Origin of the sequence: Chitinophaga horti (assembly GCF_022867795.2) — a bacterium.
GTDB classification, from domain to species: domain Bacteria; phylum Bacteroidota; class Bacteroidia; order Chitinophagales; family Chitinophagaceae; genus Chitinophaga; species Chitinophaga horti.
Map to the genome: position 1 here is coordinate 5,362,644 of NZ_CP107006.1, position 230,686 is coordinate 5,593,329.

A 230,686-nucleotide genomic window follows, 5' to 3' on the forward strand; every position below is an offset into this window, starting at 1 on the left:
TTCTACGACAACTTCGCTTACAACAACGACGTGATCAGCACGGAAAACATTTTCACCCAGCAAACGGCCCTGGCCTTAGTACTGCGCGTGGTGGCAACTCATCCTTCTGCCGCTGGGCGCCAACCCTTCATTACAACCAGCGCCCAAGTGGCTGGAATGGCTTCTCTACGCTGAGCAATTTTTATGACAAGTTCGAAGCCACCGATACCCGTCGCGGTGCGGCTTATCCAGGTGTGACGAATGTGTCGGGCTTACGTGTAGGCTTGTTGGTAGGGCAGCAATTCGATCAAACCGGTAAAGAACTGGTAGACCGTAAAGGCAACAAACTAGCCTTTACCCGCGAACTGCTGTTGCAGGAAACCGGTAACGACCTCGAAGTAAAAGGCATCCGCGTGGTGAAATATCCACCAGACTTTGTAACGCTCAACGGCCAGAACAGCAACAACGCCAGCAATGATTATGTTTTTCTCCGTTATGCAGATGTGTTACTCATGAAGGCGGAAGCACTGTTGCGCAACAATGGCGCGGGCGCAGCACTTACGATCGTCAATCAGCTGCGGGTAAAACGCGGCGCAACACCACTGTTGGCCCTCACACTCGACAACATGATCGACGAACGTGGCCGCGAGTTTTACTGGGAGGGCTGGCGTCGCCAGGACCTGATCCGCTTCGGCAAGTTCCTGGAACCTACGCAGCTGAAACCTACCGACGACAAAAAATATCTCCTGTTCCCGATACCGGCCAACGCCAAAGCGGTGAACCCGAACCTTACGCAAAACGACGGATACTAACGTTTCGTTTTTTCGCAGTTGATCAATTCCATAAAAGGGCTGTTGTCTAACAGCCCTTCTTATGGACCTCTCCCTCTTAAACATACTGACATGAAAAAATTGCTCCTGCCAGCCCTGCTGCTGCTGACGGGCCTCCCTTCTTATGCACAGTCGCTGCGCACCATCGGTAATGTGCGCGCCGTCAACATCGGCAACGGGCAGGTGACGATTGAGGTGAACAATGCCAACGTGCTGGTACAGGTATATACACCGAACATCATTCGCCTGCGGATCGATAAAAAGGAATTGGGAAAAGATTTTTCCTATGCGGTGATAGCGCAACCTGTGCAGACCAGTACCCGCATCTCCCAAAATGAAAAAGAAATTTTAGTCGCCACCGACTCGCTGCAACTTCGCATCAACAAAACGCCTTTCGCGGTTACGTTCCTTACGCCGGATGGCAAAGTGATTAATGAAGATGAGAAGGGACTGACCAGCTCCTGGTCGGGCGATGCGGTAACGACTTACAAAAAAATGCAGGAGGGCGAACGGTTTATCGGCCTGGGCGAAAAGGTAGGCAACTTCGACCGCCGGGGCAATGCCTTTACCAACTGGAACTCCGACGTATTCGGCTACAGCACCGGCCAGGACCCGCTGTACTCGACCATTCCCTTTTACGTAGGCATCCACCACGGCATGAATTACGGTATTTTCTTCGACAACACCTGGCGCAGCGATTTTAATTTCGGGGCGAGCAACAACCGTTTCTCCTCCTTTGGTGCCGCCGGTGGTGAAATGAATTACTACTTCATTTACCATACGCGCCTGGCGGATATTATTCAATCGTACACGCATCTCACCGGCCGTATGCCGCTGCCTCCGCTGTGGAGCCTTGGCTACCAGCAAAACCGCTACAGCTATTACCCCGACTCGGAGGTGATCCGCATCGCACAAACCCTACGCGAAAAGAAGATACCCGCCGATGGCATAACACTCGACATCCACTACATGGACGCTTATAAAATTTTCACCTGGAACAAAGACCGCTTCCCTAACCCGAAACAAACGACGGACGCGCTGAAGAAGCTGGGTTTTAAAACCACCGTGATCATGGATCCGGGCATTAAGGTGGAAAAGGGTTACAGCTCGTACGAAAGCGGCCTGCAACAAAACATTTTTATTAAGTACCCCGACGGCCAACCTTACACCGGACAGGTATGGCCCGGCTGGTGCCACTTCCCGGATTTTACGAGCGAAAAAGGCCGTACCTGGTGGAAAAAAGAAATGAAAGCCTACTTCTCCAGCGGCGTAGAAGGTTTCTGGAACGACATGAACGAAATCGCCACCTGGGGCCAGAAGATGCCGGACAATGTATTATTCGCCCACGAAGGCGACACGATTGCGCACCCACAGGCACACAACGCCTACGGCCTGCAAATGACGAAAGCCAGTTACGAAGGTGCCCGCGAAGCCATGAACCGCCGCCCCTTTGTGCTCACCCGCGCCGGTTACGCCGGCCTGCAACGCTACACCGCCATCTGGACGGGCGATAACCGCGCGGAAGATGATCACATGTTGCTCGGCGTGCGGCTACTCAACAGCCTTGGCATATCCGGCGTGGCGTTTAATGGAATGGATGTGGGTGGCTTTACGGGCAACGCGTCGGTCGGTTTATACACCCGCTGGGTACAACTCGGTGCCTTCATGCCATACTTCCGCAACCATACCGGCGTAAACACCCGCAGCGCAGAACCCTGGTCGTTTGGCGAAGAGGCGTTGGAAATTGCGCGCAACTATATCAACCTGCGTTATCGTTTGCTGCCTTACCTGTATTCGCATTTTTACGAAGCCACGCAAACGGCGATGCCCATTATGCGCAGCCTGTCCATCGACTACACCCACGACCCCAAGGTATACGATCCCCGCTTTCAAAACCAGTTTATGTTCGGCCACGGCCTCCTGGTAACGCCGTTTGAAAGCCAGCGTACTTACGCGGAAGTGTATCTGCCGCAAGGCAAATGGTATTCGCTTTATACGGATGCAGTGTCCGAGGGCGGGCACGAATACGTGTACCCGATGATGATGAAACATTTGCCAGTATATGTGAAAGCGGGCAGCATCGTCCCTGCGCAATCGCTGGTGCAAAACACGACGGAGAAGCCGGGGGATACATTGTTCTTACACGTGTATAAGGGCGAACAACCGAATAGTTTCCTGTATTACGAAGATGATGGGGAAACGTATGATTACGAAAAAGGGCAGTTTTACAAAAGGCAGATTAAATATGAAGGTGGGCAGCTGGTATTAGAGAAACCCGAAGGTAAACGCGCATCGCAGTTCAGTATGTTAAGCCTCGTTTTACACGGGTTTGATCAACCCATCCCGAAAGCCAAGACAGAAAAAATGGCCTGGCTTAACGCGATCTCCCGCTTCGACCCACAGGCGGGCGATTCCGCAACAGACAGCTGCACGGTGCAACGCATCCACCTGAAAAATGAGAACAGCAAAATCGTAGTAGGATTGTAAACTACCAGTTGAACCAGCCCTTTTCCATACCGATGTAAATGCCATCGGGGCGTTGTTCAACGGGATATGTCTTAAGATAGAAGCCTTCGCCGCTGGTGTTGTAACCGTTCTTGAGCGCGAACTTATAGCGGTGCAGGGGGCACACCACGTTGCCGGTCGCATCGATATAGCCATCGTTCATGTGCGCGCCGGCGTGGGGACATTTATGAGCAAAGGCATATAACTGGTCCTGGTACCGGGTAACGCAGATCTTTTTGCCGTTCACGTCCTGAACGGTAATGACTGCCTCGGCGGCGAGTGTATCGTCCGCATCGGCTACGCGGTGCCAGTTATATTCCTTTGCCATGAATTGTTAGAAGAAAAATTCAGATTTGTACGGGTAGCGTTCGCGGTACAACTGGGTCACTTTCTCGAGAATGGTAGCCCGCAGCTCCTCTACATTACGACGCTCTGTCGCCGAAATGAACACGCAGTTACCCTGCGACTTATCATTCCACATTTGTTTCAGTTGCGCCAATATATCCTGCTTCACTTCATCGGCCAGCCACTCATCGAAGGTGTTCTTTTCGTAGAGGTCCATCTTGTTAAAGATCAACACGGTGGGCTTTTCAAAGGCCTTCAGCTCCTGCAGCGTCCTGTTTACTACCTCGATCTGGTCTTCATACTGCGGATGCGAAATGTCGACCACATGCAGCAGGATGTCACTTTCGCGCACCTCATCCAAAGTAGACTTAAAGCTTTCTACCAGGTGGTGAGGCAATTTGCGGATGAAACCTACAGTATCGCTTAACAGGAAAGGCGTTTGCTCAAACACCACTTTGCGGGTGGTGGTATCGAGGGTCGCAAACAGCTTATTCTCTGCAAATACTTCACTTTTACTGAGCAGGTTCATCGTGGTCGATTTACCTACGTTAGTGTAGCCCACCAGGGCCACGCGAATAAATTCGCCGCGGTCCTTACGCTGGGTAAGTGCCTGCTTGTCGATCTCGCCGAGGCGGCGACGCAGTAAAGCAATTTTATCCTTTACGATACGACGGTCCGTTTCGATCTCCGTTTCACCGGGACCGCGGGAACCGATACCACCACCCTGGCGCTCAAGGTGACTCCACATGCCACGCAGCCTCGGCAGAATGTACTGGTACTGGGCCAGCTCCACCTGCACCTTAGCCTGTGCCGTACGGGCACGGCGGGCGAAGATGTCGAGGATGAGGTCACTACGGTCAATCACTTTGATCTTCAACTCCTTCTGGATGTTGGAAATCTGTGAGCCGGTGAGTTCGTCATCGAATATAACCAGGTCGACGTTGCGGGAGGTAACGAACACGCGGATCTCTTCCAGCTTACCCTTGCCCACAAACGTGGCACGGTCCGGATGGGCAAGTTTCTGCGTAAAGCGTTTAACGGTTTCGGCGCCGGCAGTTTCTGCCAAAAACGCCAGTTCATCAAGATATTCCTTTACCTGCGCTTCGGTTTGTTCCTTATGGATCACGCCTACCAGCACGGCACGCTCATTCTTGTTTACTACTTGTTGTTTATCTATCAATGTATTTAAAAAACTTTCCGCAAAGTTAGTACTTTTCCTCCTCCGGATCGATATCTATCCCGTGGCGGTCTCCTCCGAGGCTGTAATAGTTGTTCTCCTCGTCTTCTTCGCCAATCTCTTCCAGGTCGTCGTCCAGTTCTTCGCCGGGAACATCCAGGTCGTCCAGGTCTTCGTCACCTTCCTCGCGTTCGGGGCGAACAATGTCGCTGTTATCTTCCAGTTCGAAGTCGCGCAGCGGGTCGCCCAGTATTTCAAGGTCATCTTCCGTTACGTCAGCATCGCTTTCTTCGATATCGTCGCTGTTCAGCAGTGGCGCCAGGTCTTCTGGATCTTTACTGTCCGGCGCACCGCCCTGGCCGGTATGCTCTGCGTTGTTATAAATATCTTCGCTGGCAGGGTAGTGCGGATAGCCTTCTGTATTCTTTTTTTGCTTACTCATAGTCTAAGATTTTTGATTAAAGTCCGGGTAATTGACCCCTAAAACCATTCCATAAACAACCGCGGGCGTAGCCTGGTTGAATAATAGCATGAAATGTACAAGAGATGGGTGCAGCTGTGGAAAAGATGCGACTGTTTTACAGCCGGCTCTGCCAGTACGCAGGGTGCCGATTTTACCGGTAAGGCTACATTTCCTACATTTATCGCATCAATAAAATCTAATGACCATGCGAAAAACGCTTTTTTTGGCAGGCATGCTTTTTATCCAATTCGATAGTATGGCACAGCAAAAAATGACGCCCGAGTTGTTATGGCAGCTCGGAAGGGTAGGCGGCGAAACGCTCTCCGCCGATGGAAAAACGGTGATTTACGGTGTGAGCCGTTACAACCTGGCTGAAAATAAAAGTGAAAGAAACCTGTACGCAGCCCCCATCGAAGGTGGCCCGGCCAAACAACTCACCAGCACACCCGGCGGCGAATCCGGCGCGCAGGTGCTGGCCAACGGAAAAATCGGCTACAGCCTGAAAGGACAGTGGTGGGAAATGAACGCTGATGGCAGCAACCCGGTACAAAAAACTAGCTACGACGGCGGCATGCAAAACATCCGCTTGTCGCCCGATGGCAAATTCATTCTCTTTTCTAAAGAAGTGAAGGTCGATAAAGTGAGTGGTAAAGACTTTCACCCTGACCTTCCAAAATCCAACGCACAGATTTACACCTCGCTGAACTACCGCCACTGGGATACCTGGGAGGATGGTAACTATAGCCATGTGTTTTATGCGCCTTATAATGACGGGCAACTGGGCGAACCGGTGGATATCATGGCCGGTCAGCCTTACGACTGCCCGCAGATGCCTTCCGGCGGCGCCGAAGATTTCATTTGGGCGCCCGATGGCAAAAGCATCGTGTACGTATGCAAAAAGAAACACGGCACCGAATATGCCGTTAGCACCAATACCGACATTTATCAATACGACCTGGCCAGCAAACAGACTACAAACCTGTCTGACGGCATGGCCGGTTACGACGTTGCCCCCGCTTTCAGCCCGGACGGCAGCCGCCTGTTGTGGCTCAGCATGGCGCACGACGGCTTCGAGGCTGATAAGAACGACGTGATCGTATATGACCTCAAATCAGCCCAAATTCATAACGCCACGAAAGACTGGGACGGCACTGCCGGCGGCGCTACCTGGAGCAAAGATGGCAAAAAGATCTTCTTCCTCGCTGTGATCAAAGGCACCGAGCAACTGCTGGAAATCAGCCTGCAAGCGAAGGTCGAATTAACCGGCGCAAAACACATCCGCCAGGTAACGAAAGGCCAGTTCGATGTAAACGGCATTGTAGGCGAAGCGGGCAACAACCTTGTAGTTAGCCGCGCTGATATGAACCACGCCGCCGAACTGTTTACCGTCAACCTGAAAACAGGCGCTATGCAGCCCGTTACCAAAGAGAACGAAAGCATTTACAATAAACTGTCGCAAAGCAAAGTGGAAGAGCGCTGGGTAAATACTACGGACGGCAAAAAGATGCTCGTATGGGTCATCTACCCGCCTGACTTCGACGCGACTAAAAAATATCCTACGCTGTTGTATTGCCAGGGCGGTCCGCAGTCGGCCGTGTCGCAGTTCTATAGCTTTCGCTGGAACTTTCAGCTGATGGCGGCGCAGGGCTACATTGTGGTAGCACCTAACCGTCGCGGTATGCCGGGCCATGGCGTAGAGTGGAATGCGAGCATCAGTAAAGACTGGGGCGGACAGCCGATCCGCGATTACCTGAGCGCAATCGACGACGTGGCTAAAGAGCCTTTCGTAGATAAAAGCCGCCTGGGTGCGGTAGGCGCAAGCTACGGCGGGTATTCCGTTTATATGCTGGCTGGCGTTCATGAAAAACGTTTCAAAAGTTTCATCGCCCATGACGGCTTGTTTGATCTGCGCAGCTGGTACGGCACCACGGAAGAATTGTGGTTCGCCAACTGGGACATCGGCGCGTACTGGGATAAGGCGAACGCCAAAAGTTACGAGCAGTTCAACCCGAGCAACCTCGTTGCCAGCTGGACTTCGCCGATCATGATCGTACAGGGTGGCATCGACTTCCGCGTGGGCATTGAGCAGGGCTTACAGGCGTTCCAGGCGGCACAGCTGCGCGGTATCAAAAGCAAGCTGCTGTACCTGCCCGAAGAAAACCATTGGGTGCTGAGCGCGCAAAACGCGATCGTTTGGCAACGTGAGTTCTTCGGTTGGCTGAAAGAGACGTTGTAACCAGCTTTGAATCGCTATTTGGCCGCCGTTGTGTCACTCACTTCAGCGGCATCTTACTATTCGGCGTTGTGGGAAAGATAGTGAGAAGCAAAGAGCGCTACCCAACTCCGTCATGGCGAGCGAAGCGCGGCCAACCTCGTGTATAGTCTTCGCACCAGTGTTTCATGGTTGCCCGGCGTTACTGTCTCGAAGACTGAAGCGGAGGTTCGCTTCATTTCATTCGCGATGACGGTGGGGGGCGACTTGGCCTTAAGATCAAACAATTTAATTTTCATACACGGACTGACTAAAAAGGTTTTAGTCAGTCCCCTTCCACCTCAAAAACCTTCCCGTTATGTTTAAAACGCTCGAATTTTCCGTGGCGGACAACATTGCCACTATTACGCTTAATCGCCCCGAAGTTTACAATGCTTTTGACGATACACTCAGCTACGAGCTACAGGACGCGCTGAAGCAGGCCGATAAAGATTCTGCCGTACGTGCCCTCGTGATCACCGGCGCCGGTAAAGCCTTTTGCAGCGGCCAGGATTTGAAAGCTGCCATGGGTGCAGGTAAACGTAACCTGAGCGAATCGCTTCACAAACGTTACAACCCGATCATACGGGCTATTCGCAACATGCCGAAACCGGTGATCTGCAAACTGAACGGCGTGGCGGCGGGTGCAGGCTGCTCGCTGGCCCTGGCCTGCGACGTGATCATCGCCTCCGAGGCCGCCTCCATGGTAGAAATATTCATCAACATCGCCCTCGTGCTCGACTCCGGCTCATCCTACTTCCTGCCACGCACCGTAGGCTACCACCGCGCGTTTGAGCTGGCGACAAAGGCCACCAAACTCACCGCCGGCGAAGCCCTTGGGATGGGATTGATCAATAAAGTAGTTTCCGCCTCGGAACTGGACGCCGTTGTCGTCGAAGAAGCCCGCTTTTACGCCAACGCCCCCACGAAAGCCATTGCCATGATGAAAAAGATGCTCACCAAAGGCATGACGGAAGACTTGGATACGGTGTTGGATTATGAAGCGTATTGCCAGGAGATTGCGGGGAATACGGCCGATAACCTGGAGGGAATACAGGCTTTCCTGGAAAAGCGGAAGCCCGAGTTTAAAGGCGCTTAGGTATTGCGAATATTTGATGTAAAGGGATACTAAGGTATCCAGGAAAAGCGAAAGCCAGCGTTTAGAGCGCCCGGACCAACATCTCCGTTGAACAGGCATCCTGTGCAGAGATCATCGTACCGCATACGTCCCTTGAAAAACTTCCAGCGATGAAAACTGCGCTTATAAAAAAAGCCCGCTCCAGAAGAGCGGGCTTTCCAATATCATTAAGGCAACCCTTACAGGCCGCTCAAGCAAATACCGATGGAATAAGGAAATGCTTCCTGGCCGGTGTTGTTTTTAAACACAGAACTGAAGCCGTAAGAACCGAGCACCGCCCAGTTACCCCAGCCTACGCGGGCCGTAGCAGCATATCTCCAGGTATTGAAGAAACGTTTGTTCTGCTCCTTCAAAATATTCTTTTCGCCACCCAGGCTGGCTTTAGACTTCGTGTGTGCGTTCAGCAGCATACCCACTTTAGCACCGATGGCCGCTTTGAAACCTTTGTTTGCGTTATCGGGAACGCCACGGAAACGAAGCTCCAGGGGTACGTCTACGTAAGTGGTCATCACTTTATACTTAGAAAAAGCGGTGGTATTTACATAGTTTACCTGCTGAGAGTTACCGTTTGACATATCAATTTTCTGATCGTCGAGGAAAATACTGCTGGTACCGATGCCCAAACCGCCTGCAAAGCTGATATGATCTTTCAAGGGAATATCGTACATCAGGTATACGTTAACGCCACGGGAAAATCCTGTCACACGGGCACTGTCGGCACCGGCCCAGTTGTCATAAGTCAGCTGGAGCATGAAGAAATCCCTGGAATAGCGGGCCCTGTTGGCGACACTGGATGTAGTCGAGCTGGAAGTGGTGCTGGTATTGTTATCCTGTGCGAATACGCCGAAAGAAACCGCCATCAGACTTAACGTAAAGAGTATTTTTTTCATAATATGTTTAAAGCTTATCGAAAAGAATATTAGGCAAATTTAATGGAATGCAAACAACCAAAGGTTAAAATATTGCAAAAATATCTATGGAATAATGAACAGCCCCGTTCATTTTATTTCCCTTAACTTACGCACTTTCAGTTTTCCCCAGCCTATTTCTACCGTCCGGCAACTTTTGTAACACCTACAAAACTTTAATGATGAAGATCATTAAAAGCCCTGTGCTTATTGTATTGATCGTTGCCACCTTGTCCATGTCCTGGTTTACGTATAAGATTATCGTAGCCAATCAAAAAGCAATGGAATGCGGCGAACAGGTACGCCGGTCCGACGAAAAAATGCGGCTCCTGCACGCCATTTATCAACATCATACGACGCTCAACGCGTCGATGAACGGCTTTGTGGCTGCGCTGGACACTGTTCCGGCAAGGCATACGTCTGCCGCCGGTTTACACGACCACTTCTCGCAACTGCGCGAACTTTCCGCATCCTCCTTACAGGAAGCGCGGGCAGATTCTTTGCAAACGCTCATGCACGAACGTTTACAGCTGGACCACTCCATCCGTCAGGCAGCCGTAACATCGCCTGAAAAAGCCATAGCAGCCATGCAGGATACAGGGCGGGTGCAGCTGCTGCAGTCCATCGCCGATGTGCACAGGCGTCTGCTCGACGGGGAGCGCCTTTTGATGGACCGGCATATTGCGAACAACCGGTTTTTCGCCAATAAAGTGTATAACCTTTCCCTGGCGGGCAGCATCATCGCACTCCTTTTCGTCACCATCGGCATATTGCGCTTTGCGTTTGAATATGCGCGGGCCAAGAGCGCGGAAAACAAATTGCGTAACAGCGAAATCAAGTACCGCCGCCTCATCGAGGATGCGGAAGTAATCATGTACACGACGAACCTCGCCGGTTACTTCACGTATATCAGCCCGAAAGTAGAAAGCATTACCGGCCATACCAACACGGAGTTGCAGGGCAAACATTACCGCCTGTTCCTCGACGACACCACGCAGCAGGAACTTGCCACGCACTACGAAACTCAGGTGCGCAACCAGCTGTCAAGCACCACCAAAGAGTTTCGCATCCGCAGGAAAGACGGCCGGCAGATTTGGGTAGAACAGCACGCCACACTCATGTGGGAACGCGATCAGCTCACCGGCTTCCAGTGCATTGTTAAGGATATTGATGAAAAGAAACGCATCCAGGACGAGCTGCGCCAGTCGCAGCAGGAACAGAACAGGATACAACTGCTGTTGCAATCGATCCTCGATAACACGACCACCATCGTGTTCATTAAAGATCTCGATGGCCGGTACCTGCTGATCAATAAACAGTTCGAGGAGAAATATCATGTGACGGCCGACGCGCTCATTGGCCGTAACAATAATGAACTGCCGCCACCCTTCGACGTATTGCGCGATACCGCCACCGACCTGGATGTGCTGCGTATGGAAGCGCCCGTAAAGCTCGAACACAACATCGTGTACGCGGGCAAGAAGTATTATTACACGACGACTAAGTTTCCCCTGCGCGATCATGAAGACCGGGTGTTTGGGGTATGCGGCATCTCTACCGACATATCACACCGCATCGAACATGAACAGCAGCTGATTGCCGCCAAGCGCTCTGCAGAAGCGGCCAAACGCGCGCAGGAAACGTTTATGGCCAACATGAGCCACGAGATCCGTACGCCGATGAACGGGATTATCGGCATGACCAACCTGCTGCATCAAACACCGTTGCAGGCGCAACAAAAAGAATTTCTCGACGCCATTAAAGACTCTGCCAACAATTTACTCGTAATTATAAATGACATCCTCGATTTCTCTAAGATCAAATCAGGAAAAATGGCGATTGAGCAAACCAACTTCGACATACGCTACGTGGTACGCAAAACGCTATATCCTTTTGTGCACAAGGCCCATGAAAAGGGGCTGGAGCTTGCCTGCCGGGTAGATGAGGCCGTGCCCTCCCATTTGTTGGGCGACCCCGTACGTTTGCGGCAGGTGCTGGATAATTTACTGAGTAACGCCATCAAATTTACGGAGAAAGGATCGATTTCCTTGTCTGCCGGCCTGCGCACCATCGACGACACGCAAGCCACCATCTGCTTCGAAGTGCGGGACACGGGCATCGGCATCCCGCAGGAAACAATCGGAGAAGTGTTCGATAGTTTTACGCAGTCACATGCAGGCACCGATCGTAAATACGGCGGCACAGGGCTGGGCCTCGCCATCTGTAAACAGCTGGTAGAGCTGCAACAAGGGCACATCACTTTGGAAAGTACGGTGAGTAAGGGCACCAGCATCCGTTTCGACATCCCTTATACGCGTAATTTGTTTTCCGCACCCGAGCAGGAAGATGTACACGAATTGCCGGTAGTTTCTTTGAAAGGACGTGAGCTGCTCGTCGTAGAAGATAACATCATCAACCAGAAAGTAGCCATCTACACCCTGCAAAAGGCCGGCGCGAAGGTAGATGTGGTAAGCAATGGCGCCGAAGCAGTAGATAACGTGAAAGAAAAAGAATACGACTGCATTCTCATGGACATCCAGATGCCCGGTATGGACGGCTACAAGGCCACAGCGCTCATCCGCGAGATGGGCTACACTACGCCAATTATTGCTATGACGGCCTCGGCGATCAATGGGGAACGGGAAAAGTGTGTACGGGCGGGCATGACGGACTACATTTCTAAACCCTTTATCCCCGAAGAACTGTATAGGAAAATACAGGAAAGTATTATACGCACGGCGCGCAGCCTGCAAAGCAAAGCCGCCATCCTGGAACACGCAGAACCGATGACACTCATCGACACACACTACCTGCAGGCGCTCGGGGAAAACAATCGTGACTTTTTAATAGATGTGGTGGAAATGTTCCGGCAACGCTCCGACTATTTACTACACGAAATGCTCGATTTCGCCAGGAAAGAAGACTGGCCTGCCGTAGCCCGCGGCTCCCGGCAGCTGCGCGCAGAACTGAACACGATCCGTATTGTGCCGATGATCGCATTGTTACTGCAAATCGAAGAGAATGCCACAAACCGCGAACATACCAAAACGATCATCGAAGATATACAGGAGGTAATTAAATTATACGAGGAGGCGGATGACATTTTGAGAGAGGAAATCGCTTTAAGAAATTAAAAGTGACTCCGCCGGGGACAAGGGCAACGAAAAGTAAAAGCGACTGCCTTTGCCCTCGGTGCTTTCTACCCCTATTTTGCCGCCCTGCGCCTCGATGAACTCCCGCGCAATGGCCAGCCCCAACCCGCTGCCCTTTTGACTTTCCATACCCGGCACCTGGAAAAAACGCTCGAATATCTTTTGCTGGAACGCCACCGGTATACCCATCCCGTTGTCGGCCACGCTAAACACAAGTGTGTTATCTACCGGCTGTAAGGCCAGTTGAATTACACCCTGCTGCGGCGAATACCGGATCGCGTTCGTGAGCAGGTTCACCAGCACCCAAGCCGCCTTCTCCGCATCAGCAGTAATTGCAGGCAGATGATCATCGGGCACATAATTGATCGTTACCTGCTGCTCATCCGCCTGCCGCTGCACTGCTGCCAGTGCGTAATCCACAATGCCAGCGGGTTTTACGGAACGGATCTGTAACTGGATGTTGCCACTTTCCACCCGGGAAAAATCCAGCAGGTCGCTCACCATTTTGATCATACGGCGATTATCCTGCTTTAAACTATCCAGCAGCTCTCGCTGGTCGGTGGATAATGGGCCGGTGCGCTCGTCTTCTAACAAACGTAAACTGAAATCTGAAGCGGCCAAAGGCGTTTTTAACTCGTGGGAGATGGTGGCGATAAAATGAGTTTTCGCGATATCCTGTTCTTTAAAAGTAGTGATGTTCCGGAGGATGATGACGTAGCCGATGCGCTGCCCGTCCTGCATAATATCCGCCATTTCACGGGTGAAAAAACTCTCTTTTCCATCTACCACGATCTTCAGGGGCACGTTGCTCGTTTCGGTAACGAGGTAACGCAGCAGATCGTTTCGCTGCGCGATTTCGCTGGCGGTGCGGCCAGGCAGCTCGCCCTCACCAAGGTTAAGAAGTTGCAAGGCTTGTTTGTTGGCGAACAACACGACATCGTTCACATCAAAACCGATGGTCGCATCTTTCAAACTGCTCACCACGGCTTCCGCACGTTGCTTCTCGAACAGGATGCGCGCGAGGTTGCTATGTTCATATTCATCCAGCCGCTGCGCCATGATATTGAACGCGTTGGCCAGGTCGCCAAACTCGTCGCCGGATTTGAAATGCAGGCGCTGGCTATATTGTTTATTGGCAATACCTTTAATGCCTTCAGTTAACTTTTGAATGGGATCGGCAATATAGCCGGGGAAATTGTATACGAACGTAATGCCCAGCAACAAGCACACGCCGCTGATAATGGCGATGTATACCAAGGCGGTTTCGGCCGTTTTACCGGCACGTTCGTTCTTCCGCACGATGGCCCGCATGTTCAAATCCATCAGCTTGTCTATTTCCTGTCGAAGCGCTTTGGCGACAATAGGCGATAACTGCGGGGCGCCTGCTGCACTTTTGTAAAAAATGGAAATGCTCATCGTGACCTGGGCCTCACCCGGCTCTGTTACGTTCTCCTGCTGTTTGGCCAGTGCTGTTTCGAAGCGCGTGGCGTTGGGCCAGTTGTTTAACGCCCATAACATCTCCCGGCTGTACTCCAGCGATTCGTAGTTATCCTCCAATACCATCCGGGCCTCGTTGTTCAGCCGCGTGAGGTAATAATAACCGACTACGCTGACCAGTATCAGCATAAAAAACAAAAACAGCACACCGGCCGTGATCTTCGATTTAAGCCCGGACTTACTCATGACAGGATAACGATATCGGTTTCATTGGAAGATAAGGTTTTTAACAGCTGGTTGAAAATATTCGTACGCAATATAAGCCGGAACAGGCTGATATGCGGCTTACCGATACAAACAGTCGTAATATCCCGCTCCTTTACCGTACGAATGATCGCTTCGGCTATGTTGGCATCCTGCACCTGTATCACCTCCGCCCCCAGTTCTGTAGCCAGTTTCATGTTGTTGATCAGATGCCGCTGCAAGGCCAGGTTAATACGCCCTGTACTCTCTGCCGGTGTTTGCACGTATAACACACGCCAGTCGGCATGGTAGTACGCGGCCAGCCTGGCGGTTTTACGAATAACTTTACGGGCAATTTCATCGTTGGTGGAAATACAGGCCAGGAAACGTTCGTGGCGCATCTGCTGACCACGGGGCACTTCGGTTTCTACCTTACGCTCTACCTGCGACGCCACTTCCTTCAGCGCCAGCTCCCGCAGCTGTAATATCTTTTCTGACTGAAAAAAGTTTTTCAGCGCCGTTTCGACTTTCGACGCTTCGTAAATCTTGCCTTCTTTTAAACGGGTGATGAGCTCATCGGCGGTTAGATCGATGTTCACCACTTCGTCTGCCATCTGCAACATTTTATCGGGCACGCGTTCGGTTACCTCTACGCCCGTAATGGCTTTCACATGGTGATTAATGCTTTCAATATGTTGAATATTGACTGCCGATATTACGTTGATGCCGGCCTTCAACAGCTCCACTACATCCTGCCAGCGCTTTTCGTGCCGGCTGCCGGGGATGTTGGTATGTGCCAGCTCATCTACGATCACCCAGTCCGGGGCAAGCAACAGCAGGGCGTTCAGGTCCATTTCCTCCAGCAGTTTGCCTTTATAAAACACCTGCCGCCGCGGCACCACGGGTATGCCGGCCAACAGGGCCTGTGTTTCCCGGCGGCCGTGCGTTTCCACGAAACCGACCTGGATGTTTACACCACTTCGCAGCAGGCCATGCGCCTCCTGCAACATCCGGTAGGTTTTGCCCACGCCGGCGCTCATGCCTATGTAAATTTTAAACTTACCCTGCGGGCGGTGTAAAACGTGCATCTGATGTTGATTTAAAATGCAAATACCGGCCCCGTTCAACACGAGGCCGGCAAGCAAAAATTATAAGCGGAAGCTGGCCGCAACCGTTAGCCTGTTTTCCATTTTACGCAGGTCGGGACGCCAGTTGTTGGTCGGCGTATCTACCCAGCCATCAGGCGAAGTGGTACCGCCGCGACCAGCGAAATAAGGCACGTTTGCACCGCGATAGCCGTACTCCATCCTGAACGTTACGTGGTCGTTAGGCATTACGTCGAAGGTGGCGCAGAACTGGCCTATGTTCAGCTTTTGTTTCGGATCGGCTTCCATCGCATCGGTGTAGTCGTTAGGTGCTACGGGCGATGGAGAATAAGCCAGGTAAGCCGTGGGGTTGGTCATAATATCTCCCCGAAGTGTAAGCGCCAGCTTGTTTTTCGCAAACCAGAAACGGTTCGCCAGCGAGGTACCTGCCATGTACTGATCCTTCGGTTTGGCTCCGTCACCATCCTGGAAACCGTAGTGGTTGTTCAGGCTCAAAGCCGCCTGGGAAATGAAGCCGCCGCCTGTCCTGTTTTTGAAGTAGCGGTACACAATGCTGTTATCGTGGTGAAAGCGCGAACGGGTGCTGTTGCGCGTATCTTTACCGGCGAGATAAAAGTTGGCTACCAGCTGCAGGTTTTCATTCGGGCGGTAATAGGTGGAGCTACCAAAACCGATGCGCTGGTTCCAGCTGTTATAACTTTGCCAGCCATTTAACAACCATACTTCGGTCCTCAGTTTTTTAGAGGGGAACATCTGAACACGCGCACCGGTAAAATAGAACGGCGTAAATTCACACACCGCACTACGCTGGTAGCTCCAGTTCTCGCCCAGCACAAAACTTTCCAGACCAATGTAGCTCATAAAAATACCCATCTCCACATTGATGCCGTACCACTTGTTAAAGTGATAACCCGCCGCTGCTTCGCGGATGTAGTTCAGGTTGTTGATGTTGGTGTTGCGACCATGGCCCACGGAGCCGTCCAGGTCCTGCACGATAGAGCCCATCTGCCCGTATTGCAGCCAGAGGCGGCCGATGATGTTTTTATAATTGGTTTCCAGCCCAACGCTTGCCATGTTGATCGTAAACTCGTTGCTGCGGCCGATGGACGATGATATCGTATGGGTATTGTCGATCGGCCGGTTAAAGTCGTAGTTGTAATAAGCGTCCATGTAAGCAACGCCCGTAAGGATCGTTTCGCCGTTTTTGTCTTTCAGCGTTAACGGAAAATCGGTTTGCCTGTTTTGACCGTTCACCCAGCTAAGGTCCATTCCCTCGAACGGAATTTTTGGTTTGATGGTGTCCTGCGCGGCGGCCGTTGTACACATGGCAGCGATGATGGCTGCACTAATCATTACTCGTTTCATAAAACTATATAGGTCAGATAAAAAATTGTTTTGATGCTGATACGATACCGGTGCGCTATGCCATATGCGGCACAGCGCACGGTACCTAAGGTTTTCCAGGATAGATGTTGTTGCACTTTCCAGGTCGGCGCCGGGAGCCATTGCCGCTCAGCATGCGAGGCGGCAATGACCACAGGGCGCAAAACAGGGTTCATGGATAGTAAATTATCAAACGCTATTTTGATATAGATGACAGGGCGTCCAGCGCGATATTCAGCTGCAGGATGTTGACGGTGGATGGGCCGAGCAGTCCGAGTAATGGTGCCTGCACATGCGACTCCACCAGCTTATTGATTCTTTCCTGCGGGATGCCGCGTATTGTGGCAATGCGGGCTACCTGCACATAAACCGCTGCCGGCGACAGGTGCGGATCGAGACCACTGGCAGAAGCCGTCACCAGTTCCACCGGCACGTCGTCGCGCTTTACGCCCGGGTTATGTGCCAGGAAGGTGTCGATACGTTCCGCCACTACTTTGAGATAGTCGGCGTTACTGGCGCCTTTGTTAGAACCACCCGAACCGGCCGCGTTATAATTCACTGCGGACGGACGGGAATAGAAGTATTTATCTTCCGTAAAACTTTGCCCCACATTCGCAAAGCCTACCACTTTACCGTTTACGGCTACCGTTTCGCCATTGCCTCCGCCTTTGCTCATTTTACCTACCGCTGCGATCAGCAGGGGATACATGACCGCTAACAACACAATAAGTACAGCGGTGAGACGAACAGCGGGCATTAAGTATTTTTTCATCCTGATAATGATTTAGAAAATTAGAAGAACAGCGCCATCAACATATCAATCAGCTTGATGCCGATAAATGGCGCTACGATACCACCGATACCATACACGAACAGGTTGCGGCGAAGCAGCGCACTGGCCCCGATCGGACGGTAAGCCACGCCTTTCAGCGCCAACGGTATCAGTATGGGAATAATGATCGCGTTAAAGATCACGGCAGAAAGAATGGCCGACTCCGGACTATGAAGGTGCATCACATTCAATCCCTGCAAAGCGGGAATAGAAGCGATGAACAACGCCGGCACGATCGCAAAGTATTTGGCCACGTCGTTAGCAATGGAGAACGTAGTGAGCGTGCCGCGCGTCATCAGCAACTGTTTGCCGATTTCTACGATCTCAATCAGTTTGGTGGGATCGTTGTCGAGGTCCACCATGTTACCGGCTTCTTTTGCGGCCTGTGTTCCACTGTTCATGGCCACGCCCACATCCGCCTGCGCCAGGGCCGGCGCATCGTTGGTACCGTCGCCCATCATGGCCACCAGGCGTCCTTCCTGCTGTTCCTGTTTGATGTAGCGCATTTTATCTTCCGGCTTTGCCTCTGCGATAAAATCGTCGACGCCGGCTTTAGCAGCGATGTATTGTGCGGTAAGCGGGTTGTCGCCGGTGACCATCACGGTTTTCACCCCCATCCTTCTTAAGCGTTCGAAACGCTCCTGGATGCCGGGTTTGATAATGTCCTGTAATTCAATCACCCCTTTCACCTCGCCGTTGAGCGCTACTACCAGTGGAGTACCGCCGTCTTTTGAAATTTGCTCCACTCTCTCCTTTGTTTCTACAGGAAAGGAGTGGCCAGACTTTTCGGCCAGCTGGCGGATGGCGTCGTATGCGCCTTTGCGCACTTTAGTACCGTTAGGCAAGTCGATACCACTGCTGCGGGTTTCGGCGGTGAATTGTACCATCGTGGCATCTTTCACGCTCAGTTTATTCACGACCTCTTTACCTGCCAGTTCTACGATAGATTTACCTTCAGGCGTTTCGTCCGACAGGGAACTAAGTGCGCACAACTCTACGAACGCCTGTTGTGACAGTCCGTTCGTTGCGTAAAAATTGGTGGCTTTACGGTTACCGATGGTGATCGTACCTGTTTTGTCCAACAGCAGTACGTCCAGGTCGCCGGCGGTTTCTACGGCTTTACCGGATTTAGTGATCACGTTGGCGCGCAGTGCCCTGTCCATACCGGCAATACCGATAGCAGACAGCAAACCGCCGATGGTAGTGGGTATCAGGCAAACAAACAAAGAGATGAAGGCGGCAATGGTGATTGTTGTATTCGCATAATCCGCGAAGGGTTTCAGCGTTACACATACGATGATGAACACCAGTGTAAAGCTGGCCAGCAGGATCGTTAAAGCAATTTCATTCGGCGTTTTCTGGCGGCTGGCACCTTCTACGAGTGCGATCATTTTATCCAGGAAGGATTCACCGGCTTCGGTGCTTACACGTACTTTGATGCGATCGCTCAGTACTTTGGTACCGCCTACCACGCTGGATTTGTCGCCACCCGCTTCGCGGATCACCGGTGCGCTTTCGCCGGTGATGGCCGATTCATCTATGCTCGCGAGACCTTCTACAATCTCACCATCCGCAGGGATAATGTCGCCTGGTTCGCAGAGAAACACATCTCCTTTTTTAAGTTGAGCGGAAGAAACGGTGGTAATACCATTTGCGGATACCAGTTTGGCCGGTGTTTCTTCACGGGTTTTGCGTAAGCTTTCTGCCTGCGCTTTACCGCGTGCTTCTGCGATCGCCTCTGCGAAGTTGGCGAACAGCACGGTGAGGAACAACACGATCAGCACAATGACGTTATAGGCGAGTGAGCCTTGGGAAGTATCGCCGGTGAATAGTGTGTAGGCCGTAACGACCAGCATTACCAGGGTTCCCAGCTCCACCATAAACATCACGGGGTTTTTGATCATGAGCCTTGGGTTCAGTTTCACGAAAGACTGCACCAGGCTTTCTTGCACCAGCGCTTTCGGAAATAATTTATTTTCATTTTTCATGATTGCCTCAGTTATAACATTGAGAAATATTCGGCCAGCGGACCTAACGTAAGCGCAGGGAAGAAGGCCAGGGCGGCAGTGATCACGATCACGGCGAACGTCATCATACCAAAAGTGGCAGTGTCTGTACGCAGCGTACCAGCCGATTCGGGCACGTACCTTTTCTGTGCGAGTATGCCTGCAATCGCCACCGGACCAATGATCGGCAGGAAGCGGGAAACGATCAGCACTATACCCGTCGTCACGTTCCAGAACACGTTATTATCTGTTAACCCTTCGAAGCCGGAACCATTGTTCGCGCTCGCGGAAGTGTACTCGTACAACATTTCGGAGAAGCCGTGATAGCCGGGATTATTCAGCCAGCTGCCCGGCTGCGTAGCCCAGCCGGCCCCCACTCCGTGCGATAATACATAAGAGGAGAGGGCGGTGCCCACCAGTATGAGGAAAGGGTGTAACAGTGCGATGATCGCTGCAATCTTTACTTCGCGTGCCTCTATCTTATGCCCCATAAATTCAGGCGTACGACCGACCATTAGTCCGGCAATGAATACCGCGATAATGATAAAGACGAAGTAGTTGAGAATACCGACACCGCATCCACCGTAAAAAGCATTCGTCATCATCGACAACATTTGCAGCATGCCCGAAACAGGCATCGTGCTATCGTGCCAACCATTTACAGAACCGGTAGAAATAACCGTCGTGATGATACTCCAATACCCCGTAGCGGCCGGACCAAACCGCACTTCTTTACCTTCCATGGCGCCGGTGGCCTGGCTGATGCCCATTTTCGCAATGGCCGGATTACCGCCGACTTCCGATATAACCGTAGGTATCAAAAGACAGAGAAACCCGATCGTCATCACCCCGAAAATGATCCAGGAGAGTTTACGGCGTTGTATAAAAAACCCGAAAGCGAAAATCATGGCGATGGGTATGATCGACTGCGCAAGCATCTCCACAATATTGGTGAAGTAGCTTGGGTTCTCCAGCGGATGCGCGGAGTTGGCCGCATACCAGCCCCCACCGTTCGTTCCCAGGTGTTTGATCGCCACAAAAGCGGCTACCGGTCCGCGTGACACATTCACCGTATCGCCCTGCAGCGACACATACTGCCCTTTACCATCCAGGCCGGAAGGCATACCGTTGAAAGCAAATACAATGGCCAGCAGGATGGAGATCGGCAATAATATGCGCGTGATCGATTTAACGAAATACTGCCAGAAGTTGCCCAGCTGCGTGGTCGTCTTTTCTTTCAATGCTTTAAACACCACAACCACGGCGGCCATGCCTGTGGCGGCACTCACGAACTGGAGAAACGCGAGTACAAAAATTTGTGTGAGATAAGTAACCCCCGTTTCGCCGGAGTAGTGCTGCAGGTTACAGTTCACCATAAAACTGATGGCGGTATTAAAGGCCAGATCTGGCGTTTGTGCCGGGTTACCGTCTGGATTGAGCGGTAATTTGTCCTGGAACATCAACATAAAAAAGGCATACACAAACCAAACGAAGTTAATGGTGAGCAGGGCTTTTAAATGCTGCTTCCAGTTCATTTCCTCGTTGGGATTAATACCCGCGAGTCTGTAAATCCCCTTTTCGAGCGGCGTTAAAAAGTCGGTCAGCGTGCGTTGCCCGAGATACACCTTTGCGATGTATTTACCGAGCGGTATGGCAATGATCACCGAAAGGAGGAAGGTGACGATAATGCCTGTTATTTCTGTATTCATGATAGTTGGCGTTTAGAAATTTTCCGGCTTTAACAGCACATACAGCATGTAGCCAAAAACCAGGATCGAGAGGATAAATAATGCGGTCATCATGGCTTTTAAATTTTTTCGAAGTAATCCACTGTTCTGAAAAAGATCACGAAGCAGGCGGCGCCCGCCACCAGGAGAAGGATCGTTAGCATAGTTTTATATTTGATGATGTTGGATGCGCACCTGTTGTAGCGGCAGTGGCAGTAACTCGTTCAGCTTTTGCTGATGTGTGTCTACCAGCGGAGAAAGGCCGTAGATGTACACGTTTTCGATTGCATTCTTCAACAGGTTGCTACCGTTGCGGTACAGCACACCCGCTATGCGGAAGCACCTGCCGGCTTCCTGCAACTGCCCCTTTTGCACTAGTGTGCTGGTATATTCCATAAAAGCATGTATCACTTTGGATACGCTGTTGCCGCGGGCTGCTGTGAATGCAGGCAGCTGCTGGTGAATAAGTTCCGGGATACGTTCGTCGGGTATCATGTTGTTTTGATTTATGCTGGATAAGCCAGCCAAGTGCCAATGTGCCAACAAACAGCACTAAGTTTCTGGCTATCAATAGCTAATAATATTTTTAAGGAGTAGTTCTTTACTGGCGGATACCAGCCACCCTTCAGAAATGGTAGGGTGGTTTTCCAAATCCGCATGGTACGTTTCTTTGGGAGGCTCGAATAACATGGCCGTACAAAGGCAGTTCTTAAACTGCTTGCTTTCGAGGATGCCGTAGTTCACACAGCTTTTACAACCCTTCCAGAAGGCGGTATCGTGCGTAATTTCGTCGTAAGGAACAGGCGTGTAACCCAACTTGCTGTTGATCTTCATTACTGCCGAACCGGTGGTGATGCCGAACAGTTTCGCCTGCGGGTACAGGAAGCGGCACAGGTCGAACAATCGTTGTTTGAGTTGAGCCGCCACACCCAAACCGCGGAAGGCCGGTGGTACGATTAGACCGCTGTTGCTTACGAAACGTCCCTGATCATACACTTCCAGGTAAGTAAAGCCCGCCCAAACACCGTCTTTCGTAAAAGCGATGATGGCTTTGCCTTGTCGTATTTTTTTCTTTATCGCTTCCGGATCACGTTTACTGATGCCTGTGCCGCGCGCTTTCGCGCTGGCTTCCATTTCGGCCACGATGGGCAGGGCAAAATCAAGATCGGCCGCGTTGGCGATGCGAACGATCATGTCCGCCGAAGGAAGAGGTTCCATGGTTTAGCTAAGCTTTAATTGTTGGTGAATGAACATGCGGTATAAATGCGATGGAATGATGGAGTAGAGTTTAATGCGTTGTGCTGCGTCCTTTACAGGCAGTGCAGACACGACCGGCATGAAATATTGTTCGATAGCATACTTCACTTTTTCGTTACCCCGTTCGTACAGGCGACCTGCGAGTTGCAGGCAACGCCCCGCCAGCGCAAAGTCGCCACGCGTTACCTGCCTGCAGGTGTATACGGTAAAACAGCTCATTGTTTCGTAAATGTGAAACACCGCCGGGAACTGGCGCAAAGGTTTGCTGAGTTCAGGCAGCGCATCTTCTATCATAGCGGGTACTTCAAATTGATTGATCATTTTCGTTCGTTTTACTGTTGAAAAACTTTTACCAGTAGTTGTGCTACCAGCGATGCGATAAAGAGACCTGCCAGCAGGAAGTACATGAAGTAAGGGTGCCTCGGCGCCGGCCTGTACCGCGGCCGTGAATACCTGGGCCGCATCATCAGTTTCGGTTTCATGATCTAATGTTTGGGAGTAGATGCCAAATGATGTTCCGAAGGAGGCGGTTCGCCTGTATCGTCTTGCTTACCAAACAGATAGGAATTTTCTTTCGTCTTACGGGGGTGCCTGACCGTGCAGTTTCTGCATGGTGTTTTCAGTTTTAGGAAGGGGGTAAACCTCTATACGGTTTAATAAGTACATCTTTAAACCTCGATCCGGATTATCTCACAAGGGTGTAAACCTATTTTAGGACGTGACACTCGGATAACTCTCACATAACTCTCACATAACTCTCACATAACTCTCACATAACTCTCACATAACTTAAACGCAACTTTTTTTGCGACAATTGCGACATTCAGCGGTAGTTACGACGACTGGCGACACATTGCGACAGACACGATGGAAACGCTTTTTTTACATCGTATATTTGTAAAAGTTCGTGATGAAATGTAAGGTACTACGGTCCAGCTCCATCCGGTCATCACAAACGCAGTGAAGTGAACCTGCCGTGCAGTCTCCGCACCAGTACTTGTCGGCGGCGTTGCTAACGCGAAGACCGAGTACGAAGAAGGATTCACTTTGTTACCAATGACGAATATGAGATGCGATGAAGAGTGTAAGCTAATAAGCAGGTGAAATAGCACCCCAACCGTTGAAGTGAGTGACACAACGGCGGCTGAGGAAAGGGCTGAAGCTGGTGCCCTAAGAATGGATACTGTACTCTTTGAGTTTGTTGTAAAGGGTGGTGAGGCCGATATCCAACAGCTCGGCGGCTTTGGTTTTATTGCCTTTGGTGTGTTGCAGGGTTTTGATGATGTGCTGTTTCTCGACGTCGGCCAGTTTGAAGCCGTTGCCCGTTCCGGGATGCTGCTCCCAATGGAAATCGATGGGCAGGTCTACCGGCTCCAGGGTAGCACTATCGGCCAGGATGATTGCGCGCTCGATGACGTTGCGCAGTTCGCGGATGTTGCCTTTCCAGTGGTGGTGTTGCAACGCGGTCATAAACGGTTCGCTCATACCCTCTACGTGTTTGTTCAGCTTGGGTGCCAGGGAGGAAATGAAGAAATGGGCCAGCTGCGGAATGTCTTTCCTCCGCTCGTTAAGCGAAGGCAGTTTAATGGTGAAGGACGAGAGGCGGTAATACAGGTCCGCCCGAAAGTGACCCTGCTCTATTTCCGTTTCCAGGTTGCGGTTGGTGGCGGCGATAATGCGGATATTGACTTTCACAGGCTTAGCGTCACCTACTTTATAAAACTCGCGGGTTTCGAGTACCCGTAGCAGTTTGGCCTGCAGCTCCATCGGCATCTCGCCTATTTCGTCGAGGAAGATGGTGCCTTTGTTGGCCTCTTCAAGAAAGCCGGTCCGGTCTTTATTGGCGCCGGTGAACGCGCCGGCCTTGTAGCCAAACAGTTCGCTCTCCAGCAGCTCTTTACCAATAGCGCTACAGTTAACGGCTACGAAGGGCTGCGTACGCCGCTCGCTGCCCTGGTGAATGGATTGTGCGAATACTTCTTTACCAGCGCCGGTTTCGCCGAGTAGCAGCACAGTAACATCCGTAGCAGCCACTTTCTGCGCTAACGCAATAGCAGCCTTTATTTCGGCACTCTGACCAATGATATTATCAAAGCCATATTTGCCGGAGATCTTCTTCTCCAGCGCCTTTACACGGAACTGTAACAGCGATTTGTCCATCGCTTTGCTCACGAGGGGAATAATGCGGTTGTTATCGTCGCCCTTCGTAATATAGTCGAACGCACCGTTGCGAATGGCCTGTACACCATCGGGGATGTTACCGTAAGCGGTGAGCACGATCACTTCAGTTTCGGGGTACTTTTGTCGCAGGGTAACGACCATTTCAACACCATTGGCGTCGGGCAGTTTAACGTCGGAGAGGATGACCTGCACTTCTTCGCGCTCCAGCAACTTGAGGGCATTACGGCCGTTAGCCGCTTCGAGTATAGTATACCCTTCGAGGGCTAATAAACGCCCCATCAGCTTGCGCAACTGCTCTTCGTCGTCGATAATCAGGATGGTACCTTTTGCCATAGTGCGGTAAAGATGTGGCAACAAAGGTAAGTGAACCGGGGACAAACAAAAAAAACGGGAGCTCAAGGCCCCCGTCCCAACTACACTACTACACTGGTTAAAAAAGTTTCCGTTTACAGATTATTGCTTGGCTAGGGACGGGGACTTGATGGTTTTTCCAGGACTTGGGTTAAACAAGGCGTTTATAGAACTAGGTTCTTTTTTCTGTTTTCTGGTTCCGCTTCACGGAAATTGCACCTAATACCGATGCCAGCAGGCCAAGGATACCATTTACAAACAACACGTTACTTACCAGAAATATCCAGAAGCCTTGCTTTTTATACGGGCTGGTATCACTGATCGTATTACCATCCGACGGAACTCCGCCGCTACCCAACGGCTCAACCGCCAGGTGAAAAATGATGGTAAATGCAGATACAATGATAATGGCCCAGGTAGCAGTGTGTAAGCCCATCTTCACGAGGGAAGGAATGGACGCGCCGCCGCCTTTTACTTTATTAAAATGGATCACGGAGAACAGTACGCCCAAAAACATGATGAGGTGTACGAAATAGCCGGTCCACAGGTTATCGAACTGACTGGTGAGGTAGAATATGATCGTGAACACGATGGAAATGACGGCAATGGATATACCGTAAATGGGTGTTAATCTCGGCTGCGAATGATGGATTGTTTGCATAGCCTTTCTGTTTTATGGTGAACGAATCCGCTAGGAAGCCTTCCGTACCACCTGCTCCCTTCGGAACAGCTTGCGTTGCATATCGCCTATATCAGGCAACTGCTGCTTCTTCCTCTTCTGCAGCGCCGTAACAATGATGGCCAGCGCCGCCCCGGCCGCAAGGCCGCTCCACAACATGGTTTTTTGGTGCTTGTTCATAGCGTTCTTATATCAGTTTGTTAGCAACATTAATTCAACTACCGCGCCATTTCAGTTTTGATCCATATTTTTGATAATTGCCTTAAGATCATTCCGTTGCTTATGGATTTCTTTCCACAGATCGCCCACTTTATCCAACCTTTTATGCATATTTCCGATGTGATAGTCGCTGATTTTCAATTTGCCTGTCACCTCTTTCCACAGCAATGGGGCTGATACGGTGGCCCCTGGCTTAGGCCGCGCAGAGTAAGGCGCCGCCACGGTTTGACCAAAGCTGTTCTGCAAATAGTCGATGTATACTTTATGCTTACGTTGTGCCTTTGCACGGGTAATACTGGTTACGTCGGGCATACGTTCATGCGCTTCCGTTGCCACGTGCTGAGCGAAAAAGCGACATACTTCGTACTCATACTTGCACGCCACAGGTATATAAATATGTAAGCCGGTTGAGCCGGACGTTTTCACGTAACTCCCGATGTCCATCTCCTCCAGTATATCGCGGATGCAAAGCGCCGTATCAATCACATGTTTGAAACTGATATCTTCCGGGTCAAGGTCCAGCACAATGTAATCGGGATTGTCCAGGTTGGTGGTGCGCGATAGCCATGGATTTACTTCTATGCAACCAAGGTTCGCCATGTAAGCCAGTGTTGCTTCGTTATTGCAGAGGAGGTAATCTACATCTTTACCGGTAGAGCTGGCGTGGATGGCGACTGTCTTCAGCCAATCGGGAATGTTTTTCACATCCAAATCCTTCTGGTAAAAGCTGACACCCTTGATGCCGTTGGGAAAGCGGTGCAGCGACATGGGGCGGTTCTTTAAGTGAGGCAGCATAATGTCCGCCACCGATAAGTAGTAGTCTACCAGCTCTCCCTTCGTAATCTTTTCCTCTGGCCAGTAGATCTTAGATTGATTCGTTAGCTGTACCTGGTGCCCGTTCAATTTCACGGCGCCGTTCCGCGTTTGGGTTTCCTGTTGCATATGCTTCGTTTTTATCGGTTACGGTTTTCATCGGGGGCACAGAAGTTTTTTCTATAACGTGAAATGGTTACTTATAGCAATAACCGCGCTCCTCCTTGCCGCTACATTGTGTAGAACATTTTCTACGACACCCGCTTTTTACCACTGCCCAAACTGGCCTTCAGCTGGTCGAGCAGGTCGGTGCTGCGGGTATGCACTACTTTCATTTTTTTAACCGGACGTTTTTTGCCGCTCGCTTTTGCCTTGATGATCTTCATCAGCTCAGCGGTGTACTCGTCCTTATACTTCGTAATGTCGAAAGATTCGGTGTACTCGTCCACCAGTTTGGTGGCCATATCCACTTCTTTCTTATTGATTTTCACATTAGTAGGTAAATTCAATTCCTCGCCGGTACGCACCTCGTCGCCAAAGCGGAGGCGCTGTAACAGCAGGTAGTTTTCGCGCGGACGAACGATCGCCAGGTTCTCCTGGCTGCGGAGTACGAAGCGGCAAAAGCCGGCCTTCTGCGTTTTTTCCAGGGTCTGCAGCAGCAACTGGTAAGCCTTTCCACCGCCTTTGTCCGGCTCTACGAAATAGGCGCTCTCGAAGTAAATGTCGTCAATCTCCTCCAGCTGTACGAAGGATTCTATCTCGATCATCTTGCTCTTTTTAGGACTGGCGGCCTCAAAGTCGGCGTCGTCCAGTACTACGTATTCGTCGTTAAGGTTGTATGCTTTTACAATGTTGCCCCAGGCTACTTCCTTCCCGGTTTTCTCATTGATGCGCTGGAAGCGGATCTTGCTGTGGTCTTTTTTGTCCAGCATGTCCAGGTCGATGTGACTATCCTGCACAGCGCTGTAAAGTTTTACGGGGATGTTAACAAGGCCGAAGCCGAGGGTGCCTGTCCAGATGGATCGCATGGTGCAATGGTTTTGGTGTACCTGGGAGAAGTGCAAAAAAAAGACCATCCTGTGAATCAGGATGGTCGCTTCTTCTATATGCATAACTTGGGGGAAACAGTGGATTGCTACTTTCAGGGTTTTACTGTTACGAGTCGCCAAATACTTCGCAAATTCCAAGCCGGATTTTGGTGGCATGTGATTTGGATTTTTATCATCAAGCTAAAACATGATTATCTCAATTAAAACGCGATATTATGGAAACACCTCAAAAACCCGGAGTAATGAATACGCTTTCGCAGATTATGAACAAGCTGCATAGCAAAGGATACGACAATGAATTAAAGATGAGCGACCACGGTAGAATGCAGTCTGCGGCCGACCAGAAGATATACAACCCGGATGACCTGAAGATCATTAAAACCTACAGGTTCGAGGGTGAGTCTGACCCAGGCGATTCCAGCGTATTGTATTTAATGGAGGATAAAGAAGGTCAGAAAGGCTATGTACTGGATGCCTTTGGCGCGTATAGCACCCACGACGAAAGTGGGTTCGACGATTTTATCAAGAAGATTCCCGTAGAAGACCGCGAGGAACAATTGATTTACGGCGGTTTGTAAACCACCGCCGGCCCTTAAAAGGGGCACGCGTTCAATAGCAGGTCTGTACCGGCTGTTGAAATCGAGCAACAGGTTTTCATAACCTACCTTTTAGACTAAGCCGCCCTGCGGGATGTTTTACGGACGGACAAAAGTTGCTTTAGTAGCGTAAGTAAGCACTTTTCCTCCGCCCCTAAAGCCCCCTGGGCGGCTTTCCTTTTAGAGGTAAGTGAAGTGATGTAAGGAGTGATAGTGCCTGCTTCATACATTTCGAACAGGCGGGGGTGGATGTAATATTTCTTACAAACGGCGCGTGTATTCCCCAGTTTGCAGGCCACACCGTCGATAATTCCCACAATATTTTTTTTGCACTCGGCCAGTGTTTCGAATGGCGCAAGTTCGGCCATCATATTTAAAGCGTGTACCGTACCGGCCCATGTGCGGAAATCTTTGCACGTAAATTCCTCGGCCGTGCAGTTCTTGAGATACTCATTCACCTCGCCGGAGTCCAGGCTGTGAATGGTATCGCCTTCATAGTATTGAAACAATTCATGCCCGGGAATATCACGCACCTTCTTCAGCAAACGGGTAAGCGCTGCATGCTTCAATTCAATCTTGTGCATCACACCTTTCTTACCTTTAAACTTGAAGAATGCAGTACTGCCCGCCACCTTTACGTGCTGGTTGCGCAACGTGGTAAGGCCGTGCGAGCCATATAACTTTTCGTACGAGGCATTGCCTACACGAATAAGCGTTTCTTCCATCACCCGCAGGGCAATGGCGATCACCTTCTGCTTATCCAGTTGTTTACGGCGCAGGTCTTTGGTAATCTGTTTTCGTATGCGCGGTAACTGTTGGCCGAAAAGGTACAGGCGGTCGTACTTCGTTTCGTTACGCACCTTTTGCCAGCTGGTATGGTAACGGTACTGCTTTCGCCCCATGGTATCGATACCGGTGGCCTGCAAATGCCCGTTCGCATAGGGGCATATCCACACATCCTGCCAGGCTGGCGGCAACACCAGCCCGCGGATGCGTTTCAATGTATCTTCGTCGGTAATCTCATTACCCTCTTTATCGAGGTAAATAAACCCGTCGCCTTTCTTTTCGCGGGTAAACCCTTTTGATGATGCGGAAACGTACCGCAGGTGAACCGCTTTCGCAATGGCGACAGGGTCTGTTACGATGGTAGTAAGTTTATCCATTTATCACTTCTCCTCCGTTTGGATGTAATACTTGTCCTGTGATATAACTGGCATCGTCAGAAGCCAGGAATACATAGCTGGGCGCAATTTCAGTCGGCTGGCCGGCTCTTTTCAAAGGCACGTCCGAACCAAATTCCGCCACATGGTCGGCCGGGAAGGTGGCCGGTATCAGCGGCGTCCACACCGGGCCCGGGGCCACTGCGTTTACCCTGATGCCTTTATCTGCCAGCTGCGCGCTCAGCGCCCTGGTAAAACTTACGATAGCGCCTTTGGTAGACGAGTAGTCGACCAGATTAGCGCTGCCGCGGTAGGCCGTTACAGAGGTAGTGTTGATGATACACGCACCTTTGGACATATGTCGTAATGCCGCTTTAGTGAGATAAAACATCGAAAAGATGTTTACCGAAAATGTTTTCTGCAGCTGCTGTGCGGTAATATCTTCTATACTTTCCTGCGGATATTGCACGGCGGCGTTGTTGACAAGGATGTCTATTTTACCGAAGCTGCTCATCGCCTCGGCGATCAGTTCTTCGCAATGCGTTTCTGCGCTGATGTCGCCAGGTACGCACACGGCTTTACGGCCACGTTCTTCTACTTCGCGGCGGGTGTGGTAGGCATCTTCTTCTTCTTCAAGATAAGAGATGACAACATCGGCGCCTTCGTCGGCGAACGCCAATGCTACGGCGCGGCCGATGCCGCTATCGCCACCGGTGATGATGGCTACTTTACCTTCCAGGCGGCCTTTTCTGGGATCACTTCTCGGTTCTGCTACTGGCTTTGGTATCATTTCGGTTTCCACGCCAGGCTGGTGGTCCTGGTGTTGTGGCGGGCGAATTTCCTGCTTTTCGTTTGTCTTTTGCATAGCGATGTAAGGGTTTCAAAAAAGGTTGACGGCCGGCCCTATGTCTCTATTGTTTATGATAGATGGATGATTAACTCAGGGTAACAAAAGGCCAGGCCGTCAATGCTTCCAATTATTCAGATAATGCTTCTTCGTTTACATTGTTCTCTGCCACGCTGGTAAGCAAAGTGTCTGCTTCTTTTTCTTCGTCGAGTGTTTGCTGCAGCAGGTCTGCGATTTCATCGTGACCCATTTTCTGAGCGAGGGTACGCAGGCAGCCGTAAGAGGCGATCTCGTAGTGCTCAATTTTCTGGGAGGCGATGATGATGCCGGCGTCGCGCACCATAGAATCCGCTTCTGTGTCTGCAATTACTTCTTCACCTTCTTCGATAAGACCTTCCATTGCCGGACATTTTTTGCCCTGAGGTTTTTTACCCAACAGTTCGAAGATTTGCTCCAGGCGCTCTACCTGGCCTTTAGTTACTTCTACGTGTTCGGAAATGCAATCTACCAGTTCCGCTGTAGTAGCCGCTTTCTGCATTTTACCGAGCGCTTTTACGAGATGTTTCTCTGCCCAGTAAATGTCTTTCAGTTGCTCTACAAACAATTCGTGAAATTTGGAGTTCTCCATTTCGCTCGTCATGCTCTTTTTAGCAGTGCTGCGAGCAGGGGTAGAGCGTGCAGTTGTGCTGCGTCCGTTAGTTGCCTTGGTGCTTTTTGAAGCTGTTTTGGTGGCCATAACATTTAGTTTTTTAAATAAGGTTTACAATTGCGGATATGCCGCCGCTATATTAAAGCGCCGGCAATATTTTTATTTATTGGGGAATGGATATTTATCACCTTTGTCAGTTTCGCCGGAAAGCTCACTGTCGGACGATTGTTCTTCCACGTCGTTGTTCTCTTCACTTTCTTCCTGAGATAACGGATCTTTGCCTGCTACATCCCTTTTATCCTGCGCAGGGACTTTTTCATGTTGAGACACTTCTTCGGCTGGAATCGTGTTCTTGTCCGTCAGCTCGTCGAAGTCTTCACCTTCTGCCTTTGATTCCTTTTGCGGACCGGCGCCTGGTGAGGCATCGCCTTTAGGTGCGGAAGGATCGTCACCTTCTGGTTTCGATTCCTTTTGCTGTCCGGCGGACTGCTGTGGGCTGGATCCCGCTTGTTGGCCTTCGGATGCTTGCTGTGGGTTTGATCCTGCTTGCTGGCCTTCGGAAGATTGCTGTGCGTCCGACCCTGTTTGGTTTCCGGCAGATTGTTGCGCGTCCGATCCCGCTTGCTGGCCTTCGGAAGATTGCTGTGCGTCCGACCCTGTTTGGTTTCCGGCAGATTGTTGCGCGTCCGATCCCGCTTGTTGCCCGGCGGATGACTGCTTGTCATCGCCCGGAGCCGCATTGTGCCTGGGCTCTGTGGCCGGGTCACGGTCGGAACCTGGCGATTCGGGGTCCACAGGAAATTTAGTTTCATCCGGACGGTCGCCTGTATTCGGCTGGCCGCCGAGGCTGCCAGTCTCCGGACGATTAACTGGCTTTTGTGCCACCGGTGAAGTCGGGTTTTCTCCTTTATTATTCATAACTCTGGTTTTAATCTGTTGTAAACATGGTTTGCCTTAAATTGTCGTGCTATAGAGGGTTTCGAGGGGTATAGCAACTGGATCAAATGCCATTCCCTTAAACGCTGCCGGGGATTTTTTTATCAGTTTGTAGCTATTACGGTACAAGTTCGGAAGTAAAATGCATGATTCTTGCGGATAAGCAGCCGCTACTACTGTATATCGTGCGTGCCGTAAAGGGTTTACGTGTGGAAATGCACATTTAATCTGTGGAAAATGTTGCACAGCTTTACATAGCAGTGTTATTAACTTTAACTTGTATTATCCTTTTCTATATCAATGCATAGCGCGCTTCATAAAAAAGTAAGGTTCGGGTTCTACGTAGCGTTCATCATTATTATCGCTGCCTCTATCTTTTCCTACCTGGTTGCTAAAAACCTGGTGGAGAATGCAAACATGTCCAGTCACACGATTGAAGTGTCGCGACGGCTGGAGGTGATTACCAAAGAACTAAAAGCGGCCGAAGCAGCCGTAAGAGGCTACAACCTTACCGGCGACAGTAGCTTTCTGCAACCGGGCATGGAGGAACGCAACCGCATTATCGAAGACGAATACCGGCTACTGCGCCGCATCACGGCCGACCATCCCGCACAGCAACGCCACCTCGATACACTGAAAGAACTGCTGGACATTAAATACTACCAGTTGCTGGAATCGCAACGCCACCGTACCACCAACCTGACTGCAAAAACGGCGGTGCGGCAGGGCGAAATAAGCATGGACCGCATCGATAAGAAAGTAGGGGACATGACGCACATCGAACAAACGATCCTGAAGCAACGCCAGCAAAACTTCCAGTTCTTTTCCAACCTGTGGGTGCCTGTACTGCTCATCGTATCGCTGTTCGCGATATTCCTGGGCGTTTATTCCTACGTAGTATTAAATAAGGAGTTCCGGTTACAGTTACATATAGAAGCACGCATGCGCAACTATCAGCGGGAGCTGCAGGATAATATTGCCCTGTTAAACAAAAGCAACCTGGAACTGGAGCAGTTTGCCTACGTGGCCTCCCATGACTTGCAGGAGCCGCTGCGTAAAATATCCACCTTCAGCGACCGGTTACAGCTGAAATATAAAGAACACCTGCCGGACGAGGCCGCCCAGTTATTAGAGAGGATGGTGAGCGCGGTGGGCCGCATGCGCGTACTGATCAACGACCTGCTGCAGTTTTCACGCGCCGGCCGCATATCACCCGAAACCATTGAACCGCTGGACCTGAATGCTTTGATGACGGAGGTGCTCACCGACCTGGACGTGGGCTTACAGGAAAAGCAGGCAAAGGTGCAGGTTGACCAGCTGCCTGTTGTTGAAGGCAGCCACACCTCCCTACAGCAGCTGTTTCAGAACCTGATATCTAACTCGATCAAATTTTCACATCCGGCCAGGCCACTGCAGATCAATATAAAAAGCGAAACTATAAAAGGCCGCGACACTGGCTTTGCCAAAGAAAATAAGTGGGATGATAACTTTGTGCGCATCACCGTGGAAGACAACGGGATTGGCTTTGAACAGGAGTATGCCGAACGCATCTTCCTCATCTTTCAACGCCTGCACGGCATGAGCGAATACCAGGGTACCGGCATCGGGCTGGCCATCTGCAAAAAGATCGTTGACACGCACCATGGGCACATTACCGCGATGGGTAGTCCGGGCAATGGCGCAACGATGATTGTTGTTTTACCTTTTAAACAGAAATGGGATGAATAAATTTGGCTTAACTGGTAAAAAGAGCATACTTATTGCTGATGATGATGCGGACGATCGGGAAATGCTGAAGGCTGCGTTTGAAGAAAGCGAGGTAAAGCAGCCATTGTGTTTTGTAGAGAACGGAGAGGAACTGCTTTTGTTCCTGAAACGAAAGGGTAAATATGCCGACGATCTCAAGTATCCCTTTCCTCATATCGTGTTGTTAGATTTGAATATGCCAAAGAAAGACGGTCGGGAAGCACTACATGAAATTAAGACAGATAAAGCACTTAAGACATTACCAGTGGTCGTGCTGACCACATCTACCGAAGAAAAAGACATTTTAAAAACTTACGAACTGGGCGTGAACAGCTATGTAATAAAACCGGTTACCTATAAGGGACTGGTGGAATTTACCCGGGTATTTCAACGCTACTGGCTCGATATTTCAGAACTACCTTATATAACAGGATGACAGAAGAATTAGTACACATCTTGATGATCGACGACGATGAGGACGATTATTTTCTCGTAAGCAGCCTTCTCGACGATGTATCCCCCGGCCAGTACAAAGTAGACTGGGCCGGCACCTATAACGAAGGCATTGCAGCCATCGCCACCCGTCAGCACGATATTTACCTGATCGATTACCGGTTGGGGCAGTATACGGGTATCGACATTCTCCGCCACTTTCAGCAAATTAACTACAAGGCGCCGGTAATAATCCTTACAGGTAAAGGCGATTACTCCATCGATAAAGAAGCAATGACGGCGGGCGCCTCGGATTATCTTGTAAAAGGTGAAATTACCGCACCCGTGCTGGAACGTACGGTACGTTATGTACTCGACGAGTTCCGCCACCTGCGCGCCATTGCAGAAAGTGAGCGTAAGTACTTTGGTATATTTGAAAAGTCGCATGACCTCATCCTGCTGGCAGACTGCGACAAAAAGATCATCGACGCCAACCCGGCGGCGCTGCGTAAACTGGAATACAGTAAGGACGAGCTGCTGCATCTGCATATGCAGGACCTTTTCCTGGAAAAAGAGCAGGGAGTGGAGTTCGTAGAAGAAATCTGTAAAGAAGACGCCATCACACACATCGAATACATCTTTAAGAGCAAATCAGGCAACCGGCTGGATGTGTTGGTGAATGCCAACATGCTCGATGAGGAGAACCAGGTGTTCCTTTGTGTGGCAGAAGATATTACCCAGCGTAAGCGTGAGGAGATGGAGAAGCGGCAGCAGGAAAAATTTGTGATCTCCGGCCGTATTGCGCGTGTCATTGCACACGAAGTACGTAACCCGCTTACCAACATCCTGCTGGCCATCAGCCAGTTTAAGGTAGAACCGATATCGCCCAACCCGGAGGAAAGCAGTGTATACCTCGACATCGTAGAGCGTAACTGCCATCGCATCAACCAGCTGGTAACAGAACTGCTGCAAAGCACTCGTATGATGGACCTGCATCCGGAATCGGTGTTTGCCAACCAGTTGCTGATCAAAACCCTGGAACATGCGCAAGACCGCCTGCAACTGAACGGCATCAAGGTAGAGAAAAACTTTATGCGCCCCGATGTAATCCTGCAGCTGGACGTTGATAAGATGATCATCGCCCTGCTCAACATCGTGATTAACGCGATAGAGGCCATGAAGCCGAACGAAGGAGAACTTACGCTCACCACTTACCTGGAGAAGGATAAAGTTTGCATCCGCATTAAAGATAACGGCATCGGCATCCCCGAAGAAAATAAGGCGCGCCTTTTCGAGCCGTTCTTTACGGACAAAACGAAAGGTACGGGGTTGGGACTAACTTCTACCCAAAACATCATCCTCAACCACAAAGGTTCTATTCATGTGGAAAGCGCCCCGGGCAAGGGGACGGAGTTCGTGATACTCCTTCCGCAACAATAAATAGGGGCTGACCAAAAAGTACTGGTCAGCCCTAATTTATTCTGGTACCTGATGGAGACGTGTCATCGTGTAAGCGATTCACAAAGCCTTCATTTTACTTTTTGGTCAGCCCCTTTATCACTTATCACTTACATTGTCGCCAATCGTTGCCATCATAGCTAAAGTCGTTGAAGAGCGCCCAGCGTGCTTTGTATATTCTCAATCCGGCCTGGCGAAAAACACTTTTTCCTTGTATGTCCAACACCTCGTCTGTCCACCAGCTTTCCTTCGGAACAATTACAATCGTCGGATAACCCGGAGGCCCGGAGGATACGCTTTTGATATTCGATACCGTCTTCACATGCATTGTATCCATCTTTCGGGTAGCTGCATCTACCCGCGCGAAATGCGTGACAGACGTAAGCCATAGCGAATCACGATCGAATACCGGAAAAAGGTCGTGGCCTTCCTTGCCTGGGATGGATACGGAATCAATCAGCTGGAAGTCGGGCCGCTCGCAATCAAAATTGTATTTGTAGCGGTACAGGTAATGCGCACCCGCCGACCATAATAACTTACGCTGTTTGTCCCACACCACGTTATGCCCAAAAGGCAACGGAATTTGCTTCTGATAGGTTGATTTACTGGTTGTATCTACTTTAAAAACTGTCATAAAGTTACCCGTACTGGAGGCAGACACGAGGTTGCCGTCGGGCAGTATTTCCACGCTATGCGTATTGCCGCCCGCATAAGCGTAGAACATCGTGCGCTTATCCCTGATGCGGATCATGGCAACACCGCCGCCAGAGGCACACGTGATCACGTATTTACCATTGTATACCACCTTCGCGTCGCTCGGATGTTTGAACCAATTGGCGTGTGCGCTATCGGGCTTCCATTCCCAGGTAGTTTTACCCGTGTACGGTTCTACGATAATGATCCGGTGCTGCGACTGCTCCGCCAGTATCATGGTCGGCTGCGGCGCCTGGGCCGAGCAGTAGAGAGGTGCGAGTAACAGTAACTTCTTCATAGCGTCGCCAAATTACACATAAAAAAGGGTCGGCGAAAATGATTCGTCAACCCTTATTTATATCAATATAAAAATTATCAAACCGGGTTTCTACCCCTGATAATATTTATAAGAATAGCGATAATGGCCAGCACCAGTAAGGCGTGAATAAGGCCGGTGGTCGAGTATACGAACACACCCAGTAACCATCCTATGATGAGAATTACTGCAATAAGATATAACAAGCCGCTCATGATTTGAGGTTTTTTGGTTCACACTATACTGTTAAAATTTTGTGCCAGTCGCAAAAGCCTGATAATCGCGCCATTTGGCCGTGAATAAGGGAATGTTTGTAGACGACGCTCCACCATGCGGGAAAAAATTGCGCAACAAAAACTGTATTTCGGTGGTATAAGCGCGGCATTACCGCATGGTAAAGTTTTTGAACCTATATACGTATACACCAAAACAAAAAGTCATGAACGATCAAGTAACCGAAGTAATCAGCGATCTCGTAAAGATCAACAACGACAGGATCGAGGGCTATCAAAAAGCAATAAACCAAACTGACGAACTGGACCTGAAAGAACTGTTCGCACAAATGATAGCTGAAAGCAAAACTTACCAGGTACAATTGAACCAGAAACTTCGCCAGGAAGGGGAGGAACGCGAACGCGACTCCACTTTTGCCGGCAAAATATACCGTGCCTGGATGGATGTTAAGGCCACCTTCAGCGGCGGCAACCGCCATGCGATCCTCGCCAGCTGTGAATACGGTGAGGATGCTGCACAAAAGGCTTACCGCCAGGCCTTGGCAGATGATCAGAGCCTGCCTGCAGAAATTAGCCAGTTGGTCCGCAACCAACAACAATCTTTAAAAGCATCTCACGATAAGATCCGTCACCTGCGTGACCTCGAAAAAGTGAATGCCTAAATAGTTTCCATCATTTCATCCGCCCCAACTATCCATTGAAGCCCTAACGTCCATTGCAACCCTAACGTCCGTTGTGCCCAAAACATCCAGTTAACTACCAGGACACATCCATATACTCCCCATTAAATGCAAAAGCAGGTTTCAGTTTTGAAACCTGCTTTTTTTTGCAGCAATCTTCCGAAAACAAAAACGGCACCCCTTTCAGGCGCCGTCTCATTCTTTTTAGTTTATTTTTCGTCTCCGTTAATTACAAAGTTTAGGTCGGGATCAGTTTAAAAAGCTGTCCTGCATTTTGCAATACAGGACAGCGTTAAGGCAAGCTTATCAGGTTTTGTTTCTGCGTCGTCTTCATCAAGTCTTCTTTCGAAGCATCGTACATGACTACGAATGCATAAAAAAACCGAAAAAGATGCCTAATAACTAAAACAACAGCTATGATAAAAAGTATATAACCGCCTGGACAAACGGTTTATTAGATCTCTCCTTATAATATCTTAGAGCTCGTTGATGAGCTTTTCTACTTCGTCTTTTGATTTGCCGAGTTTCTGTTGCAGTTTTCCATACAGCTCATCTTCCTTTCCTTCTGCATAAATCAGATCGTCGTCTGTAAGGTCAGCGTACTGTTGCTTCAGCTTACCTTTAATTTCGTTCCACTTACCTTTGATTTGTAATGAATCCATGGTTAACGTTTTTGGTGTATGATTAAATACTGTCCTGTCTGTTGACCCTGTCTGTGGTCGGAAGTAGTAATCCAATTACCATACCAGCGGGTCGGCACGTTGAGAATTTTTACGGCACATATTAAATATCCCATCATATTGTGGAATTTTACCCAGGCCTTGCGGGAAAAAAATTCCACATTTACAGGGTGTAACGCAGTAAAAACGTTCAGGCAAGCTAATTGCAGTGTTAGTTATGATAGTGATTATAGGATGGTGACTGTATGTTTTTGTGTTTTTATCAGCCTATGCAATTTACAAGACGCGCAAAGCGTAACAATAGTTCAAAATGGGTGATTTCATATTGATAATTGATGATGAACCAGATATTTGCAAGCTGCTGCAATTAAGCCTGCTTAGACGGGGTTATAATGTAAAGTATGTGCATGCACTCGCAGATGGCATGAAGTGCATACAGGACAAGCGGCCGGATATTCTGTTTCTTGACATACACCTGCCCGATGGGTCAGGGCTGGAGGCATTGCCTGCCATTAAAAAGCAGTGTCCCGAAACGCCGATCGTCACGATCAGTGCGTATGATACCGGGATGGAGATGGAACAGGCCCTCAGCGCAGGTGCGTCGTTTTTCCTTCCGAAGCCTTTCAGCCTTAAGCGTTTACAAGAAGTTATCTATCAAATAAAAAGCTAAAACCGTTAGGACGGCGCTGATTTAAATCGTAAATTTAGTAACCCGGCTAACATCAATCGAATATGAAGAGTATCCTAATAATTGACGATGAAATAAATATCTGTACGCTGCTCAGCAAATTCCTGTCAAAGCATGGATTTAAAGCTGAGTCTACGATGTCTGGTGCTACAGCCCTCAAAATGCTGAAGGAAAAACCCTACGACCTCATTCTCTGCGATTACAGGCTTAAAGACACAGACGGCGCTCAGTTACTGAACGACATCCGCCAGATCAGGCCACGTACTGTCGTGATCATCATCACAGGTTACACAGACGTGCGCATTGCGGTGGACATGGTGAAGAATGGCGCGTACGACTACATCTCCAAACCACTTTACCCGGACGAGATCCTCGCCCTGGTGCAAAAAGCCCTTTCTCAGGAGCCGGTACCCTTACGGGAGCCAGTTGCTGCCACTGCACCGGTTAGTGCCGGCCGCGTGGTAGAGGAAGAGAAAGTAGTGGAAGAGGAGAAAACACCGCTCTCGCTCAAATCATCTAAACCGAACGATAAATACGTATACGGCAAAAGCCACGCTGCCAAAGAACTGTATCGCCAGATTACCCTGGTGGCCCCTACAGACTATAGTGTGATCGTATACGGCGAAACAGGTACCGGTAAAGAATCTGTCGCGAACCTTATTCACCAGAACAGCCAGCGTAAAAACGAACCGTTCGTGGCGCTCGACTGTGGTAGCCTCTCGAAAGAACTGGCGGCCAGTGAATTGTTCGGCCACGAAAAAGGGTCCTTCACCGGCGCTATCAACACCAAAATCGGTGCTTTTGAACAAGCGCATGGTGGTACCCTGTTCCTCGACGAGATCGCCAACCTTTCCTACGACATACAGGTAGCCTTGCTGCGTGTGATCCAGGAAAAACAGATCCGCCGCGTGGGCAGCCTCAAGGAAATTGCGGTGGACGTACGCCTCGTGGTGGCATCCAACGAAAAATTGTCCGAGTCTGTACAGAAAGGGAAGTTCCGTGAAGACCTCTTCCACCGCTTCAACGAGTTTACTATTTATATTCCGCCATTACGCGAACGCCTCGACGATTTGCCGCAACTGGTAGATACGTTCATGCTGCAGGTATCTCGTGAGCTGGGCAAACAGCCCATCCCGATTTCCAGCGACGTGTGGGATTGCTTCCGCCGCTACGATTGGCCAGGCAACATCCGTGAGCTGAAAAACGTAATCCGTCGTGCCTGCCTGCTTACGCCGGCTGACGAAGAAATTGCCGTTGAAACCCTGCCGCTCGAACTGAAAGAAGAGTCGACCCGCGAAAGCTTCTCCTCTTCCGGCGACGGTATGGAAGAACACGATATGATCACCGACGCCAACGACCTAAAGGCCGTTGCGTTAAAAGCGGAGTACAATAAGATCATTAATGTGCTTAAGGCGGTGAAGTATAATAAGACCAAAGCTGCCCAGCTGCTGAACATCGACCGTAAAACTTTGTACAACAAACTCAGGCTGCTGAATATTAACTACTAAGTTATTCAAGTCAAAATACCTTCTGACGGGTCTCTGTAAAAAGAGGCCCGTTTGTTTTTTGAACCATTCTCAGAACGAACGGTTGACGCTCAAAGTAGGACGGCGACCCTAAAGATCTCAACTTCTCAAACCATTCCCGAAACGAACGGTTGACGCTCCAAGTAGGACGGCGACCCTAAAGATTTCGACTTCGGCGAACAAGATTACTTACCATCCGATGACGGCTGCCGCAACTCCCGCGCGCCGATTTACCCCTGAACTCTCTTCCAATGAGAAAGCTATGTCCCGTTCGAAGAAAAAAGTAGTAAAGCCTTATCTGTAAAGGGTTTCGAGCATCTTAATGTTATTTGTACACAAAACATTTAAAATAACCGTTTTAAAAGAATAAATATTGTACAAAACACACTAAATACCGCAAACCATTGATTTGCAATAAAATAAGAAAAGCGGCCGGAGATGGCCGCTTTTTCTACTTATTAATGAATTTCGGGTGAATCATGTTCTCAAAAGTGAAGATCTCGTCCCACTTTTCCTGGGTGAGTAGTTGCTTCTCCTTCACGGCCAGGTCGTGTACTGACTTCCCGGTTTCCAATGCTTCCCGTGCAATGGCTGCCGATTGCTCGTACCCGATGATCGGGTTCAGCTGGGTCACAATGCCAATACTTCCCATTACCATGTTGCGGGTATGTTCTGCGTTTGCTGTAATACCGACTACACATTTTTCACGCAGGGTGTTGCAGGCGTTGGTCATATATGTGATGGAGGTGAACAGCGCCATCGAGATCACCGGTTCCATGACGTTCAGTTGTAACTGGCCGCCTTCCGCGCCGAGCGTCACCATCAGGTCGGCACCGATTACGTAAAATGCGGTTTGGTTTACCACTTCCGGGATCACGGGGTTCACCTTGCCCGGCATAATGGATGAACCTGGCTGCATCGGTGGCAGGTTTATTTCGTTGAGGCCTGCCCGTGGCCCGGAGGACAACAAGCGTAAGTCATTACAGATCTTGGAAATCTTTACGGCCGTACGTTTCAACACACCAGACAGTTGAACATAAGCTCCTGTATCGTATGTTGCCTCTATCAGATCGCCCGCAAGCACCAGTTCCAGCCCGGTAACGTCGCGCAGGTATTTTGTAACCAGGCCCGCATAACCTTCCGGGGCATTCACACCGGTACCGATAGCCGTAGCACCCATGTTGATTTCGGAGATCAGGCGTTTACTGTCCTCAATCCGCGAAAGCTCTTCGTTCAGGTTCGTGGCAAAGGCTCGAAACTCGTCGCCCAGGCTCATCGGAACAGCGTCCTGTAACTGGGTGCGGCCCATCTTCAGTACGTTCTTAAACTCCTCGCCCTTAACGCCGAACGATTCTGCAAGTTGTTTGATCGACTCGCTGTAAGCCGTTAGTTTATTGATCAACGCAATCCGGAACGCGGTGGGATAGGCGTCATTCGTAGACTGCGAGCAGTTCACGTGATTGTTCGGGTGGCAATATTTATACTCGCCCTTCTTTTTGCCCATCATATCCAGCGCCACGTTCGCGATCACCTCGTTAGCGTTCATATTCACCGAAGTGCCGGCGCCTCCCTGTATCAGGTCACTCAAAAATTGGTCGTCAAAGTCTCCGTTAATCACACGGTCGCTGGCTAAAATAATATGTTCAGCCACCACAGGGTCCAGCGCACCCAGGTCGCGATTAGCCATGGCAGCGGCTTTCTTCACATAACCTAACGCCTGTACGAAAAACCTTTCCTTGCCAATCGGGATGCCCGTAATATGAAAATTCTCCAGCGCACGCAGGGTTTGAATGCCATAATACACATCATCCGGTAATTCCTTCTCTCCTAAAAAATCATGTTCTATCCTTGCCATGGTAAATAGTTTAGTGCTAATGAACGGCAGTTTACACCTTTTTTTGAATTAGAAAGGGGAGCCCGGCAGCAGGCCACTATCGGGCCGCCGTTGCGTCGCACACTTCAGGTGCAGTATCTTTCTTCATCAATATAAAAAGCTAAAACATAGCCGCGCCGGTACTCTTCGGGTAATCGAAAAACAGGAAACGTTTAGGGGCGCGGTCAAAGTCCTTCCAGCAATCGGTATCGGCAGCAATGGCGAATATACCGGCCGTGGGTACGTTATCGATGCGCATTTCTTCCGTCAGGTAATTAGCGAAATCGGTAATGCCAGGGTTATGGGCAAAGATGGCCACCTGGTCAAAATCGTCGTCTATCTTGGTAATGACTTTTAAAAAGGTAGAGGCGTAGCAGAGGTAAAGCTCTTCTTCCAGTAAGATCGCCTGCCGTGGATACTTCCATTCGCGGGCCATGAGCTTAGCGGTAGATCTGGCGCGCTTCGCCGGGCTGGAAATGATTAATTGCGGAACGGTGCCTCTCGCGAGCATGCGCTCGGCCATTTCGGGCGCGTTTTGTTTGCCCCGTTTATTGAGCGGGCGATCAAAATCATCCATGTCCGGATCGGTCCAGCTGGACTTTGCATGGCGAACAAGCAGCAATGTTTTCATAAAGCGGTGCGAAAACAATTGATAAACAAACAGTTTAGTCTAAAATACGGATTTCACAGAAAGTTAACCCGCAAATGCTTTTGTTCAACAGCACCGCCGTTGATTTAAGACAGAATTAACACGAGCGCTGAGTACTTAGTACCCGCGCTCGTTCTTTCCTTCCATAAAGTTCATGAATGCTTTGTTCACTACACGATTACCGCCCGGAGTAGGGTAGTTGCCGGTAAAGTACCAGTCGCCCAGGTTGTTGGGACAAGCGTCGTGCAGGCCGTCGATCGATTGGTAAATCACGTCCACATGGGCGTTAATGCCGGATGGAGTAATGATTTGCGCGATCTTATCGGATATTTCCTGTGTAGTAAAAGGCTTGTAAATGTTACGCACCACATTCTGCGCGTGCAGGGTGTTGGTCCTTTCCAGTTCCTTACACAAACCGTATGCTTCCTGCAAAACGTGTTCGCGGCCGGTTTCTTTCAGTAAGGCAATAGCCGCCTGGAAAGCAACGAAGTCGCCCATCTTGCTCATATCAATGCCGTAACAGTCCGGGTAACGTATTTGCGGGGCAGATGATACTACGATAATGCGTTTAGGTCCGAGGCGATCGAGCATTTTAATAATGCTTTCGCGCAGGGTGGTACCGCGAACGATGGAGTCGTCGATCACCACGAGGGTGTCTACGCCCGGTTGCACCGTTCCGTAAGTAATGTCGTATACGTGCTGCACCATTTCATTACGGCCACTATCCTCCGTAATGAAGGTCCTCATCTTCACATCTTTGATCGCAATTTTATCGATGCGCACGCGACGGTTCACCATTTCGGTGAGCTTCTCTTCATCAAAATCCTTATCCCAGCTCATGATCCGCTCTACTTTAATGCGGTTCAGGTACGTTTCCAGGCCTTTGATCAGTCCATAGAAAGCAACTTCGGCGGTGTTAGGAATGAAGGAGAAAATTGTATGACGAAGGTCGTTGTCAATCGCTTTCAGTACGGTTTCTGACAGGTTACGGCCAAGGTCAGTACGCTCTTTATAAATCTTTTCGTCGTTACCGCGGGAGAAGTAAATACGTTCAAAACTACAGGCGCGGCGCTCTTTCGGCGTCAATATCTGCTCGATGCTGTAATCCCCATTTTCTTTTACGATCAGCGCGTTACCTGGCATCAGTTCCAGTACTTCGTTTTCGCCAACGTTAAAGGAAGTGCGGATGGCTGCTCTTTCAGAAGCGGCAACGATCACATCATCATTAATATAGTAATAAGAAGGGCGAATACCGTGTGGATCGCGAATTACGAAGGAATCGCCGGAGCCGATAAGACCGGCCACGTGGTAACCTCCGTCGAACATAGAGAACGCGTTTTGCAGAATGCTCTTCACGTCCAGGCCGTTGTCGCGGGTTTCATCTTCCTTCGCGAGAAAGTGATGCACCACTTCAAGCATCGCTGCCAGGTCACTGTTCTTATGAGTGTCGCCAGGAAATACTTTTACAAAGTTGAACAGCTCGTCCACGTTCACCAGGTTAAAGTTACCTGCCATGGTAAGGTTACGGGCGGGAACCGTGTTGTGGCGTACAAAAGGATGGCAAAGCTCTTCGTTGTTTTTGCCCTGGGTGGCGTAGCGCAGGTGGCCCATCAGCAATTCGCCCAGGAAGCGAATGTGACCTTTCATCAGGCCAGGGTATTTGGTAATTTCGGGCTGGTACTTCTCTACCTCTGTAATTTCCTGCCTTATTCTCGCAAAAACGTCGGCGATAGGTTGGTTTGCACTGCTGCGGATGCGATTCATGAAAGGCACCCCGGGCTCGGTATGTAATTTTACTGCCGCTACCCCTGCTCCGTCCTGACCACGGTTATGCTGCTTCTCCATCAGGAGGTAAAGCTTGTTGAGTCCGTAGAAAACCGTTCCATATTTCTGCTGATAATAAGCGAATGGTTTTCTTAATCTTATGAATGCAAGTCCGCACTCATGCTTAATCGCGTCACTCATGCCGTAAAATTGAAGACGCAAAGTTAGTGCAAATTGGGAGCATCGCAATGGACTTTTTGGCGTATTAGGTGGATAGAAGTTGGCGGCCTTAAACGGAGAAAGGAGCACCAGTTACGGTACTCCTTTCTCTTTTCTATGTTGATATAAAAAGCTGACTATTGTTTGGCCAGGGCGTTCATCCACTGGGCTACGTTGTTGCAGTTCTTAAATTCCTGCTCTACATCCACATAAAAAGTAGGGATCTTATCCAGCAACCACTTGTTAAGCGTTTCCGCCTGTTTGATCTTCAGCGCGCGTTCCTGGATGCGGGCGTAATCGTCCTGCAGGTTTTCGCGGTGAGGCTGGCTGCGGGTTTTCAGGTACACGATACGCATGCCATTTCCGTTACGCTCATCTTTATATGCCATTGGTTTAGACAACTCGCCTGGCTTCAAATCATTCAGTGCCAATACGATATCTTTCATGGAAGGGTCATTCAGCTGATCAATCGTAATCAAAGTAGCACCTGTATTAGGATCGGCGATCATGCCGCCGGTGAACTTGGCATCTGGCAGGTCGCTGTACTTATACACCGCATCAGCAAAAGTTGTTTTGCCTGCGATGATCGCGCCACGCAAAGAGTCGATCTTTTTAGTAGCGGCGGTCATATCATCGTTTGTTACGTTCGCTTTCAGGAGGATGTGTTGCACGTTCACGTTATCACCCTGCCTTCTCAGCATCTTGATGAGGTGATAACCAAATTGCGACTTCACCGGTTGCGATATTTCTCCTTCTTTCAAACGGAAGGCGGCAGACAGGAAGGTCGGATCCCACATATTTTTGTCGTTACGGTTCAGGGTGTACACGCCACCGTTCTCCTTAACGCCCGGGTCCTCAGAATACAGGCGGGCCAGGGTTCCGAAGTCGGCGGTGTTACCTTCTGCACGTTTCTTGAAATCCAGCAGTCGCTCTTTCGCATAGCTTTCCATTTCGGTACCGGCTTTCGGGATAATCACGAGTTGACCAACCTCCAGCTCTGATTCGTAAAACGGTAAGCTATCTTTAGGTATGCGCTCAAAGTTGGTTTTCACCTCTGTAGGTGTCACCTTCACGCTACCCACGATTTTGTCGCGCATCGCATCCGCCAGCATTTGCTCACGGATCGGTTCGCGGAAACGTTCACGCAGCTGGTATACTGTATAACCGGTGATCTCCTCCATTTTCTGGCGGGTACCGTACACTTGTTCGAAATAACGGATCTGGCTCTCGATACGGCCGGAAACGTCCCCATCGTTTATCGGCAGGGAATCTCGTTCGGCCTGTAATACCAGTACTTTATGTGCAATGAGGCGTTCCAGTACGCTGCAGCTGGCATTAGCCGGTAAAGGCTGGTCCAGCGCCTGCTTCTGGAAATCTACCAAACCCGATTCCACTTCGGAACGGAGGATGATTTTATCGCCTACTTTGGCTACGATCTTGTCTACGATGTACCGCGTCTGAGCAGAAGCGGCGCTCGCCAGGCACAGGGTGGCGGCAGACAGTATCAATAATTTCTTCATATTTCTCTTGTGAATAACCAAAATAACCAATAAATAATAAGCCCGGCAAAGAGGGGCGGACGATTTAACAAAAATTTCGGATTTAGAAAGGGCGGAAAGCCTTGTTTATCAAAGCCTCCCGCCCTTTTCCTTATGTAAGAACCTGTATTATAATGTTCTCTTAACTTCCACTTCTTCGAAGCCTTCCACGATGTCGCCGACCCTGATATCATTGTAGTTCCTGATACTAAGACCACACTCCATGTTGGACACCACTTCTTTCACGTCGTCTTTGTAACGCTTCAGAGAGCCAAGTTCGCCGGTGTATACTACGATACCATCGCGAACCAGGTTAACCCTAGTGTTACGCGCTAAGCGACCATCCAGTACGAAACAGCCTGCAACTGTAACCTTGTCGAATTTGTAGGTTTCGCGGATTTCCACGTTGCACACCACTTTCTTTTCGATTTTTGGTTCCAGCATGCCTTCCATCGCGCTCTTCAGTTCGTCGATCGCGTCGTAGATGATAGAGTAGGTACGGATCTCGATGTTCTCTTTCTCGGCCAGTTTCGCCGCCTGCATAGACGGGCGTACCTGGAAGCCGATCAGCAGTGCATCGGATGCGGTAGCCAGCAGTACGTCGGATTCTGTGATCTGACCAACACCTTTGTGTACTACGCTTACTGCAATCTCTTCGGTTGACAGTTTCTGCAGGGAATCGCTCAACGCTTCTACAGAACCATCGAAGTCACCTTTGATGATGAGGTTAAGCTGCTTGAAGTTTCCGAGTGCCAAACGACGGCCGATCTCGTCGAGGGTGATGTGCTTTTTGGTGCGGATACCCTGCTCACGCACGATCTGTGCACGACGGTTAGCCACATCTTTTGCTTCACTCTCATCTTCATACATCCTGAACTTCTCACCCGCTTGTGGCGCACCGTTCAAACCGAGGATCTGAACTGGTGAAGAAGGTCCGGCTACTTCCAAACGCTGACCGCGTTCGTTGAACATAGCCTTGATTTTACCGAAGTGCTGACCAGATACGATGGTGTCGCCCTGCTTCAGGGAACCGTTGGAGATCAGCAGCGTGGTTACATAACCACGGCCTTTGTCCAGCGATGCTTCGATGATGCTTCCGGAGCCTTCACGGTCTGGGTTAGCTTTCAGTTCGAGCAGTTCCGCTTCGAGTAATATTTTTTCCAGCAGCAGGTCGATATTCAAACCGCTTTTGGCTGATATTTCCTGGCTCTGGTATTTACCACCCCAGTCTTCTACCAGGAGGTTCAATTGTGCCAGTTGTTCTTTGATCTTTTCTGGATTGGCGCCGTCTTTATCAATTTTGTTGATAGCGAATACCATCGGCAGGCCTGCAGCCTGTGAGTGGGAGATCGCTTCCTTCGTTTGAGGCATGATGGCATCATCCGCAGCTACCACGATAACGGCAATGTCGGCCACTTTCGCACCACGGGCACGCATCGCGGTAAACGCTTCGTGACCAGGTGTATCGAGGAAGGTGAGTTTTTTACCTGTTGCAGTAGTTACCTGGTAAGCACCAATGTGCTGGGTAATACCGCCGGCCTCACCAGCTACTACGTTTGCGTTACGAATATAGTCAAGGAGGGAGGTTTTACCATGGTCAACGTGACCCATGATGGTAACGATCGGCGCCCTTGGAACCAGGTCTGCCGGATCATCTTCTACTTCTTCCTCATCTTGCTCATCAGCATCTTCCAGACCAATAAACTCTACTTCATAACCAAATTCGCCTGCTACCAGTTCAATAACTTCGGCATCGAGACGTTGGTTGATGGACACCATGATACCGAGGCCCATACATTTCGAGATTACTTCGGCGAAGCTTACGTCCATGAGGTTGGCCAGTTCACTTACAGACACAAACTCAGTCACCTGCAGTTTGTTGTCCTCCATACCCTGGTTAGCCATTTGCTCTTCACGAACCTGGCGTTTTTCGCGGCGGCGTGTTGCTTTGGTGTTTTTACCGCCACGGGTATTACCACCAAGCTTGGCCATGGTTTCCTTGATCTTGTTCTGGATTTCGTTTTTATCGATCTCCTTATCTTCAGGACGCCTGTTGTCTGGTTGATTGCTACGGAAACCGCCACCTTGACCACCTGGACGGTTACCGAAGTTACCACCCCTGTTAGGTCCACTGTGCGGACGGTTACCCTGTCCACCAGGTCCCTGGCTACGGTTGTTATTGTTATTACGATTTCCGCCGGGGCCGCCTGGTCCCTGTCCTGGGCCGCGATTACCACCCTGGCCGCCACCTGGGTTGCGTTCCTGGTATGGGCGGGATTGTCCACCCTGTGGACGAGCGCCACCACCCGGACCGCGATTACCACGGTCTTGCGGGAACTCACCTGGTTTAATAGGCTCCGGCTTCTTTTCAACGATAATGCGCTTGCGTTTGCGTTTCTCGTTTTCGTTTTGTTTTGCTTTGTTATCGCGACGATCGTTATTCACCGGCAGGTTGATTTTACCGATCACTTTAGGTCCGGTAAGTTTCTCTGCCTGGATGTTGGAAATAACTTTTTCGTCGTCGTCGCCACCATCGGTGGAGTCGTTTTGTTCAGGCGCTTCCTGCTTTTCTGCGGCGGGAGCAACTACTTGCGGAGCCGAAGGCGGTGTGGAAGGCGTTTCTTTTACAACTACCGTTGCGGGAGTTTGTACGGGGGCTTCTTCAGTTGTTACAGCCACTTTTTCTTTTTTATCTTCTACTACTTCTTCCTTCTTTTCTTTAGCAGGTTCCTGAACGGGCGATTTAGGCGCTACTGTTTCAGCAGCGGGTTTAACCGGCTCCGGTTGAGGCTCGGGCTGTGGTTTTTCAGCTGCGGGAGGAGGTGTCGCTACCGGTGGTTCGGCTGGCGTTTCCTTTTTAGCTGCGGGAGGGGGAGTTGCAGGCTTCCTGTTACGGTTCAGCGCTTCCAGGTCGATTGTTGCCACGACTTTAGGTCCGCTGATACGGGAGGTATCTGCAGGTTTCGCTGGCTCGGCCTTGGTTTCGGCTGCCGGTGGTTCGGGCGTGGGCTCCGGTTGTTTAACCGGTGCTTCTGCCTGGGGAACCGGAGGCTCCTGTTTAGGCGGTTCTGCTTTGGGGGGCGCTGGTGCTTCCGGGGCGGTAGTTGCTACCGGCTCTGGTTTCGCGTCCTCTTTAGCAGGCGCATTCTTTTTGGCTGCCGCGGCTGCAGCTTCTGCTTCTTCCTTCTCCTTCTTCTTCGCGGCATCTAACACGGTCCCTTTAGGCAAAGCGATCTGGTCGCTTTTGCGCTTATTCGCTTTATCCTGCTGAAACTCCGACTGCAGCGCGCCGTACATCTGCGATGTAAGACGGGCGTTAGGTGAGCCAAATTCTGCCATGTCGTATCCTTTATTGGCCAGGAAGTCGATCAACGTATCCTTACCAATATTAAATTCCTTGGCGGCAGCCAGCAAGCGCGGTGTGTTGTTTGTTGTTTCGGGCATATTGAATTTCTGCCTCCCCCATTCTTCGCCAGAAGCGAAGACCGTTTTAACTTTTAATTAATTACTTAAATAAGATACCATCTTCACGCATGAAGCCAATCCCACGGGGAAGGTTGGGACGGACTTTATTCTTTTTCAAACTCTTCCTGTAATATTCTGCGAACTTCTGTTACTGTTTCTTCCTCCAGGTCGGAACGGCGAACCAGTTCTTCAGACGTCAGTTCAAGCACGCTGCGTGCGGTATCGCAACCAATGCGCTTAAGCTCGTCGATGATCCAGGCTTCGATTTCGTCGGAAAATTCTTCCAGGTCGATGTCAAATTCAGCCTGTTCCTGTTGCTCGTCGCGGAATACATCTATTTCATACCCCGTCAATTCGCAAGCCAGTTTTATGTTCACGCCTTTTTTACCGATGGCCAGTGATACCTGGTCAGGATTCAGATAAACAGAAGCGTATTTGTTGTCGTTATCAACGTCCATACGGCTGATCCTGGCGGGCGTAAGCGCGCGTTGGATAAGCAGCTGAAGATTATTGGTGTAGTTGATGATGTCGATGTTTTCATTGCGCAGTTCGCGAACTATACCGTGGATACGGCTACCCTTCATACCTACGCAGGCACCAACCGGATCAATGCGGTCGTCGTAAGATTCTACTGCAACTTTGGCTCTTTCGCCCGGCTCACGTACAATCTTCTTGATCACGATCAGACCGTCGAAAATTTCCGGAACCTCAATTTCCAGCAGTTTCGCCAGGAAGGAGGGGTGAGTTCTGGAGAGAATGATCAACGGAGAGTTATTTTTCATCTCCACTTTCTTCACTACTGCCCTTACGTTTTCTCCTTTTTTGAAGTAATCGGTCGGAATTTGCTCCGGCTTAGGCAATATTAATTCATTCCCTTCATCATCCAATAATAAAACTTCTTTTTTCCACACCTGGTACACCTCGCCGTTCACAATTTCACCAACCCTGTCGGCATATTTTTTAACGAGAATGTTCTTTTTCAGGTCGCCGATACGGGCGGAAAGTGTTTGTTTGGCAGCCAGGATGGCACGACGGCCAAAATCCATGATCTCAACTTCCTCATAAAGGTCTTCACCTACCTGGTAATCCGGTTCTATTTTGATGGCATCTGTATAAGCGATCTGGGCGTTATCGTCTTCCACCTCTCCATCTTCTACAATGGTACGGCGGCGCAGGATCTCCAGGTCACCTTTTTCGGTATTTACGATCACGTCGAAGTTCTCATCAGAGCCATACTTTTTGCGCAGGAGGGTTTTAAATACATCTTCCAACACTTTCATGAGCGTTGGCCTGTCTATATTTTCCGCTTCCTTAAACTCGGTGAATGACTCAATCAGGTTAATACTAGCCATTTTTATATATTATTGTTTAAAACACAATACACACGTGCGTGTGCTTGATTTCAGAGAAATTTATATCTGTAACTTTTTGTTCTTTCTTTTTACCGATCAACTCCTCGATCGTCAGCTTCTCCTCGTCTGCTGCCAGCAACTTACCTTCCTTCGTAGCACCATCCAGCAACGTCACCTCCACTTTACGACCAATGTTCTTTTTGAACTGGCGCGGGCTCTTCAGCGGCTCGTCTAAGCCTGCAGACGACACCTCCAGCGAAAAATCATCGTTCGGGAAAAGTCCGGAAGTTTCCAGCAAAGGGTACAACGCGCGGTTAAAAGATACCAGCTGCGAAATAGCGGCTCCATTATCCGCATCCAGGTAAACCTTTACATTATTGGTGGGCTTGATCTTGATCTCTACCAAAAAATAGTCGGGCTTGTCCTTATCCACTATCAGCTGTTCAACCAGCGCCGTTATCGATGCTATAATTTGTTCGTTTGCCATACAAAAAACGAGAAGGGGACTCTCTCGTCCCCTTCTTTTGAATCTTTTTATCAATGCAAAATTACAATTTTATTTCAATACAAAAAGTATTTTTAGACCTACGAGATCAATTCGCTAAGTCGGATTTATTCATATAAAACAAAGGCGTTATATTACTCGCCTCAAAAAAAGAAAAGATATGCATTGGTTATGGTTTATTCTGATTGGAGCCGCTGCAGGCTGGCTGGCAGGACTATTAGTGAAAGGCCGGGGACTGGGCTGCCTGGGCAATATACTGCTCGGCATCGTAGGCGGAGTATTGGGCGGATGGATTTTCCGACAGCTTGAACTTAAACCGGCCGGCACATTTGTTACCGCCTTCGCAGGAGCATTCGTCATCCTTCTCGTCGCAAATCTCGTCAGCAGAAAATAATGCTTGTCGCCCGGGGTCATATTAAAAAAATCAACATTGAACTGTGGGCCTGGGCGGGCGCATTAATCGTCCTGTTGCTCATTGATCCGTCAAAACCGCCCTTGTTCAACCTATGTCCTTTGCACTTTTTGGGCATCGAATGGTGTCCAGGCTGCGGACTTGGCCGCTCGATAAGTTACCTGCTGCATGGGGAGGTCGTTCGTTCGTGGAAAACGCATAAGCTGGGCGGATTTGTACTCGTACTGCTCATCGCCCGCGTTATACAGCTCGCCAAAATTCAGTATATTCAGCACACGACAACTGATAAAACCCATGAACACTAATTATTATTTCTCAATGCTACCCGGTGCAGACGCGGAGGAACTTGTGTGGCTGCAGGAGCTAACTAAGAACTACAACGACGAAACCCGCCAACGCTTTATCGCCATTTACAGCGGCCGCAGGAAGGATCCCCAAACGGTGCTCATTTGCTGCCTGATAGGCTTTGTCGGGTTCGCGGGCATTCAAAGATTTCTGACGGATCAAATCGGCTGGGGCATTGCGTATTTACTTACGCTGGGCTTCTGCTACGTGGGTACGATCATCGACGTGATTAACTATAAACAAATAGCTTGGGAATACAACAAGAAAGAAGCGATGGCGGCCGCAGCACTGCTGGGCTACAACTTTTAACTTATTCAACATAAATTATAAATGGCGCTCATATGGGTGCCATTTGTTTTTTTAACTCATCGTTAAAGAAAACCTAAATCCGACCCTGAAATCGTACCCCGAAAAGGATTATCCGCTACCTTTGTCCCCATGTTAAAATTTCTCTTTTACTTATTTCTTTTCTGGCTGATCTATAAACTGGTGTTCGATTTCATCATCCCGGTGTATAGAACTACAAAGCATGTAAAGCGCCAGATGAACGACGTGCAGGAGCATATGCGGGAACAGTTCCGTCAACAACAGCAACAATCTTCCGGATATAGCACCCCCAACCCTAACGCACAAACGGCCGAAAAGGTGCGCAAAGCGCCAGACAGCGATGACTACATCGACTTCGAAGAAATTAAATAGTTACTTCCCCGGACGAAAAATATCGAGGATCGTTTGCGGCGGCTGCAGGTGAATGGTACGTATGCCTAATTCTCCGGCTGCAATAATGTTCGGCAAAGTATCGTCGATGAATAGGGTAGCTGCGGGGTCCAGGCGGTTTTCATCTAAAATAACCTGGTATGCCTCTTTCTCCGGCTTGCGATAACCTATGCGGTGAGAGTAGTATGCCTTATTAAAGAACTGGTCCACGGATGGTAGTCCCCTGGTTTGCATTAACCGGGCGTTAAAGGCCGTATAGTGAATGGCGTTCGTATTACTGAGCAAAAAGGTGTCGTAATAATTTTGAAGCTGCTGCAGGAGTTGCAGGCGGGCGATGGGGAAGTCGAGCAGCATGGCGTTCCAGGCGTCTACTAACTGCGGAATGGTAACGCCATCCGGGGCTTCTTTCTGCAATTCGTGTAGAAAATCATCATTGCTGATGCCCCCGATCTCCAGATCTTCGAACAGCGCGTTCGCGTGAAACTGATTGTACAACTCCCTGAAATTATGCACCCCCAGATCGAGGAAAGCCTGCTCGGTGCGCATGTAGTCAATATTCAGAATGACGCCACCGAGATCAAAAATGATATGTTTGATTCCTTCCATAGTGCTATTGTGTTAAGCCGTGGCAAAGGTAATACAGTAGCGGGGTAGCGTAAGCAAAAAAATAGTTTGAATTGATTAAAAAATATTTACTTTTGCCGTCCCTCGAAAGAGGGGAAGTTCTTCGGAACAGGTCCTATAGCTCAGTTGGTTAGAGCACCTGACTCATAATCAGGGGGTCCCAGGATCATGCCCTGGTGGGACCACGAACGAAAAAGCACTTGCAACCGCAGGTGCTTTTTTATTTTATGCAGATGGGCGGCCTGTCTTTTGCAATATCCCTAGCAAAACCATCCGCATGATCAACTTAACCCGAATCGCCATATCCGCCCTGCTGTTAGTTTCCGTAGCCAGCTGCCAGCAAAATTCATCCTGCAAAGTAGTAAGCCTGGAAGGCAAAAACGCTATAGACGCCATACTGGCTTCGGATACCATTATCCCCAATACGATGCTGATCCTACCCGATTCGATCGTTACATCCTCCGATAAAAAAATTACCAACGTATTAGACACGCTCCGGGACCGCGGCCTGTTACAATACGTAGCCCTGGACAGCTTCAGGTCCACCAGGCGCCTAACAGGCCCGCAACTGGATGGTCCCGACGATATTATGTTGTATCGTTACGCCATCAGCTGGGCGCCCGGCATTAAACAAAATGGCAGGTACCACGACGTATTAAGCGTTAGCTTCCTGGGCCGAGAGTTGCAGGGCGAGGTTCGTTATAGTGGGCGGGAAGTGCGCATAGGCAAAGTAAGTATTATGGAAGATGATACGCTGTTCTTTCACCAGGATTGCGAAAAACAGTCATTCCGATACGCCTATAAACTGGAGCCATGTTGCGAACTAGGCGAAGCCATTGGTTTTAACGCGTATGAACGAATTATACGCCGCCGCACCGGCAGCGAACCGGCAGAACAAATCAAAAGTCCCGCCATTGAAGTAGCAGGCCAGTAGTTGTTATTTTTCTGTAAACCGATCATTTATTTGGAGCAGATGTTTTTCCAGCATGTTGGCAAACTGCTGCGCTTTACCGAAAAAGGCCGACTTACTTGATAAGTCGTGTAGTTCGTCGGGATCCGTTTCCAGGTTGAACAACTGCTTTGTTTCGCGACCATTCACTTTATACCAGATTAACTTCCAGTTATCCCCTGTGCTTACCACGCGTTGCAGGTCTTTGTAGGGTAACTAGCCGGCAGCGGGAGCTTCGAAGAATCGTACAGGCCTTTGAATCGCTCCGGTGGCGTGCGTGGATCATGCGGTGCGGTAAAGGCTACGTACATCAGGAATGGCGTGGTATCTTTCTTTTCTGTCAGATATTTTACCGCGGCATCGGCGTAGCATTCGCTGGAAAAACGGTCACCGGTGAACTTGGCGATCGCGGGATATTTTCCTGTGCTGTCGAAATGATGCAATCGGGGCGTTCCGTGACCGCCTTGCTTTTCCGTACGCACGCCTCCAAAGAAAATGTTATCTGCCTTACTAAAGGAAGACTGGAAAGCCGCTTTGCTATTATGCCACTTACCCGTTTCAAATGTTTCGTAGCCATGGCTACGGAAATAGGCGGGAAATAAGCTTGCGTAATTACATCCACCGTTAATAAAGCAATCGGGCAGCTGGTAATAAGGTTTACCACTTAACAGCATCGCCCTGCTGGGTGCGCAAATGGCGCCACTATTGGCTCCGAGAATGTGTGTGCGGGTAAAGGTCATGCCCCGTTTGACGAGGCGATCGAGATTGGGTGTAATGATATGTTCGTTGCCAAGTGCGTGAATCGTGTTATATCGCTGGTCGTCGGTGACGATAACGAGTATGTTAGGACGGGCGGATTGCGCATGCAACGGCTTGCCCATCAGGCTAAAGCTGGCTAAAAGGGCGCAGAAAAGGAGCTTCCCCCCACAGGTTCTTAAACATGTTGCGCTTTTAAATGGCCAGTATACTGGCACAGGTATAGAATAAGGCCCGGCGTGGTCCGGGCCTGCAAACTTATCCTTTAACGATCTTATTATAAGAAGTAGCTATTCCTTTAATGAGCGAGGAGCTGAAGCCCTGGTGTTCCATTTCGTTCAATCCTGCGATGGTACAGCCTTTAGGCGTGGTTACCTTATCGATTTCCTCTTCCGGATGGCGTTTTTCGCGGATGAGCAGTTCAGCGGCGCCTTTTACCGTTTGTGCGGCAATCAGGTTGGCAGTACGCACATCAAACCCAATTTCAATACCGCCCTGTATGTTGGCGCGAATAAAACGGAGCGCGTAGGCAATACCGCAAGCACCCAGTACCGTAGCGGCATCCATTAGTTTTTCGTCGATGCTGACCGTAACGCCCAATTGATTAAACATGCTTTCGACCCAGCTTACATGCTCGGGGGATGCATATTTATGGCAGATGCAGGTCATCGACTCGCCGATGGCAATTGCCGTATTGGGCATCGCGCGTACGAGCGGCATATTGCCACCTACAATCTTTTCGAGATCTTCTATCAGAATACCGGTTACTACGCTGATGAGAATCTGCTTCTCCGGTTTAAAAACCGGCTGCAGGCCGGCGAGCACTTCCTTCACGTTATAAGGCTTTAAGGCCACCAGTACCACATCAGCACCGGCAACTGCCTTTGCATTATCTGCCTCAATATTAACGCCCTGCTCTTTTAAGCTGCCCAGGGTGGCAGTATTACGTTTGGTTATAGTGATGTCGGCGGCCCGGGAGAACCCGCTCTTCAACAATCCCTCTGCTATGGCGGAGCCAAGATTTCCGCCACCGATAATGGCAATTTTCTTCGATGACATACTTACTGTTTTATCCCTTAGGGTTTGGTAAGGTAACACAAAACAGGCAGCCGTGCAAACGGGTAACGGCGACCCCGAACAGGACCGCCGTTACCGGAATTATGTTGATATTGAGTCTAATCGAGTGTGACGTGGCTCCAGTTTTCGCCGCTTTTAATGCGGTAAAGCTGCATTTCGCTGATGTCGAACTGTTCGGCGATCTGCTTCATGGTTTTACGGCCGGGTTTAGCCAGCAGGCGTTTAATGCTTTTCACCTTGGTGATGTTGAGCTTCAGGCCTTTTACACGGTTGCGCTGCCGCTGTTTGTAAGCCAGTTTCGCGGGACTGTTTTGCTGATGTTCTTCCATCTCCTGTTTGGTGGCCCAGCGAAGGTTGTTCACCTTGTTGTTCTTTTTGTCGTAGTCAAGGTGTATGACATAACGGTGATTACGGCCAGGCTTGGAGCAAAAGAGTTTTGCCACTTCGCGGTGCAGGTAAAGCGACTGGTACGTGTCGGCCGGTTTGATGTTGAGTACAGTGTACCCTTCTACCGTGGACCCCGTTAGCACTTTGCCATCTTCGTGGCTTTCGGAGTAGCTGATTACCCTGCCCTGGTTAGACACGGCATACTTTTTACGAAGCGCAGATTTGTTTTTTATCTGCAAGTCTTTCCAGACCTCGTTCCTCAGATTTTTAAATGCAGTGGCCATGTGAAGTCATTTTTGAGTTGATTTTGGGGGATAAAATTTAAGTAAAACACACATTCAGCGTCCTGTTCACATTCCGGTAGTGCCTTTTAATGACTCTTGGGGAGTTAATACCTATAGTTGCGCCTATAATCGCTTTTCTTACCCCGGACCTGTTACAAATTGCTGATTGTGAGCTTGTATGTTTAACTACGTGGACTTGTATTCATATACCATGCCGTTTCCCGGCTGCCCTGTTTTGCGTTTGTTCACTGTCCTGCCGGGGATTGCGGGCGGGGATTTTTTATCTCATATTGCCTTTCTATCGTTCGTTGTGCCCCATTATACCGGCTTCTTAAGGGAAAATAAATGGTTTTAGTATACCTGTAACCGTAACAGCCCATCGACCTGAGCCCGTTGAAAAAACGTGTTTATGTAGCAACGGGAAGGCCAACTGGAAAACACAATGTAAATTTACACAAATTTATACTGAGAACGATCATGAATGGCTTCCTTAATAAACAACCCGCTACGGCACAATTGGCAACACTAATCGGCTTTTTTATCGCATTCTTCCTGATCTACTTTGCCGTCATGCAATTGTTACTTCCGTCTATCAGCGGTGGCTACACGTATGAAACGCTCTACGCTGCTGCTAAAAAGGATTCCAGCTTATTGCCCTATCTGAAATTAACACAAATTTTATATACTACCATCGTTTTTCTTGTGCCCGCTGTCATTTTTCTTTACCTGTGTTACCCGCAGCCCTTTCAGGAAACAGGCTTAGCGAAGGGCCCATCTATATATAATCTGGTTTTTACCCTGCTTATCATGGCCAGTGCACTGCCGCTGGTGGCCGCTTTAATGGAATGGAACGCATCCTGGCCGGTGGGCGATACACTGGTCAACCTCGAAAAGGAGGCCGAGGAGCAAACAAAACGCCTGCTTTACATGCCCAATGTCGGCTCGCTCATCGTTAACCTGTTAATGGTAGCTGCGATACCAGCCCTGGCCGAGGAGTTGTTCTTCCGGGGGGCCATGCAGCCGATCGTTACCAAAGTTGTACGTAACGGCTTCGTAGCGGTAATTATCACCTCGGTGATATTTTCAGCCATACATATGCAGTTCCTGACCTTCCTGCCGCGTTTCGGACTTTCTATTATCTTGGGATGCATCTACCTGATCAGCGGCAACCTGTGGCTATCCATCATCGCCCATTTCTGCAATAATGCTTTAAGTGTCATATTATTTTATAGCGGACAAACCGAAACCGATGAAAGTTATTCGTGGTATATTACAGCATTAAGCGGTGCGGTGGTGCTGGCCCTGTTCCTTATGATGCGCAGGAGCAACAAGCATACAGCCCTCGCCCCAACTGAAAATAACTAACTATGGAGAAAGATTGGGTTAAAGTATTTGACAGCCCCCAGGGCTTTCGTGCCGAAATGGTAAAAGGCATGTTAATCGATAACGGCATCAGCGCCATCTACCTGAGTAAACAATCGTCTGCATTCCAACAAATGCTTGGTGGGTTGGGCGAAGTGTATGTACACATTTCCCAGAAGGCAGCAGCCGAAACGCTGATCCGCGAAGCAGGGGAAGCCGCAGAAGATAACATTGAAAACAATTTTTAGCTTTGCAGCGGACTAACATAGCCTTATAACCTTTCAATGAAGACCTTCATTACCCGTACAATATCTGCCTTGTTCTTTGTAGCGATTATGCTAGGGGGCATCCTGTACAATTCCTTTACCTTTTTCCTGCTCTTTTTTGTGATTAACTTTTTTGCGCTGCTGGAGTATTTGCGGCTGGTGCGCAAGATCGATCCGGAATATGAGCAAATATCTTCCTGGCACCGCTATGGGCTTATGATAGCGAGTTGCGGTATTATGATGGCGTTTTCCGGCGGCCAGTTCGGCGGCGATTCGTTCTCGCTGGGCTTTATCGGCTGGGCGTTGGCGATCGTGTTTCTGATGGTATTGCCTTTGGGCGAAATACTCATGAACAATACGTTTTCCCTCAAAAACATGGGCTATTCGGCCCTGGGCCTGATATACGTAACGGTTTCAATAGGTATGCTCGTAGATATGCGGCTCAACGATGTGCTGCAGTTCAGCCTTCCGTCAGGTCAGCCGATCGGCTACCTGGTGCCCCTGTTATTGATCATTTTCATCTGGATAAACGATACGATGGCGTATATCGTAGGCTCCCTGATCGGACGCACGCCGTTTTTCCCTTCCATTTCTCCAAAGAAGACGACGGAGGGATCAGTAGGCGGCATGGTGCTGGCAGTGGCCACGGCAGGGGTATTCGGATGGTACTGGGGCAAAAGTGTATTGGCCTTCGAACATTGGCTGGCACTGGCCGGCATAGCAGCCATTTTCGGCACTATCGGCGACTTGCTGGAATCTAAACTGAAGCGGCTGGCAGGTGTAAAAGACTCCGGAAACATGATGCCCGGCCACGGGGGCTTCCTCGACCGGTTCGACTCACTGCTGCTGGCGTCACCATTTGCCTGGCTGTACGTTTACTTTTTCCTTCACTGAGAATAATTAACTTCGTACCTCGGTTTGAAGCAATATGCATAACAAATCTTATATCTAATTAATAATTAATCAAACTAAAATGAAAATCCATCGCGAAGGATCGGCAACAATTCTATTGACTTTACTGGCACTGGCAGTGATTAACGGCTTTGTGTACTATTTCACGAAAGACTATCCCGTTGTAACCTGGGGCCTGCTGATCGTGTCCATCGTGTTCTGGCTATTCATCATTTCATTTTTCCGTGTACCCAGCAGGGTGTTTAAGGCAGATGAGAACCTCATTATCGCCCCGGCCGATGGTAAAGTGGTGGTAATTGAGGAAACTTACGAAGCGGAGTACTTCAAGGACAAACGCCTGCAAGTGTCCATTTTTATGAGTCCGGCAAACGTGCATGTTAACCGCAATCCTATCAGCGGAGAAATTAAGCTGTCGCAGTACCACGCCGGTAAATACCTGGTGGCCTGGCATCCTAAATCTTCTACCGAGAACGAGCGCCACACGGTGGTAATCAACAACGGCAAAACGGAGATCCTGGTTCGCCAGATTGCAGGTGCGCTGGCCCGCAGGATCGTAAACTATATGAAAGCCGGTATGAAAGTGCAGCAGAATAGCGAAATGGGCTTTATCAAATTCGGCTCCCGCGTAGACCTTTACCTGCCTATCGGCACGAAAGTAAACGTAGCACTCAATGAAACGGTGCGTAACGGCCAAACGGTGATTGCTACACTCGCCTAATGTTTTTAACAGTTCCTTACATTTTAAAGTCTTATCTTTAAATAAACCAGCAAGGATGAAAAAAGTATTTGCTTTCACCGCCATCACTCTTCTTTCCGCCACTATGGTGGTTGCGCAGGACAAGAAAAAGGATCAGCCTAAAGAGAAATGCAAACCCACTGCCAACGGCAAATCCTGCTGTACACAGCCTACCAAAGCCGCAGCGCTGAGGACGGCGAAACCGGCAGCCAAACCAGTGGCTCCGGCACAAAAAAGTTAAAAACTGTATGCTATAATTGAAAAAGCGCTGCCTGTAAGGGTAGCGCTTTTTATTTTGTGGCGTAATGATCGTTATAATATCTTCTTCAACTCACTCAAACACGCAATAGAATAGGTTGGCACCACAGGCGAGGCCTTCGCCGGACCGAAGTACACCTGGTCCATGCCTACGTTTTGCGCGCCTAAAATGTCAACATCCAGCGTATCGCCGATCATAATGCTTTCCGCCGCAGTAGTGCCGGCTTTTGCCATCGCATAATCGAATATTTCGCGGTGTGGCTTAAGGCTGCCGGCAGATTCGGACGTAATTACATGAGTAAAGTAGTGGTGAATACCGGCATGCTTCATTTTGAGGTGCTGCGTTTCCTCGAAACCATTCGTGATAAGGTGAAGCGGGTAGTTTTTGGCCGCCAGGTAGTCGAGCACCTCTATCGCGTACGGAAACAGGGCCGTTTGCGTAGGCAACAACTCCAGGAACTGTTCGCTCATCAGGTTGCAAAGCTTGTCGTCCGCTATTTTATACTCTAAAAACGTAAGCCAGAAGCGCTTGAAGCGTAATTCTTTCCTGTTGATAAAGCCCTTGCGAAAGCGATCCCACAGGCGTTCGTTGTGCACGGAATAACGGGCGTAAAAATCGTCGAAGGAGCTGATGCCACGGTCGCACAGGGTATTTAGCTCGTACAGCCGTTGCAAGGTTTGGGTGGCATTGGTTTCAAAATCCCAGAGTGTATGGTCCAGGTCGAAAAAAATATGTTTATACTTCATGGTCCTACTTTCACGTAACGCGATGAACAAAATTAGCACAAGTATGCCAAAGGATTTATTTTTATCCTGTTAAAAACGTTTGAGCATACTATGAACGCAGTCATTACAGGAGCCAGCAAAGGTATTGGCAAAGCCGTAGCCGAAAGGCTTGCGCGTGAGGGGTTTAATGTGGCCATTTGCGCCCGTAATAAGGAAACGCTGGATCAAACGGCCGCGGCCATCCGCAGCCAGTCGCCCTCGGTAAAGGTGATCGCTTTCGCCATGGATATGGGCGATAAGCGCGCCGTGCTGGACTTTGCCCGCGAAATTGAAACACAATTAGGTGTAGTAGACATCCTTGTAAACAATGCCGGCATATTTGTGCCAGGCGCGCTGCATGAAGAAGCGGACGGCCATTTTGAAAAGATGATGGAAGTGAACGTTTACAGCGCCTACCATCTTACCCGTGCATTATTACCGGCGATGATCGCCCGCAAGAAGGGACATATATTCAACCTTTGCTCCACTGCGAGCCATAAAGCTTATCCGAACGGCGGGTCATACAGCATCACCAAATATGCACTGCTCGGCTTTTCTCAAAACCTGCGGGAAGAACTGAAGCCTCACCGCGTTAAGGTAACTGCTATCAGCCCCGGCCCCACGTTAACCGCGTCGTGGGAAGGTTTTGACGCACCGCCCGACCGTATGATGCCGCCGGAAGATATTGCAACAATCATCTGGAGTGCCTATTCCCTCGCCACCCAAACCGTGGTGGAAGACATCCTGCTGCGACCGGTGCTGGGCGACATCAGTTAGGCCCACATCGCTGAAACCCTTTGCTGTATTGACTTAACGAGTTATTCAAGCCTTTATTTTTAACTTACTTTTAACTTGTTCTTAATATTTTAGGGGGAAGGCTTTGGTTAAATTTGTTTTTGATGATTTATATGATCCGGATAGCTAAAAAAGGTATCTTAACACTATTGGTCTGTTGCACTGCCATCGTGGCAATGGCACAGGAGTTTCGCTTTATCACCCAGGTAAGCAGCACCACTGTAACTACGGATGATTATGTCCAGATACAGTTTGTCCTCGAAAACGCGACCAACCTTTCACAGGTGGCTCCTCCCGATTTTAAAGATTTTGATGTGGTACAAGGGCCCATGCAATCCACCAGCACTTCCATTGTGAATGGCAAACGCAGTGAGATGGTGGCGCTTATTTACCTGTTGCGTCCTAAACGGGTGGGCAACTTTACTATCGCAGGCGCAGTGGCGCGTGTGGATGGGGTAAATCGCCGCTCCAACCCGGTAACTATCGAGGTAACAAAGGGCGCTGGCAGCAACCGGAATAACCTGCCGCAACCGCAACAACAACCACAACAACCTAACTATGGGCGCAGACCGGCAGTCGGTGCGGATGACTCGCCCTCCATTCTTCGCAAAGGAGAAAACGTAGACGAGAAGCTCAGAAAAAACATCTTTGTAAAAGTAGAAGTAGATAAAACAAACGTATACGAAGGCGAGCAGGTAACCGCTACTTACAAGCTTTACACCCGGCTGAACACATCATCTAACGTAACTAAGGTACCCGCCTTCAAAGGCTTTTCCGCAAAGGACGTAGAACTTCCTAATCCGCCGCAGGCATCTGTGGAAACGGTGAACGGGCTTCAGTTTAAAGTGTTTACCATTCGCAAAACCATGCTGTTCCCGTTGCAAAGCGGTACACTTGAATTAGATCCCGCCGAAGTGGATAACCAGGTGCGATTGCTGAAACTTGGTCCCAATACCCGCCGCAACCAGCAATTGGACGATCCAATGTATCGCGACGTGTTCGGCAATAGTCCGTTTGATGATCCCTTCTTCGACGACTTTTTCAACCGGCCGGAAGTGACTTATGAAGATGTGCCTTATAAAATTAAAAGTAATCCCGTAACGGTAACTGTGAAGCCTTTGCCAGCAGCTAACCGTCCGGCAAGCTTCTCCGGCGCAGTAGGCCACTTTGAAATGAATGCAGTAGCGGATAAAAAATCTTTAAGTACAGATGATGCGGTAACCGTGAAAGTGACCATCACCGGCCAGGGTAACGTAAACCTGATGCGGGCGCCTGAAGTATCTGTTCCCGATGCGTTCGAAACGTTCGATCCGAAAGTAACCGACAACATCGATAAAAACAGTAATCCGTTGAGCGGCTCGCGCACCTTCGAATATATTTTTATGCCACGTGAAGCTGGTAATCAAACCTTGCCTGGCGTAGAGTTTAGCTATTTCGACCCGAAAGCTGGCGAGTATAAAGTATTACGCTCTACCGACTTTCCGTTGGCGGTAAGCGCTGGTAAAAATGCCAACCGCGAAAAGCAGGACTACAGCAACCTTGGCCGCAACGACCTGTCGACCATTTACCCGACCGTTAAAGGCTGGGTTAAACAGGCACCTTACCTGTTTGGCAAACCGTTGTTCTGGGCTCTGCTGGCGTTGCCGCTGCTGACTTATGGTGGCGTTGCCTTCTATCGCAGGAACAAGGCTTATCGCGCCAGCAATGCAGGTGTGTTGAAGCACAAGAATGCTAACAAGGTGGCACTGAAGCGTTTGGAACTGGCCGCCCGTTATCTGAAAGAAGAAAAAGACAAAGCGTTTTACGAGGAAACTTCCCGCGCCGTTTGGGGTTATCTTAGCCATAAGCTTCGCATTCCTATGGCAGAACTGAGCAAGCAGCTGGTACAGGAAAAGTTGCAGGATAAAGTGGAGGATGCCAATACCAGGGAGCTGTTTGAACTACTGGACAACTGTGAGCTGGCGTTATACGCGCCGGTGGGCAGCAGCCAGTCTCGCCAGCACACCTATCGCCAGGCGATCGATGTGATCAGCAAGCTGGAAGACGATCTGAAAAAAGTAATCGCCTAAGCAGGCATCAACCAATACCCGCTATGAACCGCTCTATCCTGAATATCCGTACGCTTATGCTTGCGGTGGCCAGCCTGGTCGCCAGCGTTACTTTTGCGGCCACCCCGCCTCAACAACGATTCGAACAGGCAAACAAACTGTACAAACAACAGCAATACTCAGAGGCTGCATCCTTATATCAACAACTGATTGACGAAGGCTACCTTTCTGCTGAACTTTATGTAAATGCGGGCAACGCTTACTACCGCAGCAACGCGATGGGCGAAGCGATTTACAGTTACGAAAAAGCACAGCAGCTTGATCCGTCCAATGAAGCGGCACCGAGAAACCTGGCGCTGGCCAATCAAAAAACGGGCAGCACAGCTCAGGCCCTTCCTTTATTATTTTTCGAGAAATGGTGGATCGATGCACAGCAACTTCATTCAGCGAATGGCTGGGCAGTCGGCACCATCGTGCTTTTCTGGCTGCTCATCATCCTCTACGGCATATACCGATTTGGTAATCGCCAACTGGTGTTTAAACTGGTGAGCTACGCAACAGCTGTATTGTTCGTCGGTTATTTTGTGATGGCCGCCTGGGTGTACAACCGCGCGCACACGCAAAGTATCGCGATCGTTATGCAACCTTCCGCGCATGCCAAAGCCGCTCCGGACGATAGCAGTAAAGATGTATTTGAAGTAAAGGAAGGCTTCCGCCTGGAAGTATTGGAGCGTACCGGCTCGTATTACAAAGTAGCGCTGGCCGATGGTAAAAGCGGCTGGGTGCCGATATCAAGTATCAAAACGTTATAGTCTCTCAATACGCAAGAGAAATTCCTGTTTCCTGTTCCGGGAAACAGGAATATTTTTTCCATCTGTAAGGATGATTTCACCACCGTCGCCTTTGATGTATTTATCCATATAGGCGAGATTAATCATAAAGCTGTGGTGCACCCGAAAGAACCCCTTCTCCCCTAAAACCTCTTCCACTTCTTTGAGCGTGCGGCAAATAATAAGCGGCTTTTCCGCATGCTGCATAAAGATGCGCGTGTAGCCGCCATCTGACTCACAGTAAGTAATATCTTTTACAGACAACATCCGCAATCCGTCCATGGTAGGAAAGGCGAGCCGCTCGTTCGGCTGCATGTGCTGGTACAGGTATTGCATCAGGTTGTTCACATGCTTGTCCGACCCATCGTGACGTTTCGCCAGGGCTTTATCCACCGCTTCTATCAGTTCATCTTTATCGACCGGTTTTAAAAGGAAGTCAAGCGCGCTGTGGCGGATAGCTTGTATTGCGTATTGGTTATACGCTGTAGTAAAGATGATGGAAAATGCGCGGGACGAGCATTGCTTAAGCATCTCAAACCCAGTCATACCAGGCATTTCAACATCGAGAAACACAAGTTGCGGATGATACTTTTCAACAGCTGCGAGACCTTGCTGCCCGTTTTCGCACAGCGCTACAATCTCCACATCACTGCAATACCTGTGAAGGAGCACCTGCAATACTTCCCGGCAATGATGTTCATCGTCTACTATAATTGCCTGCATAAGGAGAGGGGGACCGTAAATGTAAACCCAGGATAAAGATACCGTAAAGCGAGCATTTAGCTGGCGGCGAATATTTTTTGTCCGTCGGCGGCAGGTTGTTGCGAGGTATCCGGCAGGGTTATAACGGTATAAGTGCCACTTACCCGTCGCTGCTGGTCATACAGGTGCCGGGTAATGATCTCCGCGTGGGTATCGTAGCGAACGTTCATGAGCTGTATCCGTTCCGCAGCGATGTCGGCACCTTCGTTGCCTGGCTCCGGGGTGAGGGTGGCAGCACGATGCGCACCATTATCTTCCATGCGGATATACAAATGGCTAAGTGTGCGCCCAACTTCAATATTGATTACGCCACCTGTTGCCTGTTGCCGCATAAGCAACCGCCGGTAAATGGCGTGCCGGGCGTAGGGTTGTATGATAAAGGGAGGGATAAGCGTTTGCTCCTGGTCTACGTCCCTCATCACCTTAATGTGATAGGTGAACTTTTGTCCGAACCGCAATTGTTCCAGCTGCAGGTATAACTCCAGCGCTTCCAGTTCGTCGGACAGGGTAATCCACTCGCGGCGGCTGTTTTCGATGGTGAGGCGCATGAGTTTTGCGAAGCTCATTAGGTGGCGGCTGGCTTCATCGGTGCTTGTAGTGAGAATAAAGTTGTGAATCGCGCTAAGGCTGTTGAAGATGAAGGCAGGATCGAGCTGCGCCTGGAATGCGTGCAGCTCCAGCGAGCGCCATGACTGCTTCACTTCCTGTTGCCGGCGGATGGCTCCTTTCCACTTACGCTCGCGCCATACAACCAGGCTTATTAAGGCCGCTGCCCCGGATATGGTAATTACCCAATAAGGCCAGCTGGCATTTTTCAAGATATTAGTTATTGATTCTAACACAACAATCGGTAACTGCAGGGGCTGTTTTGGTCCTCAGATATTTGTAAATATAACGGGCCGTGACTGCGGAAAAAACCGCCAATTATTATTGGGCGGTATTTGCGATATAAAAGGGGGCTATTGCAAGATATTTGGCTGCTAATCGGGTAAACCGGTTTAGCTATTAACAAATGCCTGGTTTGGAGGCACAAAAAAGGGGCTTCGTGAGCCCCTGCATTAAACGTCTGTAAATTTATAGCCAACCCCGCGTACTGAGTGGAAGTAGCGCGAATTGCGACTATCTTCTTCGAAGTACTTACGGAAGTTAAGAATGAAGTTATCGATGGTACGGGTGGTCGGATAAACATTGTATCCCCACACCACCTGCAGTATCTTTTCCCTGGTTACCACTTCGCCTTTGTTTTCGATCAGCAGCTTCAGCAGCATGGTTTCTTTTTTACTTAACTCATGTTGCTTGCCGTCTTTACCTACACACTCCTGCGCCGCAAAGTCAATGGTATTGCTACCGAAGCGGTATACGTTCGGCACACTGTCTTTATCCTGTATTTTCTTGTTTTTAACGATCAGCTTCTCGACGCGCAGCAGCAGCTCCTCCAGGTTGAAAGGCTTCGTCATATAGTCGTCGCCACCTTTTTTGAGGCCCAGTACGCGGTCGGCGCTGCTGTTTTTGGCACTTAGAAAGAGGATGGGAACTTCGTTATTTTGGATGCGTATATTTTCGCAGACAGCGATGCCGTCCATTTCGGGCAGCATGATGTCCAGGATGATCAGGTCGAAATATTCGTTCTTCACAGCTTTCAAAGCAGTGGTGCCGTTATCTACAGCGGTCACCTCGTAGCCCTCCAGCTCCAGGTTCAGCTTCAGGGCTTCCTGGAGGTTTTCCTCGTCTTCTACCAGTAATATTGATGCTTTCGTAGCTTCTTTCATATGCTGAATGATTTGGCCCGCGGTTGCCGGGCGGGCGGCTGTATAAAAATACTGACAACTCGTTAATTTCTATACGCTTTGTAAAGAATATTCGCCCAAAGTGATCTCGAATATCGTTCCCGCGGGTGCGTTATCCTTTACTACAATCGTGCCGTTATGCTGTTCTATTATCTTCCTGGTGAGGTACAAACCGAGTCCCGATCCTTTAGCACTGCGGGTATTCTCGTTTCCTATGCGGTAAAACTTTTGAAAGATCCTGTCCTTTTCGTCAGATGGAATGCCCGGACCAGCATCAATAACCTGCCATTTCAGCAGCCGGTCCTTCTCGAATAGCTTTACAATGATCTCGGTGCCCTTTGGGACATACTTGATCGCGTTCTCCACGAGGTTGCTCAATACGATCTGCATCATAAACTTGTCCGCATCCAGCCAAATGCCTGGTTCTATTTCTGACTTGATGATGTGAGAGTTCGTCCTGGCTTGAATTTCATCTGTCCCTGCCTGCACCAGTGCCGAGAAGTTAACACTTTCCTGGAACAATTGGTTACGCTGGTTTTCGAACTGTGAAGCGAGCAGGATGTTGTTACAAAGTTGGTCGAGGCGGTTTGTTTCGCGGATGGTATTGTCAATCAGCTTATGTTGCTTTTCCTCGTCCAGCTTACGTTTCCTGATGGTTTCGAGGTTCAGTTTTGCGGCGGCGATAGGTGACTTCAGTTCATGCGTTACTGCCATCATGAAGTTCTGCTGCTGCTGCTGCAATTTTAATTGCTTGCGGATGGCGCGATAAACGAGCCAGGCGCCTACCAACAGGATCAGCAGGAAGATAGCACCTTCACCTAGGAACTTGAACGTGCGTAGCCGCTCGTTCTTCCCAATCTGCTGTTCGGCCAGGTGATATTCCATGGGACGCTTCAGACTGTCCACCCGCATGGTAAGGTTTTCGCGTTCGTAACCGGTAATTTGTTCGCTTTGGCGGAATAGCAGCACGCCCCACCAAACGAGCGCCATGATGGTATAAATGAGCAGGAAGATGTAGACCGGTGTAACCATTTTCCCGCTCTCCAGCTTATGAAAAATCCTTCTCATCTAAGCCTGAGCGTATCTTTTTGTATGCGTAAGCCCACGTTCATCACCGACATCAGTGGATTTTGCCGCATGTTCTGTTGAAAACTAAAGCGGTAAGATCCTGGTTTAGCGAAAATGGCGTGGTTGTTAATCAATACCCGATGTTCAAAAATATCGTCGGTACCGCTACCGGCCCATTTACCGGTTACATCTGCCAATTGCAGCTCCACACGATGACTATCCACCTTTTTATCCGGCGACGTAATCCTTATCATCATCCAAAGGTTGCTGAACGAATAACTGTCGCGGTGGCGAACGTTGGCGTGGATCGTATAAAAGTAACCCGTGTCTTCCGGGGCGATATTCAGATCAAAAAAGGGGACGAAAGTGTTATCCCAGCCGTTGCCAGGGATTTCCACATTTTTTTCATAGGTATCCAGCTTGGGCGGCTTGCAGGCCGCTACGGATAGCAGCAAACCTAATACGGCGCCTGCCAGCGGGATATTTTTGCGCTTACAAAACATTCAGTACCTGTTCTTTTGCTTTTTCCAATTCGTCTTTCATCATTACCACCCATTGCTGAATGGCCGCGTCGTTGGCTTTGGAGCCGGTCGTATTGATCTCGCGACCAATTTCCTGGAGCACGAAGCCAAGCTTTTTACCTTTGGCGGCATCATTGTCCTTCAACATTTCTTTAAAGTAACGGCAATGGTTCTCCAGCCTGATCAGTTCTTCGCTGATGTCGAGCTTTTCTAAATAAAATACGAGTTCCTGCTCCATACGGTTGCCATCTACATTTTCCTTACCCACATATTCTGACAGCAGGTTGTCCAGGCGCTGGCGTACTTTGTCTTTACGCAGCGGATCCAGTTCGCGTACCTTTTCAGTATAAGCGATAATATTATCGATGCGGAGCAGCAGGTCTTTTTCAAGCATCGCGCCTTCGTCCAAACGATGATCGTCCAGTTCTTTAATCGCGAGCTTGAGAACATCTGCGGCTTCGTGCCATTCTTTTTCGGTGATTTGTTCGGTGGCCGGTGTTACTACTTCCGGAAGTTTCATCAGCACGTTCAGCATATCATCCTGCGGCAGGCGCAGCTCGGTAGCGAGGGAAGTGATAGCGCTGTGGTAATACTTAGCCAGTTCAGAATTAATGACCACGGGGCGGCTGGCGCCGTTTTGTTTGATGTTGATAGTAGCATCGATGGTGCCACGCTGCAACGTCTGCTGCAGCAGGTTGCGGATATCAAACTCGTAGGGCTTTAACAGGGGAGACATTTTCAAGTTTACCTCGAACTGTTTACCATTCAGCGATTTAATTTCGGCGATGATGGTGGTATCGTCCCGGGTAAACTCTGCACGGCCAAAGCCGGTCATGGATTTTAACATAGTCTAAGTTTGTACGCAACAAACCTAGTTAAATTAGCGCAAAGCGCAAAGGGCGGGGCATCTGGAAGACCGGCTATTTCAAAAATAGGGCGTCGTACAGTTCCTGCCGTTCCATCTCCACCATGTCGCCGGGCTGCATGCCGCCAAGGTGCAGCCGGCCGATCCGGTAACGGATAAGCCTCAACGTGGGAAACCCGGTAGCAGCGGTCATTTTGCGCACCTGGCGGTTCTTCCCCTCGTTTAAAATCAGCTTGATCCAGGGTGCGGGGATGCTTTTGCGGAAACGGATGGGCGGATGGCGATCGGGCACAACCGGGTCTGTTTCAAACAGGGAGGCCCCGGCGGAACGCGTCCGGTAGTCCTTACCATCGATGTTGATCGTAACGCCTTGCTGCAACTGCTGCACGGCTTCCGGTGTAACGGCACCATCTACCTGCACCCAATATTCCCGCTCATGCCCAAACTTCGGGTCGAGCAGGCGATGGTTCAGGTTTTTGTCGTTGGTGAGAATGAGCAGTCCTTCACTGTCGTAGTCGAGGCGACCGACAGGGTAAACATCTTTCGGTACATTAAAGTAATCGGCCAGCACCTGTTTATCGCCCTCGCGACCGAAGCGGGTAAGTACCTGGAATGGTTTGTATACGATGAAATAGCGAAGCGCCATAGTTGAATGCAAAAGGCAAAAGTAGCGCTTTTTTGAACTGATGCGTGGATGGTATGCAAGGCTATCCATCTCAATATACTAAAGCCCAACCCGCTACACTACAGGTAAAAACGGGAAAAGCCCCAAATGCCTTGGTGGAGGGGCCGTTATTTAGTAATTTCGCGGCATCCCATACCATTCCGGGGGGAGCGACCTGAATATGATAATGGAAAATATCGCGTGCCAATATTGCAATAAACGATTGAATGATGTGTTTGTGACCGCGTCTGATGAACACACTTCGGCATTGGCAGCGGCGAAGAAATGTACCGTTTACAAACGTGGCGAGATCATTTTCCAGGAAGGCAGTCATCCTTACGGTATTTACGCCATCAACACCGGCAAAATAAAACTTACGCATAGCGGCGACGATGGTCGCGAGCAAATCATTCGCCTCTGCAAACCCGGCGACTTAATCGGTTACAAAGCACTCATCAGTAATGAAACTTATACCGCTACCGCGGTAGTGCTGGAAGATAGTGCAGTATGTTTCATTCCGAGAGAGATATTTGAACGCATCCTTCAAAAGGATCCGTCGCTGGCGCTGCGTATGTTGCAGATACTCACCAGCGAACTGAGGAGAGCCGAAACCAAGATCACTCATCTCGCTCAAAAACCGGTGAGAGAACGCCTGGCCGAGACACTGCTTACCCTTAAAGAAACCTACGGCCTGGAGGAAGATGAACAAACCATTAACGTTACACTTTCGAGGGAGGAAATTGCTAACCTGGTAGGCACCGCAACAGAATCGGCCATTCGACTGCTTAGCGAGTTTAAAAAGGAAAAAGTAATCGACTTATCCGGAAAAAAGATTCGCATTTTGCAGTTAGCACAGCTGATCAAGATGGCCAACCTGCAGGATTAGCGTAAGCAAGCTTTCAACTTCCAAACAATTCTTAAAGTTTGACCCACATTTACCGGTTTAAAACCGCCGGTTGTTCCTTTTTATGATTTGAACCGAGCCGTACGACCAAACGACATGATAGACGTTGCACGCATATTTTGTGATGACGATGCGCTGTACCTGCATTAAAACGATATCAGTGTAAAAGGCTGAAAGCTGCGTGAATAAAGCGTTTCCGGGGAGAATTAAAAAAGTCTGACCGTTGGAACAATCAGACTTTCTTGTTATGTGAATGGGTTAGTAAGTACAGGGAAAAAAATTCCCTACACAATATTAAAAAGAATTTCATGACAAAAGAAAAAATTTGCAAAAAATTTTATTCACAGATAAAAAAAATTTGTGGATAACAGTATGGCGACTCGGCGCAAATATGTGTTATGATCAGCGTAGAGTAATTCCATAACTTTGTCCCACTTAACAACAGTCTTATGAAGTTTGAATCACCGATCGCGGTTACGGAAATAGCTGCGCTGATAGGCGCAGAGCTTGTAGGGAACAGTAGTTTACAGGCAACCGGCATCAACGAGATACATAAGGTAACGGAAGGCGACATCTCTTTCGTTGACTTCGAAAAGTATTATAGCGCCAGCCTTAATTCGGCAGCCACCATCATCATTATCAACAAAAAGATCGATTGCCCGGACGGTAAGGCATTGCTGGTCACCAACGATCCGTTCAGCGCTTACGTTAGCCTGGTAAAACGCTTCCGTCCTTTTGTTGCGGCACATACGCCCATCAGCGATACCGCAGTTATCGGGGAAGGCACTGTGTTGCAACCGAATGTATTCGTGGGTCACCATGTACGCATCGGTAAAAACTGCCTGATCCATCCGAACGTAACCATTTACGATCATACCGTTATAGGCGACAACGTCATCATCCAGGCAGGTACCGTCATTGGTGCCGACGCTTTTTACTTCAAGAAACGCGCCGACCGCGAAGTGATGTACGATAAACTGGAAAGTTGCGGCCGCGTTATCATAGAGAGCGATGTGGAAATCGGCGCCGGCTGCACGATCGACAAAGGTGTAAGCGGCGATACGATTATTGGTCGCGGTACAAAACTGGACAACATGATCCACATTGGCCACGGTGCGGTGATCGGTAAAAACTGCCTGTTCGCAGCGCAGGTAGGCATTGGTGGTAAAGCTATCATAGAAGATAACGTGATCCTGTGGGGACAGGTAGGCGTATCCAAAGACCTTACTATTGGAAAGAATGCAGTGGTACTTGCACAAAGCGGTGTACCCAGCTCGCTGGAAGGTGGCAAAGTATACTTCGGCTACCCGGCGGAAGATGCCAAAACCAAAAAGAGAGAACTTGCCTGGATCAAACGCATCCCTGAAATATGGGAAAGAATTACCCAGGCGAAAGCCTAATAACGATACCCGACGCCCTGGCCATGCCGGGGCGTTTTTATTACCTAATACTCTTCATCCACATGAAACGTATTTGTTTTTTTCTGGCCGCCGTTCTGCTACTGGCAGCCTGTAACACCAGCAAACCCATCGCCGCCACCGCAAAAGAAAACCTGTATACTACGGAACAGGAGTGGAAAACGACGATCAATGATGGCTGGTTTAGTGCCAAGACCATCACAATGGGCAATTTCAGCACGTCCTCGCGCAAAACCGGTGTTGCGGCAGGCTCACCATCCGCCCAGTTCAAAAACACGAAGAACGCCTCTAATTTCACGGTAAAAGGTGAAGATGAAAATATGCTCGTACAGGTGCTGAATACACCTGCCATCACGTTCTCGGATAAAAAACTGCCATCTTACCTGGCTGGCGTTAAAAGCGAGTCGCCGCTATTCTACGCATGGATTAACGGCACCCGCAAACAGTCGCTGCAAAGCTGGGAACTGATACTGAAAGACCCGACTTACCTGGACCTGAATAACAATGCGAATGTCGGTTTATTGAGAAGCGGCACCCAGGAATTACGTATTACGGGGAATAACCGTTTTGGGATCGCCAACTCTTACGAGCGGCCTTGTTTCGAGTTTCATGAGGGAGGCAAAACCGTTGCAGCGGTTATGATTGCCGAGCAGCCACGCATGTGGGTGAGCTCCAAAATTGACGTTGAGCGGAAGAAAATATTGGTGGCGGCTATCAGTTCGCTGCTGATGCGTAATTAAGACTGCAACTTGTTTTGCTGCGCCAGGTAAGCAGCCGATATTTCATGGATCGTTTGTTCCAGCGGTTTAAACTGGAAGCCGGGCAGCATACGAACTATTTTATCGCTGTTATAAAATACTTTGAGCTGTGCGGTACGGGCGGTTTCTTTCGTGATAAGCGCCGGTTTGCCGGTGAAAAAGCTTTTTACCTTTTCGATGCGCCATACTAAGGCCGCCATCCATGGCTTAGCAGCAATGTGTGGCGGCTTTTTGTTTAGCGCCTGCGCCATGGTGGTAAACAGATCGCGGTAGCTCCAGTTGTCGGCAGAAAGCACAAAGCGCTGGCTTTTCACGTCGCTGTCCATCAGCATGATCATCGCTTTTACCACATCTTCCACATCCACGAAGCCGTTAATACCTTCGGTGTAAAACGGAAATTCCTTCCAGGCGTTTTTCAGCAGGGCGCCGGAGCCATCGCCCCAGTAACCGCTGCCGAGTATGATGGAAGGGTTAACGATTACTGCTTCAAGACCTTCAGCAATACCGCGCCACACTTCTATTTCAGAATAATGTTTGCTTTGTGCGTAGGCGGAGTTATTCTTACTTTCTTCCCACACATTCTCCTCGCTGATCTGCTGCATTTCCTTCGCGCGGCCGAGTGAAGCTACGGAGCTTACATGCACCAGCTTACGGACGTTGAAGTCGATACAAAGGTTTACGACATTGGCCGTACCCTCGATATTGATCTTCAGCATTTCCTTTTTATAGATGGGATTGAAGGATACTACCGCCGCACAGTGGTACACTTCTGTTACGCCCTCCATCACCTCTTCCAGCGCGGGCATATCTAATACGTCGCCTTTTACCCATTGCACCCGGTCCTGCACGTCTTGCAGCTGCACCGGAATAGCTTTCCTGTACAACGCTTTTACAGGCTTGCCCGCCTGTACCAGCTGCCGTACTAAATGACTGCCTAAAAAACCCGAAGCGCCGGTAACTAAGATCATGCGTATTGAATATTGCTATTTGTTGTAATTGTAAAATCCTTTGCCTGTTTTGCGGCCCAGGTTGCCTTCGGCGACCAGGTGCTGCTGCAATTTGCCCGGCTCAAAACGCGGCGCTTTATCGAAGGCTTCGTACAAAGACGTACTTACCGCGAGGTTTATATCGTTGCCGATGAGGTCCATCAATGCGAAAGGACCCATACGAAAGCCGACTGCTTCCAGTAAGGTATCGATGGTCTTAAAGCTGGTATTGTTATTCCCCGCCAACTGCATCGCTTCCAGGTAAAAATGCCGGGCCACACGGTTCACTATAAATCCTGGTGCATCTTTTACGCGCACTGGTGTTTTGCCTAATTGTTGAGCAAGCTGATACAATAGCTCACTTACCCAGGCAGCCGTTTGTTCACCACTCACCACTTCTACCAACTTCATGGCCGGGGCCGGGTTGAAGAAATGAAGTCCGGCAACGCGCGACGGATGCTGTATGGCTTTGGCAATTGTGGAAAGGGAGAGGGAAGATGTGTTACTTGCAAAAACAGCTTCGCTATGATTAAGTTCTGCCAGTTGATTGAACAGCGCCGCTTTAGCCGCTACCTTTTCCACAATCGCTTCGATGATTACTTCGGCAATACAATCATGGGCGTCGGTAGTGAAGCGGATGCGACCCAGCGCCGCATCGGCGTCCGGCTGTGCAAGGCGACCTTTTTCCACCTGCTGCTGCAAACTTTTCTGAATTTGCGCGCGGGCTTTATCAAGGATATCCGGCTTCAGGTCGAACAGGATGGTGTAAAATCCTGCCGAGGCGGTTACCTGTGCGATGCCGGCACCCATGGTACCGGCGCCGCAAACGGCAATGCTGTTAATTTCGTGGACAGTAAGCATTGTTGCTGGTTTATATCACGTCCTGGAACTGCTTCAGGAACCTCACATCGTTTTCGGAGAAGAGGCGAAGGTCATTCAGCTGGTACTTCAACATGGTGAGCCTTTCCACACCAATGCCAAAAGCAAAGCCTGAATATTTTTCAGGATCGATACCGGAATTGCGCAGCAGGTTAGGATGCACCATGCCACAACCGAGTATTTCTACCCAACCCGTGTGTTTACACACGTTACAACCCGGACCACCACAAATGAAGCAGGTAACGTCCATTTCGGCGCTAGGCTCGGTGAAGGGGAAGTACGACGGACGGAAGCGCACGTTGGCATCTTTACCGAAGAATTCCTGTACGAAGTGATACAAGGTTTGCTTCAGATCGGCGAACGATACGTTTTCGGCAATGTACAAACCTTCTACCTGGTGGAAGAAGCAGTGTGCCCTTGCGCTGATGGTTTCGTTGCGGTATACACGGCCCGGGCAAATAATGCGGATAGGCAGTTTACCTTGTTCCATCACCCTTACCTGAACGGAAGAGGTGTGGGTACGAAGCATCCAGGCGGGGTCCTGGTTAATGTAGAAGGTATCCTGCATATCGCGTGCAGGGTGATTTTCCGGCAGGTTAAGCGCGGTAAAGTTATGCCAATCGTCCTCGATTTCGGGACCTTCGGCAATACTGAAACCCAGTCGCTCGAATATGTTGACGATTTTATTGCGTACGATCGTGATCGGATGACGGGTACCCAGCGGGTGCGGCTCCGCAGGCAGACTGAGATCCAGCCCGGCATCGGCGGAGGTAGCAACACCTTCTTTCAGATGCGCGAACTCTTCGTATTTCGCTTCTGCAGCCTGTTTAAAAGCGTTCAACACCAGGCCGAACTCCTTTTTTTGTTCGTTGGGCACGGACTTCATTTCACCAAAGGTGGCTTTTACAATACCTTTGGTACCGAGGAAACGGATGCGGTATTGCTCCAGTTCTTCTGCGTTGGCGGGTATGAACGCCGCTATTTCCTGCTTGTAAGCTTCTATTTGCTGTACTAACTGCTCCATAAGGCAACAAAGATAATTGAATTGAAGATATTTAGCATTTAATGACTAAAGCGCCCGCCTGCACGTGATTTATGCCCGAAAAAGCGTAACTTATAAGAAGTGTGACGAGAATAGGCTGAAAATTACACCGGCGCCCGATACCTTTGTGCCACCTAAAACTGGAACACGATATGCCGCCCCTTTTATACACTGCGCTCATCGGCTTGCTGCTTGCCGCCCTGGCATGGCTGGCCCTTTTATGCCGCCGTTACCGCCGCAAATACCAGTCAGAGGCTATGCTCAACTATTTCGCTACTTCGCTTTACGGTAAAAACACGGTGGAAGACGTGCTATGGGACGTCGCCAAAAACTGTATATCGCAACTGCGACTGGAAGACTGTGTAATTTATGTGTTAGACGAAACGAAACAACGCCTCATACAAAAAGCCGCATACGGACCAAAGAACCCCGCCCGCTTTGAGATACATGACCCTATCGAAATTCGTGTAGGCCGTGGCATTGTGGGCGCGGTAGCAGCAACAGGCAAAGCGGAAATTATTGGCGACACCACCCGCGATGCAAGGTATATTCTGGATGACGAGCAGCGCTTCTCCGAAATCACCGTCCCCATTTTTTTGGAAGGTCGCGTGTTCGGCATCATTGACTCCGAGCATTCGCAAAAGTATTTTTACACGGCAGAACACCTTTCATTACTGGAAAAAATTGCGGCGATTTGTGCGGTGAAGATTGGTAAAACCATCGCGGAAGAAAAAGCGCAACAGCGTGAAAAAGAAGTGCAGCTTTTACACAAGCAATTGTCGGAACTGCGCCTGGTATCGCTTAAATCACAGATGAACCCGCACTTTCTTTTCAACTGCCTGAACGGTATATACAACTGTATTCTTACTAACCAGGTGGATAAGGCAACCGCGTATGTAAGCAACTTCGCCAAACTACTGCGTATGGTGCTGATGCACGCGGAAAAAAACTTTATTCCTTTGCAGGAGGAAATATCATTGCTGCAACACTACCTAAATATTGAATCGCTGCGCGTAGACAAAACTTTTCAATACAACATTCTGGTGGAAGAACCGATTGATGCGGAAGCGCATTATGTGCCGGGCATGTTGATACAACCATTTCTCGAAAACGCCATCTGGCATGGACTCATGTTTAAAGAAGGCAGCCGCATGCTGCACATCAACTGGCGGCAACCGGAAGATCACATTTTATTATGCGAGATTATTGACAACGGCGTAGGACGTGCAAAGTCGGCACAGCTGCGCACGAACGGGTTAAAGCAAGGCGCTTATCAGTCGCGCGGCATGCAGCTTTGCTACGAGCGGGTGGAGTTGTACAAGGCGTTATTCAACACCCACTTCAGCATCGATGTATACGATTTGTATGATGATGATGGCAATGCAGAAGGTACTAAAGTGCACATCTCTTTCAACATGAACGAAGCAGACGCAACACCCGTTGTCGCTTAGCGTGATGCGGTTGAAGAGTGCGACGCAACGGGGGATGAGGAGAAATAGAAAGCTGGTTACATAATTAGAAAAAAGAAGGCCGGAGTAAGATTACCCCGGCCATTTAGTTAAACCTACAACTGTTACACTGTTTGTAACACTATTTTAAATTCGATTAGTTCATCATTTGCGCGGTCTTGTGTTCGCGATCGTTCAGCTCCTCCTTGTAAGGCGCTACCATGCGCTGGCGGATGAGGCGTTTCTGGGAAACTTTGCCGAGGCCGAATTTCGCCATGATCTTATCCACGATCGCGTATACCACCGGCACCACGATGAGGGTAAGGAACATCGAACTGATCAGACCACCGATGATTACCCAGGCCAGACCGTTTTTGGTAGCGGCCACACCACCGGTTGCCAGGGCGATCGGCAACATACCAATTACCATCGCGATGGTCGTCATCAGGATCGGACGCAAACGTGCGTGGTTCGCGTGAATCAGCGCGTTATACGTGCTTTGGCCCTGCTCCTTCATCTGGTTGGTAAAGTCCACAAGAATGATCGCGTTCTTCGCTACCAGACCGATCAACATGATCATACCAAGAATGGTGAAGATGTTGAGCGTATTGTTCGTCAATGCCAGTGCCAGCAAGGCTCCGATGATCGCCAGCGGGATGGAGAATAGTACCACGAACGGATAAATATAGTTGTCGTACAGTGCCACCATGATCAGGTACACCAGCACGATGGAGATGAGCAATGCTGCACCCAATGTGCCGAATGAATCGCCCTGGTTTTCGGCGTCACCACCAAAGAGGTAAGATACGCCCACCGGCTTCTTCATTTTCGCGAGTACTTCGCCAAATTCAGCCGCTACCGTACCTGCGGGGCGACCAATCACCTGCGATTGTACGTTTACCGAAGTCGTTTTATCGCGACGCTCCAGCCTGCTTGGACCAGCACCTTCCTGCACCACCGCGAACTGCGACAGTTTTACCAATTCGCCCTTGCTGTTCACGAACGTGATGTTCGATACGTCGTTGATGTCTTTACGGTTAAAGTCGTCGAAACGGATGTTCACATCATATTCATATTCACCCTGGCGGAACTTCACCTTGCTATCGTCCGCAGTACCGCTGAACGCTGTTTGCATGGTGCCACCTACCTGGTCGAGCGTGAGGCCGAGGGCGCTCATTTTATCACGGTCTACCTGCACGTTGATTTCCGGGTTACCTTCTTCTACAGATAATTTCACCTCGCTGCTACCTTCGATCTTTTTCAGTTCGGCCATGGCCTGTTTGGCGAAAGACATTACGGTATCGAGGCTTGGGCCCATTACTACGAGGTCGATCGGCGCGTTTTGCGCGGTACCCATGATGCTCACCGGTGTCGTTTTCACTTTCACGCCGGGCAGCTGGTCTTTCAGTTCCTTTTTCAGTTTCGCCGCGTAGATGTCTGCCGGATCGGCACGTTCAGTGGCCGGTACGAGCATTACGGTGATTTCTGATTTATATGCGGTGGACTGGGAAGCACCAAAGCCATCTTCGGAAGTTTGACCTACCGTGGTAATGAGTGAAGTGATTTCCTTTTTGCCTTTCAGCATTTGTTCCACCTTACGGGTAGTTTGGTTCGTTTGCTCGATGGATGCATCTTTCGGCATTTCGAGCATCACGATAAACTGTCCACGATCACCCTGCGGGATAAACTCACCACCGATGTAGCCCTTGCCTACCAGCATGAAGGAAGCAACGAGCAGTACGATCGCGGTAACGAGTGTAGCAATCTTATGTTTCAGCGCCCACTTCAGGATGCCGGTCATCCAGTTCGTAAATTTCTCCAATTGCCTTTCGAACCAGAGGATGAATTTTTCGAACAGGTTTTTACCGGTGAGGTGTTCGAGTTTACCGAAGCGGCTGGAGAGTAACGGTACGATCATGAACGATGCGAGCAACGATAACATGGTCGAGATCATTACCACCACACAGAATTCACGGAGGATCATGGATACCAGGCCGTTCGTCAGCGAGATCGGCAGGAACACCACAACGATTACGAGCGTGATAGATGTTACGGTAAATCCAATTTCCTTCACACCATCATACGCCGCACGCACTTTGTTTTTACCCATCTCCATGTGTCGGTAAATGTTTTCCAGCACCACGATCGCATCATCCACCAGGATACCTACCACCAGGGAAAGACCGAGCAGCGACATCAGGTTAAGAGAGAAGCCCATGAATTTCATACCGATAAAGGTGGCCACAAGCGATGCGGGGATGGAGATCATTACGAAGATCGCGTTACGCAAGCTGTGCAGGAACAATAACATTACACCAGCCACGAGGAAAATCGCGATCACCAGGTCATGGATTACGGAGTCGGCCGATTCGAGCGTAAAGTCGGATGAGTCGTTCGCGATTTCGATCGCTACACCATTGCTGGCATAATCCTGTTCAATTTTCGCGATGGCCTTTTTGGTTTCTTTACTTACTTCTACGGCGTTGGCATCCGTTTGTTTCTGGATTTTGAGCGCGATCGCGTTCACACCATCGAGACGGGCAATGCGCTCTGCATCTTTCTGGCTATCCTGCACATCAGCTATATCACCCAGGCGTATTTGCGAACCGTCTGCGGTAGTGGTAAGCACCAGGTCCCGCAGTTGGTCCACGTTTTTGTACTTACCGGCAAGCCTTACCAGTATTTGCTGGTCGGTCGTTTTTACCTTACCGGTAGGGAAATCGAGGTTGGCATTGGTAATGATGTTCCGCACCTGCAACAGCGAAAGCTTATACGCTTCAAGCTTAGCGGGAACAATGTTGATCTGTATTTCACGTTCCTGACCACCGATGATGCTCACCTGCGCTACACCCGGCAAGCGGGAGAGCGTGGGTTGTACTTTTTTATCGATCAGGTCATAGAACGCCTTATCGTCCATTTTCGCCGTGGCGGAGAGTGTCATGATCGGCAAATCGTCCAGCGAAAATTTATTCAGTGATGGCGGTTTTGCATCGCCAGGTAAGTCGGCCAGGATGGCGTTTACCTTTCTCTGCGCATCCTGCAGACCTAAGTCTGCATTCGCATCGTTATTCAATTCGACCGTAACGCTGGAGAGGCTTTCGGAAGATTTAGAAATGATCTTCTTCACCTTTTCCATAGATGCCACCGCATCTTCGATTTTTTTGGTCACCGTACTTTCCACCTCGGAAGGAGAAGCGCCCGGGTACACTGTTGTGATGGTTACTACCGGCGAGGAGAACTTGGGCAGCAGCTCATAGTTCAGCGCCTTGTAGCTGATGATCCCCATGAGCGTGAGGATAGTGAACAACACTACCACCACCGTGGGTCTTTTTATGGATACTTCAGTAATCTTCATAATACTGTTGGTTTGGCGGCCTGATCGACTGATGGTGCTCTACACCGCCCCTTTTTGTTACGCGGACATACACTACGTTCGCCTCACTTTATTGGGACCTCTTCCACCAGCCAACCGGCCAAAGAGTTTATCTGTGTTGCTGCTATTACTTTGCCTGCACGGTTACTTTCGCTCCATCAGTCAGGTTAATCTGGCCGCTGGTAATTACCGTTTCACCCTCGTTCAATCCATCGCGGATTTCCACACGATCGCCGAAAATGCGGCCTGCTACTACTTTACGCAGTTTTGCAGTGTTGCCTTCCATTACGTAAACAGTATTGCTGTTCACTCCACCAACGAATGCCGCGCGGGATACCAGCATAGCCGGCTCCATCTTAGGCATTTCGAACAGCGCAGTGCCATACATACCTGCTTTCAAAGGTTTGCCGCTCACATTACTGATTTCCATTTCCACCGGGTAGTTAAGAGTGTTATCACCTTTCGATGCGATGAAAGTAATTTTACCGGTATAGTTTACTTCGGGATACACATTGCTCGTCACCTTCACTGTTTGTCCCACCTTGAGGTTGATTACCTGCGCTTCCGGTACAGATACCGCGAGCTTCAGGCGGCTAACATCCACGATGTCGAACATCTTGGTGCCTGGTGTGAGATAAGAACCTAACTCCACATACTTTTTATTGATCGTACCCTGGATAGGAGCTTTCACATAAGTGTCTTTTACCCTGCGGGATGCACTTTCCACTTTCGCTATGGCCAGTTCGTATTGCAGTTTGGCATCGTCATATTGCTTCTGGGTAACGCCACCGTTCTTCAGCGCGGCTTCGTTACGCTCCATATCTACTTTCAACTGCTTCAGGCTAACCTCGTTGGATTTGAGGTCGGTGTTGAGCAATTCGTCGTCCACACGGGCGAGCATTTGGCCCTGGCTTACGAAAGCGCCTTCGTCGACGAGCAGTTTAGTGATACGACCTGATGTTTCGGAGAGGTAAGTGAGTTCGCGAACAGGAGCGAAGTTGCCATTCGCTGCAAACTGGCGGTCGAATTCGGTACGGGCGGCTTTTTCCACCAATACAGGCACTTCACCCGTGTTGCTTTGTTTTACGAACTCGGTTTTTTCTGTATTCTCTTTTTTGTTGGCGCTCAGCTTCCACATAATCAGCGCAAGCGCACCTATAGTAATAAGGCCGTAAATAATTACTTTCTTCATGACTTCAGATTAGTTTAAAAGTGTTTTAAGGTTACCGTTGGATTTGATCAGTTCCAGTTCTGCCAGTTTGTATTCGAGCAGCGCCTGGTTGTAACTGTTCTGCGCTTCTGTAAGGGAAGTTTCTGCGTTCAGCAGGTCGGTAAGATTGGCAAGACCCAGGTTGTAGTTGCTCTGGGTAGTGCTGTAGACCTCATCGGCCAGTTGCATATTTTCCTTCTGCGTTTGAATAGTGGCGAGATTGTTAGCCATATTCAGCTTCGCATTCTCGAACGCGCTGTTCAGCTGCAACTTCGTGTCCGCCTGCATGCGATTGATCTGGCGAAGGGTAACATTGGCCTGGTTCACCTTGGAGCGGCGTGCATAACCATCAAAGATCGGGATGCGCAGCTTTAGTGCAACTGAAGCCATGTCGTACCAAAATGCGGTTCCGCCGCTTTTATAGATATCGAACTTGTCGCTGATACCATTGTAGGAGTAGTTAGCGCTTAATGAAAGCGAAGGATAATATTCTGCCTGGTAAGCTTTCTTCTGATAGTTTTGTAACTCCTCCTGCTTTTTCAGCAGTTTAAATTCTGTACGGTTTTCTACGATAAAGTTGCCATAGTCTACGTTGCCGGATGCTTTATTCGCCAGTTCCGATAATTCGATGGCAGGCAGGTCCAGCTGTGTTTCCAGCGGCATGCCCAGGTAACTTTTCAACGAGTTTGTTTGCGTACGAAGCTGATTTTCCAGCTGTGATTTTTGCGTTTTGTAGTTCACCAGGTTCACCTTAATCCGGTCCAGGTCAATTCTTTTAGCAAGACCGTTCTCGAATTGTGTTTGCGTGGTTTGTACCAGCTTGGTCAGTTTGTCGATGTTGCTTTGTAATACCGACATTCTTTCCTGGCTTACCAGCAGGTTGTAGTACATCTGCGAAACCTGGTAAATCACGTTTTCTTCTGATTGTACCGTTTGCATTGCGTAATATTCCTCGCCGGACTTCGCCGCTTTCAGTCCTGTAAATACAGACTGGTTAAAGATTTGCTGGGAGAGGTCTGCACCGATGCCTGTATTCCATGTCGTTCCGGATTCCACGGTCAGCATTTTTCCTGGCTGGCCAAGGGCGTCGCCGGGTAGCACGAATACTGGTTTAATAATGTTATCGGTAAGGTTTCCATTAGCGTTGATCTGTGGCAACGCCTGCGCTCTGATCTCCGCCGTTTTCAGTCGACCGAGATCTTCTTCCATCCTGGTTTGCGCGAGCTTGTGGTTGTTAGCCAGCGCATACTGGAGGGTTTCCTTCAGCGACAGTTTTGTTTGTGCGTGTCCATTGTACACACCTATGCCCAGGAGCAGGGCAAGTGATAGTTTCAACCGTTTCATTTGTAATCTATTATGGCGTGTGTTTTATGCTTCTTCTGTTATTTTCAGGTAATTGTTAAGGATCTGGTGACCTTTAAGCGTAGCCACTCCGTACACGTAGTGCACCGCCAGTTGCTGCGCTACTTCGTGCAGATTGAAGTGTTCTGCAGGAAAAGGTCGTGGGTTAAATGTTCCCTCCAGATGAAGAAGGCGGAGGCGGGACATTATTTCCAGTTTGATATCGTTTCTGAACAGCCCTTCTGCAATACCTCGTTCGAGATTGGTGCGAATGCTGTTAATGACATAGGTGTTTTTATATTCTTCAATTACTTTCCAGGCAGCAGGGTGATATTTTTCCAGCTCGAAAAGTAATATCGGATTCACTGTTTTTGCCAGCGACTCGGTAACCATTACACTGCGCAAAAGCAGGTCTATGGCGTCATTAGCGTCGTTGTGGCATTGTTGCAACTGGTTTTGCTGATCGTCCGTCATAAAACGGATCGCTTCTTCCACCATCGCATCTTTATCCTCGAAGTGTTCGTAAACCGTTTTCTTGGAAATGCCGCATTCCTTCGCAATGTCCATCATGGTAACATTTTTGATACCATACATTCTCATCAGCTTCAGCGTTGTTTCCAATATCCTGTCGTGCGTGTTCATCTCTTAACCACTTTATCTCTTCTGCATTCCTTTTATGAAAATTTCAGCAAGTTGTTTCTGCTTTGCGATGATGAGGCTAAACTCCTCTGGCGAAGGTTCGCCCAGGTGAGGAATGCCTTGCAGCACCGAAAACCGTAAACCGATCAATGCCTGGTTGTAAAGTTCAGCCGCCTGCACCGGGTCCATCTCTATAAATTCTCCGTCCTGTATACCTTTTTCGAACATTCTTGCTATCAGTGCCGTTTCTTTCTCTTTCACCTCGTTCATCTGCGCAGCAATCTGTGCAGGCGGTCCGTTCTTTAACAACTTGAATAATTCCAGGCGACAAAACTTCTGTATGAAGTCATGTCTTATATCGATCAACTGTCTTAATGCTGCGGAAGCCGAGGTCATGTTTTTTACCGCATCCTCGATCCCGTTAAAATATACTTCGCCCACTTTGGCCAGCACAGCATTGTGCAAACCATTCTTGTCAGGGAAATAATAATACAATGAGGCTTTCGAACAACGTATGTCATCGGCTATCTCGTTCATCGTGGTTTTTCCCGCGCCAAACTGAGTAAACCGCTTCAGAGCAGCCTCAAGGATTTTATCCCTCATTTCGTCTTTGTTCTCTGTAAGCATTAACCTTTTGACTTTTTTAGTTATAAAGTCAAAATTAGAACAAAAACCTGAATTAGTAACGTTAGTTGACCATTTAACTTGGTTTTAACACTTTGATGACACGCGGAGGCTAGCGGGTTTCCTGGGTTTTTGATCTAACATGTTGATAATGCATGAATATTGGGCAATTGAGTACAAAGTACACAATTGCATCACGAGGCTATTTAGATGGCTAACAAGTTTATGTGTGGATATCACACAATTTTAAAAATTCCTACATAGAGAAGAAAACGACGCACGGAGCGTCGCAACGGCGGCTGACCAGCGGGTGAGAAGATGACTAAAAAAAGAAAAGGAGAAGCAGAACGCTCCTCCTTTTCGTATCAACTTAGCAACATTGATTAGCTTAATTTTTCCAGCGCTGCTTTCAGTTTTTCCAGCATCTCCGGAATTTCTTGCTTCACGCAGGTACCAACACTCATGCGATACCAAGGGGAAGTTTTAGCTGCACCGAACGCAGAGAATGGCACCACAGCCAATTTCGCCTCGTCGAGGATGTAAGAAGTCACATCGCCCTGGCTTTCCAGCTTTTTACCGTCGGCAGTAGTTTTACCTACCAGGTCAATTTTCAGCGTGAGGTAAATGGCTGCCTGTGGCGCGATTGCCTCTACATTGTGACCTGCATTTTTCAGCGCAGTGAAGCCAGCGTGGATTTTCACCAGTCTTTCTTCGATTTCTGCCTTGAAGTGTTTCAGGTAAGTATTTACATTGTCTTTCTGCGCGAGGTATTTAGCGGCTGCTTTCTGCTCTGCCATTGGGCTCCAGGCACCAACGTGGCTGAGGATCGCTTTCATTTTACCGATTACGTTAGCGGGACCGAGCGCCCAACCAACACGAACACCGGTAGCGGCAAATGATTTACTCATCCCGTCGATGAAGATAGTGAATGGCTTCATTTCAGGACGCAAGCCAACGGGGTTGTAGTGGTGCGTGTCGCCGAAAGTGAGTACCCAATACATCTGGTCGAACATTACGAACAGGGGCTTCTCGTTTTCGCCGCGCATTTTATTTTCTGCAATTACCAGGTCGCAGATCTCTTCCAGCTGTTGTTTCGCGAAAGCGGTACCAGTCGGGTTCTGCGGAGAGCAGAGCGCCAGCAGGGTAGCACCTTTCAGCAAAGGCTTCAGCTCGGCTGCGGTAGGCATAAAGTCGTTCTCAACGCGGGTTTCCAGCACTACGTGTTCTGCTTCCAGGAAGTGCGTGTAGTGGTTATTATTCCAGGAAGGCGTTGCGTAAATCACTTTCTCGCCACGGTCAACCAGGGTGCGGTAAGTAGCATAGATGATCGGACGGCCGCCGCAGGAAATAACGATTTCGCTGGTAGGATCATAGCTGAGGTTTTCGCGCTCGCTGATAAACTCACCAACCGCCTTACGCAGTTCAGGAATACCATCGGCGGGAGGATAGTTCGTGTAGTGCTCTTTGTAAGCGTTCACGATTTCCTGCTCAAACTCTGCCGGGATCGGAAATACCTTGGGGTCAAAATCACCGATAGTGAAGTTGTAAATCTTCTCGCCCTTGGCCTGCTTTTCCTTTATCTCACCTGCCAGTTTGATAATTTCAGATCCTATGAGCGTTTCGGCTAAATGCGATAGTTTCATAACCCAAGATGTTTTTTTGTTTTTTATTAATGGTTTTTTGCGCCGCAAAAGTAACCGTTTTATAGATACTTTTAAAGAACGGCCCTCTTGTTTTTATTTTATTCAACAAAAGTCAGATTCACTGCAAAATTATTCAAAAAGAAAGGCCTACACTGAAAAAACGTCAAGCAAACATGCTCACTAAAAAGGCAGCCGTTGCCGGACTGCCTGTAAAATTTATATTTCGGAAGATGCGTTAACTAAACAGGTACAGCACATCTTCTTTCGTAAGCTTTTTGATGAAGCCGTTATCGTCGGCGATAATTTCCTTCACCAGGGACTTTTTACGCTCCTGCAGCTCCAGTATCTTTTCCTCTACGGTGTCCTTACAAATCATGCGGTAAGCGAAGATGTTTTTGGTCTGGCCGATACGGTGCGTCCGGTCAATCGCCTGTTGCTCAACCGCCGGGTTCCACCAGGGATCTACGATGTACACATAGTCGGCCGCCGTCAGGTTGAGACCTACACCACCCGCCTTTAACGAAATCAGGAACACGCGGCACTCTTCGTTGTTCTGGAAGTTCTGGATCGCTTTTTCCCTGTCCATAGAAGAAGTGCTGCCATCGAAGTATTCGTACTTGATATGCTGATGCTCGAGCTTTTCCCTGATCAGCCCTAACATGCCGAGGAACTGGGAGAAGATGAGTACTTTGTGGTTACCGATGTTCTCCGTGATCTCACGTGTTAGTTCATGCAGCTTCACGCTGTGATTCGGATATTGCTCCTGCTCATTTAATATCGCAGGGCTATCGCAAATCTGGCGCAACTTCATGAGGCCCTGCAAAATCGTTAATTGCGAACGCTCCATGCCCTGGTCTTCAATTACACCAAGGATCTTCGAGCGGTAGGTGTTACGGTAAGCGTCATAAATATGGCGCTGTTCAGGATCCATCTCGCAGAAGATAACGGTTTCGATTTTGTCCGGCAGGTCCTTTGCCACCTGTTCTTTCGTACGACGAAGAATGAAAGGATAAATCAGTTTACGCAGATGTTCTTTCCTTTCCTCGTCCTGAAACTTATCGATCGGTGTGGCAAATTCGTTCCTGAAAAAGTCTACACTGCCCAGCATGCCGGGGTTCAGGAAGTTCATTTGCGCGTAAATATCGAACGTATTGTTTTGCATCGGTGTACCGCTTAACGCAAATCTATTACGGGTTTGCAGCAGCTGTGCCGCTTTTGTCACCTTACTTTGCGGGTTTTTGATCGCCTGCGATTCATCCAGCACCACGTAGTCGAACTCCATCTTCATCAGCAAAGTGATATCACTTCGTAACGTGCCGTAAGTGGTAATAATGATATCAAACTTGCGCAACTCCTCGTCACTACGCAAACGTGCAGGGCCGTGGTGAATATGATGCGTCATTTCCGGGGTGAACTTTTTGATCTCGTTCTCCCAGTTATAGATCAGCGTGGTCGGACAAACGACCAGCGCCAGGCATTTACCATTTTTGTTTTTGTAATGCTGAATAAAGGTGAGTGCCTGCACGGTTTTACCCAAACCCATGTCATCGGCCAAAATGCCGCCCCACTTCACTTCATCCAGGTAGTTCAGCCATTGAAAGCCGCTTTCCTGGTAGGGGCGCAGGTTTGCAAATACATTTCGGGGGATAGGTGTGCTGCGGATCTCATCGAACTGCAGCAGCTTCTTCCGCTTCTCGTCCAGCTCTACCAATATCGCTTCATCGTCAATAAACTCGTACAACTCGTCGATTACAGAAAAGTTGTACTTCGACAACTTCAGCCCTTTATCTTTTTCCTCTCCGATCTTGAACAGCAGCGAGTATTTTTTTAGCCATTCCTCCGGCAGCAAACCCAATGTACCATCGGCCAGCTGCACGTAGTTTTGTTTATTGACGAGCGCTTTCTTAATTTCTTTGATGCTCACCCGCTGATCGCCATACACCACTTCCACCTGCGCGTCGAACCAGTCGATGCCGGAGCTGATTTGCAGGTTGGTAACGGGTTTCTGTGGATTGAAGCGGAAGTTACGCAAGGTCTCGAAACCAAATACGCGCACATTCATTTCCTTCAATGCATCAAAAAACAGGAAGAACCAATTGTTCTTCAACGCTTCTTTCGCCCGCAGGAAAAAGTAGTTGTAGTTACTGTTTACCGCAAAGTTGGAGTGCAGCGACCGGATCTTGTTGACAAAATCCATTTCCGCTTCTTTGTTCCGGTGGATGATGAGTACCTTGTTGCCTTCCTGCACGGTGATTTTCGTTTCCTCGTTCCACTCCACCTCATGGCCATGATAAGCGAATGAAGGCTGAATGATAAACGTTTCACCCACTTCTTTCAGGTGCACCAGGCTGTCTGGCGCAATGTCATCCACTTCGTCGAGTAACCCGTTATCGAATTGAATGTCGTAGTTTTTGCTCAGCGGCATCAGGTAATCGCGCAGGTAACCGGGCCATTCCTCGTTTACGATGCGTAGTATGCCATGCTGCTGGTATTGTTCTACCTGTAGCGCATCCAGCGGTTGGCGAAACAGGTGAATGGTATTATTATACAGGAAGATGAGCGGACTGGCCCACTGGTTGTCCGCCACGTTCACGAGGTTTTCGTCGATATCGACCCAACAGCTGATCTCTACGTGATTGGCCGTTGCTTTCGTTTTGAAGTGCAGCCCCAGGTGACTGTCCGCGATTTTAAGTGCCTGCAGGTTTTTGGTTTTAAACGGTTGCCCGTCGCGCAGTAAAAACGTACGGCTATGTTCCTCCAGCACGGGGAACAATTTTAACAGCTTTGGATGCAGGTATTCGAGGATCAGCTCCTTTGTTTCCGCTGGCAGTTCGTCGGAATTATCGTGCATGATATTTTCCCAGATCCCTGCAAACGGAGAGTTCTTGTTCAAAAACTTGCTGATCTCTGTCTGCTGGATCTTGCGCACCGGTACGATCAGCTCGCGGTCTTTTTCTTTGAACTGATAAAAATCGATGTATTTAGTGAGGTCGAGTTTACTGATCAGCGATACGAACTCCGTCGCTTCATCATTGGCCTCGCCTGTAATAAGATCGGCTTTAAAGTAAGGATACAGCTGCTCGTTCCCGTTCATCACCACGCCCAGCCGGCGCGTTACGGACAGGGAGTCGTCTGCCGGCTCATTCGCCGCCGCCATACTGGATGAACCTGTAGGGATAGGCGCTTCCACCTTTTTGATGGTTGGGTCCAACACACGCAGGAATGGCTTACCATTGATGTAGGAGAAAGAAAACTTGCCCTCCAGGTCGTCCGTAAGGGAGTAACCGTAAAGCGAAAGCAGTTTGTTCTTTTCTTTATCCCAGTTACGTAGGGTATCAAAGTAAAACGGGCCGCTATCTTGCAGCAACTGCAGGAATAGTGCGGTTTTGTGTTCACAAACAGGATGCTCCGATTCGCTGCAGGAGCAGTGTGTATCGAAGTTTCGCTCCTCGTTGCGTTGAATAATGAGCGGATACAATTTACCGTCGGCCTTCAGCTCTGCCTCCACCTTTTCATCCTTGGCTGACTTTATCACCGCCTGCGACTTTTTAAGGATTGCTTCTGCCTTGGCGTAGATTTCCGGCGATGCCAGCAGCCGAAGCGTTTTCACATCGATCGTTTTCATTTTTACCAGCGTATGCTGCTGGTCGTACTGCGTTTCGAAGGATTCGAAGTGGTTCTTGTCCAGCATTTCCTGTAGCTGAAAAAGCGCAGCAGCCTCGTGCCGGCAAATGTCGCCGAGGTTGTATGGACACTGGCAGCGGATGTTCATGACCGCTGTTTCGTGGTATTTATTAATAGAAACCTTGTAATAATTGGCGTGGGTATCGCTTTTCACCCGGAAGTTGGCGGATTTGAGCACCGGATCGGCATCCAGCAACTCTACGCCCCCGGTGGCGTATATACGTTTCCCCCTGCGGATCACCTCGTCGGTCCCGTTATTATACACATATTTTAGCAGGTGGGGTAATGACATGCTTTCGGGCATTGCCAGCTTTTTGGCACGAGTCGCGGGTTTTATAGTTCCGGATGTTTTAAGACGACTCGTGAAAAGGCAATCCACAAAAGTAAGCCAAAATTTTTTAAATTCTTGTCATCGGGAGAGCTGTTCCTTGCTAAAAGGTAACGGACCGGGGCTGCAAAGGCCAATCCGGTCCGTTTAATTTGTTTATGCGGTAAGCGCTAACCCAATACCAACTCGCCGTTCCTTAGTACGGGCAGCACATTCGCACCGTCTGCCGTAAGGCAATACCGGATGTCGGCTTCCAGCCCGAAGTTAGAGAGGCGTTTGAAGTGGGTAGCGTTCTTCATGGCTTCGAAAAGATCGCCTTTGGATGCTTCGTACATCGTTTCCGCAGCAATGGCCGAGTCGCAACTTACGTCGAAGTGTTCGCGGATGCGGCTTACCACGGCGCCGGCAAAGAGTGTATCCTCCAGGTTTACCCGGTCCTTCCAGGCGGCACATCCGAGGATGACGTTTTGCTTTTGTGCTACGAGGTAATCGCACACGGCAGAAATATTAGGGAAAGATCCGGTAACGATCTGCACGGCGTCTTTGGCCATGTGAAGCAACTTGGTACCATTGGTAGTCGTTAGCACCATCACTTTACCTTCAATAAAATCGCGGGAGTACTCGAAAGGGGAGTTACCATGTTTGAGGCCTTCTGCAATTTTACCATCGCGCTCGCCTGCGGTAATAGCTTCCAGCTGGCGGCCGATGTTTACGCATTCTTCTACCGTGGCAACAGGTATTATTTTGGTAGCCCCGTTGGCCAGGGCCGTACAAATGGTAGACGTTGCCCGCAGTACATCGATAATCACCACGATGCTGCTTTTCACATCGTAAAGGTGTAGGAGCGCGGGCGACAGGCAAACTTCCAGCCTGGGCTTATTACTTTCTGTCATTCTCGAATTTTTCTTGTTAAGTGAGGACCACCCGCCACTTTTCCGACTCCGCAAAGTCTTTAATAACCTCGTTTCGGTGCTCCAACAAACGCTGCATATACCGGTGCAGGTACAGTTTTTCGAACAGGCGGCCCAGTTTGCCGTAAGGCGTACCAAAGTCCATCACGTCGATCATTACGGTACCATTGGCTATCTCTTTAAAGTGATGTTCATGCTTCATGTAGGTAAAATCGCCTTCGAGCATTTCATCACGAAAAAAGCCACTTTTCTCCATGGCGGTTATATGCACCTTTAGCTGCCGCACCTTACGCAGGTGTTTGGCTTGCCAGGTAACAGATTCCCCGTTTTCTATCAGGCCGTTTGTACGACCGGCGATAGCCTCTTCGTTGGTGTGTTCCATGCTGCGCTTGTGCAGCGTAATGCTGCGACTTAAGTCAAAAACCCGCTGCAAGGGCGCATGGATGACGGTTGTCAGGTGAATAACAGGCATAGCGTATGTTTTACAGGTTCTTGTGAAAAAATAAAAAGACGCTAGTCCCAAGGTTTGTCTTTAGGATGATGGTTAAAATTTTTACTTTTTCACTTCTAGTTCAGAAAAGGCGCTTTTACAACTTTCGCCTTCAGTAATTTATCTCTAACGGCAATGTAAATTTCTGTATCAAGAACGGCAAAAGGCGTTTTTACGTATCCAAGGCCAATTGCTTTTTGCAGGGATGGCGACTGCGTACCGGATGTTACGCGGCCAATCGTTTCACCTTCAGCGGTTTTGATCTCGTAATCGTGACGCGGAATACCTCTGTCGATCATTTCGAACCCTACCAGTTTTTGCTGAACGCCTTCGGCCTTTTGCTTTTCGAAAGTAGCGCGGTTGGTAAAGTCTTTGGTAAACTTCGTGATCCAGCCCAGGCCAGCTTCCATGGGGGAGGTACGGTCGTCGATGTCGTTACCGTACAGGCAAAAGCCCATTTCCAGGCGCAGGGTGTCGCGGGCAGCCAGGCCGATTGGCTTCAGACCTTTAGGTGTGCCGAGTTCGAACAGGGCGTCCCAGATTTTGTCTGCGTTGCCGTCTTTATCTTCAAAATATATCTCAATACCGCCAGCGCCCGTGTAACCAGTTGCGCTGATCACCACGTCGGGTACGCCGGCAAAGGTGCCTTTCGCGAAGGTGTAATATTTCATATTTACCAGGTCTACTTCCGTAAGCGGTTGTAGCATGCTGGTGGCGTTAGGCCCCTGGATGGCCAGCAAACAAGTCCTGTCAGAGATGTTATGCATCTCTACATTCCTGGTGTTGAACTTTTGGATCCAGTTCCAGTCTTTTTCAATGTTGGATGCGTTTACTACCAGCATATACACCTTGTTCTCCTCGATGCAATATACCAGCAGATCGTCAACCAGGCCGCCGTCTTCGTTGGGCAGGGCGCTGTACTGCGCTTTACCCGCGGTAAGTTTGGATGCGTCGTTAGTAGTTACGCGCTGAATGAGGTCCAGGGCGTTTTCTCCTTTCAGGATAAACTCGCCCATGTGGCTTACGTCAAATACGCCCGCATTGTTGCGAACGGCGAGGTGCTCTTCATTGATACCGCTGTAAGAAATGGGCATGTTGTAACCAGCAAAGGCAGCCATCTTAGCGCCCAGGGCGATGTGTTTTTCCGTAAAAGGAGTATTCTTCATGATTTTCAATAGTTTAATACCAATTCCGGATACCGAGCAGGTTGGTTTGATGGTTGGTCCCGAAGTTGTAAGCCCGGCAAAAATAATTATTCGGGTGGAAATTGGTGCAATAATTGCGTTTATGCACCACATTCCCGCGCTGCACGTTACTTTTGCAGCGTAAATCGTTAAAAATCATTCTTGTGAAAAGACTTTTGCTGTTACCGCTGGCGTGCCTCTCCCTCATCGCCACCGCTCAGAAGAAAGCCGACAAAAAAACGGCCACCAGCCTGCAGGCCCATATTAACTATCTCGCCAGCGATAAACTGGAAGGTCGTCGTACGGGTACTGCCGGTGAAAAACTGGCTGCCGCTTACATTTCCGCTCAAATGAAACAGGCCGGTATTACGCCGGGCGAAGGCAATGACTATTTACAGGAATTTACAGTGCGCGAAGGCAAAGAGGCTGGCCCAGGCACCAAATTAACCATCAACAACAAACAGTTTACCAGCAAACAATTCACGCCGCTGCCATTCAGCGCCAATAAAAGTGCTTCGGGAGAAGTGCTGCCCGGCGTGAATGAACCCGACAACGTTTGGATGCTCGACGTGAAAGAACTCGAAGGTATGGAAAGTCCGCATGCAGACGCAGCAGCCGTTTACCTGGCCGCCGCAAAAGAAGCGGAAAAGAATAAAGCGAAGGGGGTTATCTTTTTCAATGGGAAAGAAACGCAAGGCGCCGTCGCGAAGTGGTTGTCCAGCCAACACACGGCATTAAACATCCCTGTATTATGGGCAGGTGCGGAAGCGAGTAAAGTACTCGCAGATCAAAATGCCAATGATTTCCAGATATCGATGGCGGTGGACTTACAGCAAACCAAACGCACCGGCACCAACGTCATCGGTTATATTAATAATAATGCACCCACTACGATTATTATCGGTGCGCACTACGACCATCTTGGTTATGGGGAAGATGAAAACTCCCTGGGCGCCGGCGAAAAAGCGATCCACAACGGCGCCGACGACAACGCCAGTGGTACGGCCGCCTTACTGGAGCTCGGCCGCCAGCTGAAAGCATCTAAAAACAAAAAGAGCAATTACCTGCTGATCGCCTTTTCCGGAGAGGAACTCGGCCTGTTCGGCTCAAAATATTACACGCAAAACCATACGCTTGATTTTAAGAAGGTGAACTTCATGATCAATATGGATATGGTTGGCCGCCTGGATAACAATAAAGGTTTGCAGATCGGTGGTATAGGCACTTCTCCCAGCTGGGGAAGTATTTTAAAGGCCTCGCTCCCAAAGGAATTGAAAGTAACATACGATTCTTCCGGCACGGGCCCGTCCGACCACACTTCATTTTACCGCAGCGACCTGCCAGTATTATTCCTGTTCACCGGTACGCATAGCGACTATCACAAGCCAACCGATGACGCCGACAAAATTAACATCGACGGCGAAGTGCAGATCGTGAAGCTGGTGTACGACATTATCGAAAATTCTACGAAGCAGGATAAACTGATGTTCACCAAAACGAAGGAAATGCAGATGGGCACCAGTCCGCGCTTTAGTGTAACACTGGGCATCATGCCTGATTATACTTTCAGCGGTGGCGGCGTACGCGCCGACGGCGTGAGCGAAGGCAAGCCCGCAAAGAAGGCTGGTTTGCAGGCAGGCGACGTCATTGTTCAACTGGGCAATAGCAAAATAGCTGACCTGGAAGCCTACATGGCAGCCCTGGCAACCTTCAAAGCCGGTGATAAAACTACGGTGAAGGTGAAACGCGGTGCCACCGAAAAAACTTTCGATATTACTTTCTAAAATAGATACATGAGATATTTGTCCCTTTTAGCCGTGGCTGCCCTGTTTGCCTGTAACCAGGAGCGTGCGAAGACGGATACCACCGGTTATGATGTGATTTCCGAAAAGACCTATGTTGTTCGTCCGGCGCAACCTGCCGAAGGAGATTCCATTGAAATAGGGTTTTACAACAAGCAGCAGGAGATGATCGCACTGCTGGAAAAAAGCAATTTTAAAGCGAAGTCACTCACGAACGATAGCCTGCTGTTTCGCCAGTCGAACGGCCAGGAGTTGCAAATTATCGTACCAAAACCCAGCGATGCGGCTGGTAAATTTTCGATTATTGCCTTCGATCCGCAAAAAAATCCACTTTTTATTAATCTGAATAAGGGAACAAACCAAGTGACGCAGTATATTAGCGCAAAGTAAGTTCCCGTGCATCAACATATAAGAGTTACGGTCGACGCCGTAATTTTCGGTTACAATTCCCGGGATGGACTGTCGGTTTTGCTGATTAAACGCACCATCCCGCCCTATATCTTTAAATGGGCCCTGCCCGGAGGCTTTGCCCACAACGACGAACCGCTTGAAGACTGTGTTAAGCGGGAGTTGCGCTCGGAAACGGGTATCCAGATCAATTATCTTGAACAGCTTTACACTTTCGGGGCGCCAGAGCGTGACCCGAGAGGGCGTGTACTGTCTGTCGCGTACTTCGGCCTGGTAAGACCAACCGCGTTAAGCACACCACCCAAACCGGTTATCAACTCCTCGTTCCTGAACAAAACAAGTGACGATCGAGAAGCCCGCTGGTGTAAGCTGAATGAATTACCGCAGCTCGCATTCGACCATAACATGATCATCGAAAAAGCACTTGTCCGTCTCCGTAATAAGGTGCGTTATGAACCCATCGGCTTCGAATTGCTCGACAGCAAGTTCCCGATTTCGGAGCTGGAGAAATTGTACGAGCTATTATTATCCCGCCCGATCGACCGTCGAAATTTTCAGAAGAAACTTAATTCGCTCGGAATTTTGATCGCGCATGAAGAGAAACAAAAAGCCGCTTTACAAGGCCGACCTGCCAAATTGTTCAGTTTTAATGAGCAGGAGTACTCAAAACTCAGGGACGAAGGGGTTTACTTTGAGATTTAGCCTTACGGCTGATTATCATCTAGTTAGAATATTTTGTGTTATTCTGACAATATTTATTTTAAAATCATCGCCTTTTAAAATAAATTGTGTAAAACGAACACGAATCAATTTAAACCAGCTACAGTATTGACTTTGGGAAGAACATGCTTAAAGTCAGTCCAAACACCTGGAAAGATGGCTTTCAACGACTGGAACTGACAAAATTGCGTGTAATCATAGCCGGTAGACCGGTTGGGAAGGCTTCGAGAATCGAATATTCTCCACCCGACCTCCGGCGTTTTTATTTTATCGCATCAGCAGAAGTCTTCAAGTAACGCGTAACGTACCTTCAGAAAAACATCTTAAACGCGAAAAACAAATTCACGTATTTCCTACACAAAAACGTAAAAACCTCCACAGTATTGCCTTCCAGGTAATATATGTAGCTGGTACAAATCTGGTTATTTTTTAGTATATTTAAGTAAACCCAACGAACATGAAGCTTTTCTCCACTCTCTTTGTTCTATTCGGAATTACTGTTTCTGCCTCCGCGCAGTCGCAGGACTCATTGCAGCGCACTCCGATCCATCGTCATAGTGCTCCGCCACTCTATATCGTAAACGGCGTTTATTGCCCTGGCAACCTCGACGGAATTAAACCCGAATCGATCGTTAGCATCGATGTGCTGAAGAACCATGCAGCAGCGCTCAAATATGGCGACATCTCATCGAACGGTGTTTTACTGATCGTCACCAATACACAAACCTCCGAGGGCGTGTCCCTGGATAAAGCGGTAGATGAGTTTTTCGGAAGCCGGCTGACGAACATTACCGAATACGCGATCGACGGGCTGCTGGCGAATGTGCATAATATTAAGATACACACTGCAGACGTAAAGAAGATAGAATTCCTGCGCAAAGGCGATCAGTTGCGCGCGAACCTCATCACCTTCACAGATGTGGCAAGTGCCCGCCCACCTGTTATGCCGCCGGTAAATAAGAACGCGAAGCCCGGAGAGATCATGATTCGCGGAATGGCGACAGTTCCTGCGGTGAATCAAATAGACTAACAACATCCATTATACCTGACTGGCCGCCGGCTTCGCCGAGCGGCCTTTTTTATGTACTGCACCCGGCGAGCGCTATTTCATTTAGATTTCGCACATTTGCATCCTATGCGCAGGAAATTTTTATGGAGTGCGGCCCTTCTTTTTGCGGGCCTGACCGGCAAGGCTCAACAAGCGGACACGCTTGTGCCTGCCCGTAAGAATAGCTTTTTTCCGCTGCCGGCCATCGGCTACGCGCCGGAAAAGGGCTTCGAGATCGGTGTGGCGGGTTTGTATTCTTTTTATATAGATAACAAAAATCCATCGCCGGCGACCCGTAATTCCTCCATCATTCTTATCGCGAGCGTCACCACCGAGAAACAATGGAAGCTCGACCTGCGCACCGACTTCTGGACGCGCGACAATGCCTGGCATCTGAAGGGCAATGTCCGTTACCACGACTTTCCCTTTTACTTCTATGGCACCGGCGACTCCACGCACTACGACGATCGCTCGCTCGTAGGCAATCGCCGCCTCAAAGGCCTGTTCGAAGCAGAGAAACGCTTCGGACGCCACTTCTTCGTAGGGCCGTCGCTGCTCTTCCAGCACGACCGCTTCGATGCCAGGGAAGACAAAGGCATTTACCCTGGAATGACGCTGGTGGATAAAGACGGCGGCCATGTCACCTACATCGGTGTTACCGGAGTGTTTGACAACCGCGATAATCAAAACTACACACGCCAGGGTTCAATGGTACGTGTTAACGGCTCGTATGCGCCCGAGTTCCTGAGCAGTTACCCAATTTGGAAACTGGAACTGAAGGCCAATCACTTCTTTACTTTCCTGAAAAATAATACTGTCGGCCTCAACGCATATGCTTCCAGCATCCAGGGCGGCACACTTCCTTTTTACCAGCTGCAGGAGTTGGGCAACGACTTCATTATGCGGGGCTACTATGCCGGCCGTTACCGTGACCAGAACTACCTGGCAGGGCAAGCTGAGTATCGTTACTTTATAGATCCTAAACTAAAAATACGCCTCTGGAAATTCGAAATGAAGCCTACGTTCGCGCTGGTGGCCTTCGCCGGAACGGGTTCTGTTTTTGCCAATCGTGATTTCGACATCGACCGGTTTAAGCCGAATTTCGGTGGTGGTATTCGTTACTTCTACGACAAAAGTTCGCGCCTGACCATTCGTTTGGATTATGGTATAGGTGAGCAGCGGCCGGGCGAAAAACGCCAGACCGGGTTTTACCTGTCGCTCGGGGAAGCATTTTAACAGGCGCCCAACGCGTCCAAAACAAGCTCGTCGTGCTGACGGCGCAACATGTCCTGCTGACTTAACATGTTCCCAACGCCACGTCCCAATCCTTCCAAACAAGCTCGTGGTGCTGGCGGCGTAACACGTCCTGCTGACTTAACACGTTCCCAACGCCACGTCCCAATCTTTCAAAACAAGCTCTTAGTGCTGGCGGCGTAACACGTCCGCTGACTTAACACGTTCCCAACGCCACGTCCCAATCCTTCCAAACCGGCTCGTATTGCTGGCGGCGTAACATATCGGCGATCTCCGAGGCACTGCGCTCATCCGAAATTTCGAATTGTTCCAGCGATTGCTGGTCAACCGCGTAGCCGCCCGGATTGGTCTTAGAACCGGCGCTCATCGCGGTAATTCCCAGGCGGATCACGTTATCCCTAAACACTTCCGATTCGCGGGTCGAGATGCTAAGCTCCACCGTTTCGAAGCAAAGCCGGTAAGCACAAATCAATTGCACCAGTTCTGTGTCATTCATATCTACCTTCGGCATTAGGCCACCAGAAAATGGCCGCAGGCGAGGGAAAGAGATGCTATACCGTGTTTGCCAGTACGTTTTTTCGAGATAGGCGAGATGTAATGCGGTGAAAAAACTGTCTGTGCGCCAGTCTTCGAGGCCGAGCAATACTCCCAGGCCGATTTTATGAATCCCTGCCTGTCCAAGCCTGTCGGGCGTTTCGAGGCGGTAATCGAACTTCGACTTTTTTCCTTTCGGATGATGTTTCCTGTAGTCTGCTTCGTGGTACGTTTCCTGGTACACCAGTACCGTGTTCAATCCTTTCGCAATCAGCTGCTCGTACTCTTCGCGGTCGAGCGGCTGCACTTCCATGGAAATATGCGCGAAATGCGGACGGATAATTTCCAGCGCTTGGAGGAAGTAGTCGACGCCCACTGTTTGCTGGGCTTCGCCGGTGACGAGCAGCACATGTTCATAACCCATCTGCCGGATGGCCTCTACCTCTTTTAATATTTCAATTCCGGAAAGCGTTTTGCGTTTGATCTTGTTATCATAACTAAACCCGCAATAGGTGCATATGTTCTGGCATTCGTTGGAAAGATAAAGCGGCACGTACAGCTGCATGATATTGCCGAAACGTTGTTTGGTAAGTGTATGACTTAACGTCGCCATTTGCGGCAAATGTGCGGCGGCGGCAGGCGATACCAAAGCCTTGAAATCTTCCAGGTCACGCACGCGGCGAGACAAAGCGCGCCTCACATCAGCAGCCTGTTTTTGCATAGATGTCGCGCTTTATTTCATCCCAATGGTAACTGCGGAACAACGAGGTAAAACTCATGACACCGGGTTTAAGAATGATAACAGCGGGCTGGTTGCCTGTGCGGTTTGCGCCACCATCCCTAAACCAGCTTCATAAGCCTCCCTGCCTGCAATAACCGCCTGCTTAAACGCAGCCGCCATCAGCACCGGATCGCGCGAAACAGCGATCGCCGTGTTGACTAACACCGCATCTGCCCCCAATTCCATTGCCTTTGCTGCATCGGATGGCGCGCCAATGCCGGCATCGATCACTACGGGCACTTTACTTTGGCCAATGATGATTTCCAGAAAGTCGATCGTGCGTAAGCCTTTATTGGAGCCGATGGGCGAGCCGAGCGGCATCACGGCGGCTACGCCTACATCTTCGAGGCGTTTGCATAATACCGGGTCGGCGTGAATGTAAGGCAACACCACGAAACCTTGCTTCACCAGCTCTTCCGCCGCCAACAGCGTTTCTATCGGGTCGGGCAGCAGGTATTTAGGGTCGGGATGTATTTCTAGTTTAAGCCAGTTGGTTTCCAGTGCTTCGCGGGCAAGCTGCGCGGCGTAAACCGCTTCTTTGGCCGTACGAACGCCGGAAGTATTCGGCAGCAAATGTATTCCCGGGTGCTCGACGTGCGAAAGCATATCGTCCTGTTCGGGTTGTTGCATGTTTACGCGTTTGAGCGCCACCGTTACCAGCTCCGTACCGCTGGCCAGCAAAGCGGCTTCCATCACACTCGTCGCACTAAACTTGCCGGTGCCGGTAAAAAGGCGCGACGTAAATGTTCTACCTGCTATAACTAACGGTTCCATCTGCAAATGTTTTAAGTTGATGCAAAATGCCTGTCACCAGGGCTTTCCTGTCCTCCGCATGGGTGATCAATCCTGATACGGCAATGCCATGCAAACCTGCGTTCAGCAGTCCGTCAATATCTTCCCTGAGAATGCCGCCGATCGCCAGCACCGGAAGGGGAGAGGCCGCCTCGGCCAACACGCGACGGTATCCATCTAAACCCAAAACCGGGCTTAGTTTCTCTTTGGTTGTGGTGAAGCGGAATGGCCCCAGACCAATGTAATCCGCGCCTTCCGCTTCATGCTTTCTGATATGCGCCGCCTCGTTCGCAGTGCCACCAATGATAAAGCGCGGACCCAAAATTTTACGAGCATCTGCAACCGACAAATCATTCAGCCCAAGATGCACACCCGCCGCCTGTACCTTCAACGCGATGCCGGGGTTGTCGTTAATAAATAGTGCAGCCTCGTAGAAATCGCATACCGCCTTTGCCTCAACCGCCAGACGCAGCCACGCTTCCGGTGATTCGTTTTTAACGCGCAGCTGTATGAAACGGCACCCCGCCTCGCAGGCTAGCCGTATGTTTTCAACATGCGGCGCTTGTGAAATATATAAGAGTTGTTGTATCATGTTTGATGTAAGCCTAATAGTGAAGAATTGCTTTTTAAAAATTGATACGTGTACGCCTTCGCTTTACCGCAAGCCCTCACCAAAGGATCGCCCAGGGCAAGGTTAGCGGTAATAGCCGCCGATAGTACGCAGCCCGAGCCGTGTTTCGCGGCGACAGCCCCGCCAGGCACAGGATAGGAGGTTACGTCGTGTTGGAAGAACAATTGGTCTACACCAGGTAGCTGCGGATGATGCCCCCTTTCAGCAGCACAGCCGTATACTGTGCAAGTTTCGCCGCTGCCACATCACCATCATCATCGCCGCCTATCGCCTGCGCTTCGTGATAGTTGGGTGTAAGCAGCTCCACTTCGCTTAACACATCCTGCCATTGCCGCAATCCGCTTTCGTTGTAGAATGAAAAACCGGCAGACGCTTTCAACACAGGATCGAGCACGAAACGTAATTGTGGACTTACAATCCGCAAAGCAGTGATCACCTTTTGTACAGTAGCCACACTCTGCATGATCCCGATCTTACAATAACTCACCGGGAACTTTTCCAGCAGCGGCGTGGCCTGCGCTACAATTTTGCCTGCAGGCAGCCATTCCACCGAATAAAAGTGATCATCTGTTTGCACAGTAAGGGCCGAGCAAACGCCGAAACCATACACGCCATGTGCTTCGAATGTTTTAATATCCGCAGTTAATCCCGCGCCCGCGCTTGGGTCCAGCCCCGCAATCGTCATTACATATGGTGCCATGCTGCTTTGATATTGTTAAATGTATGAACACTTTCCGCCGGCCTGTCCCAAAGAGCGCCCATCACCGCCACGCCGTCAAATCCCATCTGGCGGGCCATTGGCGCAGTGTGAACGTTGATGCCGCCAAGTGCCACCAGCTTTGTACCGGTAGCAGGCGGTATCGTGTTTATCGCAGACTTGTATCCCTGCTTTGAAATACTATCGAACACAGGACTTACCAACAGTCCGTCCCAATAACTTTTCAGATACGGAATGGCCTCCACGGCGTGCACCGCAGTACTACCGAACATCGCATGCGGCTTCTGCACACCTTTTACCAGCGCCTGTCTGCGCATCTCACTCATATGCACGCCTAACAAGGAGTAGCGCATGGCGAGATCAGGCTGCCCTGCCACCAGTATGCGATTGTAAAATCGCGTTGACAATTGGTCGAGCAGCTGCGCATAGGCTTCTTCTTCCCAGCCTGGTTTGCGAAGCAGGAGCACATCGGCACCCGCTTCTAACAAGGCGTTGAGATGAGTGGCCTCATCCGGTATGGCCTGCGGCGATGTCAGTATCCAGATCATATATAGAGATCCGATCCCTGTTCCACGAACTTCTCCGCCTGTTGCTGCATGCCGGTGTGTAATGCCGCCTGCTCATCTACACCCTGACCAGCCGCGAACTCGCGTACCTCCTGGGTGATTTTCATAGAGCAGAAGTGTGGACCGCACATCGAACAGAAGTGCGCGACTTTCGCACCTTCCGCCGGCAGGGTCGCATCGTGGTAAGACCTTGCCGTATCCGGATCGAGGGATAGGTTGAATTGATCTTCCCAACGGAATTCGAAACGCGCCTTACTCAATGCATTGTCGCGGTACTGCGCACCGGGATGACCTTTGGCCAGGTCAGCCGCGTGGGCCGCCAGTTTGTAGGTGATCACACCTTGCTTCACATCTTCCCGGTCAGGCAAACCCAGATGCTCTTTCGGCGTCACGTAACACAACATGGCTGTACCAAACCAGCCAATCATTGCCGCACCAATGGCGGATGTGATGTGATCGTAACCAGGTGCGATATCTGTTGTGAGTGGCCCCAGCGTATAGAACGGCGCTTCCTGGCAATGCTCCAGCTGCTTCGTCATATTTTCTTTGATGAGGTGCATGGGCACGTGGCCCGGACCTTCAATCATCACTTGTATATCATGCTTCCAGGCGATCCTGGTGAGTTCGCCGAGAGTCTCCAATTCCGCGAACTGCGCAGCATCGTTAGCGTCTGCAATACTGCCCGGGCGTAATCCGTCCCCGAGCGAGAATGCCACATCGTATGCCTTCATAATCTCGCAGATCTCTTCGAAATGCGTGTACAGGAAGTTTTCTTTATGATGCGCCAAACACCATTTCGCCATGATCGACCCTCCGCGGGAAACGATGCCTGTCATACGTTTGGCGGTAAGCGGTACATAACGCAATAACACACCGGCATGAATCGTGAAATAGTCAACTCCCTGTTCCGCCTGTTCTATCAGCGTATCGCGGAACAATTCCCAGGTAAGCAGTTCTGCTTTACCGTTTACTTTTTCCAGCGCCTGGTAAATAGGCACGGTGCCAATGGGCACGGGCGAATTACGAATGATCCACTCGCGCGTTTCGTGAATGTTTTTACCGGTGCTTAAGTCCATGATGGTGTCGGCGCCCCAGCGACAGGCCCATACTGCTTTCTCCACTTCTTCTTCGATGCTGGAGCTGATGGCCGAGTTACCAATATTAGCATTGATCTTCACCAGGAAGTTGCGGCCAATGATCATTGGTTCGCTTTCAGGGTGATTGATGTTGTTGGGAATAATAGCGCGACCGGCAGCAATTTCATCGCGCACAAATTCCGGCGTGATGAACTTCACCGGTGTGTTGGCGCCAAAGCTATGCCCCTTGTGTTGCTGCCATAAATCACTGTTCTCTTCGAAAAGCTTCTCTGCCAGCTGGTTTTCGCGGATGGCGATGTATTCCATTTCCGGTGTAATGATGCCTTTCTTCGCATAGTGCAGTTGCGATACGTTGCAACCCGCTTTCGCGCGCAACGGCTTACGGATATGCTCAAAACGCAGGCTATCCAGCGAAGTATCTTCCATGCGCTGGCGGCCATAGGCAGACGAAATACCAGGTAATGCTTCTACGTCGCCACGCTGCAATATCCACTGTTCACGCAGGCGGGGCAAACCTTTCCGCACATCGATCTCCTGGTCAGGATCTGTATAGGGACCGCTTGTATCGTACAACGGTACTGAAGGATTAGGCGTTTCCACACCATGACGGCCATTCAGCCGGGTAGGCGTAAGGGTTATTTCGCGCATAGCTACCGAAATATCGTGCAACGCGCCTTTAACATAGATTTTCTTGGACGCAGGAAATGGCTCCCTGCTGATAACTTGTTTAGTTGTCATGAAGGCAAAAATTAAAGGTAAAAAAAGAGAGGAGGTGGGAACGTGTTATCCTCCCTGCGTTGCACGGATAATGGTGATACTGTCTGCCGGCTGCAATGATGTAGACATCCATTGCTGTCGTGGCACAACCTGGTTGTTAACGGCGATGGCTACGCCTTTTTCCGAGGACAATTGAATAAACTGTAAGAGTCCAGCCACCGTGGTTTCCGGCTGAACTGCATAAAGTTTATTGTTTACAAGCACTTCCATGTTTGTGGTCGTTTAGGTGAAACAATAAACTTTAAGGATGCGAATGCGTGAGAGAAGATCAGTAAACTTTTTCCTACGACAGTATGAACTGCATCAGGTACTGAGGGTATCATCTCAGTTCCGGCTGTTACCCCGGAACACCCCTAAAGTGTTGCTACAAATCTATGCAAGAATTTCCGGAAATTCCAAATCATGTTTTATAGCACTATCTTTGATGCACATCAGCTAAAGGGAAAACGTATCCTTTTAAACCCGTAAAACAACGTATGAAAAATCGATTGCTCGCTATTGCAATGGTGTCTGTAACGGCCTGTCAGCAACCTGTTCAGGATAAATCATATCTGCCCGATGATATGACAACGGGAAAAGATTCCATCTTCACAGAACCGACCGTTTCATTTAAAGATACTTTGCCAAAACTGGATAGCGTACCCATAGGGAAAATTCCCGGCCAATGGATGCAGCCGGTACAAGGCATCGATTCACTTACCCAGGGTTTTATTTTGAAGAAGAATGGTCAGGCACAAGCTTTAAATCATCTTTCGCCCGTGTACGAGAAGTGGGAGCTGACGAAAGATACACTGATCCTGTGGAGCCTGCAGGAGTCAGATACGGCAAAAACCGCGATGCCCGACACGTTGCTGGTACGGGCGATTACAGACAGTAGCCTGCTGTTGTTCCCGATTAACGCGGAACCCGGCTACCTCGAAAAATTCACGAAAGGAAAAGAAAAGATAAAAAAAGTGCCGAAACGGTAAATTTTACCGCTCCAGCACTCCCGATATTGTGTTGGTTTTCCTTAGAGGTTATAATATTGCCATAATCCTATCAGGCAGGCTACCAATGAAAAGAATAAGCCTGCTACCGACATCTGCAAATCTTCCGTAGTCTTACGCGCAAAAACAATTGATACCAGAGCAGCAACGATGCTTGCGGCTCCCAGCAGGATTTTTGCCTCTGTTGCTTCGCTGATGAAGGCGAAAGCCACAGTTACAATGCCGATAACCAGAGATATAAATCCGGCAATTCTAGGTACGCTGGTGGTGTGTTGCATAAATCGAAGTTTATATTGTGATATAAAAAAATACATGTCCATTTCGCTTTCCGAAAAAGGAAAGTGGTTAGGTTTTACCGAGGATGGTAACGGTGCAAGCGTAAAGACAAGTAATGGCCGCTGTTTACGATGATGTGCCGCATCATTTTCGTGGAACTTCTGCATTTCATGCTTATTCCGGCACAGCAACGCGGCTCGACAAGTACAAATTGAAAACCTCACTAATCTGGTCTCACCTGTATTTCCGCTAACTGGAGTTTTTCTTAGGGTAGAGCGTTTGGAGCTACAATATGGTTACAGGTTGTCGATGTTTGACGATGGAAAATTAGTGCTTTTTGCCCAATGGTAGCCGATTTCCGCAAGTTTTATATTATAAAAAAAGCAATCCCTTATAAAAGAGATTGCTTCATATGTTAATAAATTATTACTTAATTAACACCTGCAGTCAGTTTAAAGAAATTCATAATTCATTTTCAGGTAATCAACTCTACTGTAGCAAGTTACGCAATAGAGAAAAAATGCTATATAATTCCTTTATGATGTGACGACAGGACTTAATTGTTCAACAATAACGGCATCACCAGCATCAACAGGTCTTCATTATCGTTCTTTTCTGATGGTTTTAAGATGCCCGCTTTAGTCGGCGTCGACAGCTCGATAGAGATCTCATCGCCTTCAGCAGCGTGCAGCATTTCAATCAGGAACTTCGCGTTGAAGGCGATCTGCATGTCTTCACCATTATACTGACAGCTCATACGTTCGTTACCTTCGAAGGAGAAGTCAACGTCCTGTGCAGACAGTTGCAGCTCGCTGCCGGTAATGCTCAGCGCTACCTGGTTGGTGCTTTTGTTCGAGAACACGCTCACACGCTTCAGTGCATTCTGGAAATCGCTCTTCGCCAGGATGAGGCGGTAAGGGTTCTCCTTTGGAATCACCACTTTGTAATCAGGGAAACGGGCATCGATCAGGCGACAGATCATTTGCGCGTTTTCATGCGTTACGAAGAAGTGGTTCGCGCTGTAAGCTACTTTGATTTCGCTTTCGTTGTCGGGCAGCACGGCCTTGAGCAGGTTTAATGGCTTTTTAGGCACGATGAAATTGTCGCTGGACGGGCATTTAACATCGGTACGAATATATTTAACGAGGCGGTGTGCATCGGTAGCTACGAAAGTTACACTTTCAGGCGCCAGTTCGAAGTATACGCCGGTCATTTGCGGACGAAGGTCGTCGTTGCTCACGGCGAACAATGATTTGTTGATCGCGGTAACGATGGCAGACGATGGCATGGTGAAGGCCGTAGCATCTTCAGCAGCCGGTTCCTTAGGGAAGTTCTCCGGATTTTCGCCCATCACTTTATACTTACCATTGTCGGATGTGATCTCTACTGCGTAAGAGTTCATGTCCACATTAAAGCTAAGCGGCTGTTCGGGCAAATTTTTAAGCGAATCCATTAATATCTTGGCAGGGATACAAATGCGACCGGTTTCCTTGGCTTCTACCTCCAGCTTCACTTTCATCACTGTTTCCAGGTCGGTAGCAACTACGGTAAGCTCGTTTTTGTCAATCAGGAAAAGAAAATCTTCCAGTATGGGCAAAACCGTATTAGAGTTAATAACACCACTGATCTGTTGCAATTGTTTCAATAACGCTGAGGATGAAACGATAAACTTCATAAGGTTGTTTAAAATGATTCCTGTAAATGTAATGCAAACAAAGATAGAAAGATTTGTCATTCAGACTAAACAGGTGGATATTTTTAGCCGGGCAAAAATCATTATTAAACTTTTTCATTACGTGTTGATGCGGCTTTGCGCGGAATTACAAAAATGAAGAGCGGCATATTAATACCGTTACTTCATACGTTCTTAGGGAAAAGAAATTTTGGGAGGCTATTGTATTATAAAAAAACTTAATTAGCTTTGCCCTGAACAAGAGGGTACTACCTATTGTTCGAATGCCTGTTTAAGATAACCTGTGAGATTTGAACCGTTTTTTTAAACTATCTGAGCAGCATGAAAAAACTATTGAGCCTGTGCGTGCTTGCCCTGTTAGTACTATGCCAGCCGGGGTTTGCACAAAAGAAAAAGACACCTGTCAAAAAGAAAAAGACGTACAAGCCTGTTGCGGCTAAAAAGCCCGCCGCTCCACCTATCCAGTATGACGCACTCGCGGCATATATTAAGGTATGGGGACTGGTGAAGTACAATCATCCTGCTGTAGCGGGCGATAAGCTGGATGCCGATTCGGTATTTCTCAGCAACCTTTACACCGTGGAGCGCGTCACCACCAGGGCGCAGTTTAATGTGGCGATGAATAAAATGCTCGCCAGCCTTGCCGATTCGCAGTTGGTTAGCACTACGCCCACCAGCGATAGTTGGATCACCCGCAATACATTGTTCGATGATCCGCTACGCGCACAATTGCTCGCAATAGCCGGTAATCCGCCACCGGTACAGGCAACCCGCGAAAAAGTATCCGATCAACTGGAGAGTGTGCTGTTTTACCAGGACATTCAGTACCCGAACATGCCCTTCCAGATGTTGTCGCTCGCGCGTTATTGGAATAGCGTGCACTACAGCTTTTCCAACGACAGCCAGCATTGGGATACGGTGTTAACACAGTTCGTTCCCGGTTTTTATAAAGCGCGAACGGAGGCGGACGTGGAGCAATTGATGCGGAACGTGATGGCCGCATCGGACCAGGCACATTCGGCGAACTTTAATTCGAGAAGTACGGGCAGCATTCCGCCATCACTTAAAAGAAAACGCGTAAGCGGGGAGCGGGGCTTTAGTCCAGAGTTTGTAGAAGAGTACCGGAACAAACGTCGGTTCAGGCAGCTGTTGGATGTTGCTGTGATTACGCCACCGTCGGGCAGCGGTCTCATTTCTTCGAAAAATCTAAAAAGTGATTGGCAATTTGCCGTTTAATAGCTAATTTGCACCCGTATTACATAAAATGATTTATTATGTTGCTGGATTCTAACGTAACTACTTCTACTTTCTACCAGGTTGGCGATAAAATCGGTTTTATCATGTGCTGGGTAACGATTATCGCGTTTACGCTGATGCTTTTGTACGCAACGGTAAAGTATGTAAAGAAATAAGATCTCATTTACTTTATTATAAAAAGGCCGGACTGTTATGCAGTCCGGCCTTTGTTTTTATTTCGCTAACGCTTTTTCCAGTAACGGCTTCAAAGCAGCGTTCGATGGACGGGGCGCATCGACGGTTACGATTTTACCGTTGCGGTCAAACACCATAAAACGGGGAATGCCCTTGATGTCGTAAAACTTCGTGATCTCACTCCACCCGCTGGCGAACAACTGAATGCCTGTTAACGCTTCTTTCTTTACAAAGTCCTGCCATTTCTGTTTGTCTTTTTCAACATCTACAGAAATAGATACTAAGGCTACGTCCTTATCATGCATTTCCTTTTCCAGCGCTTTGAGAGACGGGATTTCCTGTTTGCAGGGGCCGCACCAGGTAGCCCAAACATCCACCAGCACCACTTTACCTTTCAAATCTTTCAGGGTAACGGTTTTACCGTTAATATCCGGGTAAGAAAAGTTGAGTGCGGCCTCGCCGGCTGCGAAGGTGTGCAGTGATTTTTCATGCTTTTTGTACTCTTCAAGCTGCGCTTCGGTAAACATGCTTTTATAAGGTGCGGCTAATTCCGCCAGCTCGTCGAACGATTTAATGCTGCGCATGTCGTTCATGACAAACATCGCCTTTATGGTGTCGTTACCGAACATGTCGGTCACCAATTTCCAGCGCTCGGCGCGAGCCATTTTACCATTGATCGGTTTTCCATTCATCATGCCCCAGGTGGCGTAGAAGCCCATGAGCTTTTCGCCCTCACCGAGCTTAAGCAGCTTGCCGTCGGCATATTTGTTCGGCTGAAACACCTTGCCGAAAAAGGCCGGGTACTCTTCCTTGGTGGGGTGTGAGGAGTGCGGCGTGTAGAGGAACGACAAACCGATCAGCTCCAGGTCCGCATCCACCGTAAACTTAAACAGCTCGTTGAATTTTTTGTTGGAGGTGGTGGCTTTTGCTTTGATCCCTTTGGCCTCTTTTTCAAGCTGTTCGAAACGCTCGAAAAAAGATTTATACCCGCTGTTATCGGATTTGGTCATCAATGCAATGCGACGAAGCTCCAGGCTTTTGCCGGCCCACTCCATCAGCAATTTGTTTTCCACCGAAGGCGCGGCCAGCTGGTAGCGGGCTTCTGCCTCCATGTCCATTTTCACCTGGTCGCCCTGTTTCAGGTACAGGCGGGTGTAATCACGTTTGTTTAAAGACACGTAATAGTAACCTTCTTCCACAGATGAAAGACCCAGTACATAACCATTGTCTGCCCCCACTTTGGTGGATGCAAACTCCTGCATTTTGCCTTCTTTAACCGTGAATAAGTAAACGTTTTGTACGTTCTCCTGATTGATTTTACCCTGGATAACGGAGGGTGGTGCCGCCTTTGCGGAGAATGAAAGGGCCATTAAGCCCAAAACCGCCATGGCCTGGCGGCATTTGTTCTTTGTCATAGATCACAATAATTTTAACGTTGGTTATTAGGTACCGGGAGCGAAAATAGGGCATCCCACCGAAATACGCTCTCGCTTGTGGCCCAGCGGTCAAAAAAAACTAATTTTGCGGCATGGACCAGTCGTTGAATGGAAAGATATACACCTTTCAGTTTGTCTTACTCTGCTTAAGTAACGCCTTCTTTTCCGCCAGTTTTAATATGATGATCCCGGAGCTGCCGGCTTACCTCACCAGTCTCGGAGGCGCCGACTACAAAGGGTATATCATCGGACTGTTTACGTTAATGGCAGGGCTTTCGCGCCCGTTCAGCGGTAAACTCACCGATACGATCGGTCGTATTCCCGTGATGGTGTTTGGCTCGCTGGTTTGTGTAGTGTGTAGTTTATTATACCCGCTCGTAAGTTCAGTAGCCGCTTTCTTATGGCTCCGTTTTTTCCATGGATTTTCCACCGGTTTTAAACCAACGGCTACTTCGGCTTATGTGGCCGATTTAGTTCCATTCAACAGGAGGGCAGAGGCAATGGGGATGATCGGTTTATTCAGCACCGTCGGGCTTTCGCTGGGGCCAGCTATTGGTGGATACATTGCCAGTTTGTGGGGCATCATGGTCATGTTCCAGGTGTCTGCGGCATTCGCTTTATTATCGGTGTTGATACTGGTGGGCGCGATGAAAGAAACTTTGCCCACCAAACAACGCTTCACCCCATCACTCTTAAGAATATCGCGGCATGAATTGGTAGAACCCGCAGTATGGCCGGCCGCGCTGGTCACGTTCCTGACTTACGTTTGTTATGGCGCGCTGCTCACCGTCATCCCCGACTTCTCCGAATACCTGGGCATGAAAAACAAAGGCCTGTTCTTCACCTTCTTCACCGCCAGTTCTATTGCCATCCGACTGTTTGCCGGAAAGGCATCCGATAAATATGGCCGCGTGCCTTTGCTGAAAATTTCTACCGCCATCATGGCGGTATCTATGCTGATGATTGCCTTGTCCACCACATCGTTCGCCTTACTGGTGGCTTCTTTGATTTATGGCGTCGGCCTGGGCATCAACTCGCCGGTGGTTACCGCCTGGACGATCGACCTGGGTAAACCCGAGCACCGCGGTCGTGCGCTGGCCACGATGTATATTGCGTTAGAAGCCGGTATTGGCCTGGGCGCTTACTTCTCCGCGCTCATCTATCATAACGATGCGCGGTTTCTTTCGGTTACGTTTTATGTGATGGCATTTGTAACGCTGCTCGCCACCATCTACTTGTTGTTTGTGCAAGGCGACCGAAGCTGGAAAACAAAGAAAGTGAATTGATCCCGCTTATTTGCGAACAAAACCAATTGTATCGATGGCGTCGTTCTCCCACTGCGCCAGTTCTATCAGGAACTTCTCGATGTTACGAATGATCAGCGCTTCATCTATTTCTTCTGGCTCCACCGTTTCGAACGTTTCCTTCTTAGGCGTTTCGTCCTGCAGGCCGTCGATGAACGGGAACGACATCCAGATAACCACTTGCCCATTGCGGTTTTGAGAGAAGGACAAAAATGCGCCAGCTTTGAGTTTGTGCACGAGGTTAAACGGCGTGCGTTCCGCAATACCACTGGGCGAATGTTCCAAAGCGATAAACACGGCTTCCAATCCTTCTACCGTTTCGTTGGCTCCGGCCTTCCATGGCAGCGGGTATTGCGCGGCAATATTTGTCAGGTATTGCAGGATAAATGCTTTCGACTCTTCATTCCAATAGCGGCGACGCTCTTCTGTTTTCGCCAGCGTGGCCAGGTAAGCGGCCGCCAGTTGCTCAATATTATGCTTCATAGGTAAAAATTATAACGGCGGACACTTTGAAGGTAGTCCGCCGCTTTATCAATTCAATCAGGTAAAATTAGAACTGCTCGTACAATGCACGCAAACGTTCGCGAGTCATTTGCTGTTTCCAGTCGGTACCCAGTGCGTTTTCCCACAACGGCGCCATGCCCAGCGACACGTCGATCATGGTATTGAAGTCTGCATCCGACAAACCTTTGGTAATACCCTGCGGGATGTCGATGTTATGTTTCTCCACCATCTGTTTAAACTCTCTTACACCTGCGGGATAAAACTCTTCGATCTTATCGAACACGATACAGTTACCGATACCGTGTTTGGTGCCGAGCAGGTAAGCCAATCCGTAGCTTACTGCGTGCGCCACGCCCACCTGTGAGTAGGCAATACTCATGCCACCGGCGTAGGAAGCCATCATCAGTTTTTCATCCGCGTCGTCATCCCAGTTATCTTTTCTCAGGAAGATTTCCTGGCACAGCTCCAGCGCTTTTTCGCCATAGGAGCGGCTGAAAGCATTCAGGTAAGTGCCTTCCAGGCTTTCGATGCAGTGGATGTAACAATCCATCGCGGTATAGAAACGCTGGTTCACCGGCGCATCTTTAATTAATTCCGGATCGAGTACGATCTGGTCGAACGGCGTGAAGTCGGAGTTCATGCCCAGTTTGCGGGTAGGGCCCGTCAGCACGCAAGTGCGGCTTACCTCTGCACCGGTACCGGCGAGTGTAGGAATGCCCACTTTATAAACACCTGCTTTTTTCACCAGGTCCCAGCCCTGGTAGTCGGCAGAAGAACCCGGGTTGGTCATCATAAGCGCTACCGCTTTGGCCATATCCATTACAGAGCCACCGCCAATGCCGATAATGCCCGACACTTCGCCAAATTCGGCCGTCAGCTCGTCACGCAGCCTGTCCACATACGTAGTCTTTGGCTCGTGCGTAACATCAATAAAAATTACTTTATCCTTACCACGCAACGGGATGCGGCCCGTAAGCGCTGGCTTGTTTTCAAAAACATGGTCTACAAAAAAGATCATGGGCGCGTCGCCTTTGCGCTGTGGCGCCAGGATCTCGTCCAGTTGTCCGAAGGAGCCGCGACCATAGATCACGTATCCCACCATTTTAAAGTTCCTGAATTTCATATCGTTGTATTAACTATTTGCTTTAAGAAAAGCCTCGGCCTTTACCAGGTCTTCGGCAGTATCGATTTCTACACCCATGTATTCGGTCACCACCATTTTTAATGGAATGCCGTGTTCGAGGTAGCGCAGGCATTCTACTTTTTCTGCAGCTTCGAGCGGCGTCATTGGCCAGGAAGTAAATTGCAGCAGCGCTTCTTTGCGGAAGGCGTAAATGCCGATGTGTTCGTAATATATGGGCGTAACATTTTTATCGCGGTGGTACGGGATGGGCGAGCGGGAGAACATGAGTGAGTTGAAATTCAGGTCCACCGCCACTTTTACGTAGTTGGGATCCGCCACCGATTTCGCATCTTTCAGTTCCTGCATCAATGAGGCGACCTGCACCTTTTTGCCTGCTTCGCCTTCGAACTCGGCCAGCAGTTTTTCCAGCGCTTCACGTTGTGCGAACGGCTCATCTCCCTGAACGTTTACCACGATATCTACGTCCATATCTTTCACCGCTTCGGCGATGCGATCAGAGCCGGATTCGTGCTCCTTCAGACTCATTACCGCTTTACCGCCGTTGCCCGTAATCTCCTGGAAAATTTCGTCGCTGTCGGTCACAACAATCACTTCGTCGAATACACCGGTGTTAACAGTAGACTCGTACGTGCGAAGGATGACCGTTTTGCCGCCGAGCAGTTGCATCAGTTTACGTGGGAAGCGTGTAGCCCCGATGCGGGCGGGGATCATAGCTATTTTTTTCATTCCGTCCTTTTATCTTTCTAACAAACAAAAAGGAGCGGCACAACGTTTAGCGCTGCGCCACTCCTTTATATCGTGGTGAAAAATGTGATCATCTCAGATTATAAAACGCTTTTTACCGCTTTGGCCAGTTTCTGTGCACGGGCTTCCAGTTCTTTTTCGTCCCATGCAAGGTTGATGGGGGTAGAAATTGTACGACTGATGATCGCATCAGAAGCAGGGAACTGTTTGGTTTTGTAAGTATCCATCACCGCTTTCACTTCCGGACCGAAGCCAGTCAATGAAACGCCATTGGTGAAGTGATTCCATTTGCGCACATAATGCCAGTTGTTATCGAACCAGTAGAACGCAGGAATACCAGCAGCTTTGATGGCAGCAGCAGCCGCAGCAGCTTTCTCTGCATCCGGCAGAAAGAAGCTGAGGAACGTAGCCGCATCGCCCTTAGGATCGGGCAGGCGGCGGAAAGTTACGCCGGGAATGCCTTCCAGGGCGGCTTTCAGTACTTGTTTATTGTTGCGTTGAATTTCCAGGAACTTGTCGAGCTTGCGGATCTGTGCCAGACCTACTGCTGCGTGCAGTTCGGAAATACGGTAGTTGTAACCGAGGAAAGGGTGGAGGTCTGCACCACGATCTACGCCCAGGTGGTCGTGACCGTGGTCGGTGTAGCCGTCGCATTTAGTGTATACGTCTTCGCTGTTGGTAAGAACTACACCACCTTCGGCGCAGGTAACCGTTTTCACGAAGTCGAACGAGAAAGTGCCGGCATTACCGATAGAGCCCAGTGCCTGGCCTTTATAAGTAGCACCGATGGCCTGACAGGCGTCTTCAAGCAGCAGAAGGTTATGTTCTTTACAGATGGCTTTGAGTGCATCCAGGTCGGCCATGCCGCCGCACATATGTACCGGCATTACCACTTTGGTTTTAGGTGTGATGGCGGCTTTAACAGCTGCCGGGTCCAGGGTGAGCGTGTCATCCACATCCACCAGTACCGGGATAGCGCCAACGGAAAGTACTGCTTCGAAGCTGGCCACGAAAGTAAAGGTAGGCATGATCACCTCATCACCATAACCAATGCCAAGTGCGGCCATGGCGGTAGAGAGGGCGGTGGTACCGCTGGAAGTGAGCTGCGCGTACTTCACGTCGAAACGTTCGGTGAGCGCCTGTTCCAGTTCTTTTGCTTTCCATACGTTGTTACGTGGGCCATCGAAGCCATAACGCATATAGATGCCTGTTTCCAGTACATCCATTACTTCTTTCTTTTCGGCGTCGTCGAAGAGTTCATATCCGGGCATAGCTTATATTTTTATACTTCGGTCTATTTTTTTATGTTGTGCAAAGGTAGCATAATCGGAACATGCTGCGTGCTAAAAACTGTTTATCTTTTGCTAAAAATTTAACATGCGTTCACTCATCATTATCACTGCACTACTTGTTTTCGGCGGCAATTTCACGGCAAATGCCCAGCAAAAGGAAGTAGAAAAGATAAAAGCGCTGATGAAGGTACAGTCTGAAGCCTGGAACCGCCAGGACCTGGAGGGCTTCATGACCACCTATTGGAAATCCGATTCGCTAATGTTCATTGGCAAAAACGGCGTGACGTACGGCTGGCAGGCAACGCTGGATAATTACAAGAAAGGCTACCCGGACAAAGCCGCCATGGGCCAGCTGAAGTTCGACCTGCTGGAGTTTAAGCTGCTCGCTACCGGCGTTTACCTGGTGATTGGCAAATGGCATCTCACCCGTACGATCGGTGATCTGAATGGGCATTTCAGCCTGACGATGAAAAAGATTGATGGGGAGTGGAAGATTATTGCGGATCACAGTAGCTAGAGCGCCGCTTACACTGTTTTGCTGTCAGGTGGCGGGAGTTTGCAGGGCGCTTACACTGTTTTGCTGTCAGGTGGCGGGAGTTTGCGGGCGCTTACACTGTTTTGCTGTCAGGTGGCGGGAGTTTGCGGGGCGCTTACACTGCTTTGCTGTCAGGTGGCGGGAGTTTGCGGGGCGCTTACACTGTTTTGCTGTCAGGTGGCGGGAGTTTGCAGGGTGCTTACACTGCTTTGCTGTCAGCTGGCGGGAGTTTGCGGGGCGCTTACACTGTTTTGCTGTCAGGTGGCGGGAGTTTGAGAGACATTTACACAAGTTTGGAGGCCGCTGACAATGCCCAGAAGGCCGCTGACAACGCCAAGGTGTCAGCGGCAGCACCCGGGAGCTCGCTGACAAGGCCCAGGAATCAATTTACATTGTCCAGAAGCCCGCTGACAACACCCAGGAAACAATTTACATCGTCCAGAAGCCCGCTGACAACACTCAGGAATCAATTTACATTGTCCAGGAACCCGCTGACGACACCCAGGAATCAATTACATCGTCCAGGAGCCAATCAACAAACCCGTCCATTCACCTCACCCCACTCCAATCCTTTTGCCTTACCAGATTTATAGGACGCAGCCCTTTTTCCAGCTCTTCCAGAAATTCCTTATCCTTCCAGGTATCTTCCTTTGTATTGATATCAGCTCAAGTATCGTGTATAGCGCTCTAATCTTTCTATCTTCCGCACTCTTTATATAATCATATAATTTTCGCCGCAGCACTTCCGTTTTCATATTTGATCTCTATAAACGAAGAGATCAAAAAAGCCGCAGCGCAATGCCACGGCTTCCCCATTATTTCCACTGGTTTAGATCACCACCAGCTCGTAAAAATCCTCCTTATTAAAGTACCGCTGCGCCAACATCTGCAACTCTGCCGCGCTGATCGTTTTGATCGTGTTGATGTTGTTGTAGAAGTAATTCTCATCCAAATCATTCAAAATCAAATTCTTCCAACGCTGAATCACCTGGAAGGCACCGTCCAGGTCGCCCAGGATGGAGCCGATCATGTAATTACGAACGAGCAGCAGCTCGTCTTCCGGTACGGGTTCGCGCTGCAGAATATCCAGCTCCTTGTAAATCTCGGCTACGGTGGCCTCGCATACATCGCGGCCGGCTTCGGTTTGGATGTTAAGGGCGCTGCTTTGCCTGAAGTTGTAGATGTGTGAGTAGATGCCGTAGGTGTAACCCTTATCCTCGCGGATGTTGCTCATCAGCCTGGAACCAAAGTAACCGCCGAAAATCGTATTCAGGACGAGCATTTTTGGAAAGTCGGGGTGATAGCGGTTCGGGAAGGGACGGGCAATACGCACTGCACCCTGCACGCCATTTTCATCGTTGAAGATGCGATGCTTCTTTTCCTCAGCCGGTAATATCGGCAACTCCGGACGAAGCAACTCACTGCGGCCATTCCATTCGCTGCTGCCAAAGTATTGATTCAGCAACGGGATGATGTTCGCCGGCAGGTTGCCCGCCATAAAAATGCGGCAGTTGTTAAACGTGTATTGCTTCTTGTAAAACGCGCGCAGATCTTCGGTTTGCAACGCATCATACGCCATCATCGAGCTCACGCGGCCGTACGGGTGAAACTCACCGAACAGGTATTTATCGATGTAACGGTTGGCTACGAAGTCGCATTTCTGCAGACTCACCACTAACCGTTGTTTCATGTTTTGTTTGTAAGTCGCCAGCTCTTCCTCGCTGAAAGCGGGGTCCAGCACTACTTCGGCCAGGGTAGGCAACAGCTTTTCCACGTGTTTGGTTAAACTATGCAACGTGTAAGTCGCATTTTCGTGGTGACTGGCCCGGTTCAGGTAAGCGCCGTAGTATTCGATCTGTTCGTTGATTTCAAGGGCGGAGTGTTTGCTGGTGCCATTCTTCATCAGGAAGTTGGTCGCCGAGGCTACCAGGCTTTCTGTTTCGTACCAGCTGCCTGCGGGAAATACCAGTTCCAGCTGCAGGGTTTCCTGCTCGTCGGAGGGTACAACGTATACAGGGATGCCGTTATCCAGCACATGTTTTTCGTAAGGTTTCAGCACCACATCAAACTCCACCGCGTCTTTTATCAGGGGGCCTTCGTTCTGTTTATCATATTAGTTTTCTGCGTAGTAATGAATGGTGTTGGAATTTTTTTCGTCGAAAATGAGCTGTGCTTCTTCCTGGATCTGCTCCGCGGTTACGCGTTGGTAATTTTCGAACTCGGTATTCATCTGTTCAGCGTTGCCGATCAGTTCATAAAAAGCCAGGTTGTTCGCACGGTTTAAAAGCGACATATCCTCGAAAGCCAACATGCTTTCCACACGGTTCTTCACTTTTTCGAGCTCGCGGTCCTGCACCTTTGTTTCCTGTATTTTACGAATCTCCTCGTTTACCGCCGCTTCCGCATCCTGCATTTTGATGCCCTTTACCAGTTTACCTTCAATGGTAAGCAGGCCAGCGTCGAGACTACCGAAGTGATAACAGTCGATGTTGGAAAACAGTTTCTTTTCTTTCACAAGTACCTGGTGTAAACGTGATGATCCGCCGCCGCTGAGCACGTCCGACAACAGGTCGGCGGCATAATAGCGTGGGTCCTGGCGGCCGTACATGTGATACGCTTTGTACAAGGCGTCCAATGGCACTTTTGACCTTATCTCCAGCAAGTGTGCGCCCTGTTGTTTAGGCTCCTGCGGCAGATTACGCACCAGTTTTTCGCCGGAAGCGATGTCGCCGAACCATTTCTCAGCCAACTCACGCACCTTCTCGGTTTTCACGTTGCCGCCTACTACGAGTATGGCGTTTACCGGGCGATAGTGGCGGAAAAAGAATGACTTCACGTCATCCAGGCTTGCGTTTTCGATGTGCGAAAGTTCTTTACCGATCGTCATCCAGCGATACGGATGCGTGCTGTACGCCAGCTCGCGCATTTTATGCCATACATCACCATAAGGTTTGTTGATGTAATGTTCTTTAAACTCCTCGCTTACTACTTTACGCTGTACGTCCAGGCTTTTTTCGGAAAAAGCGAGCGATAACATACGATCGCTTTCCAGCCAGAAGGCCGTTTCCAGGTTTTCGGCGGGCAGGGAAATGTAATAGTTGGTAAGATCGTTCGTGGTGTACGCATTGTTTTCGCCGCCCGCCATCTGCAGGGGCTCGTCGTACTCTGGGATATTAATGGAACCGCCGAACATCAGGTGTTCGAACAGGTGAGCAAAGCCGGTTTTGGATGGGTCTTCGTCACGCGCGCCTACATCGTACATCACGTTTACCACCGCCATGGGCGTGGTATGATCTTCGTGCACCAGCACCCTTAAGCCATTTGAAAGGGTAAATTTATTATAGTGGATCATAGTTACTTTTTAATGAAGAATGCCGCCGCACCGCGTGGAGCGGAGGCGAACAAAGGTATAACATTCAGGTTAAGTGGCCTATTGCCGCTTTTACGGGCAAATAACGTACTAGAGAATGCTGCGGATCACCATTTTTTTGATCAGCAGCTCTTTATCCCGCATCAGCAGGATGGTCGGGCGGGAGCCTACGTTTTTTAGCAAATCGCGGTACACTTGCAGGTTGCCGGAAAAATTGTTGCTCACCGACATCACTATGTCCCCTTTCTTGATGCCCGCCTTCTCTGCCGGCGAGGCTTTGATGACGTCCGTCACCTCCACCCGTCCGTCGACCAGGTATAATATAAGGCCGGTATAAGAATAGTCAAAATGGTCGCGGTAATGCGTATTGGGGTAAAGGAAGATCTCTTTTTTATCGTAGTTGAGAATGAGATTGAAGCGGCGCAACAAGTCGTTCCCGATCATGCCGCCCAGCGATGGATAGGAGGTAATGTTGGTAATATCGTCAAACAGGTAAGTGGGCACATTCCTGAACGCGTAAGGCCCGATCTTGAACTCCTGTACGGTAGTGATGTTCATGCTCATTTTACCGCCAAGCCCCTGGGCCTCCGTCTGTATCACCTTATTCTTCTTTTTTACCAGGATGGTGCTGTCATGCACAAACTGGTTACACAACAGCAGGCACATGCCGGCCCCGGTGTCGAAGTAATAGCGCTGGTCAAAAGTGCGTTTACCATTGCGCAACGGCGCGCCTACAATGGGAATATTAGAGATGCTCGGCTTCAGCAGGAACCCACCGCGCGGGTATTTCACCTTGCCTTCGGTGTAAATGCCTATCTCTTCATGATCATAATCGACGGTCACCACGTACCGCGTGAGTAAACTATAGCCGATAATGCCGTCTATCTGCAAACCGTACACCTGGCTGATGAGTTCATAATCGTTTACGTGAAAGTCGAGACTGTCGATGGTGAGCCCCGGCAAATTCAGTTTATAGTCCTGCGCAAAAGATACTTGTTTAGACGCGCCGAGTCCGCGAACGATGCGGTCGGAGGGTGTAAGTTTAAGCCCCAGGCGAATGCAGGTAAACGTATCGAGTGATATGCCGGCGCTGCCGGTGTCGAGAATGAATTGTAACGTGTCCGGATGATCGCCGATCGTGGCGCGGATCACCACCACGCCGCCATAGTATTGCCGAAAGGGAAACTTGGTGACAAGGGAAACATCCTGCCCGCTGATGTCAACCCCGGAGCTTTGCGCCCGGGCCGATAACGTGGTGATAAGCAGGATAATACCAAACAGTGTTCGTGACAGATTTTGGCGCATCATCGCGGGTGTTACTATAAATTTAATGTAAAAGCTCCAGCCGCGCACATCTTTTTATTATAAGCGGCAAGAAACCCCATGCGATTCAATAAAGCGTTGGTTATGAGCGCTTAAACCCATACAAAGCAGTTGCCACACGCGATTAGTTATTTTGTACCTTTGCTTATTATGCAATTGCGGGATCTATACAAAAAGGCGCAGGAATTTGGGTTCCTGACAGCGGAAGAAGGGGTGTATATGTTTGAAAAGGCCCCGTTGACGGAGTTAATGCACATCGCCAACGAGCTTAGGAAGAAACAAGTGCCGCACGGAAAGGTAACATGGCAGATAGACAGGAACGTGAACACGACGAACGTTTGCACGGCCAATTGCAAATTCTGCAACTTTTACCGCATTCCCGGCCACCCGGAAGCTTATATTACCGACATCGAAGAGTACAAACGAAAGATCGTTGAAACCGTGAAGTACGGCGGCGATCAGCTGTTGTTACAGGGTGGTCACCACCCGGAACTGGGCCTATCGTTTTATGTAGACCTCTTCAAACAGCTGAAGCAGCTGTTCCCCGATGTTCGTTTGCATGCCCTCGGCCCACCCGAAGTGGCACACATCACCAAACTGGAAAAAAGTACGCACATAGAAGTACTGCGCGCCTTACAGGAAGCGGGTATGGACAGTCTGCCCGGCGCCGGCGCCGAAATCCTGAACGATCGTGTTCGCCGCCTTATTTCTAAAGGCAAATGCGGTGCGCAGGAGTGGCTGGACGTGATGCGTGCGGCACATAAACTGAACATCGCCAGCTCGGCTACCATGATGTTTGGCCACGTAGAAACCGTGCTGGAGCGCTTCGAACACCTGGTGGACATTCGCCAGGTGCAGAGCGAAAAGCCCGAAGGTCACTATGGCTTTACCGCCTTCATCCCCTGGACCTTCCAGGACGTAGACACCCTGCTGGCCCGCATCCGCGGTGTTCGCAATACATCTACGGCGGAAGAGTACCTGCGTATGATTTCCATGAGCCGCATCATGCTGCCGAATGTGAAAAACATTCAGGCATCGTGGCTGACGGTGGGCAAACAGGTGGCACAAATGAGCCTGCATGCGGGCGCCAACGACTTTGGCTCTATCATGATCGAAGAAAACGTAGTAAGCGCCGCCGGTGCTCCTCACCGCTTCACCTACAAATCCATCCAGGAGTCGATCCGCGAGGCAGGCTTTGAGCCGCAGCTGCGTACGCAGTTGTACCAATTCCGCGAAATCCCGAACACCATCGAGGAGCAGGTGATCACTTACTAAACATAGCATGTTTTTATACAGGCCGCATCGTGCAACGGTGCGGCTTTTTCGTGTCCCCAGCTTTCCTTCCCTGGTGCAGCCGCCGTTGCGTCGCACACTTCAACTTTCTATGCGCTTTTCGACCAGCAGGAAACTACCGCTGAAGTGTGCGACGCAACGGGGGAAGAGGAGAGGAGAAAAAGATGATGCCCTAACCCCTTTTCACTTTTTTAACATCTTGCCCAAAGTATTGTTAAATGCCGCTCGACCGATTAAACCCGGAAGCAATTTTGCGTTCTATACGCAGGAAAACACAAATCAACAAACGATGAAACAGGTAGGCATATGGATGATGGCAGGCGCGATGTTGGTATTGGCGGCCTGCTCCAGCAGCACAAAAGTGACCTCCTCCTGGAAAAACCAGGATGCAGGCGCGCTGCAACCACAAAGTAAAGTACTGGTCATGGCACTGGTACCGCAAAAAGAAGGCGCATTACGCAGCAGTATGGAACAGGAAATGGTGCTGGCGCTGAAACAAAAAGGCGTGAACGCAGTATCGTCGGTACAGGAATACGGCCCGCAAGCCTTCCGCAACACGAACGAAAAAGCGGCGCTTAAACAAATTCGCCAGCGCGACATCGACCAGGTGATGACGATCGTCATGCTGGATAAAGCGAGGGAGAAGCAATATGTGCCCGGCCGCGTGGCTTACGCACCGTTCTCGCCCTACTATGGCAGGTTCTGGGGTTATTATAACTGGCGCTTCAACAACATTTACGAGCCTGGTTACTACACCACTAATACCCGCTACTTCCTGGAAAGTAACCTCTACGACATGCGCGATCGCAAAATGGTATACTCCGCCCAGTCGGAATCATTCGATCCGCCATCAGCCGCGCGTTTAGCGGTGGTGTATAGTCAGAAGGTGGTAAAAGACATGGTGAAGCAACAACTGCTCTCCTCCAACAAGTAAGTACATTTGCTAGTCATAACCTACAACCGGTGGGCCTCTTAAGGCCCGCCGGTTTGCTTTTTGGGCCATAACATCGTAAGTTTACCACCCCGCTATGTTAGAATTGAAGGTAAACGACCACACCTGCCTGCGGCAGCTGCAACCGGAACATGCCCCGCTGGTGTTTCGGCAAATCAACACTTCCCGTAAAAACCTCCGGCGCTTTTTGCCGTGGGTAGATTACAATACCAACGAAGAACATTCGCTGCGCTTCATCCAACTCATGCAACGCAAGGCCGACGACCAGGAAGCGATCGCATTCGGCATCTGGCACAACGAAGAACTTTGCGGCGTAATCGACCTCCACAACTGGGACCATACGCTTCAAACTGCGGAAATCGGTTATTGGATAGGCGAAGCGTGGCAGGGCAGGGGATTAGTATCGTCGAGCTGCCGCGCGTTGATCACTTTCGCCTTCAAAGAATTAAGGCTTAACAAAATAGAGATCCGTTTCGTGCTGCAGAACGAGCGTAGCGCCTACATTCCCATCAAATTGGGCTTTGCCCGCGAGGGGATTTTACGCCACAGTGCCAAGGTGCACGGCCAGTATATGGATACGGTGGTGATGGGTATGCTGAAGGCGGACTGGAAAGGGTAATCCATAAAAAAGGGACAGGCTGTTGGCCCGTCCCCGCATAGCTTACAAAAAGCGTATTCCTTATCAGATATCACAAATGTTGATGGCCTGCTTTAAAGAGGCCAGTTTGTCGCTGTGCTTCGGCACAAACTCCTGCGCTACAAATCCTTTAAAACCAGTATCATGAATCGCTTTCATGATCGCCGGGTAGTACAGCTCCTGTGTTTCGTCAATTTCATTACGACCAGGTACGCCACCGGTGTGGTAATGCGCAATGTACTGCTGGCTGTCGCGGATGGTATGGATTACATCACCTTCCATAATTTGCATGTGGTAAATGTCGTACAGCAATTTAAAACGCTCAGAGCCAATCGCTTTCGCCAGCTCTACACCCCAGGCGGTGTGATCGCACTGGTAGTCTTTATGGTTCACTTTACTGTTCAACAGCTCCATGACGAGTGTTACTTTTTTGTTTTCGGCGTAGCTCATCACCTTCTTTAAACCTTCGGCGCAGTTTTTCAGCCCCTGCTCATCGTCTAACCCCTTACGGTCGCCAGAAAAACAGATCAGGTTGGTGAACCCGGCTTTAGCCGTTTCGTCGATCAGGTATTGGTAGTACTCCACCAGCCTGTCGTGATGTTCGATGCGGTTCCAGCCTTTGGAAATGCCCCAGTCTTTGTTGATGGAAGCCACCATGCCTACAGTGAGGCCGTGCTTTTTCACAATATCAAAATCCTTGGGATCAACCAGGTCGATGGAAGCGATGCCGTATTCTTTGGAGGCCTTACACAGATCGTCGAGCGAAATGCCGTTATAACACCAGGCACAAACCGAGTGGTTAATGTTGCCTTTCACTTTTGTGTCCATTTTAGATTCGTGCGCTTCCACGCGGGTGGCGAGGGAAGATAACGCGGAACTTGCGAGGGCCATTGTCGCTACTTTTTTAATCGCATCTCTGCGGGATTCTTGTTTTGACATTTAGCAGTCTTTACGGGATGAAATTAGGTGAAAATAGGCGGGATTGCAAGGTTTTTTTCCGGGAGTGGTAAGGCAAATCTTAATTAGCTGTTAACGCGATAAAATACTCACTGCAAACGGGTTATAAAATGAACCGCGAACGGGCTGCGTACGTTAGTAAAAGTAATATCCCTACAGTGTTCCAACACCGTAACATTTTGGTAAGCATTTTGATTTATTAATTAAAACGCGGTAGTTATGGAAAGAAAATATACCCCCGGACTGATGTTTTGCCTCGTAATGGATTTGATCGGCTACGCCAGTTATGCGATCCCTCTTTTTGGCGAGGTAGCCGATGTGATCTGGGCGCCCATTTCGGCCATCATCTTTTACCGGATGTTTGGCGGTTCGCTGGGTACTTTCGGTAGCGTATTCAATTTCATTGAAGAACTGTTCCCCGGCCTCGACTTCATTCCTTCATTCACGTTAGGCTGGGTTTTACGATATTTTACCGGCAAAAGGCTGTCACGCACGAAGAAACGCATGGTGCCCGTAACGGGCACGCATGTAAAGTGATCCGCTTTTGAAACGGTAACGGGAGCCATCCATAAAACAAAAAACCACCGGAGTATATCTCCCCGGTGGTTTTTTTATGCTGTCAAATGATCATCCTCCTCTGCGGAAACCGCCGCCTCCGGGGAAGCCGCCGCCAGGCCCGCCAGGGAAGCCACCACGACGGAACTCACCGCCCGGCATACCTTCCGGCCCACGACCACGGCCCCTGCCACCTCCGAACTTGCCGAAGATGTAGGTAAAGGTCATCATGTAATAACGTTGCAATACCAGGCTGCGGGAGTCGGTAATAATACCGTTGTTCACCGTCCTGTTGATGGCGATGTTCTGGCGTAACAGGTCAAACACCTGCGCTTTGATTTCACCTTTTTTGTTTTTGAACAGGCTTTTGGAAACGAAGCCGTTCAGCATGGTAAAGTCCAGATCGAACTCTTCGCCACGGCCACGGTTAGCGGTGTAATCCACATCAGCGCCTATACGGAAACCTAATGGCAGGTTTACATTCACATCGAGCGAGCCGCCGAAGTCGTAGAAGTTAGTGTTGTTCTGCGCTTTATCCCTCGACTTCACCGAGTCGCCGGAAATACGGGCGGCAGTGTAGTTAATGAAGGTGGCGGCCGATACGTCAAACACTTCTTTAAAGAAATAACTGAGGCTTACGCGTTCGCCGGCCGCCAGGTTCTGGGTATTTGCCAGGCCCTGGTTAATGTAGCTTACAGAGCGGCCGTAGTTCAAAGAGGTATTGGTGTTCAACGAAGTAACCTTATTGAAAAGCGGAATGGTATTAGAAACGTTTGCGCCTACATTATAGTTACCGCTGCCCACATTCACGTACTGGGCGGAAGTTTTACCGCTGTTGCGGTCGAGCACTGCGGAATATACGATCTGGTTCTGCGTGTAGCTTGCGTTCAGGTTGATAAAGAAGCCACTCATTTTTGCCGGATCGAACGACTGGAAGCTACCCTGCATGCTATGTGTAAACGAAGGCGCCAGGTCCGGGTTACCATTCAGTACATACAGCAGGTCGGTAGAGTCGGGCACCGGTGCCAACTGGTTCATGCTTGGCTGGTTGGTTTGGCCGCGGTAGTTTAAACGCAGGCGTTTGCTGCGGCTGAAGTTATAATTGAAACGTGCTTCAGGCGCGAAGTTCACGGAATTTTGCCTGGTAATGTTTCCCCTGGAAATATTGTTGTTCACCTGGTCGTTGATCTGGATGCGGCCGCCGATCGAGTAGTCGTATTTCAACTTCTGCGTACGGATGGCAACACTGGCCTGTTGATTCGCGAACTCGTTGCGGAACAGGTTCGTTTGACCTTCGTCCAGCAGATCGTACCGGTCAGTGATCGGATTATATTGATACGTGAGGCGATCGTTGTCGGAATTATTGCTGCGGTAGGAGTAGTTCAGTTCCAGGAAGCGGTCTTTAAAAATCGGTTCCGTATAATCCACCCGCACGTTTACAGACTTAGCCGAATTATCGGTAATTGCCAGCTGGTTGATGGAGTCTATTTCACTTCTCTGGAAATATTCGGCAAAACCATCGGTAAAGCGGTCCTGGTTATTGCTATTGTAACCGTACCCTAAGGTGGCGCTCACCGTGCGGCCTTTCTTGCGGAACTTTTTACGGAACTGGATATCGCCGCTCACATCCGGGCGATTGCCTTCGTTGGTGTTGAACCGTTGGCTGCGGGTAACCGGCGACCCATCGTCCGTAAACTTAATAAAGCTGGCCGAGTTGGATTCGTTGTTTTGTGTACTATACGAAAACTGTGGATTGATGATCACGGAGTGAAAAGAGTCAATGTCCCATTCGATGCGGCCGTTCAAACGGTGGTTCAGGTTTTTGGTAAGACCCGTTACCGTGTCGTTCGACTGCTGCGTACCTCCGTCGTTTAACGGCGTAAGCCTGCGCGTCCACGTGCCAGACTCGCGTTTCATGTCGGCGATGTTATAACTGAGCGTCATCCGCACTTGTTTCCTTTTGCCGTATTCGTCGCTGAAGTTCACGCCGCCCATCCAGCTGGAAGTAATGCCGGAGCCATTGCCGCCGCCCATACCGCCACCGCCGCCGCCACGGCCGCCACCACCACCGCCGAAGCCGAACTGGTCCTGGAAGCTGAAGCCCATGTTGTTCACATTGTTAGCGCCGCCTACGAAAGCAATTTTACGAATGTCTTTAAAGTTCATGAAGCTGCCCGTAGCGCCATAACGATCGTCCGTACCAATACCGGCGGTACCGCGACCGAAAATACCTTTACGTTTATCCTGCTTAATCGTGATATTAATAATCTTTTCGATCTCCCCGTCGTTGATGCCGGTAAACTCCGCCTGGTCCGACTTTTTATCGATCAGCTGCACTTTATCCACGATATCTGCAGGCAGGTTGCGGGTGGCCATTTTCGGATCGTTGCCGAAGAACGGCTTACCGTCTACATACACTTTTGTTACCGTTTCGCCGTTCGCTTTAATGGCGCCGTCTTTATCTACGACTACGCCCGGCAGTTTTTTCAACAGATCTTCCGTCAGCGCATTTTCCCGCACTTTAAAAGATCCGGCGTTAAACTCCAGCGTATCCTGTTTTACCTTGATAGGCGGTACCTGCTCCACGATTTCTACACCGCCCAGCGCTACACCTTTTTGTGAGAGTGTGATGCCACCGAGATCAATTACTTTGGTAGAATCGCCAATGGTGACCGCTTTATAAAAACCCTGGTAACCAATGTAGGTGATAAACACCTGGTATTTGCCCGGATCTATTCCCTGAATGTCGAATGCACCATTTTTATCAGCGAAAGAAGACGCCTCGATAGACGAGTCCTTCGCATGCAGCACGGCGATGGTTGCACCGGGCAGCAGTTCTTTAGTTGTTTTATCGGAAATAACGCCCTTCACGCGCCCTTTCTGGGCCATGGCCGTTACGGTGAGTAATGCGAATAAGAGTGTAAAAATTGAATGCTTCATACAAGGGATTGAGCTGTAATTCTATACGTAGTCGTTCAGGCGTGCTTCAGACTAGTGCTGCTACTAAATGCTTAATGGTTACTATTGTTGTTGTTTTTGTATTTGCTCGTTATGGAATTTTTCCATGAGTTGCCTGCGTTTGTTTGCCAATTCTGTCGTTTCCACCTTATCGGCCGTGGCGGGCGGCATCACTTCACCAGGTTGTACCGGCTTCATTTCAACTTTTTTTGCCACGAAAGACCGGCTGCTGCTTTCGGCAGAAAGTACAAATCCGCCAGCGGGTGGCACTAAACCATTTATGGGAGAAAAGGTTAACGGAATCTCGGTGGTATACCAGATCGTAAACGTTTCGTCCTTTAGTTTGGCTGTTGCTTTTTTGCAGTTGAAGCCTGCAATTTTTTTGGTTTTGTCTGCTTCCTTAAAATCCTCTGCCGCTTTGAACGGCTCTGCCGCAAACCATGCTTCCTTTTTTTCGCCGGTGGTTTCCACTACCTGCAAAAACTGCTTTTTTGAAAGGTCAATATACGTTGCGTTAGTGAAAGGGAATTGCGGTAATCCCTGTCCGGCGCCATTGGCTGATGGACGGGCAGAACCGGCACTTGCGCCGCCGGATGCCGGTGCTGCGTTGATAATCACTGTCTGACGGCCGCCTGCAGGCACTGCACCCATGGGAAAAGACGAGAAGGAGCCCTGTTCATTGGCCAGTTTTCCGAATATGCCATTGAAGGTAAAAACCTGGTTGGTGGTGATAACATCGGGCATTTCCATGGTGACCGCCTCGCTGCCGCCGGCCCGCATCATAATACGACCCGAGAACTCGCCGCTCATGCGGCTCATAGTTTCATATGTAATTACACCCGACGTTTCCTGGGCGCTGAGAGAGAATGTGCAGCTTAATAAAGCCGTAGAAAGCAGGGATGCTTTAACCTTCCAGTTCATAGTGATCATCTGTTTTATAAGACGATACAAATCTCCGGCATTGTTTTTCGCTGCGTGGTTAACGAGTATTATTTACTGTTAATTACTGTTAATGGTTGCGGCACAACCGTTAACGAGGCTTATTTACTGTTAATTACTGTTAAGCAGTTACGCGTCGATGCCGGTAAATGGATAGTTTTGCAGGAATCCCTTACCCCGAAAAGGGCAAATGAATTTATCTTGTACTGATGCGAAACCGAATCCGGAATATTATCATATTGATGAGCGTGTGTATACTGGGCATCTATTTTTTCCAGGGCTACTGGTTGTATCGCACCTATAGGATACGGCAGGAGGAGTTCGGGAAAGAAATTAATGAGGCCCTACGCACGGCAGTTTACAGCAAACAGTTTAACGATGTGAGGCGGCTGCTCGGTGCATCGCACGACCGCGAACGGGGATTCGGCCGCTCTTTCCCAAGCGTTCGGGCCAAAGATTCCGTGGGGCGTGGCGCTGGTTTTTTTGCAGGGAAAAGTGATTCCCTGGGCGGCTATATGTTCTTTGCGCACGAAGATGGCGAACCGCGTATGGGCAAAAGGCTTAAACAAGATTTTCGTGTACGCGTGGTTACACGATTTCCGATGATCGACTCGTTTGTGCATATTCATCCGGTAGAAAGCGCGTCGGCAGTGTCGGTCCCGTTCTATCCCGCACGAGCCGCTGAGGCCGAGGAGGGACTGCGGTTTTCCGGCTCCATAGCAGCCAACCGGTTCAGGTTCGATACCACGTTCCGCACGGAGGCCGACTCCGCCCGGGCTTTACCAGACGGCGTTTCACTTCGTATTTATGCAGATTCCATTGCCCAGCAGATTTCGGATTTGCTGATTATCAACAATGTATATAAAGACCGCTTCTCTGTAAAAAAACTCGACTCTATCTATAAACACGAATTGCGCAACCGGAATATCTACACGAATTACAAACTGGACACCTTCCAGGTAAATTTCGGGAACATGAGCCGCGAGGGCTTTCGGGATAGTTTGCGGTTCCGTGGGCCGTTACAAACGCCCAGGATACCTTTTAATCCGCTGAGCAACTTGTTCGTACAGGCGTCGTTCGAAGCGCCGGTGCAATACATCCTGAAGCAAATGTTGTGGATACTGGCTGGCTCACTCGCCCTGCTGCTGCTCACCACCACCTGCTTCCTTTATATGATGCGCACCATCCTCAAACAAAAGAAGCTATCAGAAGTCAAGAACGATTTCATCAACAATATGACGCATGAACTTAAAACGCCCATCGCTACGGTGTATGCCGCAGTAGAAGCCATGCAGAATTTTAATGCACTGAACGATCAGCGCAAAACGCGAACGTACCTCGACATCTCCAAACAGGAATTGCAAAGATTGTCCGACCTGGTAGAGAAAGTATTACACATCGCCGCCGAAGAAAAAGAGGACTTCGATCTCTTTATCGAAGAAACGGACCTGAATGAAGTGGTGGAGAACATCATGACCAATCACCAGTTAAAAGCGGGCAAGCCGGTAACGTTCCACTTCCACCCGCTGACGCAGCCGCTCGTGGAGGTAGATCGTACGCATCTTTCCAACGCTATCAGCAACCTGGTCGACAATGCCATCAAATATTCAAAAGAAAAAGCGGATATTACTATACACCTGTCCCGCAACAACGGCCGCCTTACGGTAAGTGTGAAGGACCATGGCATCGGCATCCCGAAGGTGTATCGCGAAAATATTTTTGACAAGTTTTTCCGCGTGCCTACGGGCAACCTGCATAACGTGAAGGGGTTCGGATTGGGACTGAGTTATGTGAAAAAGATCGTGGAGAAACATCATGGTACGATTACCGTGCAGAGCGAACCGGATACCGGCAGCGAATTTATTATAGACATCCCGGCATAAATTAATCAGATGGGCGCAAAAGTTTTATTGGTAGAAGATGAGTGGCAATTGGGCCAAATTGTTCGCGACAGCCTGGAAACGCGCGGTTACGACATGCTGTATGCCAGCAATGGCCGCGAAGCCTGGGACTTATATCAGCAACACAAACCGGACATTATCGTACTCGATATTATGATGCCCGAAATGGACGGTTTCACGCTTACAACAGATATTCGCAGGCAGGATAAAATTACGCCGATCATTTTTCTTACCGCTAAATCGCAAACGACCGACGTAGTGAAGGGTTTTGAATTGGGAGGAAACGATTACCTGAAAAAGCCTTTCAGTATGGACGAGTTGATCGTGCGTATGAAATCGCTGCTCGCCCGTTTCGGAAATCAACAACCAGCCACCACCCCTGCAGACGATACGATTACCATTGGTCAGTATGTATTTAATTACGCACGCCAAACGCTTACCCGCAACGGTCACACGGAGTTCCTGTCTCACCGCGAGGCGGAAATCCTTCGCCGCCTTTGCCTGCACCGCAACCAGGTGATGGAGCGTAAAACGATGCTGCTTGATCTTTGGGGAGACGATAACTTTTTTAATGCGCGCAGTATGGATGTGTTCATCACCAAACTACGCCGCTACCTGAAGGAGGATTCGCGTATACAGATCGTAAACATTCGCGGCATCGGCTATAAACTTATTTTTTAAGTCTTTGTCTCAGCCACAGGGCCTTCCGGTACGCCGGGGGCCTTTTTTATTTGTTACCAACAGGCTGCTTTTCCACTAGTTCCGTTAAACGAAACTCATACGGCCCGCGATTACGCACCATCGTATCGCGCGGGATGCGGGTTACCTTCACTTTGTACAAAAATCCTTTTTCGAATGTGAATCCGGTTATGGGTTCGGATAATGTTTCCCATGCTTCCTGCGGGCCCACCGGCCGGTCGCCGTATTGCACCTGGTAACAAGGCGTTTTGCCAAAGCCGGGGCCAAGGTCGCATTCGGACTCACTCTTTATCCAAAATATAAGATCGCGGGGTTGTGGCGCTGGTTTTTCTTTTTTCTGAAGATGCAGTGCTTCTCCGCCAAACGCGGTGCCCTGGTAAACGAATCCGTCATCCTGGCTGCGAAGAATGAACGTGTCTTTCACGGGATCGCCTACCCCAACAGTCACCAGGCTCAGTTGCACCTTGTTGCTGTCCAGCGGTTGCAGGCTGCCGATCTGTATAACTTCCGGGCTAAAATTCTGATGATCTGTAACGAGGCGCGCTTCGCCCGATTTGCTGATCGTAAGCCGAACGATGCCGGCAGCGGGCAGGCTATCTTCATAAAACCCTGCGAACAACGAGTCTGGCTGGATGTTGACGCTATCCATATATTGACGTCCCGCCTGGCCGGACGGATTTTCGCAGGAGGCGAGCAGTGCGGCGGGTAATATCCACCGAAGCATTGGATAGTTCATGCGCGATCAATTTAAACCAGGACAAGTTACCTAAAAATCTGTATCGTATATTGCGGCGCGGCTGTGGAATAACAAGCAGACCGCATCCCAGTATCCTATACAAGCGCTATGCCCGTAAAACCTGTTTTCTTTTTTTATTTCCTGCTGATAGGCTGCCTGTTCGCCTGTAACCCTCGCAAACAAAACAAAAGCGGCCACACAACAGAGGCTGACGATGAACCCGTAAAAAAGCTCGACCTGGTGCGGCTTAAAAAGAAAGCGGCGGCCCTAAAGGAGTATGCGATGCTTAACAAGTACAACACGAAGTACGCGCTGCTCATTGACTTTCATGTTCGCTCGGGCAGAAAACGATTTGTGTTATACGACCTTGAACAAAATAAGCCGATCAATATGGCCCTGGTGGCGCATGGGCAGGGCAGTAATTATCTCACCGAAGACGTTCCGTTTTCGAACGTTGAGGGAAGCAAGTGCTCGTCGCCAGGCCGGTATAAGATAGGGGCAAAGTATTATGGTAAATTTGGGTGGGCTTATAAATTACATGGCCTTAGCAATACCAATAGCAACGCCTTTAAGCGTTTCGTCGTGCTGCATGCGCACAGCTGCGTTCCCGAAAGCGAAAACTTCCTGGGCATTTGCCGCAGCGATGGTTGCCCTACCTTGAACCCTGATTATTTCGCGGAATTGCAGTTGCTGCTGGATAAGCAGAAGAAGCCGGTGTTGCTGGAGATTTATAAGTAGTTACTTCGCTTCATACAGCGAAGTGTGTGCTTCATTTCCAACCAGTCACTTCGCCTCATACACCGTCCGCAACAGCTCCGATGCATAAATCGCAGAAGGCGCGATCATCTTTTCCTTTAAAGGGATGTTTTTACCGTAACGCTGTTCCATTATTTGTTTCACAATATCGCTGCTCAGGTCGTAGGATCCCAGCGGCTTCGGTTCGCCGACTTCCAGCCCGGCGGCCTCCTTATATATCTTCCACACCAGTTCTGAGCAATAAATGCGTTCGTCCGACCACTCGAACCAGGAGTCGTAGTGTTTGCCGTAGTACTTGCGGCCGGCAGTTTCCATCTTCGTGATGACTGCGGGCGTGAGGACCGACGCGTTCTTCAGGCGCTTCACCACGAAGTGTTTGGGCGCCCGTGCGGTCCAATCGGCCAGCGGCGTGTAGGTAACCGGCTCAATGGCTTCATATACATATAGTTTCCCGTCCTTTTTAAATACCATTCCGCAATGCGTCCATGGCGAATGCGTAGCTTGTTTAATGGCTTCGCATTGTGGAGATATGGAGCTTTGGAAAACGATATCACCCTCCCGGATGGAGTCCGTGGGAATTTTGGACTGTCCCAATGCGGCGGATATTGTTGCACAGAGAACAAAAGCGTGGGTAAACAGGAACTTTCTCATGGAGGAACAGCCCGATTTGTTAATGAGCCTATTTCAAATGTCGGCATTAACAATCAAAAAAGAAATAGTAAGGCGAATTGACTATCCATTCACTCATATTACACCATTCCGTATGTTAAAATACTACGTAAATTATTATTTTATCTAATGCTTGGAAAAATATTTCATTGTTTATATTTTCGTCATATGAAAATCTATCATCATTAACAATAACCATTAACATTTAGAAAAACCTTTTATCAGACGACGTTATAGACGATTAACAAACTCCTTACCGATAGCGCAAACCTTACATGAAAAACCTACGTCGGGCACCGTTAACAAATGGGGCTTAACTCGAATTTTACATTGTTAATGGGAATTTAACGAAACCGAGGACTACCTTTGCACTGTCAATGAAACAATAGCCTACGCCAACTGACGCGTGTGTTTTAGCCAACGAATCCTATACAAAGACTGCTGATTTTTTCCATCGTCCCTTGAAACACGCTTTGTAAACATTACTGCTTAAATAATTACAAATGAAATTATTCTTCAATGGCATTATGCCAATTGGCATCGCCTTGTCTTTACTTTTCGTATCCTGCGCTAAAGAAAGTACCACGGAAATTATTCCCGCCAACGAAATAGCGGTAAGAGACACGGTTTTTACCATGAACAATAATGTGAACAAAGCGGTAATGCTCGAACTGATAAACGAAGCAAGAGCCAAAGGTTGTAATTGTGGCGGTGTAGAAATGGCCCCGGTTGGCCCGGTCACCTGGAACCTCAAGCTGGAACAGGCGGCCTATCTGCACGCAAAAGAAATGCGCGACAGCAGCTACTTCAGCCACACCGGCGCCAATGGTTCCAATGCCGGTCAGCGTATCACGAATGTGGGTTACAAATGGGCAGCCTATGGCGAAAACCTTGCATTGGGCATTCTCAGCGAACAACAGGTAATGGCCGGCTGGTTAAACAGCCCCACCCACTGCCAGGTGATCATGAATGCGCGCTACAAAGAAATGGGGGTTGCGCTCGTGGGCAACTTCTGGGCGCAGGAATTTGCAGAAGCGAAATAACAGAGACACAGCAATAACATCCAACAGCTTAAGTACATACCTGGAATAACCATGCGGGGCTCCAACGACCAGTGGCGCCAAAGCGGCCTCCCGGCTACCGGAATATCATTAACAATTGCTTGCCAAAGCGTTACAACGATTTTCCATATCCCGGTCGTGAGGTTGATCAGTGAAAGGAGGCTGCTTTAGCGCCACTACGGAGTTCCCGCTTTTTGTAACACGTACATTCGCGTATCTTATTAATAGACCCGCCAAAATCCCGTTAACATCTCTTTAGCAATCCCACCTCTTGACTTTTCATTTCCCGGAATTACCTTTACACCATCAAACACGACCAAGGTCCCCGATTTTAACCCTTTCCTCTGAATACCTCACGTAGTTTTATCCGATCCTGCTTAAGAAAAACCCAGTACCTATTTCGCTATACACTTTAACTGGGAATAATGAAAAATAATGTAATTCGTAATGTTGCTGCCCTGATAACGCTTGTAATCGTTTTTTCAAGCTGTGCGAAAGAGGTGGATTTGTCACCCACCAGGCCTGTGCCAGGTAACGGAGGACAAGAACCTACCGTAACGATCATCGAAAATAAAATCAATAAAGATAGCCTGCTGCTGCTGGTAAACGAAACCCGTGCAAAAGGTTGTAACTGTGGCGGTACACAAATGCCAGCCGTAGGTGCGATTGCCTGGAACGAGCTGCTCGAGTTCGCCGCCGTATCGCATAGCAAAGACATGAGCGACAACAGCTACTTCTCTCACAACAGCCGCAATGGCGATACGCCGGGTAAAAGACTGGATGCTGTTGGCTACCGCTGGAACGCTTATGCCGAAAACATTGCCAAAGGCCCTAAAAATGCCGCAGAAGTAATCGCTGGCTGGATCAAAAGTCCGGAGCATTGCAAAAACCTCATGAACGGTTCCATGAAAGAAATGGGCGTTGGCAGGTATAATGAATACTGGACGCAGGCTTTCGGGGTCATCAACACTAAATAATCAGGGGGCGGGCATCTTTTTCCGCCACATCTTCCAACAAACATAAATAAAGCCTGCCAGGCTGATGCCGAACCAGGTATAAAACAACCCCAGCCTTAAGGGCGTAGATTCAGATGGCACCGCAAACCCCAGGTACAGGCCGAAAAATACATTGATCATCATCAGTATCATGAATAAAAAGATCATACGCATGATCTTGATAAAGTAGAACAGCATTTGTACGTCCGGAGACATTTGCTGTTCTTCTTCTTTCTTATCCTCTTCCTGCGGATGCTCCTGGTTAGTCATATAATTAAGGTAAGCACAATTTTACTAATGCGGCACTATCACCTTTGAAAACATTAAAGTCTACCCGGGCGCGTATCCCGTTCACACGGCCGATGTCGCTATGCTGCCAGAATACCCATTTACGGTTGATGCGAGGCCTATCCTTCTGGTAATAATGCGCCACCCAAAGCGGGTACTTATCGAATTCCGACCCAAGGTACTTTTCATAAAAGTTAACATTGGTATAGATGATCGGTTTAACGCCGTACACCTTTTCCATTTCCTCCAGCCAGATCTTGGCCGTACTTCTGATAACCGCCGGGCTTTGATTATTATGCACCTCTATGTCGAGAACAGGAGGGAGGTCGCCGCTTTCCAATTCCACCACGTTCCTGAAATTGATTGCCTGTTTTAGTGGATCGCGGGTAGCGTAAAAGAAGTGGTAGGCACCACGAATAATACCTGCCTGCCGGGCCTTCACCCAATTTCGTTTGAAGGTGGCATCCTGCCGGGTAATACCCTCGGTCGCTTTCATGAAGGCAAAGGAAATGCGGATATTATCCACCTGCATTTGCTTCACCGCCATCCAGTTAATATCTTTTTGAAACTTGGAGATGTCGATCCCATGAACGGAATAATTAACCGGCATATCAATGCCGAACTCCTCGTACCGCACAAATTCCAGGTCCTGTTGACGGCTTAACCACCACCAGGCGCCCGCAGCCGCCAGGCCTAAAAGCACCAGCAAAATGAAAAAAGACCCGCTGGATTGTTTTTTTCGACTCACAATTATTTGGGTATGATATAGAAATAGACAGCAAGTATAAAGCAATATTTTCTTAAGATATGCACATAACCGCTCAGGTTATCTTATTTTTACCATACAAAGGATTGAACCATGCCCGATTTTAACCTGAATGACGCACTTAATTTCATGTCAAAGTTTACCATCCGCCGCGCCTGGAATGCCGGCAAGGTACTCGGTAGCTTTTATGTGAGCAAAATGCTTAAAAAGCCGGTGCAATGGGGACTTCCCATCTCAATTTCTTTCGAACCCACGACCTCCTGCAACCTGCGTTGCCCGGAATGTCCCAGTGGTTTGAGGGCGTTTACCCGCCCGACGGGCATGCTCGAAAAAGACTTTTTCAGGAAAACGATCGACGAGCTGCATAAGGAGCTCATGTACCTCATTTTCTACTTCCAGGGCGAACCTTACCTCAACCCGGGCTTTTTGGAAATGGTACAATACGCTTCCGGGAAAGGAATTTACACCGCCACCTCCACCAACGCCCACTACCTGACCGACGCTAACGCGAAAAAAACCGTAGAAAGTGGCCTGGACCGCCTCATCATTTCGATTGATGGCACCACGCAGGATGTTTACACGCAATACCGCGTAGGTGGTAACCTCGAAAAAGTGATCCAGGGAGCGAAAAACATCGTGAAGTGGAAAAAGGAGCTGAACTCTAAAAAGCCGTTTGTATTCTTCCAGTTCCTGGTGGTAAAACCGAACGAGCACCAGATCGAGGATATCAAAAAGCTGGCGAAAGAGATAGGGGTGGACGAAGTACGCTTCAAAACCGCGCAGGTGTATGATTATGAAGAAGGTAACCGACTGATCCCGACAATCGATAAATACTCCCGCTACCACCGCAAGGAAGATGGCACCTACGCGATCAAAAACAAACTGGGCAATCATTGCTGGAGGCTTTGGCATTCGCCGGTGATTACCTGGGATGGGCTTGTGGTGCCTTGCTGTTTTGATAAGGATGCGCAACATCGCCTGGGCGATCTGAAGAAAGACTCATTTAAAACCTTGTGGCAAGACGATCAGTACATCCGCTTCCGGACGCAGATCATGAAGGGCCGTAAAAACATTGATATTTGCGCTAACTGTAGTGAAGGAACGAGAGTTTGGGGTTAGCGATCATTACATAAAGATATTCCCGCTGCAATTGGTAACGCCTGCAGCGGGATTATTTTTTATACGCAGTACGAATTATTCATCCCCGGCCTGCGCAGCTTTTTTCTTCTTACGGCGATGACTAAACTTGTTAAACAGCTTTACGCCGAAACGAACGGCTATAAATTCCAGGGCTGTCATTGCAACACTTTTCAACACATTTTTGGAACCGGTGCTCGTCCACGCCATTTGCGCAAACTTACCAACAGCACCAAAAACGCCAGCTTTGTGCAGGCCTGGCATTACGGTGTTCATGGCCATGGACTTGTAGTTCTCCTTGAAATAGTCGACCCGGTATTCCAACTCACCTTCGAGCATACGCTTCCGGTTTTCGAGGCGGGCGATTTCCAGTTCCAGGGAAGCAAAGTCGGTTACTTTTCCTTTGGGCATGTGTAAATGTTTGTCAAACTCTTTCTTTTAGATATTCTCGTGATATTCCTCTTCACGCTCTTCTTCCTTACGCCTTTCCTTTTCTTCTTTTTTCAATTCGATTTCTTCTACCAGCTCTTTTACGAGCAGGTTAGACAAGGGGCGTTGAATTAAACTTTTGCGGAACACCAGGATGAGTAACAACAGAACGATGAACAGTCCGGCCGAGCAGCTAAAGCCCGTGGCGTAACTGTTGGTCAGTTCCCCGATCCAGAAGCCCAGCACCATTCCTAAAAAAACTACCGCAAGGAAAAACAGCAGGAAAGCCATCACCAGGGAAAAAAACAATCCAAGTGCTCTGCTTAACTTTCCTGCTGCCTGTAGCTTAATAAGATCGAGGCGGGTCTCCACATATTCTCTGGCTACCTTTCCTGTTTCCGAAAAGTAATTGCTGAAATTATCTTCCATGCAAATTAATTTTAGGTGCAATTGATGTGTAAACTAACGGATTAAGCGAGTTCGTTCTCAATTGCATCCTCGTATTGTTCTTTCTTTTTTCTGAATTTTTCTTTCAGACGATCAGCCTGTGATTTCAGGTTTTCAACCAGCTCGTCTTTTTTGTCAGAATTGAGGAAATAACCAACAGCAACACCTACTGCTGCGCCAACGATGAAAGTAACAACTGCTTTTGAACTTTTTGCCATGATAGGATGGTTTTAAAAAGTGAATGAATATTTTTTCGGGTTTAATCATACGGGCATTTGGGGCGCCCGGCTGTGGATAAAAGGGATACAAACATTATTCCAGAATTGTTTGCCAGAATTTGTCGCTTTCTCATCATTATCAACCAAAATAAGCCGTGCTTTGGCATGTTTTTTAACCTAATATTCATTCATCCCTATATTTTAAGTAGGTTTGATTCAACACCTCAACACTATGAGCACAATTGACAATGAACGCCTTAAACAGGTGGCCTTTCTCGTTATTATTGTTTTGTTAGGCGCACTGCTGTTTTCCGAATTGTACACATTTTTCCCCGGTTTCCTGGGTGCCGTTACTTTCTACATCCTTGGCCGCAATTATATGTTCCGGCTGGTGGAAGAACGAAAGTGGCCCAAGCCGCTGGCCGCCGCCATGATCATGGTCCTGTCCTTCCTTATCATCCTGCTGCCGGTAGGCACGCTCATTAATATGATGACAGCGAAGATCAAGTACGCGGTAACGCACTCCACAGAATTACTCGCTAATGCACAATCGGTGATCAGCAAACTCGAGCAATCGTCCGGCATCAAGATCATCAGTCCGGAGCGTTTGCAGAAAGGGCAGGAGTACCTGACGAGCATTTTACCGGGTTTCCTGGGTACTGCCTTCAACACACTCACGATTATCGCGATCCTGTATTTCATCCTCTACTTCATGCTCATCAACGCCCGCAAAATGGAGGAATCGCTGTACGAATACATCCCGTTAAAAGATGAGAATGTGATTAAACTGGGCAAAGAAGTACGCAATATGGTGATATCCAATGCCGTAGGCATCCCACTCATCGCTATTATGCAGGGTGCGGTGGCCCTGGCCGGCTATTATATTTTTGGCGTTCCTTCCCCATGGTTCTGGTTTGTAATTACCTGCTTCATGGCCATGGTGCCTGTAGTCGGCGCGGCGGCGGCATTTATTCCCATCAGCTTATACATGTTTACTGAAGACACATGGCGGGGCGTAGGTTTGCTGATCTACGGCCTGGTGGTAATTGGCTCTAGTGACAACGTATTCCGCCTCATGGTAAATAAAAAGATTGGAGATGTGCACCCGATGATCACGATTTTCGGTGTGCTGGTAGGTGTAAGCCTCTTCGGTTTTATCGGACTCATTTTCGGCCCGCTGCTGATCTCCCTGTTTATATTATTGCTGGAAATCTATTCCAATGAATATTTCACCAAAAAGCGCGAGGTTAAAATCGTTAAAACGAGTAACGATAAGCGAAAGATGGTGGAAACGAAAAAGAAAGAAGACTAATCTACCGGTAATAACCGTTCTCCAAAATGTATTGCTGCACGTTATCCGGCACCAGGTACTTGATTGATTTTCCGTCTTTTACATGTTGTCGGATAACCGTGGAGGATATGTCCAACAATGGTGCGTCAAGGATCTTTACACCATACATAGGCTCAATCTCATGCCCCGGCCGACGATAAACGTAAATGGGGTAATGCTGCACGATGTGCATATAATTCTTCCAGCGCGAAATGTTTTGAAAACTATCGCTCCCCATAATGATCGCAAACTCCTGCGTGGGAAACTTCTCTGAAAGATAAGCCAGCGTATCTACCGTATAAGACGGTCGTGGCAAAGAAAATTCAATATTGCTGGCGCGCAAACGCGACTCCCCCTCTACAGCCAGTTCCACCAGGTGAAACCGGTGATGCTCGTTCAACAACGACGACGATGATTTAAGCGGATTATGAGGCGATACCACCAGCCATACTTTATCAAGGTCGGTATTGTAGGCCACATGGTTGGCGATAATCAGGTGACCGGTGTGAATCGGGTTAAACGAGCCGAAATATAAGCCTATCTTCATGCTATACGTTTGCTAGTCTCCGGCAAGTTAGTAATTTACTGATAAACTTACTCCACTGGCTTGAATTGCTCGAACAAGTTGCCGCAACTCTTGCAATAATGCATGGCCCTGCAAAGCGTTGACCCAAAGGGCGATCGCAGATAGGTATCGGTACTGCTGCAGTGCGGGCAAGGGGTGTGAGACATTAATTCCACGTAGCCGTCACCGTTATGCCGCTGGGGCGCCGCCAGACCAAAAGTTCGCAACTTTTCCAAAGCCGCTTCGCTGATTCGGTTACTATTCCAGGTAATTTGTTTGTTAACATTTACCTCCACCGTACAATCCAGCGCCTGCTCCAATACGGTTTTGATATTGTTACGAATGTAATTCACCGCAGGGCACGCCGCGAACGTCGGTATCATGTCCACACGCACATAGCCATCCGCTATCGAGATGTCGGTAATCATTCCGAGTTCGAGTACGTTCAGCACCGGAACTTCCGGGTCCATCACCTGTTCTAAGGCTTTATATACATGGTCTTTTGTGATCATTTCTATGAAATCAGCTTTAATACTACTATCATGCCCCGTTGTCACTCACTTCATCGGCAGCCTTCTCCTCGTCGTTTTCCTTGTCATGGCGAGCGAAGCGCGGCCAGCTTCGTGAGCGTTCTTCGCTGGTTCTGGCCGTGACCCACTGCCTCGAAGACTTAAGCGGAGGTTCGCTTCATTTCATTCGCGATGACGGGAGGGTACCTCCTCGGCAAATTCGTCCTTGCGATCAAAGCGAAGCAATCTTCGTGTGCAGTCTTCACTGTTACTGGCAGCCCCTACTGCACCTGAAACTAAAGCAGAGGTTCGCTTCAGTTCATCCGCTATGACGATGGAAAAAGCGACGCAATTGAAAGTCACACTTCAGTGGATTTTTTGATACTCTGTGTTAAAATAACATCAGCCTGCAAGTTTTATCCGCTTTTTGCCCCCTCTGTAAGACCCGCATCCCTGCTGGATCTTCCTTACATTGTTGCTACATCCTTGCTAAAAGGTTGCTAAGTTGTTGCTGAAACAGGATGTTTTTAGCAAGGATGTAGCAACAATGTAGCAAGGATGTAGCAAGGATCTACAGGGAAGAAACTAGCTGTTCTGATATAATTTTCACCTTTTGGCGCCTTGATTCGAACTAACTACCCGGCAACCTCTCACTATTACCAGGCGGCAGATGGATCTAACCGAATCACCGCACCCATCTCGTCGAGCAGCTGTGCGAGATGCGGTGTATGGAAGCCGTACCGCCCGCCATAAGCCGGCGTTACCGTTTCGGGAGCCGGCATATTAAGCGAACATTTGACCAGCAACGGGTACAGCCTTTCCAGCCATGCTTCCTGCAATTTGTCTTCTCCCGGATAAACACCGGCGGCCACCAGCTCGGCATCGAACTGGGAATGCGCTTCGAACATGCCTAATGCCAGTGGAAAGCAGGTATCCAGCGCGGCCTGCATGCGGGTGTAGCTTTCTTCACCGGCGCGACAAAGCTGCGTAAGCCAGGCATTGGCGTGCAGCGTGTGGTATTTTATCTCGCCCTTCAGTTTTTTGCTGAGGGGACGAAGCACTTCCAGGCTGCTTTGCTCCATGAAGTCGTACCGCAACGCGTCTGCATGATCGAACAGGAAGTGCCGCATCAGGCTGAAATCATATTCGCCAATGGGCAACTCCACCAGGTGACAACAGCGAAACTCATCTTCTGTTCTTATAAATGCGTATTGGTCGGGATTAGGCGCGCCGTACTGCTCGTGCAGAATGCTGTATAACCCCAACGCGTGGCCAATCTTATCCTGCGCCATGGAGGAAAAAGCAATGTCCTCTTCCATCACCGGGCCCAGGCCGGTCCATTCGGAATTGCGGTGTCCAAGGATCAGGGCATCATCCGCCATTTTTGTAAGCAGGTAAGTAATTGCTGTTTGCATGTGCTTTATTTTTCGGTGCGCTGTTGCGCCTTGTACTTGTTAATTTTTTCCATCACCTTAAATCCGCTGGCATCGCGGTAGGTCTTGTCCTGGTTATTGGCGAACATATCTTCATCTTCTACCTCAAAGGCAAGTATATCGGCGCTGCGCACCACCCAAATGTTCACGCAACGCTTACGCCTGCCAAACTGCTCTTTCGCGAAAACCAGTGCCAGTTGCGCACTTGGGGCATGAACGCAACCTACGTGTTCGTGGTGAGCGCCTCGCTTTTCCTGGTGAAAAACTTCGTATACATTCCAATTCTCGCCTTCGTTTACAACTACAGGTTCTGCTGCATCGGAGAGGTGCAGCCGGTTCACACGCGGATCTAATGATTGATTTTCCATAACGTTCTATTATTGCTGGCATCGCCAGTCAGGGGTTTGTTCCTATACTTCTCAACGTGAAATTACTTAACCTCCACCTATCTAACTGACTACGCCACCGGCAGCGCCCGGGCATGCGTACTGTGCATCAATGCGGTACGTACCCATCGGCCGCTTTCTTCTGCCCACTTACGCACCTTTACGCGTTCGGCGTTGCAAGGACCGCCACCGTTGATTACTTTAAAAAACAAGTCCCAGTCCGGGTCGGCGTATTGCCAGCGGCCTGCTTCATCTTTGCGCAGCTGCTCGTCCGGCAACGTTAACCCGAGCTCCCAGATCTTCGGCACATACGCATCCAGGAACTGGTTGCGCATCTCGTCGTTGCTGGCCATTTTCACTTTCCATTGCATGAGCTTTTCGCTATGGACGGAGTTTTTATCCGGCGGGCCAAAAAAGTGCATGATCGGCTGCCACCACCGGTTCAGCGCCTGTTGCACCATGTCGCGTTGCATCGCTGTACCGGTAGCCAGTTCTATAAATGCGTCGTGGCCTTGTTTCAGATGAAAACTTTCTTCGTAACAAATACGCTCTAACGCCCTGCAGTAAGGCCCGTAAGAACCTTTCGCATTCGCCACCTGGTTTACGATCGCTGCCGCATCAATCAAAAAACCAATAACGGTTACATCTGCCCAGGTTTCGGCCGGGTAATTAAAAACGTTCGAGTATTTCGATTTGCCGCTCAGCAGGTCATTGATCATCGCCTCGCGGCGTTTGCCCAATGTTTCGGCAGCGTTATAAAGCAGCTGGCCGTGGCCAACTTCATCCTGCACTTTCGCGATGAGGGCCAGTTTGCGCTTAAAACCCGGAGCGCGGGTAATCCACGTGCCTTCGGGCAGCGCACCCATGATTTCGGAATGCGCGTGTTGCTCGATTAACCGGGTAAGTTGCCTGCGATACTCCGTAGGCATCCAGTCGCCGGGTTCGATCTTGGCGCCCGCTGTAATTCTTGCTTCGAATTGCTGTAATTTTTCGGGATCGTCGTGCAGCTGCTCGTCATGCTGCTGCCGCCTGTTCGGTTCGTCAAATATGTATCCGCCTCCGTACATAGGGAGATTGTTTTGGTTACCCGTAATTTACTGATTTTTACACGGATGCGGATGCCGCCGGACACCGATTTTCGAAACAGGAGAAGATTCTACCACTTTACAGTTGCCCCATCCGCAGGAAATGTTAAAACCGCTGTACGGCATACGTATGCAAAAGAAATAAGCGTTTACAATAACGAGCACGCCCTGTTTATGAGCAAATTTTTATCTTTTTTCGCCTGTTGTGTGCTATCGACCCTCGTTTTTCCTGTAAAAGCCCAGCAGGCCCGCATTCTTAAATTACAATTCGACTATGACGCCCGGCCCAACAGCCCCGCGTCTGACACCGTATTTCACGACGCCCATGTTCCCATAACGATGGCCGAGTTTACAGGCCGCCCCTCGCGCAGCGGGCCCAGCGAAGCGGTGAGTTTTACCAGCTTTTCGTACGATGGCGGCAGCCGCAGGTTTCGGGATACGTTGTTCATCCACCTTCGTTTACAGGTGTTTATGGTGAAAAGTGCGTCCTGGGTGCGCGGCTCTCAATCGATCAGTCACACGCTGGAGCACGAGCAGCTGCACTTCGACATTACCCGCATCGTGGGCGAGCGCTTCCGCAAAAAGGTACTCAGCATGCCGCTGCACCTCGACGATTATGACAGCATCATTCAGTACGAATACCTGGAATCCTTCAGGGAAATGAATAAAATGCAGGAGGAATTTGATCGGGAGACGGGCAGCGGGGTCAATTACGCGGCCCAGGCCCGCTGGAAGCAGAACATCCGCCAAACGCTAACGGAACTGGGCGTGCTCGCAGCCAATTAATCGCATTAAAAATCGTTATATTAACCGAACAACTTGTTTAAGTACAAAATGAAGCCTGCCAAACTCCTTATAATGCTCTGCACGCCGGTGTTACTCGCCTCTTCCTGCAAAAAGAAAGACGATATCGGCAGCGAGAATAACACTTACGTAAACGACTGGATTTACGAAAGCATGAATCATTGGTACTACTGGAACACCAGCATGCCTGCCAGTCCGAACAGGTCCACCGGCACAGAATCCTTCTTCAACAGCCTGCTCAGGAAACCTGACGATCGCTTCTCGTGGATTCAGCGTGACTACCGGGAATTGCTGAATGAGCTGTCTGGCGTTAGTAAAGAGGCTGGCTATGATTTTTCGCTTTTCCTGTATGGCGATAACAAATTGGGCGGACAGGTGCTCTACGTAAAGAAGGGCTCGCCCGCCGAGGCCGCCGGTTTGAAGCGCGGCGACAACTTCTTCAAGGTGAACGGAGCAGCGGTTACTTATACGTCGCAGGCAAGCGCGAACAACCTGGTAGATCAACTTTATAAGGATCATACGCTTAGCATCGGCACTTACAACGCCGCCACCCGCGATTTCGATCTTAAAAAAACCATCCCGTTAACGGTGAAAGAATTTGCTGAACACCCGGTTTACCTCGACACCGTGTATAACATCGGCGGCAAGCGCACGGGTTACTTTGTATATAATTTCTTCAGTCCCGGCCCAACCGAAACCTCCACGGTTTATGACGACGCCGTGGACGCGGCTTTTGCCCGTTTTAAAGCGGCCGGTATCACTAACCTCGTGTTAGACTTCCGTTACAATCCAGGTGGTAATGAAATATCTACGATTAACCTGGCGAGCCTGATCGTAAAAGGAGCTACTACCAACGACGAGTTCTTTCATCGCGAGTACAATGCTAACGTGTTGGAAGAGATCAGGAAGGATGGGGAAGAGGCATTGTTGTCGCGCAAGTTCATTCAAAAGAATGCGGGCATCGGCGCCAACCTTGAAAAGCTCGTTATCATCACCTCCGGCCATACGGCGTCTGCCAGCGAACTGATAATCAACGGCCTTCGCCCTTATATGAACGTAACGCTGATCGGCGATACGACATACGGTAAAAACGTTGGCTCGACAACGTTATACCGCGAAGGCGACCGGCGTAACACCTGGGGACTGCAGCCGATTATTACCAAAGCGTTCAATAAAAACAACCAGTCCGACTACACCAACGGCTTTGCGCCGGATGTTGTGCTGCAGGAAGGTGTGGACCTGAAGCCGCTGGGTGATATCAATGATCCCTTGCTGGCCGCAGCGTTAGGCAAAATCACCAATGGGCGTGTAGCGGCTCCCAAATCCACGAAAGCGACCTTTGAAAGTACGCCTGTTGCCAGCTCTCTAGATAGAAAAGCGTTCTCTTTTCAGTTGATTGAGCCGAGAGCGACGCTGCCATCCGTATTTAAACGATAATTAATTTTTGTCGGCTTCTTTGACCACGTTAAGCACACTTTGCACTGCGTGGTAAAAGAATGATGGGTTGATGTTTGCAAACTCGTCGCTCGGCTTGTGATAGTCCGGATGATCTTCCACGCCGAAGTACAGGAACGGGATCTTCTTTTGAAAAAACTCGTAGTGGTCGCTTTGTTTCGTCCAGTCCTGGTCGCCATCTTCAGGCTTGTCATGGCCCATCTTGAGGCTGATCGCACTTTGTGCGGCGGCGGCTTCCACATACTTTCTTAACTCCGGAAAATGGTGAACGCCTGTAGCATACAGCTCCCGTTTATTGTTATGGCTGATCATGTCCATATTGATATTCAGCACAATTCGTTCTGCCGGCACCGGTAGTTTGGCCACAAACGCTTTAGCGCCCTGCAGGCCCATCTCCTCTGCGTCGAAAGCGGCAAAAATAAGCGTGTGCTGTGGTTGATTCTTTTTGAAATATGCCGCCATAGCCAGTAAACCCGCCACCCCGGATGCATTATCGTCCGCCCCGTTATAAATACTGTCCTGCGCCTCGTTCGGTCTACCTATTCCTACATGGTCGTAGTGCGCCGAAATCACGATCACCTTTTCGCTTTTGCCTGCAATGTAGCCGTAAAGGTTAGTGCCCATCGTTTTAACATTGTTCCGCGAAAAGTAAAATGGCTGCTCGTAGGTATTGTTAAACTGTTGCAGACCGGCCTGCTTAAACCTGTCAAGCAAGTAGAATTGCGCGAGCCGGTTTCCTTTAGTGCCGGTTTTACGACCTTCGAACTTGTTATCCGACAACGTCTTCACATCTTTCATTAATAAAGATGAATCGACATTAGGCGCTTTTTGCGCCATCATTTGCAGTGAGCCGGAGCAGGCGAGCAGTAAGAGAAGTGTTTTCATACGAACGGGCGTTTGCATATTGTTAAATATACAAACGCCCGTTCGATTACGTATAAAAAGAATTAAGCGAAAATGTTGTAGATAACCAGGCTGCAAACGTAGGCGAGCAGCGTCATGTACACGAACTGCACCAATGGGTACGTCCAGCTTTTGGTTTCGCGTTTCACCACTGCCATGGTACTCATACATTGCATCGCGAAAGCGTAAAAGATCATGAGTGACATACCGGTAGCCAGCGTATAAACAGGCGAGCCATCTTTCCAGGTGGCGCCGGCCATCTTTTCGCGAAGAGGCGCGTTATTGCTGTCGTCGTCGGAATCTACACTATAGATAATGGCCATGGTACTTACAAATACTTCCCTGGCGGCGAACGATGAAATTAATGCGATACCGATTTTCCAGTCGAAGCCCAGTGGTTTTACCGCGGGCTCTATTGCATGACCGAGTATCCCTGCATAAGAAGTCGCCATTTTTTCAGAAGCTAATTCATGTTCCAATGCTACTAGCTGAGCTGAATCCTGTGTTTGTTCCATTTTCGCCTCGTACTTAGCGCTCACCTCGTTCATCTTTTTAGTGGGGCCATAAGACATCAGGAACCACAGTACGATGGAGATGACCATGATTACTTTACCGGCATCCGTCACAAATATCTTAGCTTTTTCGACCATGGTGGTGCCAACGTTCTTCCAGCGGGGGGCGCGGTAAACGGGCAGTTCCATAATGAAGTAGCTCTTCTCTTTTATCTTGATGAACACCTTCATGAGTGCGGCGATGAAGATCGCCATGAAGAAGCCGAGCAGGTAAAGGCCCATCATGACCAAACCCGGGAGGTTCAAAATGCCAAGTACTTTAACGTCGGGGATCACCAGCGCAATCATGACTGAATAAATGGGCAGTCGGGCAGAGCAGCTCATGAGGGGAGTAACCATAATGGTGATCAGCCGCTCTTTCCGGTTCTCGATATTACGGGCCGCCATGATGGCCGGTACCGCACAGGCGACGCCGCTGATCAAAGGCATCACTGATTTACCATTCAAGCCCACCTGGCGCATGAGCCGGTCAGTAAGGAAGCTGATGCGGGCCATGTAGCCAGTGTCTTCGAGCAACGTAATCAACCCGAAAAGGATCATGATCTGCGGCACGAAAATTACCACGCCACCTAAACCGGCGATAATACCGTTAATGAGCAGATCGACAATCGTATTATCCGGCAACACGTCGGCGAGCCAGCCTTGCAGGCTGCTTACAGCGCCTTCGATAATATCCATCGGGTAGGAGGCCAGCCAGAAAATACTTTGGAACAACAGGAACATCACTACCAACAGGATCGCATAACCCCAGAAGCGGTGTAGGAGGATGTTATCGATCTTTTCGGTCTGCAGCTTCGTTTCCAGCGGATCTTTTTCAACCACGGTGACGTTCATGATGTGTTTTATGCGCGCATAACGCTGCATAATTTCATCGGCCTGCATCTTGGTTTTGTTAAACTTATACTGATGTAAGCTTTCGGTGATGCGCTGCTTCTGCGACACCTGCAGGAAGGGCAGGTCGCTCACATTCACCGCAATGTGCAGGGCGGCGTAATCGCTCGCACCCGGACATTCCTTTTGCACCGCAGTCAACACATCCGGTGCAAGTGATTTATTATCAATGAAATCGCGCGCTGGCACGCCAAATTTTTGTTGGGCTATCAGTTCAATGTTCTTCTTTAATTCCGGTATTCCCTTATTCTTTCTTGGGTTGATGGCGACCACCGGCACACCTAATTCTCTTTCCAGGCCCTGCAGGTCGATCTCCACGCCCTTTTTACGGGCAATGTCCATCATGGTAAGCCCGATAATGACAGGCTTTTTCAGGTCAATGATCTGGGAACAGAAAAGGAGGTTACGCTTCAGGTTAGCGGCATCAGCAATAATGAGGATAATATCAGGCGCGTCTTTGCTGCTCTGGTCGATCAGCACATCGTAGGTTACAAATTCATCGGCGCTCTTAGGGTAAAGGCTATAGGTACCAGGCAGGTCAATGATGTTGCCTGTCAATTGATCAGATATCTTCGCGATACCGGTTTTTTTATCGACCGTTACACCCGGGAAGTTGCTGACCTTCTGATTTAATCCTGTGAGTGCATTAAAAAGAGAACTCTTACCGCTGTTGGGGTTTCCAACGAGCGCAATGTTAATTGGAACCTGCATCCTTATCTTATCCTCATAGATTTTTAAAGCTGCAAAACTAATCATTAATCGCCCAGCGGAATGCTCGTATCGGGAAAAAACCGGCAGTTTGGGTCTGTAACCGGGTCTTTTATGATCATTTTAACGCTAAAAAGCAAAAAACCACGGTAGATACCGCGGTTTTTATTTCGTCGAAACTAAACTTATTGTGACAAATTATTGCGCTTGTTAATTGCGGTACATCCGAAAAAGGAAGGAGGCCGTTTCCATGGCAACCAGCGTTCCGCGCTGGCTGCGTGAAGGCTCATCGCTGTTATCTACCGGCGTCATGGCAGTAGCATCCGGACGAACGGTGTCTACTTTTGCCGGCTGATCGCGTTTGTAACGATAACGGTTATCTTCGGCGTCCGGCTTCACGGTGTCAGTTTTTTGCTGCTCTCTCCTGACACGTTCCTCTTCATTCCGTTTTTCCTCCTCGACTCTTTTTTCGTCTGCCTTTCTGCGTTCTTCCCGGTTCAGGTTATCGATACCGTCGTGGTCCATACGCAGCTGTACGCGGTCGTTATCTTCGAAGTCGTCCCAGCTGATGCGATCTCCTCTCCAGCGGCCGCGGTCCCAGAAGAACAGGTCGTATGCATCTCTTTCTACTTCCACATTTTTGCCTACCGGTACGCGAATGGTCACTTCTACCTGCTGGCCACGAAAGGTGGAGTTGCGGGGAATGGCAATGCCATTGGGAATGATCAGTACGGAGTCCTGCTGCTTCAGGTCAAAATTGATACGGCTGATGTAGCTTTGGCATCTGCTGTAGAGCCACCGCGGGAGAGCTTTTCCACCGTCACCTGAAAATCAGGCGTTTCGCTCTTCACCAACCGGATGTGGATGCCGTTTACGATCGCGGTATCGTCCGCCACCCGCAAAACGCTGTTGAATACGTGACTGATATCTACTCCGACTAAGTCCTCTTCTGCACGTAGGATGAGTTTATTATTACTTGGTTGCTTCAGGTAAAAAGTTTCCTTTCCGCTGGATACGGGCCCAACGCTAAAGTCGCTTACCACTGCAGACACCAGCCAGATGCAGAAAATCACACCGAGTATCCACATAAAACCGAGGGTCATGCCCGCATATTTGTTGGCCTGCTTTATACCAGTTACCTTTCTCAGTAAGAAAATAACGAGCGAAACGATGGGGACGCCAATGAGCAGTACCACAGTCGGCCAGAATAAAAAGCTTTGAATGCCTTCAGCGAAAATTAACTCCTTCAGTAACAGGGCCTTGGTAAAAAAGGCAAATACTACCAGCGACGAAACGATCGCCAGCAGTACTACCACCGCAAAGAATATAAAGATGCCTTTCGTTACGTACACCAGTATATTGCGCAGTCCGATCAGGAATCCGTTAACGGCGTTACCGGTTTCCCTACCAAACTGTTTTCCGCGGCCCTGGGAAAAATTTTTGAAGTCGTTTCCCATTCCTTCCATGCGGCTTTTGAAGGCGTTCATTTCTTCCTGCACGGTGTTCTTTATATTATTTACATCCACCCGCTCGCCACGCATTTCCAGCTTTTCAGCGGCGGTGAAGGCTTCGGGCGTTGCAATCCATATAATGAAATACACGACAATACCGGTACCAAAGCCGCCGATCGCCAGCAGGGCGAAAACGATACGGAACACCAGGGGATCTATATTGAAGTAAGCGCCCAGGCCACCGCACACACCACCTAACACCTTCGCTTCCGGATCGCGGTAAAAACGTTTACGCGGACGAGCGAACATATAAGGATCTGCGCCGGGTTGCGTCTGCTTAGCAGAATCGTTGCCTGTATTGGCTTTCGTATCTTCGTCGAACTGCTCCGGCGTACCCATGGAAGCTTTTACCTCCTGCACGTCCACATCGGTAATGCAATGGGCGCCTTTGCGCATTTTGTCCTGGAAGATTTCCGCAATACGGCTTTCAATGTCGCTTACGATCTCATCTGCGCCGTCCTCCTGAGAAAAGTATCGCTTCAGGCTGTCGAGATACTGTCGCAGTATCTCGTAGGCGCTATCCTCTATGGGTATCAGGCGGGAGGAGAGGTTTATATTGATGATCTTTTTCATTTCGAAAGGTGATTTAGGTTTTAGGTCTGCTGACTTTATTCGGATGGAGGATTTTGTGTTAATTGATGAACCGCGTTCGCCAGTTCGTTCCATGTGTTTTCAAGGTCTTTATAGAAAGCTTCCCCTTTGTCGGTCATGGAAAAGTACTTGCGGGGCGGGCCGGAGCTGCTTTCTACCCATCGGTAGGTAAGGAACTCAGCGTTCTTGAGCCTGGTGAGCAATGGGTATAAGGTCCCTTCAAGAATATCCAGCTTCGCCTCTTTCATCTTTTCAATAATGTCTGAAGGATAAGCCTCGCCTTGCTTAATGATAGACAGGATGCAAAATTCGAGCACCCCTTCCTCATTTGTGATTGTGTATTTTCGATATTCATGGCAAGTGAGCTTTAGTCTTTTTTGTCAATAATCGCGATTCGTTAAATCCCGTATCATCAACTTGACAATACAAATGTAGGAACATTTTTAGTACTGTGCAATACACAATACCATAGAAAGCAAAATAATTGGTTAAGGATATTACCCTAACAAAGCCGAAAACTCAAGTCCATACTCACTTTCCAAAGAAAATTTGTTTTGAACTGATTTTTTTGAAAAGTGACGAACGGCAATTTTTGAGGGACGAACTACGCAAATCGGGAATAAGTTGTGGATAAACACGGGTCACTCTTTTGTAAACAGTTGTCATTTAACATATTTTTTTTGGGCATTTTGTTTGATTATAACATAGGGCGTTTATTTTTGCTAAAGATGAAGAGACTATTAAGCGTTATACTTCTCAGCCTGATGTGTATTCAGTTACTTCCTATTAAGGAAGTAGGGAAGTTATTGTTTAATAATCAGATAGTTGAAGAGCATGTGGACGGTGCTGCTGAAAACAGCTGCGGCCAGAAATGTGGTTTTAAGCTATTGAAAGACTATTACGGAAGAAACTCTGAACTGAGTGAACAGATTGCGCACGCGCTGATCGTGAGCACCTTACATTACCAGTTGTTCGAGAACATTCCAACCAGCCCCATTAAGGAAATACATACGCCTCCTCCAAACCGCGCCCTTTTTTCATAAACTCTCAACCAGCACCGCTTAGGTGCCTTTTACCTTTTCACACGCTTTTATTTCAAACTGGCAGACGACTTTCCACGTCCTGATTCGGCATGGTGGCCTCATTCCTTCGTGAATGTATCCGCAAACCGATGAATGAAGATGTTGAATTGACGCGTCTGGGCAAATCTCGAAAACCATGAACAAGACATCGCCCTTTTCAAACGTGAAAGGAGACCTGTCCGCAGGCCTCGTAGTATTTCTGATCGCAGTGCCGCTATGCCTGGGTATAGCTTTGGCCTCTGGTGCGCCACTATTCTCAGGCATGATTGCCGGCATCGTTGGTGGCATCGTCATTGGATCATTAAGCGGCTCTAACCTGAGCGTATCAGGTCCTGCAGCCGGTCTTACCACGATCGTACTGGCAGCCATCGGCTCCCTGGGTTCTTTCCCGGTATTTTTAATGGCTGTAGTATTAGCCGGCGGCTTGCAAATATTACTCGGCCTGGCAAGGGCCGGTACCATCGCAAGCTATTTTCCATCGAACGTAATTACCGGTATGCTTACCGCGATCGGTATTACCATTGTACTAAAACAGATCCCACATGCCTTTGGGTACGATAAAACCGCTGAAGTGGACGAGGGCTTTACCGTACAGGCGTTAATCGATACGGCCAGTAATATTCACCCGGGAGCGATAATTATCACCGTTGTGTCTATTCTCATCCTGCTTTACTGGAACAAAATTCCAGTTGTAAAAGCTGTTCCGGCAGCCCTGGTAGCGGTATTGTCGGCCATCGCCATCAATGCCCTGTTCATTGCCACCGGTTCGTCGCTCGCGATCGTTTCGCAGGAACACCTGGTAACGCTCCCAATAGCTACCGACTTTAACAGCTTCCTGGGACTGTTTACCCTGCCTGACTTCAGCAGCCTTACCAATGGCGCTGTCTGGATGTCCGCTGCGACCATTGCTGCGGTGGCATCCATCGAAACTTTGCTGAACGTAGAAGCCACCGATAAACTCGACCCGATGAAACGTCATTCTCCTCCTAACAGGGAACTGATGGCGCAGGGTGTAGGTAACGTGATCAGCGGTATGATTGGCGGTTTGCCCATTACTTCGGTAATTGTGCGCTCTTCCGCTAACATTAATTCCGGCGGTCGCACTAAACTGTCAAGCATTACACATGGTACGCTGTTATTAGTGTGCGCCACCTTCATCCCATTCCTGCTTAACCTCATTCCGCTGGCTACATTGGCCGCCGTACTGCTTGTAACCGGTTATAAACTGTGTAAGATTTCTGTTTTCAAACAAATGTTTGCCAGGGGTAAATACCAGTGGGTACCGTTTATCGTAACTGTAGTGGCCATCATCGCTACCAACCTGTTGGTGGGCGTTGCGATCGGTTTGGCGGTGAGCGTTATCGCGATTTTGCGTGGTAACCTGAAAAGTCCGTACTTCTTCCACAAAGAGAAATACCGCACGGGCGACTTTATCAAGCTGGAACTGGCACAGGAAGTGTCTTTCCTTAATAAAGCGAACATCCTGCTTACACTGGATCATTTACCTGCAGAAAGCACGGTGGAAATTGACGCCAGCAAAACCGTTTACATAGATCAGGACGTACTTGATATTATTCGTGAGTTTACGCAGATTAAGGCGCCTCAAAATAAGATCAAGGTGATTTTGAAGGGATTTAAAGAGGCGTACAAAATTTCAAATACCGATCACCTGTTCCTCGACAAACCTTCTTCCGAGCGGCCGGTGAGCGTAGTAACGAATGGTACACACACAGAATTACTCAAAGAATTACAGTATAACTAACTTAAAAATTGAACAAACATGAGGACGCACGATAAAGTATCCCAGTCAAGCCTTACTCCGGCTACTACATTAGAATTTTTGAAAGAAGGTAATCAGCGTTTTGTGAGCAACCTGCGCATCAACCGCAACCTGTTACAGCAAGTGAACGATACCCGCGACGGTCAGTGGCCTGCCGCGGCAATCGTTAGCTGTATGGACAGCCGCACTTCTGCGGAACTGATCTTTGATCAGGGCCTGGGCGATATTTTCAGTATTCGCCTGGCTGGTAACGTTATTTCCGATAACGTACTGGGCAGCCTGGAATATGCAACCAAAGTTGCGGGTTCTAAGTTTATCGTGGTATTGGGTCACACCAAGTGCGGTGCTATCAAAGGTGCATGCGATGGCGTTGAAATGGGCAACCTGACCGGCTTGCTGAACAAAATCCGCCCGGCTATTTTCCAGGAACAAACAATTAAAAACGATCGTACTTCACACAACCCTGCTTTTGTGGATGCGGTAACACATATTCACGTGGAGCGTTCCGTACAGGCGATCATGGAGCAAAGCTCTATCCTGTATGACATGATCCAGAAAGGAGAAATCGGCATCATTGGTGCCATGTATGACGTAGAAACCGGCGAAGTAAGCTGGATGGAAGAAACAATGTGCTGCGGCGCACGCCAGATGGCAACTTCAGCAGAAGCTGCTGCTAACGCTTAGTTATCGAGTGAAAAGGGCGATAAAAACAAACGGCGGAACGATATGTTCCGCCGCTTTGTTTTTATAACTTATGGCTACTAAAGGTATTTATCTCCCTTATGCCTTTTTACTTCAGATACATACTCTTTGATCTGCTGTTCGTTCTCCTTCTTACACACGAGCAATACGTCTGCCGTATCGATGACAATGTAGTCGTCGAGGCCTTGTAGTAACACGAGTTTGTCGTGCGGCGCCTTTACCATATTGTTGGCAGCTTCTACGAGCATTACGTTTTTACCTTGCACCGCGTTACCCTGTTCGTCCTTATCCAGGTTGTCGTAAGCAGACGCCCAGGTACCCAGGTCGCTCCATCCGAAATTGGAAGGGATCACGTACACGTTATCCGCCTTTTCCATAATTCCGTAGTCAATGGAAATGTTGGTGCACTGAGAATAGATACGTTCGATCACTTCGGCTTCCGCATCCGTGTTAAGCGCGGCTTGCTCATTTACAAACAGCTCGTCCATTTCGGGGAGGTGTGTTTTAAATGCTGCCAGGATGCTGCGGGCATTCCAGACGAAAATGCCGGCATTCCAGAGGAAGTCACCACTTTTCAGGAAGGTTTTGGCCAGCTCCAGGTTCGGCTTTTCGGTAAAAGTTTTCACCTTATACACATTGTCGGCCACCTGTTCGGTCTCGAACTGGATGTAGCCGTAGCCCGTGTCGGGACGAGTAGGTTTAATGCCCAGCGTAACCAGTGCGCTATGTTTTTCAACAAACTGCAGCGCATTCAGGCAGGTGCTGGTAAAGCTTACCCCGTCCATGATAAGATGATCGGCCGGCGCACAGATAATGCTCGCCTTCGGATCTTTTTTGCTGATCTTGTGGGAGATGTAGTCCACGCACGGCGCGGTGTTTTTCCGCGAAGGCTCGCCCACGATATTAGCTTTAGGCAGTTGTGGTAATTGCTCGGCCACCAGGTCTGCATAAGCATTATGGGTCACTACATAAATATTGTTAGGGGGAATGAACTGTGCAAACCGTTCATATGTCCACTGCAATAAGGTTTTTCCAGTATTAAGCATGTCCAGGAACTGCTTGGGGTAGTCGGTGCGGCTATAAGGCCAAAAACGGCTACCGATACCTCCGGCCATAATGGCCACGTAGAAATGGTTATTCAAGGGTGTCATCTCTTTTAAATAATTCCTTCTCTGATTAAATCGTGTAAATGTATAATTCCCGCATATTGGTCACCTCTCATGGCCAACAGTTGTGTAATATCGTATTGTCGCATCATTTCCAGGGCATTTACCGCTAACTCTTCTTCCTGAATGGCTTTAGGGTTAATCGACATAATATCTGCGGCTGTAACATCCTTTGGATCAATGCTTTTTTCGAGCATACGGCGTAAATCGCCATCCGTTATAATTCCCTGTAATTGGCCTGCATCATCTAAAACTGCCGTGACTCCCAGCATTTTTGATGATATCTCCACGATAACTTCGCGGAGGGAGCTGTTTACATTTACTTTGGGCGCATCGTGCAATTTACGAAGATCTTCCACTTTAAGGTAGAGTCTTTTACCAAGTGTGCCTCCCGGATGAAATTTTGCAAAATCGGCCGCGGTAAAGCCTTTTAACTCGATGAGGCAAACTGCCAATGCATCGCCCATTACTAATTGTGCTGTTGTGCTGGAAGTAGGAGCCAGGTTATTGGGACAAGCCTCTTGCTCGACGCTCGTATTCAGCACAAATTGTGCCGAGCGCGCCAGAAAAGAATCTTTCTTTCCTACCATCGCGATCAACACGTTACCAAAATTTTTGACCAGGGGAACCAGTACCTTTATTTCCGGCGATTCGCCGCTTTTGCTGATGCACAGTACAATATCATGTTCACGGACCATACCGAGGTCGCCATGGATTGCGTCCGCGGCATGCATGAATATAGCGGGAGTACCTGTAGAATTAAGGGTGGCGACAATTTTTTGTGCGATGGCGGCGCTTTTACCGATGCCGGTAATAACAACTCGCCCCTCACATCGGGCAATAAGCTCTACGGCACTTGTAAAATCGTCGTCGATATATTGCTCAAGGCTGCGGATGGCGGCCGCTTCCAGTCCTATGGTTCTTAAGGCCGTTTCCTTTATATTAACGGATATCTGTTGTTTCATACGGCAGCTGCGAATTTACCACTTTTTGGTGATGGCCCGGTGCGATTAAATTTCTTGACTGAAAGGGGTTTTTTCGTTAATTTCGTGTCCCCAAAAAACACATTCGAACTTTTTTCCATCTGTTAGTTCTGAATAGAGTCGCGTTTTATTTTAAAACTTCATATGTAATGGCTGTTGCAAAGGTAAGTTTGTTGGATGCATTACACGAACATTTCGGTTTTGATTCCTTCAAGGGGAACCAGGAAAAGATCATAAATAGCATCCTTTCAGGTAAAGATACATTCGTAATCATGCCCACGGGCGGTGGCAAGTCTTTGTGCTATCAATTACCGGCACTCATGCTGCCGGGCGTGGCGCTGATCGTTTCGCCGCTGATTGCGCTGATGAAAAACCAGGTAGACCTGGTGCGTTCGTACAGTAGCAAGGATAATGTGGCGCATTTTCTAAACTCTACATTAACAAAGGCGCAAATTAAAAAGGTAAGATCTGATCTTACCTCCGGTAAAACGAAAATGCTTTACGTAGCGCCGGAAACGCTCACGAAGCAGGAAAACCTGGATTTCTTCCGCGAACTCCAGATTTCGTTTATTGCCGTAGATGAAGCGCATTGTATTTCGGAGTGGGGACACGACTTCAGGCCGGAGTACCGCCGTTTAAAGGAAATGATCGACATGATCAGCAGCGACCTGCCGATTATTGCGCTGACCGCTACGGCAACGCCGAAAGTACAGAGCGATATTGTGAAGAACCTCGTGCTTCGTACGCCCGAGATTTTCATTTCTTCCTTTAACCGTCCCAACCTGTACTACGAAATCCGCTCCAAGCGTAAAAAGGACCAGACCATCAAGGACATCGTTAAGTTTATCCATCAACATAAAGGGAAAAGCGGCATTATTTATACGCTTAACCGCAAAACGACGGAAGAACTTGCGGACATGCTGGTAGCTAACGGAATTAAGGCCGTGGCGTACCATGCGGGGCTCGATTCGGGTACACGTGCCTCAAGGCAAGACATGTTCCTGCTCGAGGAAGTGGAAGTAATCGTCGCCACGATCGCCTTTGGGATGGGCATTGACAAACCGGACGTTCGTTTCGTTATTCACTACAACATTCCCAAAAGCCTGGAAAACTATTACCAGGAAACTGGTCGCGCTGGCCGTGACGGGTTGGAGGGCATTTGTGTTTGCTTCTATTCGCATAAGGATGTGCAGAAACTGGAGCACCTGATGCGCGATAAAGCATTGAGCGAAAGGGAGATGGGTGCGCAGCTTATTAACGAAACAGTCGCTTATGCGGAAAGTTCCGTTTGCCGCCGTAAGGTAATTCTCCACTATTTCGGCGAAACGTTGGAAAAGGAGAATTGTGGCAACTGCGATAACTGCCGCAATCCGAAGGAGAAAATCGAAGTAAAAAACCGCGTCGTAATTGCACTTAAAGCGATCCAATCACTGGAAGAACGATTTGGTAGCGAATACGTTGTGAATATCATCACCGGTAAAACAAATCCGCAGATCAGCACTTTTAAGCATGACAAGCTGGATGTATTCGGTGAAGGCAAAGAATTTGACGCCCACTTCTGGAACTCGCTGCTTCGCCAAATGATGCTGGAGGGATTGATTGAGAAGGATATAGAAGAATATGGCCTGCTCAAAATTATGGACAAAGGCAAAAAATTCCTGAAAAAGCCTTACTCCATCATGGTATCGTTGAACCACCAGTTCGATGAAGAGGGTGGGGAAGAGGACGATGAGATTTCCGGCGAAGCGCAGGCTTCTGCGGATCCTGTGTTATTCGAGATGCTGAAGGAACTGCGTAAAAAGGTAGCAAAAGAAAAGAACCTGCCGCCTTTCGTGATTTTCCTGGAAACATCCCTCGAGGACATGGCCACGCAGTACCCCACCACGGTTCAGGAACTGGAAAAGATCCAGGGCGTGAGTAAGGGCAAAGCCATTCGTTACGGTAAACAGTTCGTGGACGTAATCGCCAAGTTTGTGGAGGAAAATGATATTGTGAAGCCCGATGACTTCGTGATGAAAAGCGTAGTAAACAAAAGTGGTCTTAAAGTATTCATTATCCAGAATATAGATAAAAAAGTACCGCTCGAAACCATCGCCAAAAATAAGGAGTTAACGTACTCCCAATTGCTGGATGAAATGGAAACGATCGTCGCCAGTGGTACTAAACTAAACCTGGATTATTGCCTGGACGAAGAACTCGATGATTACGCACAGGACGAAATCATGGAATACTTTAAAGGATGCGAAACATCCAGCCTCGCTTTAGCAAAAGAAGAATTGTCAGAAGATAACTACACCCTGGAACAATTGAAGCTCATGCGCATCAAGTTCCTGGTGGTGTACGGCAACTAACATAAAAGACACGACAATCGCCCCGCACAGCTGTTCGGGGCGATGAATTTTTAAGCGATGAACATCGAACGATTACAACAAGCAATTGCTCCTGCACGGGAACAGGTTATTACACATTCCCTGTACCAGAAACTGCAATCCCTGGAAGACGTGAAGTTGTTTATGCAGCATCATATTTTTGCTGTCTGGGATTTTATGTCGCTTCTCAAGGCGCTGCAACGCGAGCTTACATGTGTCAGCCTACCCTGGGTGCCAAAGGGCACTCCTGATACGCGCTATCTGATCAACGAAATTGTAACCGGCGAGGAGAGCGACGTAGATGAACTGGGTAATCGTTGCAGTCACTTCGAATTGTACCTTCGTGCTATGCAACAGGCCGGTGCCGATACCGCCCCGATGTTACAGTTGCTAAAAGAGGCCACGAAAGCGCCGATCGATGAAGTACTTTCCGAAAGCGTGTTACCCGGCGCAGTAACCGGTTTTCTACAGTTTACTTTTGGGGTAATCGCGTCAGCTAAACTGCATGTAATGGCAGCTATTTTTACTTTCGGCAGGGAAGATCTGATTCCCGATATGTTTCACGAACTGGTGCAAGACCTCGACGCGAAGTTTCCTGGTACATTAAGCATCTTTAAATATTACCTGGAAAGGCATATCGAAGTGGATGGCGGCCACCACAGTCAGCTGGCGCAGGAAATGGTAATTGCACTCTGCGGCAACGACGAACAAAAGTGGAACGAGGCAACTGCCGCGTCCATAGCAGCTTTGGAGTGGCGGGCGAAGTTATGGAGCGGTGTGCTTCAATAAAAAAGTTTAAAAATTGTCCTTCTATTTTTTGGACGTTTCAATCTTTTACTTACCTTTGCAATCCCTTACAACACAAAGGGATACAAGGATGGTGCGGTAGCTCAGTTGGTAGAGCAATGGACTGAAAATCCATGTGTCGCCGGTTCGATCCCGGCTCACACCACTAAAGCGGGAACAGTACAGTTAGATGTATTGTTCCCGTTTTCTTTTTCCCCTAAAACCCGCACCAGTCCTGTCATTTGACGGAATACTTCATTTACACGCGGAGTTCGACATTCATCATTTTTGCGATTATACAGCATCCCTTCGGGAAACACGGAAAATTGTAGCTTCTGTTTCTCTGCATATCCGCCAGAATCCCATGTAGCAGCGAGTTTTGAGGCATAACTAATGATGCCATCTACACATTTTTCAAGGTTCGACACCTTATTTCCCTGTTTTGCCAGTTCTTTAGCTATGGCATGGCGTTCTTCCAGAAATTTAGCCTTGTATTCTTCATACATTTCCCGGTCTATTTCTTCCATCGCAAGGCGATCTCTCAGCCGTTTTATCCTTCTGTCGATCTCTTCTATCTGCTGTTCCAGCCCTTCCCGTTTCTGGCTACTTTCCTGTGTTAGCTGGTTGTAGGTGGCAATAGTTTGTATTTTCAGTAATTGGCGGTAATCTTCGTTTACGTCGAGGGTATAACCTGCTATTAATTCCCGAAAGGTTTTATGTAGACTATCAGCCCTTTTATTGCATTTGCAACCAGGGGTATTACACTTATAATAGTATTCCTGATTTTTGTAAGCTTTATAGGCCCGTAAATAATTACCACAATAATCACATTTCAGGAAACGCTTCAGCGGAACTACTTCGTTTTCTGGTTTAACGCTATAGCCCTGATGGCGTTGGGAGAGAATGCCGTTCACACGTAGGAAGACCTCTTTTGATACCACTTTTTCCTGTATGCCCTCCACTACCCGGCCTTCCAGTGCATTATGGACAATTAGGCCACAATAGAATGGATTCCGTAAAAAGTCGGATATGCGCTGGTTACTTAATTTTAACCCGTGAGCCGCCAGCCGCGACCTTACCTCTTCATTAGATACTCCTTCTGCTTTCCACTGGAAGCCTTTACCAAGCAGTTTTCCCTTTTTATTAACAACAAATTCCTTCTTTCCATCCCTTTTTACAATATCATATCCCATTGGAGGAGCGGTACACCAAACACCCGTTAAGAGTTTTTCTTTCACTCCAGCCATGCACTTTTCCCGGCGTAGCTGGTTATCATACTCGCTGAAAATAAACTGGATATTTTGTTGCAGGCTGCCACTGGCGGTAGAAGCATCTGTTGGTTGCGTAACGGCATACACTACTATACCCTGTTTTTTCAACTGGTCCGTAATATACATGGCGTTTGTACCGGAACGGCTGAAACGATCTACGCTATAGACAATAATATAGGCAATCCGCTCTTTGCTCTTTTTCACAAAGGCCAGCATTTTATTAAACTCCCGGCGCTCGTCTGTTTTTGCACTTTCGTAGGTTCCCCCAAAATACCCCATAATCTGTAAGCCACCTTTGCTGGCGTATTGTTCACAAATTTTACGCTGTGTACCCAGGCTCATATTATTATCTGCCTGTTCTTTGGTGGATACACGCGTATAAATCACGCAGTTATTGCTACGCATTCCCTGCATTTTCTTCCCTTTGGCAAAGGAATCAAAAAGTAATAGTGTTTTATTCATGCTGCCTTTTGTTTGTTTTCTGCTATTGGTAAATCAATCACTTTCCCGGTGATAGCTTCTTGTTCAAAGAAAATGGTGTAGCCAATCCGGGTAAAAGTTTTTATCGTCTGTATTAGCAACGCAACCTGTTCGTCAGTATAATGCTGGAAGCTTGGCAAAGCCTTTACTTCTTCGGGGGTAATGTCATGCGTTCTATGTTGCAGGACTTGTAAGGATGCCGGGTGTAGGGTGTTCATAGAAGAGGAGTTGGGTTGAAAAGTATTTATCTTTTTTAAATACAGGAGCCGGATGCCCGGCCCCTGTCAACCGCGCTATTCATCATCCTCATCATCGTCCTCCTCTTCTTCTTCGTCCTCCTCACTGTTGGCTGAAATGATGTCCTGAATCTGGTGAATCACCTCCCGGTCTTGTTTGGAATAATGCAATTCCAGGGTGATTGTCTCGTCTTCCTCATCCACTTCCATAATGTGATGATCTAACTCGTGGGTACAGATAAGTGACGACACTTGCACCATTGCAGCACCTGGTACTTCAAACTGTTCTACTGTGAACTTTTTCATACTTGTGTTTTTTGATAATTAAAACACAAAGCTACGATGGCCGAAAAGGGCACTTTCCGGTTTGGGCAGGTTTGGGCGCAATTAGGCTCAACTTTCCCGAATTTTCCTGAATTTTTCTAAATTTTCCCGAATTATTAGGAATCAGCTATTGCCTTTACATTACATCTATAAAATAGATCCTTATTTATTACTATTGACTACTGAATGCTTTTGGAAGTCCACCCTGCTTGCCTGATACTTGAAAATCAATTGAAATTCACTCGGGAACCATTCGGTATTCATTTGGAAATGTTTGGTTTTTATTCGGATTTATTTAAAACCTAGATAACCGTTGTTCTGATCCGTAAAAAATAAAAGGCGGATAAGATAAAAATCAATCCCGCGTATGCAATGGAAAATGGTTGGCAACGGTAATGAATACGAACCCATTCATTGCACCTGTTACCCGAATGCTGTTTAGGAATCTCACAATGATTTCCCCGGTCAATCAAGTCATTTGCCGTAAATCCAAGATCGTTTAGCGTTTAACTTGTTACGTTAATCGCATCGGGCTGACTGTATTTTAAATGCGTAGCGTTCTTAAATAGAAAATCATTCACCTGTTGTCTTAAAAATCTGGCCCGGTTTATTAGCATACTACATTCTACAGAAGTCGGCAATTCTTTGTCGCTTGCATTGCCGGGCATATCACCAGTGAGTAATTGGCATAAACGCTTCCCCTCATTAGTATAGTCATCAATAAGATAACCTGCCAGATCAGTAAAATTATCCGTAAATTTTACCAACCGCTCTATGTTATCGGTGGCTATGGCATAACCTGTACCCGCCATTACCAACGCTTTTTAAGAACGGATAACGGACTGCTTTAACAGATGTACCGCCTGCACGTAATTATTCTCTTTATAGCATACTTCCCCTTTTAAAATAAAAACCTTTGATTCATCAAAAAGGGTTTTATACAAAAGATAAATACTCTGGATCATTGCTGTGTGCTTCACCTTCATCGTTGTTAAGGGCATACTTTGCAGCTTTTGAATTTTATCGTATAAAATAATGGCTGACTCAAATATTTTTACGATAAAGAAGTTCTCCTTTAATATCTGATGGTAGATGTATCCTAAGCGATGTACAATAACGTTCACCTGTACTTCTTTTTTAAGCAGGCGTTCGGTGAACAGGAGAATAGCGCTATCTTCTAATGGCTCCTCATCGCTTACCACCAGGAGAATATCATAACAGCAAGTTGTTTTTTCAACCCTGTGTTTTTCTGTAAGGCAACTCCTGTTCAAATTGGTTTTAACCCTGTTTCCATAGCAAAAGATGAATTGGGGCTGTATGTTTTCAACAATACGTTTGGATATAATATGCAGATCGTTTTGTTCTTTCCCTGTCAGGTGGCTTATTGACTTATGAATTTTCATTTTTTAGTTTTTTTGGAATTAATGGTATTGTCCTCCTTGTTGTGTGGCTGCTCTATTTCTATAAAATCGGTATTTGGCCCTATTCTAAAATATCGCTCCCCTAACGTGGAAATAATATGCGCCAGTGCATAGTAGGCATGGTGACAAAGTTTTTCAACCCTTCTGTCGCAATCACAGGAAATATGTAACCCGTCATGTGCTATGTAAATGGTTAATTTATAGGTCATGTTATAATTAATATTGTATAGCATTAGGAGACCTTCTTTAAAGGAGATTACTTTTAGTTTAGGTAAATGCCAATCCTTATATGTCAGAGTATTCGTATCAATATGCTTCTTTAGCATTTGCGCATCCAATAAGAAGGCCCTTTCATGCAAAGGGATGGTATAGGGGGTAATGGTATTACGCAGGTCTTTGTTAGGGGAATAGCTATTGTTGTTGTGCATGTGCTATTAGTTTAAAAATCAGGCATCCGTTTTATGGGTAATCAGGAGCAGGAATGTGGTACCACTATTATGATTGCTACCGATCATTACATCACCTCCTAATGAGGTTGCATAAAGTTTGGAGATGTACAACCCTAAACCTGTTCCGGCAAGCCCGTTGTCAAGTTGCCGGAACGGCTGAAACAGCAGATGAATTTTGTCCTCAGGAATACCCACTCCCTGATCTGTCACCTGAAATAATAACCGGTTGTCACCTAAAGGATGAATAGTAATGGAAATGTAGCTGTTGGGTGGGCTGTGCTTTATCGCGTTATCTATCAGGTTTTTCAATACCTGCCCCAACTTGATGACATCTGTAGTGATATATTCAGGTACAGATCGATGAACCACCGTTTTTAATTTTATATCCCTTACGGCAGTAATAAGATTATATTGACGCAGGTGCAATTTCAGCCATTCCCGTAATTGGACACGGGTATCTTTAAGTGTTATATCCAGGTTCCCATTCCCTACCGTAGCTGTAGCCATCATATTATCTAATACATGCAATAAGTCTTCGCCACTGTACTTAATATGGGAGAGGTACTGTTGCAGACGTTTACCGCTGCCGCGTTCCTCTAATAATATGGTACTGGCAGTACAGATACCGGCCACTTGGGTGCGCATTTCATGGGCCAGCATCCCCATAAAGGTTTTCATGGTTTCGGTATCTGCTGGCAGCGGGGTAGATTCGGGTAGATGGTTTACTGGTGTAGGCATAGAAGGTGATTTTAGGTCGTTAATTACATAGTAATGCCGTATCCCTATTGGATAACAGTTTTAGTAATGATCAACATAAATATTTAAGCAAGGGAATAGCTGCGGGAGCAAAGGGGGAATAAAAAAAGACGCAGGACTCAACTTGCCATCTGCGACCCGTAGGAAGGTTTGGGAATGGTCAAGAAGAGCCCGCGCCATAGCTTGGGCTTTACTTCCTGATCTCATCCCAGTTGAATTTCCTACGTTCGCAGGTGAGAATCGAAGAAGCAAGCTTCAAATAAGTTGAAGATTGCAAAAGTAGTTTTACAATTTGATTTATACCATAGGCGAATACTTAAGTCTTAGAATAATTCATGCCAATTGATCTTATTATGATTCTATTAGAATCTATTATAATCCTATTGGAACCAAAAATAAAATAATTATTCTAAAAAACAATCTTTCAGAATCTAAAATGATTCCAAAAGAACCTTTTATGATTCATTTAGAATCTAATTAATTAAGAATCAACAATTTATTCCTTAGTACATTTATAATACAGGTGATTATTATTTAATAAAAAACATGGACAAACCAAAGTTTAATAGGATTAAAGCTGTTTTGGCTGAAAAAGGGATTTCAAATAAGGAATTGGCTGAAAATGTTGGTGTTACAGAAGGAACCGTCTCTACCTGGTGTAGAAATTACAAACAGCCTAAGATTGAAACCCTTTTTGAAATTGCCCGGTATCTAAAAGTTGAAGCGGCTGATTTGGTGAGCAAAATGAAGTCTGTGGAATTTTAATGTGTTTTCTAGCTAGGGTCGGAGATGTAAAACTAAAGACTGAATGATGACCTATTGAAGAAGAAAGCCTAAAAGATGCTTTATTAGAAAAATATTGAGCGAAGGAAAAGCAATATGAAAATTTAATGTTTTTATTTTAGCCATCTACAGCGTGTGGGTGGCTTTTTGCTCGCTTAATTTAGCAGACTTTAAAAGCAGGTAATCCCATTTTTCTCAAGCCTTGCTCGTTCTATGCTGGAGCGTGTCTCACATCAACCAACAAGGCGGTAATTTTTTGTATTCTTCAGTTAATTAAGATAATTCAAGGTAAAATATGATCACAAACTTTGGTTTCGACTATGGTGTAAAGCCTCGGATGATCTTAGTTTCCGATCAGTCCTTCGTAGAATATTTTGATAAAGGTAAATGTATCGGAATGATTTATGTCAACTGTCCTGACAGTACAGGTAAACTATTGCCGACCGAAATAGGCTTTAATTTCGAGGTAGAGGAGTATGCTCAGTTGTTCATAGAAACTTTAGTGAGGTGGGTTGAGCAATCAGGCAACGATGAGAGGGCTGTACATATGGAATTTATTGACATGAAAAACGGCGATTATATGGTTGCCTTTGCACAAGACAAAGAGTTATTCTGTAAACGGATGCTGCATGGTATGTTGGAAGATCGCGTTGATCCCATCTTATTCTTTTTTTACAAAGGCAAGACAATGCAAACCGGCAGAAACTACGCTCAGTTTAAACAGAATTACGTGCAGGGCAGGCGTATCATCGTCCGTGCATTTGTCGGAATAGGTACAGGTGCGGAGGAAAAAATACTGCTGCCCTATTTTATCAAATCTTCTTTCCAGTTTTCAAAGGAAGAGGATCTACCATCGGATTCCATTGCGCATTCGCTTCTGGTAAAAAAAGACAAACCGCTTACTAAGAACAATATAAAAAGAAAAACACCTGTTGATCACGAGGCCATTGCAACAAGACGGAGGCAGGACCTATCTTATTTCTTTCCAGTAACCATAGACCGGATCAACCGTCAGGAATGGCTTGCAGAAGTGATTAAAACCATTCCTCCGCATTTCAGCCAGCAGCAGATACAACAGGCTATCTGTAATATGATATTAGCCGAAAGGCTAAAACAGGAAAGTAGCGAATTGAAAACCGCTGGTCCAGGCCACGACATGAACCTTCTTAGATATTTGGTGGAAACAATCGAATCATTCGACAGCTATTTTCCACCGGATAACTTTTTTACCAAACCGCTGATTAAGCAACAACTCAAAAGAGACAAAGATTATTTAACTGATTATTTATCCAAGGAATGATGACATCTTTATTTGCCGCGTTGACAAGCTTTTTTCTTGCACACAAAGGAGACATCGCAGCCAAGATAGCCGCGAGTGCAGGCTATGACCTGCTCAAGAAAGGTTTGAATTTCAAACCGCTTATTCAAAAACTAAAAGGTTTTTTTCAAAAAGAAAGCGATAGCGAAAACTTTGTACGTTCTATTTGCGACAGCACACTGCCCAAAGATAGCAATGCAGTAGATGCGTTGGAACAGAATTATCGGCAACTGACCGGCTCATCCATGCCAGAAGAATTGTTACGGGTATTGCGTGAATGGTTTGAAGAAAACCAAGATGCTATCGCACAAATCAACTCAGTTCATATAGAACAATCATCCGGGATAGCTGTCGGTGTGCAGAACGCAAAAGGAAATATTATCAACGTCACGGGAGATTATAACATACATGAGCCGAAAAAAGAAAATTGATGTCCAGCAGTCGGAACGTGATATTGTAAATGTCGCCGGCAATCTCAACCTGAATGGAGGCACCTTGCAGGTCGAGAAATTATTTGTAGGCGACCAAGACCGATTGGACGAGAGGATACAGGAGGCGGAGCAGCAGACCCTTTCCTTGCAATTTTCTATTTCTTATTTCGAGGTAGTTAAGAAAAAATTCGCTAACAAACCCTTATTGGAACGTGCGTTGCTCGATGATCTTTGGCAACAGGTTAATGAACACCGCGAGGTACTTCTTACGGGTCAACCAGGTGCAGGAAAGACCTGTTGCTTTCTACAATTATCGAAATATTGTTCTCCTGTTTACATTTCATTACGTGACCGCAGCCCGGTTTTTCTACTCGGGTACTTAATCAATAAGATCAGAATAGGCCGAAACGAATCGCTGATTAAAATTCAAGATATAGAAACCGGTCTGGCGATCCTTGAAACTGAATTGCAGGAAAGTAAAACTGTTTTTTTCATAGATGATCTCGAAATAGATTACTCTTTTGCCATGCGGCTCATGGCGCTGAACAAAGGAAATAACTTGTTCCTTTATGCTTCGCGCAATGAAAAAGAATTGGAACCTGCGGGCATTTATCCTTTCCGGCTCCCTGCATTAAGCCAAGAGGAAGCAAAGGCATTTTTACAACTACAGGGAATAGCGTTGAACGTATTGGAGTTTACAGAACTCTACCAGGCTTCAGCTGGCACCCCGTTGTATTTATTCTATTTCAGCAAATTCCAGATCAGACCCTTACCGCCTGATCTACAAAGCTATCACCAATCTATCTGGGCGCGGCTCGATCAACAGGCGAAGGAATGCTTGATCTTTTGCAGCCTTTCTTATCAGCCTTTATTGTTGGGTGATTTGGCAATGCTGTGGAATGAAACACCTGTCGCTGCAGTGGATCGAATGGCAGCTTTTTCCGGTTTGCTGACTAACCAGGACAGCAATCTTACAATATTTCATCCTGTCTTCAGAGAATTTATCCTAGAGCGGATCGGGTGCGATGGTCTGGCATCCGCTTACAAAAAGCAGTTAGCTGACTTTTACCTGTCTAATAATAACTACCTAAATGCCGCCGTGCTATTAGTAGATGAAGATCCTGTAAGGTTCAATGAGTTTGGAGAATCCTGTATTGCACCCGTTATTTCACTCGGTGATCTGCCATTGGCGATACGCTTTATTGAAACGTTGCTCCAGTTTCGCAAGACCGGTTTGGGAGAAGGTTATCTCCGCTATCACCTCGCTTACGTTTACCGGTATCTCTACCGGGAACAGGAAGCCAGCGAAGAACTGGAAAAAGCAATTGCACTCTTTGGTAAACTGCGTAACAAAAGATGGCTGCTGACTGCCCAGATGATCAAGGCCATGGACCTAGTGGAGAACGGTGAAAAAGAAGAGGGATTGAAGTTGGCAGATTCGATCATGGAAAAAACAACGAGGTATGGAAATGTTTTCCATGCGCGCGCCCTAGTGAATCTGACCAAGATTTATATGGATCTCAGCGAGTTTAACAAGGCCGCTGACGCAGGCAAACAGGCTTTCGACCTGTTTGAACAAATGAATGAACCCGCCGGGATGATCGCCAGCCTCGCCAACCTCGCTTCGTCACTGGCACAATTGGAAGACCACCAGGATCTGGCTGAAAAGTACGCATTGAAAATCTTGTCATTGCCGGAGGATGCAGCGGAATTTGGCTTGCGTATGATTGCCCTGAACATACTGACTTCCGTTAACCGCAAGAAAAAAGATTTTACTGCCGCAAAACAGTACGGCGAGGAGGCCATCCGCTTATGCAAACAACACCAGTTGCCGGATAAAGTCATCCTAAACCTGATTAATTACGGCAATATTATCCGTGATGAAGGCAATCTGGAAGATGCGGTAAAAATATATGATGAAGCACTCGTGCTGATAAACGTAATCGGGCTAAAGAAGGAGGAATCAAGGATATACTGGATATTAACTTCGCTTTATAGACAGAAAGAAGAAATGGAACTCAGCATAATAAATGCTGATAAAGCAATTGCCGCCGCTCAACAGGCGAACCACACGTATGGGATGGCACATGCCTGGGAAGAAAAGGCAAAAACACTGTATGTAATGAACAGGGATGCTGAAGCGGCGGATGCGTATGAAAAAAGCGGTCGTATTTTCTCCTCCATTGCGCAATATTCAAAAGATGCCCGGCAATGCTTTCTACAGGCCATTGATATTTATTTTAAAACAGGCAACCTAGAAAAAGGCAACCAGTTACTGGCCGAATCGATCAAAGATCGCCCGCAGGATAATGTAGGTGAACTCGAAGATCTGATGATGGGTGATGGCCTGCACAACGATCCTGCTACGATTCACAACAGTTTTTTACAACTGGCCAAGAAATACCAATCGGAAAACTTTAATGAAAATGCCATCCGCAAATTCTTGGTATACGCGGGTTATTGCCATAGAAATTCATTATCTAATAAAGCCCCATACAACGAGGTGTTGGTACAACTGGCAATAGCCACACCCGTTAACCGATTCGCCAGAACGATATTGGCGATCATGCTTGATCAGTCCAGAGAGTTGACTAATGAAGAAGCCCTTTCCCAAATCATAAAAATCCTATCCAATTCCTTAAACGGGTTGTACTACCGCGAAACATCCGAACAGGCTGTTTTCACGTCAGCTATCATACCCAAGCTCAATTTACAGTTGATGGCTTTTAAAACCGATGTACTAACCAAAAAAATGGCACTAGTGGTACTGTTGTTTTTGTTTGCTGCACCTGAAATGATTGATTTGCCAGAAACACCTTCCGCTAATTCCTACTCGGCTATGTTCATGAATCGTCGGGATATAGAGGAGGAAGGCGCTGCACTGGATTTGGCAGAAGAGTTTTCAGCCGATATTCAAACACTCCTGATGAGAACGAATTATAGCAGAACAATTGACACTTTATTAGTCAATTCAGATTACGAAACTTGCGCTGACTTGACTACATTTCCCGACAATAAATGCCTAATGTATTGCTTGGGCATATTAATCATAAGTATCACCAGCCATTATGCAGGCGCATCCGTTAAATCACCCCGTAAAGACACGAAGCCCGTTACACGTAAACTCGCTTTTTTCTTCGATTACACGAATCTTGAAGATTCAAAGACATTGAACAAGGCTTTTGAAGTAGATATAAAAAAATCAATTGACATGGAAACCAAAGAAAAAAAGTACTCGCTGCAACATGCTATGCATTATCTCGCCTCGATAACTTTTGTTCCGGCAGCAGGGGAAAGGGGAGTTCCTGCAATCGGCTTGGTCTTCGGTAATCATAGCATAGCTTCCAACTGTCAACAACTATCCGAAACATTTGAGGAAAGGCAGATCCGCTTAACATTAAAAACGGGTGGAGTAACTGGAGAACTGACCCTTGAAGACACCGTCAATGGTAAATCACTTGCAACAGGAAAGGCAAATGTTGATTTCGCCGAGATCAAGGCCTTTCTTGCAAACACACCTGAAGATAAAACAGTCGTACTGGCCTTTGGTTTTAGATCGGGTTGTGATTTCGTGATCTGTCCGGCAGCGGAAAAAAAGACTACCATCCCATTCTGTTATCGAACTATATTATCACTCTACCTCTATAATTTATTTAATATCCTGTTGGGACGATTTCTATGTGCCAGCCTTTTTTTCGTGCCCGCAGCATCTTCTATCTGTTATTTAGGATTCTTCTGGCATTGACACAATAAATAACGTGTTTTCAAAACTTATAAATTAATCCCTAAACCCTACTTCAAATTACCTTTAGAGGCTGTATAATATCTTCTGCAAAGCTTCATATTGCTCCTTATGCTTGGCAGGATTTACCGCTTTAAGCCGCCCTAAGTTTTGCAGCTTCCATGCAATAGCCGGGAAACGCGAAAAATCATATATGCTCCAATCAGGGTTTACATCTTTAAAACTTAGAAGGAATAGTTTGTCCCTTTCAGTGAGGCTTTCCTTTACTGTTTTAACCAACTCTGCCCTGACTTCCTCATATTCTGTATAATTAAATTCCTCGTCAGTCATGCCTGCAAACTGATTTGCCATTGCAGAATGCTGGTCTTGAAAATTAGGGCTGATAACTTCGTTTATCGGTCTGTCGCTGCATAACAAGCAATAAAGAAAACCTGTTTTGACCTGCTCCGAAAATCCTTCATTTGCCATGAGATACTTTACATCGAATAAATCCCTTGGATGTTGACGGTCGAGTGCGGCACAAATTTTTCCACCATAAAGCTGCCCAACTGGCACCACCGGAATGACGCAAAAAGCATCGAAATCATTTTGCGCTTTTTCACAAAGCTGCATCTTTACTGGATCACTTAATATACCACGGGCAACCAAATTTGCTTCCAGCTTTACATCTACACCTTGTTCTGCAATCAGCAACTTGCCAATCTCCTTCCTATGTGAAACATGAACCTTGAGAATAGCTTTTTCAATATTTGCCTTAATACGTTCCAACGCTTCACCGATATGAATAAGAGTTGTGGCTCTGTCTTCGATAAGAACATAAGTGAGGTCTATATCAACAGAGAGGCGGGGCATATTTCGTACAAAAAGATTGATTGCAGTACCACCGTGCATTGCAAAGCATGTTTCCTTTGCAACTTCCGGCAAGACATTCAACAAAAGCGAAACCTGCCTTTTATATGCTTCTTTTTCCATGTTCTTCTAATTCTTTTGGAACCGTTATCTTGTATTTGTCCACGTAAACACCATTCTTGACGATGCTGCGCTTCCCATGACCCAAATCTACCTTTCTCAAAACCAAGTATTGGAACCATTCATGTCCTGCCTTTTCGGCTAAGTATAGGAACAGCCGTTTAACTTTAACCGACTCGCACTTTTCAAGGAGGTCTTGTACCTGGTTAGGGCGAAGGTTATTCAACCCTTCCATGAGTTCAAAACATTCCATGAGTTCCTGCTTTTCAGGTGCGAGATAAAGGCATTCCATAAAAGCGCGAACTGCGCCTGAAACATTTATGGAAAAATTTTTAAGCTCTACCTCGACCATACCTATGTCAGGTGGCAGAAAAGAGGTTGGGTAATAGTCCAATGCTATTCCCCAATCATGCTTCTGGAACCATGCTGGTAGTCTTTCTCCTTTATTGCCAAAGAGTACCGCTTTTTTGGCCGACAGCTCGAGATAATGTGCCTTGCCAAGGAAGAACAGTGCCGTTCTGCCACCTGGGTGAACCGTTAGAGTACTTTGCGTCTGAAGTGCATATATAGCTCCCTCATAACCCACTTTGTCACCAGTTCTTATCATGGCTCCCGTACCTATGGATTTCAACCAGTTCCCTTTTCTATAGCGTTTTTGCAGATCGGAGTTATATCCTTGTTCTGTTAACCAATCTGATTGTAACACAATACCAAAAGGCTGTGACGTTAAAAGACGGTTTATTTTTGTTGTTTTTTCGGCACTCATAGTACCTTTATATTAAATTATTTAAACTAAGCCATTCAAGTAAGTTTATTATAAAACAATTAAAGGTACTAAAAGTACCGAAAATTAAATTATTTTAAACCAGCTGTTTGCCTAAAGCCGAGTGTGCTGGCTTTTAGCTTCAAAGAGTAGCTTTGTTCATATGCCTTCAAAATTTCTACATTCCAGCAAAAAGGCAGCTTTATATACTTAAATGTTTTGCCCGTTAAATAGTTGTAAAGATATTTTCGTTGGATAGATACTTATCGGTTATGTATTCATACCGTTTGGCATGGTTGGGTATTTTTCCACTAAACCCTGCATTTTTTAGGATCAATACACAAATGAGAAAATGCAACCGTAGGCTCAGGAAAAAAATTCCTTGAAGTCCTTTTCCATGCTGCCGAATGTATGCGCCCCTCCATGCAGGTACCTATTGCGGTCATTCAGGATTTTCTTCTCTTCGCTTGAAACTGTGTATCCCACAATTTCAAATGCCTTGCTTAGCTTATCGACATTCGGCGGTGCATTGATAGCTTCAATTTTTCTATAGTATGGGCTTAGTGCGTCCTTTGTCAAAGTGGGGTTCTCTGCAATGAAAGCATCCACTACGGCGGAAAGTTGACTAATCAACTTTTTTGCAAGCATGTCGTCCTCTATTGGTTTTAATGATTTATTGTTTTTTGACAGTGCGTTAGCTATGGCTTCAATGGTCACGTATTGAGTGGGGATTTTTATTTCGAGCGTCGCGTTCTGGTTACGTATCAGGAGGACCATGGCTCTTTGTAAATGGTCATCTGTATAGGCTAATTCGCATATCCTGGCAAACACCTCCGGCGCAATGGGATTGATATTGCCATATAATTTCCCCCTTTCCTCTTCAGCACCCTCATGATGCAGGTCCCGACTTTCCATGTCTATTCCCCAATAAGGATTTGTTGTGAAAGCGATGTATTGGTCTTCAACACCTTCCCCAAGTTTGAAGAAAGAAGTATTGGTTGGTGCCGTTAGATTGGAATCCTTACAGGAGAAAAAGTATCCTTCTTCCCCAGGGTAATAACCACACAGGAATGCGTAAGACATTAATACGCAGTTGGCACTTACCTGGAAATCCTTGAACGGTATTTCGTGCAGCACATCAATGAATATATAATAAATCCCGTCTTTCTCGACCTGGAACAGTTGGAATTCATTTCCCGATATAGACACTTTTATGAGCCCACCGAAAAGTCGGTAGTCACATATAAACGGTAGGCCAAAAAAATCCCTTTCCAATCGCAGGCGGTTCTTGGAGGGTATCGCAAGCCGATAATAAGACCTGTCATCATCTTTCAGTAGTGAAGTTGCAAAAGCATTGATTTCGCCTGAAATCACCTTAACCATATTATCATGGTCGTAACCAATGTTGTTAATCAGGAAATGTTTTCCGTCAACAACCCATTTCACATCATTTTTTTCCGATAAATTTAAGTGTTTGCCCCTTACTGAAAGCTCTTTGTGGGTTTGTTTGCCCGCTTCAATAACGGTAGTGGTCTGAAATTCAAAAACACCATCTGTTTTTGAGATCTTGATTATTCTTTTGTTGAAAACAGACCCTGCTATTTGAATTTCGACATCTTTGCTCTTTTCCATTTCTGCAATAGATGCAAAAAAGGGACTCAGTGATTTACGGATGTATCCTGCTTCCTTTATGATGTAGCGGTTGAGACTTGCACGGTTCATGTCACTATCGGTGGAATAAGGAAGACTTTTGATGAGTTTGATATATGCGTCCGAAAGATGATGCTCTTCCGCTCCCGCAACAATGAAATCCATGTACCAGTCATAAGGAAGAATTTCGCCCGACTCATCGATAGTATCAGCAATATAGGTAAATGCCTGCACTTCAGTCTCTGTACCTATTAATAGGACGTTGACCTCGGCCTCATGGTAACCTTTTCCCAATCCCTCTTCTTTGTCCAACTTAGGTTTCCTGGTTTCATCAATGTCAAACAAAATACCTTGTAGTATATCTTCCTGTTTGCCAGTGTAGAAGGCATTTGCTTTGGTAGAACCATCTTTGGAAACCTTGTGCAACGCGAGTTTATATTTGGGTAGGCTTGCAATACCAATCACCTGCACTTTACCGATACGTTTTTCAAGACGGTAGGTGAACATATTTGAACCATAAGCAAAATAGTACATATCAATATTTTAAAGGTTGATTGTATTGTCCGCAAGCAGTTTATTACAACATGGTTATGGAATCGGTTACATGTTTTTGAGGTATCCGCTCCTGCTCCAGCCGCTTACTGTTTTGTGTCAGGAATTTGTACATCCTCTTTTCATCGGCATGGAGCAAGGGCAATTGTTTCGGCTTGTTCTTGTTGGTTACTGCGAAACGATCAAACGCTGCATAGGTTTGTGCATCCATCAGGAAGCATTCTGCATCGGGATAGCTTTCCCGCACCATGTTCACCATTTCAAAACCTGCTGCATCAAGGTCAAACCAGCAGAACAGTTTTGTTTTGGCAAGCCAGGGCAGGTGTCTGCTCAACCTACTCTTGAAGCCTTCACCAAAAATGGCCACCGCATTCTTCATTTTGGGGAAAGTAATGAAGCATGTTTGATTTTCGATAATGAAAACGTACTCCGGCACCCATTGCAGCCACGCTGCATCTTCTAATGAAAGCGAACATTCATCATATCCGAGATGTGGTTTCAGCGCATCATCCAGAATCCTGATTTGTGTATAAGGAGCGATTTTCTTGAGATGGTAGCGTTGCGAAAAATCATTGCTGGAAATATTGATGGCTTCTGGTGGCAGCAATATGTCCAGCAGCTTGCGCAACAGCTGACTGTTCTGCTCGATGAACTTGGAATGCACTTCGATGGGAAGTTCACGGATGTAATACGGATGCGGCGGGGCATGGCTAGTAAAATAGCTGCACACCTTGATCACGTCTTCCCAGATAGCTTCCTGTTCAAGCAATACAGCAGGATGTTCAGCTGCCCATTGTTTTAGTGCAGGGAAACAGCTTGAAAGGTTTGCATAGGCACGCTGTATTGCAGCATGGTTCAGTTCCCGCTTTGTGAAGTGAAGGAAGTCTTCCATCGTATCAAAATATATCCTGACAGGAACCGATTGCTTGCTGCCATTGACAGTACGCTCTTTCCAGTCGATCGAGTAACCTTTGCCCCTTTCCTTTTTGGATTGCTGATACAGTGGCAAAAGGTCATTTTTCCAGTCACTGAAATTGCTGCCCGAGAACTGCTTGTTGGCGGGAATGTTCAAAGGGAAGCTGTTCTCACCCTTTAGCTGTGATGAGACGATTCTGAAAAAAAGCTTGTCGGCCTTTGCAAGCAGTTCGTTGGGTGTTATCATGCTGATTGTTCGGCGAGTTGTTTGAACTCTTCTTTCTTTTGGTAATATTCATCCATTGTCAGATTATAAACAACGGAATGTTGTTTGTTCTTGATTTCCACGAAGTGCACTGCATTGATATAGGGCTCTGCAATATTGATCTTATCAAGCGGTGTTACCACCAATAGCTGTAAGTTCAACTGCTCGCAAAACTCCATGAGAAATTGGCTTTTCTCTGGGTCGAGCTTGCTGAACGCTTCGTCCACAGTGATAAACCGCAGGCTTTTGTATTGCTTGCCGGGTTGGAAGATGCCGAACTGATGGGCAATGGCAGCACCGAGTATCGCATAGGTAAACTGCGCCTTCTGTCCTCCCGAATAACTCGCTGTGTTGTCGTGGTACTGGCCAGCTTTCCCTTCCGCAAAAGAATATTCCCTTGCACTGAACGTAAGCCAGTTCCGTACATCCGTTACCCTGCGCCGCCAGGTTTCTTCCTTTTGCAGTTCGCTGATCAGGTCCTTGATTCTGTTGAAAACTGCTTCCCTGTATGCCTCATCCTTCTGCGCCGCAAACTCGATGGTATTTGGAATGGTGGCACTGAGTTTCTCCTTGAATTCCTTGATACCCTGCTCCTTGTTTGCCCTACACTCCAGTTGGAGATAGGTATCGGGATTCTTGTTGAAGGTAATTTTCTTCAACGGGATGTTGAGCTCTTCTATAATCTCCTTGATCTTGTCCTCTTCAGTTGTCAACCATGCCCGGTAATTGGTAAGCGCATCCAGCATACTCTTGTCCATATAGTCCTTGAACCTGCGCTTGTGTTCCACCAGCCGCTGGTTCCTGATCGTCCGGTAAAGATCTTCCAATTCATTCAGGCTATTGAGGTCTGCACTGATGTTCATGACATCGCCACTCCAGTCAGGAAATTCTTTCAGTATGCTTTCCGATGGATTCACGAACTTACTAATGAGAGATACCGTTGTGATTTGAAGTTTATTGAGGCCATCGCTTGCCAGCCGGTGGCTGCCATTGACCTTCTCGGTCAGTTTCTTCCTGAACAAGGAAAGTTCTGCAAGGCTCTCGGGTTGCAGTTTTTCAATTTCCGCTTCCTGGATGAAAGCCGATATGCGCTGCATTGTTTCGTCCGCTAACGGCTCAGTCTGTAGCTGCAGTTTGCGTAAGTTACTTTGGTTGTGCTCTTCTTCCTTTTTACCGAGCCTCTTGAGATAACCTTCCTTATCCCTCCTTCTGTTGCCAAGAACCTTTTCAACTTCCTCAAGCTGTAGCGTCAGCGTTTCATATTTATCAGAAGTTTTCCTAAGCTCATCAATCTGCCGGTTAATGCCTTCGATCTTGACCGCATGTTGCTGCCAGTTGATTGACTGATAGGATTTCACGTCCGCTATCAAGATAATGAGCGGCCGCCTTTCCTCAATGGATTTTATCCTTGGCGTGAGTGACTGTTCCTGTTGAAACAGCCTATCGCTCTCTTTTTGAAGCCGCTGCTTTTCCTGTACCAGCAGCTGTATAGTTTCCTTGTTGTCCCACCCCAGCGTGTAGTGGAGCTTGCTCCAGCGATTGGGCCTGTCATCCTTCTCATGGCGGTTTGCGTTGCGGATAAGGCCGTTGGAAGTAATGGCCTTAAAGGAGTCATGGAAAATGTCCAGTTCGTCCGTGCAGAAATAATTGAATCTTTCGAGTAATTGCTGTTCCAGCCATTTACTGTAAGCCCCCGATTGTTTGATGTCCAATTTATTAACGAGTTCATCGTTGCCGGTTGGCCATCGTTTTAAGGTGTCACTACCCCTTCCATCGATGCGCTGGTAAACAAGTTTAGTCCTGAGGTTATTGGTATGGACAAAATGGTTAACTGCCTTGTTGTATTTCTCTGGTATCAGCAGCTGCATGGAAAAACTGTGCAGTACCCTTTCGATGGCATCCTCCCAATGGCTTTCGCCGTCCTTTACTTTCAATAGTTCTCCAACAAAAGGAAGCTCGTCTTCCCCAGTTTCCAGGAGTTCGACCAGGCGTGCCCGCACATGGACAAGTTCCTGAGGGATACGGTTGCGCCTGGCCTGTAGGGAAGCTATATTTTCTTCGATGGATGCAATCTCGTTGTCGTTTTTCTCTTTGGCTGAACGCGCAATGAAACGGGAATGTAACAATTGGTTGTATTCCGTTTCCAGTTTGTTGTTGAGCTGCTCTGCCTGCACAAGGTTCTCTTTAAAGGAGGCTTCTGTCGGTTCGGTATGCAAACCCAGCTTTTCGGCAAGCTTGCTATAGTCATCCGATTGTGCTTTTTTGTTGTCCCTTTCCCTTACTTCGGAACTCCTGTTGTTCTCCAGCAACTGGATTTGCACATCAATGTTGAGCGATGCCTTTTGGGTGATCAGGTTTTTTTGTTCGGCTTCCAGTTGAACGATAGCTTTTTCCACTTCCAGCATCTCGCTTTTGTCAGCGCTGATGTCCTTTTCCAGTTGCTGGATATGCTGTTCCAGCAGGTCAAGTTCCAGGCTATCAAGGAAGCAAGGGAGCTGTTCCTGAATGGTAGAAACTTCTTGCAGTCGTGTGTCAGCATCGGCCAGCAGTTCCTTGTGCTTGATGACAGGCTCCAGCAACTGCAATTGCCGTTCATCTTTCTGGATGGCTTTGTGGCTGAGCATCAGGTCTGTGTAATGGTCATACAGGTTCTTGAACTGTTCCTCTGCGAAAGGCTCTTCGAGCATCTGACTACGGATGAACTGTGTGAGGTCGCCCAGTACCTTAATGCCCACGGTCTGGTTGAAAAGCGAGAGTGCTTTTTCCTTAAGCCCAAAAAGTTCGCTAAACCGCGCCGCATAATCCTTGAAACTGTCAAATAAATCGGTCTTGGCGTACTGCCGCATCAGCTTCTTCCTCCATTCGCCGCGTATATCGAAATGCCCTGTTCCAAAATGGTCGTTGATGTTAAGGGGATAGGGAGCCACGATGAACACTTTCTTGAGCGAGCCTGCACTGTACCAACGTATCTGCACCAGTGTAATAGTGTGTTGGGTACCTGCGTTCTGAAAGCATGCCAGCAGCACGGAATACGGATTATCCGATTTTTTTCGTAGCTGCTCCGTACTGGAACGCTCTTCCGATTCGAGAAAGGTTTTGCCGTAATTGCCCCAGAAATAGGAGTTTTCATCCCGGTCCTTCTTCTGGTCGGTGCCTGAGGACTGGTTATAGAAACGCTTGCCGCTTGGAACGAGCAGCGTTAGCAGGGCATCGATCAGGGTGGTCTTGCCACTGCCATTTGCCCCTGTCAGCAGCGAGGTCTTCCCATTGGGCGATATTTTATAGACCTTGCCGTGGAAGGTTCCCCAATTGAAAATTTCCATATACCGCAGGCGATATCCGCCTTCGGCGTTATTCTGATTGAATAGTGTTGGCATGGGCTTCTAGCTTTAACTTGATCTCCTCCAGTTTCTCATTATCCACAAGTGCTTTGATGATCCGTTTTACTTCGTATTGGTTGTTGTCCTTATTGACCGTGTCTTCCCTCGTCAGCTTGAGCACACCGATGTTCATTAGGCTGTTGATAGGCCTGGACAGCTCCTTCCAGAGTTTGCTCTTGTTCGTCTGTTCCTTGTAGAAAAGTTCGATACCTTCCTTGATGTCCTTCTGTGTTAGGAACAGTTTTGTTCCCTCGCTTTTGATATCGAACTCTTCGAGCATCTGCCGCAGGATCACGCACAATAACGTGGTCTCGTAGTTCAGTGTCTGCTTGCGCATCAGGCGTGGCAATGGGTTTTCTTCATCCTCCGCTTCCTTCGGCTGCACAATGCGTGCAAACCCGTCAGCTTCACTGATGACGAGGTCGATGCCGATCTTGCCAAAGTACTCCTGTATGGACGACTTCCAGACCTCAAGATCACGCCAGGCCGCTTTGTCATCGGAGTAGATAGGGCCTTGCAGCAGCTTGATAATAACATGGGCGTACAGTGAACGACCGATCGCAGTTTCCATAGTGTCAGCTTTGCGTTTTAACATAAAGAACCATGGGTATGTTGAATTTCCTGCCGTTGACCCATATCGGGTCGATGGTTTCCTCTAATATGATATGGGAGCTGCTGGCAGTGGCAATTGAGAAATAGCCGATGACTTCGCTAAGCCCGTTCTCCAGACCGTACTGATCGATTATTTCCTTTAGGCTCACCTGTGTCTTGCCTTCCAGCATAGCATCGATCCTCCCTGCCAGCTTCTTTTTGTCGATGGCAAACTGGTCGAATAGCGAACCGAGATCAACACCCTCCGATAGCTCACCACCCGCCCCGTCGGGGAAGGTTACCGCCCCCATTTCGTCCTTCTCTGAACTGAGCTCCCACCTGTCAAAGAGGTTCAGCAGGGGCGCGTCTTCGATTGCAAGGAATTGCTCGTCCCTAAACTTGCTCTCTGTCAGGCTGTATGCCAGTTGACGTATATCACCAATCAGTTCCATCGCACGCCTTCTCTCAAGCAGGTTCTTCTCTGCCAGTACACGACTAATTTTCTCGCTCAGCTTTTTGTTAGCATCGATCACTTTCCGCCCTGATACATGCAGGTAACGTTTGAGGTTCTTCAGAAAGCGGTCGTTGTTGTAGTCAATATCCCTTTCCTGGAGCAATTTGTAGAGCTGGTCCGTTAGCTGCGAAAAATTCTGTTGCCTTCTTTCGTCCATCAGGAACTCCCAGAATGCCTTAAAACTCTTTCCCTGGTCTTTGGTTTCGATTTCATCCAGTGCATCAAGGGCGAAGACTAGCAGCGACCCTTTTACCATGTCCTTCTCAGCGTACTTTCTCTGTATATCTTTTCTTATCTGCTCGAAGTTTTGTTCCACTTCGGTAAAGTCGCTGAGCAGCTCCCTCGCAATCTTATTGAGGTCATAGAATCGTTCCTTCAGTTCTGTATCGTCATACACGATCGGTGTCTTACCTGTTTTCAGCAGGTTGATCTCGTTCTCAATTTCCCATTTTTTCTTTTCCAGCTCCTGTATCCGCACTTCCGCATTTTCATTGCTCAGTTCAATCATTTCCTGGAGCTTGAAAAAGATATCCCTGAACCGGCTGTTGGTTCCAACGAACTCTCTTGTTTGGAGGTCATCGATCCATTTGAGGACTTTCTGCGTATCGCTGGTCAGCTCGTGTAGGTCTTCACCATCGTCCCCTGGATATTTGCGCAGGAATCCCGCATTGCTCCATTTCTCGATGTACTGCGTGGCTTTTACCGAAATATCATCGAAGAGAGTGTTAGCTTCCAGTTCCTCGTCCCGTTCCTCATATTCCAAGTCTTCCATGTAACCTTCCAGCCTGCTCCGAAGCTCCGAATTGCTGATGGTAGTGACATGGGAGTCCTTGAACACTTTATAGAAAAAAGACAATGTAAACGGTGCACTTTTAGCCCTGAGTAATGTCAAGGCTTTGGAGGTTTTAAATTGCAGTGAGAGTTCATCAAAAGTCATTACTTAAAAATAAACAATATTGTGGCGTTTATCTATGAATAATAGCGCCCGTTCGATGTAAATTAATAAGTCATAATTTTTGGGTGGTGCTAAATAATGGTAGAAAAAGGCTATTTTCTCCTCACAAACTTGAAATTTCTGTTATTCGCTATAAAAAGAACTTATTCAATTTGATCCATAACAATAGCATTGATCTTGTTATTTCCCTCTTCAAAGGACGTGGGGATGTTTTCGCACTATACTGGGAAAAAGGCGGCAAATCTGGCTATATGCCAGCTTATCATTTTGATCCTTACAGGTATAAGGTGCATAAAATGAAAGGAGGAACGCTCAGTAATTTCTCCGAGAAAACTTATCAGCCCTTAACAGAGGACCAAATTACCAAACATTTACAGGGAGTCCATCTTATTGGTCTTTACCCTCTTTTAACAGATAATACTTCGTGGTTTATCGCGGCAGATTTTGATGAAGAGAACTGGACCGATGACAGCCGTAAGTTTCTGGCTTTTTGCCAACAAAAGGTATTCCTGCTTACCTTGAACGTTCCCGTTCCGGAAATGGTGCACACGTCTGGGTTTTCTTTGAACAGCCCTACCCGGCAAAGAAGAGTAGGAAAATACTGCTATCATTACTGACAGACGCTCGTATCATTTCGACATATGATAAGAATTCCAGTTTTGACAGGCTGTTTCCCAACCAGGATACACTTTCTGGAAAAGGCTTAGGCAACCTTATAGCCCTGCCTTTTCATAAACCAGCTATGGATAATGGGAATAGTTGCTTTCTTGCCCCCGAAACAATGGAAGCTTATCCCGATCAATGGCACTTCCTTACAACCATACAAAAAGCACAGGTATCTATCTTAGATGATCTATATGATCAATTAAAGTCTACTGCATTTTCTACAAACAATACCTCCAATCAGGGATTAAGTATAATATTGAACAATGTAATCACTATCGCCAGACAAAATTTGCCGATTAGCCTAGTTAACTTTTTGAGAGAGGAACTGAATTTCGCTAATACAGAATTCTTTATCCGCCAGAAGACCGGCAAAAGTACTTATGGAAGCAAACGCTTTTTCAGATTTATTGAAGAATCAAACGATCACATTATTATTCCCCGTGGATTTGCCGGACGGCTGCTTCGGTTTTGCATGGAAAACAATATCAACTACAAACTAGACGATCAACGTCACAAAAAGCCAAATCAGCCTTTCGAGTTTAAGGCAACATTACGGGATTATCAGCAACAAGGAGTTTCTGCAACAGTAAAAAAGGATATAGGAGTAGTGGTAGCACCTCCCGGCTCAGGCAAAACATTAATAGGTTTAAAAATAATTGCTGATAAACAACAGCCTGCACTTATTGTTGTGCATAGGAAGCAACTAATGGAGCAGTGGGCAGAACGTATTGAAACCTTTTTGGGAATTCCCACTCACAAAATAGGTAAAATAGGACAAGGAAAGTATAAGCCAGGAAAGCTGATCACGCTGGCCACTATTCAAAGTCTGGTAAAAGCTATAGCCAATACATCTAATAGTGACCTTACCAGCTCATTCGGAACCATATTAATTGATGAATGCCACCATATCCCTGCTGAAACTTACCGCAGTACCATCCAGCAGTTCAATAGCTATTACCAGTATGGTCTTACTGCAACACCATTCCGTAAATACAACGATGGCAAACTAATCTTCATTCATTTGGGTGATGTTATTACGGAAATCAGCAACCAACAGGTAACTAAATCTCCTCAACCAACAATAGTTATAAGAGATACATCTTTGGATGTACCTTATAACCAGAAAACAGACAGGTTTGAAACCTTGTCAAAAATTCTGGTACATGATTCGTCGAGAAATAGTCTGATTCTAAAAGATATACTCAAAGAACTTGGCAGCGGAAAGCGCGTAGTCGTATTAACTGAACGCAAGGAACACATAGATTCATTGTATCAATGCCTGAAACAATCCTATGAAGCCATTACTTTAAGCGGAGATGATAGCGCATCCAGCCGGAACGCAAAATGGAAGCAATTAAAATCAGGGAATTACCAGGTACTGATCACCACTGGCCAGTTTTTTGGAGAAGGAACTGATCTGGACAATGCTAGCTGCCTGTTCTTAGTTTATCCATTCTCATTTGAAGGAAAGCTCATCCAATATATAGGCCGGGTACAACGATCAGAAATAGCACCTGTCATTTATGACTACCGGGATGTTAAGATTGATTACCTGAACAAATTGTTTTTAAAGCGAAACACCTATTACAGGAAGTTAATCCGCCAAAGATCGTTGTTTGATGACCCGATAGAGGAAATTGCGCCTGTTGCCACAAATGATACACTTACCATAGAAAAAGAAATAAAAGTTTCGCTGGAATCCCTTGAATTCAAATACGGTGCGATAGGTTTTTCATATACCTACAAGGAGCCAAACGAGAAACTTGAATTTGAAATACCGCATGAAGATATCAGACCGGAGTTTGACGTTTTGAAGCCTTATTTTATTAAAGTGCTGAAAATCAAAAACATAACTGTTTCTATATATGCGGAACTGGAAAAGGGGGCGCTGGTATCACAATCAGCAGATTCTGCCGATGTAAAGATGATCAATAAAGAAATCATTGAGGGGGTACGATTCAGATTTGTTACAAAAACAATCTTGGGTAAGTTCCCTTTACCTGAACGCAACGTGCTGGACATAACCCAGCTACAAACAGGACAATCTCTTTATGAGACAGGAGAGGACTTGATTGCAGATATATTGAAGCAGCCACATTTTAAGCATCATCAACAACTCCGCTACCTGGCCGAAAAACATGCCGGACATATTTTAAAGATCAGGTTTGTACTTCAGCCTTTCTCCTTTGTGTTCCTGCTAGAAGGAGAGGAAATGTATCATGTGATATTAGAAACCCTGGATACCGAAGAAGCCAGCTACTTATGGCATTTTGAAAAGCAGCGGTCGCTATTACCTGTCTTTTTAAAAGAATTAGACAGGCAGCTTGATATTATCAGAAAGCAAGGTAGGCACGCTTTTATCACTGCTGCACCAGAAAATTTCAGCCGGATTGTTCATGATTATAGCAACCAACAAAAAGGGTTTATAACTTGGAAATATATGCTAGAGGAGCAGATGTCATGACAACCAATCATTTAAGGGGATAAAAAGGTAATAAACGGAAAATAAAGCAGGCATGGTCCACAACCTTATATGCCTTTAATAAAAGCCGCTAAATCCTGATGAAGCTGTTTAACACCCACAGTCTTTAATAGCTCCAGGGCATATAAATGGCAGTTTTTCATTTTAATACCACTTCCACACAAACATGGAGCATTCCTTTTCAACCGTTGGGATTCTATTAGCGCATTTAATACATTTATGGCAGCACCTTCGCTAAGTAAAAGTTCTTCTCTATAAAACTGCTTTACTCCGCTGAAAGCATGTTCATATTCTTTTCCTGCATAGTTTTTTACCTCTATCCGGTATAGCTGATTTGCGAAAAACGGATAGACTTTTTCAGCAATAAAATCTGCAATTGATATTCCTTTTACCGACATAGCTATAAGTCTATGTGTAATATCAATGCAGCAAATACCATCAGAGCTAATGTGCCAGTCGATATCCCTAGGTATTATCCGACTCACTTCCTGGACTATAGGAATACAATAAGGATAAGTCTGAGGGACGACGATTGCTATTTGAAACGTCCCCCAGTACTCCCCTTTGGCACCACATATATCCAACTCTCCGTCAACACGCCAGCAATTATATTTTCCATTGTACCGGTAAGATAGTTTGGGAAACCTACGGTCAACTTCAGCAAAGTGCTTTTCGAAGAGAGATTTAGCAGCATGGCTCATCCGAAATAGGGTTTACTCGCTGACGCAATGGATGCAAGATTACCTATCTGCCTCTGCGGCGATGCCTGGCTTTTTAGCTGCAGGTTGCCATTAAGGTCAGTAGCTATAAAGTTTTGTCTCTTCAGATAGCTAAGCCAGTCAAAATCGTGCTGGGTATAATTAAAGTTCCTGTCAGGTATCTGGTAAATATATCTGTCATTTTCGCTGCCGGTACGTTTACAGACAGGTTTGAAAAAGGCAGCACTCTGCGGCACTTCCTGTACAATATGATCCCCTACAACTATACCATTGCTCTGGGCGCTGGCCTGCATTTTAGGCGCAAGACTTGTATGCAGGCTGCATGTGGTGATTTCGGAAATTTCACCCAGACCGGCGGAAGCCCATACAACATCCTCTTCATAACCCAGGTCTATGCCTATACGTGTAAAAATGGTTTCTATCCCCTGCTCATTAAACATATTTTTCAGGTCTTCCTTTACAAAATAGGTGAATGTGCTGGAAAAGTGTAGGGCGTTTTGCACCGCGTCAGCTGTTTTTATGCTTTTCCCTCCAAAATAAACGAATAAGCCATCCCCTTGTAGTCTGTGTATATAACCGCCGAATATTAGGCATGTATGTATCGCCGCACGCTGAATCGTATTCGTGATGATGAGTACCGTTTGTGGAGTATAACGCCTGAATAGATTGGTGGAGCGCTTAATATCCACAAACATGGAGATTATGTAGTGGTTCTCTATATGGTCTGTACCTTTCAAATGGGCGAAATCAGGATGTGCGCCAAGTTTTTGTTCAAAGTCAGGCTTTACTCCCAACTGCTGGGCAAGTGCGGCAAGGCCAGGCTGAAGCATCTTCTCCGGTATCTGCCGGTTGAAAGCTTCGTAAGAGAGCCCTTTTGAAAAATTCCTGGACTCATTAACCACGGTTTGATGTAAACCTCTATTTACCGGGTCCGCAGAAATGGCGTCCCGGATTGTTTTCACGTAATCATCGTAAATCTTCATATTCCTATTTTATGTTGTTTATAATAAGTGTTACCAGCGGTATGAACAAAGCGAACTGAACCATCATTATCACACCTGCTATCTGCAACCTCCTGAACTTTTTAGCAAGCCCGGCTGCCAGCTTATGAACCTGGCTTCTCATATCATCTATTGCCTGTTGGTCAGTTTCATTTTCGGAAAGATGGCGGAACTGGCTTTCTGCAACCGCAGCTACATCAGAAAAAAACAACAGTGAACCTGTTTGCCTGCTCAGGTAGGGGGTCGAGGTAACCAGTAAAATGATCATGTTGGAAAGCCCCAGCGCCAGTAGGGTAATCATCAGTATATGCGTACCCAGGCCACACTGAACCTTATCCAACAGAGAAGGGTATATAGCAATCAGTCCACTCACAATAAAAGTGCTCAGCCCCAGATATACGTTAAGCTTGTTATTGATGCTGTCGAAGTAGTGGTCATACCTTTCCATTGAAAACTTTAATCTTTCATATTCTCTGTTCATCCTTTAATGTTTTGAGGGTCATTACCATAAGAATTTTTCTCACGTATCCTGCCATCTCTGCCGTGTATAAGCATTTCAGATTGGTTGTTAATAGCCATTTGCCGTGCGCGGGCAATTGCTTCGGCCTGGGTATCATAATTATTGGCCACCCTGTTGCTGCCGGCTGACTTTGCCGACCATTGGTTACCATTGGGAACCACATGCACGTTCTTCTGTTTTTTCATAATTTTTAATTAAATTGACTATACCTAAATACGGAGATGCGTTATCTTTTACTCATCAACCATGTTCCCTAACATACCAAATGTGTTACCTAACGCTTTTGGGTATTAAACTGATTGCTTTGGAATGGAAAGAATTAGAAGGTGAAACCATTGAGAATCTAATAGAATTTTTACAACTGGAAGGCAACTCCGAAGATGAGGAATGGGCTGAAGCTGCCTTTGTGAATGTTGTTTTCCGGTTCAGAGAAGATCTGCTTGAAAAATGCACAGAAATGTGCCTGAAAAGCAATTATACAGAAACAGATGCGGAAGAGATCACCAACCGCGTATTTGAACGGGTTAAAATGTATCCCACTTTCAAATCTGCGGGATGTAAGGTAAAGGACATTATAAAATGCTTCAAATTTTACCTATACAGGATTGCAAGAAATGAGTTTGCAGATTACCGGACACCAGATGATAATCCTTATACAGGGGATGAACAGATAATCACTTCATTGATTGACCCATGCAGGGAATACGAACCGGAAACGCTGAAATCTCTTCAGGAAAAAGAAAAGCTATTAGACAATATATTTTCAAAGCTTACCCCAAAGCATAAAACCATCTATCTCACATATCTATATTATGAACATGAAGGCCGTTATTTACCGAGAAAACTGGTTAAAGATTTGTCTGAGGTACTCAAACTAGCCAAAGGTAGTATCCGGGCATACAAAAAAGAGGCTTTCGAACTTGTAAAATCAATGGGATATGGCAAATAATCAGACATTATTATCAGAAGAAAATATATATTCCTGGATTTGTTCCACAGGGTACTTACTGCCAAGTAACGAACAGGAACTGTCGCGTTTTGAGCGACTGCACCCACCCGGCAGCAGAAAGGTAAATAGTGAGGCAATAGACCCTTTTGCTATTTTAAATGGTATCAGAAAGAGAAAGGTGCTTTCTATCCACCAAGCAGCAATCGTCGATTTGCTCCCTGACAATGAACTACGGATGGCTGCACGGAAACACGGTGATTTACCGGCTGACATTCACGAACAAATTAAAAAGAATCAGGAAAAGAAAAAAGATGATCAGCGTAACGGAGCATCAGATTCTGAAGGAAACTCAGATAATTAGCAAATACCTGGCCTACCGCTACTGTAATAATGTGTCCACAAACCTGCTTGAAATTTGTGAGGAAGAGGCGCTGCATATCATTTCAGATGATTATAAAGAATATTTCGACGGAATGCTGGTCTGGGATAGTTCCGACTTCCACATCCATTTAAATACCGCCAAAGGAAATTTACCTTCCACTAAACGTGGACGGTTTACATTGGCACATGAATTGGGCCATTATTTTATAGACGCACATAGAGAAAGCCTGAAATCAGGTACCTTACCTTCACATCCCTCGCATCAGTCCCTTATTCACAATACATTAATGGAACGGCAGGCTGATCATTTTGCTGCCTGCTTGCTAATGCCGGAAGAAAGGCTGCGTGCGATGACCGGTGGTCGTAAATTTTCCCTTGATATAATAAAAGAATTATCCAAGAGTTTCGATGTAAGTCTGACCGCTGCACTTCTCCGCTTTCTGGAAGTAGGGACTCATGATATAATGATTGTATTTTCCCAGGACAATATTGTTAAATGGACTAAAAGAAGCGACCGCTTCCCCAAATTAGCTAATAAGTTCAAAATCGGAGGAGCGTTACCCCCAACCAGCGTAGCAGGTGAGTCATTTTTGAAAATGGATGCAAAGTATACTACTGTGGAACCCGTTTCGCTGGATGACTGGTTTGAAGACAGAGGCTGGAATCCTGGGCCTATGTTTGAGCAGTGCTTCTATTCTGATCTTTATAATTATGCGATTAGCATGGTTTGGTTCAAGTAACACCAATAATTATTAATCTAATACAGCCATAAGGTTCATTATATAACGAATAAAGGTACTCCCAGTACCTTAAAATGACTTATTATAAACCTACTGTGTTTGGATTAAAAGAAGCCTATGTACTGATTATAGTCTTAAATAATGGCAAAGCCGCTCAAAATCCCCTAAAAAGTTCGACAATTCCCCGCCCTTCTCCACGAAATGAAAGGCTTTTGAGTATTACTCGAAAGCCTTTTTTCATTTTACCAACTGCCTCGCGAGCCGCTGTTTTGTTTGTTATATTTGCCTCAATCCAAAATTGCCCACGATGCTTAACCTCCGGGTAAACTATCCTTCCATTCCGCAGGAGATGGATGTTTTTGAAAAATACACCGCCGGCTTTACCGCGCCGGAGAAATATAACTTATTGCGAACACCCGCCAGCTGTTATGTTGATGAGCTGAGCGCACAAACGCTCATAAATTGGTTACATGCTGATGTTGAAGCAGTAAGCCGCTCGTCCCGCATAGCCACCCTGCCCAGCGCCAACAGCGCGCTCTTCTGCATCCTCTCCTGGTTCCGTTCGCGCGAAACGAATGTGTTGATAGAAGAAACCACCTTCCCCGGATTTCGTATGTGTGCCGAACATTTTGGTTATCAACAAATACCCGTGGCCTGTGATGAGCATGGCATTATTCCTGATTCGCTGCGCATGCACCTTCAATCCGGTAAAAGCCGGCTGGTGTATATACAGCCAACGCTGCATAATCCGTCTTGCTTCGTGATGCCGCTGGAAAGGAGGGAGGCGATTTTATCGGTGGTTCGTGAGTTTGACGAGGTATACCTATTGGAGGATGATGCCTATCGTTTTCTGCATGATAATCCACCACCGACTTTCCTCAGCCTGGCGCCAGAGCGTACGATTCACGTGTACAGCCTGTCCAAACCGTTTAATCCATTTTTGAAATCGGCTTACATCGTACACCCGAAAAATATACTGGACGGATTGGAAAACCTCATCCGTTTAACGACCAGCAGCGGCTGCAGCTTGTTCCAGGATTTCGGACAATACCTGTTTAAAAGCGGGGAGCTTCGGAAAATAGTGAACGAAAAGCAACGCGTGGCCAGGGAATGGCATGATAAAATCGACAGGCTATTTTCGGGGCTCGAGTATACTTTGTATCCCGGCAGCTTTCACATTTGGTTGTCACTGGGGCAGATGAATTGCTTTGCTTTGTCGGACTACCTGCGCACACAACAAATCGATGTTACGGACGGTGCCGATTTTTCCGCCAGTGGCGATCCGCATCATATACGCATAGCGTTTGGATCAGAGTGGTCATCGCCACGATTACAACCGGCGTTAACGCTCATCGCAGATAAGGTGAGAGAAGGGAATGGCTATTAGCGGGATATCTGCTGAAGTGTGCGACGCAACGGCGGATGAAAAAAGGACTGAAGCAGGGCTCATGATGTTTATATTAATAACACACACGGGTATAAATGATGACTGACAGCTCGTTATTACGTTTACGGTTACACGCTCAATTAATATCACAGCATCCATACACTGATGTAGCGGACGTTGTACATCACATGGGCGCCATGCAGGCACAGGACTATGCAGGTGCTAAATGGTCTGTGGCATTGCGTATGAAGAATGCGACGGATGAAGATATTGAATTAGCCATTGCGGAGAAGCTGATCGTTCGCACCTGGTCATTGCGTGGCACGTTACATTTTGTAGCACCAACAGATGTTCGGTGGATGACGACGCTGCTGCGCGACAGGCTGATCCGAACGGCGGCTACGTATAATAAGATGCTCGGCCTCGACGAAAAAATGCTCCTTAAAGGCTGTAAAGTCATCACAAAAGCGCTCGGGGGAGGAAAGATCTTAACGCGCGATGAGCTGTCGGAAATTTTGCAATCCAATAAACTGCCCGTTCACGAAAACCGCCTCAGCCACTATCTGAACCGTGCTGCTTTTGAACAACTGATCTGTTTTGGTCCGCGAAAGGGGAAGGCATTTACGTTTACTTTATTGGACGATTGGGTGCCTGTTACCAAGATGCCCGACCATGAAACGCAACTTGCAAACCTGGCGTCTCGTTACTTAAACAGCCGCGGCCCCGCTTCTGTAAAGGATTTTACGTGGTGGTCGGGGCTACCGTCGGCCATGGCTCGCGCGGCTATTGAACTGGTCAAACAGGAGTATGATTCTGCGGTTGTCAATGACGAAACTTATTGGTTTCCTGATGTAACGCCATCAAAAGCAGGTGTTCACCTATTGCCCGGCTTCGATGAATACCTGTTAGGTTACGCCGGCAGGTCCGCAGTCGTGGACGTCAGCCATTCTAAGAAAATTATGGGCAATGGCAATGCTGTTTTTGCCGCCACCATCGTAGTAAACGGAAAAGTAGTGGGCACCTGGAAACGGAGTAACCAGCAGAAAATGCTGGAGCTCAATGCAGTTACGTTCGAGGCACTCAGCGACGCCCGCAAAACGGCGATTCGTAAAGTGGCCAATGCCTATGGAAAATACATGGGGCTGCCCGCAGAGGTGATATTCGAATAGCATTTTATAAATCGTTACTAACTCGTACTTTTGCGCGGTATGCTGTTTTTCTACGTCAAAGCGTTGCACATCATTTTTATAGTCACCTGGTTTGCGGGACTGTTTTACATCGTGCGACTTTTTGTTTACAACGCGGAGGCCGACCTGAAGCCCGAGCCGGAACGCAGCATACTTCAGCAGCAATACAAAATAATGATGAAGCGGCTGTGGTTTGGTATCACCTGGCCTTCAGCTGTACTCACACTCATTTTCGGCCCATGGATGCTCGTCCTTTATGGATCCATCCCACTCTGGCTTTGGGTGAAACTTGGTTTTGTACTTTTCCTCTACGCCTACTTTTTTTTCCTGCACAGCATCTTTAGTCAGCAACAGAAAGGTGTATTTCGTTTCAATTCAACCCAGTTAAGGGTTTGGAACGAAGTTGCTACCATTTTTCTCGTAGCGATCGTGTTTCTCGTGGTACTGAAAAGCCTGGCCAGCATGATGTGGGGCCTCATTGGCTTATTGCTTTTTACCGGCGCCTTGCTGGTGGCCATTAAGGTGTATAAAAAAGTAAGGGAGAAGCAGTAGCTTCCCTCATTGTTCCATGGCCGAAACATCTATATTGCTTTACTGAATAATTGCGGTCTTAGTTCTGAACTTTGCGCCTGCAACACTTTAAGATCGAAAGCCCGACATACATTCCGGATAAATCGTTTACCCGTTTCTGTTACCTTTACTCCAATTAAATTTACCTCTACAAGACCGTCCTGCGCAAGTTCCTGGAGAATGGGCATGGCGTATTTTTCATATAACGCCTGTTGTTCCACGTGAAAAAGTGTGCTGCCGTTACAGGCAATGTCCAATATATGCCGACGGAAAATTTTATCTGTTTTATCAAGATAATACCCCTTAATTGTAGGAAGTACGCCTTTTTCCAGTTCCTGGTAGTAAGTGCGCAGCTCTTTTTGATTCTGTGCATAACCGCTGCCGGTATCGCTTATACTGGATACGCCCAGGCCAATCAACATATTTGTGCGGGTATGTGTATAACCCATGAAGTTGCGATGCAGTTCTTTATTTTGCCAGGCGGTGTATAGATCGTCATGCGGCAATGCGAAGTGGTCCATCCCTATGTCGGCGTAACCGGCTGCTGTGAATAACTCACGTCCAATATTGTAAAGCTCCAGTTTTTCGGCGGCGCCGGGTAAATCGGCTTCACTGTATAGCCGCTGTGAGCAAGATTTCCAGGGGATATGTGCATAACTATAAAAAGCGATGCGGTCGGGCCGTAAATCCAGTACTTTATTCACGGTTGCGCGCATACTTTCGGCAGTTTGAAACGGCAGACCATAAACAAGGTCTATATTTACTGACTTGTACCCTATTTCACGTGCTTCTCTTACCACCTTTACCACATCACTCCAGGGTTGTATGCGGTTAATAGCTTCCTGTACTTTTTCATCGTTATCCTGCACGCCGTAGCTTACCCGCGTAAACCCCAGACTTTTCAACATTTTGAGATGCGCCGTAGTCGTATTTGCAGGGTGGCCTTCAAAACTAAACGCATGATCATCAGCGATATCCACATCTTTAAATATGGGAAGCAGTATATCTGCAAGATGTTCCGGCGAGAAAAATGTCGGTGTTCCGCCGCCCAGGTGAAGTTCGCGCAGGACGGCCTTTTCGGGCATCAGCGTGGTATACAGGTCCCATTCCTTTTGTAACGCGGCCATGTATTCCGGCTCTACGCTGTGACGTTTGGTTATCTTTTTATTACAACCGCAATAGGTGCATAACGTTTCGCAAAAGGGGAGATGCATATACAGGGCGATCCCGTTCCTCAGATTATCGGCCGAAAACTGTTGCTGTAAATGGTTTTGCCAGGATGCGCTCGTCTTTTCTTTCCAGAATGGCACGGTAGGATAACTGGTATAGCGGGGCACCGGCACGTTGTATTTTCTCAGAAGCTGGTCCATAGCATGATGTTTAATACCATACGAAATTACCATAGACCTATGGTAGTGGAATACTGAGCTTGTCAATAGGAAGGATGATTTTTGTCAGGCGCTTATTAGTACTGGGTCAGGTTTACATGGAACACCACACCTAAAGATGTGAGTTTTACCTTGCCATGTCCAACACCGCCAAGCGGCAATTTTGCATAAGGTTGAATTCCCCACATGATATGCCTGGCCGCCTGTTGCTGATAACCGAATCCTAAATTCAGCACGGAAAAATAATGTTGACTTCCGTTTTCGTACACATATTTTCTTGAGTTAATCTGGTTGTAATACATATTATAGGTTTCACGCAGCATAAAGTAGCTAGAGCTTCCCAACATGGCAGACCAGTTATGTTTACCACTTTCGAATAATGTGTAATGCAGGTTGATAGGCACATCCAGCACTTTACAGTCGGCGTCGACCTTTTTAAAATTATAGTTGGATTGATAATCTGCAGGAGTAGCTCCATAAATTTTTGTAGCATAGAAAGCGCCTGTTGACACCGCGAAACGGTTATTGAATGCGTACAGAAATTGCAAACCAACCGATGCTCCCCAATCTCCTGATTGCAAACCTGGGGCGGCGCTGTAATCAGGACCCGCAGCAAAACCTAGCGCAAAACCACGACGCTGTAACGGCCGCGATGCGATAAGCACTGGTTCAAGTACCGACGGTTGTGTAACGAGTGAATCTGAAATATCCGGATAGCCCGGCGTATAGCCTTTAAAGTTAGAAAGGTGGTTATCCACATCTTCATTGATGGCGACGCTCATCCCATCTATTTCATTATCAATAGGTTGCAGATCATCTTGCGCTTTATTTGTGGTGATATTATTTGAACTAAACGTAGATGACTGTGTTTTTTTCAGTTGATTGTGGGTAGGAGAGCCTACATCAGTGCTGGATTTTGAATCAGACAAACCAGGTTTGACAGGGTTATCCACACCTCGCACAACTTCGCGCTGATTTTTTATCTTTTCCTGGTGATTATCAAGTTTGTTAACAATGCTGTCATTGATCTTGTATCTTTCTCCTTCGTCATTGTCCCGCTTAACAATACTATCGTTAACCTGATCATTTAAAGACGATGTTTTACTTTCTTTGGAATCGCCATCAGTGTAAAACAAAAACATACTGCCCGCTGAAATGCCCAGCAGCAGTACAATTGCACTGAGCCATATCCATAGACCAGGTGTGCGTTTATGCGTTGGCGTAACTGCGTCGAGTTTCTTTTCCATTTTTTTCCAGGCATCCTGGTCAAATGGAACGTCTGCCTCCTGCAGTTTCTCCCGGATCTTATTTTCAAAATGATCACTCATTTCTTTACTTTGGCAACCTGCGCTGGCAGATCATCGTTATCGTTTTTTAAGAAAGAAGCAGCTCTTTCAATTTTTTCTTTCAAAATTCTCTTTGCTTTAAACAGATTCGATTTGGATGTTCCTTCGGAGATGCCCAACATACTGGCGATTTGCTGATGTTGAAAACCTTCCATCACGTAGAGATTAAATACCATTTTATATGCTGGTGGTAATTCCTGTACCAGCGTTAATAATTCATCGACCGACAATTTATCGATCGCATCATCACTGCCGGAACCCAGGTCGTAAACTTTATTGATATCTTCGGCGAACAACAGCCGTTTTTGCGCACGTAGGTGGTCAATGGCTGTATTCGCCATAATTCTTGCCAACCAACTTTTGAATGGGCGAGAGGTATCGTAGGTAGAGATGTGTGTGAAAACTTTAAGGAATCCATCATTCAAAATTTCAACCGCCTCCTCCTTATGATTCGCATATCGTAAACATATAGCCATGGCATACCCGTAGAATTGACGGTACAATTCTTCCTGGCTACCGCGCTTCCACTGCCGGCATCCATCGACGATGTCTGCTATATCGTTCACTTACTGTTTTTCCAATTTGATCGCTTAAAAAATTAACGACGCGAAATTTCTGTGGCACTTTACTAAATGCTCATATCATCCATCGAAAATCTGAAATAATTACGTTTTTCTGATTTTAATGGTTGCCTCAACACATCAAATTTACCTTTAAAAAGCGAAATCGAAATTAAAGCCATTTTAAGACGTTTATGGGAGATAAGTGCCGTTTTGAATAAATAATACTAACCCATCGAAGATCGTCGAATTTTACCACCTTTAAAAAGGTCGATTTTTCCGCTTTTTTGAGATTTTTTACAAAAAAAGGAAGGATTTTCGTCCTTCCTTGCTTTTTTATTTTGCTAAACTACCGTCCCATGTAAACCATCAAAATTTGAACATCGCTCGGATTCACTCCACTGATTCGACTTGCTTGTCCTAAAGTTCGCGGTTTGATCTTCGTGAATTTCTGACGAGCTTCGGCCGACAGCGATATAAGTTTCGTATAATCGAAAGTGTCGGGTATTACCATGTCTTCCAGCTGTCCCATCCTTTTCACGAGTTCATTTTCCTTGTCTATATACACTTCATATTTCACCTGAATTTCCGCCTGTTCCAAAATCTCCTTTTCAAATCCTTCCAATGATCTTTTCACCTTTTCCACTTTCTCCATCATGGAGAAAATATCGATAGCTGGCCTCAGTAAAATCTGGTGAGCGCGTTGTCTATGCATCAAAGGAGCAGATCCTTTTTCTTCCAGCAGGTGATTGATATCTTCCGGATCGATGGGCAATTCCTTTAAAATGCTTTTGATCTGTTCTACCCCGTTTTTCTTTTTATTCACCTTTTCCATTCTTTGCGAAGATGCGAGCCCCATTTCAAAACTCCTTTCGGTAAGACGCAGGTCAGCATTATCCTGGCGGAGCAGGGTACGGAATTCCGCACGCGAGGTAAACATGCGGTAGGGCTCTTCTGTTCCTTTGTTGATCAGGTCATCGATGAGTACCCCAATATAGGCTTCACTTCTTTTCAGAACGAAAGGCGCTTCATTCCTGGTCTTGAGATGTGCATTAATGCCGGCCATCAATCCCTGGCAGGCAGCTTCTTCATAACCTGTCGTTCCATTAATTTGTCCGGCGAAGAAAAGATTGGCTACCTGTTTAGTCTCCAGCGAGAACGTTAACTGCGTTGGTGGGAAGAAGTCATATTCAATGGCGTAACCAGGGCGGAACATTCTAACGTTCTCAAAACCCGGTACCATTTTTAATGCTTTGTATTGAACGTCTTCCGGCAGGGAAGTTGAAAAGCCATTTACATAGATCTCCACCGTATTAAAACCCTCGGGCTCCACGAAAAGTTGATGCCGTTCCCGCTCAGCAAACCGGTTGATTTTATCTTCAATACTTGGACAGTATCTTGGTCCAACCCCTGGATCCGTCCCTGGAACATAGGTGACCGATCGAAGCCGGTCTTTAACGTATCGTGAACTTTGGTGTCGGTGTAAGTGATCCAGCAACTTCTTTGCTCTGTTGGTTTTATCTTTTCTATATCGAGATAGGAGAAGCCGACGATGTCTTCATCTCCCTTTTGCTCTTCCATTTTTGAATAGTCGAGGCTTCTGCCATCGAGGCGGGGAGGGGTACCCGTCTTTAGACGATCACTTTCGAAGCCGAGGGAAACCAATTGTTCGGTAATTCCCGTAGATGCTTTTTCTGCAACACGACCTCCACCAAACTGTTTATCCCCGATATGCATCACGCCATTCAGGAATGTTCCGTTGGTGAGTACAACCGCTTTAGCTTTTATTTCATGGCCGAGACCAGTAACTACACCATAGCAAACACCGTCTTTAACGAGTAAACCCTTCACCATATCCTGGTAAAAATCCAGGTTCGATGTATTTTCTAAAGCTTCTCTCCACTTGGCAGCGAAGAGCATCCGGTCATTTTGAGTACGGGGACTCCACATCGCTGGCCCTTTTGAGCGGTTGAGCATTCTAAACTGGATCATGGATTGATCAGTCACGATACCCGAATATCCGCCTAAAGCATCAATCTCTCTAACAATTTGTCCTTTTGCTATACCTCCCATGGCTGGGTTACAACTCATCTGTGCAATGGTCTGCATATTCATGGTCACCAGTAATACCCGTGACCCCATATTTGCTGCCGCCGCAGCTGCTTCGCAACCGGCATGTCCGGCACCAACCACAATAACATCGTAAGAAGGGAACATACTATAAATTTGAAGATGCAAAGTTAGGTAAAGATTAGCTTGAGTGGGCAGGAAAGATTGGAGGGGTGGGCAGGAAAGATTGGGGGGTGGGCAATGTTCCACGTGGAACATTTTTCTTTAATGGCTGCTGGCTGCGTGTCTCTGTCGATTCGATTGAGATGCTTAACCAGATATATTCCCTACGCTTCTAACTTATCAAGGAAAGTGTAACCTATAATGTTCCACGTGGAACATGGGCAAGAGGAAACTTCTTATAAAAAGAGCTTAGTCTCTGTACAGTCGTAACCACCTCAGGTGTGAACGACACCTAAAGTAAACGAAGCCAGTTCCTAATCAAAGGTTGTAAAACATTATTTCAAAATAAGAGAATGCAGCAGACGCGGCCGACTAAAAAGCCTCCCTAATGAGAGACGCGGCCAAATGGTTATAACGCTAAATGAGTATAACAGCCGCGTAACAAGTGCAAGCATTGAAACGCCTGACCCTAGGGTAGCAAATCCTAGTGAATTTATAATTAGGCTCCAAAGCTGGCTGGGGTCTATACTAACTATGCCTTACACTGAATACAAAATATGGTAACCCAAACAAGCAATGAAAGAAGTTGATTAGAATCTTCCCCAGGTAACAAGTAGTTAGCCTAGTGTGTAGTTATTCCTCCTGGTAGAAAATCGGCTTGGAAAGAAGTCCAGTTTAAGCGCATTGCATATACCATAAACGATCCGCCGAAATAATCGCTGCGGACGAATTATAAAACAGTTACTAAAACGTAGCCTCATTTAGGAAGACAAGCTTACATGCTCAGATTACACATCTAGCAAACATTCGCAACAAATTACGGATTGAGGCACTGTAGTTCTCAGGCGCGGCAGTTCGACGCGAGCATACTAATCGAACAGAGATTCCACACGCCCTATCAATTGAGACCAGATTGGCTGGGTGACATCCTGACTTCCATGAATCCTGGCTCACCAAAGCCTTCCACCATGATGCCAGACACGCGCACAATTTGCAGTTCTGAGAGACCAGCAAGCCACGCCTGAATATAATCAACGCTCTGACTAAAAACAGGAAAGGCGGCGAAGCATTGACAAAAGTATCTCTGTTCAACAGATTACTTATGCCGGTTGCCCTTTGGATAACTACATAGAACTGGACAGGCACTACATCTTGGGAGCTGAATGTGGAGACAACAAGTGTTATCCTGTAATCTTAATTTATCCCCAATGGTGAAGGAGAGGGATTACCATTCTAGGGTGAAACAGCACTTTAGACCTTTCCCAATTAACCACATCAAGATGGAGGAGATGAAGATGAAGGAAGTTGAGTCGAAAGCTGGCAGATTATAATTCTTCGCAAACAGATTTGTAAGACAGTACTCACCAATGAGATTACAACGTCTCTGAGTATTTTGGTGTACGCTACAATTCTGCCACAGACACAAAGAGGTTAGAGGCTTACCTGTATGTACGGCGGAATCACCTAAAATAAGGTATACTGATCTCCGGAACCAAGTAGCACAAATAACTCCGTACACCTTCTAGTCGAAATTATTCTCAGCAAGTAGTAACATGAACAACGGCAAGTAGCAAGGCAACTAGATAGTATTTCGTCCACCTGTAGTAGCGGCGAGGGAGGATGAATTGTATATGGATAGTTTTCCTCATGAAGGTGCTTATGCGGCACTTCAAATGTGGACGGTGAACGAATTGAATATAGACATTGTTCTCGGTAAGTACTTAGGGGGGCGCTTCAGATGGAGGACGGTGAACGAATTGTACCTGGATATTGTTCTCGGGAAGGTACTTATGTTGGCACTTTACATGGCAGATCGGTGAACGAATAGTACATGGATATTGTTATCGGGAAGGTACTTATGCGGGCACTTTAGAGGGTTGAGTTGTACATGGATGTTGTCCTCGGAAAGTACTCATGAGGACACTTTAATAGTGACGGTGATAGAGATCATGAGTCGGACAATCTATGCCGAATTCCCCTGGTGTAAATCAATTTCTAAGTCAATGTTCCTCAATATCTGCGCACGGTACTTTACTCCCAAATATCCAGATTTAAACTATCTTTCTAATTACAGTTATAACGTTTGAAACGGGAGGATGGGCTTGAACATTAAACATCTAATATTAGGCCATAGGAACTGAACAGGATAGATCCAAACTCAGCATGTAATTTAATTTACCGCTGAAAATATGCTCGGCCAACAAACTGGGAAATTAATAAGACAGTAATGTTCCACGTGGAACATCCCGAGACGACGAATTATAGTCGCGCCCTTCGAATAGTGTTACTTCACCACTGCCAAGGCTGATATAGTGACGGCCGGGAGTAGAAGATATAACCAGATATGGCCAACGGGCATTTGGGTGGTTCCAAGCCTGCGACAGACGACAGCATTTAATTAACGAAGCCCCAGATAACATCATAAAAATGATCAGCACTATTCACAGCAGCAAATTAAAATGTTGAAAGGGTAGGAGCCCAACTCAACCTATTTATGTCTATGGATAAAGAACCCTGAAGAACGTAGACTAGATGCCGATCACCCCGCGAGGAGGAGAAGAAGTTTGAGCATTACGATTAGGCCCTATGCACTTCGCCGGACGTCATAATTTTGGATGTGAGCCTTGAGACGAGAATAGCACGAGTATTGACACCCTACGGGTTGACAGTAAAATGATCACTCTCATCGCTTCTCATAAAAGAATAAATATTTGTCATAACTGATCGTCCAGAAGAAAATCTCAAAGCTATAACGCACGGGATTTATCAATGAGTGTAAAACTGCAGATATGGACAGTCGACAGTGTAAGGCTCCATCAAAATATTTAAGGACTGACTCTCAAGTTTGACTAACAGGTAACAGCATATCGTAAACTAGGTCCGTCAGAAAATAAGCAACGATTCATTAGCCCATGCTCAAACAAACAACATCCAAATCACCGACGCCGATTATTAGCGGCAGCCATTCCAATAAAAAAATACAAGTATCAACACAACGACACACATATCGATCATAGAAATAAAAAAGGACTCACGTATGAGTCCCTCAACAGTTTATCACAAAACGATTATGCCTCGAAATACAAATACAAATATTCATTCTCCTTCGACCGCATCTTTTCTTCCTCCTTCTTTGACTTATCCTTAAATCCACAAAGATGTAAAGCACCATGAAAAATTACCCGGTGTAGTTCATGGTCAAATGAAACGGAGTAATTGTTCGCATTCTCCGCAACCCTGTCGATGCTGATATATACTTCGCCCATGGTGACCTCTGGAGTAGGGGAGAGCTCGAAGGTCACAATATCCGTATAGGTGTCATGTTGTAAAAACTGTTGATTGATCCCCAGTAGGTACTCATCAGAACAAAAAACGTATTGGATATCCTCCAACTCCTGACCTTCACGTGCAAACAATTCTTCTATAAATTGCTTCAGCCGGTTCCTGTTTTTCAGTGTTACTTTCACCTCGTGCATTGCAAACTTTACTGCCATTAGCTAACCTTTAATAGATTGTAAAATTATGGTGAAAATTCGTATCGGGCGCCCCTCTTTTTTTGCATATTGAGCTGTGTAAGGTACTTTTGCCTCCGTTATATAATTTTTGTTTACAGGACAGACCACCCAGACAAATGAGAAATGGCATGATCAAATTATCTTCTCTCTCGATCGGAAAAAGCGCAGTTATCAGAGAATTTGAAAAGGATGAAATTCATATCAAACTGATGGAAATGGGATGTGTCCCAGGTGAAACGGTGAAAATAGAAAAGGTCGCGCCCCTGGGTGATCCTATTTCTATTGTGGTCGCAGGTTATAATCTTTCATTAAGAAAGACGGAAGCAGATTATATATGGGTTGAAGAAGTTGCCAAATAACTAGAAAAATATATGCTTCGCAATAAAAAGCTGCTCAATACGAGCGGCTTTTTTATTGCATTTGTCGGTCTGCATTCAATTAAAACGTTCAATCTTCCCTTGAGGCAGTTTTCGCCACAAAACCTTACATTTAATATATAATTTATTTACTAACAATTCAGTATATATAAAATACATTAAAAACAGGTCCAAAAGAAAGCCCGGGACCAAAAGTTCCGGGCTTCGAATATTCCTCAGGTGATGAGCAAATTTATAATCCTGCAGCTGCGCTAATTTCGAGCATCCTGTCAATCGGTTTTTTCGCCGCAAGACGCAGACCTTCCTCCATCGTAATTTCCGGCTCCTCGTATTCCATGCACAAATACAACTTCTCCAGCGTGTTCAATTTCATATGCGGACAATCATTACAAGCGCACGCATTATTAGGTGGTGCCGGAATAAAAGTTTTGCCGGGATTTTCTTTCTGCATCTGGTGAAGAATACCTGTTTCTGTGACAACAATATATTCCTGCGCTTCATCCCGCTGCGAATATTTCAGAATACCGGTGGTTGATCCCACGAAATCCGCTACTTCCAACACAGCTGCTTCACATTCAGGATGGGCGAGAATCTTTGCTTTCGGGTGTCTCACCTTCAGTTTCAATATCTTTTCAAGCGAGAAAATCTCATGCACCATACATGCCCCGTTCCACAATACCATATCACGACCCGTTTTCTTGATCAAATAAGAGCCCAGGTTGCGGTCAGGCGCAAAAATGATCGGTTGGTCCTTCGGAACACTTTCAATGATCTTTTCGGCATTGGAGGACGTACAGATGATATCGCTGAGTGCTTTGATACCTGCAGAACAGTTAATATAAGATATTACCAGGTGATCCGGATACTTCTCGCGGAACTTGCGGAACAGTTCGGGCGGCGCGCTATCGGCCAGCGAACAACCTGCCTTAAGGTCGGGCAACAACACTTTTTTCTGCGGACTTAAAATTTTCGCTGTTTCCGCCATGAAGTGCACACCTGCGAATACAATGATGTCAGCATCCGTTTTAGCCGCCTGCTGACTGAGCCCGAGACTGTCGCCGATGTAGTCCGCTACATCCTGTATATCCGGCTCCTGGTAGTAATGCGCGAGGATAATCGCATTCTTTTCTTTCTTCAATCTTTCGATCTCTGCGAAGAGGTCCATGTTAACATCGACCGCTATATCTAAAAAGCCAGATTTTTGCAAATTTTTTTTCGCTTCCGTTATCTCCTTATTCATAATTATAAATCTAATTTTTTTTTTAAAAAGAGAAAAGCTCACTACTACTAGGGACGTGAATATGTGGAAACCGCTTTTCGCTCGCTTTTACAAAGGTAGTTGTTATTATGTTTTTGATAGGTATTCACACCTAATTAACAGGGCGGATTGTTGCCCCTGCTGAATTTCAGCGTCTTTATCCACACTGTGGATATAGTTTAACGTGTATAACCACCTTGGTGAGTTTCATATGGGAAAGTGTGAACAGTTGTTCGTTATTCACCTCGGTTTTTACCCGAACGATTCTGCGGCATAAAGACAAATTTATTTTTCCCGTGCGAAACGGGGGTGTTTTCCCACAGTTTCAGCCGTTATACCATGGTTTTAAACATTCGTTGTGGAAAAATGAGGGCTGAAAACTGAAATCGTCCGGCGAAAAAATAATTTCAGAAAAAACAACGTACATATCCACCTTTTTCACAAAATGCTGTGGATTAAGCCGCCCGGATTTTTAAAATGTGAACAACCTCATCGCTGTTAAATTTTTCTAAAAAGCCTGCCAGCCTATATAAAAAGCAGATTTTTAATTACTATTTTGTTCATCCTGTTACGATCGAAATGTGGATAACCTGTGAAAGAAGGGGTAAAACGGCCATTGCCAGATGCGCTGAAACCCTTACTAGTATTGGATTTGCGTGGTAAAAAACCTATTTTGCAGTTACAGTTATTTTATTCTATTTTTGCTGTCCTTAATTTTTATACCATATAATATATGTCAGTAATTCAGAAAATCCGGGACAAGTATGCCGTGGTGATCATCGTGGTGATCTGTCTCGCAATTGTTGCTTTCCTTTTACAGGATGCTTTTTTTGGAAGAAATTCTATGATGAGCCAGTCAACATCTGTCGGTAAAGTAAATGGAGAAACACTGGAAATTTCGGAGTACGATAACCGTCTCCGCCAGCAGGAGGCATTAGTGCGTCGCCAGATGCCTGATGGTAACCTGGATGCTCAAACACAACAATATGTTCGCGAGCAGGTGTGGAACAGCTTTATTAATGAACAGATTAATAAGGAGGAATTTAGCAAACTGGGTATCACCGTAACCGATGCTGAAGTATCTGACCAATTTTTCGGTAAAAATCCTCACCGTCTCGTTCAGCAACAATTCACCGATCCACAGACCGGTGTATTTAATGTAGAAGCCGTTCGTTCTATTCCGCAGCGTTTAAAAACGGAGCAAAATCCCGAATTGCGTGAGCAGGTGTTACAGTTCGAAAGCGCACTGACACAAACTTTGCTCGACGATAAATATAAGAGCCTGCTGAAGCAAGGTATCTATTATCCTAAATGGATTGGCGCACAACAAGCGAACGACGGTAAAGAGCTTGCGAGCATTTCTTATGTAAACGTTCCTTACGCAACAATCGCCGACAGTACGGTGAAAGTTACCGAAAGCGAAATGAATGATTACATCCAGAAACATAAAGCAATGTTCCAGGCTGAAGAAGGCCGCCGTGTGGAATATGTTTCTTTCGACGCGCTTCCATCTGCTGCTGATTCTGCCGCTGCTATCGCAGAACTGACAGAACTGAAAAAAGAACTGGACACCACTGCTGAAGTAGCTGCCTTTATTAATAATAACTCTACAACAAAATATTTCGACGAGTTTATTCCGAACTCTGCGAGCAGGCATCCTTACATCGATTCTATCAAAAATCTGGCAACAGGTACCGTATTTGGTCCTTACGTTGACCAGAACACGATCGGTTATGCAAAAATCATTTCGCGCAAAATTGTTCCGGACTCCGTAAAATTCCGTCACATCTTTATCGCGCTGAAACCAGGTTTAACTGATAGCGCTGCAAAACGTACGATCGACAGCATCGCTGGTGCGGTTCGTGGTGGCGCAGATTTCGCTGCACTGGTTCAAACTTACTCTGACGATGCAGAAAGCAAAGCGAAAAATGGTGAGTATGAATTGACGATTACTGCGCAGTTCATCCCTGAGTTAAAAGATTTCGCTTTCGCTGAAGGTAACAGAGGTAAAACTGAAGTGGTGAAACTGCCTAACATTGGTTATTCACTGATGCAGGTGCAGGAGCAGAAAAATTTCGGTCCGGCTATGAAAATCGCTTACCTGACTAAAACTGTTGACCCGAGCGCAGAAACAAGCAGTAAAGCTTATAACAATGCAGGTGAATTTGCTGCTAAATACAAAACACAGGCTGAGTTTGACAAAGCTGTTCAGGAGAAAGGTCTTAACAAACGTATCGCTGATAACATTCGTCCGGTTGATATGGTGGTTCCTGGTTTGGGCGAATCACGCGAACTGGTTACCTGGGCTTATAAAGCAGAGAAAGGTAATATTAGTAATGTGATTTCTCTCGAAGATCGTTATATCGTTGCTGTGCTGACTGGCGCCCGCGAAGCTGGTACAGCACCACTTTCTGAAGTTCGCCCAATGGTTGAACCAGAGGTGAGAAAACAAAAGAAAGCTGCGATGATCGAAGAGAAACTGAAATCGCCAGCTAATCTCCAGGCAGCTGCAAGTGCGAGCAACCAACCTGTTCTGCAGGTAGGTGAAATCACTTTCCTGAATGGTTTCATTCCTTCACTCGGTTTTGAACCTCGCGTAGCTGGTGCCGCTTTCAACAAAGCACTCACCGGGAAAGTTTCTGCACCTATTCACGGTAACGCAGGTGTATACGTAATTAAGGTAGACGCTTACACCGCTAATCCGAACGCGCAGGCTGACTTCGTACTGCAGAAAAATGCTTTCGAGCAGAACTTCCGCAGCACAATTGACCAGGCGCTGTTCCAGGTATTGAAGAAACAAGCGGACATTAAAGACAACCGCAAAGATTTGCTGAAATAACTGACTGACATATAATGAGGCCGGCTCCCGCAAGGAGCCGGCTTTTTTGTGCCTTATATCGAGGTTGATTTTTTCGTAAATTTGTTAACCAGAAAGAACGATTATGGAAGAGATTGTAAATAAAGTAGCGCAAAGTGGTATTATGACCATCGACCTGGAAGATTACTTTCCGGAGGGCGAGGTAGTAACATTCGATATAAAAGATTTCCTCTTTATGGGGATGATCCTTAAAGAAAAAGATTTTCGTACCGCCTTACAAGGATTGGATTGGGAAGTATACCGCGATAAAAATGTAGCGCTCACCTGTTCGGCCGATGCTATCGTGCCTGCCTGGGCATACATGTTAGTAATGACTTACCTGGAACCGATCGCGAAATATGCAGCGTTCAGCGATGCAGAACATTTGCAGCGTAGTCTCTATATTAAACAATTGTCGGCGATCGATGTAAACGAGTATGTGGATAAGCGTGTGGTAATTAAAGGTTGTGGTGATAAAATCGTTACGGAAGCGGCATATGTAGAAATTACAAGATTGCTTCGCCCCGTTGCAAAAAGCATTATGTACGGAGAGCCCTGTTCAACGGTGCCTGTTTATAAAAAGAAGTAGCGTTTCTAAAACCAGCCTCTTTTCCGGAAGAAGACGATCATGCTTACGAGCATCACGCCCATGATGCCGAGTGTGACGAAGTACCCATTTTTGGTATGCAGCTCCGGGATGTTATCGAAGTTCATTCCGTAAATACCGGCGATAACGGTGAGCGGCGCCATGAGCGTAGTTACCACGGCCAGCACTTTCATCACCTCATTCATTTTCAAGCTGGTTTGGGTGTGATATAATTCCAGCAAGTTGGTCACCATATCGCGATAGTTTTCGGCCATCTCCGTCGCCTGTACGATGTGGTCGTACACGTCTTTAAAATACTTCTCCGTTCTTTCCGCCAGCAAATCATTTTCACTTTTCAGTAAGCCGTTAACGAGTTCACGTACCGGTGCGATCGCACGTTTGAACAACAGCATTTCTTTCCGCAGATAATTGATGCGCGCAAGCGTTCGCTTGTTAGCCTGATGTGGAATTACATCTTCCATCAGTTCGATGCGCTCGCCAAGTTTATCCAACACAATGAAATAGTTATCGACGATGATATCTAACAGCGAATAGAATAGATAGTCCGTACTCATGTTGCGCACCTTAGACCCCTGTATGCGCAGCCGCTCACGAATCGGATCGAACACATCGCGCGCCGGATCTTCCTGGAAAGAGATAACGAAGTTAGGGCCCATCACCAGGCTAACTTGTTCCTGTTCAACGATGGAAGATTCTGCCTTGAAGTAAACCATGGGCAGTAAACAGAAAAGACGATTTTCTACTTCGTCCATCTTCGCACGTTGTCCAACGCTGAGAATATCTTCTTCGAGCAGGTAGTGAATGCCGTATTCTTTACAGATATAATTGACTTCCTCTTTCCGAAGCCCATCCACATTAATCCATTTTATTTTGTCGGAACGCCTGTAGTCCGTGCACTCCTGCAACGTTGCATGCTGATCTTCCGTGAGCTCCCGCTCGTTATACTCGAACACGGTAATTTTTACCTGCTCGGGAACAGGCCTCGTCAACACACTATCAACCGGGTTGAAATTCATGATACGCGGTTTACGCACCTTGAAAGGGTTAAGCACATCAGTAATCGGCTGCAGCGCGCGTTTCAGCATCGGATCAATTTTACTATAAAAATAAGGATTACGGGGTTACCGGATAAATGTCCGTAATGTTTTGCAGGAACTAGCGCGGAGGTTCTTGATAACGATTGGTGGAACGATTGATCCTTAAGCGGCATGGCGAGCCGCCGAAAAAGCATCAGCTACAATAATCGCTGTAGGCATTGGCAAATGTATGACGATGATGCGCTCCTTAAGGAAGCAGTATGTTGCAGTTGCACCATTCCACAAAAACGAGGTGAAACGCTTTTTTCACCCGTTCCATCTCGCGAGAAGCGTTTTCGTTAAAGGCATGCATACACAATGTTTTCACGACACCATTTTCTTCGATGCCGTAAAAGCAGCTGTTGGCGGTATTAATAGCAAACCCATTTTTCACAAAGCCCGGGTAGCCAGAAAATGAAATGCTACCTACATCTTTGGTTTTCAGCAGATTCTTAAGTTCATACAGCGCGATGAAAAGCTGCGGCTCTCCAATTCGTTCGCGAACATGTATCTTTTTGAAGATGCGCAAACCGTTATCCACCTCGCGGCTTTCATGAATGCGAATGGCTTTTACTTCATCCATCTCGGACCCGATGAGGCTAAGTTTATCGATATTGATAAATTCGGATTGCCGCCAATCATCGTCCGTAAGTTGTATGACGAAGCCGGGGTAGGGCTGCCAGCCCTCAACAGGCGGAACAATATTGGAGATAGTGGGCAACGAAAAAAATAGCTCTTGCGGATTAACTTCTTCTAATCGTTTGAGCATCAACGTGAGCTGCCTGGTTTTAAGAAATATGTCGGCGGTTACAGGATCGGCTTCCTGTACTTGCCAGTTGTGGCCGCCGAGTTTCAGGGTGGTGGGTATTTCAAAGGATTCAGGTAACTGGTCCGGTGAAAGGCTTGAGGTACCAAGTGTTTGCCCGGTATCTGCGTCTATAAACATCACCCTGATCGTAAAAGTGTCCTGGTCGTTCATTGTTTATAAAGCATAGGTTACCTTAAATATATGATGATTTTTTCTAAAATCGAAGCCCGTCTGTTTAAAATAGGCATTAAAAAAAGCGCCGGTCAGCGCTTTTTCTTTTTATACTTTATTTCTACGTTGGCGACCCCGGCCTGGATAAGTCCTATTTTCTTCGCTGCTTTTTTCGACAAATCGATAATGCGCCCGGCAACGAACGGACCGCGATCGTTGATGCGCACTTTCACCGTACGACCATTATCGCGGTTCACCACTTTCACCTTGGTACCAAACGGCAACGATTTATGCGCTGCTGTTAATTTCGACTGACTAAAAGTCGCGCCGCTGGCGGTTTTGCGTCCGTGAAACTTATCGGCGTAATAAGAGGCTTTACCGGCTTCCGTCACTTTCCGGCTACAGGCCGAAGCAAAAATCAGTATAGAAAACAACACCAGTACCTGGATCTTCATAGAAAAAATCAATTTTATGAGCTGATAACGTTTTTAATGTGTTCGTTCTTATTCCGCAGGTCAATGCCGCCTTCGAGATAAGATTTGAGGTTGGCCAGATAGAATGTCCAGCCGCCAAAGCAATTCACGTGTATGCCCGACATACTTTTTTCATCCGTTGGAATATTGGATTGCACCAGCTGCACCACGGTTTCGTCGGCTTCGTCCTGGATATACACGGAAACATTACACGAGCCGGCAAACGTAAAACTGAAGTAGTCTTTACCGTTAGCTTCGCGAATTTCCCCGGTTTCCTGTGAATCGTTTGCATATCCAAACCAGCGCCAGGTGTACTTATCGCCTTTCTGTACCTGTCCGCTGCGAGGTTCGCCATCAGCAGTTACAAAATCGGCACTACGCAAAAACCATTTTTCAATGCCCTCTTTGGTCGTCCATGCATTGTAAATATCGCGCCGCGAAGCCTTAATCGGTATTCTTGTGCGGAACTGCGTCCAATCGTAAGGTTTGGGAGTGGTCATAATATGTGGAATTTTATTTTAGCCAGATGGATATGTTTACAGCGGCATGCGCATAATTACATCATTCATAAAAAAGCCGTTACCAATGTCTATATCTTCCTCACCTATTACAGAAAAGCCAACCCGTTCGTAAAAACCGACTGCATTGTTGTGACGGTTAACGTTCAACAGCAACCCTGTTTGTCCGGCCGCCCGGCCGATACCCGCCACTTCGTTTACCAGGTGTTGACCAATTTTCTTGCCATGCATTTCGGGGAGTATGTATATCTTATGCAGCTTGATATTGGGTTCGCCTTTGTAATTTAGTTCATAACTCGCAAAGCCTACCGTTTCGTTGTTGAATTTTGCCAGCAGAAAAACGTGGCCCAGCTCTTTCATTTGCTTTAGCAGTGCCTGGTGATCGTACATCATAAAAAGCATGTAACTGATCTGTTCTGTGGAAAGTATATTGCCGAAAGTATCCGGCCAGGTGTTGTTGGCGATATGCTGAATGAACGGAATGCCGGTTTCGTTAGTTTGGTAGATATTGATCATGATATGGAAATGGACTGTCGCTAATTTACGACTTTCGGATTTGCGGGCAGGCAACAATACACATTGATTTTTGTTAAGTTTAAAGAAAAAAATCGCCCATGCGCCAATTGATGTTGCTCCTTTTGGTATGTATTCCCCTCTCATCTTTTTCCCAACAACTGAAAGCAGGTTTCGATGCGGACGAATATCTGTCGCTACTGAAACTGCCGCAGCAGAACGATAGTTCCGCCCAGGCCTTTACCAGTAAAGACTTCAAGTTGCTGTATGTTTCGCCGGAGGTAGGTTTGTTCAACAAATGGTTTTTGTGGAAACGCAGCGATGGCGTTGGGGTGATCGTGATTCGCGGTACGGTAGGTCGTATGGAAAGCTGGCTCGCCAACTTTTATGCAGCGATGATACCCGCCAAAGGATCGATGCAACTGAACGACAGCACCCGCTTCGATTATCAACTGGCTGCTGATACGGCCAAGGCATATGTGCATGTAGGCTGGACCATTTCATTAGGACATATGGCGCCGACGATGGTGCGGAAGATAAAAGAACTGTACGCGCAAGGTTCCCGTCAATTCATCATCATGGGGCATAGTCAGGGTGGGGCCATCGCCTTCCTCACCCGGTCGTACTTCGAATACAACCCCGAGCTGCCGAAAGACATTGTGTATAAGACCTATTGCAGCGCGGCACCGAAGCCAGGCAACTTGTTCTATGCATATGATTTTGATTTCATTACGCGATTGGGCTGGGGCTTTCGCGTGGTGAACAGTGAAGACTGGGTCCCGGAAACGCCGTTCTCTCTTCAAACGCTGAAAGACTTCAACGATGTAAATGCATTCATGAATGTGCCGGGCATGCTGAAAAAACAAAAGTTTTTCGTGCGGGTGTACGGTAAATCCGTCTACAATAAGCTAAACCGGGTAAGCCAAAAATCAATGAAGCGTTTTCGCAGAACCTTGGGTAAGCGGGTTGGCATGTTAGTAAAGCGGACCCTCAAACAATTACAAACACCGCCGTACACCTACAGTAACAACTACATGACTGCGGGTACGCCTGTTATATTACTGGCCGACTCCACCTATCACACTAAATATAAGTTTGATGGGAAGAACGTGTTTGTGCACCATATGTTTGAACCTTATATCGATTTGCTGACGAGGCGATACGGATTGAAATAAAAGCATCGCTTCATAAATAGGAAGGGGCTGACCAAAAAACTAATGGTCAGCCCCTTTTATTCGGATACCGGATGATGATCATCCCGGTTTTAAGCAATTTCTGAAAACCTTCATTTGGCTGTTTAGTCGGCCCCTTTATAACTGTGCGAGTTCTTTAAAAGTATCTCCTTTACTAAGATCCCCGGTTTCAAAACCTCGTTTGAACCAGTACATCCGTTGTTCGGAAGTGCCATGGGTAAAGGCATCCGGCACCACATGGCCCTGCGCTTGTTTCTGGAGGCGGTCATCGCCGATTGCGTTTGCGGCGTTGAGTGCTTCTTCAATGTCGCCGGCTTCGAGCACGTTTTTCATTTTTTGAGCGTGATGCGCCCATACGCCCGCCAGAAAGTCAGCCTGTAATTCGAGTTTTACAGAAAGACGATTGTATTCGGTTTCGCTGACACGACCGCGCGCATTATGCAGCTTATCCGAAATGCCTAGCAAGTTCTGTACGTGGTGACCGACTTCATGCGCCACGACATACGCCATGGCAAAATCGCCCGGCGCGCCGAAACGTTTACTCAGGTCATCATAAAAAGAAAGATCGATGTACACCTTTTGATCGGACGGGCAATAGAATGGTCCGGATGCGCTGGTGGCCCCACCACACGCCGATTGAACGGAGCCGGTGAACAACACCAGTTTAGGTTCCACATATTGTTCGCTGTTTTCCGAGAATAATTTGTTCCACACATCTTCCGTATCGGCCAAAACGACTTTTACGAAACTGGCCGCCTGGTCTTCCGCAGCCTTTTCTTCCGGCGAAAGTTGTTCTTGTTGAACCTGTTGTGTGTTAATAATCTGGGAAGGATCTCCACCGAGGAAGTAAATGATAACGGCGATAATGATACCGCCAATACCGCCCCCGACGATCTTGCCACCGCTCATGCCGCGGCGGTCTTCTACGTTGCCGCTTTCGCGCCTGCCTGACCAACGCATAGTGTAATGTTTTTAGGAGTTAAGGACTACTAATGTACAAGATATATGCCGGTAAACGAAAAGGCCGGGTAAAAACCCGGCCCGGCTGAAGGTTACAACAAAATCTAAACCTGCTTATGAGAAAGTTTAAAATAAAAAGGTTGATAAAAATGGCAAAGGGGCCTTATCCGAGCATCATCGCCATCAGAGAGGCGTCTTTGCTTTCCAGTTGCGACGCGCCCATCAGGAACTCGTCCACTTTGCGTGCGCATTCGCGGCCTTCGCTGATAGCCCAAACTACCAGTGATTGTCCACGGCGCATGTCGCCTGCGGCAAACACTTTAGGAATGGAAGTCTGGTAAGCCTTTTCGCTTGCCTTCACATTACCACGCTCGTCAAGTTCCACTCCAAGATCGTCTACCATCCCGGTATGCTGGGGGTGTACGAAGCCCATTGCGAGGAACGCCAGTTCGCAGGGAACATCCCTTTCAGAGCCAGCCACTTCGGTGAATCGTGCCGGACGACCATCAGCGGAGGCAGTCCATTGCAGGTCTACCAGCTTCAATGCCTTCAGGTTTCCGTTACCATCACCAATAAATTCTTTCGTTGCGATCGCCCACTTACGGTCTGCACCCTCTTCGTGTGAAGTAGAGGTTTTCAAAACCATTGGATAAGTAGGCCAGGGCATATAGGTAGTACGTTCAGACGGAGGTTTTGGCAGCAGTTCCAGCTGGGTAATACTTTTCGCACCATGACGGTTGGAGGTACCCACACAGTCGGAGCCGGTATCACCACCACCAATCACGACCACGTTTTTGCCGCTTGCCAGTATATCTTCTGAGCCAACCACGCGGTTGCCTACACGTTTGTTTTGCTGTTTCAGGAAGTCCATCGCGAAATGAACACCTTTGAGCTCGCGGCCGGGAATGGCCAGGTCGCGCGGGATGGTTGAACCTCCGGCGAGTACAATAGCATGGTATTCGCGCAGCAGGTCATTTACCTTTATGTCTACACCAACGTTGGTGCTGCATTGGAAAGTAACGCCTTCTTCTTCCATCAGTTTCACACGACGGTCGATCACCCATTTTTCCAGTTTGAAATCGGGAATGCCATAACGGAGCAAACCGCCGGGCGCATCATCTCTTTCAAACACGGTAACCTGGTGGCCAGCGTAGTTCAGCTGTGCAGCCGCCGCCATACCAGCGGGACCAGATCCTACTACTGCTACTTTTTTACCAGTACGAACCCTGGGAACACGTGCCTGTACCAGGCCTTTATCGAAAGCGATTTCGATAATGTGTTTTTCGATTTCCTCGATAGCTACCGGTGGCTGATTAATGCCCAGTACACACGCGCTTTCGCAAGGCGCCGGACAAATACGGCCGGTAAACTCCGGGAAGTTATTGGTAGAAGATAATACGTCGTATGCTTCCTGCCAGTCCTTGCGGTACACGGCATCGTTAAACTCGGGAATAATATTACCCAGTGGGCAGCCGCTGTGGCAGAAAGGTACACCGCAGTTCATGCAGCGGGCAGATTGCTGATTCAGTTTCTGCTCAGGAAGACGCTCTACAAACTCGTTGTAGTGTTTCGTCCTGTCTGCGGGCGCAGCTTTGCCTGGAAGTTCCCTTGTAAATTCTAAAAATCCTGTTGGTTTACCCATAACGCACTCCACCTTTCGGCGGCACTTTTACAGTTAAAAAATTATTTACCGCTTTTCTCGCTACCTTCTTTCAATGACTCCGAAGGGATAAGGCCTTTTGCTTTCAGCACCGCCTTGTATTCTTTCGGGAATACTTTCACAAAGTGAGTCAGTTGATTTTCAAGGTCTTTCAAGATGAACTTCGCCACCGTACTGTTCGTGTAAGCGTGATGCTTAGTCAGCAGGTCCTGCAGTTGTGCTGCATCTGCTTCGTTCAGCGGGTCCAGGTCGATCATTTCCTTGTTGCAGCGGTTGGCGAAAGTGCCTTTCAGATCGTACACATAAGCAATACCACCACTCATACCCGCACCGAAGTTGCGGCCGGTTTCTCCGAGAATAACCGCTTTACCACCGGTCATGTATTCGCAACCGTGGTCGCCAACACCTTCTACCACAACGGTTGCACCGGAGTTACGAACGCAGAAGCGTTCACCGGCTTTACCGCGGATGTATGCCTCACCGGAAGTAGCGCCGTAGAAGGCCACGTTACCGGCAATGATGTTTTCTTCCGCTTTAAAACCACTTACTTCGTTAGAAGGATACAGCACCAGTTTGGCACCGCTCAAACCTTTACCAAAGTGGTCGTTGGCTTCACCTTCCAGTTCCAGTGTAATGCCCTTGGTGGTAAATGCACCAAAGCTTTGACCGGCAGAACCGTTGAATTTGAAATGAAGCGTATCTTCCGGCAGTCCTTCACTCTTGTATTTTTTAGATACTTCGTTAGAAAGGATGGCACCGATCGTACGGTCGGTATTTTTAACAGCGAACTGTTTAAACACACGTGTTTTTTGATCCAGCGCAGGTTGTGCGGCTTTTAACAGCTGCCAGTCAATCACTTCTGCCAAACCATGGTCCTGCTCTTCCAGTTTGTACAGGCCAACTTCTGGTGCAGATGGCTCACGATACAGGATCGGGGAGAGGTCGAGGTTTTTGTATTTCCAGTGATTGATGCCTTCGCGCACCTGCAGGTTTTCTACCTGGCCCACCATTTCGTTGATGTTGCGGTAGCCCAGGTCGGCCATGATCTCGCGCAGTTCTTCTACCATGAAATTGAAGAAGTTAACTACGTGCTGAGGATCGCCGGTGAAGCGCTTGCGCAGTTCCGGATCCTGGGTAGCGACACCAACAGGACAGGTGTTAACATGGCACTTACGCATCATGATACAACCTTCTACCACCAGTGCGGCAGTAGCAACTCCCCATTCTTCCGCACCCAGTAAGGTAGCGATAGCGATATCGCGGCCGGTTTTCATCTGACCGTCAGCCTGTACGGTCACGCGGCTACGCAATTTATTTTTTACCAGTGTCTGATGTGTTTCGGCCAGACCAAGCTCCCATGGGAGACCGGCATGTTTAATTGAACTGATAGGCGATGCACCGGTACCACCGTCATAACCGGCGATGAGTACCACATCCGCATGGGCTTTGGTTACACCCGCAGCGATGGTGCCTACGCCTGCTTTGGATACCAGTTTTACACTGATACGGGCGGCGCGGTTGGCATTCTTCAGGTCGAAGATCAGCTGGGCAAGATCCTCGATAGAGTAGATGTCGTGGTGTGGTGGCGGAGAGATCAAACCTACGCCTGGCGTGGAGTGACGTACTTTACCGATCCACTCGTCTACTTTATGGCCGGGCAGCTGACCACCTTCACCTGGTTTAGCGCCTTGTGCCATTTTGATCTGCAGCTCGTCCGCATTAGTCAGGTAGTAGCTGGTTACGCCGAAACGTGCAGAAGCCACCTGCTTAATTGCCGAACGCATAGAGTCACCGTTAGGTAGTTCCTCATAACGCATTTCATCTTCACCACCCTCACCGGTATTGCTCTTGGCACCAATGCGGTTCATCGCAATAGCCAGCGTGGAGTGTGCCTCGTGCGAAATGGAGCCAAAGCTCATTGCGCCGGTGGCGAAACGTTTCATGATGGAGCTCGCAGGTTCTACTTCCTCAATAGGAATAGATTTACGCGTGCGTTTAAAAGTGAACATGCTGCGCAGCGTAGCCGCTTTTTCAGCCTGGTCGTTTACAGCTTTAGAGTATTTTTTGAAAGTCGTGTAGTCGTTAAGCCTGGTTGCATATTGCAGCAAGTGAATGGTTTGCGGGTTGAAGAGGTGGAACTCTCCTTTACGCTTCCATTGGTAAATACCGCCAACCGTCAGGCGTTGGATAGGCGTTTCTTTTCTGCCGTAACCCTGCCAGTGTTTAGCAAGCGTTTCCTGTGCAATTTCGTCCAGACCCATACCCTGTATGCGGGATACAGCGCCGGTAAAGTATTTATTTACAACGGAATTGTTGATGCCGAGGATCTCGAAAATTTGCGCACCCTGGTAAGATTGCAGGGTGGAAATACCCATTTTGGAGAACACTTTCAGCAGGCCATCACAAACCGCTTTAACATAATTCTTTTTGAGTTTGTCTACATCCTGCTCGGTTTGCAGTTTACCATTCAGACGTAAGTCACGAATGGTGCTGAGTGCGAGGTAAGGGTTGATGGCGGTAGCGCCAAAGCCCAACAGGCAAGCAAAGTGATGTACTTCCCACACGTCGCCGGCTTCTACGATGAGGCCAACCTGGCCACGATAACCCTTGCGGATCAGGTGGTGGTGAACTGCAGAAGTAGCCAGCAAAGAAGGAATAGCTGCGTGCTCGGAGTCAATCGCCCTGTCAGATAGGATGATTACTTCAAACCCATCTTCCACCGCATCCACCGCATAACGGCAAAGGCGTTGTAAACCTTTTTCCAGGGAGCCAGGTTTACCATCAGCCCTGAAGTAGGTGTGCAGCGTCTTGGCCTGGAAGATACCGGTATCGATGCTACGGATTTTTTCCAGCTCGTAGTTATTCAGGATCGGGTGGTTCAGCGCTACGCTATGGCAATGCAGCGGATCTTCATCCAGCAGGTTACCATTATTACCTACAAACGTAGCCAGCGACATTACCAGTCTTTCACGGATCGGATCGATCGGCGGATTGGTTACCTGTGCAAACAGCTGTTTGAAGTAGCTGGTAATGTGTTGCGGCTGATCGCTTAATACTGCGAGCGGCGCATCCGTACCCATAGAACCGATCGGCTCTTTACCGTCAATGGCCATAGGCGCAATGATGGTATCCAGGTCTTCGGTAGAGTAACCGAAAGCGCGCTGGTATTTAAAGATCTGGTCTTGCTCAAGATGTGTGAACGTAACCCTTGGTTCAGGCAGTTCGGCCAGGCGGATTTTATACCTGTTCAGCCATTCTGCATAAGGTTGCTGGGAGCAGATGGATTTTTTCAGTTCGGTATCTTCGATAATGCGACCCTGTTCCATGTCTACCACGAACATTTTACCTGGTTGCAGGCGGCCTTTTTCTTTTACGTTGGCAGGATCGATCGGTAATACACCTGCTTCAGAAGCCATGATTACACGATCGTCTTTGGTTACCACGAAGCGGGAAGGGCGAAGACCGTTCCTGTCGAGCGTGGCGCCGATTATTTTACCATCGGTGAAGGAAATGGAAGCGGGACCGTCCCAGGGTTCCATCAGCGATGCGTGGTATTCGTAGAAAGCTTTTTTCTCCGGGTCCATGTCCTCGTTGCCGTCCCAGGCTTCGGGGATCATCATCATCATAACATGAGGAAGGGAGCGGCCGGTGAGGGCGAGCAGCTCGATCACGTTATCGAGGCAGGCAGAGTCAGACTGGTTTTCGTCCACCAGCGGGGTAAGCATATCCATTTCTTCCGGAGTGAAAAATTTGGACACGAAGCTTTTTTCGCCGGCGCGCAGCCAGTTCAGGTTACCTTTCAGCGTGTTGATCTCACCATTATGCGCAATAAAACGGTTCGGGTGAGCGAGCCTCCAGCTAGGGAAGGTGTTAGTAGCAAAACGGGAGTGGATCAAACCAAAGGCTGATACCATACGCTCGTCGCTCAGGTCCGGGTAATAATGACGAACCTGGTAAGTAGTAAGCTGACCTTTGTACACGATCGTTTTGTAAGAAAGCGATGCGATGTAGAAAGATGCTTTATCTGAAGCAACAGAATTGCGAACAGTTTTAGAAATGTAATTCCGGAGTACGAACAGTTTACGCTCAAACTCTTCCGGATCCGAGATCTGGTAAGGAGAAGCGATAAACACCTGTTCAATTTCAGGTTCTACAGAAAGCGCGCCTTCGCCGATGCCATCGGGGCGAACAGGCACTTTACGGAAACCAAGAATCTCGAGGCCAAGTTTTTCAGCGCAACGCTGCAGAATTTCGCGGCACTCTTCACGCCAGCGTGGTTCTTTCGGGAAAAAGATCTGACCAACACCATATTTACCAAAGCCCGGCAGTTTGATACCAAGTTTTAAACATTCGTCGTACAGGAATTCGTGCGGCATCTGGATAAGAATGCCAGCGCCGTCGCCTGTGTTTACCTCGCAACCGCAGGCGCCACGGTGTTCCATATTTTCGAGCATTGTCAGTGCATCGCGAATGATCTGGTGGGACTTACGACCTTTAATGTGGGCGGCAAAACCGATACCGCAGGCATCTGATTCAAATTCCGGACGATACAAACCTTGCAATTTGCTCTCTTCACGCATTGGCTTAGATTTTATTCATTAATTCAAATACACTTTTCCCATCAGACTGAAAGGCGCCTTTTTGGAATATTATACTGTATTGTTACGGGAACGGTTTAAAGATACTAATAGAACGCGGTATTTTTTATATAAACATTTGTTTAATGGCGAAAATTTAGAAATTTTCAAAAATGGGGTATGCTTTATTTAACACGACTACAGTTGGTGTGGACAAAATGTGTTTATCTCGGGACATTTGCGTATAAAGAAGCTTTAGCGGATCGGAAAAGGATACGCGCATCTTCACGTTTTCTTATAGCAAGTTAACAGGATGATCTTACTGGCCAGGCAGTTATATAAAGTTTATTCGTTATTTATTGATGAGGGTTTGCCGAACGGCTAACTGAAGTATTCAGATAAGGATTTACGCTGGATAATGCGTCGTCAGCGCGATCCAGGAAGGCATTTACACTGCCGAGTGTCGGTCGCAGCACCCGGGAAGGCATTTACACTGCCGAGGTGTCGGTGGAGATACCTCGGAGGTCATTCACACAGCCCAGGTGTCGGTGGTAGCATCCAGAAGGGCGTTTACATAACCAAGGAGCGTACTTACACTGCCTTGCTGTCAGGTCGCAGCAGTTTGCGAAACATTTACATAAGTTTGCAGACAACTTACACTGCCTTGCTGTCAGGTTACAGAGGTTTGCGAAGCATTTACACAAGTTTGCAAAGAACTTACAATGCCTTGCTGTCAGGTTGCAGGAGTTTGCGAAGCACTTACACAAGTTTGAGAACAGCTTACAATGCCTTGCTGTCAGGTTGCAGAGGTTTGCGAGGCATTTACACAAGTTTGCGAACCACTTACAACACCTTGCTGTCCGTTTGCAAGCACTTACAATTCACGGCATAAAAAAAGCCGGGCATCTCCCGGCTCTCCTTATATATATGTTTTATCAAGGATCAAAAATGAATCTCGTTTTCCCATTCACCGTTTGCATCCTCAGGGCGTCGCTCGCAAGGCTTTCATTGTGTAACCGGTCCAGTGCCGTTACGAAATACACGTAGTGGGTACCCGGCACGTACTTCGTATCCAGCCACATGGGATCTGGCATCTGCTGAACGATCGCTGCAATTTTCGTAGGGTCGTTCAGGTTTACTACCTCTTTTTCGCCGAACCGGTAAATAACATAACTCTTCGTTTGGCCGGTCGTGTCATCATCCGACCAATGTATTGCCAGTCCGCCGGGGCGTTCAAAGGCATCTATGAAATACGGAGCTTCCGGCGGCTTGTTGTCCAGCCAGGGCATGGTCGGCAACAATGCGGGGTGCTTAAAGTAATGATTACGAAGGCTGTCGCGGAAGCCCAGCGGGTTATCGTCGAAGGAGCGGGCGCGGAAGAACACGCTTCCCTGCACCGTGCTTAGAGAACGGTTCGCCTTAATTTGGTTCAACACCTCGTTAGGATCTTTCCAGGTAGCGGAACCATTGATCTTATAAATGGCCAGTCCCGGATACATGTGTCGGCCGTAGGCGTGGTTGGCCCACCAGTTTACTAACACCTCGTATCCAACCAGGCGGTGACCAAACTCCCAATAAAGCTGTGGCGTTGCGTAGTCGATCCAGCCACTGCGGCTCCATTTTAGAATATCTGCATACAGGTCGTCGTAGTTGGTCATACCCCCGCGGGTGTTGGATCCTTCCGGATCGCGGTCGCGGTTACGCCAAACGCCAAAGGGGCTGATGCCGAACTTCACCCAGGATTTTTCCGCCTTAATGGCGATACTCACCTGGTGCATCAATGTATCTACATTCCAACGGCGCCAGTCGTCCTTATTCATATTACGGCCATACACGCGGTAACTGCCATTATCAGGAAACTCTTTGCCAGCAATGCGATAAGGGTAAAAGTAATCGTCGAAGTGAACGCCATCTATATCATAACGTTTCACTACGTCGCGGATGATTTGTGTGAAATAGTCACGCACTTCCGGCAAACCCGGATCGAACAACTTCTGATCGCCGTAGTTAAGAAACCATTGGGGACGCGTGCGGGAAATGTGCATGGGCGATAAGGAGTTGCTGCGCGTATTCATCACTGCCCGGTAGGGATTAAACCAGGCGTGCAGCTCCAGTCCACGTTTGTGCGACTCTTCAATCGCAAATTGCAAGGGGTCGTAGTAAGGCTCGGGTGGACGGCCCTGTTGTCCGCTCAGGTATTCGGACCATGGCTCGAAAGATGAAGCGTAAAGCGCATCGGCGGCGGGCCGCACCTGGAAAAAAACGGCGTTCATGCCGTCGCGCACGATATCGTCGAGCAGCTTAATCAGCTCCTGCTTCTGTTGTACGGAGGAGAGGCCCTTTCTCGAAGGCCAGTCAATATTTCCAACCGAGGCGATCCATACTGCGCGCATTTCGCGCTTCGGGGGCAGCTGTGCGTAACTCTGGCCCGCAAGAACACAGCACACCGCTAACCCCGCTAAAAGTTTCTTCAACATTCAGCCGACTTTATATATCCCTTGAAAAACTGCGAAAATAACCAAACAGCGATAGGTTTCAAATTTCAGGCCCAAATTGAGATGTAAATCAGCGATTTGTTTGCCCGCTTTGCAAAATGCCAGGACTGAAATATTGGGATGCGGTAGTTTTATCTTCTTAAAGAACAGAGAGATGAACAAGTTCCATATCGCGATCAACCCGGTTGGAAGTTACCTGGTAAGGTTTAAGTCTGATACGGGAAAAACGATTTTTTACGCCGCCACTTTTTCTACAAAAGCAGCATGTTTACAGACCATCGCGCAAATAAGAGTAAGCGTCGAACGGCCGGAAAGGTTCATCCGTAAAGGAATGGAAAATGGTCGCTGCTTTTTTGTGCTGCAATCCGAAAAAGGCCGGTCGATCGGCGTAAGCGAAATATTTGACAACGAACGGACGATGGAGGATGCGATCACCCAATTGCAAATGACGGCACCCGCAGCAACACTGGTATACGATAAGCAGCATCAGGACTTAAGTAAATAACGCTTCAGTGTTTGCGCATCTTCCAAAGCATATCCATTGATATCATTATTAAAGAACGCCCATATCGTGCGGCCTTCGTCCATCCACCGCCGGCACTTGCGGGCGTATGCGCGAAGTGTGTTGGGGTGATATTGAGAAGCATACAATTTTCCCGGCCCGTGAAACCGCAGGTAAACATGGCTGGCGGTCACGACTTCCTGCGAAGGGAACAGGCCGCCAGAGTCGGTAATCACCAGGCCGATACTGTACTGCCGCATCAACCTCAAACTTTCTGCTGTATACCAGGTATCATGTCGCACCTCCATGGAGAACTGGTATTGTTTATATTTTTTCTGAAGGATGCTGTAGAACCGCTCTACCACCGGCGGTTTGAATGTGGCGTTGGCAGGAAGTTGAATAAGTATGGGCCCGAGGTGTTCCGCCACCGGGTCAAACACATCGAAGAAGCGCTGCAGCGGCTGCTCCGGATCGTTTAACTTCTTCATATGGGAAAGAAAACGATTCATCTTCGGGCAGAAGACGAAGCCGCGGGGAACGGTTGCCGCCCAGTTTTGCACCGTGCCCAGGGAAGGCAACTTGTAAAAGCTGTTGTTGATCTCCACACAATCGAAATCGTTCGCAAAAAACGAAAGCCAGTCGGCGGCCTTAACAGTGGGAGGATAATAAATGCCTTTCCAATGTTGATAACTCCAGCCAGAAGTGCCTACGCGAAACAGCCGATCTTGCGCCATGCGGTCCATTTACCGGAACGGCATCAATATTAATACCAGTACAAAAGGAAAGGCGGCCGTAAGAGCCGCCTTTTCATATCGTTATGCTTCGTTTTCTTCTTCGTCTTCTTCCTCCTCCTCATCTGGCCAGCTGGTGCGGTTGGATACATCAGTCAATGCAGACCACAGCATATCTTTCAATTCTGTAAGCCCCTGGTTGGTCACCGAGGAAATGAACACGTGTGGCACATTCTCAGGAAGTTCTGCCGAGATGGCCTCCTTCAGTTCATCATCCAGCATATCACTTTTACTGATGGCGAGCAGGAATTGTTTGTCCAGCAGCTCCGGGTTGTATTGCTCCAGTTCGTTCAGGAGGATGTCGAATTCCTTTTTATGGTCCGCACTGTCCGCGGGGATCAGAAAAAGTAATACGGGATTGCGTTCGATGTGGCGGAGGAAACGGTGCCCGAGGCCTTTACCTTCATGTGCGCCCTCAATAATACCGGGAAGGTCGGCCATGATGAACGATTTCTCGTCACGGTAAGGCACCATGCCCAAATTTGGCGTCAGCGTCGTAAACGCATAGTTAGCGATTTTGGGTTTAGCGGCGGTAATGCTGGAGAGGAGGGTAGACTTACCTGCGTTCGGGAACCCTACCAGACCAACATCGGCCAACACTTTCAGTTCCAGCAGTTTCCAGCCTTCGAGGCCGGGCATGCCGGGTTGTGCGTATTCGGGTGTCTGGTTAGTGGGCGATTTGAAGTAAGCGTTGCCACGGCCGCCTTGTCCGCCGGGCATCCAGATAATTTCCTGGCCATCTTCCAGGATCTCGGCTTCCACTTCACCGGTTTCTTCGTCGCGGGCGATGGTGCCCAATGGTACTTCGATGATCACATCCTTACCAAAACGGCCGGTACAGTTGTCCCCGCTGCCGTTTTCACCGTTTTCTGCGATTACGTTTTTATACCAGCGTAAGTGCAGCAGCGTCCACAGCTGAGCGTTGCCACGTAAAATTACGTGACCGCCACGGCCGCCGTCTCCACCATCGGGGCCGGCCTGGGCGTTAAATTTCGTGCGCATGAAGTGCATAGAGCCCGCCCCGCCTTTGCCGGACTTACTATATATTCTTATATAATCTACAAAGTTCCCTCTTTCCATGATGTTGTTGCCGGACAGTCGAGGCTGTTTGCGGCGGTATTTTTTAAAAGCAAAACGCAAAGATCGTAAAGTTTGGCCAAATGGCTTCCCTTACAGGATCTTTGCGTTTATATAATGTTCCGGAGGTCCGGTTTGTTTAAACTTTTTCGCTGGTGAGTGCGTCCAGTTCTTTGGACAGCAGTTCGAAGGTTGATTCTACACTGCCATCACCTTTCACCTTTTTAAACTTGCCGAATTTGGCGTAGTGGTCGGCTACAGGAGCGGTTTTGTTGTGATATTCCACGATACGTGCTTTCACTACATCTTCGCTGGCGTCGTCGGTACGGCCGGAGGTAAGACCACGGTTCAATAAGCGGCGAACCAGTTCATCTTCAGGAACTTCCAGTGAAAGTACCATGGAGATCGAGGTTTTCTTCAGCAACAGGAGTTTATCCAGCGCTTCTGCCTGGGCAGTGGTGCGTGGGAAACCGTCAAAAATAAAACCACGGGCATCCGGGTTAGCGTCCAGCTTTGAGCTAATCATTCCAATAACCACTTCATCAGGAACCAGCAGGCCCTGATCAATAAACTTCTGCGCCTCCAGACCCAATGGAGTTTTGGCGCCCAGTTCACTACGCAGCATGTCGCCGGTAGACAGGTGGATCAGTCCATACTTCTCAATGATATTCGCGCTCTGTGTGCCTTTACCGCTGCCGGGAGGGCCAAATAAAATTAGATTGACCATATTTAAACTAATAAGGTTGCTTACTCGTGTAAGTTGCAAATATAACAAACAATTGAAAGTATTTGCACTTTAAATTGTAATTGATGAAATCTTGCGAAGAAACTGCCACTATTTATGAACAGTTTTCAACAAAGCTTGTCAAACGCTAAATCTTATTAAAATTGAGTTTGGTTGATGGAAATGAAAGGCGTTTATATATAAATCGAGCGTAATGTTTTATCCTTCAACCCCTTCTATGTAATTTAAGAACTTTCGCTGCATAAAACGTTGTATGTTTATGAAATGAGGAAGATATTTTTAGCAATGGGATTTACCGGGTTGCTAATGGTAAACTATGCAGCCCCGGTCCACGTTCACGATCATGCGTTTGAGAAAGAAAAGAAAAAGAAAGAACATCCTACCCGCCCGGCTCAACGAAGCGCCGCGGACCAATGGGCAGACAGTGTTTTTAATTCCCTCAGCCACGAGGAGCGCATCGCCCAGTTAATTATGATAAGGGCGCACTCCAATTTCGGGCAAGATCACATTAACGCAGTTATACGAGATATCCGGAATAATAAAGTTGGCGGACTGGTGTTTTTCCAGGGCGGTCCGGCCAGGCAGGCTAATTTGCTGAATGCATACCAGGCCATCAGCAAAGTGCCGTTGCTCGTGGCCATCGACGGCGAGTGGGGCCTGGGCATGCGGCTGGACAGTGCTATTGCTTTTCCCCGCAACCTTATGCTGGGCGCGGTGCAGGACAGTGGCCTGATTTACGAGATTGGCCAGGCGATTGGCGAACAGTGTAAACGGGTAGGCGTAAACGTGAATTTTGCGCCGGTAGTGGATGTGAATAACAATCCGAATAACCCTGTTATTAACGACCGTTCCTTCGGAGAAGATAAATACCAGGTGGCCCGTATGGGCATCGCCATGATCAAGGGTATGCAGGATGTGGGCGTGATGGCCTGTGCCAAACACTTTCCGGGACATGGTGATACCGACACCGATTCGCATTATGATCTTCCGTTGATCAAGAAATCGCTTGCAGAGCTGGACTCACTCGAAATATATCCATTTAAACGTGCGATAGATGCGGGCGTAGGTATGGTGATGGTAGCGCACCTGAACATCCCTGCTTTAGATAAAAGAGCCAACACGCCCAGTTCAATATCTCCCAACGTAGTCACCAAACTGCTGCAAAAAGATCTTGGATTTGACGGGTTGATCGTGACCGATGCCCTTGAAATGCAGGGCATTGCGAAGTATCACAAGAATGGACAAGAATCGCTGCAGTCGCTGCTGGCCGGCAACCACCTGATGGAATTGCCATCTACCTCGAAAGGAAGTATTGATGCTATTGCCGCCGCCATTCGCAAAGGGCAAATCAGCAAAGAAGAAGTATATAAAAGAGTGAAGAAGGTGTTACGCGCTAAGTACGAATTAGGACTTGGCAACTGGCAACCAATTAACACCACCAATATCGCGCAGGATATTAACGTGAAAACGATGGCCTTACGTAAACGCGTATCCGAAGCGGCCATCACACTTTTGCGCAACGATAATAACCTCATGCCTTTTTCTCCGGCAGTGAACCATAGCCGCAAGTTGGCGGTACTGGCCGTTGGAGCTGATGGTAATAACACCTTCCTGTCCGCAGTAAAAGAAATGAAGCCGGATGTGGACACCTATATCTTTTCTTCCCGTATGGGCGAAGCGCAAATTGCGGCGCTCGTGCAGCGGTTGAAAAACGATTATTCTTCCGTGATCGTGAGCTTACATAATTATAGCCGCCGACCTGCGAACGACTTTGGTATTCCGCGCAGCCAGAAGCAACTGATTAACCAGCTGCAGCAGGAAATGCCAACCGCAACCGTGTTGTTCGGTAACCCTTACGCTGCTAAGTTCTTCTGCGACGCCTCTACGATCATCACCGCATATGAAGACGACTCCACCACGCAGCGCGCTACGGCCGAAGTGTTGTTTGGTCGCATCGTTCCCAAAGGAAAGCTGCCTGTAACCGTGTGCACCAATTTTAAGTTCGGCGATGGCATTACCGAATACCCGCGCCCTGTCGCCTTACTCGAGGAAGCCGCGCCGGAATCTGTTGGCATGAATAGTCAAACACTGATGCGCATCGATTCGCTGGCATACGATATGATCGCCAAGGGCGCAGCGCCTGGTTGTAGCATTGTTGCTTTGAAGGACGGGAAACTTATCTACAATAAATCGTTCGGCCACTATGATTACAGTCAGCGTGAAGCCGTAACGCCGCAATCCATTTATGATCTGGCCTCCGTTACAAAAATTTGCGCCACCACCATTTCAGTGATGCGTCTTTACGACGAAGGCCGCTTACACCTGGATAGTACCCTGGGCGCATACTTGCCCTGGACGCGCGGTACCGATAAACAAAACCTGCGCATCCGCGATGTGCTGCTGCATCAGGCAGGACTCGTTTCTTACATTCCATTTTATAAAGAAGCGATTTCGCCTAACGGTTATCCAGACACGTTGCTGTTTCGCGCCGAGCAAGATTCTATGCACACTTTGCGTGTAGCAGAACATTTGTATATGCAGCCACGCTTCGTGGATACGATGTTCAGCCGCATTCTTACGAGCAAGCTGGCCGGCAGAAGTTACATTTACAGCGACAACGACTTTATCTTTCTCGGTAAAGTGGTGGAGCAGATCACAGGCAAAACGCTGGACCGTTACGTAAAAGAAGCTTTTTACGATCCGCTGGGGATGACCACGACGGGCTTTCAACCACGCGAGCGGTTTCCGTTATCGCAAATTGTGCCTACAGAGTTTGAACATATCTTCCGCATACAATGGATAAGAGGTGATGTGCACGATCCCGGAGCTGCGATGTTTGGCGGTGTGGCCGGTCATGCCGGTCTTTTTTCCGATGCATACGATCTGGGCATCCTGCTGCAGATGTTAGCGAACGGAGGTTCGTTTAATGGTATTCAATACATTAAGCCGGAAACGATTAAATTGTTTACAGCATACAATACTGACATCAGCCGTCGCGGTCTTGGGTTTGATAAGCCGGAAAAAGATAATTCCACCCGCAGAGATGCGTATCCGAGCAAGTTCGCTTCACCGCAGGTGTACGGTCACACCGGGTTTACGGGCACCTGCGTTTGGGTTGATCCGCAATACAACCTGGTATTCGTATACCTGAGTAATCGTGTAACGCCCAATGGTGGGGCGAATACAAAAATATCTTCGCTCAACGTACGCGGTAACATCATGGATGTGTTGTACCAGGCCATGGCCTCCAGGTAAAAGAAATCAAACAGCCATAAAAAAGGAGATAGCCGTTACGCTATCTCCTTTTATTTTTTATTCGATTTCCACTTTGCGATTGGAATAAACTTCTGTTTTGATGTCCACCATCTTTTCTACTTTGCTTTTTCCGCTGCGGAACTCAAAGTAGTACGCGCCATCTTCCAGCGACTGCAGGTTATAACGGCCTGTAATCTGCGGATCGGCGTCCAGCACTTCGCGGTGAAGAATGTTGTTGTTACCATCTTTAATAAACATCGTGATACGATCACCAGTGGTATTGTTGATGGTTACACGGAACAGCAACGGGTTTTCCGCTTCTGATACCACATTTACTTTTACGGCTTTTTTAGCGCCGCCGGAGGTTTTTTCAACAGGTGTATTGTTGTACGCAAATACAGGGCTTTGTGCCATAGTAGGATAGCTGGCGCCGAGGATGATCAGGGCCATAATGATTTGCTTTTTGGGGGCGAACGAACAGGTAAGATTGTTTTTCATTGTTTTTGTTTTAATGCGTTAACTTATCGGGTTATGAGCCGATTGCTTTTTGCGCCCCAAAGTTGAGACAGTTGCATTAACGGAACATTACCGCCACATTAAGGAAATGTGAGCAGATGATTGCCGGAATGTTACCGCAATGAAAGTCATTGCAGGGGCATTGGGTCGAACCCGGACTAAAAAAGCATAATAATCAATTGGTTAAATCGTAAAGCAAGGTATGGTGCAGACTCTTTACACGCTTACGCGTTCTTTTGTTGTAACTATTCACTCGGGGCCAAACCTTGTCTTAAGCTTCTAAAAAAACCTATTTAAAACGTGGCTGTTAAACTGGACAATGAATTTACGAAGGTTTATTATTCCGCCAAAAAAATTAACAAAAAAGGGTGCGTATGTTTCACGCACCCTTTACTATCAATAACCGGGATTTTGTTTTAATAATTCATCCCTTCGCATTTCGTCAGATTGAATTGGTAGTAGATAATGTTTATCCTGGAAATTGCGCATGAGTACATCGGTGGCGAGTACGGTGTACGTATAAGTGAGCGTTACCTTATCCGCGCCCAGCTTTGCATAGATGTCTATTGCTTTGGCAGGGCCGGTGAATGCAGTCGTCGCAATCAGCCAGCGCCTCGCATCAAAGTAGCGATGTTCTTCAAACGCAAGCTCGTAGCGTCTTTCATAGCGATAGGCATCTACCAGGGCTTGTCCGGTAACGGTGGCAGCTAACGCGGGCATACCGGCACGGGTGCGTATCCTGTTAATGTAAGTGCGCGCTTCATCTTCCTGCCCTAAGGCGATACAGGCTTCCGCGTAGTTCAATAGAATTTCTGCATAGCGAAAAAATTGCCAGGGCTTATCACCTCTGAAAAACTGCGCATCGAGACTGATGTCCATAAACTTGCGGAGATAATATCCGCTATACGTTCCATTCCAGTTTTCCAGCGAGCTTTGGCGGGTATCAAGACCATTGCGGATTTCCACAGCATTTTTCGCGGCGTTCCAGAATTCATAACGACCGGTTTGTATCTGGCCGATAGGGTCGAGGTCTACGCCATCGGTGGCACGCTTTTTCCAGGGGGCACCATCGTACAGGATCGTTGCATAAAAGCGCGGATCGCGCCCTACGTAAGGCTTTGCAGCGTGAGCAGGATTACTGCGATCGAACGGCGTACCATCCGCCATCTGGTATCCCTCCACAAAATTTTCGAGCGGAACATTGCCACCCCAGTTATGATAGCCGTTAGGTCCGTTGAACTTGTCGTGGTCTGTGCCGAGTAATTCTTTATGGAAATACTTTACAAAAATGGCTTCCACATTATCTTTATCCATGAAGATGCGGGTGTAATTCTCCACCGGGTCGCTCGTCGGTTTGTACAAGTCAAACTGGGCAGAGTCAATGATCGCTTTGGCGGCATTGCGGGCTAACGTCCACCGGGCAACACGGTCGCCACCCACGTAACCGAAAGATGCATTTTGCGTACCGGCACGATTGAACAAATCGCTGGCCGCATATAGTAAGAAGCGTGACTTTAACGCCAGTGCTGCATACTTTGTAGCGCGACCCCTGTTGGCGCCGGTTTGCACTTCGGGCAAGTATTTGGCTGCG

At 47.9% G+C, this 230,686-nt stretch carries 213 protein-coding genes, 2 tRNA genes, 3 pseudogenes and 1 riboswitch (2 of these 219 only partly in view); of the genes and pseudogenes, 79 read left to right on the forward strand and 139 right to left on the reverse strand.

Annotation, left to right across the window (positions count from 1 at the left end; translation table 11 throughout):
* From MKQ68_RS21555 to MKQ68_RS21565, 3 genes are all read left to right on the forward strand, one after another.
* Positions 1-174, forward strand: the 3' end of a protein-coding gene (locus MKQ68_RS21555) for a RagB/SusD family nutrient uptake outer membrane protein (RefSeq protein ID WP_264280899.1). 762 nt of this gene lie to the left of the window's left edge; only the last 174 of its 936 coding nucleotides appear in the window; the start codon falls outside the window, past its left edge; it ends in the stop codon at positions 172-174.
* 59 nt (positions 175-233) lie between these two features.
* Entirely contained in the window at positions 234-791 is a 558-nt protein-coding gene (locus MKQ68_RS21560) for a RagB/SusD family nutrient uptake outer membrane protein (protein ID WP_264280900.1), read from the forward strand.
* A 90-nt stretch (positions 792-881) separates the two neighbouring features.
* Positions 882-3,296: a glycoside hydrolase family 31 protein gene (locus MKQ68_RS21565; RefSeq protein WP_264280901.1), complete on the forward strand. Its 2,415-nt coding sequence runs from the start codon at positions 882-884 to the stop codon at positions 3,294-3,296.
* A 1-nt stretch (position 3,297) separates the two neighbouring features.
* Here MKQ68_RS21565 and MKQ68_RS21570 read toward each other — a convergent pair whose 3' ends face one another.
* The 3 genes from MKQ68_RS21570 to MKQ68_RS21580 are packed head-to-tail and all read right to left on the reverse strand — an operon-like array spanning position 3,298 to position 5,278.
* Positions 3,298-3,642 (reverse strand): Rieske (2Fe-2S) protein, encoded by a 345-nt coding sequence (locus MKQ68_RS21570; protein WP_244836226.1) that lies wholly within the window; start codon positions 3,640-3,642, stop codon positions 3,298-3,300.
* Between the two features lie 6 nt (positions 3,643-3,648).
* On the reverse strand, positions 3,649-4,839 hold the full coding sequence (hflX, locus tag MKQ68_RS21575) for a GTPase HflX (protein ID WP_264280902.1): 1,191 nt from the start codon (positions 4,837-4,839) through the stop codon (positions 3,649-3,651).
* A 25-nt stretch (positions 4,840-4,864) separates the two neighbouring features.
* Positions 4,865-5,278: a hypothetical protein gene (locus MKQ68_RS21580; protein ID WP_264280903.1), complete on the reverse strand. Its 414-nt coding sequence runs from the start codon at positions 5,276-5,278 to the stop codon at positions 4,865-4,867.
* Positions 5,279-5,504: 226 nt separating this feature from the next.
* Here MKQ68_RS21580 and MKQ68_RS21585 point away from each other — a divergent pair, with 226 nt between their 5' ends.
* On the forward strand, positions 5,505-7,535 hold the full coding sequence (locus MKQ68_RS21585) for a S9 family peptidase (protein ID WP_264280904.1): 2,031 nt from the start codon (positions 5,505-5,507) through the stop codon (positions 7,533-7,535).
* Between the two features lie 334 nt (positions 7,536-7,869).
* On the forward strand, positions 7,870-8,649 hold the full coding sequence (locus MKQ68_RS21590) for an enoyl-CoA hydratase-related protein (RefSeq protein WP_264280905.1): 780 nt from the start codon (positions 7,870-7,872) through the stop codon (positions 8,647-8,649).
* A 218-nt stretch (positions 8,650-8,867) separates the two neighbouring features.
* Here the strand turns inward: MKQ68_RS21590 and MKQ68_RS21595 are convergent, their stop codons facing one another.
* Positions 8,868-9,578 (reverse strand): PorT family protein, encoded by a 711-nt coding sequence (locus tag MKQ68_RS21595; protein ID WP_264280906.1) that lies wholly within the window; start codon positions 9,576-9,578, stop codon positions 8,868-8,870.
* Between the two features lie 200 nt (positions 9,579-9,778).
* Between MKQ68_RS21595 and MKQ68_RS21600 the strand changes: the two genes are divergently transcribed.
* Positions 9,779-12,730 (forward strand): PAS domain S-box protein, encoded by a 2,952-nt coding sequence (locus MKQ68_RS21600; protein ID WP_264280907.1) that lies wholly within the window; start codon positions 9,779-9,781, stop codon positions 12,728-12,730.
* Here the strand turns inward: MKQ68_RS21600 and MKQ68_RS21605 are convergent.
* From MKQ68_RS21605 to ku, 15 genes are all read right to left on the reverse strand, one after another.
* The gene (locus MKQ68_RS21605) at positions 12,719-14,431 is read right to left on the reverse strand and encodes an ATP-binding protein (RefSeq protein ID WP_264280908.1); all 1,713 of its coding nucleotides are present in this window, start codon (positions 14,429-14,431) and stop codon (positions 12,719-12,721) included. The genes MKQ68_RS21600 and MKQ68_RS21605 overlap by 12 nt on opposite strands.
* Positions 14,428-15,516, reverse strand: coding sequence for a universal stress protein (locus tag MKQ68_RS21610; protein ID WP_264280909.1), 1,089 nt, complete (start codon positions 15,514-15,516; stop codon positions 14,428-14,430). Before MKQ68_RS21610 ends, MKQ68_RS21605 begins: the two co-directional genes overlap by 4 nt.
* A 60-nt stretch (positions 15,517-15,576) precedes the next feature.
* A complete protein-coding gene (locus tag MKQ68_RS21615; protein ID WP_264280910.1) occupies positions 15,577-16,899 on the reverse strand; it encodes a porin in 1,323 nt (440 codons plus the stop codon).
* Positions 16,900-17,113: 214 nt separating this feature from the next.
* Positions 17,114-17,689, reverse strand: a complete 576-nt coding sequence (locus MKQ68_RS21620) for a K(+)-transporting ATPase subunit C (protein WP_264280911.1) — start codon at positions 17,687-17,689, stop codon at positions 17,114-17,116.
* A gap of 20 nt (positions 17,690-17,709) precedes the next feature.
* The gene (gene kdpB / locus MKQ68_RS21625; RefSeq protein ID WP_264280912.1) at positions 17,710-19,737 is read right to left on the reverse strand and encodes a potassium-transporting ATPase subunit KdpB; all 2,028 of its coding nucleotides are present in this window, start codon (positions 19,735-19,737) and stop codon (positions 17,710-17,712) included.
* A gap of 11 nt (positions 19,738-19,748) precedes the next feature.
* Positions 19,749-21,464 (reverse strand): potassium-transporting ATPase subunit KdpA, encoded by a 1,716-nt coding sequence (gene kdpA / locus MKQ68_RS21630; protein WP_264280913.1) that lies wholly within the window; start codon positions 21,462-21,464, stop codon positions 19,749-19,751.
* Positions 21,465-21,650: 186 nt separating this feature from the next.
* The gene (locus tag MKQ68_RS21640) at positions 21,651-21,977 is read right to left on the reverse strand and encodes a DUF7674 family protein (RefSeq protein ID WP_244836250.1); all 327 of its coding nucleotides are present in this window, start codon (positions 21,975-21,977) and stop codon (positions 21,651-21,653) included.
* A 72-nt stretch (positions 21,978-22,049) separates the two neighbouring features.
* On the reverse strand, positions 22,050-22,700 hold the full coding sequence (locus MKQ68_RS21645) for a GNAT family N-acetyltransferase (protein ID WP_264280914.1): 651 nt from the start codon (positions 22,698-22,700) through the stop codon (positions 22,050-22,052).
* A gap of 3 nt (positions 22,701-22,703) precedes the next feature.
* Positions 22,704-23,060 carry a DUF7674 family protein gene (locus tag MKQ68_RS21650; protein WP_244836253.1) on the reverse strand — a complete coding sequence of 119 codons (357 nt, stop codon included), beginning with the start codon at positions 23,058-23,060 and terminating at the stop codon, positions 22,704-22,706.
* 11 nt (positions 23,061-23,071) lie between these two features.
* On the reverse strand, positions 23,072-23,221 hold the full coding sequence (locus MKQ68_RS21655) for a hypothetical protein (RefSeq protein WP_244836254.1): 150 nt from the start codon (positions 23,219-23,221) through the stop codon (positions 23,072-23,074).
* A 688-nt stretch (positions 23,222-23,909) separates the two neighbouring features.
* Positions 23,910-25,253, reverse strand: a complete 1,344-nt coding sequence (locus MKQ68_RS21660) for a sigma-54-dependent transcriptional regulator (RefSeq protein WP_264280915.1) — start codon at positions 25,251-25,253, stop codon at positions 23,910-23,912.
* Positions 25,254-25,443: 190 nt separating this feature from the next.
* Positions 25,444-25,932, reverse strand: a complete 489-nt coding sequence (locus MKQ68_RS21665) for a hypothetical protein (RefSeq protein WP_264280916.1) — start codon at positions 25,930-25,932, stop codon at positions 25,444-25,446.
* Positions 25,933-25,962: 30 nt separating this feature from the next.
* Positions 25,963-26,130: a hypothetical protein gene (locus MKQ68_RS21670; protein ID WP_244836256.1), complete on the reverse strand. Its 168-nt coding sequence runs from the start codon at positions 26,128-26,130 to the stop codon at positions 25,963-25,965.
* A gap of 51 nt (positions 26,131-26,181) precedes the next feature.
* On the reverse strand, positions 26,182-27,111 hold the full coding sequence (ligD, locus tag MKQ68_RS21675; RefSeq protein WP_264280917.1) for a non-homologous end-joining DNA ligase: 930 nt from the start codon (positions 27,109-27,111) through the stop codon (positions 26,182-26,184).
* Positions 27,112-27,233: 122 nt separating this feature from the next.
* Entirely contained in the window at positions 27,234-28,010 is a 777-nt protein-coding gene (ku, locus tag MKQ68_RS21680; RefSeq protein ID WP_264280918.1) for a non-homologous end joining protein Ku, read from the reverse strand.
* Positions 28,011-28,246: 236 nt separating this feature from the next.
* On the opposite strand from ku, the gene MKQ68_RS21685 reads away from it, so the two are divergent.
* Positions 28,247-28,609 (forward strand): hypothetical protein, encoded by a 363-nt coding sequence (locus MKQ68_RS21685; RefSeq protein ID WP_264280919.1) that lies wholly within the window; start codon positions 28,247-28,249, stop codon positions 28,607-28,609.
* Positions 28,610-28,704: 95 nt separating this feature from the next.
* Here the strand turns inward: MKQ68_RS21685 and MKQ68_RS21690 are convergent, their stop codons facing one another.
* From MKQ68_RS21690 to MKQ68_RS21705, 4 genes are all read right to left on the reverse strand, one after another.
* The gene (locus MKQ68_RS21690; protein WP_264280920.1) at positions 28,705-29,790 is read right to left on the reverse strand and encodes a DNA topoisomerase IB; all 1,086 of its coding nucleotides are present in this window, start codon (positions 29,788-29,790) and stop codon (positions 28,705-28,707) included.
* Positions 29,783-30,652 (reverse strand): SDR family oxidoreductase, encoded by an 870-nt coding sequence (locus MKQ68_RS21695; protein WP_264280921.1) that lies wholly within the window; start codon positions 30,650-30,652, stop codon positions 29,783-29,785. The genes MKQ68_RS21690 and MKQ68_RS21695 overlap by 8 nt, the downstream gene beginning before the upstream one ends.
* Before the next feature lie 112 nt (positions 30,653-30,764).
* The gene (locus MKQ68_RS21700; protein WP_264280922.1) at positions 30,765-31,370 is read right to left on the reverse strand and encodes a YciE/YciF ferroxidase family protein; all 606 of its coding nucleotides are present in this window, start codon (positions 31,368-31,370) and stop codon (positions 30,765-30,767) included.
* Positions 31,371-31,442: 72 nt separating this feature from the next.
* Positions 31,443-32,201 carry a hypothetical protein gene (locus MKQ68_RS21705; RefSeq protein WP_244836262.1) on the reverse strand — a complete coding sequence of 253 codons (759 nt, stop codon included), beginning with the start codon at positions 32,199-32,201 and terminating at the stop codon, positions 31,443-31,445.
* Between the two features lie 318 nt (positions 32,202-32,519).
* On the opposite strand from MKQ68_RS21705, the gene MKQ68_RS21710 reads away from it, so the two are divergent.
* The 3 genes from MKQ68_RS21710 to MKQ68_RS21720 are packed head-to-tail and all read left to right on the forward strand — an operon-like array spanning position 32,520 to position 35,837.
* Positions 32,520-33,947, forward strand: a complete 1,428-nt coding sequence (locus tag MKQ68_RS21710) for a sensor histidine kinase (RefSeq protein ID WP_264280923.1) — start codon at positions 32,520-32,522, stop codon at positions 33,945-33,947.
* The gene (locus MKQ68_RS21715; RefSeq protein WP_264280924.1) at positions 33,940-34,401 is read left to right on the forward strand and encodes a response regulator; all 462 of its coding nucleotides are present in this window, start codon (positions 33,940-33,942) and stop codon (positions 34,399-34,401) included. Before MKQ68_RS21710 ends, MKQ68_RS21715 begins: the two co-directional genes overlap by 8 nt.
* Positions 34,398-35,837 carry a hybrid sensor histidine kinase/response regulator gene (locus tag MKQ68_RS21720; protein ID WP_264280925.1) on the forward strand — a complete coding sequence of 480 codons (1,440 nt, stop codon included), beginning with the start codon at positions 34,398-34,400 and terminating at the stop codon, positions 35,835-35,837. Before MKQ68_RS21715 ends, MKQ68_RS21720 begins: the two co-directional genes overlap by 4 nt.
* Positions 35,838-35,961: 124 nt before the next feature.
* Here the strand turns inward: MKQ68_RS21720 and MKQ68_RS21725 are convergent, their stop codons facing one another.
* Positions 35,962-36,846 (reverse strand): DUF6528 family protein, encoded by an 885-nt coding sequence (locus tag MKQ68_RS21725; RefSeq protein ID WP_244836268.1) that lies wholly within the window; start codon positions 36,844-36,846, stop codon positions 35,962-35,964.
* A gap of 77 nt (positions 36,847-36,923) precedes the next feature.
* A complete protein-coding gene (locus MKQ68_RS21730; RefSeq protein WP_244836269.1) occupies positions 36,924-37,079 on the reverse strand; it encodes a lmo0937 family membrane protein in 156 nt (51 codons plus the stop codon).
* 224 nt (positions 37,080-37,303) lie between these two features.
* Between MKQ68_RS21730 and MKQ68_RS21735 the strand changes: the two genes are divergently transcribed.
* A complete protein-coding gene (locus MKQ68_RS21735; protein WP_264280926.1) occupies positions 37,304-37,759 on the forward strand; it encodes a ferritin-like domain-containing protein in 456 nt (151 codons plus the stop codon).
* A 494-nt stretch (positions 37,760-38,253) separates the two neighbouring features.
* Here MKQ68_RS21735 and MKQ68_RS21740 read toward each other — a convergent pair whose 3' ends face one another.
* Positions 38,254-38,439, reverse strand: coding sequence for a CsbD family protein (locus MKQ68_RS21740; protein ID WP_244836271.1), 186 nt, complete (start codon positions 38,437-38,439; stop codon positions 38,254-38,256).
* A gap of 328 nt (positions 38,440-38,767) precedes the next feature.
* Between MKQ68_RS21740 and MKQ68_RS21745 the strand changes: the two genes are divergently transcribed.
* Both MKQ68_RS21745 and MKQ68_RS21750 read left to right on the forward strand, forming a co-directional pair.
* Positions 38,768-39,127, forward strand: coding sequence for a response regulator (locus tag MKQ68_RS21745; protein WP_244836272.1), 360 nt, complete (start codon positions 38,768-38,770; stop codon positions 39,125-39,127).
* Positions 39,128-39,189: 62 nt separating this feature from the next.
* Positions 39,190-40,653, forward strand: coding sequence for a sigma-54-dependent transcriptional regulator (locus MKQ68_RS21750; protein WP_264280927.1), 1,464 nt, complete (start codon positions 39,190-39,192; stop codon positions 40,651-40,653).
* Between the two features lie 469 nt (positions 40,654-41,122).
* Here MKQ68_RS21750 and aspA read toward each other — a convergent pair whose 3' ends face one another.
* The 7 genes from aspA to rimP all read right to left on the reverse strand — a co-directional run bounded on the left by aspA (position 41,123) and on the right by rimP (position 52,018).
* On the reverse strand, positions 41,123-42,526 hold the full coding sequence (gene aspA / locus MKQ68_RS21755) for an aspartate ammonia-lyase (RefSeq protein ID WP_264280928.1): 1,404 nt from the start codon (positions 42,524-42,526) through the stop codon (positions 41,123-41,125).
* Positions 42,527-42,665: 139 nt separating this feature from the next.
* The gene (locus tag MKQ68_RS21760; RefSeq protein WP_264280929.1) at positions 42,666-43,175 is read right to left on the reverse strand and encodes a SixA phosphatase family protein; all 510 of its coding nucleotides are present in this window, start codon (positions 43,173-43,175) and stop codon (positions 42,666-42,668) included.
* Between the two features lie 135 nt (positions 43,176-43,310).
* Positions 43,311-45,158 (reverse strand): amidophosphoribosyltransferase, encoded by a 1,848-nt coding sequence (locus MKQ68_RS21765; protein ID WP_264280930.1) that lies wholly within the window; start codon positions 45,156-45,158, stop codon positions 43,311-43,313.
* A 155-nt stretch (positions 45,159-45,313) separates the two neighbouring features.
* The gene (locus MKQ68_RS21770) at positions 45,314-46,696 is read right to left on the reverse strand and encodes a peptidylprolyl isomerase (protein ID WP_264280931.1); all 1,383 of its coding nucleotides are present in this window, start codon (positions 46,694-46,696) and stop codon (positions 45,314-45,316) included.
* Between the two features lie 147 nt (positions 46,697-46,843).
* A complete protein-coding gene (infB, locus tag MKQ68_RS21775; protein ID WP_264280932.1) occupies positions 46,844-50,158 on the reverse strand; it encodes a translation initiation factor IF-2 in 3,315 nt (1,104 codons plus the stop codon).
* A 125-nt stretch (positions 50,159-50,283) separates the two neighbouring features.
* Positions 50,284-51,531, reverse strand: a complete 1,248-nt coding sequence (gene nusA / locus MKQ68_RS21780; protein WP_264280933.1) for a transcription termination factor NusA — start codon at positions 51,529-51,531, stop codon at positions 50,284-50,286.
* A 16-nt stretch (positions 51,532-51,547) separates the two neighbouring features.
* Positions 51,548-52,018, reverse strand: coding sequence for a ribosome maturation factor RimP (gene rimP, locus MKQ68_RS21785; RefSeq protein WP_264280934.1), 471 nt, complete (start codon positions 52,016-52,018; stop codon positions 51,548-51,550).
* Positions 52,019-52,196: 178 nt separating this feature from the next.
* Between rimP and MKQ68_RS21790 the strand changes: the two genes are divergently transcribed.
* The 4 genes from MKQ68_RS21790 to MKQ68_RS21805 all read left to right on the forward strand — a co-directional run bounded on the left by MKQ68_RS21790 (position 52,197) and on the right by MKQ68_RS21805 (position 53,492).
* A complete protein-coding gene (locus tag MKQ68_RS21790) occupies positions 52,197-52,430 on the forward strand; it encodes a GlsB/YeaQ/YmgE family stress response membrane protein (protein WP_244836285.1) in 234 nt (77 codons plus the stop codon).
* Positions 52,430-52,753, forward strand: coding sequence for a DUF2752 domain-containing protein (locus tag MKQ68_RS21795; protein ID WP_244836286.1), 324 nt, complete (start codon positions 52,430-52,432; stop codon positions 52,751-52,753). The genes MKQ68_RS21790 and MKQ68_RS21795 overlap by 1 nt, the downstream gene beginning before the upstream one ends.
* A complete protein-coding gene (locus tag MKQ68_RS21800) occupies positions 52,743-53,102 on the forward strand; it encodes a TM2 domain-containing protein (RefSeq protein WP_244836287.1) in 360 nt (119 codons plus the stop codon). The genes MKQ68_RS21795 and MKQ68_RS21800 overlap by 11 nt, the downstream gene beginning before the upstream one ends.
* Before the next feature lie 129 nt (positions 53,103-53,231).
* Positions 53,232-53,492: a DUF4834 family protein gene (locus tag MKQ68_RS21805; RefSeq protein WP_244836288.1), complete on the forward strand. Its 261-nt coding sequence runs from the start codon at positions 53,232-53,234 to the stop codon at positions 53,490-53,492.
* Here the strand turns inward: MKQ68_RS21805 and MKQ68_RS21810 are convergent, their stop codons facing one another.
* Complete coding sequence (locus MKQ68_RS21810; protein WP_264280935.1) at positions 53,493-54,116, reverse strand: HAD family hydrolase; 624 nt, start codon at positions 54,114-54,116, stop codon at positions 53,493-53,495.
* A gap of 129 nt (positions 54,117-54,245) precedes the next feature.
* Here MKQ68_RS21810 and MKQ68_RS21815 point away from each other — a divergent pair.
* Positions 54,246-54,319: transfer RNA gene (locus MKQ68_RS21815), tRNA-Ile, on the forward strand.
* A 92-nt stretch (positions 54,320-54,411) separates the two neighbouring features.
* Positions 54,412-55,068, forward strand: coding sequence for a hypothetical protein (locus MKQ68_RS21820; protein WP_264280936.1), 657 nt, complete (start codon positions 54,412-54,414; stop codon positions 55,066-55,068).
* 3 nt (positions 55,069-55,071) lie between these two features.
* Here MKQ68_RS21820 and MKQ68_RS21825 read toward each other — a convergent pair whose 3' ends face one another.
* The 4 genes from MKQ68_RS21825 to MKQ68_RS21840 all read right to left on the reverse strand — a co-directional run bounded on the left by MKQ68_RS21825 (position 55,072) and on the right by MKQ68_RS21840 (position 57,587).
* Positions 55,072-55,275 carry a hypothetical protein gene (locus MKQ68_RS21825; protein ID WP_264280937.1) on the reverse strand — a complete coding sequence of 68 codons (204 nt, stop codon included), beginning with the start codon at positions 55,273-55,275 and terminating at the stop codon, positions 55,072-55,074.
* Entirely contained in the window at positions 55,269-55,964 is a 696-nt protein-coding gene (locus MKQ68_RS21830) for a sulfatase-like hydrolase/transferase (RefSeq protein ID WP_255859297.1), read from the reverse strand. The genes MKQ68_RS21825 and MKQ68_RS21830 overlap by 7 nt, the downstream gene beginning before the upstream one ends.
* Positions 55,965-56,097: 133 nt before the next feature.
* A complete protein-coding gene (gene proC, locus MKQ68_RS21835; RefSeq protein ID WP_264280938.1) occupies positions 56,098-56,898 on the reverse strand; it encodes a pyrroline-5-carboxylate reductase in 801 nt (266 codons plus the stop codon).
* 116 nt (positions 56,899-57,014) lie between these two features.
* Entirely contained in the window at positions 57,015-57,587 is a 573-nt protein-coding gene (locus MKQ68_RS21840; RefSeq protein ID WP_264280939.1) for an HNH endonuclease, read from the reverse strand.
* A 477-nt stretch (positions 57,588-58,064) separates the two neighbouring features.
* On the opposite strand from MKQ68_RS21840, the gene MKQ68_RS21845 reads away from it, so the two are divergent.
* From MKQ68_RS21845 to MKQ68_RS21865, 5 genes are all read left to right on the forward strand, one after another.
* Entirely contained in the window at positions 58,065-58,952 is an 888-nt protein-coding gene (locus MKQ68_RS21845) for a CPBP family intramembrane glutamic endopeptidase (RefSeq protein WP_264280940.1), read from the forward strand.
* A 2-nt stretch (positions 58,953-58,954) separates the two neighbouring features.
* Positions 58,955-59,197: a putative signal transducing protein gene (locus MKQ68_RS21850; protein ID WP_264280941.1), complete on the forward strand. Its 243-nt coding sequence runs from the start codon at positions 58,955-58,957 to the stop codon at positions 59,195-59,197.
* Between the two features lie 36 nt (positions 59,198-59,233).
* Positions 59,234-60,109, forward strand: coding sequence for a phosphatidate cytidylyltransferase (locus tag MKQ68_RS21855; RefSeq protein WP_264280942.1), 876 nt, complete (start codon positions 59,234-59,236; stop codon positions 60,107-60,109).
* 79 nt (positions 60,110-60,188) lie between these two features.
* Positions 60,189-60,845 (forward strand): phosphatidylserine decarboxylase family protein, encoded by a 657-nt coding sequence (locus tag MKQ68_RS21860; protein WP_264280943.1) that lies wholly within the window; start codon positions 60,189-60,191, stop codon positions 60,843-60,845.
* Between the two features lie 55 nt (positions 60,846-60,900).
* Complete coding sequence (locus MKQ68_RS21865; protein ID WP_244836298.1) at positions 60,901-61,104, forward strand: hypothetical protein; 204 nt, start codon at positions 60,901-60,903, stop codon at positions 61,102-61,104.
* 71 nt (positions 61,105-61,175) lie between these two features.
* Here the strand turns inward: MKQ68_RS21865 and MKQ68_RS21870 are convergent, their stop codons facing one another.
* Positions 61,176-61,868: a YjjG family noncanonical pyrimidine nucleotidase gene (locus MKQ68_RS21870; RefSeq protein ID WP_264280944.1), complete on the reverse strand. Its 693-nt coding sequence runs from the start codon at positions 61,866-61,868 to the stop codon at positions 61,176-61,178.
* 90 nt (positions 61,869-61,958) lie between these two features.
* Here MKQ68_RS21870 and MKQ68_RS21875 point away from each other — a divergent pair, with 90 nt between their 5' ends.
* From MKQ68_RS21875 to MKQ68_RS21885, 3 genes are all read left to right on the forward strand, one after another.
* Positions 61,959-62,663 carry an SDR family oxidoreductase gene (locus MKQ68_RS21875; RefSeq protein ID WP_264280945.1) on the forward strand — a complete coding sequence of 235 codons (705 nt, stop codon included), beginning with the start codon at positions 61,959-61,961 and terminating at the stop codon, positions 62,661-62,663.
* Between the two features lie 122 nt (positions 62,664-62,785).
* Positions 62,786-64,750 carry a BatD family protein gene (locus tag MKQ68_RS21880; protein WP_264280946.1) on the forward strand — a complete coding sequence of 655 codons (1,965 nt, stop codon included), beginning with the start codon at positions 62,786-62,788 and terminating at the stop codon, positions 64,748-64,750.
* A 23-nt stretch (positions 64,751-64,773) separates the two neighbouring features.
* Entirely contained in the window at positions 64,774-65,541 is a 768-nt protein-coding gene (locus tag MKQ68_RS21885; protein WP_244836303.1) for a tetratricopeptide repeat protein, read from the forward strand.
* Here MKQ68_RS21885 and MKQ68_RS21890 read toward each other — a convergent pair.
* The 7 genes from MKQ68_RS21890 to MKQ68_RS21920 form a co-directional block, all read right to left on the reverse strand.
* Positions 65,536-66,282 carry a LytR/AlgR family response regulator transcription factor gene (locus tag MKQ68_RS21890; RefSeq protein WP_244836304.1) on the reverse strand — a complete coding sequence of 249 codons (747 nt, stop codon included), beginning with the start codon at positions 66,280-66,282 and terminating at the stop codon, positions 65,536-65,538. The genes MKQ68_RS21885 and MKQ68_RS21890 overlap by 6 nt on opposite strands.
* Before the next feature lie 56 nt (positions 66,283-66,338).
* Positions 66,339-67,139: a sensor histidine kinase gene (locus MKQ68_RS21895; protein WP_264280947.1), complete on the reverse strand. Its 801-nt coding sequence runs from the start codon at positions 67,137-67,139 to the stop codon at positions 66,339-66,341.
* 240 nt (positions 67,140-67,379) lie between these two features.
* A complete protein-coding gene (locus MKQ68_RS21900) occupies positions 67,380-68,090 on the reverse strand; it encodes a response regulator transcription factor (protein WP_264280948.1) in 711 nt (236 codons plus the stop codon).
* Positions 68,091-68,159: 69 nt separating this feature from the next.
* A complete protein-coding gene (locus MKQ68_RS21905; protein WP_264280949.1) occupies positions 68,160-69,176 on the reverse strand; it encodes a sensor histidine kinase in 1,017 nt (338 codons plus the stop codon).
* Complete coding sequence (locus tag MKQ68_RS21910) at positions 69,173-69,679, reverse strand: gliding motility lipoprotein GldH (protein WP_244836309.1); 507 nt, start codon at positions 69,677-69,679, stop codon at positions 69,173-69,175. The genes MKQ68_RS21905 and MKQ68_RS21910 overlap by 4 nt, the downstream gene beginning before the upstream one ends.
* Complete coding sequence (locus MKQ68_RS21915) at positions 69,669-70,544, reverse strand: YicC/YloC family endoribonuclease (protein ID WP_244836310.1); 876 nt, start codon at positions 70,542-70,544, stop codon at positions 69,669-69,671. The genes MKQ68_RS21910 and MKQ68_RS21915 overlap by 11 nt, the downstream gene beginning before the upstream one ends.
* Before the next feature lie 73 nt (positions 70,545-70,617).
* Positions 70,618-71,208 carry a pseudouridine synthase gene (locus tag MKQ68_RS21920; protein ID WP_264280950.1) on the reverse strand — a complete coding sequence of 197 codons (591 nt, stop codon included), beginning with the start codon at positions 71,206-71,208 and terminating at the stop codon, positions 70,618-70,620.
* A gap of 256 nt (positions 71,209-71,464) precedes the next feature.
* On the opposite strand from MKQ68_RS21920, the gene MKQ68_RS21925 reads away from it, so the two are divergent.
* From MKQ68_RS21925 to MKQ68_RS21935, 3 genes are all read left to right on the forward strand, one after another.
* Entirely contained in the window at positions 71,465-72,112 is a 648-nt protein-coding gene (locus MKQ68_RS21925) for a Crp/Fnr family transcriptional regulator (RefSeq protein ID WP_264280951.1), read from the forward strand.
* 467 nt (positions 72,113-72,579) lie between these two features.
* The gene (locus MKQ68_RS21930; protein WP_264280952.1) at positions 72,580-73,530 is read left to right on the forward strand and encodes a UDP-3-O-(3-hydroxymyristoyl)glucosamine N-acyltransferase; all 951 of its coding nucleotides are present in this window, start codon (positions 72,580-72,582) and stop codon (positions 73,528-73,530) included.
* A gap of 62 nt (positions 73,531-73,592) precedes the next feature.
* Complete coding sequence (locus MKQ68_RS21935; RefSeq protein WP_264280953.1) at positions 73,593-74,288, forward strand: hypothetical protein; 696 nt, start codon at positions 73,593-73,595, stop codon at positions 74,286-74,288.
* Here MKQ68_RS21935 and MKQ68_RS21940 read toward each other — a convergent pair.
* From MKQ68_RS21940 to pheS, 3 genes are read right to left on the reverse strand one after another with little or no spacing between them, the layout of a single operon-like run.
* Positions 74,285-75,274 (reverse strand): NAD-dependent epimerase/dehydratase family protein, encoded by a 990-nt coding sequence (locus MKQ68_RS21940; protein ID WP_264280954.1) that lies wholly within the window; start codon positions 75,272-75,274, stop codon positions 74,285-74,287. The genes MKQ68_RS21935 and MKQ68_RS21940 overlap by 4 nt on opposite strands.
* A gap of 15 nt (positions 75,275-75,289) precedes the next feature.
* Positions 75,290-76,153: a 3-hydroxyacyl-CoA dehydrogenase NAD-binding domain-containing protein gene (locus tag MKQ68_RS21945; RefSeq protein ID WP_264280955.1), complete on the reverse strand. Its 864-nt coding sequence runs from the start codon at positions 76,151-76,153 to the stop codon at positions 75,290-75,292.
* Positions 76,154-76,163: 10 nt separating this feature from the next.
* Positions 76,164-77,195, reverse strand: a complete 1,032-nt coding sequence (gene pheS, locus MKQ68_RS21950) for a phenylalanine--tRNA ligase subunit alpha (RefSeq protein ID WP_264280956.1) — start codon at positions 77,193-77,195, stop codon at positions 76,164-76,166.
* Positions 77,196-77,365: 170 nt separating this feature from the next.
* Here pheS and MKQ68_RS21955 point away from each other — a divergent pair, with 170 nt between their 5' ends.
* Positions 77,366-78,664, forward strand: a complete 1,299-nt coding sequence (locus tag MKQ68_RS21955) for a histidine kinase (protein ID WP_264280957.1) — start codon at positions 77,366-77,368, stop codon at positions 78,662-78,664.
* A 154-nt stretch (positions 78,665-78,818) separates the two neighbouring features.
* On the opposite strand, the gene MKQ68_RS21960 is transcribed toward MKQ68_RS21955, so the two are convergent.
* From MKQ68_RS21960 to gcvT, 10 genes are all read right to left on the reverse strand, one after another.
* Positions 78,819-82,016 carry an efflux RND transporter permease subunit gene (locus MKQ68_RS21960; RefSeq protein ID WP_264280958.1) on the reverse strand — a complete coding sequence of 1,066 codons (3,198 nt, stop codon included), beginning with the start codon at positions 82,014-82,016 and terminating at the stop codon, positions 78,819-78,821.
* 145 nt (positions 82,017-82,161) lie between these two features.
* On the reverse strand, positions 82,162-83,226 hold the full coding sequence (locus MKQ68_RS21965) for an efflux RND transporter periplasmic adaptor subunit (protein ID WP_264280959.1): 1,065 nt from the start codon (positions 83,224-83,226) through the stop codon (positions 82,162-82,164).
* Positions 83,227-83,235: 9 nt separating this feature from the next.
* Positions 83,236-84,588 carry a TolC family protein gene (locus tag MKQ68_RS21970; RefSeq protein WP_264280960.1) on the reverse strand — a complete coding sequence of 451 codons (1,353 nt, stop codon included), beginning with the start codon at positions 84,586-84,588 and terminating at the stop codon, positions 83,236-83,238.
* A 24-nt stretch (positions 84,589-84,612) separates the two neighbouring features.
* Positions 84,613-85,227 carry a TetR/AcrR family transcriptional regulator gene (locus MKQ68_RS21975; protein WP_264280961.1) on the reverse strand — a complete coding sequence of 205 codons (615 nt, stop codon included), beginning with the start codon at positions 85,225-85,227 and terminating at the stop codon, positions 84,613-84,615.
* Positions 85,228-85,239: 12 nt separating this feature from the next.
* Complete coding sequence (locus tag MKQ68_RS21980) at positions 85,240-85,851, reverse strand: TetR/AcrR family transcriptional regulator (protein ID WP_244836332.1); 612 nt, start codon at positions 85,849-85,851, stop codon at positions 85,240-85,242.
* Positions 85,852-86,231: 380 nt separating this feature from the next.
* Positions 86,232-87,491, reverse strand: coding sequence for a pyridoxal phosphate-dependent aminotransferase (locus MKQ68_RS21985; protein WP_264280962.1), 1,260 nt, complete (start codon positions 87,489-87,491; stop codon positions 86,232-86,234).
* A 235-nt stretch (positions 87,492-87,726) separates the two neighbouring features.
* A complete protein-coding gene (locus tag MKQ68_RS21990) occupies positions 87,727-91,479 on the reverse strand; it encodes a DEAD/DEAH box helicase (RefSeq protein WP_264280963.1) in 3,753 nt (1,250 codons plus the stop codon).
* Between the two features lie 194 nt (positions 91,480-91,673).
* Positions 91,674-92,396: a 2-phosphosulfolactate phosphatase gene (locus MKQ68_RS21995; RefSeq protein WP_264280964.1), complete on the reverse strand. Its 723-nt coding sequence runs from the start codon at positions 92,394-92,396 to the stop codon at positions 91,674-91,676.
* A gap of 16 nt (positions 92,397-92,412) precedes the next feature.
* A complete protein-coding gene (locus tag MKQ68_RS22000) occupies positions 92,413-92,886 on the reverse strand; it encodes an SRPBCC family protein (protein WP_264280965.1) in 474 nt (157 codons plus the stop codon).
* 95 nt (positions 92,887-92,981) lie between these two features.
* Complete coding sequence (gcvT, locus tag MKQ68_RS22005) at positions 92,982-94,070, reverse strand: glycine cleavage system aminomethyltransferase GcvT (protein WP_264280966.1); 1,089 nt, start codon at positions 94,068-94,070, stop codon at positions 92,982-92,984.
* Between gcvT and MKQ68_RS22010 the strand changes: the two genes are divergently transcribed.
* The 6 genes from MKQ68_RS22010 (at position 94,069) to MKQ68_RS22035 (ending at position 99,302) form a co-directional block, all read left to right on the forward strand.
* Positions 94,069-94,233 carry a hypothetical protein gene (locus tag MKQ68_RS22010; protein ID WP_244836343.1) on the forward strand — a complete coding sequence of 55 codons (165 nt, stop codon included), beginning with the start codon at positions 94,069-94,071 and terminating at the stop codon, positions 94,231-94,233. The two genes, gcvT and MKQ68_RS22010, sit on opposite strands and share 2 nt — an antisense overlap.
* 19 nt (positions 94,234-94,252) lie before the next feature.
* On the forward strand, positions 94,253-95,872 hold the full coding sequence (locus tag MKQ68_RS22015) for a M20/M25/M40 family metallo-hydrolase (RefSeq protein ID WP_264280967.1): 1,620 nt from the start codon (positions 94,253-94,255) through the stop codon (positions 95,870-95,872).
* 9 nt (positions 95,873-95,881) lie between these two features.
* Positions 95,882-96,280 carry a hypothetical protein gene (locus MKQ68_RS22020; RefSeq protein WP_264280968.1) on the forward strand — a complete coding sequence of 133 codons (399 nt, stop codon included), beginning with the start codon at positions 95,882-95,884 and terminating at the stop codon, positions 96,278-96,280.
* Between the two features lie 6 nt (positions 96,281-96,286).
* On the forward strand, positions 96,287-97,000 hold the full coding sequence (locus MKQ68_RS22025; RefSeq protein ID WP_244836346.1) for an NUDIX hydrolase: 714 nt from the start codon (positions 96,287-96,289) through the stop codon (positions 96,998-97,000).
* 475 nt (positions 97,001-97,475) lie between these two features.
* Positions 97,476-98,048, forward strand: coding sequence for a hypothetical protein (locus MKQ68_RS22030; protein WP_264280969.1), 573 nt, complete (start codon positions 97,476-97,478; stop codon positions 98,046-98,048).
* Between the two features lie 105 nt (positions 98,049-98,153).
* On the forward strand, positions 98,154-99,302 hold the full coding sequence (locus MKQ68_RS22035) for a BamA/TamA family outer membrane protein (RefSeq protein WP_264280970.1): 1,149 nt from the start codon (positions 98,154-98,156) through the stop codon (positions 99,300-99,302).
* Between the two features lie 214 nt (positions 99,303-99,516).
* Here the strand turns inward: MKQ68_RS22035 and thiH are convergent, their stop codons facing one another.
* The 8 genes from thiH to thiS are packed head-to-tail and all read right to left on the reverse strand — an operon-like array spanning position 99,517 to position 105,426.
* A complete protein-coding gene (thiH, locus tag MKQ68_RS22040; protein ID WP_264280971.1) occupies positions 99,517-100,575 on the reverse strand; it encodes a 2-iminoacetate synthase ThiH in 1,059 nt (352 codons plus the stop codon).
* Between the two features lie 54 nt (positions 100,576-100,629).
* Complete coding sequence (locus MKQ68_RS22045; RefSeq protein ID WP_244836352.1) at positions 100,630-101,409, reverse strand: thiazole synthase; 780 nt, start codon at positions 101,407-101,409, stop codon at positions 100,630-100,632.
* The gene (thiE, locus tag MKQ68_RS22050) at positions 101,384-102,019 is read right to left on the reverse strand and encodes a thiamine phosphate synthase (protein WP_244836353.1); all 636 of its coding nucleotides are present in this window, start codon (positions 102,017-102,019) and stop codon (positions 101,384-101,386) included. Before thiE ends, MKQ68_RS22045 begins: the two co-directional genes overlap by 26 nt.
* Positions 102,016-102,189 (reverse strand): bifunctional hydroxymethylpyrimidine kinase/phosphomethylpyrimidine kinase, encoded by a 174-nt coding sequence (locus MKQ68_RS25985; protein WP_432803752.1) that lies wholly within the window; start codon positions 102,187-102,189, stop codon positions 102,016-102,018. Before MKQ68_RS25985 ends, thiE begins: the two co-directional genes overlap by 4 nt.
* A gap of 38 nt (positions 102,190-102,227) precedes the next feature.
* A complete protein-coding gene (locus MKQ68_RS22055; protein WP_264280972.1) occupies positions 102,228-102,758 on the reverse strand; it encodes a bifunctional hydroxymethylpyrimidine kinase/phosphomethylpyrimidine kinase in 531 nt (176 codons plus the stop codon).
* Positions 102,743-103,324 (reverse strand): thiamine phosphate synthase, encoded by a 582-nt coding sequence (locus tag MKQ68_RS22060; protein ID WP_264280973.1) that lies wholly within the window; start codon positions 103,322-103,324, stop codon positions 102,743-102,745. The genes MKQ68_RS22055 and MKQ68_RS22060 overlap by 16 nt, the downstream gene beginning before the upstream one ends.
* Positions 103,321-105,177 carry a phosphomethylpyrimidine synthase ThiC gene (thiC, locus tag MKQ68_RS22065; RefSeq protein WP_264280974.1) on the reverse strand — a complete coding sequence of 619 codons (1,857 nt, stop codon included), beginning with the start codon at positions 105,175-105,177 and terminating at the stop codon, positions 103,321-103,323. The genes MKQ68_RS22060 and thiC overlap by 4 nt, the downstream gene beginning before the upstream one ends.
* 45 nt (positions 105,178-105,222) lie before the next feature.
* Positions 105,223-105,426, reverse strand: a complete 204-nt coding sequence (gene thiS / locus MKQ68_RS22070) for a sulfur carrier protein ThiS (RefSeq protein WP_244836356.1) — start codon at positions 105,424-105,426, stop codon at positions 105,223-105,225.
* A 53-nt stretch (positions 105,427-105,479) separates the two neighbouring features.
* A riboswitch (TPP riboswitch) is annotated at positions 105,480-105,581 on the reverse strand.
* A gap of 111 nt (positions 105,582-105,692) precedes the next feature.
* Between thiS and MKQ68_RS22075 the strand changes: the two genes are divergently transcribed.
* The gene (locus MKQ68_RS22075) at positions 105,693-106,184 is read left to right on the forward strand and encodes a lipocalin family protein (protein WP_244836357.1); all 492 of its coding nucleotides are present in this window, start codon (positions 105,693-105,695) and stop codon (positions 106,182-106,184) included.
* Between the two features lie 41 nt (positions 106,185-106,225).
* Here MKQ68_RS22075 and MKQ68_RS22080 read toward each other — a convergent pair whose 3' ends face one another.
* Positions 106,226-106,645, reverse strand: coding sequence for a hypothetical protein (locus MKQ68_RS22080; protein WP_264280975.1), 420 nt, complete (start codon positions 106,643-106,645; stop codon positions 106,226-106,228).
* A gap of 389 nt (positions 106,646-107,034) precedes the next feature.
* Positions 107,035-108,153 carry a DNA polymerase III subunit beta gene (gene dnaN, locus MKQ68_RS22085; RefSeq protein WP_264280976.1) on the reverse strand — a complete coding sequence of 373 codons (1,119 nt, stop codon included), beginning with the start codon at positions 108,151-108,153 and terminating at the stop codon, positions 107,035-107,037.
* 339 nt (positions 108,154-108,492) lie between these two features.
* Here dnaN and MKQ68_RS22090 point away from each other — a divergent pair, with 339 nt between their 5' ends.
* Together MKQ68_RS22090 and MKQ68_RS22095 are read left to right on the forward strand one after the other, a co-directional pair.
* Positions 108,493-109,407, forward strand: a complete 915-nt coding sequence (locus tag MKQ68_RS22090) for a hypothetical protein (RefSeq protein ID WP_264280977.1) — start codon at positions 108,493-108,495, stop codon at positions 109,405-109,407.
* 38 nt (positions 109,408-109,445) lie between these two features.
* On the forward strand, positions 109,446-109,583 hold the full coding sequence (locus MKQ68_RS22095) for a hypothetical protein (protein WP_244836361.1): 138 nt from the start codon (positions 109,446-109,448) through the stop codon (positions 109,581-109,583).
* A gap of 57 nt (positions 109,584-109,640) precedes the next feature.
* On the opposite strand, the gene MKQ68_RS22100 is transcribed toward MKQ68_RS22095, so the two are convergent.
* The gene (locus MKQ68_RS22100) at positions 109,641-111,017 is read right to left on the reverse strand and encodes a TlpA family protein disulfide reductase (protein WP_264280978.1); all 1,377 of its coding nucleotides are present in this window, start codon (positions 111,015-111,017) and stop codon (positions 109,641-109,643) included.
* A gap of 113 nt (positions 111,018-111,130) precedes the next feature.
* Between MKQ68_RS22100 and MKQ68_RS22105 the strand changes: the two genes are divergently transcribed.
* The gene (locus MKQ68_RS22105) at positions 111,131-112,324 is read left to right on the forward strand and encodes an MFS transporter (RefSeq protein WP_264280979.1); all 1,194 of its coding nucleotides are present in this window, start codon (positions 111,131-111,133) and stop codon (positions 112,322-112,324) included.
* Positions 112,325-112,330: 6 nt separating this feature from the next.
* Here the strand turns inward: MKQ68_RS22105 and MKQ68_RS22110 are convergent, their stop codons facing one another.
* From MKQ68_RS22110 to MKQ68_RS22125, 4 genes are all read right to left on the reverse strand, one after another.
* The gene (locus MKQ68_RS22110) at positions 112,331-112,825 is read right to left on the reverse strand and encodes a hypothetical protein (protein WP_264280980.1); all 495 of its coding nucleotides are present in this window, start codon (positions 112,823-112,825) and stop codon (positions 112,331-112,333) included.
* Positions 112,826-112,892: 67 nt separating this feature from the next.
* Positions 112,893-113,969, reverse strand: coding sequence for an iron-containing alcohol dehydrogenase family protein (locus tag MKQ68_RS22115; protein WP_264280981.1), 1,077 nt, complete (start codon positions 113,967-113,969; stop codon positions 112,893-112,895).
* A gap of 9 nt (positions 113,970-113,978) precedes the next feature.
* On the reverse strand, positions 113,979-114,716 hold the full coding sequence (gene kdsB, locus MKQ68_RS22120; RefSeq protein WP_264280982.1) for a 3-deoxy-manno-octulosonate cytidylyltransferase: 738 nt from the start codon (positions 114,714-114,716) through the stop codon (positions 113,979-113,981).
* A 98-nt stretch (positions 114,717-114,814) separates the two neighbouring features.
* A complete protein-coding gene (locus MKQ68_RS22125) occupies positions 114,815-116,005 on the reverse strand; it encodes a DegT/DnrJ/EryC1/StrS family aminotransferase (protein WP_264280983.1) in 1,191 nt (396 codons plus the stop codon).
* 106 nt (positions 116,006-116,111) lie between these two features.
* On the opposite strand from MKQ68_RS22125, the gene MKQ68_RS22130 reads away from it, so the two are divergent.
* On the forward strand, positions 116,112-116,543 hold the full coding sequence (locus MKQ68_RS22130) for a YybH family protein (protein ID WP_264280984.1): 432 nt from the start codon (positions 116,112-116,114) through the stop codon (positions 116,541-116,543).
* Positions 116,544-117,390: 847 nt separating this feature from the next.
* Here MKQ68_RS22130 and MKQ68_RS22135 read toward each other — a convergent pair.
* The 3 genes from MKQ68_RS22135 to MKQ68_RS22145 all read right to left on the reverse strand — a co-directional run bounded on the left by MKQ68_RS22135 (position 117,391) and on the right by MKQ68_RS22145 (position 121,236).
* Positions 117,391-118,635: a M16 family metallopeptidase gene (locus MKQ68_RS22135; protein WP_264280985.1), complete on the reverse strand. Its 1,245-nt coding sequence runs from the start codon at positions 118,633-118,635 to the stop codon at positions 117,391-117,393.
* Positions 118,636-118,674: 39 nt separating this feature from the next.
* Complete coding sequence (locus MKQ68_RS22140; RefSeq protein WP_264280986.1) at positions 118,675-119,913, reverse strand: M16 family metallopeptidase; 1,239 nt, start codon at positions 119,911-119,913, stop codon at positions 118,675-118,677.
* A gap of 108 nt (positions 119,914-120,021) precedes the next feature.
* A complete protein-coding gene (locus tag MKQ68_RS22145; RefSeq protein ID WP_264280987.1) occupies positions 120,022-121,236 on the reverse strand; it encodes an aspartyl protease family protein in 1,215 nt (404 codons plus the stop codon).
* Between the two features lie 168 nt (positions 121,237-121,404).
* On the opposite strand from MKQ68_RS22145, the gene mqnC reads away from it, so the two are divergent.
* The 3 genes from mqnC to MKQ68_RS22160 all read left to right on the forward strand — a co-directional run bounded on the left by mqnC (position 121,405) and on the right by MKQ68_RS22160 (position 124,118).
* Entirely contained in the window at positions 121,405-122,529 is a 1,125-nt protein-coding gene (mqnC, locus tag MKQ68_RS22150) for a cyclic dehypoxanthinyl futalosine synthase (protein WP_264280988.1), read from the forward strand.
* A 307-nt stretch (positions 122,530-122,836) separates the two neighbouring features.
* Positions 122,837-123,481 (forward strand): hypothetical protein, encoded by a 645-nt coding sequence (locus MKQ68_RS22155; protein WP_264280989.1) that lies wholly within the window; start codon positions 122,837-122,839, stop codon positions 123,479-123,481.
* A 94-nt stretch (positions 123,482-123,575) separates the two neighbouring features.
* Positions 123,576-124,118 carry a GNAT family N-acetyltransferase gene (locus MKQ68_RS22160; protein WP_264280990.1) on the forward strand — a complete coding sequence of 181 codons (543 nt, stop codon included), beginning with the start codon at positions 123,576-123,578 and terminating at the stop codon, positions 124,116-124,118.
* Positions 124,119-124,181: 63 nt separating this feature from the next.
* Here MKQ68_RS22160 and MKQ68_RS22165 read toward each other — a convergent pair whose 3' ends face one another.
* Positions 124,182-125,075: a hydroxypyruvate isomerase family protein gene (locus MKQ68_RS22165; protein ID WP_244836384.1), complete on the reverse strand. Its 894-nt coding sequence runs from the start codon at positions 125,073-125,075 to the stop codon at positions 124,182-124,184.
* A gap of 237 nt (positions 125,076-125,312) precedes the next feature.
* On the opposite strand from MKQ68_RS22165, the gene MKQ68_RS22170 reads away from it, so the two are divergent.
* On the forward strand, positions 125,313-125,630 hold the full coding sequence (locus tag MKQ68_RS22170) for a hypothetical protein (RefSeq protein WP_264280991.1): 318 nt from the start codon (positions 125,313-125,315) through the stop codon (positions 125,628-125,630).
* Between the two features lie 90 nt (positions 125,631-125,720).
* Here MKQ68_RS22170 and MKQ68_RS22175 read toward each other — a convergent pair whose 3' ends face one another.
* Both MKQ68_RS22175 and MKQ68_RS22180 read right to left on the reverse strand, forming a co-directional pair.
* Positions 125,721-128,588, reverse strand: a complete 2,868-nt coding sequence (locus MKQ68_RS22175) for an outer membrane beta-barrel family protein (RefSeq protein WP_264280992.1) — start codon at positions 128,586-128,588, stop codon at positions 125,721-125,723.
* A gap of 81 nt (positions 128,589-128,669) precedes the next feature.
* Positions 128,670-129,527, reverse strand: coding sequence for a GLPGLI family protein (locus MKQ68_RS22180; RefSeq protein WP_264280993.1), 858 nt, complete (start codon positions 129,525-129,527; stop codon positions 128,670-128,672).
* A gap of 227 nt (positions 129,528-129,754) precedes the next feature.
* On the opposite strand from MKQ68_RS22180, the gene MKQ68_RS22185 reads away from it, so the two are divergent.
* Both MKQ68_RS22185 and MKQ68_RS22190 read left to right on the forward strand, forming a co-directional pair.
* Positions 129,755-131,428 carry a sensor histidine kinase gene (locus tag MKQ68_RS22185; RefSeq protein ID WP_264280994.1) on the forward strand — a complete coding sequence of 558 codons (1,674 nt, stop codon included), beginning with the start codon at positions 129,755-129,757 and terminating at the stop codon, positions 131,426-131,428.
* A gap of 9 nt (positions 131,429-131,437) precedes the next feature.
* A complete protein-coding gene (locus MKQ68_RS22190) occupies positions 131,438-132,127 on the forward strand; it encodes a response regulator transcription factor (protein WP_244836392.1) in 690 nt (229 codons plus the stop codon).
* Between the two features lie 46 nt (positions 132,128-132,173).
* Here MKQ68_RS22190 and MKQ68_RS22195 read toward each other — a convergent pair whose 3' ends face one another.
* On the reverse strand, positions 132,174-132,881 hold the full coding sequence (locus tag MKQ68_RS22195) for a DUF4377 domain-containing protein (protein WP_264280995.1): 708 nt from the start codon (positions 132,879-132,881) through the stop codon (positions 132,174-132,176).
* Between the two features lie 108 nt (positions 132,882-132,989).
* Between MKQ68_RS22195 and MKQ68_RS22200 the strand changes: the two genes are divergently transcribed.
* Positions 132,990-133,619, forward strand: a complete 630-nt coding sequence (locus MKQ68_RS22200; RefSeq protein ID WP_264280996.1) for a murein L,D-transpeptidase catalytic domain family protein — start codon at positions 132,990-132,992, stop codon at positions 133,617-133,619.
* A 45-nt stretch (positions 133,620-133,664) separates the two neighbouring features.
* On the opposite strand, the gene MKQ68_RS22205 is transcribed toward MKQ68_RS22200, so the two are convergent.
* On the reverse strand, positions 133,665-134,288 hold the full coding sequence (locus tag MKQ68_RS22205; protein WP_264280997.1) for a YiiX family permuted papain-like enzyme: 624 nt from the start codon (positions 134,286-134,288) through the stop codon (positions 133,665-133,667).
* Between the two features lie 521 nt (positions 134,289-134,809).
* On the opposite strand from MKQ68_RS22205, the gene MKQ68_RS22210 reads away from it, so the two are divergent.
* Together MKQ68_RS22210 and MKQ68_RS22215 are read left to right on the forward strand one after the other, a co-directional pair.
* The gene (locus tag MKQ68_RS22210) at positions 134,810-135,349 is read left to right on the forward strand and encodes a CAP domain-containing protein (protein ID WP_264280998.1); all 540 of its coding nucleotides are present in this window, start codon (positions 134,810-134,812) and stop codon (positions 135,347-135,349) included.
* 443 nt (positions 135,350-135,792) lie between these two features.
* Positions 135,793-136,344, forward strand: a complete 552-nt coding sequence (locus MKQ68_RS22215) for a CAP domain-containing protein (RefSeq protein WP_264280999.1) — start codon at positions 135,793-135,795, stop codon at positions 136,342-136,344.
* On the opposite strand, the gene MKQ68_RS22220 is transcribed toward MKQ68_RS22215, so the two are convergent.
* Positions 136,345-136,632, reverse strand: a complete 288-nt coding sequence (locus tag MKQ68_RS22220) for a hypothetical protein (protein ID WP_264281000.1) — start codon at positions 136,630-136,632, stop codon at positions 136,345-136,347. It lies immediately after the preceding gene.
* Positions 136,633-136,636: 4 nt separating this feature from the next.
* A complete protein-coding gene (locus tag MKQ68_RS22225; RefSeq protein ID WP_264281001.1) occupies positions 136,637-137,398 on the reverse strand; it encodes a glycoside hydrolase family 25 protein in 762 nt (253 codons plus the stop codon).
* Positions 137,399-137,509: 111 nt separating this feature from the next.
* Here MKQ68_RS22225 and MKQ68_RS22230 point away from each other — a divergent pair, with 111 nt between their 5' ends.
* Positions 137,510-138,535, forward strand: coding sequence for an SPASM domain-containing protein (locus MKQ68_RS22230; protein ID WP_264281002.1), 1,026 nt, complete (start codon positions 137,510-137,512; stop codon positions 138,533-138,535).
* A gap of 75 nt (positions 138,536-138,610) precedes the next feature.
* Here the strand turns inward: MKQ68_RS22230 and MKQ68_RS22235 are convergent, their stop codons facing one another.
* Genes MKQ68_RS22235 through MKQ68_RS22245 form a run of 3 tightly spaced genes read right to left on the reverse strand, consistent with a single transcriptional unit; the run spans position 138,611 to position 139,647 of the window.
* Positions 138,611-138,964, reverse strand: coding sequence for a hypothetical protein (locus tag MKQ68_RS22235; protein ID WP_264281003.1), 354 nt, complete (start codon positions 138,962-138,964; stop codon positions 138,611-138,613).
* A gap of 27 nt (positions 138,965-138,991) precedes the next feature.
* Positions 138,992-139,411: a phage holin family protein gene (locus MKQ68_RS22240; protein WP_264281004.1), complete on the reverse strand. Its 420-nt coding sequence runs from the start codon at positions 139,409-139,411 to the stop codon at positions 138,992-138,994.
* A gap of 41 nt (positions 139,412-139,452) precedes the next feature.
* On the reverse strand, positions 139,453-139,647 hold the full coding sequence (locus MKQ68_RS22245; protein WP_264281005.1) for a YtxH domain-containing protein: 195 nt from the start codon (positions 139,645-139,647) through the stop codon (positions 139,453-139,455).
* A 232-nt stretch (positions 139,648-139,879) separates the two neighbouring features.
* On the opposite strand from MKQ68_RS22245, the gene MKQ68_RS22250 reads away from it, so the two are divergent.
* Positions 139,880-140,959: an AI-2E family transporter gene (locus MKQ68_RS22250; RefSeq protein WP_264281006.1), complete on the forward strand. Its 1,080-nt coding sequence runs from the start codon at positions 139,880-139,882 to the stop codon at positions 140,957-140,959.
* Between the two features lies 1 nt (position 140,960).
* Here MKQ68_RS22250 and nadD read toward each other — a convergent pair whose 3' ends face one another.
* The 5 genes from nadD to paaA form a co-directional block, all read right to left on the reverse strand.
* The gene (gene nadD / locus MKQ68_RS22255) at positions 140,961-141,524 is read right to left on the reverse strand and encodes a nicotinate (nicotinamide) nucleotide adenylyltransferase (protein ID WP_264281007.1); all 564 of its coding nucleotides are present in this window, start codon (positions 141,522-141,524) and stop codon (positions 140,961-140,963) included.
* A gap of 47 nt (positions 141,525-141,571) precedes the next feature.
* Positions 141,572-142,054, reverse strand: a complete 483-nt coding sequence (paaD, locus tag MKQ68_RS22260; RefSeq protein ID WP_264281008.1) for a 1,2-phenylacetyl-CoA epoxidase subunit PaaD — start codon at positions 142,052-142,054, stop codon at positions 141,572-141,574.
* A 653-nt stretch (positions 142,055-142,707) separates the two neighbouring features.
* Positions 142,708-143,466 carry a 1,2-phenylacetyl-CoA epoxidase subunit PaaC gene (paaC, locus tag MKQ68_RS22265; RefSeq protein ID WP_264281009.1) on the reverse strand — a complete coding sequence of 253 codons (759 nt, stop codon included), beginning with the start codon at positions 143,464-143,466 and terminating at the stop codon, positions 142,708-142,710.
* Positions 143,467-143,471: 5 nt separating this feature from the next.
* Positions 143,472-143,852, reverse strand: coding sequence for a hypothetical protein (locus MKQ68_RS22270; protein WP_264281010.1), 381 nt, complete (start codon positions 143,850-143,852; stop codon positions 143,472-143,474).
* An 89-nt stretch (positions 143,853-143,941) separates the two neighbouring features.
* Positions 143,942-144,937, reverse strand: coding sequence for a 1,2-phenylacetyl-CoA epoxidase subunit PaaA (paaA, locus tag MKQ68_RS22275; protein WP_264281011.1), 996 nt, complete (start codon positions 144,935-144,937; stop codon positions 143,942-143,944).
* A gap of 192 nt (positions 144,938-145,129) precedes the next feature.
* On the opposite strand from paaA, the gene MKQ68_RS22280 reads away from it, so the two are divergent.
* Both MKQ68_RS22280 and MKQ68_RS22285 read left to right on the forward strand, forming a co-directional pair.
* Positions 145,130-145,741 carry a hypothetical protein gene (locus tag MKQ68_RS22280; protein ID WP_264281012.1) on the forward strand — a complete coding sequence of 204 codons (612 nt, stop codon included), beginning with the start codon at positions 145,130-145,132 and terminating at the stop codon, positions 145,739-145,741.
* A gap of 33 nt (positions 145,742-145,774) precedes the next feature.
* Positions 145,775-147,196, forward strand: coding sequence for a S41 family peptidase (locus MKQ68_RS22285; RefSeq protein ID WP_264281013.1), 1,422 nt, complete (start codon positions 145,775-145,777; stop codon positions 147,194-147,196).
* Here MKQ68_RS22285 and MKQ68_RS22290 read toward each other — a convergent pair whose 3' ends face one another.
* The 6 genes and pseudogenes from MKQ68_RS22290 to MKQ68_RS22310 all read right to left on the reverse strand — a co-directional run bounded on the left by MKQ68_RS22290 (position 147,197) and on the right by MKQ68_RS22310 (position 152,707).
* Complete coding sequence (locus MKQ68_RS22290) at positions 147,197-148,099, reverse strand: M20/M25/M40 family metallo-hydrolase (protein ID WP_264281014.1); 903 nt, start codon at positions 148,097-148,099, stop codon at positions 147,197-147,199. It lies immediately after the preceding gene.
* A 62-nt stretch (positions 148,100-148,161) separates the two neighbouring features.
* Entirely contained in the window at positions 148,162-150,291 is a 2,130-nt protein-coding gene (gene feoB, locus MKQ68_RS22295) for a ferrous iron transport protein B (protein WP_264281015.1), read from the reverse strand.
* 207 nt (positions 150,292-150,498) lie between these two features.
* On the reverse strand, positions 150,499-150,954 hold the full coding sequence (locus MKQ68_RS22300) for a hypothetical protein (protein ID WP_264281016.1): 456 nt from the start codon (positions 150,952-150,954) through the stop codon (positions 150,499-150,501).
* Between the two features lie 6 nt (positions 150,955-150,960).
* Positions 150,961-151,059: pseudogene (locus tag MKQ68_RS25990) on the reverse strand (hypothetical protein); the annotation flags it as partial.
* Complete coding sequence (locus MKQ68_RS22305; RefSeq protein ID WP_264281017.1) at positions 151,035-152,372, reverse strand: PspC domain-containing protein; 1,338 nt, start codon at positions 152,370-152,372, stop codon at positions 151,035-151,037. The gene MKQ68_RS22305 and the pseudogene MKQ68_RS25990, both read right to left, overlap by 25 nt.
* A gap of 35 nt (positions 152,373-152,407) precedes the next feature.
* Complete coding sequence (locus tag MKQ68_RS22310) at positions 152,408-152,707, reverse strand: PadR family transcriptional regulator (RefSeq protein WP_244836421.1); 300 nt, start codon at positions 152,705-152,707, stop codon at positions 152,408-152,410.
* A 411-nt stretch (positions 152,708-153,118) separates the two neighbouring features.
* On the opposite strand from MKQ68_RS22310, the gene MKQ68_RS22315 reads away from it, so the two are divergent.
* The 3 genes from MKQ68_RS22315 to MKQ68_RS22325 all read left to right on the forward strand — a co-directional run bounded on the left by MKQ68_RS22315 (position 153,119) and on the right by MKQ68_RS22325 (position 155,936).
* A complete protein-coding gene (locus tag MKQ68_RS22315; RefSeq protein ID WP_244836422.1) occupies positions 153,119-153,433 on the forward strand; it encodes a hypothetical protein in 315 nt (104 codons plus the stop codon).
* A gap of 175 nt (positions 153,434-153,608) precedes the next feature.
* Entirely contained in the window at positions 153,609-155,234 is a 1,626-nt protein-coding gene (locus MKQ68_RS22320) for a SulP family inorganic anion transporter (protein ID WP_244836423.1), read from the forward strand.
* A gap of 18 nt (positions 155,235-155,252) precedes the next feature.
* Positions 155,253-155,936, forward strand: coding sequence for a carbonic anhydrase family protein (locus MKQ68_RS22325; RefSeq protein ID WP_264281018.1), 684 nt, complete (start codon positions 155,253-155,255; stop codon positions 155,934-155,936).
* A 77-nt stretch (positions 155,937-156,013) separates the two neighbouring features.
* Here MKQ68_RS22325 and MKQ68_RS22330 read toward each other — a convergent pair whose 3' ends face one another.
* Entirely contained in the window at positions 156,014-157,105 is a 1,092-nt protein-coding gene (locus MKQ68_RS22330; RefSeq protein WP_264281019.1) for a mannose-1-phosphate guanylyltransferase, read from the reverse strand.
* 5 nt (positions 157,106-157,110) lie between these two features.
* Complete coding sequence (locus MKQ68_RS22335; protein WP_264281020.1) at positions 157,111-158,085, reverse strand: KpsF/GutQ family sugar-phosphate isomerase; 975 nt, start codon at positions 158,083-158,085, stop codon at positions 157,111-157,113.
* Between the two features lie 167 nt (positions 158,086-158,252).
* Here MKQ68_RS22335 and recQ point away from each other — a divergent pair, with 167 nt between their 5' ends.
* The 3 genes from recQ to MKQ68_RS22350 all read left to right on the forward strand — a co-directional run bounded on the left by recQ (position 158,253) and on the right by MKQ68_RS22350 (position 161,424).
* Positions 158,253-160,454 (forward strand): DNA helicase RecQ, encoded by a 2,202-nt coding sequence (gene recQ / locus MKQ68_RS22340; protein WP_264281021.1) that lies wholly within the window; start codon positions 158,253-158,255, stop codon positions 160,452-160,454.
* A 57-nt stretch (positions 160,455-160,511) separates the two neighbouring features.
* The gene (locus tag MKQ68_RS22345) at positions 160,512-161,261 is read left to right on the forward strand and encodes a DUF3050 domain-containing protein (RefSeq protein WP_264281022.1); all 750 of its coding nucleotides are present in this window, start codon (positions 160,512-160,514) and stop codon (positions 161,259-161,261) included.
* 90 nt (positions 161,262-161,351) lie between these two features.
* Positions 161,352-161,424: transfer RNA gene (locus MKQ68_RS22350), tRNA-Phe, on the forward strand.
* On the opposite strand, the gene MKQ68_RS22355 is transcribed toward MKQ68_RS22350, so the two are convergent.
* From MKQ68_RS22355 to MKQ68_RS22385, 7 genes are all read right to left on the reverse strand, one after another.
* Positions 161,417-162,991: a recombinase family protein gene (locus MKQ68_RS22355; protein WP_264281023.1), complete on the reverse strand. Its 1,575-nt coding sequence runs from the start codon at positions 162,989-162,991 to the stop codon at positions 161,417-161,419. The two genes, MKQ68_RS22350 and MKQ68_RS22355, sit on opposite strands and share 8 nt — an antisense overlap.
* Positions 162,988-163,227, reverse strand: a complete 240-nt coding sequence (locus tag MKQ68_RS22360) for a hypothetical protein (protein WP_244836431.1) — start codon at positions 163,225-163,227, stop codon at positions 162,988-162,990. Before MKQ68_RS22360 ends, MKQ68_RS22355 begins: the two co-directional genes overlap by 4 nt.
* Before the next feature lie 75 nt (positions 163,228-163,302).
* Positions 163,303-163,551, reverse strand: coding sequence for a hypothetical protein (locus tag MKQ68_RS22365; protein ID WP_264281024.1), 249 nt, complete (start codon positions 163,549-163,551; stop codon positions 163,303-163,305).
* A gap of 524 nt (positions 163,552-164,075) precedes the next feature.
* A complete protein-coding gene (locus tag MKQ68_RS22370) occupies positions 164,076-164,381 on the reverse strand; it encodes a hypothetical protein (RefSeq protein ID WP_244836433.1) in 306 nt (101 codons plus the stop codon).
* A gap of 12 nt (positions 164,382-164,393) precedes the next feature.
* Positions 164,394-164,972, reverse strand: coding sequence for a hypothetical protein (locus MKQ68_RS22375; RefSeq protein WP_244836434.1), 579 nt, complete (start codon positions 164,970-164,972; stop codon positions 164,394-164,396).
* Complete coding sequence (locus tag MKQ68_RS22380) at positions 164,969-165,418, reverse strand: hypothetical protein (RefSeq protein ID WP_264281025.1); 450 nt, start codon at positions 165,416-165,418, stop codon at positions 164,969-164,971. The genes MKQ68_RS22375 and MKQ68_RS22380 overlap by 4 nt, the downstream gene beginning before the upstream one ends.
* Before the next feature lie 18 nt (positions 165,419-165,436).
* Positions 165,437-166,177: a sensor histidine kinase gene (locus MKQ68_RS22385; protein ID WP_244836435.1), complete on the reverse strand. Its 741-nt coding sequence runs from the start codon at positions 166,175-166,177 to the stop codon at positions 165,437-165,439.
* A gap of 564 nt (positions 166,178-166,741) precedes the next feature.
* On the opposite strand from MKQ68_RS22385, the gene MKQ68_RS22390 reads away from it, so the two are divergent.
* The 4 genes from MKQ68_RS22390 (at position 166,742) to MKQ68_RS22405 (ending at position 172,472) form a co-directional block, all read left to right on the forward strand.
* The gene (locus MKQ68_RS22390) at positions 166,742-166,960 is read left to right on the forward strand and encodes a helix-turn-helix transcriptional regulator (protein ID WP_244836436.1); all 219 of its coding nucleotides are present in this window, start codon (positions 166,742-166,744) and stop codon (positions 166,958-166,960) included.
* A gap of 313 nt (positions 166,961-167,273) precedes the next feature.
* Positions 167,274-168,278 carry a hypothetical protein gene (locus MKQ68_RS22395; protein ID WP_244836437.1) on the forward strand — a complete coding sequence of 335 codons (1,005 nt, stop codon included), beginning with the start codon at positions 167,274-167,276 and terminating at the stop codon, positions 168,276-168,278.
* Positions 168,275-168,727 carry a hypothetical protein gene (locus MKQ68_RS22400; protein ID WP_264281026.1) on the forward strand — a complete coding sequence of 151 codons (453 nt, stop codon included), beginning with the start codon at positions 168,275-168,277 and terminating at the stop codon, positions 168,725-168,727. The genes MKQ68_RS22395 and MKQ68_RS22400 overlap by 4 nt, the downstream gene beginning before the upstream one ends.
* Entirely contained in the window at positions 168,705-172,472 is a 3,768-nt protein-coding gene (locus MKQ68_RS22405; RefSeq protein WP_264281027.1) for a tetratricopeptide repeat protein, read from the forward strand. The genes MKQ68_RS22400 and MKQ68_RS22405 overlap by 23 nt, the downstream gene beginning before the upstream one ends.
* 63 nt (positions 172,473-172,535) lie before the next feature.
* On the opposite strand, the gene MKQ68_RS22410 is transcribed toward MKQ68_RS22405, so the two are convergent.
* The 7 genes from MKQ68_RS22410 to MKQ68_RS22440 all read right to left on the reverse strand — a co-directional run bounded on the left by MKQ68_RS22410 (position 172,536) and on the right by MKQ68_RS22440 (position 182,960).
* Positions 172,536-173,441 (reverse strand): nucleotidyl transferase AbiEii/AbiGii toxin family protein, encoded by a 906-nt coding sequence (locus MKQ68_RS22410; protein WP_244836443.1) that lies wholly within the window; start codon positions 173,439-173,441, stop codon positions 172,536-172,538.
* Positions 173,422-174,204, reverse strand: a complete 783-nt coding sequence (locus MKQ68_RS22415) for a type IV toxin-antitoxin system AbiEi family antitoxin (RefSeq protein ID WP_264281028.1) — start codon at positions 174,202-174,204, stop codon at positions 173,422-173,424. The genes MKQ68_RS22410 and MKQ68_RS22415 overlap by 20 nt, the downstream gene beginning before the upstream one ends.
* Before the next feature lie 363 nt (positions 174,205-174,567).
* Positions 174,568-176,385 (reverse strand): gamma-glutamylcyclotransferase family protein, encoded by a 1,818-nt coding sequence (locus tag MKQ68_RS22420; protein ID WP_264281029.1) that lies wholly within the window; start codon positions 176,383-176,385, stop codon positions 174,568-174,570.
* A 43-nt stretch (positions 176,386-176,428) separates the two neighbouring features.
* Positions 176,429-177,565 (reverse strand): Wadjet anti-phage system protein JetD domain-containing protein, encoded by a 1,137-nt coding sequence (locus MKQ68_RS22425; protein WP_264281030.1) that lies wholly within the window; start codon positions 177,563-177,565, stop codon positions 176,429-176,431.
* On the reverse strand, positions 177,562-180,960 hold the full coding sequence (locus MKQ68_RS22430) for an ATP-binding protein (RefSeq protein WP_264281031.1): 3,399 nt from the start codon (positions 180,958-180,960) through the stop codon (positions 177,562-177,564). The genes MKQ68_RS22425 and MKQ68_RS22430 overlap by 4 nt, the downstream gene beginning before the upstream one ends.
* Positions 180,935-181,534, reverse strand: a complete 600-nt coding sequence (locus tag MKQ68_RS22435; RefSeq protein ID WP_264281032.1) for a DUF4194 domain-containing protein — start codon at positions 181,532-181,534, stop codon at positions 180,935-180,937. Before MKQ68_RS22435 ends, MKQ68_RS22430 begins: the two co-directional genes overlap by 26 nt.
* 4 nt (positions 181,535-181,538) lie before the next feature.
* Positions 181,539-182,960 (reverse strand): DUF3375 domain-containing protein, encoded by a 1,422-nt coding sequence (locus tag MKQ68_RS22440; protein WP_264281033.1) that lies wholly within the window; start codon positions 182,958-182,960, stop codon positions 181,539-181,541.
* 131 nt (positions 182,961-183,091) lie between these two features.
* On the opposite strand from MKQ68_RS22440, the pseudogene MKQ68_RS25995 reads away from it, so the two are divergent.
* Both MKQ68_RS25995 and MKQ68_RS22445 read left to right on the forward strand, forming a co-directional pair.
* Positions 183,092-183,813, forward strand: a pseudogene (locus tag MKQ68_RS25995) (TOTE conflict system archaeo-eukaryotic primase domain-containing protein); the annotation flags it as partial.
* Positions 183,814-184,161: 348 nt separating this feature from the next.
* On the forward strand, positions 184,162-186,153 hold the full coding sequence (locus tag MKQ68_RS22445) for a DEAD/DEAH box helicase (RefSeq protein ID WP_432803753.1): 1,992 nt from the start codon (positions 184,162-184,164) through the stop codon (positions 186,151-186,153).
* A gap of 65 nt (positions 186,154-186,218) precedes the next feature.
* Here the strand turns inward: MKQ68_RS22445 and MKQ68_RS22450 are convergent, their stop codons facing one another.
* Genes MKQ68_RS22450 through MKQ68_RS22465 form a run of 4 tightly spaced genes read right to left on the reverse strand, consistent with a single transcriptional unit; the run spans position 186,219 to position 188,596 of the window.
* Positions 186,219-186,872, reverse strand: a complete 654-nt coding sequence (locus tag MKQ68_RS22450; protein WP_264281035.1) for an SEC-C metal-binding domain-containing protein — start codon at positions 186,870-186,872, stop codon at positions 186,219-186,221.
* Positions 186,869-187,873, reverse strand: a complete 1,005-nt coding sequence (locus MKQ68_RS22455) for an adenylate/guanylate cyclase domain-containing protein (protein WP_264281036.1) — start codon at positions 187,871-187,873, stop codon at positions 186,869-186,871. Before MKQ68_RS22455 ends, MKQ68_RS22450 begins: the two co-directional genes overlap by 4 nt.
* Before the next feature lie 4 nt (positions 187,874-187,877).
* Positions 187,878-188,372, reverse strand: coding sequence for a Pycsar system effector family protein (locus MKQ68_RS22460; protein WP_264281037.1), 495 nt, complete (start codon positions 188,370-188,372; stop codon positions 187,878-187,880).
* Positions 188,369-188,596, reverse strand: a complete 228-nt coding sequence (locus MKQ68_RS22465; RefSeq protein WP_264281038.1) for a DUF2188 domain-containing protein — start codon at positions 188,594-188,596, stop codon at positions 188,369-188,371. The genes MKQ68_RS22460 and MKQ68_RS22465 overlap by 4 nt, the downstream gene beginning before the upstream one ends.
* A 119-nt stretch (positions 188,597-188,715) precedes the next feature.
* On the opposite strand from MKQ68_RS22465, the gene MKQ68_RS22470 reads away from it, so the two are divergent.
* The 6 genes from MKQ68_RS22470 (at position 188,716) to MKQ68_RS22495 (ending at position 193,607) form a co-directional block, all read left to right on the forward strand.
* Positions 188,716-189,360, forward strand: coding sequence for an RNA polymerase sigma factor (locus MKQ68_RS22470; RefSeq protein ID WP_264281039.1), 645 nt, complete (start codon positions 188,716-188,718; stop codon positions 189,358-189,360).
* Positions 189,350-189,721 (forward strand): hypothetical protein, encoded by a 372-nt coding sequence (locus tag MKQ68_RS22475; protein ID WP_244836462.1) that lies wholly within the window; start codon positions 189,350-189,352, stop codon positions 189,719-189,721. Before MKQ68_RS22470 ends, MKQ68_RS22475 begins: the two co-directional genes overlap by 11 nt.
* Positions 189,672-190,481 (forward strand): ImmA/IrrE family metallo-endopeptidase, encoded by an 810-nt coding sequence (locus MKQ68_RS22480; protein WP_244836463.1) that lies wholly within the window; start codon positions 189,672-189,674, stop codon positions 190,479-190,481. The genes MKQ68_RS22475 and MKQ68_RS22480 overlap by 50 nt, the downstream gene beginning before the upstream one ends.
* Positions 190,482-190,788: 307 nt before the next feature.
* Positions 190,789-191,868, forward strand: coding sequence for an aminotransferase-like domain-containing protein (locus MKQ68_RS22485; protein ID WP_244836464.1), 1,080 nt, complete (start codon positions 190,789-190,791; stop codon positions 191,866-191,868).
* A gap of 95 nt (positions 191,869-191,963) precedes the next feature.
* A complete protein-coding gene (locus MKQ68_RS22490) occupies positions 191,964-193,037 on the forward strand; it encodes a winged helix DNA-binding domain-containing protein (RefSeq protein ID WP_264281040.1) in 1,074 nt (357 codons plus the stop codon).
* A gap of 39 nt (positions 193,038-193,076) precedes the next feature.
* Positions 193,077-193,607 carry a CopD family protein gene (locus tag MKQ68_RS22495; protein ID WP_264281041.1) on the forward strand — a complete coding sequence of 177 codons (531 nt, stop codon included), beginning with the start codon at positions 193,077-193,079 and terminating at the stop codon, positions 193,605-193,607.
* A gap of 29 nt (positions 193,608-193,636) precedes the next feature.
* Here the strand turns inward: MKQ68_RS22495 and hemN are convergent, their stop codons facing one another.
* The 6 genes and pseudogenes from hemN to ybeY form a co-directional block, all read right to left on the reverse strand.
* A complete protein-coding gene (hemN, locus tag MKQ68_RS22500; RefSeq protein ID WP_264281042.1) occupies positions 193,637-194,995 on the reverse strand; it encodes an oxygen-independent coproporphyrinogen III oxidase in 1,359 nt (452 codons plus the stop codon).
* 95 nt (positions 194,996-195,090) lie between these two features.
* A complete protein-coding gene (locus tag MKQ68_RS22505; RefSeq protein ID WP_264281043.1) occupies positions 195,091-196,341 on the reverse strand; it encodes an outer membrane beta-barrel protein in 1,251 nt (416 codons plus the stop codon).
* A complete protein-coding gene (locus MKQ68_RS22510; protein ID WP_264281044.1) occupies positions 196,338-196,925 on the reverse strand; it encodes an RNA polymerase sigma factor in 588 nt (195 codons plus the stop codon). Before MKQ68_RS22510 ends, MKQ68_RS22505 begins: the two co-directional genes overlap by 4 nt.
* 343 nt (positions 196,926-197,268) lie before the next feature.
* Complete coding sequence (locus MKQ68_RS26000) at positions 197,269-197,985, reverse strand: MnmG/GidA family protein (RefSeq protein ID WP_432803754.1); 717 nt, start codon at positions 197,983-197,985, stop codon at positions 197,269-197,271.
* Positions 197,986-198,006: 21 nt separating this feature from the next.
* A pseudogene (locus tag MKQ68_RS22520) lies at positions 198,007-199,247 on the reverse strand (FAD-dependent oxidoreductase); the annotation flags it as partial.
* A 2,972-nt stretch (positions 199,248-202,219) separates the two neighbouring features.
* Entirely contained in the window at positions 202,220-202,645 is a 426-nt protein-coding gene (gene ybeY, locus MKQ68_RS22525) for an rRNA maturation RNase YbeY (protein WP_244836475.1), read from the reverse strand.
* A gap of 149 nt (positions 202,646-202,794) precedes the next feature.
* On the opposite strand from ybeY, the gene MKQ68_RS22530 reads away from it, so the two are divergent.
* Positions 202,795-203,025 carry a FeoA family protein gene (locus MKQ68_RS22530; RefSeq protein ID WP_244836476.1) on the forward strand — a complete coding sequence of 77 codons (231 nt, stop codon included), beginning with the start codon at positions 202,795-202,797 and terminating at the stop codon, positions 203,023-203,025.
* A 250-nt stretch (positions 203,026-203,275) separates the two neighbouring features.
* Here MKQ68_RS22530 and nadA read toward each other — a convergent pair whose 3' ends face one another.
* Positions 203,276-204,283 carry a quinolinate synthase NadA gene (nadA, locus tag MKQ68_RS22535; protein WP_264281045.1) on the reverse strand — a complete coding sequence of 336 codons (1,008 nt, stop codon included), beginning with the start codon at positions 204,281-204,283 and terminating at the stop codon, positions 203,276-203,278.
* 751 nt (positions 204,284-205,034) lie between these two features.
* Between nadA and MKQ68_RS22540 the strand changes: the two genes are divergently transcribed.
* Both MKQ68_RS22540 and MKQ68_RS22545 read left to right on the forward strand, forming a co-directional pair.
* Positions 205,035-207,140: a peptidylprolyl isomerase gene (locus tag MKQ68_RS22540; protein WP_264281046.1), complete on the forward strand. Its 2,106-nt coding sequence runs from the start codon at positions 205,035-205,037 to the stop codon at positions 207,138-207,140.
* Positions 207,141-207,243: 103 nt separating this feature from the next.
* A complete protein-coding gene (locus MKQ68_RS22545; RefSeq protein WP_264281047.1) occupies positions 207,244-207,747 on the forward strand; it encodes a DUF2480 family protein in 504 nt (167 codons plus the stop codon).
* A gap of 5 nt (positions 207,748-207,752) precedes the next feature.
* On the opposite strand, the gene corA is transcribed toward MKQ68_RS22545, so the two are convergent.
* The 5 genes from corA to MKQ68_RS22570 all read right to left on the reverse strand — a co-directional run bounded on the left by corA (position 207,753) and on the right by MKQ68_RS22570 (position 211,327).
* Entirely contained in the window at positions 207,753-208,850 is a 1,098-nt protein-coding gene (corA, locus tag MKQ68_RS22550) for a magnesium/cobalt transporter CorA (protein ID WP_264281048.1), read from the reverse strand.
* 199 nt (positions 208,851-209,049) lie between these two features.
* Positions 209,050-209,820, reverse strand: coding sequence for a hypothetical protein (locus MKQ68_RS22555; protein WP_264281049.1), 771 nt, complete (start codon positions 209,818-209,820; stop codon positions 209,050-209,052).
* Positions 209,821-209,912: 92 nt separating this feature from the next.
* Entirely contained in the window at positions 209,913-210,275 is a 363-nt protein-coding gene (locus tag MKQ68_RS22560) for a septal ring lytic transglycosylase RlpA family protein (RefSeq protein WP_264281050.1), read from the reverse strand.
* Between the two features lie 14 nt (positions 210,276-210,289).
* Positions 210,290-210,793, reverse strand: a complete 504-nt coding sequence (locus MKQ68_RS22565; protein ID WP_264281051.1) for an SRPBCC family protein — start codon at positions 210,791-210,793, stop codon at positions 210,290-210,292.
* 36 nt (positions 210,794-210,829) lie between these two features.
* Positions 210,830-211,327, reverse strand: a complete 498-nt coding sequence (locus MKQ68_RS22570; protein WP_264281052.1) for a GNAT family N-acetyltransferase — start codon at positions 211,325-211,327, stop codon at positions 210,830-210,832.
* A 98-nt stretch (positions 211,328-211,425) separates the two neighbouring features.
* Between MKQ68_RS22570 and MKQ68_RS22575 the strand changes: the two genes are divergently transcribed.
* On the forward strand, positions 211,426-212,499 hold the full coding sequence (locus tag MKQ68_RS22575) for a lipase family protein (protein WP_244836485.1): 1,074 nt from the start codon (positions 211,426-211,428) through the stop codon (positions 212,497-212,499).
* Positions 212,500-212,634: 135 nt separating this feature from the next.
* On the opposite strand, the gene ypfJ is transcribed toward MKQ68_RS22575, so the two are convergent.
* The 4 genes from ypfJ to MKQ68_RS22595 form a co-directional block, all read right to left on the reverse strand.
* The gene (ypfJ, locus tag MKQ68_RS22580; protein WP_264281053.1) at positions 212,635-213,477 is read right to left on the reverse strand and encodes a KPN_02809 family neutral zinc metallopeptidase; all 843 of its coding nucleotides are present in this window, start codon (positions 213,475-213,477) and stop codon (positions 212,635-212,637) included.
* Between the two features lie 163 nt (positions 213,478-213,640).
* Positions 213,641-215,119 carry a glutamate synthase subunit beta gene (locus tag MKQ68_RS22585; RefSeq protein ID WP_264281054.1) on the reverse strand — a complete coding sequence of 493 codons (1,479 nt, stop codon included), beginning with the start codon at positions 215,117-215,119 and terminating at the stop codon, positions 213,641-213,643.
* A 41-nt stretch (positions 215,120-215,160) separates the two neighbouring features.
* Complete coding sequence (gene gltB / locus MKQ68_RS22590) at positions 215,161-219,717, reverse strand: glutamate synthase large subunit (protein ID WP_264281055.1); 4,557 nt, start codon at positions 219,715-219,717, stop codon at positions 215,161-215,163.
* Positions 219,718-220,649: 932 nt separating this feature from the next.
* The gene (locus tag MKQ68_RS22595; RefSeq protein WP_244836498.1) at positions 220,650-222,191 is read right to left on the reverse strand and encodes a glycoside hydrolase family 10-like protein; all 1,542 of its coding nucleotides are present in this window, start codon (positions 222,189-222,191) and stop codon (positions 220,650-220,652) included.
* Between the two features lie 172 nt (positions 222,192-222,363).
* On the opposite strand from MKQ68_RS22595, the gene MKQ68_RS22600 reads away from it, so the two are divergent.
* Entirely contained in the window at positions 222,364-222,714 is a 351-nt protein-coding gene (locus MKQ68_RS22600) for a YegP family protein (protein ID WP_264281056.1), read from the forward strand.
* Here MKQ68_RS22600 and MKQ68_RS22605 read toward each other — a convergent pair.
* From MKQ68_RS22605 to MKQ68_RS22615, 3 genes are all read right to left on the reverse strand, one after another.
* Positions 222,696-223,445: a DUF72 domain-containing protein gene (locus MKQ68_RS22605; RefSeq protein WP_264281057.1), complete on the reverse strand. Its 750-nt coding sequence runs from the start codon at positions 223,443-223,445 to the stop codon at positions 222,696-222,698. The two genes, MKQ68_RS22600 and MKQ68_RS22605, sit on opposite strands and share 19 nt — an antisense overlap.
* A gap of 81 nt (positions 223,446-223,526) precedes the next feature.
* Positions 223,527-224,642 (reverse strand): GTPase ObgE, encoded by a 1,116-nt coding sequence (gene obgE / locus MKQ68_RS22610; protein ID WP_264281058.1) that lies wholly within the window; start codon positions 224,640-224,642, stop codon positions 223,527-223,529.
* A 76-nt stretch (positions 224,643-224,718) separates the two neighbouring features.
* Positions 224,719-225,306 (reverse strand): adenylate kinase, encoded by a 588-nt coding sequence (locus MKQ68_RS22615; RefSeq protein WP_264281059.1) that lies wholly within the window; start codon positions 225,304-225,306, stop codon positions 224,719-224,721.
* Between the two features lie 282 nt (positions 225,307-225,588).
* Between MKQ68_RS22615 and MKQ68_RS22620 the strand changes: the two genes are divergently transcribed.
* On the forward strand, positions 225,589-228,579 hold the full coding sequence (locus MKQ68_RS22620; protein WP_264281060.1) for a serine hydrolase domain-containing protein: 2,991 nt from the start codon (positions 225,589-225,591) through the stop codon (positions 228,577-228,579).
* Positions 228,580-228,636: 57 nt separating this feature from the next.
* Here MKQ68_RS22620 and MKQ68_RS22625 read toward each other — a convergent pair whose 3' ends face one another.
* The gene (locus tag MKQ68_RS22625) at positions 228,637-229,077 is read right to left on the reverse strand and encodes a hypothetical protein (protein WP_264281061.1); all 441 of its coding nucleotides are present in this window, start codon (positions 229,075-229,077) and stop codon (positions 228,637-228,639) included.
* A gap of 414 nt (positions 229,078-229,491) precedes the next feature.
* Positions 229,492-230,686 carry the 3' portion of a RagB/SusD family nutrient uptake outer membrane protein gene (locus tag MKQ68_RS22630; protein ID WP_264281062.1) on the reverse strand. Its footprint extends 566 nt past the window's final position, so the window shows 1,195 of its 1,761 coding nt (coding positions 567-1,761); the start codon falls outside the window, past its right edge — the gene reads right to left on this strand; the stop codon is at positions 229,492-229,494.

Excerpts from the sequence above, each read along its gene's own strand:
- MKQ68_RS21700 (WP_264280922.1), bottom strand. The coding sequence starts at position 31,370 with ATGGCCACCAAAACAGCTTCAAAAAGCACCAAGGCAACTAACGGACGC.
- MKQ68_RS21980 (WP_244836332.1), bottom strand. The coding sequence starts at position 85,851 with ATGCTTACAGAGAACAAAGACGAAATGAGGGATAAAATCCTTGAGGCT.
- paaC (WP_264281009.1), bottom strand. The coding sequence starts at position 143,466 with ATGCAAACAGCAATTACTTACCTGCTTACAAAAATGGCGGATGATGCC.
- MKQ68_RS21645 (WP_264280914.1), bottom strand. The coding sequence starts at position 22,700 with ATGGAACCTCTTCCTTCGGCGGACATGATCGTTCGCATCGCCAACGCG.
- MKQ68_RS22475 (WP_244836462.1), top strand. The coding sequence starts at position 189,350 with ATGGCAAATAATCAGACATTATTATCAGAAGAAAATATATATTCCTGG.
- MKQ68_RS22330 (WP_264281019.1), bottom strand. The coding sequence starts at position 157,105 with ATGACACCCTTGAATAACCATTTCTACGTGGCCATTATGGCCGGAGGT.
- MKQ68_RS22205 (WP_264280997.1), bottom strand. The coding sequence starts at position 134,288 with ATGAGAAAGTTCCTGTTTACCCACGCTTTTGTTCTCTGTGCAACAATA.
- MKQ68_RS21855 (WP_264280942.1), top strand. The coding sequence starts at position 59,234 with ATGAAGACCTTCATTACCCGTACAATATCTGCCTTGTTCTTTGTAGCG.
- MKQ68_RS22320 (WP_244836423.1), top strand. The coding sequence starts at position 153,609 with ATGAACAAGACATCGCCCTTTTCAAACGTGAAAGGAGACCTGTCCGCA.
- MKQ68_RS22555 (WP_264281049.1), bottom strand. The coding sequence starts at position 209,820 with ATGAACGACCAGGACACTTTTACGATCAGGGTGATGTTTATAGACGCA.
- MKQ68_RS21750 (WP_264280927.1), top strand. The coding sequence starts at position 39,190 with ATGAAGAGTATCCTAATAATTGACGATGAAATAAATATCTGTACGCTG.
- MKQ68_RS22155 (WP_264280989.1), top strand. The coding sequence starts at position 122,837 with ATGAAACAGGTAGGCATATGGATGATGGCAGGCGCGATGTTGGTATTG.
- MKQ68_RS22405 (WP_264281027.1), top strand. The coding sequence starts at position 168,705 with ATGAGCCGAAAAAAGAAAATTGATGTCCAGCAGTCGGAACGTGATATT.
- MKQ68_RS22055 (WP_264280972.1), bottom strand. The coding sequence starts at position 102,758 with ATGGCACCATATGTAATGACGATTGCGGGGCTGGACCCAAGCGCGGGC.
- MKQ68_RS22000 (WP_264280965.1), bottom strand. The coding sequence starts at position 92,886 with ATGCCTGTTATTCACCTGACAACCGTCATCCATGCGCCCTTGCAGCGG.
- MKQ68_RS22575 (WP_244836485.1), top strand. The coding sequence starts at position 211,426 with ATGCGCCAATTGATGTTGCTCCTTTTGGTATGTATTCCCCTCTCATCT.
- MKQ68_RS22390 (WP_244836436.1), top strand. The coding sequence starts at position 166,742 with ATGGACAAACCAAAGTTTAATAGGATTAAAGCTGTTTTGGCTGAAAAA.
- MKQ68_RS21975 (WP_264280961.1), bottom strand. The coding sequence starts at position 85,227 with ATGAACACGCACGACAGGATATTGGAAACAACGCTGAAGCTGATGAGA.
- MKQ68_RS22450 (WP_264281035.1), bottom strand. The coding sequence starts at position 186,872 with ATGAGCCATGCTGCTAAATCTCTCTTCGAAAAGCACTTTGCTGAAGTT.
- ybeY (WP_244836475.1), bottom strand. The coding sequence starts at position 202,645 with ATGGCAGTAAAGTTTGCAATGCACGAGGTGAAAGTAACACTGAAAAAC.
- MKQ68_RS22585 (WP_264281054.1), bottom strand. The coding sequence starts at position 215,119 with ATGGGTAAACCAACAGGATTTTTAGAATTTACAAGGGAACTTCCAGGC.
- MKQ68_RS21820 (WP_264280936.1), top strand. The coding sequence starts at position 54,412 with ATGATCAACTTAACCCGAATCGCCATATCCGCCCTGCTGTTAGTTTCC.
- MKQ68_RS22545 (WP_264281047.1), top strand. The coding sequence starts at position 207,244 with ATGGAAGAGATTGTAAATAAAGTAGCGCAAAGTGGTATTATGACCATC.
- mqnC (WP_264280988.1), top strand. The coding sequence starts at position 121,405 with ATGCAATTGCGGGATCTATACAAAAAGGCGCAGGAATTTGGGTTCCTG.
- MKQ68_RS22480 (WP_244836463.1), top strand. The coding sequence starts at position 189,672 with ATGATCAGCGTAACGGAGCATCAGATTCTGAAGGAAACTCAGATAATT.
- MKQ68_RS21610 (WP_264280909.1), bottom strand. The coding sequence starts at position 15,516 with ATGCACGTTTTACACCGCCCGCAGGGTAAGTTTAAAATTTACATAGGC.
- MKQ68_RS22565 (WP_264281051.1), bottom strand. The coding sequence starts at position 210,793 with ATGACCACTCCCAAACCTTACGATTGGACGCAGTTCCGCACAAGAATA.
- MKQ68_RS22250 (WP_264281006.1), top strand. The coding sequence starts at position 139,880 with ATGAGCACAATTGACAATGAACGCCTTAAACAGGTGGCCTTTCTCGTT.
- MKQ68_RS22530 (WP_244836476.1), top strand. The coding sequence starts at position 202,795 with ATGATCAAATTATCTTCTCTCTCGATCGGAAAAAGCGCAGTTATCAGA.
- MKQ68_RS21670 (WP_244836256.1), bottom strand. The coding sequence starts at position 26,130 with ATGAACAAGCACCAAAAAACCATGTTGTGGAGCGGCCTTGCGGCCGGG.
- MKQ68_RS22420 (WP_264281029.1), bottom strand. The coding sequence starts at position 176,385 with ATGTACTATTTTGCTTATGGTTCAAATATGTTCACCTACCGTCTTGAA.
- MKQ68_RS21595 (WP_264280906.1), bottom strand. The coding sequence starts at position 9,578 with ATGAAAAAAATACTCTTTACGTTAAGTCTGATGGCGGTTTCTTTCGGC.
- nusA (WP_264280933.1), bottom strand. The coding sequence starts at position 51,531 with ATGGCTAGTATTAACCTGATTGAGTCATTCACCGAGTTTAAGGAAGCG.
- MKQ68_RS21640 (WP_244836250.1), bottom strand. The coding sequence starts at position 21,977 with ATGATACCCGACGAACGTATCCCGGAACTTATTCACCAGCAGCTGCCT.
- MKQ68_RS21600 (WP_264280907.1), top strand. The coding sequence starts at position 9,779 with ATGAAGATCATTAAAAGCCCTGTGCTTATTGTATTGATCGTTGCCACC.
- MKQ68_RS21995 (WP_264280964.1), bottom strand. The coding sequence starts at position 92,396 with ATGACAGAAAGTAATAAGCCCAGGCTGGAAGTTTGCCTGTCGCCCGCG.
- MKQ68_RS21725 (WP_244836268.1), bottom strand. The coding sequence starts at position 36,846 with ATGAAGAAGTTACTGTTACTCGCACCTCTCTACTGCTCGGCCCAGGCG.
- MKQ68_RS22185 (WP_264280994.1), top strand. The coding sequence starts at position 129,755 with ATGCGAAACCGAATCCGGAATATTATCATATTGATGAGCGTGTGTATA.
- MKQ68_RS22270 (WP_264281010.1), bottom strand. The coding sequence starts at position 143,852 with ATGGAAAATCAATCATTAGATCCGCGTGTGAACCGGCTGCACCTCTCC.
- MKQ68_RS21665 (WP_264280916.1), bottom strand. The coding sequence starts at position 25,932 with ATGCAAACAATCCATCATTCGCAGCCGAGATTAACACCCATTTACGGT.
- MKQ68_RS22395 (WP_244836437.1), top strand. The coding sequence starts at position 167,274 with ATGATCACAAACTTTGGTTTCGACTATGGTGTAAAGCCTCGGATGATC.
- MKQ68_RS22505 (WP_264281043.1), bottom strand. The coding sequence starts at position 196,341 with ATGAGTGATCATTTTGAAAATAAGATCCGGGAGAAACTGCAGGAGGCA.
- MKQ68_RS21890 (WP_244836304.1), bottom strand. The coding sequence starts at position 66,282 with ATGCAGGCAATTATAGTAGACGATGAACATCATTGCCGGGAAGTATTG.
- MKQ68_RS22230 (WP_264281002.1), top strand. The coding sequence starts at position 137,510 with ATGCCCGATTTTAACCTGAATGACGCACTTAATTTCATGTCAAAGTTT.
- MKQ68_RS22115 (WP_264280981.1), bottom strand. The coding sequence starts at position 113,969 with ATGAAATTCAGGAACTTTAAAATGGTGGGATACGTGATCTATGGTCGC.
- MKQ68_RS21960 (WP_264280958.1), bottom strand. The coding sequence starts at position 82,016 with ATGAAGATTACTGAAGTATCCATAAAAAGACCCACGGTGGTGGTAGTG.
- MKQ68_RS21695 (WP_264280921.1), bottom strand. The coding sequence starts at position 30,652 with ATGCAAAAGACAAACGAAAAGCAGGAAATTCGCCCGCCACAACACCAG.
- MKQ68_RS22170 (WP_264280991.1), top strand. The coding sequence starts at position 125,313 with ATGGAAAGAAAATATACCCCCGGACTGATGTTTTGCCTCGTAATGGAT.
- gltB (WP_264281055.1), bottom strand. The coding sequence starts at position 219,717 with ATGCGTGAAGAGAGCAAATTGCAAGGTTTGTATCGTCCGGAATTTGAA.
- MKQ68_RS21955 (WP_264280957.1), top strand. The coding sequence starts at position 77,366 with ATGCCGCCCCTTTTATACACTGCGCTCATCGGCTTGCTGCTTGCCGCC.
- ligD (WP_264280917.1), bottom strand. The coding sequence starts at position 27,111 with ATGCAACAGGAAACCCAAACGCGGAACGGCGCCGTGAAATTGAACGGG.
- nadA (WP_264281045.1), bottom strand. The coding sequence starts at position 204,283 with ATGAATAAGGAGATAACGGAAGCGAAAAAAAATTTGCAAAAATCTGGC.
- MKQ68_RS22415 (WP_264281028.1), bottom strand. The coding sequence starts at position 174,204 with ATGAGTGCCGAAAAAACAACAAAAATAAACCGTCTTTTAACGTCACAG.
- MKQ68_RS22445 (WP_432803753.1), top strand. The coding sequence starts at position 184,162 with ATGGAAAACAATATCAACTACAAACTAGACGATCAACGTCACAAAAAG.
- MKQ68_RS22380 (WP_264281025.1), bottom strand. The coding sequence starts at position 165,418 with ATGCACAACAACAATAGCTATTCCCCTAACAAAGACCTGCGTAATACC.
- MKQ68_RS21605 (WP_264280908.1), bottom strand. The coding sequence starts at position 14,431 with ATGAGTAAGTCCGGGCTTAAATCGAAGATCACGGCCGGTGTGCTGTTT.
- MKQ68_RS22090 (WP_264280977.1), top strand. The coding sequence starts at position 108,493 with ATGAAAAAACTATTGAGCCTGTGCGTGCTTGCCCTGTTAGTACTATGC.
- MKQ68_RS22045 (WP_244836352.1), bottom strand. The coding sequence starts at position 101,409 with ATGGAACCGTTAGTTATAGCAGGTAGAACATTTACGTCGCGCCTTTTT.
- thiC (WP_264280974.1), bottom strand. The coding sequence starts at position 105,177 with ATGACAACTAAACAAGTTATCAGCAGGGAGCCATTTCCTGCGTCCAAG.
- ku (WP_264280918.1), bottom strand. The coding sequence starts at position 28,010 with ATGCGATCCATCTGGACAGGCACCCTCGGCTTCGGCCTTGTTAACATC.
- MKQ68_RS21615 (WP_264280910.1), bottom strand. The coding sequence starts at position 16,899 with ATGAAACGAGTAATGATTAGTGCAGCCATCATCGCTGCCATGTGTACA.
- MKQ68_RS22315 (WP_244836422.1), top strand. The coding sequence starts at position 153,119 with ATGAAGAGACTATTAAGCGTTATACTTCTCAGCCTGATGTGTATTCAG.
- MKQ68_RS22490 (WP_264281040.1), top strand. The coding sequence starts at position 191,964 with ATGATGACTGACAGCTCGTTATTACGTTTACGGTTACACGCTCAATTA.
- MKQ68_RS21690 (WP_264280920.1), bottom strand. The coding sequence starts at position 29,790 with ATGGATAAACTTACTACCATCGTAACAGACCCTGTCGCCATTGCGAAA.
- thiS (WP_244836356.1), bottom strand. The coding sequence starts at position 105,426 with ATGGAAGTGCTTGTAAACAATAAACTTTATGCAGTTCAGCCGGAAACC.
- MKQ68_RS22180 (WP_264280993.1), bottom strand. The coding sequence starts at position 129,527 with ATGAACTGGAAGGTTAAAGCATCCCTGCTTTCTACGGCTTTATTAAGC.
- MKQ68_RS21735 (WP_264280926.1), top strand. The coding sequence starts at position 37,304 with ATGAACGATCAAGTAACCGAAGTAATCAGCGATCTCGTAAAGATCAAC.
- MKQ68_RS22080 (WP_264280975.1), bottom strand. The coding sequence starts at position 106,645 with ATGCAGAAGTTCCACGAAAATGATGCGGCACATCATCGTAAACAGCGG.
- MKQ68_RS21930 (WP_264280952.1), top strand. The coding sequence starts at position 72,580 with ATGAAGTTTGAATCACCGATCGCGGTTACGGAAATAGCTGCGCTGATA.
- MKQ68_RS22600 (WP_264281056.1), top strand. The coding sequence starts at position 222,364 with ATGAACAAGTTCCATATCGCGATCAACCCGGTTGGAAGTTACCTGGTA.
- MKQ68_RS22485 (WP_244836464.1), top strand. The coding sequence starts at position 190,789 with ATGCTTAACCTCCGGGTAAACTATCCTTCCATTCCGCAGGAGATGGAT.
- corA (WP_264281048.1), bottom strand. The coding sequence starts at position 208,850 with ATGCTGAAACGCGCGCTGCAGCCGATTACTGATGTGCTTAACCCTTTC.
- MKQ68_RS21565 (WP_264280901.1), top strand. The coding sequence starts at position 882 with ATGAAAAAATTGCTCCTGCCAGCCCTGCTGCTGCTGACGGGCCTCCCT.
- MKQ68_RS21715 (WP_264280924.1), top strand. The coding sequence starts at position 33,940 with ATGAATAAATTTGGCTTAACTGGTAAAAAGAGCATACTTATTGCTGAT.
- MKQ68_RS22360 (WP_244836431.1), bottom strand. The coding sequence starts at position 163,227 with ATGAACACCCTACACCCGGCATCCTTACAAGTCCTGCAACATAGAACG.
- kdpB (WP_264280912.1), bottom strand. The coding sequence starts at position 19,737 with ATGAAAAATGAAAATAAATTATTTCCGAAAGCGCTGGTGCAAGAAAGC.
- MKQ68_RS22175 (WP_264280992.1), bottom strand. The coding sequence starts at position 128,588 with ATGAAGCATTCAATTTTTACACTCTTATTCGCATTACTCACCGTAACG.
- recQ (WP_264281021.1), top strand. The coding sequence starts at position 158,253 with ATGGCTGTTGCAAAGGTAAGTTTGTTGGATGCATTACACGAACATTTC.
- MKQ68_RS21915 (WP_244836310.1), bottom strand. The coding sequence starts at position 70,544 with ATGTTAAAATCCATGACCGGCTTTGGCCGTGCAGAGTTTACCCGGGAC.
- MKQ68_RS21685 (WP_264280919.1), top strand. The coding sequence starts at position 28,247 with ATGGAAACACCTCAAAAACCCGGAGTAATGAATACGCTTTCGCAGATT.
- MKQ68_RS21795 (WP_244836286.1), top strand. The coding sequence starts at position 52,430 with ATGCTTGTCGCCCGGGGTCATATTAAAAAAATCAACATTGAACTGTGG.
- MKQ68_RS22200 (WP_264280996.1), top strand. The coding sequence starts at position 132,990 with ATGCCCGTAAAACCTGTTTTCTTTTTTTATTTCCTGCTGATAGGCTGC.
- MKQ68_RS21940 (WP_264280954.1), bottom strand. The coding sequence starts at position 75,274 with ATGATCTTAGTTACCGGCGCTTCGGGTTTTTTAGGCAGTCATTTAGTA.
- MKQ68_RS22060 (WP_264280973.1), bottom strand. The coding sequence starts at position 103,324 with ATGATCTGGATACTGACATCGCCGCAGGCCATACCGGATGAGGCCACT.
- MKQ68_RS22625 (WP_264281061.1), bottom strand. The coding sequence starts at position 229,077 with ATGAAAAACAATCTTACCTGTTCGTTCGCCCCCAAAAAGCAAATCATT.
- MKQ68_RS22210 (WP_264280998.1), top strand. The coding sequence starts at position 134,810 with ATGAAATTATTCTTCAATGGCATTATGCCAATTGGCATCGCCTTGTCT.
- infB (WP_264280932.1), bottom strand. The coding sequence starts at position 50,158 with ATGCCCGAAACAACAAACAACACACCGCGCTTGCTGGCTGCCGCCAAG.
- MKQ68_RS22140 (WP_264280986.1), bottom strand. The coding sequence starts at position 119,913 with ATGATCCACTATAATAAATTTACCCTTTCAAATGGCTTAAGGGTGCTG.
- MKQ68_RS21990 (WP_264280963.1), bottom strand. The coding sequence starts at position 91,479 with ATGCCCGAAAGCATGTCATTACCCCACCTGCTAAAATATGTGTATAAT.
- MKQ68_RS21580 (WP_264280903.1), bottom strand. The coding sequence starts at position 5,278 with ATGAGTAAGCAAAAAAAGAATACAGAAGGCTATCCGCACTACCCTGCC.
- MKQ68_RS21845 (WP_264280940.1), top strand. The coding sequence starts at position 58,065 with ATGAATGGCTTCCTTAATAAACAACCCGCTACGGCACAATTGGCAACA.
- MKQ68_RS22105 (WP_264280979.1), top strand. The coding sequence starts at position 111,131 with ATGGACCAGTCGTTGAATGGAAAGATATACACCTTTCAGTTTGTCTTA.
- MKQ68_RS21910 (WP_244836309.1), bottom strand. The coding sequence starts at position 69,679 with ATGTTTTGTAAGCGCAAAAATATCCCGCTGGCAGGCGCCGTATTAGGT.
- hemN (WP_264281042.1), bottom strand. The coding sequence starts at position 194,995 with ATGGACCAGCTTCTGAGAAAATACAACGTGCCGGTGCCCCGCTATACC.
- paaD (WP_264281008.1), bottom strand. The coding sequence starts at position 142,054 with ATGATCACAAAAGACCATGTATATAAAGCCTTAGAACAGGTGATGGAC.
- MKQ68_RS21770 (WP_264280931.1), bottom strand. The coding sequence starts at position 46,696 with ATGAAGAAATTATTGATACTGTCTGCCGCCACCCTGTGCCTGGCGAGC.
- MKQ68_RS21865 (WP_244836298.1), top strand. The coding sequence starts at position 60,901 with ATGAAAAAAGTATTTGCTTTCACCGCCATCACTCTTCTTTCCGCCACT.
- dnaN (WP_264280976.1), bottom strand. The coding sequence starts at position 108,153 with ATGAAGTTTATCGTTTCATCCTCAGCGTTATTGAAACAATTGCAACAG.
- MKQ68_RS22305 (WP_264281017.1), bottom strand. The coding sequence starts at position 152,372 with ATGAAAAAGATCATCAATATAAACCTCTCCTCCCGCCTGATACCCATA.
- MKQ68_RS22465 (WP_264281038.1), bottom strand. The coding sequence starts at position 188,596 with ATGAAAAAACAGAAGAACGTGCATGTGGTTCCCAATGGTAACCAATGG.
- MKQ68_RS21730 (WP_244836269.1), bottom strand. The coding sequence starts at position 37,079 with ATGAGCGGCTTGTTATATCTTATTGCAGTAATTCTCATCATAGGATGG.
- MKQ68_RS21660 (WP_264280915.1), bottom strand. The coding sequence starts at position 25,253 with ATGGCAAAAGGTACCATCCTGATTATCGACGACGAAGAGCAGTTGCGC.
- MKQ68_RS22365 (WP_264281024.1), bottom strand. The coding sequence starts at position 163,551 with ATGAAAAAGTTCACAGTAGAACAGTTTGAAGTACCAGGTGCTGCAATG.
- MKQ68_RS22030 (WP_264280969.1), top strand. The coding sequence starts at position 97,476 with ATGAAGCTTTTCTCCACTCTCTTTGTTCTATTCGGAATTACTGTTTCT.
- MKQ68_RS21585 (WP_264280904.1), top strand. The coding sequence starts at position 5,505 with ATGCGAAAAACGCTTTTTTTGGCAGGCATGCTTTTTATCCAATTCGAT.
- MKQ68_RS22010 (WP_244836343.1), top strand. The coding sequence starts at position 94,069 with ATGATTTTCAATAGTTTAATACCAATTCCGGATACCGAGCAGGTTGGT.
- MKQ68_RS22280 (WP_264281012.1), top strand. The coding sequence starts at position 145,130 with ATGAGCAAATTTTTATCTTTTTTCGCCTGTTGTGTGCTATCGACCCTC.
- MKQ68_RS21905 (WP_264280949.1), bottom strand. The coding sequence starts at position 69,176 with ATGAGAAGGATTTTTCATAAGCTGGAGAGCGGGAAAATGGTTACACCG.
- MKQ68_RS22605 (WP_264281057.1), bottom strand. The coding sequence starts at position 223,445 with ATGGCGCAAGATCGGCTGTTTCGCGTAGGCACTTCTGGCTGGAGTTAT.
- MKQ68_RS21850 (WP_264280941.1), top strand. The coding sequence starts at position 58,955 with ATGGAGAAAGATTGGGTTAAAGTATTTGACAGCCCCCAGGGCTTTCGT.
- MKQ68_RS21935 (WP_264280953.1), top strand. The coding sequence starts at position 73,593 with ATGAAACGTATTTGTTTTTTTCTGGCCGCCGTTCTGCTACTGGCAGCC.
- MKQ68_RS22455 (WP_264281036.1), bottom strand. The coding sequence starts at position 187,873 with ATGAAGATTTACGATGATTACGTGAAAACAATCCGGGACGCCATTTCT.
- MKQ68_RS21885 (WP_244836303.1), top strand. The coding sequence starts at position 64,774 with ATGAACCGCTCTATCCTGAATATCCGTACGCTTATGCTTGCGGTGGCC.
- MKQ68_RS22240 (WP_264281004.1), bottom strand. The coding sequence starts at position 139,411 with ATGGAAGATAATTTCAGCAATTACTTTTCGGAAACAGGAAAGGTAGCC.
- MKQ68_RS22125 (WP_264280983.1), bottom strand. The coding sequence starts at position 116,005 with ATGCCCGGATATGAACTCTTCGACGACGCCGAAAAGAAAGAAGTAATG.
- paaA (WP_264281011.1), bottom strand. The coding sequence starts at position 144,937 with ATGTACGGAGGCGGATACATATTTGACGAACCGAACAGGCGGCAGCAG.
- MKQ68_RS22195 (WP_264280995.1), bottom strand. The coding sequence starts at position 132,881 with ATGAACTATCCAATGCTTCGGTGGATATTACCCGCCGCACTGCTCGCC.
- MKQ68_RS21745 (WP_244836272.1), top strand. The coding sequence starts at position 38,768 with ATGGGTGATTTCATATTGATAATTGATGATGAACCAGATATTTGCAAG.
- MKQ68_RS21650 (WP_244836253.1), bottom strand. The coding sequence starts at position 23,060 with ATGATCAATCAATTTGAAGTACCCGCTATGATAGAAGATGCGCTGCCT.
- MKQ68_RS22375 (WP_244836434.1), bottom strand. The coding sequence starts at position 164,972 with ATGAAAATTCATAAGTCAATAAGCCACCTGACAGGGAAAGAACAAAAC.
- MKQ68_RS21710 (WP_264280923.1), top strand. The coding sequence starts at position 32,520 with ATGCATAGCGCGCTTCATAAAAAAGTAAGGTTCGGGTTCTACGTAGCG.
- MKQ68_RS21900 (WP_264280948.1), bottom strand. The coding sequence starts at position 68,090 with ATGAAAGAAGCTACGAAAGCATCAATATTACTGGTAGAAGACGAGGAA.
- MKQ68_RS21740 (WP_244836271.1), bottom strand. The coding sequence starts at position 38,439 with ATGGATTCATTACAAATCAAAGGTAAGTGGAACGAAATTAAAGGTAAG.
- MKQ68_RS21705 (WP_244836262.1), bottom strand. The coding sequence starts at position 32,201 with ATGAATAATAAAGGAGAAAACCCGACTTCACCGGTGGCACAAAAGCCA.
- MKQ68_RS22435 (WP_264281032.1), bottom strand. The coding sequence starts at position 181,534 with ATGGAAACTGCGATCGGTCGTTCACTGTACGCCCATGTTATTATCAAG.
- nadD (WP_264281007.1), bottom strand. The coding sequence starts at position 141,524 with ATGAAGATAGGCTTATATTTCGGCTCGTTTAACCCGATTCACACCGGT.
- MKQ68_RS22430 (WP_264281031.1), bottom strand. The coding sequence starts at position 180,960 with ATGCCAACACTATTCAATCAGAATAACGCCGAAGGCGGATATCGCCTG.
- MKQ68_RS22165 (WP_244836384.1), bottom strand. The coding sequence starts at position 125,075 with ATGTCAAAACAAGAATCCCGCAGAGATGCGATTAAAAAAGTAGCGACA.
- MKQ68_RS21805 (WP_244836288.1), top strand. The coding sequence starts at position 53,232 with ATGTTAAAATTTCTCTTTTACTTATTTCTTTTCTGGCTGATCTATAAA.
- MKQ68_RS22595 (WP_244836498.1), bottom strand. The coding sequence starts at position 222,191 with ATGTTGAAGAAACTTTTAGCGGGGTTAGCGGTGTGCTGTGTTCTTGCG.
- MKQ68_RS22095 (WP_244836361.1), top strand. The coding sequence starts at position 109,446 with ATGTTGCTGGATTCTAACGTAACTACTTCTACTTTCTACCAGGTTGGC.
- aspA (WP_264280928.1), bottom strand. The coding sequence starts at position 42,526 with ATGGCAAGGATAGAACATGATTTTTTAGGAGAGAAGGAATTACCGGAT.
- MKQ68_RS22145 (WP_264280987.1), bottom strand. The coding sequence starts at position 121,236 with ATGCGCCAAAATCTGTCACGAACACTGTTTGGTATTATCCTGCTTATC.
- MKQ68_RS22190 (WP_244836392.1), top strand. The coding sequence starts at position 131,438 with ATGGGCGCAAAAGTTTTATTGGTAGAAGATGAGTGGCAATTGGGCCAA.
- MKQ68_RS21945 (WP_264280955.1), bottom strand. The coding sequence starts at position 76,153 with ATGCTTACTGTCCACGAAATTAACAGCATTGCCGTTTGCGGCGCCGGT.
- MKQ68_RS22615 (WP_264281059.1), bottom strand. The coding sequence starts at position 225,306 with ATGGTCAATCTAATTTTATTTGGCCCTCCCGGCAGCGGTAAAGGCACA.
- MKQ68_RS21800 (WP_244836287.1), top strand. The coding sequence starts at position 52,743 with ATGAACACTAATTATTATTTCTCAATGCTACCCGGTGCAGACGCGGAG.
- MKQ68_RS22560 (WP_264281050.1), bottom strand. The coding sequence starts at position 210,275 with ATGAAGATCCAGGTACTGGTGTTGTTTTCTATACTGATTTTTGCTTCG.
- pheS (WP_264280956.1), bottom strand. The coding sequence starts at position 77,195 with ATGGAGCAGTTAGTACAGCAAATAGAAGCTTACAAGCAGGAAATAGCG.
- MKQ68_RS21840 (WP_264280939.1), bottom strand. The coding sequence starts at position 57,587 with ATGGCCACTGCATTTAAAAATCTGAGGAACGAGGTCTGGAAAGACTTG.
- MKQ68_RS21590 (WP_264280905.1), top strand. The coding sequence starts at position 7,870 with ATGTTTAAAACGCTCGAATTTTCCGTGGCGGACAACATTGCCACTATT.
- kdpA (WP_264280913.1), bottom strand. The coding sequence starts at position 21,464 with ATGAATACAGAAATAACAGGCATTATCGTCACCTTCCTCCTTTCGGTG.
- kdsB (WP_264280982.1), bottom strand. The coding sequence starts at position 114,716 with ATGAAAAAAATAGCTATGATCCCCGCCCGCATCGGGGCTACACGCTTC.
- MKQ68_RS21620 (WP_264280911.1), bottom strand. The coding sequence starts at position 17,689 with ATGAAAAAATACTTAATGCCCGCTGTTCGTCTCACCGCTGTACTTATT.
- MKQ68_RS22460 (WP_264281037.1), bottom strand. The coding sequence starts at position 188,372 with ATGAACAGAGAATATGAAAGATTAAAGTTTTCAATGGAAAGGTATGAC.
- MKQ68_RS21870 (WP_264280944.1), bottom strand. The coding sequence starts at position 61,868 with ATGAAGTATAAACATATTTTTTTCGACCTGGACCATACACTCTGGGAT.
- MKQ68_RS22345 (WP_264281022.1), top strand. The coding sequence starts at position 160,512 with ATGAACATCGAACGATTACAACAAGCAATTGCTCCTGCACGGGAACAG.
- MKQ68_RS22130 (WP_264280984.1), top strand. The coding sequence starts at position 116,112 with ATGCGTTCACTCATCATTATCACTGCACTACTTGTTTTCGGCGGCAAT.
- MKQ68_RS21965 (WP_264280959.1), bottom strand. The coding sequence starts at position 83,226 with ATGAAGAAAGTAATTATTTACGGCCTTATTACTATAGGTGCGCTTGCG.
- MKQ68_RS21655 (WP_244836254.1), bottom strand. The coding sequence starts at position 23,221 with ATGAAACCGAAACTGATGATGCGGCCCAGGTATTCACGGCCGCGGTAC.
- thiH (WP_264280971.1), bottom strand. The coding sequence starts at position 100,575 with ATGCAAAAACAGGCTGCTGATGTGAGGCGCGCTTTGTCTCGCCGCGTG.
- MKQ68_RS22355 (WP_264281023.1), bottom strand. The coding sequence starts at position 162,991 with ATGAATAAAACACTATTACTTTTTGATTCCTTTGCCAAAGGGAAGAAA.
- MKQ68_RS22410 (WP_244836443.1), bottom strand. The coding sequence starts at position 173,441 with ATGGAAAAAGAAGCATATAAAAGGCAGGTTTCGCTTTTGTTGAATGTC.
- MKQ68_RS22385 (WP_244836435.1), bottom strand. The coding sequence starts at position 166,177 with ATGCCTACACCAGTAAACCATCTACCCGAATCTACCCCGCTGCCAGCA.
- feoB (WP_264281015.1), bottom strand. The coding sequence starts at position 150,291 with ATGCAGGTTCCAATTAACATTGCGCTCGTTGGAAACCCCAACAGCGGT.
- MKQ68_RS22400 (WP_264281026.1), top strand. The coding sequence starts at position 168,275 with ATGATGACATCTTTATTTGCCGCGTTGACAAGCTTTTTTCTTGCACAC.
- MKQ68_RS21860 (WP_264280943.1), top strand. The coding sequence starts at position 60,189 with ATGAAAATCCATCGCGAAGGATCGGCAACAATTCTATTGACTTTACTG.
- MKQ68_RS22570 (WP_264281052.1), bottom strand. The coding sequence starts at position 211,327 with ATGATCAATATCTACCAAACTAACGAAACCGGCATTCCGTTCATTCAG.
- MKQ68_RS22290 (WP_264281014.1), bottom strand. The coding sequence starts at position 148,099 with ATGAAAACACTTCTCTTACTGCTCGCCTGCTCCGGCTCACTGCAAATG.
- MKQ68_RS26000 (WP_432803754.1), bottom strand. The coding sequence starts at position 197,985 with ATGGCCGGCATTAATGCACATCTCAAGACCAGGAATGAAGCGCCTTTC.
- MKQ68_RS21765 (WP_264280930.1), bottom strand. The coding sequence starts at position 45,158 with ATGAGTGACGCGATTAAGCATGAGTGCGGACTTGCATTCATAAGATTA.
- MKQ68_RS22245 (WP_264281005.1), bottom strand. The coding sequence starts at position 139,647 with ATGGCAAAAAGTTCAAAAGCAGTTGTTACTTTCATCGTTGGCGCAGCA.
- MKQ68_RS22035 (WP_264280970.1), top strand. The coding sequence starts at position 98,154 with ATGCGCAGGAAATTTTTATGGAGTGCGGCCCTTCTTTTTGCGGGCCTG.
- proC (WP_264280938.1), bottom strand. The coding sequence starts at position 56,898 with ATGTCATCGAAGAAAATTGCCATTATCGGTGGCGGAAATCTTGGCTCC.
- MKQ68_RS22160 (WP_264280990.1), top strand. The coding sequence starts at position 123,576 with ATGTTAGAATTGAAGGTAAACGACCACACCTGCCTGCGGCAGCTGCAA.
- MKQ68_RS21810 (WP_264280935.1), bottom strand. The coding sequence starts at position 54,116 with ATGGAAGGAATCAAACATATCATTTTTGATCTCGGTGGCGTCATTCTG.
- MKQ68_RS22020 (WP_264280968.1), top strand. The coding sequence starts at position 95,882 with ATGAGATATTTGTCCCTTTTAGCCGTGGCTGCCCTGTTTGCCTGTAAC.
- MKQ68_RS22620 (WP_264281060.1), top strand. The coding sequence starts at position 225,589 with ATGAGGAAGATATTTTTAGCAATGGGATTTACCGGGTTGCTAATGGTA.
- MKQ68_RS22370 (WP_244836433.1), bottom strand. The coding sequence starts at position 164,381 with ATGGCGGGTACAGGTTATGCCATAGCCACCGATAACATAGAGCGGTTG.
- MKQ68_RS21970 (WP_264280960.1), bottom strand. The coding sequence starts at position 84,588 with ATGAAACGGTTGAAACTATCACTTGCCCTGCTCCTGGGCATAGGTGTG.
- MKQ68_RS21760 (WP_264280929.1), bottom strand. The coding sequence starts at position 43,175 with ATGAAAACATTGCTGCTTGTTCGCCATGCAAAGTCCAGCTGGACCGAT.
- MKQ68_RS21985 (WP_264280962.1), bottom strand. The coding sequence starts at position 87,491 with ATGAAACTATCGCATTTAGCCGAAACGCTCATAGGATCTGAAATTATC.
- rimP (WP_264280934.1), bottom strand. The coding sequence starts at position 52,018 with ATGGCAAACGAACAAATTATAGCATCGATAACGGCGCTGGTTGAACAG.
- MKQ68_RS21790 (WP_244836285.1), top strand. The coding sequence starts at position 52,197 with ATGCATTGGTTATGGTTTATTCTGATTGGAGCCGCTGCAGGCTGGCTG.
- MKQ68_RS22215 (WP_264280999.1), top strand. The coding sequence starts at position 135,793 with ATGAAAAATAATGTAATTCGTAATGTTGCTGCCCTGATAACGCTTGTA.
- MKQ68_RS21570 (WP_244836226.1), bottom strand. The coding sequence starts at position 3,642 with ATGGCAAAGGAATATAACTGGCACCGCGTAGCCGATGCGGACGATACA.
- MKQ68_RS21720 (WP_264280925.1), top strand. The coding sequence starts at position 34,398 with ATGACAGAAGAATTAGTACACATCTTGATGATCGACGACGATGAGGAC.
- MKQ68_RS22100 (WP_264280978.1), bottom strand. The coding sequence starts at position 111,017 with ATGACAAAGAACAAATGCCGCCAGGCCATGGCGGTTTTGGGCTTAATG.
- MKQ68_RS21875 (WP_264280945.1), top strand. The coding sequence starts at position 61,959 with ATGAACGCAGTCATTACAGGAGCCAGCAAAGGTATTGGCAAAGCCGTA.
- gcvT (WP_264280966.1), bottom strand. The coding sequence starts at position 94,070 with ATGAAGAATACTCCTTTTACGGAAAAACACATCGCCCTGGGCGCTAAG.
- MKQ68_RS21880 (WP_264280946.1), top strand. The coding sequence starts at position 62,786 with ATGATTTATATGATCCGGATAGCTAAAAAAGGTATCTTAACACTATTG.
- MKQ68_RS22235 (WP_264281003.1), bottom strand. The coding sequence starts at position 138,964 with ATGCCCAAAGGAAAAGTAACCGACTTTGCTTCCCTGGAACTGGAAATC.
- MKQ68_RS22335 (WP_264281020.1), bottom strand. The coding sequence starts at position 158,085 with ATGAAACAACAGATATCCGTTAATATAAAGGAAACGGCCTTAAGAACC.
- MKQ68_RS22110 (WP_264280980.1), bottom strand. The coding sequence starts at position 112,825 with ATGAAGCATAATATTGAGCAACTGGCGGCCGCTTACCTGGCCACGCTG.
- MKQ68_RS22495 (WP_264281041.1), top strand. The coding sequence starts at position 193,077 with ATGCTGTTTTTCTACGTCAAAGCGTTGCACATCATTTTTATAGTCACC.
- MKQ68_RS21920 (WP_264280950.1), bottom strand. The coding sequence starts at position 71,208 with ATGGCGCTTCGCTATTTCATCGTATACAAACCATTCCAGGTACTTACC.
- thiE (WP_244836353.1), bottom strand. The coding sequence starts at position 102,019 with ATGATACAACAACTCTTATATATTTCACAAGCGCCGCATGTTGAAAAC.
- MKQ68_RS22325 (WP_264281018.1), top strand. The coding sequence starts at position 155,253 with ATGAGGACGCACGATAAAGTATCCCAGTCAAGCCTTACTCCGGCTACT.
- MKQ68_RS22075 (WP_244836357.1), top strand. The coding sequence starts at position 105,693 with ATGAAAAATCGATTGCTCGCTATTGCAATGGTGTCTGTAACGGCCTGT.
- ypfJ (WP_264281053.1), bottom strand. The coding sequence starts at position 213,477 with ATGCGTTGGTCAGGCAGGCGCGAAAGCGGCAACGTAGAAGACCGCCGC.
- MKQ68_RS22220 (WP_264281000.1), bottom strand. The coding sequence starts at position 136,632 with ATGACTAACCAGGAGCATCCGCAGGAAGAGGATAAGAAAGAAGAAGAA.
- MKQ68_RS22425 (WP_264281030.1), bottom strand. The coding sequence starts at position 177,565 with ATGATAACACCCAACGAACTGCTTGCAAAGGCCGACAAGCTTTTTTTC.
- MKQ68_RS22540 (WP_264281046.1), top strand. The coding sequence starts at position 205,035 with ATGTCAGTAATTCAGAAAATCCGGGACAAGTATGCCGTGGTGATCATC.
- MKQ68_RS21830 (WP_255859297.1), bottom strand. The coding sequence starts at position 55,964 with ATGGGCAAGCCGTTGCATGCGCAATCCGCCCGTCCTAACATACTCGTT.